At 63.0% G+C, this 225,796-nt stretch carries 208 protein-coding genes, 1 tRNA gene, 1 other RNA gene and 1 pseudogene (1 of these 211 cut by a window edge); 123 read left to right on the top strand and 88 right to left on the bottom strand.

Features of this window, described 5'->3' with window-relative positions:
- The 4 genes from NKJ23_RS13065 to NKJ23_RS13050 form a co-directional block, all read right to left on the bottom strand.
- Positions 1-310: the start of a peptide chain release factor 3 gene (locus tag NKJ23_RS13065; RefSeq protein WP_502902531.1), read on the bottom strand. The gene continues 1,289 nt to the left of window position 1, outside the view; only the first 310 of its 1,599 coding nucleotides appear in the window; the start codon lies at positions 308-310; its stop codon lies beyond the left edge, outside the window.
- A gap of 83 nt (positions 311-393) precedes the next feature.
- On the bottom strand, positions 394-756 hold the full coding sequence (locus NKJ23_RS13060; RefSeq protein ID WP_352458662.1) for a hypothetical protein: 363 nt from the start codon (positions 754-756) through the stop codon (positions 394-396).
- Between the two features lie 266 nt (positions 757-1,022).
- The gene (locus tag NKJ23_RS13055) at positions 1,023-1,940 is read right to left on the bottom strand and encodes a haloalkane dehalogenase (RefSeq protein ID WP_352680569.1); all 918 of its coding nucleotides are present in this window, start codon (positions 1,938-1,940) and stop codon (positions 1,023-1,025) included.
- Between the two features lie 4 nt (positions 1,941-1,944).
- The gene (locus NKJ23_RS13050) at positions 1,945-2,535 is read right to left on the bottom strand and encodes a TetR family transcriptional regulator C-terminal domain-containing protein (RefSeq protein ID WP_352680568.1); all 591 of its coding nucleotides are present in this window, start codon (positions 2,533-2,535) and stop codon (positions 1,945-1,947) included.
- Positions 2,536-2,652: 117 nt separating this feature from the next.
- On the opposite strand from NKJ23_RS13050, the gene NKJ23_RS13045 reads away from it, so the two are divergent.
- Complete coding sequence (locus NKJ23_RS13045) at positions 2,653-3,729, top strand: NAD(P)/FAD-dependent oxidoreductase (RefSeq protein ID WP_352680567.1); 1,077 nt, start codon at positions 2,653-2,655, stop codon at positions 3,727-3,729.
- Here NKJ23_RS13045 and NKJ23_RS13040 read toward each other — a convergent pair.
- Both NKJ23_RS13040 and NKJ23_RS13035 read right to left on the bottom strand, forming a co-directional pair.
- Positions 3,723-5,096 carry an amidase gene (locus NKJ23_RS13040; protein ID WP_352680566.1) on the bottom strand — a complete coding sequence of 458 codons (1,374 nt, stop codon included), beginning with the start codon at positions 5,094-5,096 and terminating at the stop codon, positions 3,723-3,725. The two genes, NKJ23_RS13045 and NKJ23_RS13040, sit on opposite strands and share 7 nt — an antisense overlap.
- A 172-nt stretch (positions 5,097-5,268) precedes the next feature.
- Entirely contained in the window at positions 5,269-5,484 is a 216-nt protein-coding gene (locus NKJ23_RS13035; RefSeq protein WP_023676367.1) for a DUF6356 family protein, read from the bottom strand.
- A 115-nt stretch (positions 5,485-5,599) separates the two neighbouring features.
- Between NKJ23_RS13035 and NKJ23_RS13030 the strand changes: the two genes are divergently transcribed.
- The 3 genes from NKJ23_RS13030 (at position 5,600) to NKJ23_RS13020 (ending at position 7,296) form a co-directional block, all read left to right on the top strand.
- On the top strand, positions 5,600-6,070 hold the full coding sequence (locus tag NKJ23_RS13030) for an Lrp/AsnC family transcriptional regulator (RefSeq protein ID WP_023676368.1): 471 nt from the start codon (positions 5,600-5,602) through the stop codon (positions 6,068-6,070).
- An 84-nt stretch (positions 6,071-6,154) separates the two neighbouring features.
- A complete protein-coding gene (dut, locus tag NKJ23_RS13025; protein ID WP_023676369.1) occupies positions 6,155-6,640 on the top strand; it encodes a dUTP diphosphatase in 486 nt (161 codons plus the stop codon).
- Entirely contained in the window at positions 6,640-7,296 is a 657-nt protein-coding gene (locus NKJ23_RS13020) for an HAD family hydrolase (protein WP_023676370.1), read from the top strand. The genes dut and NKJ23_RS13020 overlap by 1 nt, the downstream gene beginning before the upstream one ends.
- Before the next feature lie 33 nt (positions 7,297-7,329).
- Here NKJ23_RS13020 and NKJ23_RS13015 read toward each other — a convergent pair whose 3' ends face one another.
- A complete protein-coding gene (locus NKJ23_RS13015; RefSeq protein ID WP_352680565.1) occupies positions 7,330-7,914 on the bottom strand; it encodes a TetR/AcrR family transcriptional regulator in 585 nt (194 codons plus the stop codon).
- Positions 7,915-7,996: 82 nt separating this feature from the next.
- Between NKJ23_RS13015 and NKJ23_RS13010 the strand changes: the two genes are divergently transcribed.
- The 4 genes from NKJ23_RS13010 (at position 7,997) to NKJ23_RS12995 (ending at position 11,234) form a co-directional block, all read left to right on the top strand.
- Complete coding sequence (locus NKJ23_RS13010) at positions 7,997-8,407, top strand: SRPBCC family protein (protein ID WP_352680564.1); 411 nt, start codon at positions 7,997-7,999, stop codon at positions 8,405-8,407.
- A gap of 75 nt (positions 8,408-8,482) precedes the next feature.
- Positions 8,483-9,340 (top strand): hypothetical protein, encoded by an 858-nt coding sequence (locus tag NKJ23_RS13005; protein ID WP_352680563.1) that lies wholly within the window; start codon positions 8,483-8,485, stop codon positions 9,338-9,340.
- A gap of 77 nt (positions 9,341-9,417) precedes the next feature.
- A complete protein-coding gene (locus NKJ23_RS13000; RefSeq protein ID WP_023676373.1) occupies positions 9,418-10,221 on the top strand; it encodes an isocitrate lyase/PEP mutase family protein in 804 nt (267 codons plus the stop codon).
- A 14-nt stretch (positions 10,222-10,235) separates the two neighbouring features.
- The gene (locus NKJ23_RS12995) at positions 10,236-11,234 is read left to right on the top strand and encodes a proline racemase family protein (RefSeq protein ID WP_023676374.1); all 999 of its coding nucleotides are present in this window, start codon (positions 10,236-10,238) and stop codon (positions 11,232-11,234) included.
- Here the strand turns inward: NKJ23_RS12995 and NKJ23_RS12990 are convergent.
- Positions 11,231-11,926 (bottom strand): sulfate transporter family protein, encoded by a 696-nt coding sequence (locus tag NKJ23_RS12990; protein WP_352680562.1) that lies wholly within the window; start codon positions 11,924-11,926, stop codon positions 11,231-11,233. The two genes, NKJ23_RS12995 and NKJ23_RS12990, sit on opposite strands and share 4 nt — an antisense overlap.
- Before the next feature lie 214 nt (positions 11,927-12,140).
- Between NKJ23_RS12990 and NKJ23_RS12985 the strand changes: the two genes are divergently transcribed.
- Positions 12,141-13,133, top strand: coding sequence for an adenosine kinase (locus tag NKJ23_RS12985; RefSeq protein WP_352680561.1), 993 nt, complete (start codon positions 12,141-12,143; stop codon positions 13,131-13,133).
- 184 nt (positions 13,134-13,317) lie between these two features.
- On the opposite strand, the gene NKJ23_RS12980 is transcribed toward NKJ23_RS12985, so the two are convergent.
- Positions 13,318-15,597 carry an NADP-dependent malic enzyme gene (locus NKJ23_RS12980; protein WP_352680560.1) on the bottom strand — a complete coding sequence of 760 codons (2,280 nt, stop codon included), beginning with the start codon at positions 15,595-15,597 and terminating at the stop codon, positions 13,318-13,320.
- Positions 15,598-15,800: 203 nt separating this feature from the next.
- Between NKJ23_RS12980 and mutS the strand changes: the two genes are divergently transcribed.
- Positions 15,801-18,491, top strand: coding sequence for a DNA mismatch repair protein MutS (gene mutS / locus NKJ23_RS12975; RefSeq protein WP_352680572.1), 2,691 nt, complete (start codon positions 15,801-15,803; stop codon positions 18,489-18,491).
- A gap of 109 nt (positions 18,492-18,600) precedes the next feature.
- On the opposite strand, the gene NKJ23_RS12970 is transcribed toward mutS, so the two are convergent.
- From NKJ23_RS12970 to NKJ23_RS12960, 3 genes are all read right to left on the bottom strand, one after another.
- A complete protein-coding gene (locus tag NKJ23_RS12970) occupies positions 18,601-19,446 on the bottom strand; it encodes an aldo/keto reductase (RefSeq protein WP_352680559.1) in 846 nt (281 codons plus the stop codon).
- A gap of 110 nt (positions 19,447-19,556) precedes the next feature.
- Entirely contained in the window at positions 19,557-19,943 is a 387-nt protein-coding gene (copM, locus tag NKJ23_RS12965) for a CopM family metallochaperone (protein ID WP_352680558.1), read from the bottom strand.
- Positions 19,944-19,986: 43 nt separating this feature from the next.
- Positions 19,987-22,491, bottom strand: coding sequence for a heavy metal translocating P-type ATPase (locus NKJ23_RS12960; RefSeq protein ID WP_352680557.1), 2,505 nt, complete (start codon positions 22,489-22,491; stop codon positions 19,987-19,989).
- Positions 22,492-22,718: 227 nt separating this feature from the next.
- Here NKJ23_RS12960 and NKJ23_RS12955 point away from each other — a divergent pair, with 227 nt between their 5' ends.
- The gene (locus tag NKJ23_RS12955; protein WP_352680556.1) at positions 22,719-25,517 is read left to right on the top strand and encodes a [protein-PII] uridylyltransferase; all 2,799 of its coding nucleotides are present in this window, start codon (positions 22,719-22,721) and stop codon (positions 25,515-25,517) included.
- A 46-nt stretch (positions 25,518-25,563) separates the two neighbouring features.
- Positions 25,564-27,162 (top strand): murein biosynthesis integral membrane protein MurJ, encoded by a 1,599-nt coding sequence (gene murJ, locus NKJ23_RS12950; RefSeq protein WP_352680555.1) that lies wholly within the window; start codon positions 25,564-25,566, stop codon positions 27,160-27,162.
- Here the strand turns inward: murJ and NKJ23_RS12945 are convergent.
- Together NKJ23_RS12945 and NKJ23_RS12940 are read right to left on the bottom strand one after the other, a co-directional pair.
- Positions 27,137-27,541: a type II toxin-antitoxin system VapC family toxin gene (locus tag NKJ23_RS12945; RefSeq protein ID WP_352455043.1), complete on the bottom strand. Its 405-nt coding sequence runs from the start codon at positions 27,539-27,541 to the stop codon at positions 27,137-27,139. The two genes, murJ and NKJ23_RS12945, sit on opposite strands and share 26 nt — an antisense overlap.
- Entirely contained in the window at positions 27,541-27,786 is a 246-nt protein-coding gene (locus NKJ23_RS12940; protein WP_023676383.1) for a type II toxin-antitoxin system VapB family antitoxin, read from the bottom strand. Before NKJ23_RS12940 ends, NKJ23_RS12945 begins: the two co-directional genes overlap by 1 nt.
- 366 nt (positions 27,787-28,152) lie before the next feature.
- On the opposite strand from NKJ23_RS12940, the gene trpS reads away from it, so the two are divergent.
- From trpS to NKJ23_RS12925, 3 genes are all read left to right on the top strand, one after another.
- Complete coding sequence (gene trpS / locus NKJ23_RS12935; protein ID WP_023676384.1) at positions 28,153-29,235, top strand: tryptophan--tRNA ligase; 1,083 nt, start codon at positions 28,153-28,155, stop codon at positions 29,233-29,235.
- A 185-nt stretch (positions 29,236-29,420) separates the two neighbouring features.
- Positions 29,421-29,912, top strand: coding sequence for a universal stress protein (locus NKJ23_RS12930; RefSeq protein ID WP_023676385.1), 492 nt, complete (start codon positions 29,421-29,423; stop codon positions 29,910-29,912).
- A 137-nt stretch (positions 29,913-30,049) separates the two neighbouring features.
- On the top strand, positions 30,050-30,619 hold the full coding sequence (locus NKJ23_RS12925; protein WP_023676386.1) for a NifU family protein: 570 nt from the start codon (positions 30,050-30,052) through the stop codon (positions 30,617-30,619).
- A gap of 110 nt (positions 30,620-30,729) precedes the next feature.
- Here NKJ23_RS12925 and NKJ23_RS12920 read toward each other — a convergent pair whose 3' ends face one another.
- The 4 genes from NKJ23_RS12920 to NKJ23_RS12905 form a co-directional block, all read right to left on the bottom strand.
- Complete coding sequence (locus tag NKJ23_RS12920; protein ID WP_023676387.1) at positions 30,730-31,347, bottom strand: L,D-transpeptidase; 618 nt, start codon at positions 31,345-31,347, stop codon at positions 30,730-30,732.
- Positions 31,348-31,685: 338 nt separating this feature from the next.
- The gene (locus tag NKJ23_RS12915) at positions 31,686-31,811 is read right to left on the bottom strand and encodes a hypothetical protein (RefSeq protein ID WP_023676388.1); all 126 of its coding nucleotides are present in this window, start codon (positions 31,809-31,811) and stop codon (positions 31,686-31,688) included.
- Entirely contained in the window at positions 31,812-31,940 is a 129-nt protein-coding gene (locus NKJ23_RS12910) for a hypothetical protein (protein WP_023676389.1), read from the bottom strand.
- Positions 31,941-32,099: 159 nt separating this feature from the next.
- Positions 32,100-32,426: a GYD domain-containing protein gene (locus tag NKJ23_RS12905; RefSeq protein ID WP_023676390.1), complete on the bottom strand. Its 327-nt coding sequence runs from the start codon at positions 32,424-32,426 to the stop codon at positions 32,100-32,102.
- A gap of 150 nt (positions 32,427-32,576) precedes the next feature.
- Between NKJ23_RS12905 and NKJ23_RS12900 the strand changes: the two genes are divergently transcribed.
- Both NKJ23_RS12900 and NKJ23_RS12895 read left to right on the top strand, forming a co-directional pair.
- Positions 32,577-32,876 (top strand): DUF1330 domain-containing protein, encoded by a 300-nt coding sequence (locus NKJ23_RS12900; RefSeq protein WP_023676391.1) that lies wholly within the window; start codon positions 32,577-32,579, stop codon positions 32,874-32,876.
- Between the two features lie 738 nt (positions 32,877-33,614).
- Positions 33,615-34,115, top strand: coding sequence for an MmcB family DNA repair protein (locus NKJ23_RS12895; protein WP_352680554.1), 501 nt, complete (start codon positions 33,615-33,617; stop codon positions 34,113-34,115).
- Positions 34,116-34,650: 535 nt separating this feature from the next.
- Here NKJ23_RS12895 and NKJ23_RS12890 read toward each other — a convergent pair.
- From NKJ23_RS12890 to NKJ23_RS12850, 9 genes are all read right to left on the bottom strand, one after another.
- Positions 34,651-35,013, bottom strand: coding sequence for a nuclear transport factor 2 family protein (locus tag NKJ23_RS12890; RefSeq protein ID WP_352680553.1), 363 nt, complete (start codon positions 35,011-35,013; stop codon positions 34,651-34,653).
- Positions 35,014-35,071: 58 nt separating this feature from the next.
- Positions 35,072-35,563: a carboxymuconolactone decarboxylase family protein gene (locus NKJ23_RS12885; protein WP_352680552.1), complete on the bottom strand. Its 492-nt coding sequence runs from the start codon at positions 35,561-35,563 to the stop codon at positions 35,072-35,074.
- 111 nt (positions 35,564-35,674) lie between these two features.
- Positions 35,675-37,228 (bottom strand): alpha/beta fold hydrolase, encoded by a 1,554-nt coding sequence (locus tag NKJ23_RS12880; protein ID WP_352680551.1) that lies wholly within the window; start codon positions 37,226-37,228, stop codon positions 35,675-35,677.
- Positions 37,229-37,334: 106 nt separating this feature from the next.
- Positions 37,335-37,640: a formate dehydrogenase subunit delta gene (locus tag NKJ23_RS12875; protein ID WP_352455048.1), complete on the bottom strand. Its 306-nt coding sequence runs from the start codon at positions 37,638-37,640 to the stop codon at positions 37,335-37,337.
- Positions 37,630-38,460 carry a formate dehydrogenase accessory sulfurtransferase FdhD gene (fdhD, locus tag NKJ23_RS12870; RefSeq protein ID WP_352455049.1) on the bottom strand — a complete coding sequence of 277 codons (831 nt, stop codon included), beginning with the start codon at positions 38,458-38,460 and terminating at the stop codon, positions 37,630-37,632. The genes NKJ23_RS12875 and fdhD overlap by 11 nt, the downstream gene beginning before the upstream one ends.
- 3 nt (positions 38,461-38,463) lie before the next feature.
- The gene (gene fdhF, locus NKJ23_RS12865; protein WP_352680550.1) at positions 38,464-41,376 is read right to left on the bottom strand and encodes a formate dehydrogenase subunit alpha; all 2,913 of its coding nucleotides are present in this window, start codon (positions 41,374-41,376) and stop codon (positions 38,464-38,466) included.
- A gap of 12 nt (positions 41,377-41,388) precedes the next feature.
- The gene (locus NKJ23_RS12860) at positions 41,389-42,945 is read right to left on the bottom strand and encodes a formate dehydrogenase beta subunit (RefSeq protein WP_352448522.1); all 1,557 of its coding nucleotides are present in this window, start codon (positions 42,943-42,945) and stop codon (positions 41,389-41,391) included.
- A complete protein-coding gene (locus NKJ23_RS12855; RefSeq protein WP_352448523.1) occupies positions 42,942-43,421 on the bottom strand; it encodes a formate dehydrogenase subunit gamma in 480 nt (159 codons plus the stop codon). The genes NKJ23_RS12860 and NKJ23_RS12855 overlap by 4 nt, the downstream gene beginning before the upstream one ends.
- Positions 43,422-43,554: 133 nt before the next feature.
- Positions 43,555-44,454, bottom strand: coding sequence for a LysR family transcriptional regulator (locus NKJ23_RS12850; protein WP_352448524.1), 900 nt, complete (start codon positions 44,452-44,454; stop codon positions 43,555-43,557).
- Positions 44,455-44,647: 193 nt separating this feature from the next.
- Between NKJ23_RS12850 and NKJ23_RS12845 the strand changes: the two genes are divergently transcribed.
- Both NKJ23_RS12845 and NKJ23_RS12840 read left to right on the top strand, forming a co-directional pair.
- Positions 44,648-45,289: a DUF47 domain-containing protein gene (locus tag NKJ23_RS12845; RefSeq protein ID WP_023676807.1), complete on the top strand. Its 642-nt coding sequence runs from the start codon at positions 44,648-44,650 to the stop codon at positions 45,287-45,289.
- Positions 45,289-46,293, top strand: a complete 1,005-nt coding sequence (locus NKJ23_RS12840; protein ID WP_352448525.1) for an inorganic phosphate transporter — start codon at positions 45,289-45,291, stop codon at positions 46,291-46,293. The genes NKJ23_RS12845 and NKJ23_RS12840 overlap by 1 nt, the downstream gene beginning before the upstream one ends.
- Before the next feature lie 38 nt (positions 46,294-46,331).
- On the opposite strand, the gene NKJ23_RS12835 is transcribed toward NKJ23_RS12840, so the two are convergent.
- Positions 46,332-46,709, bottom strand: coding sequence for a VOC family protein (locus NKJ23_RS12835; protein WP_352448526.1), 378 nt, complete (start codon positions 46,707-46,709; stop codon positions 46,332-46,334).
- A gap of 194 nt (positions 46,710-46,903) precedes the next feature.
- Between NKJ23_RS12835 and NKJ23_RS12830 the strand changes: the two genes are divergently transcribed.
- The 4 genes from NKJ23_RS12830 (at position 46,904) to chrA (ending at position 52,675) form a co-directional block, all read left to right on the top strand.
- A complete protein-coding gene (locus NKJ23_RS12830; RefSeq protein WP_352680549.1) occupies positions 46,904-48,088 on the top strand; it encodes an Mrp/NBP35 family ATP-binding protein in 1,185 nt (394 codons plus the stop codon).
- Between the two features lie 238 nt (positions 48,089-48,326).
- The gene (locus NKJ23_RS12825) at positions 48,327-50,132 is read left to right on the top strand and encodes an IlvD/Edd family dehydratase (protein WP_352614507.1); all 1,806 of its coding nucleotides are present in this window, start codon (positions 48,327-48,329) and stop codon (positions 50,130-50,132) included.
- 318 nt (positions 50,133-50,450) lie between these two features.
- Positions 50,451-51,290, top strand: coding sequence for a chromate resistance protein ChrB domain-containing protein (locus NKJ23_RS12820; RefSeq protein WP_352680548.1), 840 nt, complete (start codon positions 50,451-50,453; stop codon positions 51,288-51,290).
- Positions 51,287-52,675, top strand: coding sequence for a chromate efflux transporter (chrA, locus tag NKJ23_RS12815; RefSeq protein ID WP_352680547.1), 1,389 nt, complete (start codon positions 51,287-51,289; stop codon positions 52,673-52,675). Before NKJ23_RS12820 ends, chrA begins: the two co-directional genes overlap by 4 nt.
- A gap of 3 nt (positions 52,676-52,678) precedes the next feature.
- On the opposite strand, the gene NKJ23_RS12810 is transcribed toward chrA, so the two are convergent.
- Both NKJ23_RS12810 and pdxR read right to left on the bottom strand, forming a co-directional pair.
- Entirely contained in the window at positions 52,679-54,268 is a 1,590-nt protein-coding gene (locus NKJ23_RS12810) for a trimethylamine methyltransferase family protein (protein ID WP_352680546.1), read from the bottom strand.
- A gap of 194 nt (positions 54,269-54,462) precedes the next feature.
- Positions 54,463-55,956, bottom strand: a complete 1,494-nt coding sequence (gene pdxR / locus NKJ23_RS12805) for a MocR-like pyridoxine biosynthesis transcription factor PdxR (RefSeq protein WP_023676815.1) — start codon at positions 55,954-55,956, stop codon at positions 54,463-54,465.
- Positions 55,957-56,210: 254 nt separating this feature from the next.
- On the opposite strand from pdxR, the gene pgi reads away from it, so the two are divergent.
- Both pgi and NKJ23_RS12795 read left to right on the top strand, forming a co-directional pair.
- Positions 56,211-57,854 (top strand): glucose-6-phosphate isomerase, encoded by a 1,644-nt coding sequence (gene pgi / locus NKJ23_RS12800; RefSeq protein WP_352680545.1) that lies wholly within the window; start codon positions 56,211-56,213, stop codon positions 57,852-57,854.
- 5 nt (positions 57,855-57,859) lie between these two features.
- Positions 57,860-58,582 (top strand): HAD family hydrolase, encoded by a 723-nt coding sequence (locus tag NKJ23_RS12795; RefSeq protein ID WP_023676818.1) that lies wholly within the window; start codon positions 57,860-57,862, stop codon positions 58,580-58,582.
- On the opposite strand, the gene NKJ23_RS12790 is transcribed toward NKJ23_RS12795, so the two are convergent.
- Both NKJ23_RS12790 and NKJ23_RS12785 read right to left on the bottom strand, forming a co-directional pair.
- Positions 58,566-59,222: a class I SAM-dependent methyltransferase gene (locus tag NKJ23_RS12790; RefSeq protein WP_352680544.1), complete on the bottom strand. Its 657-nt coding sequence runs from the start codon at positions 59,220-59,222 to the stop codon at positions 58,566-58,568. The two genes, NKJ23_RS12795 and NKJ23_RS12790, sit on opposite strands and share 17 nt — an antisense overlap.
- Before the next feature lie 85 nt (positions 59,223-59,307).
- The gene (locus NKJ23_RS12785) at positions 59,308-61,053 is read right to left on the bottom strand and encodes a long-chain fatty acid--CoA ligase (protein WP_352680543.1); all 1,746 of its coding nucleotides are present in this window, start codon (positions 61,051-61,053) and stop codon (positions 59,308-59,310) included.
- 46 nt (positions 61,054-61,099) lie between these two features.
- Here NKJ23_RS12785 and NKJ23_RS12780 point away from each other — a divergent pair, with 46 nt between their 5' ends.
- The 6 genes from NKJ23_RS12780 to NKJ23_RS12755 all read left to right on the top strand — a co-directional run bounded on the left by NKJ23_RS12780 (position 61,100) and on the right by NKJ23_RS12755 (position 67,056).
- Positions 61,100-61,606 (top strand): hypothetical protein, encoded by a 507-nt coding sequence (locus tag NKJ23_RS12780; protein ID WP_352680542.1) that lies wholly within the window; start codon positions 61,100-61,102, stop codon positions 61,604-61,606.
- 165 nt (positions 61,607-61,771) lie between these two features.
- A complete protein-coding gene (locus NKJ23_RS12775; protein WP_023676821.1) occupies positions 61,772-63,364 on the top strand; it encodes an ABC transporter substrate-binding protein in 1,593 nt (530 codons plus the stop codon).
- 58 nt (positions 63,365-63,422) lie between these two features.
- On the top strand, positions 63,423-64,430 hold the full coding sequence (locus tag NKJ23_RS12770) for an ABC transporter permease subunit (protein ID WP_023676822.1): 1,008 nt from the start codon (positions 63,423-63,425) through the stop codon (positions 64,428-64,430).
- 1 nt (position 64,431) lies between these two features.
- A complete protein-coding gene (locus tag NKJ23_RS12765; protein ID WP_352680541.1) occupies positions 64,432-65,349 on the top strand; it encodes an ABC transporter permease subunit in 918 nt (305 codons plus the stop codon).
- Positions 65,350-65,353: 4 nt separating this feature from the next.
- A complete protein-coding gene (locus tag NKJ23_RS12760; RefSeq protein ID WP_352680540.1) occupies positions 65,354-66,229 on the top strand; it encodes an ABC transporter ATP-binding protein in 876 nt (291 codons plus the stop codon).
- The gene (locus NKJ23_RS12755) at positions 66,226-67,056 is read left to right on the top strand and encodes a dipeptide ABC transporter ATP-binding protein (protein ID WP_023676825.1); all 831 of its coding nucleotides are present in this window, start codon (positions 66,226-66,228) and stop codon (positions 67,054-67,056) included. Before NKJ23_RS12760 ends, NKJ23_RS12755 begins: the two co-directional genes overlap by 4 nt.
- A gap of 22 nt (positions 67,057-67,078) precedes the next feature.
- Here NKJ23_RS12755 and NKJ23_RS12750 read toward each other — a convergent pair whose 3' ends face one another.
- Positions 67,079-67,999, bottom strand: a complete 921-nt coding sequence (locus NKJ23_RS12750; protein ID WP_352680539.1) for a LysR family transcriptional regulator — start codon at positions 67,997-67,999, stop codon at positions 67,079-67,081.
- 92 nt (positions 68,000-68,091) lie between these two features.
- Here NKJ23_RS12750 and NKJ23_RS12745 point away from each other — a divergent pair, with 92 nt between their 5' ends.
- Positions 68,092-68,964 (top strand): NAD(P)H-dependent oxidoreductase, encoded by an 873-nt coding sequence (locus NKJ23_RS12745; RefSeq protein ID WP_352680538.1) that lies wholly within the window; start codon positions 68,092-68,094, stop codon positions 68,962-68,964.
- Here NKJ23_RS12745 and NKJ23_RS12740 read toward each other — a convergent pair.
- The 16 genes from NKJ23_RS12740 to NKJ23_RS12665 form a co-directional block, all read right to left on the bottom strand.
- A complete protein-coding gene (locus NKJ23_RS12740; protein WP_352680537.1) occupies positions 68,895-70,187 on the bottom strand; it encodes a cysteine desulfurase-like protein in 1,293 nt (430 codons plus the stop codon). The genes NKJ23_RS12745 and NKJ23_RS12740 overlap by 70 nt on opposite strands.
- Before the next feature lie 30 nt (positions 70,188-70,217).
- Positions 70,218-70,892, bottom strand: a complete 675-nt coding sequence (locus NKJ23_RS12735; RefSeq protein ID WP_292656040.1) for an amino acid ABC transporter permease — start codon at positions 70,890-70,892, stop codon at positions 70,218-70,220.
- A 109-nt stretch (positions 70,893-71,001) separates the two neighbouring features.
- On the bottom strand, positions 71,002-71,793 hold the full coding sequence (locus NKJ23_RS12730; RefSeq protein WP_352680536.1) for an ABC transporter substrate-binding protein: 792 nt from the start codon (positions 71,791-71,793) through the stop codon (positions 71,002-71,004).
- Positions 71,794-71,971: 178 nt separating this feature from the next.
- Entirely contained in the window at positions 71,972-72,367 is a 396-nt protein-coding gene (locus NKJ23_RS12725) for a RidA family protein (protein ID WP_352680535.1), read from the bottom strand.
- Positions 72,368-72,439: 72 nt separating this feature from the next.
- On the bottom strand, positions 72,440-73,588 hold the full coding sequence (locus NKJ23_RS12720) for an acyl-CoA dehydrogenase family protein (RefSeq protein WP_352680534.1): 1,149 nt from the start codon (positions 73,586-73,588) through the stop codon (positions 72,440-72,442).
- Positions 73,589-73,812: 224 nt separating this feature from the next.
- The gene (locus NKJ23_RS12715) at positions 73,813-74,625 is read right to left on the bottom strand and encodes an enoyl-CoA hydratase family protein (protein WP_352680533.1); all 813 of its coding nucleotides are present in this window, start codon (positions 74,623-74,625) and stop codon (positions 73,813-73,815) included.
- Complete coding sequence (locus NKJ23_RS12710; protein ID WP_023676834.1) at positions 74,622-75,092, bottom strand: MarR family winged helix-turn-helix transcriptional regulator; 471 nt, start codon at positions 75,090-75,092, stop codon at positions 74,622-74,624. The genes NKJ23_RS12715 and NKJ23_RS12710 overlap by 4 nt, the downstream gene beginning before the upstream one ends.
- Positions 75,086-75,859 carry an SDR family NAD(P)-dependent oxidoreductase gene (locus NKJ23_RS12705; RefSeq protein ID WP_352680532.1) on the bottom strand — a complete coding sequence of 258 codons (774 nt, stop codon included), beginning with the start codon at positions 75,857-75,859 and terminating at the stop codon, positions 75,086-75,088. Before NKJ23_RS12705 ends, NKJ23_RS12710 begins: the two co-directional genes overlap by 7 nt.
- Entirely contained in the window at positions 75,856-78,150 is a 2,295-nt protein-coding gene (locus NKJ23_RS12700; RefSeq protein ID WP_352680531.1) for a bifunctional salicylyl-CoA 5-hydroxylase/oxidoreductase, read from the bottom strand. Before NKJ23_RS12700 ends, NKJ23_RS12705 begins: the two co-directional genes overlap by 4 nt.
- Before the next feature lie 143 nt (positions 78,151-78,293).
- Positions 78,294-78,893: a VOC family protein gene (locus NKJ23_RS12695; protein ID WP_023676837.1), complete on the bottom strand. Its 600-nt coding sequence runs from the start codon at positions 78,891-78,893 to the stop codon at positions 78,294-78,296.
- Between the two features lie 80 nt (positions 78,894-78,973).
- A complete protein-coding gene (locus NKJ23_RS12690; RefSeq protein ID WP_352680530.1) occupies positions 78,974-79,804 on the bottom strand; it encodes an ATP-binding cassette domain-containing protein in 831 nt (276 codons plus the stop codon).
- On the bottom strand, positions 79,797-80,687 hold the full coding sequence (locus tag NKJ23_RS12685) for an ABC transporter ATP-binding protein (protein ID WP_352680529.1): 891 nt from the start codon (positions 80,685-80,687) through the stop codon (positions 79,797-79,799). Before NKJ23_RS12685 ends, NKJ23_RS12690 begins: the two co-directional genes overlap by 8 nt.
- Positions 80,684-81,532 carry an ABC transporter permease gene (locus tag NKJ23_RS12680; protein WP_352625462.1) on the bottom strand — a complete coding sequence of 283 codons (849 nt, stop codon included), beginning with the start codon at positions 81,530-81,532 and terminating at the stop codon, positions 80,684-80,686. The genes NKJ23_RS12685 and NKJ23_RS12680 overlap by 4 nt, the downstream gene beginning before the upstream one ends.
- The gene (locus NKJ23_RS12675; RefSeq protein WP_023676841.1) at positions 81,525-82,532 is read right to left on the bottom strand and encodes an ABC transporter permease; all 1,008 of its coding nucleotides are present in this window, start codon (positions 82,530-82,532) and stop codon (positions 81,525-81,527) included. Before NKJ23_RS12675 ends, NKJ23_RS12680 begins: the two co-directional genes overlap by 8 nt.
- Positions 82,533-82,596: 64 nt before the next feature.
- A complete protein-coding gene (locus NKJ23_RS12670) occupies positions 82,597-84,123 on the bottom strand; it encodes an ABC transporter substrate-binding protein (protein WP_352625464.1) in 1,527 nt (508 codons plus the stop codon).
- A 107-nt stretch (positions 84,124-84,230) separates the two neighbouring features.
- Positions 84,231-85,805, bottom strand: a complete 1,575-nt coding sequence (locus NKJ23_RS12665; RefSeq protein ID WP_352680528.1) for a phytoene desaturase family protein — start codon at positions 85,803-85,805, stop codon at positions 84,231-84,233.
- 117 nt (positions 85,806-85,922) lie between these two features.
- Here NKJ23_RS12665 and NKJ23_RS12660 point away from each other — a divergent pair, with 117 nt between their 5' ends.
- The 5 genes from NKJ23_RS12660 (at position 85,923) to NKJ23_RS12640 (ending at position 92,692) form a co-directional block, all read left to right on the top strand.
- A complete protein-coding gene (locus tag NKJ23_RS12660) occupies positions 85,923-86,714 on the top strand; it encodes a cyclase family protein (RefSeq protein ID WP_023676844.1) in 792 nt (263 codons plus the stop codon).
- Positions 86,715-86,863: 149 nt separating this feature from the next.
- Positions 86,864-88,435 (top strand): phytoene desaturase family protein, encoded by a 1,572-nt coding sequence (locus NKJ23_RS12655; protein WP_352680527.1) that lies wholly within the window; start codon positions 86,864-86,866, stop codon positions 88,433-88,435.
- Positions 88,435-88,914 (top strand): MarR family winged helix-turn-helix transcriptional regulator, encoded by a 480-nt coding sequence (locus NKJ23_RS12650; protein ID WP_352680526.1) that lies wholly within the window; start codon positions 88,435-88,437, stop codon positions 88,912-88,914. Before NKJ23_RS12655 ends, NKJ23_RS12650 begins: the two co-directional genes overlap by 1 nt.
- Positions 88,915-88,956: 42 nt before the next feature.
- Positions 88,957-91,110, top strand: coding sequence for a thiamine pyrophosphate-dependent enzyme (locus tag NKJ23_RS12645; RefSeq protein WP_352680525.1), 2,154 nt, complete (start codon positions 88,957-88,959; stop codon positions 91,108-91,110).
- On the top strand, positions 91,103-92,692 hold the full coding sequence (locus tag NKJ23_RS12640; protein ID WP_352680524.1) for an indolepyruvate oxidoreductase subunit beta family protein: 1,590 nt from the start codon (positions 91,103-91,105) through the stop codon (positions 92,690-92,692). Before NKJ23_RS12645 ends, NKJ23_RS12640 begins: the two co-directional genes overlap by 8 nt.
- Positions 92,693-92,718: 26 nt before the next feature.
- Here the strand turns inward: NKJ23_RS12640 and NKJ23_RS12635 are convergent, their stop codons facing one another.
- Together NKJ23_RS12635 and NKJ23_RS12630 are read right to left on the bottom strand one after the other, a co-directional pair.
- On the bottom strand, positions 92,719-92,889 hold the full coding sequence (locus tag NKJ23_RS12635; RefSeq protein WP_352680523.1) for a hypothetical protein: 171 nt from the start codon (positions 92,887-92,889) through the stop codon (positions 92,719-92,721).
- A 172-nt stretch (positions 92,890-93,061) separates the two neighbouring features.
- A tRNA-Thr gene (locus tag NKJ23_RS12630) sits at positions 93,062-93,137 on the bottom strand.
- A 354-nt stretch (positions 93,138-93,491) separates the two neighbouring features.
- Here NKJ23_RS12630 and NKJ23_RS12625 point away from each other — a divergent pair.
- Entirely contained in the window at positions 93,492-94,643 is a 1,152-nt protein-coding gene (locus tag NKJ23_RS12625; RefSeq protein ID WP_352680522.1) for a hypothetical protein, read from the top strand.
- Positions 94,644-94,745: 102 nt separating this feature from the next.
- Here the strand turns inward: NKJ23_RS12625 and NKJ23_RS12620 are convergent, their stop codons facing one another.
- Both NKJ23_RS12620 and NKJ23_RS12615 read right to left on the bottom strand, forming a co-directional pair.
- Positions 94,746-96,347, bottom strand: a complete 1,602-nt coding sequence (locus NKJ23_RS12620; RefSeq protein WP_352680521.1) for a cisplatin damage response ATP-dependent DNA ligase — start codon at positions 96,345-96,347, stop codon at positions 94,746-94,748.
- Between the two features lie 238 nt (positions 96,348-96,585).
- Positions 96,586-97,596, bottom strand: coding sequence for a ligase-associated DNA damage response exonuclease (locus NKJ23_RS12615; protein WP_352680520.1), 1,011 nt, complete (start codon positions 97,594-97,596; stop codon positions 96,586-96,588).
- Between the two features lie 107 nt (positions 97,597-97,703).
- Here NKJ23_RS12615 and NKJ23_RS12610 point away from each other — a divergent pair, with 107 nt between their 5' ends.
- Positions 97,704-98,648 carry a class I SAM-dependent methyltransferase gene (locus tag NKJ23_RS12610; RefSeq protein ID WP_352680519.1) on the top strand — a complete coding sequence of 315 codons (945 nt, stop codon included), beginning with the start codon at positions 97,704-97,706 and terminating at the stop codon, positions 98,646-98,648.
- A gap of 55 nt (positions 98,649-98,703) precedes the next feature.
- On the top strand, positions 98,704-99,060 hold the full coding sequence (locus tag NKJ23_RS12605; RefSeq protein ID WP_352680518.1) for a hypothetical protein: 357 nt from the start codon (positions 98,704-98,706) through the stop codon (positions 99,058-99,060).
- A gap of 7 nt (positions 99,061-99,067) precedes the next feature.
- On the opposite strand, the gene NKJ23_RS12600 is transcribed toward NKJ23_RS12605, so the two are convergent.
- Together NKJ23_RS12600 and NKJ23_RS12595 are read right to left on the bottom strand one after the other, a co-directional pair.
- Positions 99,068-99,931 carry a prephenate dehydratase gene (locus tag NKJ23_RS12600; RefSeq protein WP_352680517.1) on the bottom strand — a complete coding sequence of 288 codons (864 nt, stop codon included), beginning with the start codon at positions 99,929-99,931 and terminating at the stop codon, positions 99,068-99,070.
- Between the two features lie 31 nt (positions 99,932-99,962).
- Positions 99,963-100,691 carry a 3-deoxy-manno-octulosonate cytidylyltransferase gene (locus tag NKJ23_RS12595; protein WP_352680516.1) on the bottom strand — a complete coding sequence of 243 codons (729 nt, stop codon included), beginning with the start codon at positions 100,689-100,691 and terminating at the stop codon, positions 99,963-99,965.
- A gap of 191 nt (positions 100,692-100,882) precedes the next feature.
- Here NKJ23_RS12595 and NKJ23_RS12590 point away from each other — a divergent pair, with 191 nt between their 5' ends.
- The 9 genes from NKJ23_RS12590 (at position 100,883) to NKJ23_RS12550 (ending at position 111,168) form a co-directional block, all read left to right on the top strand.
- A complete protein-coding gene (locus NKJ23_RS12590) occupies positions 100,883-101,536 on the top strand; it encodes a c-type cytochrome (RefSeq protein ID WP_352680515.1) in 654 nt (217 codons plus the stop codon).
- A 173-nt stretch (positions 101,537-101,709) separates the two neighbouring features.
- Positions 101,710-103,593 (top strand): extracellular solute-binding protein, encoded by a 1,884-nt coding sequence (locus NKJ23_RS12585; RefSeq protein ID WP_352680514.1) that lies wholly within the window; start codon positions 101,710-101,712, stop codon positions 103,591-103,593.
- Positions 103,593-105,461 carry an extracellular solute-binding protein gene (locus NKJ23_RS12580; protein WP_352680513.1) on the top strand — a complete coding sequence of 623 codons (1,869 nt, stop codon included), beginning with the start codon at positions 103,593-103,595 and terminating at the stop codon, positions 105,459-105,461. The genes NKJ23_RS12585 and NKJ23_RS12580 overlap by 1 nt, the downstream gene beginning before the upstream one ends.
- Positions 105,462-105,491: 30 nt before the next feature.
- Entirely contained in the window at positions 105,492-106,586 is a 1,095-nt protein-coding gene (locus NKJ23_RS12575) for a microcin C ABC transporter permease YejB (RefSeq protein ID WP_352488119.1), read from the top strand.
- The gene (locus NKJ23_RS12570) at positions 106,586-107,725 is read left to right on the top strand and encodes an ABC transporter permease (RefSeq protein WP_352680512.1); all 1,140 of its coding nucleotides are present in this window, start codon (positions 106,586-106,588) and stop codon (positions 107,723-107,725) included. Before NKJ23_RS12575 ends, NKJ23_RS12570 begins: the two co-directional genes overlap by 1 nt.
- Positions 107,726-107,771: 46 nt before the next feature.
- Positions 107,772-108,005, top strand: a complete 234-nt coding sequence (locus NKJ23_RS12565; protein WP_031211801.1) for a hypothetical protein — start codon at positions 107,772-107,774, stop codon at positions 108,003-108,005.
- A complete protein-coding gene (locus NKJ23_RS12560) occupies positions 108,005-108,505 on the top strand; it encodes a type II toxin-antitoxin system VapC family toxin (protein WP_352680511.1) in 501 nt (166 codons plus the stop codon). Before NKJ23_RS12565 ends, NKJ23_RS12560 begins: the two co-directional genes overlap by 1 nt.
- Positions 108,502-110,130, top strand: coding sequence for an ABC transporter ATP-binding protein (locus NKJ23_RS12555; RefSeq protein ID WP_352680510.1), 1,629 nt, complete (start codon positions 108,502-108,504; stop codon positions 110,128-110,130). Before NKJ23_RS12560 ends, NKJ23_RS12555 begins: the two co-directional genes overlap by 4 nt.
- A gap of 96 nt (positions 110,131-110,226) precedes the next feature.
- Entirely contained in the window at positions 110,227-111,168 is a 942-nt protein-coding gene (locus tag NKJ23_RS12550) for a 2-hydroxyacid dehydrogenase (protein ID WP_352680509.1), read from the top strand.
- 25 nt (positions 111,169-111,193) lie between these two features.
- Here NKJ23_RS12550 and NKJ23_RS12545 read toward each other — a convergent pair whose 3' ends face one another.
- From NKJ23_RS12545 to NKJ23_RS12535, 3 genes are read right to left on the bottom strand one after another with little or no spacing between them, the layout of a single operon-like run.
- A complete protein-coding gene (locus tag NKJ23_RS12545; protein ID WP_023676866.1) occupies positions 111,194-111,496 on the bottom strand; it encodes a Dabb family protein in 303 nt (100 codons plus the stop codon).
- 25 nt (positions 111,497-111,521) lie between these two features.
- On the bottom strand, positions 111,522-112,463 hold the full coding sequence (gene nudC / locus NKJ23_RS12540; RefSeq protein ID WP_352680508.1) for an NAD(+) diphosphatase: 942 nt from the start codon (positions 112,461-112,463) through the stop codon (positions 111,522-111,524).
- Positions 112,464-112,501: 38 nt separating this feature from the next.
- Positions 112,502-112,921 carry an HIT family protein gene (locus NKJ23_RS12535; protein ID WP_023676868.1) on the bottom strand — a complete coding sequence of 140 codons (420 nt, stop codon included), beginning with the start codon at positions 112,919-112,921 and terminating at the stop codon, positions 112,502-112,504.
- A 360-nt stretch (positions 112,922-113,281) separates the two neighbouring features.
- On the opposite strand from NKJ23_RS12535, the gene ffs reads away from it, so the two are divergent.
- From ffs to NKJ23_RS12475, 12 genes are all read left to right on the top strand, one after another.
- Positions 113,282-113,378: signal recognition particle sRNA small type (gene ffs / locus NKJ23_RS12530), an RNA gene on the top strand.
- A 104-nt stretch (positions 113,379-113,482) separates the two neighbouring features.
- Positions 113,483-115,321, top strand: a complete 1,839-nt coding sequence (locus NKJ23_RS12525; RefSeq protein ID WP_352680507.1) for a DNA polymerase III subunit gamma/tau — start codon at positions 113,483-113,485, stop codon at positions 115,319-115,321.
- A 31-nt stretch (positions 115,322-115,352) separates the two neighbouring features.
- Positions 115,353-115,676, top strand: coding sequence for a YbaB/EbfC family nucleoid-associated protein (locus tag NKJ23_RS12520; protein WP_352680506.1), 324 nt, complete (start codon positions 115,353-115,355; stop codon positions 115,674-115,676).
- Between the two features lie 221 nt (positions 115,677-115,897).
- On the top strand, positions 115,898-116,836 hold the full coding sequence (locus tag NKJ23_RS12515; RefSeq protein ID WP_023676871.1) for a cell wall hydrolase: 939 nt from the start codon (positions 115,898-115,900) through the stop codon (positions 116,834-116,836).
- A 119-nt stretch (positions 116,837-116,955) separates the two neighbouring features.
- Positions 116,956-117,561 carry a recombination mediator RecR gene (recR, locus tag NKJ23_RS12510; protein ID WP_352680505.1) on the top strand — a complete coding sequence of 202 codons (606 nt, stop codon included), beginning with the start codon at positions 116,956-116,958 and terminating at the stop codon, positions 117,559-117,561.
- 178 nt (positions 117,562-117,739) lie between these two features.
- Positions 117,740-119,017, top strand: a complete 1,278-nt coding sequence (locus NKJ23_RS12505; protein ID WP_352680504.1) for a lytic murein transglycosylase — start codon at positions 117,740-117,742, stop codon at positions 119,015-119,017.
- 201 nt (positions 119,018-119,218) lie between these two features.
- Positions 119,219-120,862, top strand: coding sequence for an ABC transporter substrate-binding protein (locus NKJ23_RS12500; protein WP_352680503.1), 1,644 nt, complete (start codon positions 119,219-119,221; stop codon positions 120,860-120,862).
- 31 nt (positions 120,863-120,893) lie between these two features.
- Positions 120,894-121,961, top strand: coding sequence for an ABC transporter permease (locus tag NKJ23_RS12495; protein WP_023676874.1), 1,068 nt, complete (start codon positions 120,894-120,896; stop codon positions 121,959-121,961).
- Between the two features lie 13 nt (positions 121,962-121,974).
- A complete protein-coding gene (locus tag NKJ23_RS12490) occupies positions 121,975-122,895 on the top strand; it encodes an ABC transporter permease (RefSeq protein WP_023676875.1) in 921 nt (306 codons plus the stop codon).
- Positions 122,892-123,725, top strand: a complete 834-nt coding sequence (locus NKJ23_RS12485) for an ABC transporter ATP-binding protein (protein WP_023676876.1) — start codon at positions 122,892-122,894, stop codon at positions 123,723-123,725. The genes NKJ23_RS12490 and NKJ23_RS12485 overlap by 4 nt, the downstream gene beginning before the upstream one ends.
- Entirely contained in the window at positions 123,722-124,468 is a 747-nt protein-coding gene (locus NKJ23_RS12480; protein WP_023676877.1) for an ABC transporter ATP-binding protein, read from the top strand. Before NKJ23_RS12485 ends, NKJ23_RS12480 begins: the two co-directional genes overlap by 4 nt.
- 479 nt (positions 124,469-124,947) lie before the next feature.
- A complete protein-coding gene (locus tag NKJ23_RS12475; protein WP_352680502.1) occupies positions 124,948-126,225 on the top strand; it encodes a 4-aminobutyrate--2-oxoglutarate transaminase in 1,278 nt (425 codons plus the stop codon).
- A gap of 63 nt (positions 126,226-126,288) precedes the next feature.
- On the opposite strand, the gene NKJ23_RS12470 is transcribed toward NKJ23_RS12475, so the two are convergent.
- Both NKJ23_RS12470 and NKJ23_RS12465 read right to left on the bottom strand, forming a co-directional pair.
- The gene (locus NKJ23_RS12470) at positions 126,289-126,891 is read right to left on the bottom strand and encodes a sulfotransferase family protein (RefSeq protein ID WP_352680501.1); all 603 of its coding nucleotides are present in this window, start codon (positions 126,889-126,891) and stop codon (positions 126,289-126,291) included.
- A gap of 117 nt (positions 126,892-127,008) precedes the next feature.
- Positions 127,009-128,262: an NAD(P)/FAD-dependent oxidoreductase gene (locus NKJ23_RS12465; RefSeq protein ID WP_352680500.1), complete on the bottom strand. Its 1,254-nt coding sequence runs from the start codon at positions 128,260-128,262 to the stop codon at positions 127,009-127,011.
- A gap of 426 nt (positions 128,263-128,688) precedes the next feature.
- Between NKJ23_RS12465 and NKJ23_RS12460 the strand changes: the two genes are divergently transcribed.
- The 18 genes from NKJ23_RS12460 (at position 128,689) to trmB (ending at position 146,041) form a co-directional block, all read left to right on the top strand.
- Positions 128,689-129,978: an imelysin family protein gene (locus NKJ23_RS12460; protein WP_352680571.1), complete on the top strand. Its 1,290-nt coding sequence runs from the start codon at positions 128,689-128,691 to the stop codon at positions 129,976-129,978.
- Positions 129,979-130,034: 56 nt separating this feature from the next.
- A complete protein-coding gene (locus NKJ23_RS12455) occupies positions 130,035-130,346 on the top strand; it encodes a (2Fe-2S)-binding protein (RefSeq protein ID WP_023676882.1) in 312 nt (103 codons plus the stop codon).
- Positions 130,312-130,797, top strand: a complete 486-nt coding sequence (gene bfr, locus NKJ23_RS12450; RefSeq protein WP_023676883.1) for a bacterioferritin — start codon at positions 130,312-130,314, stop codon at positions 130,795-130,797. The genes NKJ23_RS12455 and bfr overlap by 35 nt, the downstream gene beginning before the upstream one ends.
- A gap of 12 nt (positions 130,798-130,809) precedes the next feature.
- Positions 130,810-132,408, top strand: coding sequence for a di-heme oxidoreductase family protein (locus NKJ23_RS12445; RefSeq protein ID WP_352680499.1), 1,599 nt, complete (start codon positions 130,810-130,812; stop codon positions 132,406-132,408).
- Positions 132,408-133,481, top strand: coding sequence for an imelysin family protein (locus NKJ23_RS12440; protein WP_352680498.1), 1,074 nt, complete (start codon positions 132,408-132,410; stop codon positions 133,479-133,481). The genes NKJ23_RS12445 and NKJ23_RS12440 overlap by 1 nt, the downstream gene beginning before the upstream one ends.
- A 2-nt stretch (positions 133,482-133,483) precedes the next feature.
- Complete coding sequence (locus tag NKJ23_RS12435; protein WP_352680497.1) at positions 133,484-134,590, top strand: DUF1513 domain-containing protein; 1,107 nt, start codon at positions 133,484-133,486, stop codon at positions 134,588-134,590.
- Positions 134,591-134,748: 158 nt separating this feature from the next.
- Complete coding sequence (tsaB, locus tag NKJ23_RS12430; protein WP_352680496.1) at positions 134,749-135,501, top strand: tRNA (adenosine(37)-N6)-threonylcarbamoyltransferase complex dimerization subunit type 1 TsaB; 753 nt, start codon at positions 134,749-134,751, stop codon at positions 135,499-135,501.
- Positions 135,501-135,995, top strand: a complete 495-nt coding sequence (gene rimI / locus NKJ23_RS12425; RefSeq protein ID WP_352680495.1) for a ribosomal protein S18-alanine N-acetyltransferase — start codon at positions 135,501-135,503, stop codon at positions 135,993-135,995. The genes tsaB and rimI overlap by 1 nt, the downstream gene beginning before the upstream one ends.
- A 21-nt stretch (positions 135,996-136,016) precedes the next feature.
- Positions 136,017-136,817, top strand: a complete 801-nt coding sequence (olsA, locus tag NKJ23_RS12420; RefSeq protein WP_352680494.1) for a lyso-ornithine lipid O-acyltransferase — start codon at positions 136,017-136,019, stop codon at positions 136,815-136,817.
- 63 nt (positions 136,818-136,880) lie between these two features.
- Positions 136,881-138,290: a tRNA (N6-isopentenyl adenosine(37)-C2)-methylthiotransferase MiaB gene (miaB, locus tag NKJ23_RS12415; protein WP_352680493.1), complete on the top strand. Its 1,410-nt coding sequence runs from the start codon at positions 136,881-136,883 to the stop codon at positions 138,288-138,290.
- A 26-nt stretch (positions 138,291-138,316) separates the two neighbouring features.
- Positions 138,317-139,366 (top strand): PhoH family protein, encoded by a 1,050-nt coding sequence (locus NKJ23_RS12410; RefSeq protein ID WP_352455111.1) that lies wholly within the window; start codon positions 138,317-138,319, stop codon positions 139,364-139,366.
- Positions 139,367-139,383: 17 nt separating this feature from the next.
- Positions 139,384-139,881 (top strand): rRNA maturation RNase YbeY, encoded by a 498-nt coding sequence (gene ybeY / locus NKJ23_RS12405; protein ID WP_352680492.1) that lies wholly within the window; start codon positions 139,384-139,386, stop codon positions 139,879-139,881.
- A 28-nt stretch (positions 139,882-139,909) separates the two neighbouring features.
- A complete protein-coding gene (locus NKJ23_RS12400; RefSeq protein ID WP_352448597.1) occupies positions 139,910-140,983 on the top strand; it encodes a hemolysin family protein in 1,074 nt (357 codons plus the stop codon).
- A 17-nt stretch (positions 140,984-141,000) separates the two neighbouring features.
- A complete protein-coding gene (locus NKJ23_RS12395) occupies positions 141,001-141,471 on the top strand; it encodes a VOC family protein (protein ID WP_352680491.1) in 471 nt (156 codons plus the stop codon).
- Positions 141,472-141,564: 93 nt separating this feature from the next.
- Entirely contained in the window at positions 141,565-143,151 is a 1,587-nt protein-coding gene (gene lnt / locus NKJ23_RS12390; protein WP_352680490.1) for an apolipoprotein N-acyltransferase, read from the top strand.
- A gap of 137 nt (positions 143,152-143,288) precedes the next feature.
- Positions 143,289-143,708 (top strand): helix-turn-helix domain-containing protein, encoded by a 420-nt coding sequence (locus NKJ23_RS12385; RefSeq protein WP_352680489.1) that lies wholly within the window; start codon positions 143,289-143,291, stop codon positions 143,706-143,708.
- Between the two features lie 330 nt (positions 143,709-144,038).
- Positions 144,039-145,328: a methionine adenosyltransferase gene (gene metK, locus NKJ23_RS12380; protein ID WP_023676896.1), complete on the top strand. Its 1,290-nt coding sequence runs from the start codon at positions 144,039-144,041 to the stop codon at positions 145,326-145,328.
- An 11-nt stretch (positions 145,329-145,339) separates the two neighbouring features.
- Positions 145,340-146,041, top strand: a complete 702-nt coding sequence (trmB, locus tag NKJ23_RS12375; RefSeq protein WP_352614602.1) for a tRNA (guanine(46)-N(7))-methyltransferase TrmB — start codon at positions 145,340-145,342, stop codon at positions 146,039-146,041.
- A 60-nt stretch (positions 146,042-146,101) separates the two neighbouring features.
- Here the strand turns inward: trmB and NKJ23_RS12370 are convergent, their stop codons facing one another.
- Entirely contained in the window at positions 146,102-146,266 is a 165-nt protein-coding gene (locus tag NKJ23_RS12370; protein ID WP_352448601.1) for a hypothetical protein, read from the bottom strand.
- Between the two features lie 281 nt (positions 146,267-146,547).
- Here NKJ23_RS12370 and rimP point away from each other — a divergent pair, with 281 nt between their 5' ends.
- The 11 genes from rimP to NKJ23_RS12315 all read left to right on the top strand — a co-directional run bounded on the left by rimP (position 146,548) and on the right by NKJ23_RS12315 (position 159,509).
- On the top strand, positions 146,548-147,180 hold the full coding sequence (rimP, locus tag NKJ23_RS12365; protein ID WP_352680488.1) for a ribosome maturation factor RimP: 633 nt from the start codon (positions 146,548-146,550) through the stop codon (positions 147,178-147,180).
- A gap of 47 nt (positions 147,181-147,227) precedes the next feature.
- A complete protein-coding gene (nusA, locus tag NKJ23_RS12360; RefSeq protein WP_352680487.1) occupies positions 147,228-148,823 on the top strand; it encodes a transcription termination factor NusA in 1,596 nt (531 codons plus the stop codon).
- Positions 148,824-148,861: 38 nt separating this feature from the next.
- Entirely contained in the window at positions 148,862-149,512 is a 651-nt protein-coding gene (locus NKJ23_RS12355; RefSeq protein WP_352680486.1) for an RNA-binding protein, read from the top strand.
- Positions 149,509-152,076 (top strand): translation initiation factor IF-2, encoded by a 2,568-nt coding sequence (gene infB / locus NKJ23_RS12350; RefSeq protein ID WP_352680485.1) that lies wholly within the window; start codon positions 149,509-149,511, stop codon positions 152,074-152,076. Before NKJ23_RS12355 ends, infB begins: the two co-directional genes overlap by 4 nt.
- A 16-nt stretch (positions 152,077-152,092) precedes the next feature.
- The gene (locus NKJ23_RS12345; protein ID WP_352680484.1) at positions 152,093-152,665 is read left to right on the top strand and encodes a hypothetical protein; all 573 of its coding nucleotides are present in this window, start codon (positions 152,093-152,095) and stop codon (positions 152,663-152,665) included.
- 104 nt (positions 152,666-152,769) lie between these two features.
- On the top strand, positions 152,770-153,195 hold the full coding sequence (gene rbfA / locus NKJ23_RS12340; RefSeq protein ID WP_352613883.1) for a 30S ribosome-binding factor RbfA: 426 nt from the start codon (positions 152,770-152,772) through the stop codon (positions 153,193-153,195).
- Positions 153,195-154,148, top strand: coding sequence for a tRNA pseudouridine(55) synthase TruB (gene truB / locus NKJ23_RS12335; protein ID WP_023676905.1), 954 nt, complete (start codon positions 153,195-153,197; stop codon positions 154,146-154,148). Before rbfA ends, truB begins: the two co-directional genes overlap by 1 nt.
- A gap of 145 nt (positions 154,149-154,293) precedes the next feature.
- Positions 154,294-155,388: a magnesium/cobalt transporter CorA gene (corA, locus tag NKJ23_RS12330; RefSeq protein ID WP_352680483.1), complete on the top strand. Its 1,095-nt coding sequence runs from the start codon at positions 154,294-154,296 to the stop codon at positions 155,386-155,388.
- Between the two features lie 140 nt (positions 155,389-155,528).
- A complete protein-coding gene (rpsO, locus tag NKJ23_RS12325; RefSeq protein ID WP_280940423.1) occupies positions 155,529-155,840 on the top strand; it encodes a 30S ribosomal protein S15 in 312 nt (103 codons plus the stop codon).
- Between the two features lie 418 nt (positions 155,841-156,258).
- A complete protein-coding gene (gene pnp / locus NKJ23_RS12320; RefSeq protein WP_292654001.1) occupies positions 156,259-158,406 on the top strand; it encodes a polyribonucleotide nucleotidyltransferase in 2,148 nt (715 codons plus the stop codon).
- Positions 158,407-158,495: 89 nt separating this feature from the next.
- Entirely contained in the window at positions 158,496-159,509 is a 1,014-nt protein-coding gene (locus NKJ23_RS12315) for a class I SAM-dependent methyltransferase (RefSeq protein ID WP_352680482.1), read from the top strand.
- Positions 159,510-159,545: 36 nt separating this feature from the next.
- Here NKJ23_RS12315 and fabI read toward each other — a convergent pair whose 3' ends face one another.
- The 3 genes from fabI to fabA form a co-directional block, all read right to left on the bottom strand.
- Complete coding sequence (fabI, locus tag NKJ23_RS12310) at positions 159,546-160,358, bottom strand: enoyl-ACP reductase FabI (RefSeq protein WP_023676910.1); 813 nt, start codon at positions 160,356-160,358, stop codon at positions 159,546-159,548.
- A 13-nt stretch (positions 160,359-160,371) separates the two neighbouring features.
- The gene (fabB, locus tag NKJ23_RS12305) at positions 160,372-161,592 is read right to left on the bottom strand and encodes a beta-ketoacyl-ACP synthase I (protein WP_352680481.1); all 1,221 of its coding nucleotides are present in this window, start codon (positions 161,590-161,592) and stop codon (positions 160,372-160,374) included.
- A 121-nt stretch (positions 161,593-161,713) separates the two neighbouring features.
- On the bottom strand, positions 161,714-162,232 hold the full coding sequence (gene fabA, locus NKJ23_RS12300) for a 3-hydroxyacyl-[acyl-carrier-protein] dehydratase FabA (RefSeq protein ID WP_023676912.1): 519 nt from the start codon (positions 162,230-162,232) through the stop codon (positions 161,714-161,716).
- A gap of 240 nt (positions 162,233-162,472) precedes the next feature.
- Between fabA and irrA the strand changes: the two genes are divergently transcribed.
- Together irrA and NKJ23_RS12290 are read left to right on the top strand one after the other, a co-directional pair.
- Positions 162,473-162,904, top strand: coding sequence for an iron response transcriptional regulator IrrA (gene irrA / locus NKJ23_RS12295; RefSeq protein ID WP_023676913.1), 432 nt, complete (start codon positions 162,473-162,475; stop codon positions 162,902-162,904).
- A 10-nt stretch (positions 162,905-162,914) separates the two neighbouring features.
- The gene (locus NKJ23_RS12290) at positions 162,915-163,274 is read left to right on the top strand and encodes a DUF4260 domain-containing protein (RefSeq protein ID WP_352680480.1); all 360 of its coding nucleotides are present in this window, start codon (positions 162,915-162,917) and stop codon (positions 163,272-163,274) included.
- Between the two features lie 81 nt (positions 163,275-163,355).
- On the opposite strand, the gene NKJ23_RS12285 is transcribed toward NKJ23_RS12290, so the two are convergent.
- The gene (locus NKJ23_RS12285) at positions 163,356-163,913 is read right to left on the bottom strand and encodes an SH3 domain-containing protein (RefSeq protein WP_023676915.1); all 558 of its coding nucleotides are present in this window, start codon (positions 163,911-163,913) and stop codon (positions 163,356-163,358) included.
- Positions 163,914-164,068: 155 nt separating this feature from the next.
- Here NKJ23_RS12285 and NKJ23_RS12280 point away from each other — a divergent pair, with 155 nt between their 5' ends.
- A complete protein-coding gene (locus NKJ23_RS12280) occupies positions 164,069-165,070 on the top strand; it encodes a 2-hydroxyacid dehydrogenase (protein WP_352680479.1) in 1,002 nt (333 codons plus the stop codon).
- Positions 165,071-165,134: 64 nt separating this feature from the next.
- Here the strand turns inward: NKJ23_RS12280 and NKJ23_RS12275 are convergent, their stop codons facing one another.
- The 9 genes from NKJ23_RS12275 to NKJ23_RS12235 form a co-directional block, all read right to left on the bottom strand.
- The gene (locus NKJ23_RS12275; RefSeq protein WP_352680478.1) at positions 165,135-165,623 is read right to left on the bottom strand and encodes a GNAT family N-acetyltransferase; all 489 of its coding nucleotides are present in this window, start codon (positions 165,621-165,623) and stop codon (positions 165,135-165,137) included.
- Positions 165,620-166,381, bottom strand: coding sequence for a molybdopterin-synthase adenylyltransferase MoeB (locus NKJ23_RS12270; RefSeq protein WP_352680477.1), 762 nt, complete (start codon positions 166,379-166,381; stop codon positions 165,620-165,622). Before NKJ23_RS12270 ends, NKJ23_RS12275 begins: the two co-directional genes overlap by 4 nt.
- A 76-nt stretch (positions 166,382-166,457) precedes the next feature.
- Positions 166,458-167,606, bottom strand: coding sequence for a DNA replication/repair protein RecF (recF, locus tag NKJ23_RS12265; RefSeq protein WP_352680476.1), 1,149 nt, complete (start codon positions 167,604-167,606; stop codon positions 166,458-166,460).
- A 26-nt stretch (positions 167,607-167,632) separates the two neighbouring features.
- On the bottom strand, positions 167,633-168,751 hold the full coding sequence (gene dnaN, locus NKJ23_RS12260) for a DNA polymerase III subunit beta (protein ID WP_023676920.1): 1,119 nt from the start codon (positions 168,749-168,751) through the stop codon (positions 167,633-167,635).
- Between the two features lie 199 nt (positions 168,752-168,950).
- Positions 168,951-170,423, bottom strand: coding sequence for a chromosomal replication initiator protein DnaA (gene dnaA, locus NKJ23_RS12255; RefSeq protein ID WP_023676921.1), 1,473 nt, complete (start codon positions 170,421-170,423; stop codon positions 168,951-168,953).
- 914 nt (positions 170,424-171,337) lie between these two features.
- Positions 171,338-171,604, bottom strand: coding sequence for a 30S ribosomal protein S20 (gene rpsT / locus NKJ23_RS12250; RefSeq protein ID WP_023676922.1), 267 nt, complete (start codon positions 171,602-171,604; stop codon positions 171,338-171,340).
- A 160-nt stretch (positions 171,605-171,764) separates the two neighbouring features.
- Positions 171,765-172,538, bottom strand: coding sequence for an enoyl-CoA hydratase (locus NKJ23_RS12245; protein ID WP_023676923.1), 774 nt, complete (start codon positions 172,536-172,538; stop codon positions 171,765-171,767).
- A 24-nt stretch (positions 172,539-172,562) separates the two neighbouring features.
- Positions 172,563-173,453 (bottom strand): bifunctional DNA-formamidopyrimidine glycosylase/DNA-(apurinic or apyrimidinic site) lyase, encoded by an 891-nt coding sequence (gene mutM, locus NKJ23_RS12240; protein ID WP_023676924.1) that lies wholly within the window; start codon positions 173,451-173,453, stop codon positions 172,563-172,565.
- Positions 173,446-174,684 carry a phosphopentomutase gene (locus NKJ23_RS12235; RefSeq protein WP_352680475.1) on the bottom strand — a complete coding sequence of 413 codons (1,239 nt, stop codon included), beginning with the start codon at positions 174,682-174,684 and terminating at the stop codon, positions 173,446-173,448. The genes mutM and NKJ23_RS12235 overlap by 8 nt, the downstream gene beginning before the upstream one ends.
- A 160-nt stretch (positions 174,685-174,844) precedes the next feature.
- On the opposite strand from NKJ23_RS12235, the pseudogene NKJ23_RS34660 reads away from it, so the two are divergent.
- Positions 174,845-174,973, top strand: a pseudogene (locus tag NKJ23_RS34660) (phosphate/phosphite/phosphonate ABC transporter substrate-binding protein); the annotation flags it as partial.
- Positions 174,974-175,075: 102 nt separating this feature from the next.
- On the opposite strand, the gene NKJ23_RS12230 reads toward NKJ23_RS34660, so the two are convergent.
- The 3 genes from NKJ23_RS12230 to NKJ23_RS12220 all read right to left on the bottom strand — a co-directional run bounded on the left by NKJ23_RS12230 (position 175,076) and on the right by NKJ23_RS12220 (position 176,861).
- Positions 175,076-175,696, bottom strand: a complete 621-nt coding sequence (locus NKJ23_RS12230; RefSeq protein ID WP_023676926.1) for a TadE/TadG family type IV pilus assembly protein — start codon at positions 175,694-175,696, stop codon at positions 175,076-175,078.
- Between the two features lie 30 nt (positions 175,697-175,726).
- Entirely contained in the window at positions 175,727-176,287 is a 561-nt protein-coding gene (locus tag NKJ23_RS12225) for a TadE/TadG family type IV pilus assembly protein (RefSeq protein ID WP_352680474.1), read from the bottom strand.
- Between the two features lie 151 nt (positions 176,288-176,438).
- Complete coding sequence (locus NKJ23_RS12220) at positions 176,439-176,861, bottom strand: pilus assembly protein N-terminal domain-containing protein (protein ID WP_352448617.1); 423 nt, start codon at positions 176,859-176,861, stop codon at positions 176,439-176,441.
- A gap of 330 nt (positions 176,862-177,191) precedes the next feature.
- On the opposite strand from NKJ23_RS12220, the gene NKJ23_RS12215 reads away from it, so the two are divergent.
- From NKJ23_RS12215 to NKJ23_RS12175, 9 genes are all read left to right on the top strand, one after another.
- Entirely contained in the window at positions 177,192-177,362 is a 171-nt protein-coding gene (locus NKJ23_RS12215) for a Flp family type IVb pilin (RefSeq protein ID WP_023676929.1), read from the top strand.
- 148 nt (positions 177,363-177,510) lie between these two features.
- Positions 177,511-178,029 (top strand): A24 family peptidase, encoded by a 519-nt coding sequence (locus NKJ23_RS12210; protein WP_352680473.1) that lies wholly within the window; start codon positions 177,511-177,513, stop codon positions 178,027-178,029.
- A 189-nt stretch (positions 178,030-178,218) separates the two neighbouring features.
- A complete protein-coding gene (gene cpaB, locus NKJ23_RS12205; RefSeq protein WP_023676931.1) occupies positions 178,219-179,034 on the top strand; it encodes a Flp pilus assembly protein CpaB in 816 nt (271 codons plus the stop codon).
- Positions 179,031-180,557, top strand: a complete 1,527-nt coding sequence (locus NKJ23_RS12200; RefSeq protein ID WP_352680472.1) for a type II and III secretion system protein family protein — start codon at positions 179,031-179,033, stop codon at positions 180,555-180,557. The genes cpaB and NKJ23_RS12200 overlap by 4 nt, the downstream gene beginning before the upstream one ends.
- A 14-nt stretch (positions 180,558-180,571) precedes the next feature.
- The gene (locus NKJ23_RS12195) at positions 180,572-181,306 is read left to right on the top strand and encodes a CpaD family pilus assembly protein (protein WP_352680471.1); all 735 of its coding nucleotides are present in this window, start codon (positions 180,572-180,574) and stop codon (positions 181,304-181,306) included.
- Between the two features lie 55 nt (positions 181,307-181,361).
- A complete protein-coding gene (locus NKJ23_RS12190; protein WP_352680470.1) occupies positions 181,362-182,645 on the top strand; it encodes a CpaE/TadZ family protein in 1,284 nt (427 codons plus the stop codon).
- A 29-nt stretch (positions 182,646-182,674) separates the two neighbouring features.
- Positions 182,675-184,183 (top strand): TadA family conjugal transfer-associated ATPase, encoded by a 1,509-nt coding sequence (locus tag NKJ23_RS12185; protein ID WP_352455132.1) that lies wholly within the window; start codon positions 182,675-182,677, stop codon positions 184,181-184,183.
- A gap of 29 nt (positions 184,184-184,212) precedes the next feature.
- On the top strand, positions 184,213-185,226 hold the full coding sequence (locus NKJ23_RS12180; RefSeq protein ID WP_352680469.1) for a type II secretion system F family protein: 1,014 nt from the start codon (positions 184,213-184,215) through the stop codon (positions 185,224-185,226).
- 9 nt (positions 185,227-185,235) lie between these two features.
- Positions 185,236-186,252, top strand: a complete 1,017-nt coding sequence (locus tag NKJ23_RS12175) for a type II secretion system F family protein (RefSeq protein ID WP_023676936.1) — start codon at positions 185,236-185,238, stop codon at positions 186,250-186,252.
- A gap of 116 nt (positions 186,253-186,368) precedes the next feature.
- On the opposite strand, the gene NKJ23_RS12170 is transcribed toward NKJ23_RS12175, so the two are convergent.
- Entirely contained in the window at positions 186,369-187,190 is an 822-nt protein-coding gene (locus NKJ23_RS12170; RefSeq protein ID WP_352448681.1) for a tetratricopeptide repeat protein, read from the bottom strand.
- Positions 187,191-187,312: 122 nt separating this feature from the next.
- Here NKJ23_RS12170 and NKJ23_RS12165 point away from each other — a divergent pair, with 122 nt between their 5' ends.
- The 5 genes from NKJ23_RS12165 to pdeM all read left to right on the top strand — a co-directional run bounded on the left by NKJ23_RS12165 (position 187,313) and on the right by pdeM (position 193,274).
- Positions 187,313-188,677 (top strand): leucyl aminopeptidase family protein, encoded by a 1,365-nt coding sequence (locus NKJ23_RS12165; protein WP_352680468.1) that lies wholly within the window; start codon positions 187,313-187,315, stop codon positions 188,675-188,677.
- 69 nt (positions 188,678-188,746) lie between these two features.
- Positions 188,747-189,097 (top strand): MarR family winged helix-turn-helix transcriptional regulator, encoded by a 351-nt coding sequence (locus NKJ23_RS12160; protein ID WP_023676939.1) that lies wholly within the window; start codon positions 188,747-188,749, stop codon positions 189,095-189,097.
- 13 nt (positions 189,098-189,110) lie between these two features.
- Positions 189,111-189,971 (top strand): C40 family peptidase, encoded by an 861-nt coding sequence (locus NKJ23_RS12155; RefSeq protein ID WP_352680467.1) that lies wholly within the window; start codon positions 189,111-189,113, stop codon positions 189,969-189,971.
- A gap of 67 nt (positions 189,972-190,038) precedes the next feature.
- On the top strand, positions 190,039-192,561 hold the full coding sequence (locus NKJ23_RS12150; protein ID WP_352680466.1) for a ligase-associated DNA damage response DEXH box helicase: 2,523 nt from the start codon (positions 190,039-190,041) through the stop codon (positions 192,559-192,561).
- Positions 192,558-193,274 carry a ligase-associated DNA damage response endonuclease PdeM gene (gene pdeM / locus NKJ23_RS12145; protein WP_352680465.1) on the top strand — a complete coding sequence of 239 codons (717 nt, stop codon included), beginning with the start codon at positions 192,558-192,560 and terminating at the stop codon, positions 193,272-193,274. The genes NKJ23_RS12150 and pdeM overlap by 4 nt, the downstream gene beginning before the upstream one ends.
- Positions 193,275-193,276: 2 nt before the next feature.
- Here the strand turns inward: pdeM and NKJ23_RS12140 are convergent, their stop codons facing one another.
- From NKJ23_RS12140 to NKJ23_RS12130, 3 genes are read right to left on the bottom strand one after another with little or no spacing between them, the layout of a single operon-like run.
- A complete protein-coding gene (locus NKJ23_RS12140; protein WP_352680464.1) occupies positions 193,277-194,212 on the bottom strand; it encodes a dimethyl sulfoxide reductase anchor subunit family protein in 936 nt (311 codons plus the stop codon).
- A gap of 11 nt (positions 194,213-194,223) precedes the next feature.
- The gene (locus NKJ23_RS12135; protein ID WP_352680463.1) at positions 194,224-194,958 is read right to left on the bottom strand and encodes a 4Fe-4S dicluster domain-containing protein; all 735 of its coding nucleotides are present in this window, start codon (positions 194,956-194,958) and stop codon (positions 194,224-194,226) included.
- Entirely contained in the window at positions 194,955-197,885 is a 2,931-nt protein-coding gene (locus tag NKJ23_RS12130) for a molybdopterin oxidoreductase family protein (RefSeq protein WP_352680462.1), read from the bottom strand. Before NKJ23_RS12130 ends, NKJ23_RS12135 begins: the two co-directional genes overlap by 4 nt.
- Before the next feature lie 280 nt (positions 197,886-198,165).
- Here NKJ23_RS12130 and NKJ23_RS12125 point away from each other — a divergent pair, with 280 nt between their 5' ends.
- A complete protein-coding gene (locus NKJ23_RS12125) occupies positions 198,166-199,068 on the top strand; it encodes a LysR substrate-binding domain-containing protein (RefSeq protein ID WP_352455139.1) in 903 nt (300 codons plus the stop codon).
- Between the two features lie 5 nt (positions 199,069-199,073).
- Here the strand turns inward: NKJ23_RS12125 and NKJ23_RS12120 are convergent, their stop codons facing one another.
- The 4 genes from NKJ23_RS12120 to NKJ23_RS12105 all read right to left on the bottom strand — a co-directional run bounded on the left by NKJ23_RS12120 (position 199,074) and on the right by NKJ23_RS12105 (position 206,205).
- A complete protein-coding gene (locus tag NKJ23_RS12120) occupies positions 199,074-200,330 on the bottom strand; it encodes an Hsp70 family protein (RefSeq protein WP_352680461.1) in 1,257 nt (418 codons plus the stop codon).
- Positions 200,331-200,438: 108 nt separating this feature from the next.
- The gene (locus tag NKJ23_RS12115; RefSeq protein WP_352448631.1) at positions 200,439-201,230 is read right to left on the bottom strand and encodes a TIGR02186 family protein; all 792 of its coding nucleotides are present in this window, start codon (positions 201,228-201,230) and stop codon (positions 200,439-200,441) included.
- Entirely contained in the window at positions 201,230-202,153 is a 924-nt protein-coding gene (locus NKJ23_RS12110) for a sulfite exporter TauE/SafE family protein (RefSeq protein ID WP_023676949.1), read from the bottom strand. The genes NKJ23_RS12115 and NKJ23_RS12110 overlap by 1 nt, the downstream gene beginning before the upstream one ends.
- 191 nt (positions 202,154-202,344) lie before the next feature.
- Entirely contained in the window at positions 202,345-206,205 is a 3,861-nt protein-coding gene (locus tag NKJ23_RS12105) for a peptidoglycan-binding protein (RefSeq protein ID WP_352680460.1), read from the bottom strand.
- Positions 206,206-206,758: 553 nt separating this feature from the next.
- Between NKJ23_RS12105 and NKJ23_RS12100 the strand changes: the two genes are divergently transcribed.
- The 7 genes from NKJ23_RS12100 (at position 206,759) to NKJ23_RS12070 (ending at position 215,712) form a co-directional block, all read left to right on the top strand.
- Positions 206,759-207,220, top strand: a complete 462-nt coding sequence (locus tag NKJ23_RS12100; RefSeq protein WP_023677331.1) for a MerR family transcriptional regulator — start codon at positions 206,759-206,761, stop codon at positions 207,218-207,220.
- A 237-nt stretch (positions 207,221-207,457) separates the two neighbouring features.
- A complete protein-coding gene (locus NKJ23_RS12095; RefSeq protein ID WP_352680459.1) occupies positions 207,458-209,254 on the top strand; it encodes an acyl-CoA dehydrogenase in 1,797 nt (598 codons plus the stop codon).
- Between the two features lie 238 nt (positions 209,255-209,492).
- Positions 209,493-210,662, top strand: coding sequence for an acyl-CoA dehydrogenase family protein (locus tag NKJ23_RS12090; protein WP_352680458.1), 1,170 nt, complete (start codon positions 209,493-209,495; stop codon positions 210,660-210,662).
- A 31-nt stretch (positions 210,663-210,693) separates the two neighbouring features.
- Positions 210,694-211,902, top strand: coding sequence for an acetyl-CoA C-acetyltransferase (locus NKJ23_RS12085; RefSeq protein WP_352570361.1), 1,209 nt, complete (start codon positions 210,694-210,696; stop codon positions 211,900-211,902).
- Positions 211,903-211,914: 12 nt separating this feature from the next.
- Entirely contained in the window at positions 211,915-214,134 is a 2,220-nt protein-coding gene (locus NKJ23_RS12080) for a 3-hydroxyacyl-CoA dehydrogenase NAD-binding domain-containing protein (RefSeq protein WP_352680457.1), read from the top strand.
- Positions 214,135-214,216: 82 nt separating this feature from the next.
- Positions 214,217-214,861 carry a S24 family peptidase gene (locus tag NKJ23_RS12075; protein ID WP_023677336.1) on the top strand — a complete coding sequence of 215 codons (645 nt, stop codon included), beginning with the start codon at positions 214,217-214,219 and terminating at the stop codon, positions 214,859-214,861.
- An 11-nt stretch (positions 214,862-214,872) separates the two neighbouring features.
- Positions 214,873-215,712, top strand: a complete 840-nt coding sequence (locus tag NKJ23_RS12070) for a thermonuclease family protein (protein ID WP_352680456.1) — start codon at positions 214,873-214,875, stop codon at positions 215,710-215,712.
- Here NKJ23_RS12070 and NKJ23_RS12065 read toward each other — a convergent pair.
- Complete coding sequence (locus NKJ23_RS12065) at positions 215,675-217,330, bottom strand: lysine--tRNA ligase (RefSeq protein ID WP_352680455.1); 1,656 nt, start codon at positions 217,328-217,330, stop codon at positions 215,675-215,677. The genes NKJ23_RS12070 and NKJ23_RS12065 overlap by 38 nt on opposite strands.
- Positions 217,331-217,576: 246 nt before the next feature.
- On the opposite strand from NKJ23_RS12065, the gene NKJ23_RS12060 reads away from it, so the two are divergent.
- Positions 217,577-217,987, top strand: coding sequence for a tellurite resistance TerB family protein (locus NKJ23_RS12060; protein ID WP_352448640.1), 411 nt, complete (start codon positions 217,577-217,579; stop codon positions 217,985-217,987).
- Positions 217,988-218,001: 14 nt separating this feature from the next.
- On the opposite strand, the gene NKJ23_RS12055 is transcribed toward NKJ23_RS12060, so the two are convergent.
- Positions 218,002-218,853 (bottom strand): ABC transporter substrate-binding protein, encoded by an 852-nt coding sequence (locus tag NKJ23_RS12055; protein ID WP_352448641.1) that lies wholly within the window; start codon positions 218,851-218,853, stop codon positions 218,002-218,004.
- 269 nt (positions 218,854-219,122) lie between these two features.
- Between NKJ23_RS12055 and NKJ23_RS12050 the strand changes: the two genes are divergently transcribed.
- From NKJ23_RS12050 to NKJ23_RS12040, 3 genes are all read left to right on the top strand, one after another.
- A complete protein-coding gene (locus NKJ23_RS12050) occupies positions 219,123-219,854 on the top strand; it encodes a helix-turn-helix transcriptional regulator (RefSeq protein ID WP_023677341.1) in 732 nt (243 codons plus the stop codon).
- Positions 219,855-219,951: 97 nt separating this feature from the next.
- Positions 219,952-220,590: an acyl-homoserine-lactone synthase gene (locus tag NKJ23_RS12045; RefSeq protein ID WP_023677342.1), complete on the top strand. Its 639-nt coding sequence runs from the start codon at positions 219,952-219,954 to the stop codon at positions 220,588-220,590.
- 15 nt (positions 220,591-220,605) lie between these two features.
- Positions 220,606-221,355, top strand: coding sequence for an enoyl-CoA hydratase-related protein (locus NKJ23_RS12040; RefSeq protein ID WP_023677343.1), 750 nt, complete (start codon positions 220,606-220,608; stop codon positions 221,353-221,355).
- Positions 221,356-221,379: 24 nt separating this feature from the next.
- On the opposite strand, the gene ppk2 is transcribed toward NKJ23_RS12040, so the two are convergent.
- Complete coding sequence (gene ppk2, locus NKJ23_RS12035; protein WP_352448642.1) at positions 221,380-222,282, bottom strand: polyphosphate kinase 2; 903 nt, start codon at positions 222,280-222,282, stop codon at positions 221,380-221,382.
- 197 nt (positions 222,283-222,479) lie between these two features.
- On the opposite strand from ppk2, the gene NKJ23_RS12030 reads away from it, so the two are divergent.
- The 3 genes from NKJ23_RS12030 to NKJ23_RS12020 all read left to right on the top strand — a co-directional run bounded on the left by NKJ23_RS12030 (position 222,480) and on the right by NKJ23_RS12020 (position 225,709).
- Entirely contained in the window at positions 222,480-223,742 is a 1,263-nt protein-coding gene (locus tag NKJ23_RS12030; RefSeq protein ID WP_352455149.1) for a sensor histidine kinase, read from the top strand.
- 117 nt (positions 223,743-223,859) lie between these two features.
- A complete protein-coding gene (gene phoU, locus NKJ23_RS12025) occupies positions 223,860-224,585 on the top strand; it encodes a phosphate signaling complex protein PhoU (protein WP_023677346.1) in 726 nt (241 codons plus the stop codon).
- 116 nt (positions 224,586-224,701) lie between these two features.
- Positions 224,702-225,709, top strand: coding sequence for a magnesium and cobalt transport protein CorA (locus tag NKJ23_RS12020; protein ID WP_352680454.1), 1,008 nt, complete (start codon positions 224,702-224,704; stop codon positions 225,707-225,709).
- The last annotated feature ends 87 nt before the right edge of the window (positions 225,710-225,796 follow it).

Genomic DNA, 225,796 nt, shown 5'->3' with positions numbered 1-225,796 from the left:
GCGTGCGATAGGTGTCGTCGGCGAAATCCTCGTGGCCGGGCGTGTCGAGCAGGTTGAAGACGGTGTCCTCGTATTCGAAGGTCATCACCGAGGTGACCACCGAAATGCCGCGCTCGCGTTCGATCTTCATCCAGTCCGAGCGGGTCTGGATGCGGTCCTTCTTGGCCTTGACCTCGCCGGCAAGCTGGATGGCGCCGCCGAACAAAAGCAGTTTTTCGGTGAGCGTCGTCTTGCCGGCGTCGGGGTGGGCAATGATCGCGAAAGTGCGGCGGCGCGATACCGCTTGTTCGATGTCTTCAGCCAATTTCATGGAATCCTGTCTGTGGCGCGGGCTTCTAGCAGCGCTTTTCCGGCCTGTCGAACGGAAACACCGCTGATACCCCGGCAGCAGGTTCAGTCTCTGACGATAGCCGCCTGCGTGACCGAGCCAGCGTCATCCAGGCGCATAACCAGCCATTCAGAGTCGATCGAAAAAAATCCTCTTTCCGAACCAAGAATATAAACCAGACTCCAGTCCTCGAAATAGTCCGTCTTCGGCGGCTCGCCGAGCATGGCAACAACTTCTGCCCGCGATTTCCCAACCAACGCCCCGGTCAGCACCAAACCGTCAGCAATGCGATGACGCTTATGCAAAGGATCCAGCCAGTTGTCGTCCTGCCACCAAGATCGAACGATCGGCAGCGGGCCGAAGAAGACGGCATAGACAATGGCGGCTCCGGCTGCAGCAAAAACCAGCCCTTTTATCCAGCGGCGCAAATGACCCTCATGTGATTGAGCTGAACGTTTCCAGTGAGGCGATCGTCATCGACCCGCTTCGAGAGCGGTCCCGGCAACGCTCTTGGCAAGTCTGTAGCATGGTGGCAATGAAGGCAAGAAGTCCTGGGCGTTTGAAGGTACACGGCCGCGAGCAAGAACGTCATCGTCATTGGATACGGCATCATTGGCGCCTCCATCGCTTGGCACCGGCAGAGCTAAGCTGTCGACCTCTCCGCCGGCCGCGGCCGCCGGGTCACGTCCCAACGTCAGGCCGCATGGCTCTCGAACGCTATCTCGGGAATCCACTCGGCAATGGCGGCGCCGATCCTGTCGGCATGATCCTCCTGCAGATAATGCGCGCCGGGTCCGAGATCGATCAGGCGGCAATTCTTCAGGCTCGCCGCGAATTCCCGTGCCGCCTGCGGCGAGACGAGGGCCCCCGGATCGCCTGAGAAAAGCAGCTTCGGGTAGGAGGAGAGCCGGAGCGCCCGATGGTCGTGCTCGCTGATGGCACCGACATCGGCGGGCTGGCCTTCAATCGGCAGGTCGCGCGGCAGCCGCAGGATCGGCTTGCGCGATTGCGGCGTCGGGAACGGTGCCCGGTAGGAGGCCATTTCCTCATCGCTCATCGTGCGCAGCACCGCAGCCGGCAGCACCTTTTCGACGAAGACGTTGTCTTCCAGGACAAGCTTCTCACCGACGCCAGGCGTGCGCATTGCCTTGAACAATTCGCGCGCCTGCGGACGCTGGTGAAAATCGTCCCAACTCTCGAAGGGGCGGATGAATTCCATGAAGGCGAGGCCGAGGATCCGCTGCGGCCGCCGGGCCGCGAGATGGAAGGCGAGCGCGGTGCCCCAGTCCTGCGCGACGACCACCACGTCGGTGATGCCAAGCGTCTCGATGAAGGCGTCGAGATAGCGGACGTGGTCGAAGAAGCGATAGTCGATGTCCGGCTTGCCGGATTGGCCATAGCCGATCAGGTCGGGCGCAATGCAGCGGCCGAACGGCGCCACATGCGGGATGATGTCGCGCCAGATGTAGGACGACGTCGGGTTGCCGTGCAGGAAGAGTACCGTCGGGCCAGCCGTGCCTGCCTCGACATAGGAGATGGTGGAATCGAGCACCGCGACTTGCGAGCGCGGCACCGTTGTGCGGGATTGCTGCTTTTCGAGTTTCGGGTTCATCGGATCAGCTCCTTTTTGCGAAGACTGTTTTGAAGACGATATTCTTGAAACGCTCGAGCGGTTCGGGACTGCGCTCCACCTTCATGCGCAGCATCGCGCCTTGCCAGGAACTCAACAGGAAATCGGCGAGGTCCTCGGCATCGAACGCGTCGGTGATGTCGCCAGCCGCCTGGCCCTCGGCGATGCATTCGGCAAAGGGCTTACGCCAGCGTTCGAAAATGGCGACGAGTTGCAGCCTCAGCGCCTCGCTGTGAGCCGCCGTCTCGAGGCTGAGATTGCCGATCATGCAGCCCCGTGCCCAATCATGCGCCTCCAGCTTCGACGTGATGATTTCGAGATAGCGGCGCAAGCGCCCGACCGGGGGCGTGCCGTCCCGAGCAAGGGCCTGCTCCGCCAAACCGCTCACATAGGCGAAATAGCGGTCCAGCACCTCGCCGGTGAACGCCTCCTTGGAGACAAAATGATTGGTGAAGGACCCCGGGCGGGCATCGGCCGCGGCGACGATGTCGCGTACGCCGGCGGACGAATAGCCGGAATTCCAGATGGTTTTGAAACCGGCGTCGAGAAGTTTTTCGCGAAGTGAATGTCTAGCCATGCCGGTATAATACGTACGTACGTATTAAAGTCAAGAAGCATATTTTATACCGCGCGCTCTTGGCAGAACCCACGGGCAATGGCATCGCAGTGGTGGCGTCGGAACGAGGAGTGGAGCATGACAGCGGCGAAAGAAGTGATTGTCATCGGCGCCGGCATCATCGGCGCCTCCATCGCCTGGCACCTGACCAGGGCCGGAGCAAAGGTGACGGTCATTGCCGGCTGCGGCGTCGGCGGCGTCGCGACACCGAATTCCTTTGCCTGGATCAATGCCAGCTGGGGTAATCCGCAGCCTTACTTCCGACTACGGACTCGATCGATGGCCGAATGGACGCGATTGGCGAACGAGGTGCCCGGCATCCCGTTGCAATGGTGCGGTGGCTTATGCTGGGACCTGCCACGTCCCGAACTTGAGGCCTATGCGGCCGAGCACTCCGCATGGGGCTACGGCATCGAGCGTGTCGACCGTGCCGGAGCGGCGCGCATCGAGCCAAATCTGACCGAGCTTCCCGATTTCGCCCTTTATGTCGCCGAGGAAGGCGTTGCCGAGCCGGTCGCCGCCACGCAAGCACTGCTGGCCGACGCCGAACGGCGCGGCGCGCGAATTGTAGCCGGGACGACCGTCACCGCTCTGGTGCAAGCCAACGGCAGGATTGCCGGCGTCGATACATCCGGCGGGCGGATTGCTGCCGACGAGGTGGTGATCGCGGCCGGAGCCGGCTCTCCGGCACTAGCGGCAACAGCCGGGATAGAACTGCCGATCGAGACGCCACCCGGCCTGATCGTGCATTCGCACCCCTACGAAAAGCTGCTCAACGGCCTGGTGATCGGCGACCGCCTGCATATGCGCCAGACGGCGGAAGGCCGCATCATCGCCGGCTCGGATTTCGGCGGCGCCGATCCCGGCATGGATGCTGCGGCCACCGCCGGCGACCTGTTTGCGGCGATGAAGGCGATGCTGCGCGGCGCGGATGAGCTGGAACTCGATTTCCACACCATTGGCTACCGGCCGACGCCGGTCGATGGCTTTCCGATCATTGGCCGCGCCGAAGGCACGAGCGGCGTCTACGTCGCGGTCATGCATTCCGGCATCACGCTGGCACCGGCCGTCAGCCTGTTCGCCGCCCGCGAAATCCTCGACGGCGAGCGCGATCCGCTGCTTGATCCCTACGGGCTGGCGCGGTTTACTCAATAACCGGGCGGGCGGCGAAAGCCGCCGGATAGCGGCTCGATTGCCCTGGCGATCCCGAGCAGGCGCGACTCCGACCAGCGTTTGCCAACAATCTGTAGTCCGATGGGCAGGCCGTCGCGATCCTGCCCGCAGGGCAGCGACAGGGCGGGATGGCCGCTGTAGTTGAACACCGCGCCATAGGCCGGCAGCACCCAGTAGCTTTGCTCGCTACCGTCGACCTCGATCGGCGTTCCCGGCTCGCAATGCGGAAAGGCCGTGGTCATGGCGACCGGGCACAGCAAGGCGTCGCAGCCGTCGAAGAACCGTTCCCATGCCAGGATGGAGCGGTCGCGGCGGGCGAGCACCTCGAACCAGCGCGAGACCGGCGTCGGCTTCTCCGGTGGTTCGGGCTGCGTCGCCTCCAGCATCATGCCGATCAGCGCACCGCCTTGTGCTAGGTCGTCGTGCAGGTCGAACTCCGGCAACTTAGCTTCCTCGACGATGGCGCCCGCGGCCTGAAGCTCTTTTGCCAGACTTTCGACCGCCGCGCTGATCTCGCCGGCCACCGGAAAGCCCGGAAAGGACGGCGCGACGGCAATCCGCAAATTTCTGAGATCCAGCTCCGGCATGGTTTCGACCGGTACCGGCGCAAGGTCGGTATCGCTTCCATCCGGCCCGGCAATGAGGCCGTAGATCAGTGCCAGGTCCTCGACGCTGCGCGCCATCGGTCCGAGGCAGGAGATCAGCCTCACGCTGCGCGGCGCCCCGCCTGGATCGGGGAAGGCGCCGGCGAGCGAGACGCGGTGCTCGGTCGGCTTGAGGCCGTAGACGCCGCAAAAGGCAGCCGGCAGCCGGATCGAATCCTGCATGTCGGTGCCGACCTCGAACGGCGTCATTCCGGTGCCGAGCGCCGCCGCCGCACCGCCACTGGAGCCGCCGGCGGTGCGCTGGAGATTCCAGGGATTGCCGGTGCGGCCAAACAGCGGATTGCTCGACTGCCAGTCACCGAGCATTGTCGCCACGTTCGTCTTGCCCACCAGTATGCCGCCTGCCGCCTTCAGCCGGGCAACGACCGGACTGTCTGCCCTCGGGGCATAGTCGGCGAAAGCCGGGAAGCCGACAGTGGTTCTCATGCCCGCTGTTTCGTGCGTGTCCTTCAGTGTGAACGGCACGCCGTGTAGCGGCCCAAGGGCCTCGCCGCGCGCCTGGGCTTCGTCGGCCTTGCCAGCGCGTTGCCGCGCACCGTCCCGATCGAGGGTTACGACTGCGTTGACCGCCTCATTGTGCCTGTCAATTTGCGTCAGATGCGCGTCCAGCGCTTCCACAGCGGAAATCTTGCGGTCGCGAATGGCGGCAGCCAGTTCTGTCGTCGGGGAAAAGACGATATCCATCGTGGATGCTCCGGGCTATCGCGCCGCGCTCCTCAAAATGGCGGATTGCGGCGCGGCTTCAAGCCTGGCTCGACATTTCGACGATGGCGGCGCTTGATCGGGATTGCGCTGCCGGGATCCGTTGAGCGTTGGCGCCGTCCAGCGGCCTCGCCGCGCTCGGTACCTCTACGGCCTACCGTCCTCTGTTATGCGTCCGCTCATAGAGCTCACGGATGATGCCGCTTGCCGTGGTCTCGAACAGAAACGGCAAGAAAGCATGAATGAGCGCGGCAAAGGCCGCCATGAACAATCTCGACGAGAACCATGCGGCGAAAGCCATATGGCCGAAATAGCTCTCGCCGACCGTGGCCGGATGAGAGGTGAAAAGTCTTGCGAGCCGTGCCGTCATGTCGATCCCTCCTGCCGGCATGAAGAGCCGGCGATGAGTATACTGGCATGGGTGTTCGGTTCATCGGTCTCAAATTGTCCTTGTGAAAGGCTGAATTTTGGGACAAACATCCCACATGGCGCCGGAAATCGACGAAATAGACCGGAGATTGCTGGCCGAGCTGCAACGCGACGGCACGCTGTCCGTCGACCAGCTCTCGGCAAGAATATCGCTGTCGCGCAATGCTTGCTGGCGCCGGGTCAAGCGGCTGGAGGAAGACGGCGTCATCACCGGCCGGGTGGCGCTGGTCGACGCCGACAAGCTTGGGCTCGGCCTTTCGGTGTTCATCCTGATCCGCACCTCCAACCACGATCCGGACTGGCTGCAAAGATTCCGAGCGGCGGTGACCGGCTTTGCCGAGATCACCGGCGCTTACCGCATGTCCGGCGATCTCGACTATGTCCTGCGCGCCCGCGTCGCCGATGTGAAGGCCTATGACCGGCTCTATCAACGGCTGATCGCCAAGGTGGCACTATCGGACGTTTCGGCCTCCTTCGTCATGGAGGAGATCAAGGAGACCACGGTCGTTCCGATGGAACTGCGCTGAAGCGGAACTGTGCTGAAAGAAAGCCGTTGATAGCATTGCCGCCGAGTTGACTGAACCGGCGTTCGCGACGATAGGATCAGCCTCATGCGCGCAGCACTTTATCCCACCTCCGTCATCGGTCCGGCTGTCGGCTTCGTCAGGCTGCCGCATGGCGAGGGATTGCCGCTTCCTGCCTATGAGAGCTCGGGCGCCGCCGGCATGGACCTGCGCGCCGCCGTCCCGGACGACAGGCCGCTCTTGATTCTGCCGGGAAAGCGCGCGCTGGTGCCGACCGGGCTGATCCTGGAAATTCCGGAGGGCGTCGAGGGCCAGGTCCGGCCGCGTTCCGGCCTCGCCTTCAAGCACGGGCTCACCTGCCTCAACACGCCGGGCACCATCGACAGCGACTATCGCGGCGAGGTCAAGGTGCTGCTGATCAATCTCGGCGACGAGGATTTCGCGGTGACGCGCGGCATGCGGATCGCCCAGATCGTCTTCGCCCCGGTGACGCAGGCGACCGTCGAGGAGCGCACATTGGCTGGCGGCACAACGCGCGGCTCGGGCGGCTTCGGATCGACCGGCACGGCCTGATGAAAATACCCAAGCTCGTCATCTTCGATTGCGACGGGGTTCTGGTCGACACCGAGAACTTGGCCAATCGGCGCCTCGCCGAGTGGCTGACCGCGGCCGGCTTTCCGGCCAGCTTCGAATATTGCCGCAAGAATTTCTCCGGCCGCAGCATGGTCTCGGTGCAGAAGGAAGTCGAGGCGACCGGCGTCAGCCTCGGCGCCGATTTCGTCGAGCGTTGGAACGCCGGCCTGCCGGACCTGTTCGCGCATGGCGTCGAGGCCATCCCCTACGTTCGCGAGTTCATCGAAACCGTGCACGCCGCCGGCATCGCCACCTGTGTCGCCTCGTCGGCACGGGTGTCCAAAATGCACATCACGCTCGGCCAGACCGGACTGCTGCCGCTGTTCGAGCATGCGCTGTTCAGCTCGACCATGGTCGCGCACGGCAAGCCGTTCCCCGACCTCTTCCTGCATGCGGCAGCGACGATGGGCTTCGCGCCCGCCGACTGCATCGTCATTGAGGACAGCGTCGCCGGCACGGCAGCCGGCATCGCCGCTGGCATGCGCGTCTATTCCTACCACGGCGACCCGCTTTCCGACCGCGACGGGCTGATCGAAGCCGGCGGCATCCTGTTCGACGACATGCGTAAACTGGCCGGGCTGGTGCCAATCCACTGATCGCCTTTGCGCAAGCTGCATGCGCGCCCGATCTCAGACCGGGCGCGGCGCCCCAAGTAGTCGGTCGACCGTGTCGCGTATGAGACTGCGCAGATTGGCCGGCCTGTCGAGATGACTGACGACAAGCAGGCCGTCGGCCGCCACTGTTAGCGCGTCTGCGGTGCGGTCCGGATCGGGATTTGCGTCAGCGATCAGCAGATCCCTGAGGATGCCCCACTTCCAGTGACGATGCTTATCGATTGCCTGGCGAACCGGGCTCCTCGCGTCGGGGTATTCGGCAGCGGCGTTCTGGAACGGGCAGCCGCGGTAGCCCGGCTGATCCGCCGCGTCGGCAATAAGATCGAATACCGCAAGGATCATCAGGCGAGGTGGCCGCCGGCCAAGGCTCGCGATTGCCGCCCGTCCTCCCTTGCTGAGCTCCTCGATATAGGCGCGGACGAGATCGTCCTTGGCCGCGAAGTGATGATAGAACGTCGCCTTCGCAACGCCGGCCTCGGCGATGATGCGGTCGATGCCGACGGCACGGACCCCCTCCAGAGAAAACAGCGCGGTCGCCGTATCGAGGATGCGGCGGCGCGCAAGACTTTCGGGACGATCGTTGATTCGGGCTGCGGACATGCCTTGACCGTATAGCAGACAGGTCTGTATACATCCATATGTAGACAGACAGGTCTACCTGTTAACGAAGGGAAGGCGAAACATGGCTTCGATAGTCAGGGAAATCATCGTAGACGCTTCACCGGAAAGCGTATGGGCGACGGTGGGCGACTTCGCCGGCGGCGCGCAGCGGATAGCCCCAGGCGTTTTCATCGACTGCTGGGTGGATGAGGACGACGTGCGGGCCCTTACTTTCGCCGACGGCAAGATCGTGCGAGAGCGGCTCATCGCCCGCGACGAGCAGAGCCGGCGGATCGTGTGGGGATGGCTCGGCGATGAGGTCACCCACGATAATACCTCCATGCAGGTCTTTGCCGAGGGCGAGGGCCGGAGCCGCCTGGTCTGGATCCACGACACTCTGCCCGACGAGCTCGGCGCGTGGCTCGCAGTCGCCATGGATCAGCTGGTGCCGGTTTTCCAGCAGACTCTGGCGAGCCAAGCCAAACCAACATAGTGACGCAACGCCAGGGGTTTCCTCTTGGCCGCAAAATGCTTTAGCTTGCGCGCGCCCGACATAACGAGCGCGCGCATGACCTTCTCCCTGCTTCGTTTCATCTTTGCCTGCCTGCTGCTGCCCTGTCTTTGGACGACGGCCGGCGCGGAGGCCGTCAGCTTCCCGGAGCTCGGCAGCGCCGTCCCCGGCCACGGCGATGTCACCTATCTCGATCTCGCCAGGATGGTCATTCCCGATCTGGCCGCGGACAAGGATGGCTTTTTCCGGGGTTCGATTCCGATCGAGATGCGCCACATCGCTGGACCGGACTACGACGGCTCGCCGCCGGCGACCTCGGGTCTTTCCAGCGGCGACGTGCTCGACATCAAGGCCGGCGGCAAGGACCGGCTGGCGATGCTGCTCGACCTCGGCGACTCGCCTGACAGCGCCGAGGGTTATGCCGTGCTGGCACTCTACGACATCACCGGCAAGCCGGCCTTGCTCGACGCGGTCAACGTTGCCGTCGACCGCAGCACCTACTTTCGCGATCCGGGCAAGCTGTCGATCGGGCCCGGCGATGACGTCATCATCACCACGAGCACGCATTTCAATTCGAGCCAGGGCTATGTGATCGCGCCGCTGGTCATGGTCCGCAACGACAGGTTCGAGCTGATCGACATGATCTGTGCGTTCGACGAAAACCTCTGCACCAACCGAAGGACGCAGAATGCGGCCTTCCAGGCGATTGCCGACGGCCAGCCCTATGCAGCCATCAAGGTTACGGTGACCGACGCGACAGTGCCGGGCGATGAAAGCTGCGACGGCCAGCCGCCGCCAGAGGCGTCTTCGCGCGACATTTCCGTCACCTATCATTGGGACAAAAACGCTTCGCGTTACGTCAAGGATTCCGATGCGCTGGACCGATTGGCAGGAGAGAACGCCAAACGCTTCTGAGCCAACCGCATTTGTTTGCCCGGCGCGTTCCGCCGGGCTAGAATTTCCTTCATAGTCCGCACCGGAGGGGAGCATCCATGGATAAGGGCAAGATTTTTCGCGACCTGCATACATCGATCTTCGTCATGGCCAATTCATGGGACGTCGGCACGACCAAGCTCTTGGCCTCATTCGGCTTCAAGGCGCTGGCCACGACCAGCGCCGGCTTTGCCTTTTCGCGCGGCCTGCCCGACGGCGCGGTGACGTTCGAGGCGATGATCCATCATTGCCGTGAAGTGTCAGCGGCGACCGGGCTGCCGGTTTCGGCCGATCTCGAAAAGGGCAAGGGCGACAGCGCGACAAGTGCCGGCGAGACCATCTTCGCCGCCGAGGCGGCTGGCCTCGCCGGCTGCTCGATCGAGGACCATACCGGCGAGCCCGCCAAGCCGATCTATGATTTTTCGCATGCCGTCGATCGCGTCGCGGCGGCGGCGGAAGCGGCACGGGCACTGAAACGCGATTTCGTCTTCACCGCGCGGGCCGAGAATTTCCTGTGGGGCAAGCCCGACCTCGACGACACGATCAAGCGGCTGCAGGCCTTCGAGAAAGCCGGTGCCGACGTGCTCTATGCACCGGGCCTGGGCGACATCGAGATGGTGCGAACCGTCTGCTCGGCGCTGACCAAGCCCGTGAACGTCATGGCCAGGCCCGGCTTCACCATCGCCGATCTTGCCATGGCGGGGGTGAAGCGCATCTCGCTCGGCCCATGGCTGACCAATTTCGCCTTCGGCATGCTGGAGACCGCGGCGCGCGAGATCCAGCAGGATGGCACCTTCGGCTTCACCCGCGCCGCCATGCCGTTCGGCAAGCTGCAGGCGCTGTTTGCCAAATCTTCCGCCTAGACGGGGCCCGGCGAATGACGCTCACCGTCGTCGACATGCACACCGGCGGCGAGCCGCTGCGGATCGTCACCGGCGGCTACCCCGACATTCCCAAGGGCACGATCCTCGAAAAGCGTGCCTATGTGCGCGACCATCTCGATCATCTCAGAAAGATCCTGATGTTCGAGCCGCGCGGACATTACGACATGTATGGCGCGCTGCTGGTGGAGCCCGACCTGCCGGGCGCCGACCTCGCGGTGCTGTTCATGCACAATGAGGGCTATTCGACGATGTGCGGCCACGCCATCGTCGCGCTCGGCCGCTACTCCGTCGACGAGCGGCTGGTGGCGCCACGCGAGCCGATGACGACCGTCAGTATCGAGGCGCCATGCGGGCTGATTTCGGCTGCGGTCGAGGTAAAGGATGGCAAGGCCGGCGCGGTGTCCTTCGAAAGCGTGCCGGCGTTTCTGTTCGCCGGCGACCAGCGGATCGAGCTGCCGGGCTATGGTCCGGTCGGCTTCGACATCGCCTATGGCGGGGCCTTCTATGCACTGGCCGACTGCCGCCAGTTCGGGCTGGAATTCGGCAGGAACCGCGTCCGCGATTTCGTCGATGCAGCGACCGCGCTGACTGATAAGCTGAAGGCCGAATTGCCGCTGTCGCATCCCGACCATGCCGATCTCGCCTTTCTCTACGGCACCATCCTGACCGACGGACAGGATGCGTTCTCCGATACGCCGACCAAAAACATCTGCGTTTTCGCCGAGGCCGAGGTCGACCGTTCGCCGACCGGCTCCGGCGTCACCGCGCGGCTGGCGGCCATGCACGCCAAGGGCCAGATCGAGATTGGCCGAACGCGGCTGTTCGAGAGCATCGCCGGCTCGCGCTTTTCCGGCGCCGTCGTACGCACGGCCACAGCCGGGCCGCATGACGCCATCATCGCCCGCGTCGGCGGCCGCGCCTATTACTCAGGGCGGGCCGAATTCATCGTCGAGGACGATGATGAACTGGGGCGCGGCTTTCTGCTGCGCTAGCTCCCTTCCCGTGCCGAGATCGCCTTGTGCAGATGCACCATCATGGCGGCGGCGAACAGCGGCGTCAGAAGGTTGAGCAGCGGCACGGCGAGGAAAGCGGCGACCACCAGCCCGGCCAGGAACACGGTGATGGAGTGCTTTCTGCGCAGCGCCTTGGCCTCGGCCTCCGGGCGAAAGCGCATGGCGGCGAACTCGAAGAACTCGCGCCCGAGCAGATAGCCGTTGACGACGAAGAAGGCGGCAATGTTGATGCCCGGCACCAAGAGCAGCAGCAGGGCGACGATGTTGCCGAGGATGACGACGCCGAAAAACCGGATCGCCAGCACCAGCGAGCGCAACGCCGGCACGGCGCGGCCGGGCGGGTCGTTTGGATAATCGGTGCGCTCGACCACTTCGGCGACGTCGTCGAGGAACAGGCCGGCGATGATCGCCGTCACCGGCGCGATGAGAAGCGCCAAGCCCAGCGCAAGGCCGACGCCGGCGACGACGGCGCCCAGCCACCCGGCCCAGGAGGGTAGGGCGGGCAGCCATGCATCGATCCACGGCCAGGCCAGCCATTCGAACAGGCTCTTGATCCCGAACCAAAGCGCCGCCAGCGCCAGCAAGGTCAGCCCCAGCGTCTTCAGGAACACGGAACGGAATTCGGGCGAGAACAGCCGGCTCAAGGCGGCACGGGCGGCGTCGAGGATCACGGCGTTTCCAATTCCATGTCAAACGAGGCCCATGGGCGATATTTCGGGATAGGCGGAGACAGGTCGCGAGACAAGCGCAAACCGCGCGATACGAAGCATGCGTTCTGCCCGGATTTATAACTCGCGGCCTAGGCAAAGCCGCATCAAACCGCTAGACCCGCCCGCGCCCGGCGTGGCAGAAAGCCGGTGGGTTTTTTGGCGGAGACATGAATTGATGCCGGACTATGACGTGCTTTGTATCGGAAATGCCATCGTCGACATCATCGCCCAGTGCGACGAGGCGTTCCTGGAGACCAACGGCATCATCAAGGGCGCGATGAATTTGATCGACACGAGGCGCGCCGAACTGCTCTACAGCCGCATGGGCCCGGCCATCGAAGCCTCGGGCGGCAGCGCCGGCAACACGGCGGCGGGCGTTGCCAGCTTCGGCGGCCGCGCCGCCTTCTTCGGCAAGGTCTCGAACGACGCGCTCGGCGAAATCTACGCGCACGACATCCATGCCCAGGGCGTCGCCTTCGACACCAGGCCGCTCAGCGGCGAGCCACCGACGGCGCGCTCGATGATCTTCGTCACGCCGGACGGCGAGCGCTCGATGAACACCTATCTCGGCGCCTGCGTCGAGCTCGGCCCGGAGGACGTCGAGGCCGACAAGGCGTCGGGCGCCGCCGTCACTTATTTCGAGGGCTATCTGTGGGACCCGCCGCGCGCCAAGGAAGCGATCCGGCAGACGGCGAAGCTCGCCCATGCCGCCGGGCGCGAAGTGTCGATGACATTGTCGGACTCGTTCTGCGTCGACCGCTACCGCGACGAGTTCCTCGATCTGATGCGCTCCGGCACCGTCGACATCGTCTTTGCCAACAGCCACGAGATCAAGTCGCTCTACCAGACCGCGTCATTCGACGAAGCGCTGGCCCAGATCCGCAAGGATTGCAAGATCGCCGCCGTCACCCGCTCGGAAAAGGGCTCGGTGATCGTGCGCGGCGACGAGACGGTCACCATCGAGGCCACCAGGATCCGCGAGCTGGTCGACACCACAGGCGCCGGCGACCTCTACGCCGCCGGCTTCCTCTACGGCTACACGCAAGGCCGCAGCCTGAAGCAGTGCGGCGATCTCGGCTCGCTGGCGGCCGGGCTGGTCATCCAGCAAATCGGCCCAAGGCCACGCCAGAATTTGCGCAGAGAGGCCGAGCAGGCGGGGCTGCTGTAGCGGCATCTCTTCCTTCTCCCCCTGTGGGAGAAGGTGGATCGGCGCGCAGCGCCGAGACGGTTGAGGGGTGCTGGACGGAGTGCTGCCGGTGCCAAGCTGGAACACCCCTCATCCGACCGAGCTTCGCTCGGCCACCTTCTCCCACAGGGGGAGAAGGGAGAGGCGCTGCTGCTGCCCCCGCTCGTCAAGCTCCCGCGCTATACGCCGCGATCGCCGCCATGTTGACGATGTCTGAATCCTTCGCATTCAGCGAGACGATCTGGACCGGCTTGTTCAGGCCGACCAGCAGCGGGCCGATGACGGTCGAGCCGCCGAGCTCCTGCAGCATCTTGGTCGAGATCGAGGCCGAGTGGAAGGCCGGCATGACCAGCACGTTGGCCGGGCCGGTCAGCCTGATGAACGGGTACTGCGCCATGGCACGGGCGTTGAGCGCCACGTCGGCGGCCATCTCGCCGTCATACTCGAAATCGACGCGGCGCTTGTCGAGGATGCGCACCGCTTCCTGGACGCGCTCGGAGCGCTCGCCCTGCGGATGGCCGAAGGTCGAATAGGCGAGCATGGCGAGCCTCGGCTCGTAGCCCATGCGGCGGGCGAAACCGGCGGCCTCCTCGGCGATGTCGGCGATCTCGACGGCATCCGGCATGTCGTGCACCGCGGTGTCGGCAACGAGGACGGTGCGACCGCGCGCGAGCACGATCGACACGCCGATGACGCAATGGCCGGGCCTTGCGTCGATGACGCGGCGGATGTCGTCGAGCGCCGTCGAATAGTTGCGGGTAACGCCGGTGACGATGCCGTCGGCATCGCCCAGCGCCACCATGCAGGCGGCGAAATGGTTGCGGTCGTTGTTGATCAGCCGCTGGCAATCGCGGAACAGAAAGCCTTTGCGCTGCATGCGCTCGTAGAGATAGTCGGTGTAGACCGAGTTGCGCCGCGACAGCCGCGCATTGATGATCTCGATGCCTTGCTTGCCGAGATCGATGCCGGCATTCCTGGCGTTTTCCTTGATGATGTCGTCGCGGCCGAGCAGGATGGCGGTGCCGAGCCGCTGGTTCACGTAGGAGACGGCGGCGCGCATCACCTGCTCCTCCTCGCCCTCGGCAAAGACGATGCGCTTGGGCTGGCGGCGGACGCGGTCGTAGATGCGCTGCAGCGTCGAGGCGATCGGGTCGCGGCGGGCGGAAAGCTCCTGCGCGTAGCGGTCGAGATCGAGGATCGGCTTGCGCGCGACGCCGGAGTCCATCGCCGCTTTGGCCACCGCAATCGGAATGGCCGAGATCAGGCGCGGGTCGAACGGCACCGGGATGATGTAGTTGGGGCCGAATTTCGGCCGCATGCCCTGATAGGCGGCGGCGACGTCGTCGGGCACGTCCTGGCGCGCCAGTTCGGCGAGCGCTTTGGCCGCGGCGATCTTCATGTCGTCGTTGATGGTGGTCGCCCGCACATCGAGCGCGCCGCGGAAGATGTAGGGGAAGCCAAGCACGTTGTTGACCTGGTTGGGATAGTCGGACCGTCCCGTCGCCATGATGGCGTCGGTGCGGATCTCGGCGACCTCTTCAGGCGTGATCTCGGGGTCGGGATTGGCCATGGCGAAGATGATCGGGTTCTTGGCCATGGACTGCACCATCCTGGTGGTCAGCGTGCCCTTGGCCGAGAGGCCGAGGAACACGTCGGCGCCGTCCAGCGCCTCGGCCAGCGAGCGCGCGCCGGTTTTCACGGCATGCGCCGATTTCCACTGGTTCATGCCTTCGGTGCGGCCCTGGAAGACGACGCCCTTGGTGTCGCACAGGATGATATTTTCTGGCGCAAAGCCCATCGCCTTCATCAATTCGATGCAGGCGATGCCGGCAGCACCGGCGCCGTTGCAGACCATTTTCGTGGTCTTCATGTCGCGGCCGGTGATTTCCAGCGCGTTGATCAGGCCGGCGGCCGAGATGATGGCGGTGCCGTGCTGGTCGTCATGGAAGACCGGGATGTCCATCAGCTCGCGCAGCCGCTGCTCGATGATGAAGCACTCCGGCGCCTTGATGTCCTCGAGGTTGATGCCGCCGAAGGAGGGGCCGAGAAAGCGCACACAGTTGATGAATTCGTCGGCATCCTCGGTATCGACCTCGAGGTCGATGGAATCGACATCGGCGAAGCGCTTGAACAGCACCGCCTTGCCTTCCATCACCGGCTTCGAGGCCAGCGCGCCGAGATTGCCGAGGCCGAGGATAGCGGTGCCGTTGGAGATGACGGCGACCATGTTGCCGCGAACCGTGTAGTCGAAGGCGCGGCTCGGGTCCTCGGCGATGGCCAGAACCGGAACCGCGACGCCCGGCGAATAGGCAAGGCTGAGATCGCGCTGCGTCGCCATCGGTTTTGTGGCGACGATCTCCAGCTTGCCCGGACGGCCCATGGCGTGGAATTCCAACGCCTCCTGGGGGCTGACGGAGGGCCCGTTGCTTTCGGTTTTCTTGGCCATAGTACTTTTGGTTTCCTCGCCCGTACGGCACCGCTTGAGATGGGTGCGCATGCTTTCTTTTGTGGAAGGTTCGGGATTAAGGCTACACTTCGCCGCTGTAAACCGCCAAGCATGGCTTGGAAAATTTTGGAAGCAGCTTCTTGAACGACGAGACGCCCATTCGAAGCGACAACGCCACGCCGGCCTTCGCGCCGGCGACGCCGATGATGGAGCAGTATATCGAGATCAAGGCGGCGAACCCGGATTCGCTGCTGTTCTACCGCATGGGCGATTTCTACGAGCTGTTCTTCGACGATGCCGAGAAGGCAAGCCGGGCGCTCGGCATCGTGCTGACCAAGCGCGGCAAGCATCAGGGGCTCGACATCCCGATGTGCGGCGGGCCGGGCCCCCCCCCCGACGATTATCTGCAGAAGCTGATCGGCCAGGGGTTCCGCGTCGCCGTCTGCGAGCAGATCGAGGATCCGGCCGAGGCGAAGAAGCGCGGCGGCAAATCGGTGGTGCGCCGCGACGTGGTGCGGCTGGTCACCCCAGGCACCATCACCGAGGACAAGTTGCTGGCGCCGTCGGAATCGAGTTTTCTGATGGCGCTGGGACGGGTCAAGGGCGGCAGCAGCGATACAAGAGGCGGGGAGCGCGGCAGCGCGACAGGGAACCAAGGAAGTTTCGCCCTAGCCTGGATCGAGATCTCGACCGGTGTCTTCCGCGTCGCCGAGACCACCACCGACCGGCTGCTCGCCGATGTCTTCCGCGTCGACCCGCGCGAGCTGATCGTCGCCGAGCCGGTGTTTTACGACCCGGAGCTGAAACCGGTGTTCGACGTGCTCGGCCGCGTCGCCAGCCCGCAGCCGCCGTCGCTGTTCGATTCGGCTTCGGCCGCCGGCCGCATCGCCCGCTTCTTCGAGGTGGCAACGCCGGATAGTTTCGGCACGTTTTCGCGCGCCGAGCTGTCGGCGATCTCAGGCGTCATCGCCTATGTCGAGAAGACGCAGAAAGCCGAGCGGCCGCCGCTGTCGCGGCCGCAGCGCGAGGAGCAGGGCTCGACGCTGTTCATCGACCCGGCGACGCGCGCCAATCTGGAGCTGCTGCGCACGCTGTCCGGCAGCCGCGAGGGGTCGCTGTTCAAGGCGATCGACCGCACGGTGACCGGCGGCGGTGCAAGGCTGCTCGCCGACCGGCTGATGGCGCCGCTGACCGATCCGGCGGCAATCGCTGCAAGGCTGGACTCGGTGTCGTTCTTCCGCTCCGAGACGCGTTTTTGCCAGGCGGTGCGGGCAAGCCTGAAGAGCGTCGCCGACATGCCGCGGGCGCTGTCCAGGCTGGCGCTCAACCGCGGCGGCCCGCGCGACCTCGGCGCGCTGCGCGCCGGTTTCGAAGCGGCCGGTGCCATCGCCGAACTGTTCGGCCAAACCGCATTGCCGGCCGAACTGACCGCGGCGTTGGGAGCTATCAAGGCACTGCCCAGTGATCTGGCGACGCATCTGGCACAGGCGCTCAGCGACGAGCTGCCGTTGCTCAGGCGCGACGGCGGCTTCGTCCGCGGCGGCTACCACGCCGAACTCGACGAGATGCGGGCACTGCGCGACGAGTCGCGAAAGGTGATCGCCGGGCTGGAGCGTTCGCTGATCGACGAGACCGGCATCCGCTCGCTGAAGATCAGGCACAACAATGTGCTGGGCTATTATATCGAAGTCACCGCCAACCACCATGCGCTGATGACCGGCAGCGACGGCGCCAAGGCGCGCTTCATCCATCGCCAGACCATGGCCAACGCCATGCGCTTCACCACCACGGAACTCGCCGAACTGGAAACCAAGATCGCCAACGCCGCCGACCGGGCGCTGGCGATCGAGCTTGCCGCTTTCGAGGCGCTGACGGCGGAAGTGGTCGGCCAGGCCGACACGATCCGTGCCGGCGCCGAAGCGCTCGCCGTGCTCGACGTTTCGGCCGCACTTGCCTTGCTTTCCGAGAGCGAGGCCTGGTGCCGGCCGCTGGTCGATGCGAGCCTTGCCTTCGAGATTTCGGGTGGACGTCATCCGGTGGTCGAACAGGCGCTGCGGCGTTCCGGCGAGGGCCCGTTCGTCGCCAATGATTGCGATCTGTCGCCGCAAGGCGATGCCAAGGCCGGCGCGATCTGGCTGCTGACCGGCCCCAATATGGGCGGCAAATCGACCTTCCTCAGGCAAAACGCGCTGATCGCCATCCTCGCCCAGACCGGCTCCTTCGTGCCGGCGGCATCAGCCCATATCGGCGTCGTCGACCGGCTGTTTTCGCGGGTCGGCGCCTCCGACGATCTGGCGCGCGGCCGCTCCACCTTCATGGTCGAGATGGTCGAGACGGCGGCGATCCTCAACCAGGCTGGCGAACGCGCACTGGTCATCCTCGACGAGATCGGCCGCGGCACCGCCACTTTCGACGGCCTGTCGATCGCATGGGCGGCGGTCGAATATCTGCACGAGAAAAACCGCTGCCGGGCGATCTTCGCCACGCATTTCCACGAGATGACGGCGCTGGCCGGAAAACTGCCGCGGCTCTCCAACGTCACCATGCGGGTCAAGGAATGGGAGAGCGACGTGGTCTTCCTGCACGAGGTCGGCAAGGGTGCCGCCGACCGTTCCTACGGCGTCCAGGTAGCGCGGCTGGCCGGCCTGCCGGAAGCGGTGGTCGGCCGGGCCAAGGAAGTGCTGCACCAACTCGAGGCCGGCGAGGTCTCGGGCAAGGCCAACCGTCTGGTCGACGACCTGCCGCTGTTTTCCGTGGCGGCGCAGCGGGAAGCGTCGAAGCCGGCGAAGAGTGATGGGCTGGGTTTGGCGCTAGCGGAGATCAATCCCGACGAGATGACGCCAAGGGAAGCGCTGGAGGCGCTGTACCGGCTGAAGGGGATGGCTGGGAAGTAGTGCTCGTCCGATAGCGCTCTACGGCACCCCCCTCTGTCCTGCCGGACTGTCCGGCAGGACAGAGGGGGTGTGACGGAACGCTGCTTTGGCTTGCCTTCCGCCCCACCCCTCAAATCATCGCCAGGCCCGACTTCCGCCTCGGCGGTGGGAAGGCGCGGTCAATTTCGGCGAAATCTTCGCTCGTGAGCTCGATCTCCAACGCCGCGACATTCTGCCGGATATGCTCCGGGTGGCTGGCCTTCGGAATGGCAATCACCCCGTCCTGCGCCATCACCCATGCAAGTGCGATCTGCGCCGGCGTCGCACCGTGGCGGGCGGCGATGGCATCTAACCTGGCGTTGCGCGCCAATACCCCCTGATCGACCGGCGAATAGGCCATCAGCGGCATGCCGCGTTGCCGGCTCCACGGGGCGAGGTCGAACTCGACGCCGCGCTGCGACAGATTGTAGAGCACCTGGTTGGTCTGGACGTTGCCGCCGGCCGGCAACCGAACCAGCTCTTCCATCTCATCGGTATCGAAATTGCTGACGCCCCAATGGCGGATCTTGCCGGCCGCCTTCAACGCTTCGAACGCCTCTACCGTTTCCATCAAAGGAACGCTGCCCGGCCAATGCAAGAGATAGAGATCGATGCGGTCGGTGGCGAGATGCCTCAGGCTGTTCTCGCATGCCCGTCTCACGCCGGCGCGCGAGGCATTGGACGGCAGCACCTTGGAGACCAGGAAAACCTCGTCGCGGCGCCCGGCGATGGCCTCCGCCACCACCTGCTCGGCACCGCCGCTGGCATACATTTCGGCGGTGTCGATCAGCGTCATGCCGAGATCCAGCCCGAGCTTCAGGGCATTGGCCTCGTCGCCACGGCGGCGGCCGTCTTCGCCCATCTTCCAGGTGCCCTGGCCGAGCACCGGCACGGCTTCGCCGCAGGGCAGGGTGGTCGTCCTTATCGTCGATGGCATGGCATGCTCCAGTCCGAGGTCCGGATAGCACCATAGCCGCCAAGGGAAATCCAGGTGAAGCAGAAATCCAGGTGAAGTCTCTCGCCTGGATTCCCCGACAGCGTGAACCGCTACTTCACCGGATGGGCGGCAAGCCAGTCCTGCATCTGCTTGATTTCGGCCTGCTGCGCGGCGATCACCGCTTCGGCCAGCTTGCGGATTTCCGGATCCTTGCCATTGGCGAGCTCGACCTTGGCCATATCGATCGCCGCCTGGTGATGCGGGATCATGCCGCGGGCGAAATCGACGTCGGCATTGCCGGAATATTCGATCGCCATCATGTCGGCGTGCATCTTGTCCATCGCCGCCTTGTAGCCTTCGGTCGAAGGGCCCTGCGCGCCCATCGCGCCCATGTCGTGTTTCATCTCCTCGGCTTGCGCCGGAACGCTTTCGAGGAAAACGGCAAGCAGCATTCCCGCCGCCATCATCAGCAGCACGATCTTCTTGGCCAAGGTCATTCATCGTCTCCTTTTTTGAACAGGGTCTATCTGGGCAGTCGACTCAGAGTTTCAACGTCCTGAGCCGCAACGCGTTGGAGATCACCGAAACCGACGATAGGCTCATCGCCGCCGCCGCAATCATCGGCGACAACAGCGTGCCGGTGAGCGGATAGAGCACGCCGGCAGCAACCGGCACGCCAAGCACATTGTAGAGGAAAGCGAAAAACAGGTTCTGGCGGATGTTGCGGATCGTGCCCTGGGCAAGCGTGCGGGCTCGGACGATGCCGTTGAGATCGCCCTTGACCAGCGTGATCCCTGCACTCTCGACCGCAACATCGGCGCCGGTGCCCATGGCGATGCCGACATCGGCAGCGGCGAGTGCGGGCGCATCGTTGACGCCGTCGCCGGCCATGGCGACGCCGGCGCCGTTTGCACGCAATTCCTCGACCAGCGCACCCTTCTGCTCGGGCAAAAGCCCGGCACGCACCTCGTCGATGCCGAGCTTGGCTGCGATGGCTTTCGCCGTGCGCTCGTTGTCGCCGGTCGCCATGACGATCTTCAGCCCGCTGTCATGCAGCGCCTTGATCGCCTCGGCGGTGGTCGCCTTGATCGGGTCGGCGACGGCGACGAGGCCGGCGAGCCGGGTGCCGACAGCAACGAACATCGCGGTCTTGCCGTCGGCCTGCAGCGCCTCGGCACTGGCCAGGACCGACGCCGTGTCGATGCCGAGATCGGCCATCATCGCGGCATTGCCGAGCGCCACCTTCTGCCCCGAAACCGTGCCGGAAACGCCCTTGCCGGTGACGGCCTCGAAACCGCCGGCGTCCGGGATATTCACCCCGCGTTCGCGGGCGCCGTCGACGATCGCCTCGGCCAGCGGATGCTCCGAGCCTTTTTCCAGCCCGGCGGCGAGCGCCAGCAGATCGTCTTGCGCCATCCCTTCGAAAGCGACGACGTCGGTCAGCCGCGGCCGGCCTTCGGTCAGCGTTCCCGTCTTGTCGACGATCAGCGTGTCGACCGAGGCAAAGCTTTCGAGCGCCGCAGCTTCCTTGATCAGCACGCCGGCATGCGCGCCGCGTCCGGTGGCGGTCATGATCGACATTGGCGTGGCAAGGCCGAGCGCACACGGACAGGCAATGATCAGCACCGAGACCGCCGAGACGATGGCAAACACCAGGCTGGGTTCCGGTCCGACGATCGCCCAGGCGACGAACGCAATGATCGCAACCAGAACGACGGCCGGGACGAAGTAGAACGAGACGCGGTCGGCCAACCCCTGGATCGGCGCGCGTGAACGCTGCGCCTTGGCGACCAGCTCGACGATGCGCGCCAGCGTCGTCTCGGCGCCGATCTTTTCGGCGCGCATGATCAGCGAACCGTTCTTGTTCAGCGTGCCGCCGGTGAGGTTGTCGCCTTCGGTCTTTTCGACCGGCAGCGGCTCGCCTGTGATCATCGATTCATCGATGGAAGAGCGTCCTTCGAGCACAATGCCGTCGACCGGCACGGCGTCACCGGGGCGGATGCGCAGACGGTCGCCGGCTTTGACAATATCGAGCGGCACGTCGTTTTCGGAACCGTCCGCGCCGATCAGCCGCGCCGTCTTCGGCGCCAGGTCGAGCAGCGCACGGATCGCCGAACCGGTTTTCTCGCGGGCACGCAATTCCAGCACCTGGCCGAGGAACACCAGCGCGACGATTACCGCCGCCGCCTCGAAATAGACCGGTACGGTGCCGTCATGGCCGCGGAACTGGTGCGGAAAGAGGCCTGGAAACAGCGTGGCGATGACGCTGTAGAGGTAGGCGGCACCGACGCCGAGCGAAATCAGCGTCCACATATTGGGGCTGCGGTTGAGGATCGAATCCCAGCCGCGGTGGAAGAACGGGAATGCCGCCCACAGCACCACCGGGCTGGCCAGCGCCAGCTCCAGCCAGACCTTCGCGCGGTCGTCGATGAAGGCCTGAAACGTCAGGCCGAGCATCGGCGCCATGGCGATGAGCAGCAACGGCACGGACAGCACCGCGCTCACCCAAAAGCGCCTGGTGAAGTCGACCAGTTCCGGGTTAGGTCCCTCGTCGCCGGTCGGCACGCCCATCGGTTCCAGCGCCATGCCGCAGATCGGGCAGGGGCCGGGCTTGTCGCGGATGATTTCGGGATGCATCGGGCAGGTGTATTGCGTGCCCTTGGGCATCGGCTGCGGCGCCGGCCTGTCGCCGAGATATTTTGCCGGCTCGGCTTCGAACTTCGCCTGGCAAGCGGCCGAGCAGAAATAGAAGCCCCGGCCCTCGTGCCGCAAAAAGTGCTTGGCCGTGGCACGGTCGACGCTCATGCCGCAGACGGGATCGGTTGCGGTCAGGTATTTTTCCGGTTCGGCGACGAATTTCGAACGGCAGCTTTCGCTGCAGAAATGATAGCGATGGCCGTCATGCTCGGCCGTCGGCTTGCCGGCAGCCGCATCGACGGTCATGCCGCAGACCGGATCGCGGACGACGGCGTCCGCGGCAGAGGAGGCGCCTTTTGGCGAGCAGCAGCTGCCATGGGCGTGATGATGGTGATCGGAATGCGTCATGCCGAAAGCCCCTGTATTTCGATGTTGCGGCGGAGGTAGTGCTTCCAGTAACTGGAAGGTCAAGGGCTGATTTCGATTTTTCGTGGCCAGGCCCAAACTGCACCGGCCGCGGGCATGAGACGATCGTCCCGTTCCACGGCTGCGGAGAACGCGTCCGTCCGCCCCATACCCAGCGCCGCGAAAACGCGCTATAGACGCCGCCGAAACGGCGAGGCCGAACGGCATTTATGGCAAGAATATCCCTGAAGCTCGAGGAACTGATCGACGGCGAAGCCTTGCGCCGCGAGATGACCGAACTGACCGAGGCGTCGGCAGGCGACGGCTCCGGCAAGGCCGCGCGCAGCGGCGTTCTCAAGCTTCTCAAAAGCCGGCTCGCTGACGGCCGCACGGTCGCCGAACGCATGCTGATGGACGATGGCAGCGGTACCGCCTGCGCCGCCCGGCTGTCGCATCTGATGGATGAGATCATCCGCGCGCTCTACGACTTCGCCGCCACCCATGTCTATCGCGTCAAAAACCCGTCATCGGCCGAGCGCATGGCGGTCGTGGCCGTCGGCGGCTATGGCCGTGGCACGCTGGCGCCCGGGTCCGACATCGACCTGCTGTTCCTCCTGCCCTACAAGCAGACGCCATGGGGCGAGCAGATCGTCGAATACATGCTCTACATGCTGTGGGATCTCGGGCTGAAGGTCGGCCACGCCACCCGCAACATCGACGAGTGCCTTAGGCTGTCGCGCACCGACATCACCATCCGCACCTCGATCCTGGAGGCGCGCTTCCTGTGGGGCGAGCAAAAGCTCTATGACGAGCTTTTGCAACGCTTCGACCACGAGGTGGTGCGCACCACCGGCCCCGAATATGTCCAGGCCAAGCTCGCCGAACGCGACGAGCGCCACGCCAAGGCCGGCGAGAGCCGTTACCTGGTCGAACCCAACGTCAAGGACGGCAAGGGCGGCCTGCGCGACCTGCAGACGCTGTTCTGGATCGCCAAATATTTCTACCGCGTGCGCACCGGCGAGGAACTGGTCGACAAGGGCGTCTTCACCGACGCCGAATACAGGGAATTCCAGAAGGCCGAGGATTTCCTATGGGCGGTGCGCTGCCACATGCATTTCCTCACCGGCAAGGCCGAGGAGCGGCTGCATTTCGACATCCAGCGCGACATTGCCGAGCGGCTGGGCTACACCACCCATCCCGGCCTGTCGGCGGTCGAGCGCTTCATGAAGCACTACTTCCTCGTCGCCAAGGATGTCGGCGACCTGACCCGCATTTTCTGCGCCGCGCTCGAGGAGGAGCAGGCCAAGCATGTGCCTGGCTTCAACCGCATTTTCCTCACCTTCTCGCGCCGCAAGCGCAAGCTCGCCGGCACGGCCGATTTCATCGTCGACAACCACCGCATCAACATTGCCGACGACGAGGTGTTCGAGCGCGATCCGGTCAATCTCCTCAGGCTGTTCTGGTTCGCCGACAAGCACGGCCTGGAATTTCACCCCGATGCGCTGAAGCTGTTGACCCGTTCGCTCGGCCTCGTCGGCAAGGCACTGCGGCGCGACGAGGAAGCCAACCGGCTGTTCCTCGACATCTTGACCTCGGACCGCAACGCCGAGCTCAATCTGCGGCGCATGAACGAGGCCGGACTGCTGGCAAAGCTGATCCCGGATTTCGGCAAGATCGTCGCCATGATGCAGTTCTCGATGTACCACCACTACACGGTGGACGAGCACCTCATCCGCTGCATCGGCGTGCTGGCCGAGATCGAGCGCGGCGACGGCGAAAAGATCCATCCACTCGCCCACTCGCTGATGCCGGGGCTGAAGAAGAGCCGCGAGGCGCTCTATGTCGCCGTGCTGCTGCACGACATCGCCAAGGGCAGGCCGGAGGACCATTCGCAAGCCGGCGCCAGGATCGCCCGGCGCATCTGCCCGCATATGGGGCTCTCGCCGGCCGACACCGAAACGGTCGCCTGGCTGGTCGAGAACCACCTCGTCATGTCGATGACGGCGCAGACCCGCGATCTCAACGACCGCAAGACGATCGAGGATTTTGCCGCCATCGTGCAGTCGGTCGAACGGCTGAAGATGCTGCTTGTGCTTACCGTCTGCGATATCCGCGGCGTCGGGCCTGGGGTCTGGAACGGCTGGAAGGGCCAGTTGCTGCGTACGCTCTATTACGAGACCGAGCTTTTGTTGACCGGCGGGTTTTCGGAGGTGTCGCGCGCCAAACGGACGGCGGCGGCGCGCGAACAACTGGCCGAGGCGCTTGCCGACTGGCCGGAAAAGGCCCGCAAGCGTTATGTCGGCCAGCACTACGAGAACTATCTGCTGGCGGTCGATCTTCCCGACCAGCTCCGCCATGCCGAATTCATCCGCGAGGCCGATCACGCCGGCAAGAAGCTCGCCACCATGGTCAAGACCCACCAGTTCGAGGCGGTGACCGAGATCACCGTGCTTGCGCAGGACCATCCGCGCCTGCTCTCGGTGATTGCTGGCGCCTGTGCCGCGGCCGGCGGCAACATCGTCGACGCGCAGATCTTCACCACCTCGGATGGTCGGGCGCTCGACACGATCCTGATCTCGAGGGAGTTCGACCTCGACGAGGACGAGCGCCGCCGTGCCGAGCGCGTCGGCCGGCTGATCGAGGACGTGCTATCGGGCAAGAGCTGGCTGCCCGAAATGATCGAGAAGCGGACCAAGCCGCGGCGCGGCGCCAAGGTTTTCCGTATTCCGCCACGCGCCGAGATCCGCAACACCCTGTCGAACCGTTTCTCGGTGATCGAGGTCGAGGGGCTGGACAGGCCGGGCCTTCTGTCGGAGATCACCGGCATGTTGTCGGACCTGTCGCTCGACATCGCCTCGGCCCACATCACCACCTTCGGCGAAAAGGTCATCGACACGTTCTACGTCACCGATCTCACCGGCCAGAAGATCGACAGCCCGTCGCGCACCGCGACTATCAGCAACAGGCTGATCGCGGTGCTCGAGGGCACGGCGTCCGAGCGCGGCAAGACCAAAACGGCCGCCGAGTGACGGTTACCTTCCATTTGCCCCAATCGCACAGGCAGTCTTCAAGCGCATGAACCTTGTCAAGAAATTCGCCACGGTCGCTTCCGGCACGCTGATGAGCCGCGCCCTCGGTTTCGGCCGCGAGATGCTGATGGCTGCCGCACTCGGCACCGGGCCGATCGCCGACGCCTTCAACGCCGCCTTCCAGTTTCCCAACACCTTTCGCCGGCTGTTCGCCGAAGGCGCCTTCAATGCCGCCTTCGTGCCGCTGTTCGCCAAGGAGATCGAGACACACGGCACCGACGGCGCCAAGCGCTTTTCCGAAGAGGTGTTCGGCGTCTTGTTCACGGCGCTTCTGGCGCTGACCATCGCCATGGAACTGGCGATGCCGCTGATCGTGCGCTACCTGGTGGCGCCGGGCTTTGCCGACACGCCGGGAAAATTCGAGACGACGGTGGCGCTGGCGACCGTCATGTTCCCCTACCTGATCTGCATGTCGCTCGGCGCCATGATGGCCGGCATGCTGAATTCGCTGCGCCGCTATTTCGCCGCTGCGGTGGCGCCGGTGTTCCTCAACGTCATCCTTATCGCCGTGCTCGCCTATGCCTGGTACAAGGGTTCGGACGCCCGCACCGTTGGTTTCGGCCTGGCCTGGGGCGTGCTGGCGGCCGGCCTGGTGCAACTGGCGATCGTCTGGGCGGCGGTGCGCCATGCCGGCATTTCGATCGGCTTCCGGCGGCCGAAGATGACGCCGAACGTCATGCGGCTGCTGATCCTGGCGCTGCCGGCGGCGATCACCGGCGGCATCACCCAGATCAACCAGCTGATCGGCACGGCGATCGCGTCGGCGCAGGACAGCGCGGTGTCGTCGCTGGCCTATGCCGACCGCGTCTACCAGCTGCCGCTGGGCGTCGTCGGCGTCGCCGTCGCCATCGTGCTTCTGCCGGAACTGTCGCGGGCGCTGAAATCAGGCAATCTGGTCGAGGCCGCCAATCTGCAGAACCGCTCGGTCGAGTTTACCCTTTTCATGACCTTGCCGGCGGCGGCCGCGCTGCTGGTCATGTCCGAGCCGATCGTGCGGCTGGTCTATGAGCGCGGCGCCTTTGCCGCCAACAATTCGACGCCGACGGTCGCGGCAATCCTAGCGATCTTCGGCCTCGGCCTGCCGGCCTTCGTGCTGATCAAGGCGTTCACCCCAGGCTATTTCGCCCGCGAGGACACGCGCACGCCAATGATTTTTGCCGCCATCTCGGTGGCGGTTAACATTACGACGGCACTGACGCTGTTTCCGACCATGGGCGCGCCCGGCATTGCGGTTGCCTCGGCCGTCGCCGGCTGGGTGAATGCGGCGATGCTGCTCGCCGTGCTGATCCGGCGCGGCCATTGGGGCCGCGACGTGCCGCTCATGAAACGCATCCCGCGGCTGGTGCTGTCGGCGGCGGTGATGGCCGCGGCGCTCTATTTTGCCGAGCATTGGTTCGCCGCAAGGCTCGCCTCCGGCTCGCCGCTGGTGATCAAGGCGGTAACGCTGCTAGCGCTCGTCGCCGGCGGGGCGCTGCTCTACTTCATCACCGCCTTCGCCATCGGCGGCGCCGATTTCGGCATGATCCGCCGCAATATCGGGCGCAAGGGCTCCCAACCAGTCAAGCAACAGTCTCCAGATCCGTGAAACGGAATTCGTCCGCCGTCGAAAGCATCGGAACGGCGTAGTAGCGCGCGCAGGCGTAGTGGAAACAGTCGGCCATGTTGAGGCGGCCAGCGTTGTTGCGAAACCGCGACGCAGCCTCGACTGACAGAGATGCTGCGTCAGAGGGAGGCGGAAGTTCCCGCAAGGTGATTCCACGCTCTTCGAGAAAACGGCTGACTATCTTGAAGCTTGTGGCGACCGGTACGGCCAGCTTTTCCGATCGCGAAAGCGCCATCGCTGCTTCCCAAACCGCGATCGCCGACGTGAACGGAGCCGACGCCTTCATGACCGCCTGCGCGCAGCGCGGGGCTTCGGTCTCGTTGCTCAGTATTGCAACGATAGCGGCTGCATCGATGAACATCAGTCTTCGCCGGACAATTCGTCGTAGACCGAGCGCGGCAGCGGCTTGCGCGCCTGCTCGCTCAGCTCAATCCCGAACTCGGCCCGGAGCCGTGCCGCCGTCTCCAGCGGCGTCTCGCGATTGCGTCGGCGCTCCAGAGCTTCGCGCATGGCGATCACGATTGCCTCGGTGATCCCGACACCTTCAAGCCTGGCAAAAGCCCGCGTCAGGCTGTCCGCTTCCTTGTTGTTGATGTTGATCGTCATTGTTTTGCTTCCGCTGTGTAGCAAATACTATGTAGCTATCTACATCAGTCCGTCAATGTGGCCCTAAGCCAAATCGAAGCGACTGCCGAGGCGAGCTATTTTGTTCTTGCTTTGTGCCGGCAGCTATGCTACTAATTTCTGTATGGTGCTCATTGGCGCCGAGGAACCCGCCGCAAGGCGGGTTTTTGTTTCTGGTCGGCGTCATCCCCTTCAATCAGCCTCCTGCGGCGTCTTGCTCGGCCGACGCCAAAGCCTGCGCGCCCAGTCAATACCCCTCTTGATCGCCTCCTCGCTCTCGTCCATAAGCGCGCCGTCGCAAGACTTTCGCCGCGCGCGAAACGGCCCTCCACAAGCCAGGGAAACACTATGACCGACCTCAACCAGCCCGCCTTCAAGCCGCTCGTCTTTTCCGGCGTCCAGCCAACCGGCAATCTGCATCTCGGCAATTATCTCGGCGCCATCAAGAAATTCGTCGCCCTGCAGGACACTTCCGACTGCATCTATTGCGTCGTCGACCTGCATTCGCTGACCGCGCAGCTCGTCTATGAGGACCTTCAGGACCAGACGCGTTCGATCACCGCGGCGTTTCTCGCCTCCGGCATCGACCCGACCAAGCACATCGTCTTCAACCAGTCGCGGGTGATGCAGCACGCCGAGCTTGCCTGGATCTTCAACTGCGTGGCGCGCATCGGCTGGATGAACCGCATGACGCAGTTCAAGGACAAGGCCGGCAAGGACCGCGAGAACGCCTCGCTCGGCCTGCTCGCCTATCCCTCCCTGATGGCCGCCGACATCCTCGTCTACCGCGCCACCCACGTGCCGGTCGGCGACGACCAGAAGCAGCATCTGGAGCTGACCCGCGACATCGCGCAGAAATTCAACAACGACTTTTCGGACCGCATCGCAGCGCTTGGCGTCGGCGTCGAGATGCAGGTCGGCGAAGAGACGGTGAACGGCTATTTCCCGCTGACCGAGCCGGTCATCGGCGGCCCGGCAGCGCGCATCATGTCGCTGCGCGACGGTTCGAAGAAGATGTCGAAATCCGATCCGTCGGACCTGTCGCGCATCAACCTGACCGACGATGCCGACGCCATCTCGAAGAAGATCCGCAAGGCCAAGACCGACCCGGAGGCTTTGCCCGGCGAACTGGACGGCCTTGCCGGCCGGCCGGAAGCGGAAAACCTCGTCGGCATCTATGCCGGCCTCGCCGAAATCTCGAAAGAGGCCGTGCTGAAAGAGTTCGGCGGCCAGCAGTTTTCGGTGTTCAAGCCGGCGCTGGCCGATCTTGCCGTGGAAAAGCTGGCGCCGATCGCCGGCGAGATGCGCCGCATCTCCGCTGACCGCGCCTATGTCGACGCGGTGCTGCGGGATGGCGGCGAGCGTGCCGGCACATTGGCCGAAGCGACCATGAAGACCGTGCGCGACATTATCGGCCTGCTGCAAGGCTAATGCATGTCGCGCAAAAGTGTGCAGCGGTTTTGCGATAACGACATGCATAAAACAAGAACCTGAAGCGCGTCGCTGGTCGAACGCGACGCGCTTTAAGCTGCACCAGCATTGCCACAGCCGCCGGTCGCTTGCGGGCGGGCTGTGGCGGTGGCAGATTGCGGCCGAAACCATCGAACAGGGTGAATATGGTCTCCAAACGCCTCAGCCGCGAAGTCGGTCATCGCCGCAAGTTCCTGGCGATCATCGACGACACGCCCGAATGCGAGCGCGCCGTCGCCTACGCCTCGAAGCGGGCGCAGAGCACGGGCGGCGTACTGGTGCTGCTCTATGTCATCGAGCCGGATGATTTCCAGCACTGGCTGGGCGTCGAGAAGATCATGCGCGAGGAGGCGACCGCCACGGCGCGTGCCGCACTCGACAGCTACGCCAACAAGGTGCGTCAGAAGCTCGGCATCGAGCCGGAACTGGTGGTGCGCGAGGGCAAGCCGACCGAAGAGATCCACAAGCTGATCGAGGAAGACCAGGACATCGCCATCCTGGTGCTGGCGGCAGGCGCCGGCAAGGAAGGGCCTGGGCCGCTGGTCGGCGCGGTCGCCGGCAAGGGCGCCGCCTTTCCGATTCCCGTCACGGTGGTGCCGCAGAACCTGTCGGACGAAGAGATCGACAGCCTCGCCTGAGCGCGCCTCGCTCAAGGCAGGGTAAAACATTCCGCCTGCCGCTACCGCCGACGATGCCTTTCGCTTGAATGTCGGGCGGATAAAGCCTAATTAGAATTATTCCAAACTAGCTGCCCGAAACGGGCACGGAGACGGCCATGTTCATCCAGACCGAGTCGACGCCAAACCCGGCGACGCTGAAATTCCTGCCCGGCAAGGAAGTGCTGCAAGAAGGCACCGCCGATTTCCGCGATGCCGACAGCGCCGCGACGGCTTCGCCGCTCGCCGGCCGGCTGTTCGAAATCCCCGGTGTCACCGGCGTCTTCTTCGGCTATGATTTCATCACCGTGACCAAGGACGGCCCCGACTGGCAGCATCTGAAGCCGGCTATCCTCGGCGCCATCATGGAGCATTTCATGTCCGGCGCCCCGGTGATGGCCAAGGCCGGCCCCGCCGCCGAGACCAGCCAGACCGGCGAATTCTACGACAAGGCCGACGAGGAGCTGGTCGTCACCATCAAGGAGCTGCTCGACACCCGGGTGCGCCCGGCGGTGGCCCAGGACGGCGGCGACATCACCTTCCGCGGCTTCGAGAACGGCACCGTGTTCCTGCACATGAAGGGCGCCTGCGCCGGCTGCCCGTCGTCGACGGCGACGCTGAAGCACGGCATCCAGAACCTGCTCCGGCACTTTGTGCCGGAAGTGCAGCATGTCGAACAGGTCTCCTGACGCGACGTTCCATCGTCAACATCGATAGACAACAAAAAACCGGGCCAAAGTGCCCGGTTTTCTGTTTGCGACGTCTGTGTTGTTGCCTAGACGGTCCGCGTATAAGGGTTTTATATCACAATGACCTTGGCGCCGACCGAGGTGCGGTCGTAGAGGTCGATAATGTCCTGGTTCATCAGCCGGATGCAGCCCGACGACATCGCCTTGCCGATCGAATTCCATTCCGGGCTGCCATGCAGGCGATAACCCATGTCGCCACCCTTGTTGAACAGGTACATAGCGCGCGCGCCGAGCGGGTTCTTCAACCCCGGCTCCATGCCACCGGCAAACTTGGCCAGCTCCGGCTGCCGCTTGATCATCTGCGAAGGCGGTGTCCAGGTCGGCCATTCGCGCTTCAGCGCGATATGGGCGGTGCCGTGCCATTCGAAACCCTCACGGCCGACGCCGATGCCGTAGCGCATCGCCTCGCCGTCGCCCATGACGAAGTAGAGGAACTTGTTCTGCGTATCGACGATAATGGTGCCCGGCTTTTCCTTGGTGTCGTAGTCGACGATCTGCCGGCGGTATTTGAACGGCACCTTTTCGATCGGAACGCGCGGCAGGTGATAGCCGGCGTCGGTCACCGCGCCGTAGTTGTTGGTGAAGATCTGCGACCCGATGGTGCTGCAACCAGCGACAGCCGTCGACAGCGCCAGGGCAGCGACGATTGCAAGTGACTTCATGCGCATGAAAAGGTCCGATGCCTGCCCAAACAACAGCGGCTCGAGTCGGCCGCTTTTTTCATCTTCATTCATGCTGGCATTTGCTTTGCTTGCCAAGCGGGCGATGCCTATATCCTTGGACTTGCGTGCTGGTAAACCTGCGACTATGGCATTTCGGCAACAGCCCCCGCAGGATTATGTTGCAAAATCAATGGGCCAAGAACAAGAACCAGGAGACGAAGAAATCACCCGTGAATGTCGGTTACGCTGCCCGGCGCTCTGGCCTGCGGCCAAGACCATCCGTTGCTGCGAGGAGATCGGACTGAGACGCGGCCGCTGCAGGAGAAAGTCCAGACGGGCCGGGTTTAATAAAGGACGCCGCGAAGCACGGTCCAAGCCAGAAGCCCGAACGTGCCGATCACCACCAATGCACCCAGGACCGTGCCGATCGTTTCAGGCAGTCCATCGGGGCGACCAGGACCGTCGGCCATTCAACTATCGATCATGACGTAGGCCGCACCAAACACGGCAACGATAATTGCCCCAAGCACCGCCCATCCTCTGATGGCCGGGCGGATTTCCTCCGGCGTCGCTGATTTCCGGTCGTCATCTTCCGTCATCTAATGCTCCTCGTAAAACACCGTAGCCGACATTGAAAGCGCAAGCTGCCGGCGCTGCCAAGAGCCGCAGTGGACTCTTTTGCGCCAAAGTTTAGGAACGTGCGCAGTTCGCGAGCAAGCGTTACCAGCCTTCGACACTCCGCAAAGCGCGGGCGGCGGTCACGATCCCGGTGGGCGATACCGGATCGACTTGGCTTTCCCAAGAGCGTCCATCGTCTCTTCGACACTTAACAGCACGGTGGTCTGGTACGAGCTGAGCGCGCCTCCCGCACCGATGGCGAGCATGACGGATGCCATCGACACGTTGTCCGGCGCCTCCCATAGGTTCCAGCCGTCGTACTCTCCGAAGGCATACCAGAACCCGTGCAGCTTTCCGCCGACCGACTCGATATAGGAACGGGCAGCCTCGCGTCTATCCTCGGGATTATCCATCAAGCGCGCCCAGGTTTCGGGCCTGTAGCTGAATCGCGTGAGATACATCGGCATGGTTCGTCTCCTCCCAGAGCTGCCCCCACCAAGACAGTTAAGCGCCCCAATCCGGGAGAACGCGAGTCGTTTCCGAGGCGTAGTACCGCTGGCTTAGTTGCGGGGCCGCTAATAGACCTGTTTCAATGTTTTTTTCAGGGAGTAAGGTCAATGGCCGCATATCTCATTGCTGATGTCGACATAACCGACGCCGCCGTTTTCGAGGAATACCGCCGGGACGTGCCGGCAACCGAAGCCCGCTATGGGGGGAGGTATATCGCTCGCGGCGGAGCCACCAAAGTTCTGGAGGGCGATTGGGAACCTCATCGCCTCGTCATTGTCGAATTCCCGGACATGGCGTCCCTCCTGGCATGGTACGACTCTCCAGAATACGGCCGCCTCAAAACCATCCGCGAACGCTGCGCAAAGACGAGAATTATTGCTCTGGAAGGGATGATGCCGGTTAGCTGAAGGTCGGGTCGATGACAATGGCAAGTCTGAGTTGCCATATCAGGTGCGGCCCGGCGACGGGACAGGAGCATTCTGATATGAATCAGCAAGCTTTAAACTTGCGGGCGGGAAACGGCCAATGATGGGAGGATGACGCCGGAAACACTCATTGAACGGGACCTACAAATCAATATGACCCAACACCAGATCGGCAGGCGGTGTTACAGCGTGACCTAGGGTTGTGTCATGGCGTTGAAAATGCCGGCGCCAACTATCGCACATAAGGCTGCGGCCCCAAGCCCTCCCACAATGATGCACCACCAGGCGCGGCCATTTCCCCGAAGCACGGGATTCATTTTTATCATCCGTCGCGCCAGAAGCCCCTGGTAGAGTGCATAAGAAGACCCGAAACCGGCGAGCCAAATGACGGAAAATACGACGCCCCGCGTGAGCATCCTATTGAGCCTAGTCTGCTCGACCGTCAAACTTGCATTCTCAGTAACCATGCTTCGCCACCTTTTTGATTATGCTGCGACCACTATCGGGCCTGCAGCGGTGAATATTAGATCAACCGCGACGCCTCGCGAAAACATAGCTCCCCTCACCAGTAGGAAACGCATTCATAACGCGAGCGGCCCGCCTTGTGGAAGGGCGGGCCTTGTAGCGCCCGCTCCACAGTATTTTGCAGATTAGGTTTGTCAGCCAGATAATCGCCGCGACCGGGTTCAAACCGTGAACAAAATCTGGCATGGTGCGGCCATGCCGATTATCTCACCTCTACCCCTCAATCGGCTCATCGATGGCCGACAGTCGGAACGCGCCATGCTGGTCAGGCGCGGCGTGCAGCGGCTGCTCAGGCAGATGGGCGCGCATGTCTTGCCCGAACTGTCGCTGGCCACCGGCCGCCGCGCCGATCTCGTGGCGCTGACCCGCCACGGCGACATCTGGATCATCGAGATCAAATCCTCGATCGAGGATTTCAGGGTCGACCGCAAATGGCCGGACTACCGGCTGCATTCCGACCGCTTCTTCTTCGCCACCCATCCCGGCGTACCCCAGGAGATCTTTCCGGAGGAGTGCGGCTTCATTCTCTCCGACGGCTACGGTGCCGAGATTTTGCGCGATGCGCCCGAGCACCGCATGGCAGCTGCGACGCGCAAGGCGCTGATGCTGCGGATCGCACGCGCCGGTGCGTCGCGGCTGCTCGCCGCCGAGCTTGCCGGCGTGTCGGTGCCGGCACTGGACGGCGAGAGCGAGTAGGGGTTTTGCTCTCCGTGATCATGGAGGCTGCGCTGTCCCGGCTGCGCGGCCACCTGCTCCCCGAGGGGAGAAGAGGCTGATCAACGCCGGCGATCTCCTCTCCCCTCGGGGAGAGGTCGGATTGCCCGAATTGCCTTTCGCAATTCGGTTGGCAATCCGGGTGAGGGGGCATCTTCCCAAACGCGATAGCCCTGCGGAAGCGAGGATGAGAACCGCTATTCCACGATGCGGTAGATGTTCCACAGGCTGGTGCCCGACACCACGTAGGGCTCCATCTCCTTGCCCCATTTGGCGTGCGCGTCGATCTTGCCGATCCTGGCGAAGAACGCCTCCAACTGGCGAGGCTTTCGACCTGGTGATGTGACCCGACCGTCGCTTCCCGCGCGTCGATCGATCCGGTCATGATCTGGAACTTGAGGTCGTCGAGACCGGCCTGCGAGCCGATCTCGCGTTCCCATTTCTTCAACAGAGCACGGTCTGCTTGTGGCCGAATTTTGCGTCGATCTGCCATCTGGCACTGAACATCGCCGCCTCCTTATTCGTCCCAGGCCTGCACGACCGTCTGCCGTGCGATCTGGCCGTTCTTCAGCTCCAGCATCGCCGCGCAGAATACCTTGGTCCCGTCCGGATAGGAGCAGGCCTGGGTGAAGGCGAGATTGTTGCCGTCGGCGATGGTGGTGTCGACCTTGTGGGTCATCGCCCGGCTGCAGATGTCGTCCCAGAACGTGGTGATCGCAGCGCGCCCGCGGATTTCGCGCGGCTTGCTCGGCGGGTTGTTGCGGTCGATCACCCGCACCAATGCGTCGTCGGCATAGAAGCTCGCCAGCAATTTTCCATCACGGCCCTCAATCGCCTTCTTGATCGCAGCGCCGTCTATCGTCTGTGTCTTGATCAGCATTTTTTCCTCCATAGGCCCGTCTTCACCGGGCGTTCAATTGATCAGAACCGCCCGGCGGTCATAGACGGGCAGGTGGTTCACTGGACTTCGCCTTGACGGCCGCGAACACCTCGTCGGACTGCTTCTTGAAAGTGGCGAGATCGACCTGGCTGCCGTTGAGCATCGTCGACCAGTGGCGCACGATCGCCGCCATCGCCACCGCCTCCTTGATCTCTTCGTCGCTGGCGCCATTGAGCTTGGCCGCCTGCGTGTGGAAATAGATGCAGTACTGGCAGGGGATCTGCGAGGCGACGGCGAGGCCCATCAATTCCTTGGTCTTGCCGTCGAGCGCGGTGTTCGGGTTGAGCTGCACGCCCTTGATCTCGGCCCAGGCGCCGGCAACGGCGACGTCCGGCAGCGTCTTGAACATGTCCGGTACCGTGCCGAGCGTTGCCTGGATGTCCTTGTAGGCAGCCGTCGCCGAGGCGTCTTCGGCCTTGACAGGAACTATCGCCAACAGCGCGCCAACGCCTGCTGCCAGCACCAGCGAGTTGAGTGTCAACTTCAGCATTTTATTCCTCCCTTCGCAGCGCCTTTCCCGACGATATCCGCCTGGCCTGCATGGGATGAAGTGATAGCGCTTACGCGTCCCCGGCCGCTTCGCCCGAAAGCGCCATGGCTCCTATGGCCCGTGCGGGCCAGCGTGCCGGGCCGAGAATGCCGCCGCCGCCGCCCGCGACGGCAGGTCCAGCTTGAGCAGAATGTTGGCGACGTGACGCTTGACGGTGTGTTCGCTCAGCCCGAGTTCGGCGGCGATCGCGGCATTGCTCTTGCCGTCGGCGATGAGGTTCACCACCTCGCTTTCGCGCGCCGTCAGTGCGGCCGGCTCGGCAGCCTTGGCCTTCGGCCGGCAGGCCGGCTCCAGATGCTGTTCCGAGGTCGCCTGCACCAGCGTCAGCGGCTCATCCAGCTCGTCAAGCGCGATGCGCCCGGCGTCATTGAAATGAAGGCCTGAACCGGCGGCGAGGTCGGCGACCAGCCGCGAAGCGAGGATGTCGCCGCGCCCGGCATGCGCGGCAAGCTGCATCGTCACGCGCGCCGTCAATCCTGTTGGCGGCCCGCGCAACTCGACCTCGCCGACATGCACCCCCTGTGCGCTGGCCACTCCGATCTCCTGCGCCGCATCGCGCAGCGCCGCCGCGCAGCGTACGGCCCGCGCCGGGCCGTCGAAGCGCGCCATCATCAGCTCGCCATGCGTGCCGGCCGGGCGGCCGCCATGGCGCCCGACCAGCAGCCGCCATGTTTCCTGAAAACGCTGGCTGCGCTCGCTCCACATGCGGTCGCCAAGCCGCGCCGTGTCGTAGATCCGGGTGACCAGCAGTGCAGCCAGCACGCGCTCGGCCTCGGCAACGGCGCGCGCTCCGGTCAGGAATTCCTCGATCAGATCGGCCACCCGGTCGACATCGCCGGTCCAGATCGGGTGGTCGCGCCCGGCCACCTCGACCAGCCGCGAATTCGGGATATTCCTTGCCAGGAAGCGGCTGGCCTCCGGGTCGACGCGCGCATCGTTGCGGCGATGGATGAGCAGCGTCGGTGCGCTGATCGCCGCCAGCACGCCGCGCACGTCGATAGCTGCATTCATGCGGGCCAGGGCGATTGCCGCGGTCGGGCTCGCCGACAGCCGCTCGAAGCGCGCCCACCATGTGGCGAAACGCGGATCGTCGACGCGGCCGGGCGCGAAATGCGGCAGGGTGGCGCCGGTGCCCCATGCGGTCTCCGCCGTCGCGATGAACGCCTCAAGGCGTTCCGGCGGCATCACCCATTTGTGGAAATGCGCATAGCCGCCATAAAGCGCCAGCGCCCGCGTCCGCTCCGGGTAGGTGGCGGCGAACAGCATTGCCATCGGCGCGCCTTCCGAAGCCCCGAGCAAGGCGGCGCGGCCGCTGCCGGTCGCATCCATCACCGCGCGCACATCGTCCATGCGGGTTTCGAGGCTGGGCAGATGGTGGGCATCGACGCGATCGGACAGACCGGTGCCGCGCTTGTCGAACAGGATCAGCCGCGAGAACGCGGAAAGCCGCTTCAACAGCCGGGTGTAGCCCTCGTCTTCCCAGTGCAGGTCGAGATTGGAAATGAAACCCGGCACGAAGACGAGATCGAGCGATCCCTGGCCGACCACCTGATAGGCGATCCGCACGTCGCCACTGAGCGCGTATCGAGTTTCGATCGGCCTCACGAGGTTTGTCCGCCCGACCCGACGATTTCCTGTCGCCGATCATAGCAGAGGCGCGTAGCTTGCGGCAGATGAAACCTTAGAGCGAGTGAATATAGGCCGGCGGCGGCTACTTCTGTGACGCGGCGGTCTCGGTGTTCGCTCCGCCGACGCTAAAACCTGCGTCCTCCGGCGCGCCCGGCCGCTTGATGTGTGGCGCGGCCGCGACGACAAGCTCGTTGAACCCTTCGCCGCCGCTGTCAAGCATCTCGAACAATTGCCGGCGCATCCTCGGCTCCCAGAACTTGTTGATGTGCTCGGCGACGCCGGCAATGCCTTGCTCGCGCGGCTTGGAGTGGAAAAAGGCGGCGATCTGGTTGGCCATGCGAACCAGCTTTTCGCTGGTGCTCATGAGGTGGCCCTCGTCATGCGACATGCTTGGCAACTCCGGAAACCACTCGGTCAGGATGGGTGAAAATATCGAAATCGTCGCCGCGCACCAGCGCCACCAGCGTCATGCCGGAATCGTCCGCGGTGCGGATGGCAAGTGCGGTCGGCGCCGAGACGGCAATGATGACGGCCGAGCCGATCGCCGCGGTCTTCTGCACCATCTCGACCGAAACGCGCGACGTGACGACGACGGCCCCCGACCTGCCGTCGATACCGGCTTTGGCCAGCGCGCCAGCCAGCTTGTCCAGCGCGTTATGGCGGCCGACATCCTCGCGCGCCATGACGATGCCCTTGCCGGGAAGGTAAAAACCGGCGGCGTGGACGGCACCGGTCTCGGCGTGCAGCGGCTGCAGCTTCGACAAAAGCTTGACCGAGCGGACGATGTCATCGGCCTGAAGTGTAAGTTGCGACGCACCGACCGGGTTTACCGAGCGCATTGCCTCCTCGATGGATTCGATGCCGCACAGCCCGCAGCCGACCGGGCCGGCCAGCCGTCTGCGACGCGCTTCGAAGCGGGTGTTGGCGCTGTCCTTCAGCCGGATCTGGATATCGATGCCGGCGCCGTGATCCTCGACCTCGATCGCTTCGATTTCGTCCGGCGAGGCAATGATGCCTTCGGTCAGCGAGAAGCCGAGCGCGAAATCCTCGAAATCAGCCGGGCTTGCCATCATCACCGCATGCGTGGTGCCGGCAAAGGAGAACGCCACCGGCGTCTCTTCCGGCACCATGCGGTTGGCGGCCGCAGTGCCGCCGGCGCGGCGCGCGAGGCGCGAGATCTGCGCAATGGCTTTGCGGCGCGCGGTCAAGGACTACTCCGCCGCTTCCAACTTCGCGATGCGGCGGCTTTGCTTTGCCTGCTCGTCATAGTCGCGCTGCCATTCCGACGGGCCGTTGGATGCACCCACCTGCACCGCGGTCACCTTGTATTCCGGGCAGTTGGTCGCCCAGTCGGAGAAGTCGGTGGTGATGACGTTGGCCTGGGTGTCGGGATGGTGGAAGGTCGTATAGACGACGCCCGGCGACACCCGCTCGGTGATCAGCGCGCGCAGCGTCGTCTCGCCGGAGCGGCTGGTCAGCCGCACCCAGTCGCCGTCGCGCAGGCCGCGATTTTCGGCATCGTGCGGATGGATCTCCAGCCGGTCCTCGCTATGCCAGACCACATTGTCGGTGCGCCGGGTCTGCGCGCCGACATTGTATTGCGACAGGATGCGGCCGGTGGTCAGCAGCAGCGGGAAGCGCGGTCCGGTCCTTTCGTCGGTCGCGACGTATTCGGTGCGGATGAACTTGCCCTTGCCGCGCACGAAGCCGCCGATATGCATGATCGGCGTGCCTTCCGGCGACTTCTCGTTGCAGGGCCACTGCACCGAGCCCACCCGGTCGAGAAGGTCGAAGGAAACGCCGGCGAAACTTGGTGTTGTCTTGGCGATCTCGTCCATGATCTGGGACGGATGCGTGTAGTTCCAGCCGAGGCCGAGCGCCTTGGCGAGCTCCTGCGTCGCTTCCCAGTCGGCATAGCCGCATTTCGGCTCCATTACCTTGCGCACCATGTTGATGCGGCGCTCGGCATTGGTGAAGGTGCCGTCCTTCTCGAGGAACGTCGAGCCGGGCAGGAACACATGCGCGTAGTTGGCCGTCTCGTTGAGAAAGAGGTCGTGCACGACGACGCATTCCATCGCGGCGAGACCGGCGGCGACATGCTTGGTGTCGGGGTCCGACTGCAGGATGTCCTCGCCCTGCACATAGAGCCCCTTGAACGAGCCGTCGACGGCCGCATCCAGCATATTGGGGATGCGCAGGCCGGGCTCGTCGTCGAGCTTGACGCCCCACAGGCTCTCATAGATGGCGCGCACCGCGTCGCCTGAAATGTGGCGATAGCCGGGAAGCTCGTGCGGGAACGAGCCCATGTCGCAGGAGCCCTGCACATTGTTCTGGCCGCGCAGCGGGTTCACGCCGACGCCCGGCCGGCCGATATTGCCGGTCGCCATGGCGAGGTTGGCAATGGCGATGACGGTGGTCGAGCCCTGGCTGTGCTCGGTCACGCCGAGGCCGTAATAGATCGCGCCGTTACCGCCGCGGGCGTAGAGCCGCGCCGCGCCGCGTATGTCGTCGGGATCGACATTTGCAAGCTGGCCGACCACTTCCGGGCTGTTTTCCGGCAGCGCCACGAACGATGCCCAGTCCTGGAACTCGTCCCAGTCGCAGCGCTCGCGGATGAAGGCCTCGTCGAACAGGCCCTCGGTGACGATGACATGGGCAAGTGCGGTCAGCATGGCGACGTTGGTGCCCGGCTTCAGCGGCAGATGGAACTGCGCCTCGACGTGGGCCGAGCGCACGATGTCGGTGCGGCGCGGATCGAGCACGATCAGCTTGGCGCCCTCGCGCATGCGCTTCTTCATGCGCGAGGCGAACACCGGATGCGCATCGGTCGGATTGGCGCCGATCAGCAGGATCACGTCCGTCTGCTCGATCGAATCGAAGTCCTGCGTGCCGGCGGAGGTTCCGAAGGTCTGGCCGAGACCATAGCCGGTCGGCGAATGGCAGACGCGGGCGCAGGTATCGACATTGTTGTTGCGGAAGCCCTGCCGGACAAGCTTCTGGACGAGGTAGGTCTCCTCGTTGGTGCAGCGCGAGGAGGTGATGCCGCCGATCGAGGTGCGGCCGTACTGGTACTGGATGCGGCGGAATTCATTCGCCGTGTGGGTGAGCGCCTCTTCCCACGACACTTCGCGCCACGGATCACTGACCCGCTCGCGGATCATCGGCTTCAGGATCCGGTCCTTGTGCGTCGCATAGCCATAGGCGAAGCGGCCCTTGACGCAGGAGTGGCCGTGGTTGGCCTTGCCTGCCTTGTAGGGCATCATGCGGATGACCTCGTCGCCCTTGACCTCAGCCTTGAACGAACAGCCGACGCCGCAATAGGCGCAGGTGGTGACGGTCGAGCGCTCGGGCAGGCCTTTCGCCAGCACGGTCTTTTCTCTCAGCGCATCGGTCGGGCAGGCCTGCACGCAGGCCCCGCAAGAGACGCATTCGGAATCGACGAACGCTTCGTGCATGCCGGCCGAGACCCTGGATTCGAAGCCGCGGCCCTCGATGGTCAGCGCGAACGTGCCCTGCACCTCCTCACAGGCGCGCACGCAGCGCGAGCAGACGATGCACTGCGCCGGATCGTAGGTGAAATAGGGGTTCGATTCATCGCGGGCGATGTAATCGATGGTCAGCGAGCCATGGCCGGGCGCCACGCCGTTTTCCTGCTTGACGTGGTTGCGGCCGTCCACGCCATAGCGGTTCTCGGTCAGGCCGACCGTCCTGACGACCTTGTCGAACTCGCTGGCGCCGGTGCCGGCCTTCTCTCCCCACGCCGCAGGATGGTCGGAGACGTAGAGTTCCATCACGCCGCGGCGAATGGCGTCTAGCCGGTCGCTCTGCGTATGCACGACCATGCCTTCGCCGACCGGCGTCGTACACGAGGCCGGCGTGCCGCCGCGCCCGTCGATCTCGACGAGGCAGACCCGGCAGGAGCCGAACGAGTCCAGCATGTCGGTGGCGCAGAGTTTCGGGATTTCGACGCCCGCTTCCATCGAAGCGCGCATGATCGAGGTACCGGCCGGCACCGTTATCGACTTGCCGTCGACGGTCAGCGTCACTTGCTGCTCGGCTTCAGAGGCGGGTGTGCCGTAGTCGATTTCCTGGACCAGCGATTTGATGTCGAATGCCGCGTTCATACCTGTCCGCTCCTATTCCGCTGCTTCGGCGACCGGCGTCGGCCGAAAGTCGTCCGGGAAATGGTTGAGTGCACTCATCACTGGATATGGGGTGAAGCCGCCGAGAGCGCAAAGCGAGCCGAACTTCATCGTGTTGCAAAGGTCGGTGACCAGCGCGATCTGCTTTTCCGGTTCGACGTTCTGGGCGAGCCGGTCCAGCACCTCGACACCGCGCGTCGAGCCGATGCGGCACGGCGTGCACTTGCCGCAGCTCTCGATGGCGCAGAATTCCATGGCAAAGCGTGCCTGCTTCAGCATGTCGGCGCTGTCGTCGAAAACGACGATACCGGCATGGCCGATCAGCCCGTCCTTGGCGGCAAACGCTTCGTAGTCGAACGGCGTGTCGAACAGCGCGCGCGGGAAATAGGCGCCGAGCGGGCCACCCACCTGCACCGCTTTGACCGGGCGTCCCGTCGCCGTGCCGCCGCCGATATCGTCGACGATCTCGCCCAGCGTCATGCCGAACGCCGCCTCGTAGAGACCGGGATACTTGACGTTGCCGGCAATCTGGATCGGGATGGTGCCGCGTGAACGGCCCATGCCGAAATCCTTGTAGAAGGCGGCGCCCTTGTCCATGATCACCGGCACCGAGGCCAGCGAGATGACGTTGTTGATCACTGTCGGCTTGCCGAACAGGCCCTTGTGCGCCGGCAGCGGCGGCTTGGCCCGCACCTGTCCGCGCTTGCCTTCGAGGCTGTCGAGCAGGGCGGTTTCCTCGCCGCAAACATAGGCGCCGGCGCCGACGCGCACTTCCATGTCGAATGAATTGGCCGAGCCGAGCACATTGACGCCGAGCACGCCGGCCTTGCGGGCGATCTCGACGGCCTTCTGCATCACCGCCACCGCGTGCGGGTATTCGGAGCGGATATAGATAAAGCCCTTGGTCGCGCCGGTGGCGATGCCGGCGATCGCCATGCCTTCGATCAGCACGAAGGGGTCGCCTTCCATGATCATGCGGTCGGCGAACGTGCCGGAATCGCCTTCATCGGCATTGCAGACGATGTATTTGCGGTCGGCCGACGTATCGAGCACAGTTTTCCATTTGATGCCAGTCGGGAAGCCGGCGCCGCCACGACCGCGCAGCCCGGACTCGGTCACCTGCTTGACGACCTCGGCCGGCGTCATCGCCACTGCATTCTGCAGGCCCTTCAGCCCGCCATGCGCCTTGTAGTGATCGAGCGACAGCGGATCGGTGACGCCGCAGCGCGCAAAGGTCAGCCGCGTCTGCCTGGCAAGGAACGGGATCTTGTCCGGTGCGCCCAGCCAGCGCTTGTGGTGGCCGCCGGTGAGAAAGCCGCAGTCGAACAGGCTTTTGACGTCGGAGGGCTTCACCGGCCCATAGGCGACGCGGCCACTAGCTGTTGCCACTTCGACCATCGGCTCGAGGAAATAGGCGCCGCGCGAGCCGTTGCGCACGATCTTGGCCTCGATGCCGCGCTCGGCCAGTTCCGCCCGAATCGCCTTGGCGACCTTTTCCGCGCCGAGCGCCAGCGCGCCGGAATCGCCGGGAATATAGATACGCGGGATCATGAGCGCACCTCGGCAACGATCTCGTTGAGCTTTTCGTCGTCGAGCCGACCGATCACCTCCCCGTCCAGCATCGCCGACGGTGAGCAGGCGCAAAGGCCGAGGCAATAGACCGGCTCCAGCGTCACCGAACCGTCACGGGTTGTCTCGTGGAAGCCGATGCCCAGCAATGATTTGAGCTTGGCGGCGATCGCATCCGAACCCATCGACTGGCAGGCTTCCGCCTGGCAGAGCTTCAGCACATGGCGGCCAGCCGGCTGGCTGCGATAATCGTGATAGAAGGTCACGACGCCGTGCACCTCGGCCCTGGAGATGTTCAGCGCCTCGGCGATGACCGGAAGCGCGTCCTGCGGCACATAACCGAACTCTTCCTGGATGCCGTGCAGGATCGGCAGCAGCGGGCCTTCGAGGCCTTTCAGCTCGTGGATGATCGCCGCGGTGCGCGATGCGATCTCGGTACTTGCAGGCTGCATCGTCATGCAGCGCCCTCCCTGGTCGTGGCGGTCTTCCGCTAAGTGCTTAGGAAATCAGAGGAAACCCGCTAAATCAATAAAGCCGATCCGTTGCTCGATAGAAATTTTCTATCGTTCGCAGTCACCAGCATTGTCTAGCCTAGCGGCGGCCGCGGAAATCGTCCGCCAGCGCCATTGCCTCGTCCAACAGCGCCGAGACGAGCGGCGTGTGCGGTTCGCGCCGCGCCGCCACCAGCCCGACCGTGTGGCTTGCGTCGGGCTCGACGATCGGGATCGCCCGGATCGGCTCGGAAAAACCGAAGGTTTCCGAGAGGTTAAGCGGCATGATCGACGACCATTTGCCGGTGCGGATATGCGAAAACAGCACGATCATCGAGTTGGATTCCAATGTCGGCCGCACCTGCACGCCGGCTTCGGCCAGATGCTGGTCGATGATGCGGCGGTTCTGCATGTCCGGCGTCAGCAGGCAGAGCGGCAGCTGGCTGAGTTCCGCCCATGTCACTTTGTCGCGGTCGGAATAGGGGTTCCCGACGGCGGTGATCAGCTGGTAGCGCTCGTCGTAGAGCGGCACGCTGGTGACGCGTCCGAGCGGCTCGTTGTCGAGATAGGTGACGCCGGCGTCGATGTCGAAATTGCCGAGCAGCGACAGCACCTCGATCGAGGTCCGCGACAGCACCGAGAAGGTGACGCCGGGGTGCTTTGCCCGAAACGGCGTCGTCAGTCGCGCCACCATGGCCAGCGCCGTCGGGATCGCGGCGATGCGGATGCGCCCTGACAGGCCGTGGCGTGCCGCCCGCATCTCCTCGCGCATGGTCCTGCTGTCGCCGACGATGCGGCGCGCCCACACCAACACCTGCTTGCCTTCCGGCGTTAATCCCTGGAAGCGCGAGCCGCGCAGCACCAGCATCACGCCGAGCTGGCCTTCCAGCTGCTTGATGCCGGCCGAAAGCGTCGGTTGGGTGACGCCGCACACCTCCGCCGCCCGGCCGAAATGTTCTTCCCTGGCAAGTGCTATGAAGAATTCCAGCTTATCGATCATGCCGTCGGGAGCCTGTCACGGACGCTGTGTCCGATTGTAGCGCGCAACGTCGTGGAAATCGCCTTCGGCCGCAAGCCGCCTGTCTAAATCGTCCGCATCCACATCTTTCAGCCGGCTTACTGTTTCCCGCGATGGAATGCGGCGCTATGTGAATGAGACGGGGTCGTGGACTGGACACGACGGGAGACCGAACATGCTGGGCTGGTTCCGCAAGCTTTTGCCGCGCGAAGATCGCTTCTTCGACCTGTTCGAGCGGCATTCCCGCACCGTGGTCGGTGGCGCCGAGGCACTGCAGCAGCTTTTGCAGGGCAACGACATCGACCGCTGGTGTCAGACGATCATCGATCTCGAGGACGAAGCCGATCAGATCACCGCGGAAGTGCTGCTGGCCGTGCGCCGCTCCTTCATCACGCCCTTCGACCGCGGCGACATCAAGGACCTGATCCAGTCGATGGATGATGCCATCGACATGATGCACAAGACCGTCAAGACGGTAAAGCTGTTCGAAAAGAAGGAATTCGACCCGCTGATGCAGGAAATGGGGGGCGTCATCGTCGAGGCCGCCAAGTTGGTGGCCGAGGCGATCCCGCTTCTCGGCAAGGTCGGGGCGCATACGGTGCGCCTCAACGCCATCGCCGAGGAAGTCATGCGCGCCGAAGGCCGGGCCGACGACCTGCACGAACAGGGCCTGAAGGACCTGTTCAAGCGGCACGGCCGCAGCGATCCTATGGCCTATCTGATCGGCAGCGAGATCTACGGCCAGCTGGAAAAGGTGGTCGACCGCTTCGAGGACGTCGCCAACGAAATCAGCGGCATCGTCATCGAGAACGTATAGTGGAAGCCGCGATAGCCTTTCCGGTGCTGGTCGGCCTTGTCGTCGTCGCGCTGTTCTTCGATTTCCTCAACGGCCTGCACGATGCCGCCAACTCTATCGCCACCATCGTCTCCACCCGGGTGCTGCGGCCGCATTATGCGGTGTTCTGGGCGGCCTTCTTCAATTTCATCGCCTTCATGTTCTTCGGTCTCCACGTAGCGGAGACGCTCGGAACCGGCATCATCGACGCCAGCATCGTCACGCCGGCAGTGGTCTTCGCAGCACTTGTCGGCGCCATCGTCTGGAATATCGTCACCTGGCTCGTCGGAATTCCGTCCAGCAGCTCGCACGCTCTGATCGGCGGTTTGGTCGGCGCCGGCGTTGCCAAGGCAGGCACCGGTGCCATCGTCTGGACCGGGTTGGGCAAAACGACGGCGGCCATCGTGCTATCGCCGGCGGCAGGTTTTCTGCTGGCGCTCGTCCTGATCCTCGCGGTCTCCTGGCTGTTCGTGCGGCGGACGCCGTTCGCCGTCGACAGCACCTTCCGCGTCATGCAGTTCTTTTCCGCCTCGCTCTATTCGCTCGGCCATGGCGGCAACGACGCGCAGAAGACTATGGGCATCATCGCCGTGCTGCTCTATTCGCAAGGCATGCTCGGCGCGAATTTTTACGTGCCGCTGTGGGTCGTCATCACCTGTCAGTCGGCGCTGGCGCTGGGCACGTTGCTCGGCGGCTGGCGCATCGTCCACACCATGGGCTCGAAGATCACCCGGCTGAACCCGATGCAGGGTTTCTGCGCCGAGACCGGCGGAGCGATCACCCTGTTCGCCGCCACCTGGCTCGGTATTCCTGTATCGACCACGCACACGATCACCGGCGCCATCATCGGCGTCGGCGCCGCCCGCCGCGTCTCCGCCGTTCGCTGGGGCATTGCCGGTAACATCGTGGTGGCATGGATCGTCACCCTGCCGGCAACCGCGGCGATCGCGGCTCTCACCTACCTCGCGGTCGGCCTGGCATGGTGACAGCACCGTAGCACTGCGCGGCAGGCGATGCGCCGTATCTACCTATCCACAAGGTTCAGGATGTTGCCGTCCGGATCCTTGAACCATGCGACCTTCATGCCCTGACCGACATGAACATCGCCCTCCAGCGTCAGGCCTGGCATGTCGTAATGCTCGAAGGTCACGCCCTTCGATTTCAATGCCTCAACGATCTTGCCGAGTTCGTCGCCGACCGTCCATGTCACAGCCGTCGCCTTGTTGGTCCCAGCGAAGTTCGAACGGTAGACGTTGATGCTGGTGTCGCCGCTTTTATAGACGATCAGTTCGCCACCTTCATTGTGCACCTCTTTCAGGCCAAGGACCCCTTCGTAGAATGCCCTGGCCTTGGCCAGGTCCTTCACGGCGAGATTGGCCGTCGCGTTGCTGTTTGCGAGCATGATTCGTCTCCTTCCCTGGCTGTCATTCCATGCTCATGAAATAGGCTGCGTTGCCGATTTGGCGACGGCTGCTCCCACTGGAAATGCCGTCATATGCTCGCTGCCTCCCCGATACGCCGCTGCAATTGGTGGTCCATCGCTTGGTTCTGTTCCGGAACTGCATTATCTGGAGCGGAAAAGTAGAGGAAAAACTCATGCCCGCCGCCAATGAAAACGTGACCAAGGAAATCGTTATCGAGCGCCTGAAGACGGTCAATGGGCCGGATTTCACCGGCAATATCGTCGACCTCGGCCTGGTTTCCGAGATTTTCATTGCCGATGCCAAGGTGTTCTTTTCGATCACCGTTCCCGCTGCCCGTGCCCAGGAGATGGAACCGCTGCGTGCGGCGGCCGAACGTGTCGTCAAGGCGATCCCCGGTGTTGCCGGCGCCGTGGTCGCGTTGACGGCGGAAAAGAAGGGCGGCGGCATGGAGGCGCCGGTTCCGCAAAGACCGGCTCAGAGGCCCGCTCCGCCGGCCGCACCTGCGCGTCCTGCGCCGCAGGCGCCCGCCTCGCACAGCCATGGCAAGCGCGGCGTACCCGGCATCGAAGCGATCATCGCCGTCGCTTCCGGCAAGGGCGGCGTCGGCAAGTCGACCACCGCCGTCAATATCGCCCTTGGGCTTGCCGCCAACGGGCTGCGGGTCGGGGTGCTCGATGCCGACATTTATGGCCCTTCCATGCCGCGTCTGCTCAACATTCGTGGCAGGCCGCAGACCGTCGACGGCAAGATCCTGAAGCCGATGCAGAATTATGGCCTCAAGGTCATGTCGATGGGCTTCCTCGTCGATGAGGAGACGCCGATGATCTGGCGCGGGCCGATGGTGATGTCGGCATTGACGCAGATGCTGCGCGAGGTCGAATGGGGACCGCTTGATGTGCTCGTCGTCGACATGCCGCCCGGCACCGGCGACGCCCAGCTGACCATGGCCCAACAGGTGCCGCTGGCCGGCGCCGTCATCGTCTCGACGCCACAGGACTTGGCCCTGATCGATGCGCGCAAAGGCCTCAACATGTTCAGAAAGGTCGACGTGCCGCTATTGGGTATCGTCGAAAACATGAGCTATTTTCTCGCCCCCGATACGGGAAAACGCTACGACATCTTCGGCCATGGCGGCGCGCGCCGCGAGGCCGAGCGTCTCGGCGTCACCTTCCTTGGCGAAGTGCCGCTCGAGATGGGCATCCGCGAAAGCTCCGATGCCGGCACGCCGGTGGTGGTCTCCAAGCCGGATGGCGCTGAGGCGAAAATCTATCGCGACATCGCCGCCAGGGTCTGGGACCGCGTCAATGAAGAGCGCGGCGCGGCCGAGGCTGCAGTGCCGAGCATCGTGTTCGAGTGATGCGGATGTCCCTCCCCCAAGTGGGCCCCTTGAGGGGGAGGGTGGCCGGAAGGGTCAGGTAGGGTCCGCGGCGACGCGCTCCAACTCTCCGGGATAGCGGGCTGACAAACCACGATCCCGTCTAGCGCGGAGGCAGATGTATGTCTTTCGTACCAAAGAGCGGATTCGGATGGCGCGTGCCCCTTGCCTGCTCCCGCGCGTTGTCATATCGATTTGTCATACAAATACGGAGACCACGATGGCAGGCGCCCCCACCCACAAGAAAAAATTTCGCTCGCAGGAGTGGTTCGACAATCCCGACAATCCGGGCATGACGGCACTCTATCTGGAGCGCTACCTGAATTACGGGCTGACGCGGGCCGAACTGATGTCCGGCAAGCCGCTGATCGGCATCGCCCAGACCGGCTCGGACCTGTCGCCCTGCAACCGCCATCACATCGAACTGGCCAAGCGCGTGCGCGAAGGCATCGTCTCGATGGGCGGCATCCCTTTCGAGTTCCCTTGCCACCCGATCCAGGAGACCGGCAAGCGGCCGACTGCTGCGCTTGACCGCAACCTTGCCTATCTCAGCCTGGTAGAGGTGCTCTACGGCTATCCGCTCGACGGCGTGGTGCTCACCATCGGCTGCGACAAGACGACGCCGGCCATGCTGATGGCCGCGGCCACCGTCAACATTCCGGCTATCGCGCTTTCGGTCGGCCCGATGCTCAACGGCTGGCACAAGGGCAAGCGCACCGGCTCCGGCACTATCGTCTGGGAATCGCGCCAGCGCCTGTCGGCCGGCGAGATTGGCTATGACGAGTTCATGGATATCGTTGCCTCCTCGGCGCCGTCGACCGGCTATTGCAACACGATGGGTACCGCCACCACGATGAATTCGCTGGCCGAGGCGCTCGGCATGCAATTGCCGGGCTCGGCCGCTATCCCCGCCCCCTATCGCGAGCGCGGCCAGATCGCCTACGAGACCGGAAAGCGCATCGTCGACATGGTGCATGAGGATCTGAAGCCCTCCGACATCATGACCCGTAAGGCCTTCGAGAACGCCATCGTCGTCAACTCGGCGATCGGCGGCTCGACCAATGCGCCGATCCACCTCAACGCCATCGCCCGCCATCTCGGCGTTTCGCTCGACAATGACGATTGGCAGAAGGTCGGCCTCAACATACCGCTCATCGTCAATCTGCAGCCGACGGGCGAATATCTCGGCGAGGACTATCACCATGCCGGCGGCGTGCCGGCCGTGGTCGCCGAACTGATGAAGGGCGGCCTGCTGCCCTATCCGGAAGCCATGACAGCTAACGGCAAGACCATCGGCGACAATTGCAGCGGCGCCGTCAACGAGAACCTCGACGTCATCCGCACGGTTGCCGAGCCGCTGAAAGCCAATGCCGGCTTCATCAATCTCAAGGGCAATCTGTTCGATTCGGCGATCATGAAGACCAGCGGCATCTCGCCCGAATTCCGCGAGCGCTATCTGTCGAACCCGAAGGACCCCGAAGCCTTCGAGGGCAACGCCATGGTGTTCGACGGGCCCGAGGACTACCACGCCCGCATCGACGATCCGGCACAGGGCATCGACGAGCACACCATCCTGTTCATGCGCGGCGCCGGCCCGATCGGCTATCCCGGCGGCGCCGAAGTCGTCAACATGCAGCCGCCGGCCTATCTGATCAAAAAGGGCATCCACGCGCTGGCCTGTATCGGCGACGGTCGCCAGTCGGGCACGTCGGGCTCGCCGTCGATCCTCAACGCCTCACCGGAAGCCGCCATCGGCGGCGGCCTGGCGCTGCTGAAGACCGGCGACCGCGTCCGCATCGACCTGCGCAAGGGCACCGCCGACATCCTCGTCAGCGACGACGAGATCACGCGCCGCCGCGCCGAGCTGCAAAACAATGGCGGCTATCAGTATCCGAAGCACCAGACGCCCTGGCAGGAAATCCAGCGCGGCATGGTCGACCAGTTTTCCGAAGGCATGGTGCTGAAGCCGGCGGTGAAATACCAGGATGTGGCTCATACAAGCGGCGTGCCGAGGGACAATCACTGACCAGGGTCCGTCGCACGAGCCAGCCGCCGGTGCAGGCAATTTGCCGAGGTCAGCGCCAGGAGGGTTAGGGGTGGGGGTACATCGTAGAGCGAAAGCCTCGGCTTTCCACCTGCGATAGCCTGCCGTTAATGGGCAGAAATGCCCGGCACAGGGTTGGACGCGGTCATTTGTCAACAGCGATTGCTCCCGCGAGAACGGCAATGCTTGACAAGCGGGCGCGACAAATCCACGATCATCGCAAGGGGTTAATCGCGACGACCCCGTGAGGCGTCAGCCCAACGTTCGCGTCCAAGCTTCTCTTTCAAGGAGGTGGACGCCATGCCGTCGACAACAACCATCACCGTACCGCAACTATCCCGTCTGATTGGTCTGCCGGGTGCACCCGCGATCATCGATGTCCGCATCGACGATGACTACAATTCCGATCCGCGCCTGCTGCCAGGTTCAATCCGGCGTGACTTCAAGACCATCTCCACCTGGGCTGCCGATTTCACCGGCAGGCAAGTGGCGGTCGTCTGCCAACAGGGAAAAAAGCTTTCGCAAGGGGTGGCCGCATGGCTGCGCCACGAGGGCATTGCCGCCGAATCGCTCGATGGCGGGTTTGAAGCGTGGCGCGATGCCAAGGGCCTTCTCGTTCACGCCGACAAGATACCGCCCGCCGATGCCAAGGGCCGCACCGTTTGGGTGACGCGTACGCGCCCGAAGGTCGACCGCATCGCCTGCCCCTGGCTGATCCGGCGCTTCATCGATCCTCACGCGGTCTTTCTCTTCGTCGAGCCGGCCGAAGTGGCGGCCGTCGCCGATCGCTTTCAGGCCATCCCTTTCGACATCGAGAACGTGTTCTGGAGCCACCGCGGCGAACGCTGCACCTTCGACACCATGATCGAGGAGTTCGGGCTCAAATCCGAAGCGCTCGATCGCCTGGCCACGATCATACGCGCTGCCGATACTGCGAGCCTCGATCTTGTTCCACAGGCGGCCGGGTTCCTGGCCGCCTCGCTTGGCCTGTCACGGATGTTTCGCGACGATCTGGAGCAGCTCGAGGCCGGGATGCTGCTCTACGATGCGTTCTTCCGCTGGTGCCGCGATGCCACCGAGGAGACGCATAACTGGCCGGCGGCCGGCGCAGTCAGTCTCGGCGCGGGCAAACCATCGTGAGCGCCGTCCTTTCGAAAAAGCCGGCGGGGATCCGAGAGCCGGTTGTGCCGAGCTTCCGGCAGGCCGTGAAGGTCTGGGCGAAAATCGGCGTGCTCAGCTTTGGCGGCCCGGCCGGGCAGATCGCGCTCATGCACAAGGAACTGGTCGAGGAACGGCGCTGGATCGGCGAACAGCGCTTTCTGCATGCGTTGAACTACTGCATGTTGCTGCCTGGCCCCGAGGCCCAGCAGCTCGCCATCTATATCGGCTGGTTGCTGCACAAAACGGCCGGCGGCCTTGTTGCCGGCATTCTCTTCGTCGTGCCGGGCGCGCTTGTCATGCTCGTCCTGAGCAGCCTCTATGCGCTCTATGGCGATGTACCACTCGTCGCGGCGCTGTTTTTCGGGGTCAAGGCGACCGTGCTCGCCATTGTCATCGAGGCGGTGATCCGGATCGGCAGACGCGCGCTGAAAAACCCGGTCATGGTGTCGATCGCACTCGCCGCCTTCATCGCCATCTACGCGTTGAACGTGCCGTTTCCGCTGATCGTGCTGCTTGCCGGGCTGGCAGGCTGGATCGGCAACCGTAGTGCGCCGGCAGTTTTTTCCGGCGCCTCGCATGGCAAGGGCGATGTTCCCGACATAAAGGGCGTGGTCGATCTGATGTTCGAGCGCGGTGAACTGACCCACGTCAGGCCGACACGATGGCACGCGCCGCGCACTTTGGCGATCTGGCTGCCGATCTGGCTGGGGCCTGTTCTGCTGGTCTGGGCTTTCACCGGCCCTGCCAGCGTTTGGACTCAAATCGGTGGCTTCTTCAGTGTCATGGCGGTCGTCACCTTCGGCGGCGCCTACGCAGCCCTTGCCTATGTCGCGCAGGCAGCGGTCGAGTACTTCGGCTGGCTGGCACCCGGTGAAATGGTCGACGGCCTCGGACTTGCCGAAACCACGCCGGGTCCGCTCATCCTGGTCTTGCAGTTCGTCGGCTTCGTTGCCGCGTTCCGCCAGCCGGGCTTGCTGGCGCCGCTGCTTGCCGGACTGTTTGGCGGGCTGTTCACGCTGTGGGCGACGTTTACCCCATGTTTCCTATGGATATTCCTTGGGGCGCCTTACATCGAAGCGCTGCGCGGCAACAAGGCGCTGTCGGCGGCGCTCGGTGCGATCACCGCCGCCGTCGTCGGCGTCATCATGAATCTCGCTCTATGGTTCGGCTTGCACGTCATCTTCGGCGAAGTGCGCAATGTCGGGCTTGGAATGGACGTGCCGGTGCTTTCATCGATAGACTGGCGCGCGGCGCTGCTTTCCTGTGCCTCGATGATCGCCATTCTGAAGCTGAAGATCGGTATGCTGCCGACGCTTGCCGGATCGGCGCTGGCCGGTGTCTTGTTGCTGGCGGCGAGCGGGTAACGCTCAGCCGCCCATTCTGCCGCGCGGCAGCTTGATCATATCGCCGAAGCGGGCGCGCAATTTGTCGTCGACCGGCTTTGGCACATGGCGCGGGAAGCGTTCGGCAAGCACGCGTTTCTTCTCGATGATCGCCCGCTGCAGGATATCGGGCCTGCCTTTCTCATTCCATTCCTTCGGCGAAAAGCGGTCGCCGACGGCCGGATAGAAATATTCGGTCTGCATCAGCCGCAGCGTCTGCTCGTTGCCGAGATAATGGCCCGGGCCCTTCAGGCAGACATCGGCAATCGTGTCGATCGACAGCGACTCGTCCGTCACTTCGATGCCGCGCACGCAGCGCAGGCAGTGGCCGAGCATGTCGTTGTCGATGATCAGGCTCTCAAGGCAAAAGCCGAGCAGCGAGGCGTGCATGCCGGCCGATTCGTAAACCAGGTTGAGGCCGGCAAGACCGGCCATCACGTCGGTTATGCCCTTTTCGTAGCCGGACTGAATATCAGGCAGTTTCGAATCCGTCATGCCGGCGGCCGAACCGCCTGGCAGGTCGTAAAATTGCGCCATCTGCGCGCAGGCCGCGGTCAGCACCGCCTGCTCGGCCGAACCGCCCGACATGGCGCCGGTCCGGAGATCCGAGACAAACGGCCAGGTACCGAAAATCGCCGGATGGCCTGGCTTGATGGCGTTGACGTAGATGAGGCCGACGAGCACTTCGGCGACCGCCTGCACCACGGCGCCGGCAATCGCCGCCGGTGCCGTCGCACCCGCCTGTCCTGCCGACAGCAGCAGGATCGGAATGCCGCCCTCGACGCAGGCTTCGAGAACGCCACAGGCGTCCTCGGCAAACTTCATCGGCGGCACGACGAAGCAGTTCGAATTGGAGACGAAAGGCCGCGCGCGAAAATTCTCTTCGCCGCCCGCGATCGCATAGAGCATGTCGAGCGCCGGCTTGACGTTCTCACGCACGGTAAACGAGGTGCCGACATGCTTCGACGTGCCCATGACGCAGGCGTAGAGCGTGTTGAAATCCATATCGAGCGGGTCGGGAATGTCGCGCGGCACCATCGGCCGCTGGAAGAAATGGATGTTGTCGAGCCCTTCGACCAGGCGCGCGGCATCGTAAATGTCCTGCAGCAGCGACTCGCGATACTCACGCTTTTCGACATCGACAAGATGCACCGCAGCACCGGCCGTGCCGTAGTGCACACGCTTGCCCTGGATCACCATGTCGTGCTTCGGATCCTGGCCGTGGAGGGTGAAATGCCGCGCCGCGTTCTTGATGGTGTCGAGCACAAGGCCGCGAGGAAAGCGCAGGCGGCCGTCCTCACTGAAGGTCGTGCCGGCTTTGGTTAGCGCCTCGATGCAGGAGGGGATGGCGTTGGCGAAGCCGACCGTCTCCAGAAGGGTAAGCACGGCCTCGTGGATACGTTCGCAATCGCTGCCGCTGAGCGGGCTGTAGCTTCCGCCTTCGAGGCCGGCACGCACCGGCTTGACGTCGTCGGCAAGGGGTGCCGCCCGCATGGCGCGGCGCGCCTCGCGCCCGCCGGACCGCCGCGAACGCTGGTCTGCGGACACGTCCTGCTTCTCATGGGCCATTGGCATGAAGGCACTCCAACTTTAGCTGCGGAGCGGGCGCGGCGGTTGGTCCACCATCGGCCTGCTTCGTCCCCTCTATACAGCGAGTATGCCGCCGGCATTGGCACAGCCTATGTGCCAGCCGGTCCCGTCGCATATGCCAAGGAGCTAAAGAACCGGAGCCGCACTACATGCGCCAGGCTCCGGTCGGGGAAGGGAGATCAGGCCGCTGCCGGCCTGCGTCCAGCTGCCGTCGCCAGTTCGCGGATGCCGGGTTCGATGTGCTGCAACGCGATCGAGGAAATGCCCAAGCGCATGAAACGCGATGGCTTTTCGGTGCGGTCGAAGAAGCGGTCGCCAGGCTCGATGATGACGCTGCGCGAGGCCGCGGCCTCCGCCAGCCCGCGCGAATCGGTGCCGCGCGGCCCCTCGAGCCAGAGCGACGTGCCGCCGGCCGAATCGGTCGAGCGCCACTCCGGCAGGAAGGCGGAAATCGCATGGACCAGACGCTTGCGTCTCTCATCGAAGGCGCTCGACAGCCGCCGCACCAGCGCCTCGTGATGGCCGAGCGACAGGAACAATGCGACGGCGCGCTGGTTGTTCGCCGGCGGATGGCGCAGCATGAAGCGGCGTAGCGCCCGAAGCTCGGAGATCAGCCCGGCCGAGGCGACGATGTAGCCGAGCCTGAGGCCGGGAGCCAGCGTCTTCGACATCGAGCCGACATAGACGACGCGGCCGGAGCGATCGAGGCTCTTCAGCGCCTGCTGCGGCGCCTCGTCCAGGAGCTGGCTGTCATATCCGTCCTCGATGATGATCTGGTTGTGCCGGTTGGCGCGCGCCAAAAGCTCCTGCCGCCGCTCTGCCGACAGCGGCACCATGGTCGGGCAATGGTGGCTGGGCGTGACGAAGACGAAGCCGGAATCATTGGGAATGGCCGAGGTTACGATGCCGGAGTGGTCGACCGGAACCGGCTGGATCTCGGCGCCGGCCAGCCGGAAGATCGAACGTGCATCGGGATAGCCCGGGTCCTCCATCGCCACCTTGGAGCCCTTGGTCATCAACAGCGTCGCCAGCATGTAAAGCGCGTTCTGCGCGCCCAACGTCACGATGATCTCGTCCGGATTGGCGAAGATGCCGCGTCGCGGCAGCAGCCGTGCCTGGATCTGCTCGATCAGGAGCGGATCGTCGCGGTCGACCATGTCGGATGCCCAGTTGCGGATTTCGAGCACCGCCAACGCCATGCGGTTGCACTCGCGCCATTCGGCGGTCGGGAACAGCGCCGGGTCGAATTGGCCATAGACGAAGGGGTATGACGACTTGATCCAGTTGTCGTGCTTGGCCGGCGGCGGCATGTCGCTCGCCGCGATCTGCCGACGCGCCTTCCAGTCGATCTCGTTGGCCTGGTCGGGCGCCTTCTGATGCGGCTTGGCCGGCGTCGCCAGCACTTCGGGATTGACGAAATGGCCGCGGCGCTCGCGCGCCACCAGGAAGCCCTGGTCGACCAGCTGCTGGAAGGCCAGCACCACGGTGCCGCGCGCCACGCCGAGTTTTTCGGCAAGAATCCGGCAGGACGGAAGCGGCATGGAAGCCGCGATCTGCCGGTCGAGGATGGCGGCGACGATCGCCTGGCGGATCTGCGCCTGCAGGGTCTGACCGGATTCCGCCGAAATCCGGAACAGGCCGGACCATATGGCCGTGTCGTTTCGCTGTGGCATGGGAGATGTTCCTCGATGGCCAGCTTTTCTCACTTGGCTGGACCAGTCGAATGTACCGGTGGCACAAGGTGTTGCGCCAATCAATTTTTCTGATCGCTGGGATTTATGCCAGTGATCCTTTGAGCCGGCCCACGCTGCGCTGCGGCATCGCTGCGCATTGAAACAGATGGAATTCGACCCGATAGTTTGCCGCGACGACACGCGCCGGAAACATCCGGCCTGATAAGATGCACCTCAAGAACTGGAGCGAAGCAGTGGATCAATCGTCCTTTCAAAAGCAGCTCGACGCGTTGCGCGATCACCGTGCGGCCAAATCGGGCTCGATGCGCGAGGCTTTCGCTGCCGATCCGCAGCGCTTCGAGAAATTCTCCGCCAGTGACGGCGACCTGCTGCTCGACTGGTCGAAATGCGCGGTTGATGCGCGGACGATGGAGTTGCTGGAGAAGCTGGCTGAGGCCGCCGACCTCGAAGGCCGGCGCGACGCGATGTTTGCCGGCAAGAAGATCAACGTCACTGAAGGCCGTGCCGTGCTGCACACGGCGCTGCGCAACCTGACCGGCAAGGGCATCGTGCTCGACGGCCAGGACGTGAAGGCGGAAGTCCTTGCCGTACTCGACGCGATGGGTGCCTTCGCCGACGCGGTGCGTTCCGGCAAGGCGGCCGGCGCGACCGGCAAGAAAATCACCGACATCGTCAACATCGGCATCGGCGGCTCCGATCTCGGCCCGGCCATGGCGACGCTGGCGCTGGCGCCCTATCATGATGGGCCGCGCGCGCATTACGTATCCAATATCGACGGTGCCCATATCCACGACACGCTGAAGGGTCTTTCCGCCGAAACCACCCTGTTCATCATCGCCTCCAAGACCTTCACCACGGTCGAGACGATGACCAATGCCGAAACCGCGCGCAGATGGGTCGAGAAGGCGCTCGGCAAGGAAGCGGTCGGCAAGCATTTCGCCGCCGTCTCGACGGCACTCGACCTGGTCGCCAAATTCGGCATCGCGCCCGATCGCGTCTTCGGCTTCTGGGACTGGGTCGGCGGCCGCTATTCCGTCTGGGGTGCGATCGGTCTGCCGGTGATGATCGCCGTCGGCCCGAAGGATTTTCGCGCCTTTCTCGACGGCGCCCATGAGATGGACGAGCATTTCCGCACCGCGCCGCTGGCGAAGAACCTGCCGGCGCTGATGGGGCTGATTGGCTGGTGGCACCGCGTGATCTGCAAATACCCCGCTCGCGCCGTCATCCCCTACGATCAGCGTCTGTCCAGGCTGCCGGCCTATCTGCAGCAGCTCGACATGGAATCGAACGGCAAGAGCGTCACCCTGGACGGCGGCGCTGTAACGACGCCGACCGGCCCGCTGGTCTGGGGCGAGCCCGGCACCAATGGCCAGCATGCCTTCTTCCAACTTCTGCATCAGGGTACCGATTTCATTCCGGTCGAATTCCTTGCCGCTGCCGTCGGCCACGAGCCGGAACTGAAGCATCACCACGACCTTCTGCTTGCCAATTGCCTGGCGCAGTCGGAAGCCTTCATGAAGGGCCGCACGCTTGAAGAAGCCCGCGCGCAGATGCTGGCGAAAGGCATGGCGCCCGCCGACGTCGACAGGATTGCCCCGCACCGCGTCTTCTCCGGCGACCGCCCCTCGGTGACGATCCTCTACAGGAAGCTCGACCCCCACACATTCGGACGGCTGATTGCGCTTTACGAACACCGCGTTTTCGTCGAAGGCACGCTGTTCAACATCAACTCCTTCGACCAATGGGGCGTCGAACTAGGCAAGGAACTGGCGACCGGGCTGCTGCCCGTCGTTGAAGGCAAGGAGAACGCCGCAAATCGGGATGCCTCGACTGCCGGACTGGTGGAATACATTCACCGCTTGCGCGGCCTGGAGTGAAAAGCTTGGCGGACATCAAGGGAATATTGTTCGACAAGGACGGCACGCTCGTAGATTTCAACGCGACATGGCTGGGCATCGCCGACTTCATGGCGATGGATGCGGCCGAAGGCGATCGCTGGAGGGCAGACAGGCTGCTTGCGGCGGCGGGCTTCGACTTCGCCAACAAGCGCTTCAAGCCGGATTCAATTTTTGCCTCCGGCACCAACATGGACGTCGTCGAGCTGTGGTTTCCGCGGCTGTCCGACGAGGACCAGATGCTTGCCGTCGCCCGTTTCAACGCCATCACTTCGGCGCAAGGATCGGCGATGGCCGTGGCGCTGCCGGGTGTGGTCGAGACGCTTGGCCTGCTTCACAGAAAATCCTACCGGCTTGGCGTCGCCACCAACGACTCGACCAGCGGCGCGGAAAAGACCTTGGTCACGCTGGGCGTCGCGCAGCTTTTCGAAGCCGCCTATGGTTACGACGCGGTCGCCAATCCAAAACCGGCGCCGGATACGATCCTTGCCTTCTCGGACCTGACAGGGCTCAGGCCGGCGGCGATCGCAATGGTCGGCGACAATCGCCACGATCTGGAAATGGCGCGCGCCGGCGGCTGTGGCCTGGCGATTGGCGTGCTGTCCGGCACCGGCACACGTGAATCGCTGTCGCAGATCGCCGACGTCATCCTCGATTCAGTTGCCGATCTGCCCGATTTTCTAGCGGCGCGGGTCAGCGAGACAGTCTAGACTCGCAGCTAGCTGGTCCGAACGAGAACACGCCGCTCGGTTTCATCGCCGCATTCCTGCCTTCGCCGACATCCGGCACCTCGTATTCGGCCAGCAGGCGAAGCCGCGAGCGGGGCAGATAGGCGCGGCCCGGATCGCCGATCAGCACGGCGATGCCGGCTGCAAGGCAGCGGTCGAGGAAAGAAAGGGCCCGGCCGGCAAGATCATGGGTGTAAAACAGGTCGCCGACCACCACGACATCCACCGGTGGCGGCGGACCGCTGGTGATGTCTTCGCCAATGATCATGATAGCGACGCCGTTCGCAGTCGCGTTGAGGCCGAGCGCAACCACACCATTGTGATCGATCTCGGCCGCGACGACCTCGCTGGCTCCGGCTTTTGCCGCCGCGATACCGACGAGACCCGAACCGGCGCCGAGGTCGAGCACGCGACGCCCGGCCACGGTCTCCGGCCGGTCGATTATGTAGCGGGCAAGCACCGCGCCGCCGGCCCAGACATAGGCCCAGTACGGTGGCTCCGGTTCAGGTCCGTCTTCTTCGGTCGCATGTTGGTTCCATTCGAGAAGCCGCCTGAGCCCGCTTCCCGGATGGGCGGTGTAAAGCCGGATTTCGGGAAGCGCGGGCACGGGGGCGATCCGCATGTTCGCCCGGATGAACTCTGCCGGGTCCGGGCGCGAACCTATACTCACGGCGTTGGCGCCGGCGATGCAATCGCTCAAGCTGCGCTTAGCCCCGCAACGCCCGTCGCAGGATCTTGCCGACCGGTGTCTTCGGCAGCTCGGTGCGGAACTCAATATACCTGGGACGCTTGTAGCCGGTCAGGTTCTCGCGGCAATAAGCCGTCAGCATGTCGGCGGTCAGTGCCGGGTCCTTCTTGACGACGAACAGCTTCGGCACTTCACCCGAATGCTCGTCCGGCACGCCGATCGCCGCCACTTCGAGTACGCCTGGATGCTGCGCCACCACTTCCTCGAGTTCGTTCGGATAGACGTTGAAGCCGGAAACCAGGATCATGTCCTTCTTGCGGTCGACGATCTTGGTGTAGCCAAGCTCGTCCATGAAGCCCATGTCGCCCGATTTGAAGAAGCCGTCCTCGGTCATCACCTTGGCGGTCTCGTCCGGCCGGTTCCAGTAGCCGGCCATCACCTGCGGTCCGCGGATGCAGATTTCGCCGACTTCGCCGAGCGGCAAATTGTTGCCGTCGTCGTCGCGGATGGCGATCTCGGTCGAGGGCAGCGGCAGGCCGATCGTGCCGGTGTAAACGCCGTCGCTGAATTTGTTGATGGTTGTCCCCGGCGAGGTCTCGGTGAGCCCGTAGGCCTCGCTGATCGGGCAGCCGGTCAGCGCCTTCCAGCGTTCGGCGATGGCCCTCTGCACCGGCATGCCGCCACCCAGCGTCAGGATCAGCGGCTTGAAATCGAGCTTGCGAAAATCCCCATTATTGAGCAGCGCATTGAACAGCGTGTTGAGGCCCGGAAAGATGTGGATCGGGTATTTCTGCAGCTCCTTGACGAAGCCGGGAATGTCGCGCGGATTGGGGATGAGGACATTCTGCGCGCCTTGCTGCATGCCTACCAGCACGTTCGCCGTCAGCGCAAAAATGTGATAGAGCGGCAGCGCGCAGAGGAAGTTCAGATGCGCCGGCTTCGGCTTGACGGTAAAAGCGTCTTCGGCCCACAGCGCGTTCTGCGCGACGTTCGCCAAAATGTTGCTGTGCAAAAGCATCGCGCCCTTGGAGATGCCGGTCGTGCCGCCCGTGTATTGCAGGAAGGCGATGTCGTCGGCCGCGACCTTTGCGGGCCTGAAGGCCATGCCGGTGCCGGCCTTCAGCGCGGCGTTGAACTTGACATGGCCGGGCAGCGACCATGCCGGCACCATCTTCTTGACGCGGCGTACAACGAAGTTGACGATCATTCCCTTGAGCCCGCCGAGCATGTCGCCCATCGAGGCGACCACGACATGCTTGACTGCGGTCCTGGCGATCACCGCCTGCAGGGTGCAGGCAAAATTTTCGAGGATGACAATGGCTTGAGCGCCGGAATCCTTGAGCTGGTGCTCCAGCTCGCGCGGCGTGTAGAGCGGATTGATGTTGACCACGACATAGCCGGCGCGAAGCACTGCCATAATCGCCACCGGATATTGCAGCACATTCGGCATCATCAGGGCGACGCGCGCGCCCTTCTGCAGCCCCGTTGATTGCAGATAGGCGCCGAAGGCGGCCGACTGTCGCTCGAGGTCGGCATAGGTGATCGATTTGCCCATGCAGACGAAGGCCGGCCGATTCGCAAACTGCTTGCACACGGCGACGAGAAAGTCGCCGATCGAACTGGAGGGCAGGTCGCCAATCTCGGCCGGCACGATCTTTGGGTAACTCTGGAGCCACGGTTTTTCAGGCAGGCCAGCGGCCAGTGCGGTGATCGCCCTCGGTAATCTCTTGGCCGGACCTGCCGGCGGTCGTGGCGCTGTCGGCACTGCCTTCGCCGCCGGCTTGGCGGCAGATTTTGCAGCAGGCGCAGTCTTGCCGGTTGCCGGTTTAGCAGCCGTTCCAGCCGTGGTCTTCGCCGCCGGCTTCGCACTTGCCTTCGCCGCCGGCTTCGCACTTGCCTTCGCGGTAGCCGTCGGCTTGGCGGCGGCCGCTTTTGGCTTGACCGCTTTCGATGTTGCCTCGGCCTTTGCTTTCGCCGCGTTGGTTGTCTTTGCCGGTTTTGCCACCTGTCGCTCCCTCAATCGTTCTTATTGTTTCGGCATGCTTGCGCGCCACCACCGCCCTGATCAACAAAGATATCCCACCGCTTGCCGCGATATCCGGAACTTGGGAAAATCCGGCACGCTGCCCATCTATCTATGTATTGCCACAAGCGGCGGCCGTGCAAGCCTCGCCACCTGGAGTGCGGCAAGACTTGCCGTCAAACCTCTTGGCCGCGACCGGTTTTCGGACGCGCATCTCTTGAACCGAACGGCTCGATTCCCCCAATCGGCGGCATTACCGATCAACAAAAAATTGAAGTCGCTAATAATGTCGTGATCTGCGGATTCGGCTCGTTTTTTCCACAATTTGCCGCGTGCCGGAATTTTTTTCTGCTTCCCGTGGGTTAGGCAAACAAGCAGTTCCAAAGCTAGAAAAACGGTGCTTATATGCGGCCTTCGCGAGCCTGACAGAGGGGCTTGGAAGAACATCAGGGAGTGCTCAATGAAAAAGAAACTGACTTTTGCAGCCGCGTTGCTGGCTGCAAGCGTCCTCGGCGGCGTGGCCAATGCAAAACAACTGGTCTATTGCTCGGAGGCATCGCCGGCCGGCTTCGACCCGTCGCCATGGAGCGGCGGCAACGACTTCGACGCTTCGTCGCGCACCATCTATTCGCGCCTGGTCGAGTTCGAGCATGGCAAGACCACCATCTCGCCCGGCCTGGCCGAGAGCTGGACGGTTTCCGACGACGGTCTCGAATACACCTTCAAGCTTCGCCCGGGTGTGAAATTCCAGACGACTGATTATTTCACGCCGACGCGCGACCTCAACGCCGACGACGTGATCTTTTCCTTCGAACGCCAGTGGAAGAAAGAAAGCCCGTGGTACAGCTATCTGGAAGGCACCGGCTGGGAATATTTCACCGGCATGGGCTTCCCCGATCTCCTGAAGGAAATCGTCAAGGTCGACGACCTGACGGTGAAATTCGTGCTGAACAAGCCTGAAGTCGCGTTCCTGCCGGACCTCGGCATGGATTTCGCCTCGATCGTTTCCAAGGAATATGCCGACCAGCTCGACAAGGCCGGCACCAGGCAGCAGTTCACCCAGAAGCCGGTCGGCACTGGTCCGTTCCAGTTCGTCGACTATCAGGTCGATGCGGTCGTGCGCTATGCAGCATGGGACGGCTACTATGGCGGCCGCCAGAAGATCGATGATCTGATCTTCGCCATCACGCCCGACCCCGCCGTGCGCGCGCAGAAGCTGAAGGCGGGCGAATGCGATATCATGTCATACCCGGCGCCGGCCGACATTGCCGGACTGCAGGCCGACGCGAACCTCAAGGTCGACGAGCAGGAAGGCCTGAACATCGGCTACATGGCTTACAACACGACGCAGCCGCCCTTCGACAAGGTCGAGGTCCGCAAGGCCCTCAACATGGCGGTAAACAAGAAGGCGATCATCGACGCGGTCTATCAGGGCGCCGGTGCGCCGGCCATCAACCCGATCCCGCCGACCATGTGGTCCTATAACAAGGACATCAAGGACGATCCCTATGATCCGGAGGCGGCCAAGAAGATGTTGGCCGATGCAGGCGTCAAGGATCTGTCGATGAAGATCTGGGCTATGCCGGTCAGCCGCCCCTACAACCCGAACGCCCAGCGCGTCGCCGAGTTGATCCAGGCCGACTATGCCGCCGTCGGGGTCAAGGCGGAGATCGTCAGTTACGAATGGACCGAGTATCGCCAGCGCGGCAAGGCTAAGGATCGCGATGGCGCCTTCCAACTGGGCTGGACCGGTGACAATGGCGATCCGGACAACTTCTTTTTCCTGCTCGGTTGCGATGCCATCGGCCAGTCCAATTATGCGATCTGGTGCAACCAGGAATTCGAAGCCCTGCTGAAAAAAGGCAAGGCGACGACGGACGTCGCCGAGCGCACCAAGATCTACGAGGAAGCTCAGGTGGTGTTCAAGCGTGAGGCTCCGTGGCTGACCATCGCCCACTCCAAGGTCTTCATGCCGATGAACAAGAAGGTGTCGGGCTTCGTTATGGACCCGCTCGGCATTCATCGGTTTGACGGCGTCGACGTCACCGAATAAGTCCTGAGAAATTGAACGGCGGCGCTGGACTTCCCGCGCCGCCGTTCTATGAAGCAAGATGCTCCGTTATCTCCTCCACAAGCTCGCTTTGATCATCCCGACCGTGTTCGGCATATCGCTGGCGGCGTTTGCTTTCGTCCGGCTTCTGCCCGGCGATCCTATCCTGGCCCTGGCGGGCGAGCGCGGCGTCAGCCCCGAGCGCTACGCCCAGCTCATCGAGCAGTTTGGCTACAACCGGCCCTATGTCATCCAATACCTGGAATATATCGGCAGGGTCCTGACCGGCGATTTCGGCATATCTATTGCCACCAAGCGGCCAGTGCTCGGCGAATTCCAGGCGCTGTTTCCAGCCACGCTGGAACTGGCGACAGTGGCGTTGATCATCGCCGTCCTGCTCGGCATTCCTGCCGGTATCTTCGCCGCGGTCAAGCGCGGCTCGTGGTTCGACCAGGCGACGATGGGTGTCGCGCTGACCGGCTATTCGATGCCGATCTTCTGGTGGGGGTTGCTGCTCATTATCTTCTTCTCCGGCTATCTCGGCTGGACGCCGGTTTCCGGCCGCATCGGCCTGCAGTATTTCTTCAGGCCGACGACCGGGTTCATGCTCATCGACAGTCTGATCTCCGGCAGGAGCGGCGCTTTCAAATCTGCCGTCAGCCATTTGATCCTGCCGTCGATCGTGCTGGCGACGATCCCGCTTGCCGTCATAGCGCGCCAGACGCGCTCGGCGATGCTCGAGGTGCTGGGCGAGGACTATGTCCGCACCGCGCGCGCCAAGGGCCTGGCGCCGCGCCGCGTCATCGGTCTGCACGCTTTTCGCAACGCGCTGATCCCGGTGGTCACCACCATTGGACTGCAGGTCGGCACCTTGATGGCGGGCGCCATTCTGACCGAGACCATTTTTTCCTGGCCGGGCATCGGCAAATGGATGATCGATGCCATCGGCAAGCGCGACTATGTCGTCGTCCAGAGCGGATTGCTGATCATCGCGCTGATCGTCATGGCGGTGAACCTGATCGTCGACGTGCTCTACGCCGTCATCAATCCGCGCATCCGGGTGCAGTGAGATGACCGACGAATCCGCCGCCGAAGCTACCGCCGCCTCCATCCCGACAGGCGGCAGGCAACGGGCTTTCGCCGAGTTCTGGCACTACTTCTCGATGAACACCGGCGCGGTCATCGGCCTTGTCGTGTTTTCGGCGCTGGTGCTGGTGGCGATCATTGCGCCGTTCGTCGCCCCACATTCGCCCGACGAGCAGTTTCGCGATGCGCTGCTGGCACCCCCTGCCTGGCAGGAAGGCGGCAAATCGATGTTCCTGCTCGGCACCGACGCGGTCGGCCGCGACATGCTTTCACGGTTGATCTTCGGGGCGCGTTTCTCGCTGTTCATCGGCCTGGTGGTCGTTGTCTTCTCGCTCACCAGCGGCATCGTGCTTGGCGTGCTCGCCGGCTATTTCCGCGGCTGGGTCGACACGCTGATCATGCGCATCATGGATATCATCCTGGCCTTCCCGTCGCTGCTTCTGGCGCTGGTGCTGGTGGCGATCCTTGGCCCCGGCCTTTTCAATGCCATGCTGGCGATCGCGCTGGTGCTGCAGCCGCATTTTGCGCGCCTCACCCGCGCCGCCGTGATGGCCGAAAAGAACCGCGAATATGTCATCTCCGCCAAGGTGGCTGGTGCCGGTCATCTTCGCTTGATGGTGAGGACGATCCTGCCGAACTGCCTGGCACCGCTGATCGTGCAGGCGACGTTGTCCTTCTCCAACGCTATTCTCGAGGCTGCGGCGCTCGGCTTCCTCGGTGTCGGTGCGCAGCCGCCGACGCCGGAATGGGGCACGATGCTCGCCTCGGCGCGCGAGTTCATCCTGCGCGCGCCTTGGGTGGTGACCTTCCCCGGCCTTGCTATTCTGATCACTGTGCTTGCCATCAATCTGATCGGCGATGGCTTGCGCGATGCTTTCGATCCCAAGCTGAAGAGGTCATAATCCAATGCCTCTTCTCGAGATCAAGAACCTGACCGTTTCCTTCGACACCGCCGCTGGACCATTCATGGCGGTACAAGGCATCGACCTGTTGGTCGAACCGCGCGAGGTGCTGGCGATCGTCGGCGAATCCGGTTCGGGCAAGTCGGTGGCGATGCTGGCGGTGATGGGGCTTTTGCCCAACACCGCGACGGTGAGGGCCGACCGCATGGCCTTCGACGGCATCGACCTGCTCAAGCTCGGCCCATCCGAGCGGCGCAAGATCGTCGGCAAGGACATTTCGATGATCTTCCAGGAGCCGGTCGCCAGCCTCAACCCGTGCTTCACCGTCGGCTTCCAGATCGAGGAGGTGCTGCGCTTCCATATGGGCATGGACCGCGCCCAGCGCCGGGCGCGTGCCATCGAATTGATGAAGTTGGTCGGCATCGCCGACCCCGAGGAACGGCTGGGCTCCTTCCCGCACCAAATGTCGGGTGGTCAGTGTCAGCGCGTCATGATCGCCATCGCCATCGCCTGCAATCCCAAGCTTTTGATCGCCGACGAGCCAACCACGGCGCTCGACGTCACCATCCAGAAGCAGATCCTCGATCTGCTGGTCGGCCTGCAGGCCAAATATGGCATGGGCCTGATCATGATCACCCACAATATGGGAGTGGTTGCCGAGACCGCCGACCGTGTCATCGTCCAGTACAAGGGCCGCAAGATGGAAGAGGCCGACGTGCTGTCGCTGTTCGAGTCCCCCAAGAGCAACTACACGCGCGCGCTCCTGTCGGCGCTGCCGGAAAATGCCGTCGGCGACCGGTTGCCTACTGTTTCCGACATGCTGTTCGAGCCGGCCCCATCTGTAGTCGCAGCCCGGTCCGCAGGAGGAACCGCCTCATGAGCGTGACGGTAGTCGAAGGCAAGAACATCGTGCGCGACTATCATGTCGGTGGCGGGCTTTTCCGCCCCTCCCGTACGGTTCATGCGGTCAAGGGTGTTTCGTTCAGCGTCGACAAGGGCAAGACGCTGGCCATCGTCGGCGAGAGCGGCTGCGGCAAGTCAACACTCGCCCGCATCATCACCCTGATCGACCCGGCGACCTCCGGCGAGCTTTTCATCGACGGCAAGAAGGTAGACATCGGCAGGAACGGCCTGTCGAAGGAAATGCGCCGCAAGGTCCAGATCGTCTTCCAGAACCCTTATGGTTCGCTCAATCCACGCCAGAAGATCGGCGACGTGCTTGGCGAGCCGCTGCTCATCAACACCGACAGCACGGCCGACGAGCGGCGCGATCTTGCCATGAAGATGCTAAAGAAGGTCGGTCTCGGCCCCGAGCACTTTAATCGCTACCCGCATATGTTTTCGGGCGGCCAGCGCCAGCGGATCGCCATCGCCCGCGCGCTGATGCTCAACCCCAGCCTTCTGGTGCTGGACGAGCCGGTCTCGGCACTTGATCTTTCGGTGCAGGCGCAGGTGCTGAACCTGCTCGCCGACCTGCAGGACGAGTTTCAGCTAACCTATGTTTTCATCAGCCACGACCTGTCGGTGGTGCGCTACATCGCCGACGACGTGATGGTGATGTACTTCGGCGAAGCGGTCGAATACGGCTCGCGCGACGAGGTCTTCGCCGACCCCAAGCACAGCTACACCAGGACGCTGTTCGCGGCGACGCCGCGTGCCGACGTTGCCAGCATCAAGGCACGGTTGGCGAAGAAGAAGGCCGCCTGATCCGGCGAGGTTTGCCGGCCGGCTACCGCTTCTCGATCCCCGGAATGCCGGAGATCTGCCCGGCGAGAAAGTCGACCAGCAGCCGCACCCGGGCAATGCCCGCACGCTCCGGAACGATCAGCATGCTCAGCGGGACGGGAGGCGGAAAATAGCCCGGCAGGACCACTTCCAGCCGGTCGGCCGCCAGAAGATCGTCGACAAGCCAGTGGTGGGCGGGTGCGATGCCGCGTCCGGCGACAAGGGCTTCGCGCGCAGCAAGCCCATGGTCGACCAGAAATCTGCCGCCAAAGGGCACCGCAAAGGTCTCGCCGCCCGGCCCCTGCAAGGTGAGCGTGTCGCTTCCCGCGATGTTCGACATCCGGATGCCTTCATGGCCAGGCAGATCCTGCGGGACAGCCGGTCTGCCCCGCGCCGCCAGATAGGCCGGCGCCGCCACCAGCAGACGCCGGGATTGCCCGAGCGCCCGCAGTTTCATTGAGCTGTCGGTGAGCGGGCCGAGGCGAAGCGCGATGTCGACGCCCTCCCGCACAAGGTTGATGCGCTCGTCGGTAAGGCTGAGATCGATGCCGATATCGGGATAGCGGTCCTGGAAGGCGAAGATCAGGCGACTGACGTGCAAGACCCCGAGCGCCGCCGTGCAGGATATCCGGATCGTGCCGGCCGACGCGCCGCGCGTGCCCCGCGCTTCATCGCCAGCCTGCTCAACGAGGCGCAGGATCTGGATGCTGTCGGCATAGTAACGGCTGCCTTCATCGGTCATCGTGACACGGCGGGTGGTCCTGCTGAGCAAAGGCACGCCGACGGCGTCCTCGAGCTCGCGCAGATGCCGTGTGACCGTCGACTGCCCAATTCCGAGCTCGCGCGCCACCGCCGAGAGGCTGCCGCGCTCGGCGACGCGAACGAAGGTGCGCATGCGCTCGAGTGTGATATCAGATCTATCCATTATCCGGCACAATCTTATGCATTGCCTGGATATAGCGGATCACCCGGGGGCTGACTACCTTCAGCGTTCATTGTCCTTCTCGGAGTTGATCCATGAAAGTCCTGCTTGTTTTTGCTCATCCTGAACCGCGTTCGCTCAACGGCGCACTGCGTGACGTCGCCATCAGGGAACTCGAGGCCCAGGGCCACGAGGTGCTGATATCGGACCTCTATGCCGATGGCTGGAAATCCGAGGTGGACCGTGCCGACTTTCCGTCGTTGCCGCCCGACGCACGCTTCCTGCCGGCTGGGGCATCCAAAAAAGCTTTCGCGACCAACACTCTGACCGATGACGTTAAGGCGGAGATCGACAAGTTGCTGTGGGCCGACGCGCTGATCCTCCAGTTCCCGCTGTGGTGGTACGCCATGCCGGCGATCCTCAAGGGCTGGGTCGACCGGGTGTACGCCTACGGCTTCGCCTATGGCGTCGGCGAGCATAGCGACAAGCGGTGGGGTGACCGCTTTGGCGAGGGAACGCTCGCCGGCAAGCGCGCGATGCTGATCGTGACCGCCGGCGGCTGGGAGGAGCATTATTCCGCCCGCGGCGTCAACGGCCCGATCGACGACCTGCTGTTCCCGATCAATCACGGGATTCTATACTATCCGGGCTACGACGTGCTTCCGCCGTTCGTGGTTTACAGGGTGGACCGTTTCGGGGAGGCGGATTTCGAGCCTGTCGCGGAGCGACTGCGCGAAAGGATGCGAACGCTCGAGACAATGCGGCCCATTCGTTATCGGCAGCAGAATGGCGGGGATTACTTGATCCCAAGCATGCAATTGCGCCCCGGCTTGGAGAACCCGGGTGCGATCGCCTTTGCGCTTCACGAGGATCGCGCCGGCGCCGCCGCCCAGTCCGATCAGGACAGCCGGGCGATGATGGTGCGCAGCGCCTCGCCGAAGCGCCGGACTTCCTCGATCGTATTGTAATGCACCAGCGAGGCGCGCACGGCGCCGCTGTCCATGCTGAGGTTGAGCCGCTTCATCAGACGCGGCGCATACATGTGGCCGTCGCGAATGCCGATCTGCATCTCGGCCATTTCCTCGACGATCCTCTGCGGCGACAGCGTGCCGACATTGAAGCAGAAGGTCGGCACGCGCTCGCTGAGGCGTGCCTCTTCGGCCACGCCGTAGATCGTCGCGCCGCAATCTTTGAGCACCGCCAGCATTTCGCGCGCCAGCACCTGTTCGTAGTCGCGGATGGCATTCATGCCGGCGACGATGTTGTCGCGGCGCGACCGGTTATTCTCTGACAACAAATTGCGGCCGATCGATTCGAGGTAGCGCACCGCGGCATCCATGCCGGAGACGTTCTCGTAAATGAAGGTACCGGCCTCGATCTTGTAGGGCGGCTCGTCGGGGATGAAATCTTCCCGGAAGGTCGGCAGGCGCTTCAGAGTTTCGAAGCGGCCCCACAGGAAGCCCATATGCGGCGAGAAATTCTTGTAGCCGGAGCAGACCAGATAGTCGCAATCCCAGGCCTGCACATCGATCAGCCCGTGCGGCCCGTAATGCACGCAGTCGAGGAACACTTCGGCGCCTGCCGCATGCGCAATCCCAGCCACGGAGGCAACGTCGACAATCGAGCCGATCGAATGCGCCGTTACCGTGCAGGCGACGAGCCGGGTGCGCTCTGAGACCAGCGGGCGCAAATCGTCGACATGCAGATTGCCGTCCTCGCGCATCCGCCACCATTTGAACTTGGCGCCGGCGGGCGCCAGCGCCAGCCACGTCGCGATATTGGCGTCGTGGTCCATGTCGGTGATGACGATCTCGTCACGCTCCCCGTTTGGGCGCTCGGAAAGCATCTGGCCGATGCCGAGGCTGACCAGGCGGATGAACGAAGTGGCGTTCATGCCGAAACAGATCTCCGCCGGGTTGGTGGCGTTGATCAGCAAGGCCACGCTTTCGCGAGCGCCGGCGACGGCTTGGTCGACGGTGACGCTGCGGCCATAGCGGCCGCCGCGCTGCACATTATGCGCGACCAAATGGTTGGTGACTGCATCGAGCACGCTTTGCGGGATCTGCGCGCCGGCGGCATTGTCCATGAAGACGAAGTCCCCGGCTTGCTGCAAGGCGGGAAACATGGCGCGGATCGTTTCGACCGGGAAAGCTGCGGCATCGCCGGTTTTCGAAATCTGATGCTGGTTCAAGGTCGTCTCCTGCGAAGTGCGCTGACAGATTCAGCGGGTCTTTTCGGTTTGAAAGCGGCGTTCAAGGAGGCTGACGAGACGGACCATCGGCCAGAGAAAGATGAGATAGACCAGCGCCGCGCCGATCAGCGGTGAAGGATTGGCATAGAGCGATTGCGCGTTGGTCGCTTCCTTCAGCAGTTCGGGCAGCGCCACGGTGGAAGCGAGCGAAGTATCCTTGAACATCGAAACGCAATTGCTGGTCATTGGCGGAATGACGACGCGGATCGCCTGCGGCAGCACTACCTTGCGCAAGGTCAGCAAGAACGGCAGGCCGAGCGCCTGCGCCGCCTCGAACTGGCCGCGCGGAATGCTCTCTATACCGGAGCGGAACACCTCGGCCGAATAGGCCGCCATGATGATGGCGAAGGCCATCACCGCGGACGTCCACGATGACAGGCGAATGCCGAGGAACGGCAGCGCATAGTAGATCAGGATCAGCACGACCAGCACCGGCATCGCCCGGAAAATGTCAATGTAGCCGACAGCCAGCAGCCGAAGCGGCTTTGGCGCATAGAGCCGCACCAGGCTGATCGCGAGGCCGACGGGAATACCGATGCCGATGCTCATGATTCCGAGCAGCAGGGTGTTCAGGAAACCGCGCAGCAGCGCCGGCAGGCTGGAGACCATGACGTCGGCGTTGAAGAAGGTGTCCAGCAGCGACATCGCAGCATTTCCGAAACGTTTGGCGTCCCGCGACGCTCGAGCCCGAGCCCGAAATCCGAAATCGTGCCGGCATCGAAAGCCGGCACGACATTTAAGCGCGAACTGCCGCTCAGGCCTTCGGCATAGGCATTTCCTTGACGGTCGAGGAATCGGCAGGTGCGTCGCTGCCGAACCACTTCTTGTGGATCGCGGCCAGCGTGCCGTCCTTCTTCATCGCGGTCAGCGCGTCGTTCAGCTTGCCGAGCAGCGGGTGGTCCTTGGTCATCATCAGACCGTACTGCTCGCCGGTCTTGATGCGCTCTTTTACGGCGAGATCCTTCATCCTGGTGAAAGAATATTCCAGGCCCGGAATATCGCTGACCGCCGCATCGACGCGGCCGGAGCTGAGATCGAGCAGCAAATTCTGCTGCGTGTCGTAGCCCTTGACGTCACTGAACCCGTCCGCTTCCTGGTGGGCCTTGACCCAGGCTTCGCCGGTCGAGCCGGACAGCACGCCGACGATCTTGCCCTTGAGGTCGGCCTCGGCCTTGATCGGGCTGTCGGCCTTCGCGGCGATGCCCATGTCGGAATCATAGTAGGGCTGCGTGAACGACTGAGACTTCAGCCGCTCCGGCGTGATGGTGATCGACGAGATGGCGACGTCGATGCGCTTCGAGGTGGTGGCGGCGAACAGCGCCTGGAAACCGAGATCGGCGATATCAGTGGTCATGCCGATACGCTTTGCCGCCTCATTGATGATGTCGACTTCGAAACCCTCGAACGTGCCGCTCTCGTTCTTGTATTCAAAAGGCGGATTGGTCGGATAGGCGCCGACATTCAGCGCGCCTTCGGCGTAGGCCGGGCCGCCGGCGATGCCGATGGCAGCAGCAAGAAGCAGCAGGTTGCGACGGGTGAAGTTCATTTTCGTTCCCTCTGGTTGTGATCGGACGGGTTTGGCCCCGCACGGTTTTGATGCGCCAAGTGACGGGACTGCCGGAAAGCCCTCCCGGCACGGCAGTCGCAAGACATTGGATGCTATCTAAAGTACCGCGCTTTTCAAGGCGAAAGTTTTAAGCTTAAAAAATTGCCACGTGTTGCCGTCACTCCGGAATAACCGCCGTGGCCTGGATCTCAACCTTGGCGCGATCCTCGACCAGCGCCATCACCTGCATGGCGGCCATCGCCGGAAAATGCCGGCCGATCACCTCGCGATAGGCCTCTCCGATCCCCTTGAGATTGGCCAAATATTCCGCCTTGTCGGTAAAGTACCAGGTCATCGAGGTGATATGTTCCGGCTTGGCGTCGGCCTCGGCGAGCACAGCAACAATATTGGCCAGCGTCTGCCGCACCTGGCCGACAAGATCATCGGTCTCGAAGCGGCCCTGTCCGTTCCAGCCGACCTGCCCGCCGACGAAGACAAGCTGCCCACGCGCGGCGACGCCATTGGCATAGCCGACGGGTTTCGCCCAGCCTTCCGGCTGCAGGATGGTGTGCATGTCAAAACCTCCCAATGCTCAAATCCGGTCGCTCAAAACTCGAAGACAATAATTTTCACGCAAACTCCTGTCTCAGGCCGCTCCCATCACTTGCCGTGCAATCACCACCTTCTGCACGTCGGACGCTCCCTCGTAGATGCGCAGCGCCCGGATCTCGCGATACAGGCTTTCGACGATATGGCCCTTGCGGACGCCGTCGCCGCCATGCAGCTGCACAGCCTTGTCGATCACCTCCTGCGCTTTGTCGGTAGCGAACAGCTTGGCCATGGCGGCTTCGCGGGTAACCCGAGCCGCGCCCATGTCCTTGGTCCAGGCGGCACGATAGACCAGCAACGCGGCGGCATCGACATCCAGCGCCATGTCGGCGATGTGGCCCTGCACCATCTGCAGCTCGGCCATCGGCGCACCGAACAGCCTGCGCTCGGCCACTCTTGTGATGCTTTCGTCCAGCGCGCGCCGGGCAAAGCCGAGCGCCGCTGCGCCGACGGTCGAACGGAACACGTCGAGCACGGACATGGCGATGCGAAAACCGTCACCGGGTTTGCCGATCAGCGCCGAGGCTGGAATGCGTGCATTGTCGAAGGACAGCCGGGCGAGCGGGTGCGGCGCGATCACCTCCAGCCGCTCGGCAACGATCAGCCCCTCGGTTTCGGAAGGCACGACAAAGGCGGAAAGCCCCTTGGCGCCCGGCGCTTCGCCGGTGCGGGCAAAGACAGCATAAAAGTCAGCGATACCGCCGTTGGAGATCCAGGTCTTTTCGCCGGACAAGAGATAGCTGTCACCGTCACGTGTAGCCGTCATTTCCATATTGGCAACGTCCGAGCCCGAGCGCGGCTCCGACAGTGCGAAAGCCGAAATCGCCTTGCCGGCCCGTGTCTTCGCTAGCCAGCGTTGCTGATCTGGCGTGCCGAACAGGCTGAGTGCGCCGGTGCCGAGCCCTTGCATCGCGAAGGCGAAATCGGCCAGCCCGTCATGCCGGGCCAGCGTTTCGCGCGTGAGGCAGAGCGTGCGCACGTCGAGCGGTCCCGGATTGTCCACATCGAGCGCCGTCGGCTTCAGCCAGCCGTCCTGGCCGAGCTTGGCCACCAGCTCGCGGCAGGCCGCGTCGACATCGTCATGCGCGACCGGCAGGTTCTTGGCGCACCATGCCTCCAGCCGCTCCGCCAGATCGCGGTGGCGATCCTCGAAGAACGGCCAGGAGAGGAAGGAACGGTCAGGCATTGCTGCCTCCACAATTCTCCGGCCCTGGCGCTCCACGGCGCCCCCCTCTGTCCTGCTGGACATCTCCCCCTCTAGGGGGGAGATTGGCGGCTTCGCTGCCACGGCTCTCCCTGCGATGTTGGAGATTGGCGAAAGCGGGCCTGATATCCAATCTCCCCCCTTGAGGGGGAGATGGCCGGCAGGCCAGAGGGGGGTGCTGTCCCGCCAGCGTGGAAGCGATCATCTCAATTTCCCTCGAACACCGGCTTCTCCTTAGCCACGAAAGCCGTGTACGCCCGCTCGAAATCGCGGGTCTGCATGCAGATCGCCTGCGCCTGCGCTTCCGCTTCGATCGCCTGGTCGAGACCCATCGACCATTCCTGGTTCAGCTGCGTCTTGGTCATGCCATGGGCGAAGGTCGGGCCGGAAACGATGCGCGCGGCCATGTCGAGCGCGTCGGCCTCAAGCGTTGCGGTATCGACCAGCCGGTTGTAGAAGCCCCAGCGCTCGCCTTCCTCGGCACTCATCATGCGGCCGGTATAGAGCAGCTCGGCGGCGCGGCCCTGGCCAATGATGCGCGGCAGGATCGCGCAGGCCCCCATGTCGCAGCCGGCAAGGCCGACGCGGGTGAACAGGAATGCTGTCTTGGCCTGGGGCGTGGCGATGCGGATATCGGAGGCCATGGCGATAATCGCGCCGGCGCCGACCGCCACGCCATCGACCGCCGCAATAATCGGCTTGCCGCAATTCAGCATCGCCTTGACGAAATCGCCCGTCATGCGGGTGAAGGCGAGCAGCGCCTTCATGTCCATCTTGACCAGTGGGCCGATGATTTCGTGGACATCGCCGCCCGAGCAGAAATTGCCGCCATTGGGCAGGACCACCACAGCATCGACATCATCGGCGTAGACAAGGTCGCGAAATATGTCGCGCAATTCGGCATAGCTGTCGAAGGTCAGCGGGTTCTTGCGCTCTGGTCGATCGAGCCGGATCTTTGCGATCTTGCCTTCGACCTGCCAGAGGAAATGCTTCGGCTTGCGGCCGGCCAGCTTCGTCATTCCCGTCCCTCCCAATTGCTGCGGAAGGAGGTCAGCATGCCGGTCAGCCGGCGCGCCTCATCCTCGCTCACATTGCCCAGCAACTCGCCGACCCATTTCTCATGCGCGGCGGCGATCACGGCGAAAATCTTCGATCCCTCTTCTGTCAGCCGCACCATCGAGGTGCGGCGGTCGCCATTGCGTCGGGCCCGCATCACCAACCCTTCCGAGACCAGCCGGTCGATGATGCCGGTGACATTGCCGTTGGACACCAGCAAGAAGCGCGAAAGATCGCTCATCAGCATGCCCTCCGGCGCGCGGTAGAGCGCGGCCATCACGTCGAAGCGTGGCAGCGTTGTGTTGAACTCTTGCCGCAGTCGTTCGCGCAGCTCGGCCTCGATGGTGCGCGAGGCGCGCAGCAGGCGTATCCACAGCCGCAGGCGGTCCTTGCCGGGTCCGGACGGGGCGGGCAGGGGACCGGCTACCATGTCTCACCTCCGGAGATCGAAATCGTCTGCCCGGTAATCGACCGGGCGGCGTCGCCACACAGATAAAGTACCGCGGCCGCAATTTCTTCCGGCTGGATGAAGCGGCCTTGCGGGTTGGTCGCGGCTAGGCTTGTCCGTGCCTGCTCGGACGAGCGGCCGGTCGTTTGGACGATGCGCTGGACGGTGCTCTCCAGCATCTCGGTTTCGACAAACCCTGGGCACACGGCATTCACTGTTATGCCGGACTTGGCGGTCTCGACGGCGAGTGCCCGCATCAGGCCGACGACGCCATGCTTGGCGGCAACGTAAGCTGCGACATAGGGATAGCCTTTCAGTCCGGCGGTGGAAGCGACGAAGATGATACGGCCAGTCTTGCGCACCGCCATGCCGGCCAACACCGGCTTCACCGTCAGGAACGCACCGGTCAAGTTGACGTCGAGCGTGCGCTGCCAGTCTGCCAGCGAGGTCCGCTGCGCCGGGGCACTGCCGGACATGCCGGCATTGGCAACGACGATGTCGAACGCTCCGCGTGCCGCTTCCGCGGTCTCGTAGAGCGACGTCATCGACGTCTCGTCGGTGACGTCGGCGGCAATGGCGAAGATGGACTTGTTCTCCGCGGCGACCTCGGCAAGCGGCTCCACGCGCCGGCCGCAGATGGTCACGTCAACGCCCGCGCCGGCCAGCGCCAGCGCGATCGCGCGGCCGACGCCGGAGCCGCCGCCGGTGACCAGCGCATGACGCCCCGAAATCGTCGCCGCGGCACTCATACTTTCAACCCCGCTGCCGCTTCGCGTTCGGCCAGCCGGTAGAGCTGGTCGCGGCCGGGCAGATAGGGATCCGGCCATTTGACGCCGCGATCGCCAAGCGTGACGGCCGCGTGCAGCGTCCAATACGGATCGGCAAGATGCGGCCTAGCCAGTGCGACGAGATCGGCGCGGCCCGCCATCAGGATCGAGTTGACGTGGTCCGGCTCATAGATATTGCCGACCGCCATCGTCGCCATGCCGACCTCGTTGCGGATGCGATCGGAAAACGGCGTCTGGAACATGCGGCCATAGACCGGTCTTGCCACGGCCGAAGTCTGGCCGGCCGATACGTCGCAGATGTCTACGCCGGCCTCATGCAGCAGCCGCGCGATCTCTACGGCATCGGCCGGCGTCACGCCTTCGATGCCCAGCCAGTCATTGGCGGAGATGCGCATCGAGATCGGCTTCTCGGCCGGCCACGCGGCGCGCACCGCATGAAAGATTTCCAAGGGGTAGCGCATGCGGTTTTCCAGCGAGCCGCCATAGGAGTCGGTGCGCCGGTTGGTCAAGGGCGTGATGAAGGAGGACAGGAGATAGCCGTGCGCGGCGTGGATTTCGAGCATGTCGAAGCCGCAGCGCGCCGCCATCTCGGCCGAAGCGACAAACTGGTCGCGCACCATATCCATGTCGGCGCGGTCCATCGCCTTCGGCACCTGGTTTTCCCGCGACCACGGCACGGAAGACGCTGCCATGACGGGCCAATTGCCTGAGGGCAGCGGCACGTCGGTTCCCTGCCAGCCGAGCCTGGTCGACCCCTTGGCACCGGAATGGCCGATCTGGGCGCAGATCTTGGCCTCGGTTTCGGCATGGACGAACTCGACCAGCCGCTTCCAGGCGACCTCATGCTCGGGCGCATAGAAACCGGGGCAGCCAGGCGTGATGCGGCCCTCCGCGCTGACGCACGTCATCTCGATGTAGAGGAGACCGGCGCCGCCCTTGGCCCGTTCGGCGTAATGGGCGAAATGCCAATCGGTCGGACAGCCGTCGACCGCTTTGTACTGCGCCATCGGCGAGACGACGACGCGGTTCTGCAGCGCCATGCCGCGCAGCCGGAACGGCGCGAACATCGGCGCGCGACGCAGATTGTTGCCCCCGGCGCCGGCCTGGCGCTGGAACCACTCCTCGGCGCCGGCCAGCCATTCGGCATCGCGCAGCCGCAAATTCTCGTGACTGATGCGTTGCGAACGCGTCAGCAGCGAATAGTTGAACTGCACCGGATCGAGGCCGAGATAGCGCTCGACCTCCTCGAACCATTCGAGCGAATTGCGCGCCGCCGACTGCAGCTTCAGCACTTCGGTGCGGCGGGCGTCCTCATATTTGCTAAAGGCGGCCTCGAGGTCTGGCTCGGACTCGAGATAGTCGGCCAGCGCCACCGCGCTTTCCAGCGCCAGCTTGGTGCCGGAACCGATCGAGAAATGCGCGCTCGCCGCCGCGTCGCCCATCAGCGCCAGGTTCTTGTAGGACCAGCGTTCGCACAAGACGCGCGGGAAATTGATCCACGCCGAGCCGCGGATATGATTGGCGTTGGTCATCAGCGCGTGGCCGCCGAGATGGCGGGCAAAGATACGCTCGCAGACGGCAATCGATTCCTGCTGCGACATCGCGCCGAAGCCGAAGCGCTGCCAGGTCTGCTCGCTGCATTCGACGATGAAGGTCGCGGTATCGCTGTCGAACTGGTAGGCATGCGCCCACACCCAACCATGCTCGGTCTTTTCGAAGATGAAGGTGAAGGCGTCGTCGAATTTCTGGTGGGTGCCGAGCCAGACGAACTTGCATCTACGAATGTCGATATCGGGCTTGAACACGTCGACGAAGGCGCTCCGCGCTTTCGAGTTCAACCCGTCGGCTGCGACAACCAGGTCGTGCGTCTCCATATATGGCTTGGGATCGGCGATGTCGGTTTCGAAGACCAGCTTGACGCCGAGTTCGCGCGCCCGCCGCTGCAGCAACGTGAGCAGCCGCTTGCGGCCAATGCCGCAAAAGCCGTGACCGGTCGAGACCGTGCGCACGCCGTCATGGATGACGGCGATATCGTCCCAATAGGCGAAATGCTTGCGGATCCAGACGGCGCTGACCGGGTCGTTCTTGGTCAGGTTCTCCAGCGTTTCGGCCGACAGCACGACGCCCCAGCCAAACGTATCATCGGCACGGTTGCGCTCGAACACCGTGACCTCATGCGCGGCATCCCTGAGCTTCAGCGAGATTGCAAAGTAGAGCCCGGCTGGTCCGCCGCCGAGAACCGCAACTTTCATCGTGCGATCTCCTCTTCGCTTCTGTTTGTCGAGTTTACGCCTGAGACGGATTAATTCAAGCTTGAAGTTTCAGGATTGAAACAATCCGCCCCAGAAACCCAGCTTGCCGGCAGTCGGCTTGCGCAGGCCAGGGACGCCCCGGGCTATTTTTCCGGGTTCTTCGGGCTCCACAGCACCGTCTCCGCATCTTTTTCATAGGCCATGCCATTGGGATAGCTGATCGCTTCCAACTGCAAGCCCCAGGGCGCCTGGAAGTAGAGGATGGTCTGGCCGGCGGCCGGGCCTTCGGTAACGGGCAGCGGTCCCATCCGCGTCTTGACGCCCTTGCCGTCAAGATAGGCTTTTGCGGCGGCGATGTCGTCGACATAGAAGGCGATATGGAAGCCGCCTATGTCGCTGTTGCGAGGCGTCAGGTCCTTCTGGTCCGGCGCAGTGTATTTGAACAGCTCGATGTTCGACCCGTGTCCGCAGCGGACCAGGGTGATCTCCTCAATCACCGCCTTGGGATCGACGCCCAGCAGATCCTGCATGAATGTGCCCTTGTCGTCGGCGAACGGGCCGAACGACATCGCCTTCTTGCAGCCAACCACCTCGGTGAAGAAATCGACCGCCTGCTCCATGTCGGGGACGGTGACGCCGGTGTGGTCGTGGCCACGCATGCCGGGAATGGAACTGGCGTAAGCCGTGCCGATGCCTCCCAGCACGGTGGCGGTGAGCACTGCGTAGCGGATTGCATTCTTCATGTCAGTCATCCTCCGTCGCGGGACATTTTGCCGGGTGCACGCCTGAGGCCCGCTTTTTAGCGTGCGAATAGGATTGTGTTTCATGCCGGCGCCTTTGCGGCGGGAAGTAGCCAGGCATCATCGATCTCGGGCAGCGGAATGGCGGCGAGCAGATCGCGCGTGTAGCCCTGCTGCGGCTGCTCGAACAAAGCGTCGGTCGCGCTGGCTTCGACGATCGCGCCTTCGCGCATGACGATCACTTGCCGGCAGAGCCGCCGGATCACCGACAGGTCATGGCTGATGAAGGCAACGGTCAGGCCCATTTCGGCGGCGAGTTTTTCCAGCAGCGTCAGGATCTGTGCCTGCGTCGACACGTCGAGGCCTGAGACGATTTCGTCGGCCAGCACGAATTTCGGCGACAGCGCCAGCGCGCGGGCAAGGCCGACGCGCTGGCGCTGGCCGCCCGACAATTCATGACGATAGCGGCTGGCGAAGCCTTGCGGCAGGCCGACGCGCTGCAACGCCTCCGCGACACGATCCCTGAGGTTGTCGCCAAGCCCGTTCTGCTTGAGCGGTGCTGCGATGATGCTGAAGATGGTGCGGCGCGGGTTGAGCGACGACATCGGATCCTGGAAGATCATCTGCAGATTGCGGCGCAGCGGCCGGAGCTCGGCCTCAGGCAGATGTGTGATGTCGCGGCCGTCGAAAATGACATTGCCGGCGCTCGGCTCCAGAAGCCGCACTAAGGCGCGGCCAAGCGTCGATTTGCCGGAGCCGGATTCGCCGACGATGCCGGTCACCGATCCCTTTGGCAGGTCGAAATCCAGCCCTTTCAGGATCTCGGCCAAGGGCGCGCGGCCGATCAGCGGCTTGCGCGTCATGTCGGGCAGCGCGACCTTCAGCCCACGCACGGAAAACAGCGGCTCAGCCATGCTGGCGCCTCCAGGCCTGATCGGCGGCGGCGATCTCCGAAGCAAGCCCGGCCAGCACCGCCTCGTCCACCGGCTTCAGCGAGGCGAAGGGGTCGGTGTAGCGTGGCGTCGCGGCCATCAGAGCTCGCGTGTAGGGGTGCTGCGGAGCGGCGAAGAGAGCGGCCGTTTCGGCCTCCTCGACCACCTTGCCAGCATAGAGCACCGAGACCTTCTGGCTGATCTTGGCGACGACGCCGAGATCATGGGTAACGAACAGGATCGCCGTGCCGTGCTCGCGCTGCAGTTGCGCGATCAGCCGCAGGATCTGCTTCTGCACAGTCACGTCGAGCGCCGTGGTCGGCTCGTCGGCGACGATCAGCCTTGGTTCGGCAGCAAACGCCGCGGCGATCAGCACGCGCTGGCGCATGCCGCCGGACAGCTCGTGCGGATAGCATTTGAGGACACGCTCGGGGTCGCGGATTTGCACCTCGTCCAGCAATTGGCGGATGCGTGCATCGGCCTTCTCGCCGCACCAGCCGAGGATGCGCACCAGCCGGTCGGTCATCTGCGGGCCGATGCGGCGTGACGGGTTGAGTGCGGTCAGCGGATCCTGCGGGATCAGCGCCGTGCGCGCGCCGATCAGGGTGCGCCGTGCCTTGGCCTGCAGTTTGCCGAGGTCCTCGCCCTCAAGCAGCATGTCGCCTTCGACGATGCGCACGCTCGAAGGCAGCACGCCAAGCACCGCCTTGCCGATCATCGTCTTGCCGGCGCCGCTCTCGCCGACCAGCGCGCGCACCTCGCCGGGCTCGACGGCGAGCGACACCGAGCGCAGCACGCGCAAGCCATTAGGCAGCACCGCGCTAAGGCTGCGTATGTCGAGGCAGGGTTTCGCCAGCGCGTTCATCGCAGCACCGGATCGAAACGTGCCCTGAGGCCCTCGCCAAACTGGCTGAACGACAGCACCGTCAGGATCAGCGTGACCAGCGGGAACACCAGCACCCACCAGGCCTGATGGATCGACAGGCGGCCCTCGGCGATGATGCCGCCCCAGGTCGGGTCATCGGTCGAGATCGACAGATTGACGAAGGACAGGATCGCCTCGACGATGACGGCAATGCCCATCTCCAGCGACAGCAGCGCGACGACCGACGGCACCACATTGGGCAGCACCTCGCGCAGCATGATGCCGATGCGGCCGTAGCCGGCGATGCGGGCGTTCTCGACATAATCCATGCGCGACTGGCCCATCGTCTCGGCGCGGATCACCCGGCAGAAGCGCGTCCAGTCGATGACGGCAATGGCGATGATGACCGAGCTCAAGCCGGTGCCGAGCACGGCGACCAAAAGGATGGCAAACAGCACCGGCGGAAACGCCATCCAGACGTCGACGATGCGTGAGATGATGCGGTCGGCCCAGCCGCCGAAATAACCAGCGATCAGGCCGAGCGTCGAGCCGACCAGGCAGGCGGCAAGGGCTGCCGCGAAGGCGACGATGAAGGCGATGCGGGCACCGAAGATCAGCCGTGACAGAAGATCGCGGCCGAGGCTGTCGGTGCCGAGCCAGTAGCCGGGCTCAGCACCGCTCAGCCAGAACGGCGGCAGCCGCTCCAGCATCAAATCCTGCGCCAGTGGGTCCTGCGGCGCGACCAGCGGCGCAAAAATTGCGGCCAGCAGCGCAATCAGCAGCCATCCCCCGGCCAGCCATAGCCGGGCGCGCGAGCCATGTCTCGAAATGCGGGCCTCATCCATGGCGCAGCCTCGGATTAAGCAGGGCGTACATCATGTCGACGGCAAGGTTGATCAGCACAAACAGCAGCGCGAAGACCAGCACGATGCCCTGGATCAGCGGCAGGTCGCGGTTGATGACGGCATCGATCGCCATGTTGCCGAGACCTTCATAGGAAAACAGTCGTTCGACGATGACCGTGCCGCCGATCAGGAAGGTGAACTGCACGCCGACCAGCGTCAGCGTCGGCAGAGCCGCGTTCTTCAGCGCCTCGCGCAGGATGACCTGCGTTTCCGAAAAGCCCTTTACCCGCGCCAGCACGACGTAGTCGAGGTCGAGCACTTCCTTCAGCGACTGTTTCAGCAGCTGCGAGATGATCGCGGCCAGTGGCAGCGCCAGCGCAATCGCCGGCATCAGCATGTGTGCCAGCAGGTCCCTGGTCAGGTCGAAGCGCAGCCGTACGATGCTTTCGAACAGATAGAATTGCGTGGCGAAGGGCAGGTCGAGCTGCGGCGACACCCGGCCAGAAATGTCGAAGATAGGCACCAGCACGCCGAACAGAAGGATCAGCACCAGGCCCCACAGGAAATCGGGAATCGAGAGCGCCGCACCGCTGGCAATGTCGATGCCGGCTTCGACCGCGGTGCCGCGTTCGCGCGCGCCGAGGATCGCCGTCGTGCCGCCGATCGCCAGCGCCATCACAAGCGCGACGATGGCGAGTTCCAGCGTCGCCGGGAGGCGATTGAAGACCAGCCCAAGCACGTCCTGCCGCAGTGAGATCGACGTGCCGAAATCGCCCCTGACGACACCGGCCAGCCAGATGAAGAATTGCTGAACAATGGTCTTGTCCAGCCCGTAAAGCGCGCGCAGCCGCGCGATGTCGGCATCGGTCGCGCCGGGCGGCAGCATCATCGCGATCGGGTCGCCCGGGGCGACACGGATGACGATAAAGACGACGACGGCCACACCGAACAGCGTGATCGCCATCGTCAGAAGACGGATCAGGAATCTTTGCAGCAGCATGGTCGCCCGTGGCGGAAAATGCGCGCCGTCATTCCGGACGGCGCGCGACAAGCCGAAGACTGTCTCAGGCCGGGCTCATCAGCGCCGGCAGAAGTGCGCCCGACACATGCTGCACGACATTGACGCCCTTGGCATGCACGATCGGCTGCGCATACTGGATCAGCGGCAGCACATAGGCCTGTTCGGCGATGTATTTGTCGACGGCCTTCCAGCCGGCAATGCGCTTGGCCTCGTCCTTCTCGCCCCATAGTGGATTGATCATGTCGATCAGGTCCTGGCTGTCCCATACCGAATGCGGGCTTGGGCCATACATGGCAAAGCCGGTCGACGTGGTGGGGTCGCCGATGGCATTGCCCCAATTGTAGAAGGCCGCCGGCGCCAGCTTGTCGGCGGCGCGCAGCTCGTAGTGCTTGGCGATCTCGTAGACCTCGATCGTTGCCTCGATGCCGACCTTGCGCCACATGCCGACGATCGCCTGGATCATCTCGTAGTCCTTGGGCTTGAAGCCCTTGGTCGTCTGTATCGTGAACTTGACCGGCTTTTCCGGCGAATAGCCGGAGGCGGCCAGCAGTTCCTTGGCCTTGTCCGGATTGTGCTCCACCTTGATCGACGCATCGTAGGCCTCGTATTCCGGCGTCTCCAGCGTATCGATGGGCTGGCCGTAACCGCGCAGCAGCCGGTCGACCAAAAGCTTTTTGTCGACCGCCATCACCGCCGCCTGGCGCACGTTCTTGTCCAGCATCACGTCGATGTCGTTGAAGAAGATCATGCCGATGTCGGAGACGTTCTTGCATGAGCCGGCAAGTCCATCCTTGGCGATCAGGCGGTCATATTCCTCATAGGGGATTTCCAGCGTCACCTGCGAGGAACCGGACTCGATCTCGGCGACGCGGCTCGCCGCATCGGTGACGAACTTGATGGTTACGTTTTCGAAGGCCGGCTTGCCGCCCCAGTAGTTCGGGTTGGCCTTGAGCCGCAGGAAGGCGTTGCGCTCGAATTTGTCGACCATATAGGGCCCGGTGCCGATCGGGGCTTTCTCAAAACCCTCGGCGCCGACCTTTTCGTAATAGGCCTTCGGCATGATGTAGCCGGTCAGGAACGACATCCACTTGAAATACACCGGGTCGAATTGCACGACGTCGCCGGTGATCTTGTTGCCGTCGATCTTGAAGTTGTTGACGTTCTTCCAGACGAACTGGATCGGGTTGCCGGTCTTTTCATCGCCCGCCCGCTGCAGCGACCAGACCACGTCTTCGGCCGTGAATGGCGAGCCGTCATGCCAGGTGACGCCCTCGCGCACCGTCATCATGATCTTGCTGCGACCCTCGTTCCAGCCCCATTCGGTGAGCAGGCCGGGCGCGAAAGAAAGATCCGGCTTCTGCGGGATGAACTGGTCGAACACCGACTGGTAGAGACCCTGGATGGTCGGGTTGACCGCCGAAGGCCCGGTGGTCGGGTCCCAGGACGGCAAATTGACATTGTAGGCGATGGTCAGTTCGCCGGCAGCCTTGGCGATTTGCGGCAGGCCGAGCGCCGTGGCGCCAAGTGCGGCCGCGCCATATCCGAGCAATTCTCGTCTGTTGATTGTCATGGTCGTTCCCCTGTTGCTTTTATGCGCGGTGTCGTTGTCAATCGGTGGGTTCAGGCTCCTTGGGCAACCGCGCCTTGTCCTCCTTCACCCTAGATGAAAAATGGAGCCTACCTCCCGCCAAGTTGTTGCGCGAGCATGAAGCCCGACGCCGCCCCGGTGCCGGCGCCGGGCCATGTTGCCGCCCCGGTCAGGTGCAGATTGCCGACCGGCGTGTTCCAGCCAGCGTAACCGCGCGCCGGCCGGAACAGGAAATTCTGCGCCAGATGATGGCTGCCGCAGATCTGGTCGCCGCCGACAAGGTTCGGGTTCTCGCGTTCGAGGTCGATGGGCGAGAACACGGCGCGGCCGAGGATCTTCCGGCGAAGGCCGGGCGCATAGCGCTCGATAATGTCGAGGACGCGCTCGGCGTAGTGCTCCCTAGCCTCGTCCCAGTGAGCCGCCGCGATCGTGCCCGCCGCATCGCCTGCAATCTCGGCTGGCAGCATGCGCACCTGCACCCAAAGTACGTGCTTGCCGTCCGGCGCGCGCGAGGGATCGACGGCCGTCGGCTGGCCGACGACCAGCACTGGTTCGTCCGGCAGCATGCCTGACATCGCCTGCTGATAGGTCCGTGACATGGCATCGAGCGACGGCGAAAGATGCACATAGGCGAACTGCCGAAGCTCGGCGCCGGCGCGCCAGTCCGGCAGGTCGTCCAGCGCCAGATGGATCATCAACGTCCCCGGCGCGTGGCGGAATTTTTTCACGGCCGTGTCGAAGCCGGTGTCGCCCGATCCGTTAGGCAACAGTTTCCCGGTCAGCGCCTTGGGCGCGACACTGGCGATGACGGCCCTGGTGGCGGTGTGGGTCTCGCCGGAAGCGAGCCGCACGCCGGTCGCCTTGCCGGCCGAAACCGTGATCTCGGCGACATCAGCCCCGGTGACGATCTTGCCGCCGGCAGCCGTAAGCATGCCCGACAGGGCCCGGATAATCGTGTCGGCGCCGCCTCTGCCGAGCACCATGCCGAAGCGCTGGTTGGCCATGGATTCGAGGTAAGGGAACACCGCGCCGCCGGCGATATCCGGGGCGAAGTCGAGATGCATGCCCCAGGTGGCGAGCGTCGCCCTGACATGCGGTGACTGGAAAGTCTCCTCGAGCCAGGCGCGGGGTGACGAAAGCAGCAACCGACCAGTATCGAGCGTGCCGGCAAAACCCTTCTTGCGCCAGAGGTTCCAGGCGGTGCCGGCGAGCGCACGGCTGCTCATCGGCGAGCCCAGCAGCCGGAACAGATGCTCGGCCTCCGCCGGGAATGCCGCAACCAGACGGCGCCATGTCTGTGCGTCGGCGTCGGAAAAAGCGGCCATGCGCGAGGCGGTCTTTTCCAGGTCGCTGCTGACGCCGAACCAGCTTCCGTCCGGGAAGGCGCTGGCAAAGCAATCGGCCACCGGCGCGAATTCCAGCCCGTGGGTTTTCAATTCATTTGCATATTTCTTGTGAAAGGCCGAGCCGGCGAACAGGCTGAGATTCATCGCGCCGAAATCGTGCCGGAAGCCCGGAAGCGTCAATTCGCGCGTCTGGACGGCGCCGCCGATCGTTGCATTACGCTCGAAAACTGCCGTTTTCCAGCCTTTGAGCGCCAGATGCGCGGCGCATGCCAGACTGTTGTGGCCTGCCCCGACAAATATGGCGTCGAACTCGCTCACGCCCCGTCCCATTTCCTTTATGCTTAAAGATAATTGCAGATGCATATGTTTTCGTCTAGTAGGATATTAAGGGTCGCGAGAGCCTTCAGCACCATCGAGAAAGAGGGAACAGAGACCATGGACACACAACAACTTCTAGGCGAAGTCGCCGGCCAGCTGCTTTCAGGCGCCATCCAGGTGGTCGACCTGACGGCGCCGCTCGGGCCCAACACGCCACTGATCAAGCTGCCGCCGGAACTGGCGGTCGACACGCCGAAGATCGAGATCCACGCCATCTCCGCCTATGACAAGAATGGCCCGTGGTGGGCGTGGAACTGGCTCAAGCTCGGCGAGCATTCGGGCACCCATTTCGACGCACCCAACCACTGGATCACCGGCAAGGATTATCCGGACGGCGCCACCGACACCATTCCGGCGCAGAACTTCGTCGGCCCGGTCAACGTCATCGACTGTTCGAAGCAAGCGGCAGCTGATCACGATTTCCTGCTCACCGTCGATCACATCAAGGCATGGGAAGCCGAACATGGCGCTATCAACCCCGGCGAGTGGGTGGTGATGCGCACCGACTGGTATAAGCGCAACGGCTCGGAAGCCGAGTTCCTCAACGCCAATGAGACCGGACCGCACACGCCCGGCCCGACCGCCGAAGCCATCCAGTATCTGATTAGCAAGGACATCAAGGGCTGGGGCAGCGAGACGATCGGCACGGATGCTGGAAAAGCAGGGGGAATGGAGCCGCCGTTCCCGGCGCATAGCCTGATGCACAAGGCTAACCGCTACGGCCTCGCCAGCCTTTGCAACCTCGACCGGCTGCCGCCGAAAGGCGCGATCCTGATCGCGGCGCCGCTCAAGATCGAGCACGGCACCGGCAGCCCGATCCGCGCGTTGGCGTTGGTGCCAAGGCAATAGGGTAGCTGCGGTCTTCGGGAGAAGATCATGTGCGGAAGTGGCACTGTGGTGACGGAGTGGGAGCGGCAGCCTTGCAAAGCTGCGGCTCTACGGCGCCGTAGAGCGCCAATCTCTGCAATTGAACTCCTGCCGGCTAGGAGCACGCATCGATGAGCGCTCCCGATCACATCGTCGTCGGCAGCGGCATCAACGCGCTGGTCTGCTCGGCGATGCTTGGCGGCAAGGGGGCGAAGGTGCTGGTGCTCGAGCGCAACGACCGCATCGGCGGCTGCATGCGCACCGAAGAAATCACCGCGCCCGGCTTCATCCACGACGTGATGGCGACGACCTTTGTCCTGTTTATCACCTCGCCGGCCTATGCGGCGCTGGGCAAGGATCTGGCGCGGCACGGCCTGGAGTTTTGCAACACCTCCACGCCGACCGGTGTGCTGCGCCCGGACGGCAGCCATGCCGTCCTGCGCACCGATCGTATCGCCAATGTAGCGGCGATCAATGCGCTTGCCGCGGGCGACGGCGACCGGCACGCAAACGATGTCGGCGAGATCGAGCGCAACGCCGGTCTGCTGTTCAGACTGCTCGGTGGCAGCCTGTGGTCCTACCCGACGGCCAGGCTGCTGGCGGGTGAAGCCTGGCGGCGCGGCCCGCGTGGCCTTGCCGCCTTTCTCGGCAGCGCGCTGGTGCCGGCGCGCGGTTGGCTGGAAAGCACCTACCAGTCGGAAACCATGCGCGCGCTGTGGGCGCCCTGGGTGCTGCATGCCGGCCTCGGGCCTGAGGACGCGTTCTCCGGCCAGATCGCCAAGGTCATCGCCTTCGCGCTTGAGGCGGCCGGCGCGCCGATCGTCAAGGGCGGTGCCAGGAATCTGCTGGCCGCCTTCGAAGCCCTGATCAGGGAACGTGGCGGCGAAATCCGCACCGGCGCCGACGTCGCGGCTATTGTCCAAAGCGGAGGCCGCGCCGCCGGCGTGCGGCTGGCTTCGGGCGAAACGATCAACGTGAACAAGAGCGTCATCTGCTCGGTCACGCCAACCCAGCTCTACGAGCGGCTCCTCGGCGACGTGGCGCCGAAAGCCGACGTCGAGGCAGCGCAAAAATACCGCTACGGCAAGGGCAATTTCCAGATCCACTATGCCTTGGACAAGCCGCCAGCATGGCGCGGCGAGGGCCTGGACAAGGTCGCGCTGCTGCATCTGACGCCGGGGCTCGACGGCGTTTCGAAGGCCTGCAACGAAGCCGTGCGCGGCATGCTGCCGGAGGTGCCGACCATGTGCGTCGGCCAGCCGCACGCGCTCGACCCATCGCGCTGCCCGGACGGCAAGGCGGTCCTGTGGCTGCAACTGCCCGAGGCGCCACGGCATATCAAGGGCGATGCCGCCGGCAAACTGCAAACACCGGCAGACGGTCGCTGGACCGAGGCGCTGCGCGAAGCCTATGCCGACCGTGCCGAAGCGATCCTCGCCAGCCATATCGATGGGTTCAAGGACAGCGTCATCGCACGCCGCGCCTGTTCGCCGGCCGACCTGGAAGCGATGAACATCAATCTGGTCGGCGGCGACCCCTATGGCGGTTCCTCGACCATCGACCAGTCGTTCCTGTGGCGGCCGTTCAAGACGAGCCGCAATCACGCCACCGGGGTCAGGGGTCTCTACCACATCGGTGCCTCGACCCATCCGGGTGCTGGCTTGGGCGGCGGCTCCGGCTTTCTCCTGGCGGGGAGGCTGTGATGGAACAGAAGGTTGAAAAGCGCCAGCGCATCTCGACTTTGGGCCAGATCGGCCTGCAGCAATTCGCGCCCTATCTGATGAACCGCATCATGGGCCGCTACAACGCCACCTTGCGTGACAATTTCCGCAAGCAGGGCCTGACCATTCCGCAGGTGCGCACGCTGGCCGTGCTGTCGGTCACCGATGGCGTCACCGTCAACGATCTCTCGGTCTATACCGTCATCGAGCAGTCGACCTTGAGCCGGACGCTCGACACGCTGGAGGGGCAAGGGTTTGTGCGGCGCGAGCAGGGGGTCACCGACAGCCGTATCCGCCATGTATTCCTGACCGACGATGGCCGCGCCGAGTTCGCGCGCGCCTGGCCGGCCATGCACGACGCTTTCGAGGCAATGTTCGACGATGTCGACGATGTCGAATACGCGGCGCTGATCGCGACATTGCAGAAGATGCTGAAGAACATTCGCAAGCACGACATCTGATCTTACGCGCCGCCATCGGGGCGGTAACGGAAGGAGCCCAAAATGGCCGAACGGTCTTTTGCCAAGGAAGTCGAAAAGCTCAGGCTCGGCGCCGGCGAGGAGTTTTCCGGCGAAGGCATTCTCGCCATCACCAAGGCGCTGCTGCAATGCGGCGTCGGCTATGTCGGCGGCTATCAGGGCGCGCCGATCAGCCATTTGATGGACGTGCTGGCCGACGCGCAGGATATCCTGGGCGAGCTCGGCGTGCATTTCGAGGCGAGCGCCTCGGAAGCGACCGCCACCGCCATGCTGGCGGCATCGGTGCACTATCCGATCCGTGGCGCGGCCACCTTCAAGTCTACGGTCGGCACCAATGTCGCCTCCGACGCGCTCGCCAATCTCGCTTCCGGCGGCGTCACCGGCGGGGCATTGATCATCGTCGGCGAGGACTACGGCGAAGGCTCCTCGATCATGCAGGAGCGCAGCCACGCGTTTGCCATGAAGAGCCAGGTCTGGCTGCTCGACCCGCGACCGAACCTGCCGTCGATCGTCAAGGCGGTGGAGGACGGCTTCGAGCTGTCCGAGGTTTCCAACACGCCGGTCATGCTGCAGGTCCGTATTCGCTGCTGCCATGTCCACGGCCATTTCATCGCCAAGGACAACAAGCGCCCGGCAATGACTGTGGCCGATGCGCTCGAGGCGCCGCGCCGCGACACCGGCCGCATCGTGCTGCCGCCCGCGTCCTTCCTGCACGAGAAGGAAAAGGTGCAGAAACGCTGGCCGGCGGCGGTCGATTTCATCCGCGCAAACAAGATCAACGAGTTTTTCGGCTCGGAGCACGGCGCGGTCGGCATCGTCATGCAGGGCGGCATGTACAATTCGGTCATCCGGGCGCTGCAGCGGCTCGGCCTCGCCGACACTTATGGCGACACCGACGTGCCGCTCTATGTGCTCAACGCCGTCTATCCCTTAGTCGACGACGAGTTCCTGTCTTTCTGCGAAGGCAAGGACGCCGTCCTCGTCGTCGAGGAAGGCCAGCCCAACTACATCGAACAGGCCTTTGCCGCGATGCTGCACAAGGCCGGCCGCGGCACCAAGCTCGTCGGCAAGGAACATCTGCCGATGGCCGGCGAATACACCGGCCAGGTGATGCTCGACGGCATCGGATCGTTCCTGCGTGCCACCATCCCGCATCTGCTGCCAAGCGAGGTCCGCGCGCCGAACAAGATCGGCGACGGGCTCGACACCGCCGACCTGATCAACGTCGTCCCAGGCCGTCCGCCCGGCTTCTGCGTCGGCTGCCCGGAACGGCCGATCTTCGCCGCCACCAAGCTGGTCGAACAGGAGTTGGGCAAGCACCACATCGCCTCCGACATCGGCTGTCATTTGTTCTCGATCATGCCGCCTTTCGAGCTCGGCGCCACCACCATGGGCTACGGGCTGGGACCGGCCTCGGCCTCGGCGTTCAACTCGCCCGATGCCAAGCGCCGCTCGATCTCCTTCGTCGGCGACGGCGGCTTCTGGCACAACGGCCTGACCTCCTCGATCGGCAATGCCGTGTTCAACAAGAACGACGGCGTCATCGTCATCGTCGACAATTTCTATTCGGCCGCGACCGGAGGGCAGGACATCCTGTCGTCCCGCGCCGGCAACAAGACCAAGTCGACCAAGCACCCGATCACCGAGGCGGTGAAGGGCATGGGCGTCAAATGGCTGCGCCACATCGACCGCACCTACGACGTAACCAAGATGCAAGACACGCTGCGCGAGGCGCTGACGACGGACGAGAAGGGCCCGAAAGTCATTGTCGCCTCGTCCGAATGCATGCTCAACCGGCAGCGCCGCGAAAAGCCGCTGGTCGACAAGGCGATCAAGGGTGGGACGCGCATAGTCAAGCCGAAATTCGGTGTCGACGAGGATATCTGCACCGGCGACCATGCCTGCATGCGGCTGTCCGGCTGTCCGTCGCTGTCGGTGAAGTCGCTCGACGATCCGTTGCGCGACGATCCGGTGGCGCATATCGACCAAAGCTGCGTCGGTTGCGGCAATTGCGGCGAGGTCGCCGATGCGGCGGTGCTCTGCCCGTCCTTCTACCGCGCCGATGTCGTGCACAATCCGAGCCGCTGGGACCGTTTCCTTGAAGCCGCGCGTCGCGCCACGATCAGTCTCTTGCAGCGGCGCCGTGAAAGCCGGCGCCTGATATTCGCCGATGCTTGACGCCGTTCCATCAACCCGTTCAAAGGCCGGCGCGCCGGACGACGAGCGCGTCATCAAGCTTGCCGTGCTGGCGGTCGGCGGCCAGGGCGGTGGCGTGCTGGCCGACTGGATCACCGACGTCGCCGAGCGCAACGGCTACGTCGCGCAATCGACCTCGGTCGCCGGCGTCGCCCAGCGCACCGGCGCCACCATCTATTATGTCGAAATGTGCCGCGACACCGGCCGCCTGCCGGTCTTCGCGCTGTCGCCGTCGCAGGGCGACGTCGACATCCTGATTGCCGCCGAACTGATGGAGGCCGGCCGCGCCATCATCCGCGGCTTCGTCACGCCCGAGCGCACGACGCTGATCGCCTCGTCGCACCGCATCGCCGCGGTCTCGGAGAAGGTCGAGCCCGGCGATGGCCGCGCCTCGTCCTCGAAGGTGCATGCCACGGCGGAAGCCGCGGCCAAGCGCTTCATCGCCTTCGATATGGAGAAGATCGCCGCCGACAATGGCTCGATGATCTCGGCCAGCCTGCTCGGCGCGCTGGCCGGCTCCGACGCCTTGCCGTTCAGTCGCGAAAGCTATGAGCAGGCGGTCAGTGCCGGCGGCCGTGGTGTCAAGGCCAGCCTCGCCGCCTTCGGCGCCGCCTACGATCGGGCGCGCGGCATCGCGAGTGCGCCTTCGGGCGACAAGACTGCAGGGCCGGCGGCCGCTGAAACCGGCTCGGGCGCCGCGACAGAAGTCAGCGGCCCGGAAAGCCTGTTGAAGGGCTGGCAACAATTGGCGGCGCGCGTCGCCACGCTGCCTGTACCCGTGCGCGACATGGCGCTTCGCGGCCTGAAAAAAGTGGTCGACTATCAGGACGTTGCCTATGGCGGCGAGTATCTCGATAGGCTGGACCGGGCGGTCGTCCTGGACAGTGCTGCCCATGACTACGCGCTGTCGATCGCCGCCGCCAAGCATCTGGCCAACGCGATGTGCTACGACGACATGATCCGCGTCGCCGACCTGAAGACGCGCTCTAGCCGCGACCGACGCGTACGCCGTGAGGTTGGCGTCAAGGACGGCTCGGTCCTGCAGGTGACCGAATATTTCCATCCGCGCATCGAGGAATTCTGCGGCACGCTGCCGGCCGGGCTCGGCAGCTACATCGAGGCGCGGCCGAAGCTCGCCGCCTTCCTCGACCGCCGCATCAACCGCGGCCGCCATATCCGCACCGACAGTTTTGCCGGCTTTGCCGCATTGTGGTTCATCGGCGGCCTGCGCCGCTGGCGCCGCCGGCTGCTGCGCCACAAGGTCGAGACCGCGCATCTCGAGCGCTGGTATGCGCTGGCGCTCGGCCATGTCGGCGAGGACTACGCGCTTGGCACGGAGATCCTCAACTGCCGCCGGCTGATCAAGGGCTACAGCGACACCCACGCCCGCGCGCAGTCGAAATTCGACCGCGTGCTGTCGGCGCTCGACCTGGTCAAGGGCCGCCCGGACGCCGCAGACTGGATCCGGCGCCTGCGCGAAGCCGCGCTGAAGGACGAAAAGGGCGACATGCTCGACGGCGCGCTGAAGACCGTGGCGTCGCTGGGTGACAATCGGGTGAGCTGAGGCGCTCGTTCAACCCCGGCTGCAACTCAGTCTGTCGCCCATGTCGCCTTCGGCGCGGCAGTCTGCAGGGCAATTCTGAGGCCGATGATCTCGGCGATCGCAGCCTCCAGCACCAGGACGATCGTTTCCTTCGCCACATCATCGAAATTTTTGGCGACATAGCTCAGGTCGCTTAGGACATCGTCTTCCTTTTCCATTTTTCTCCCCTGTTGAACGTCAGGCCGGAACCGCCGACGATGAGATGTTCGCCGTGAGTCAAGATCGCAGCGCGGAAAGCGGGCGTATTTCCTTATTTATTTAGCATTCAAGCCCAAATAAGTTTCTGCGGGGCGGGCCCTACGCAAGCGATTCTAAATGCTGGGAAATTGTTGGTGCCGCTTAGGTGACTCGAACACCTGACCCCATCATTACGAATGATGTGCTCTACCAACTGAGCTAAAGCGGCCCGGGAAGCCGAGCTTCCAGGATGGGCTGCGTGATAGACGCAACCGGCCGCGAATTCAAGATGGCAGTCGCGATTTCAGGACGAGGCAATTCGTGCCGCCTCCGGCCGGGCGCAAGGGCAGCCGCCGCGCGGATCTACCATTGGCCGCGTGATGCCGCATCGGCACGCCGCGCGACCGCCACGTTGGCCGTGACCGGGAAAATCAGCGAAAAATGTTGATTCCTTTACCGAAAACCGCCGAAATGAGCTTTGTGCCCCTCGGCAAGGCAGAATGCGGCCGCTCGCTTGTTGATTGATTGGTCGCCTGCGGCTAACGATCATGGCAATGTGAGTGAAATTGCAGAGGGAATTCGCTTGGACGCGATCGAAAAAGCGATCCGCAACGCCTTCGAGAAAGGCAATGCCGACGACCGGGCGTTTCGCGAGCGGGTCTATCGATCGGCTTTCGCGGCACTCGACCGTGCCCTGCAGGCCAATCCAAACGTCACCGTGGAAGTCGCCATCAAGCGCCGCAAGGCGGTCCAGGCGAAGATCACCGAAATCGAATCGGAATTCCTGCCGGCGGTTGCCGACGTCGCCGCGCCGACCGACAGTTTGGAGGCAGCACCGGCGGTGGAGTCTCCGGCTGAAACTGAAACCGAAGCCGAAGCCGAGCCCACGCCCGATGTCGTCGTTGAGGGTCCGGCGGAGCCGCCCGAAGCCGATGCGCCGCGGTCGCGCGTCCTGCCTGTCGTCCCCGACATCATGCCCGATGCGCCTGTTGCCGAGGCGCCGGTGATCGACATGGGGGCTTCGGCTCCGACCGAAACCGACGATGCGGAAGTGACGCCCGACCGCGACGACCGGCGGGCGAGGCGGCGCCGCCTGCCCTTGACCGCGATCTTCTTCGGTGTGACGCTGCTCGCAGCCGCCGGCATCGGCCTTTATTTCGCCAACCAGACCGGCGTCTTCAAATCGGCGACCGAGCTCGACACAGCGCCACCGGAAGCGCCGCCAACGGTCGATGGCGAAGATTTCACGCCGGACGACACCGCTTCGCCGCCGAAGCAGGGCGAGCAGGACGAGGCGCGCGACTGGATCAACGTCTTTTCGCCGGGTGACCCGACGCAGGTCAATGCACCGTCGGACGCTAAGGCCGACGTTATCCAGGACGAAAGCGGTTCCTTCCTGCGCATCCGCTCGGGTGCATCCGGTTCGGCCATCAGCTTCGACGTCGGGCAAGGCGTGCTGGAAAAACTCGCCGGCAAGCATGCCACATTCGACATCATCGCGCGCTCCGAGGAGGGCCAGGAGACGCAGATTTCCGTCGATTGCAATTTCGGCGAACTCGGCGACTGCGGCCGCAAGCGCTATGCGGTCGGTCGCGAGCGCAATGAATATCTGTTCGACGTGCGCTTTCCCGACAAGCGTCCGGGTGCTGCCGGCACCATCGCCATCAATTCCGACTTCGACAAGCAGGGCAAGTCGGTCGACATCTACGAGATCCGCGTTTCAGTCGTTCCCTAAAGCACGTCGCGTTCGGACCGGCCTCATGCGACGCACTTTAGGTTCTTATTTTGATGCATGTCGTTACCGCAAAACCGCTGCACACTTTTTGCGCGACATGCATTAACTATCGAGCAGCGCCTGCAGCGTCTCGATGCGGTCGGCTTCCGCCGCCGGCTTGTCCCAGCGCAGCCGCGAAATGCGCGGAAAGCGCATGGCGACGCCGGATTTGTGCCGCGTCGAACGGTTGAGCCCTTCGAAGGCTACCTCAAGCACCAGCCCGTTCCTGCGGTCGGCACGCACCGAGCGGACCGGGCCAAAGCGCTCGATCGTATTGTCGCGGACATATTTGTCGATCTGCCTCAGTTCTTCGTCGGTGAAGCCGAAATAGGCCTTTCCCACCGGCACCAGCTCTTCCGATCCTTCCGGCCCGGACCAGACGCCGAATGTGTAGTCGGAATAGAAGCTCGAGCGCTTGCCATGGCCACGCTGGGCATACATCAGCACGGCGTCGACCGTGTGCGGATCGCGCTTCCATTTGAACCACGGGCCCTTCGGCCGCCCGGCCACATAGGGCGAATCCCAGCGCTTCAGCATGACGCCTTCGATGACCGGATGCAGCGGCTTGCGGCGCAATTCCTCGAGTGCCTGCCAGTTGGTGAATTCGACCAGCGGCGACAGATCGAAGCGGCTCGGATCGAGTGTCCTGACGAAGGCCTCGAGCCGGCCGCGCCGTTCGCGGAAGGGAAGTCCGCGCACATCCTCGTCACCAATCTGCAGCGCATCGTAGCAGCGCATGAAGGCGGGGTATTGCTGCTGGATCTTGGGTGACACGCTCTTGCGGTTCAGCCGCTGCTGCAGGTCCGAGAACGTGCCCGTCGCCTGCCTGGGGTCACCGACCAGAAGCTCGCCGTCGAGGGCGCCTGAAAAATCCATCGCCTCCGCAAGATCCGGAAAGGCGCCGGAGACATCGTCACCGGTGCGCGAATAGAGCCGGCGAATGCCGCCTTCGCAAACCGCCTGGACGCGGATACCGTCCCATTTCCATTCGGCCGCGTAGTCGGCCGGGTCGAGCTTTTCGAGGTCGCCGTCGCCGACGGCGTTCGACAGCATCACCGGCCTGAACAGCGCCAGCGCCGTCTTCCTGGGTTTTTCGGCCTTGCCTTCCAGCCAGGCGAACAGCCCGGTATAAGGCGGCGTCAGCCCGTGCCAGAGTTCCTCGATCTCGGCGATTTCGACCTTGCCGAAATCGGCCAGCGCCTGCTTGGCAAGCCGCGCCGAGACGCCGATGCGCAGGCCGCCGGTGACCAGCTTTATGATGGCAAAGCGCGCCGAAGTGCTGGCGCTGTCGAGCAGCCGGGCCAGCACCTGCGGCCCGTCGGAACGGCTCGCCGCCTGCAGCTTCGCCACCACCTCGGCCAGCGTCGGCGCGTGGCTCGCAATGTCGACCGGCGCTCGCGGCCAGACCAGCGACACGGTCTCGGCCAGGTCGCCGACATAGTCGTAGGAATAGCCGAACAGCACCGGATCCATGCGCTCGACGACCAGCGTCCGCAGCATCGCCGGCTTGATCGCGGCGATGGACAGATCGCCGGTGATGGCAGCCAGCGCCAGCCCGCGGTCCGGATCCTCGACGCTGCGGAAATAATCGGTCAAAAGCGTCAGCTTGCCGTTGCGCGACGGCGTCAGCACCAGCCGGTCGAGAAGCTCGGCGAAGCGGTTCATGAGCGGCGCGCCAATGGGAAAGGCTTGCGTTCTGTCGCGCCCCCCTCTGTCCTGCCGGACATCTCCCCCTCAAGGGGGGAGATTTGCTGTCGCGACTGCTTTCGCCAATTTCCAACGTTGCAGGATGAGCGGCAAAACCAAAGCTGCCGATCTCCCCCGTTGAGGGGGAGATGGCCGGCAGGCCAGAGGGGGGCGCCGTAGAGCGCCGTACCGGCGATTGCTGGATCCAAAAACACCATCAATCGCCCTCGTCCTCATAGCCGACGAGATGCAGCGGCCGGGCGGCAATGCCTTCGAGCTCGCACCAGCGCACCAGCGCCTCCTCGCGGCCATGCGTTACCCAGATTTCTTCGGCGCCGGTCTCCTTGATCGTTGCCGTCAACTCGTCCCAGTCGGAGTGATCGGAAATGATCAGCGGCAGTTCGACGCCGCCCTGCTTGGCGCGCTGGCGGATGCGCATCCAGCCTGAGGCGAAGCACGACATCGGATCGGGAAAACGCCGCGCCCAGCGATCGGCGAAGGCGGATGGCGGGCCGACGACGATGGCGCCGGCAAAGTCGCTTTTTTGGCCGGTCTCGACGGTCGCCGGTTCCAATGTGCCGAGATCGATATTCTGGCTCTGGTAATACTCGCTGAGCTTGGCCAGCGCGCCGTGGATGTAGATCGGCTTTTCGTAGCCGGCATCGCGCAGCAGCCGCATGACGCGCTGCGCCTTGCCCAGCGCATAGGCGCCGACCAGATGCGTGCGCTCGGGAAACTGCTCGGTCGATTTCAGCAGCCGGGCGATCTCCTCGGTATCGGGCGGATGCCGAAACACCGGCAGACCGAACGTCGCCTCGGTGATGAAGACGTCGCATTTGAGCGGCTCGAACGGCTCGCAGGTCGCGTCCTTCTGGCGTTTATAGTCGCCGGACGCGACGATGCATGTGCCCTGATGCGCGACCTTGATCTGCGCCGAGCCCAGCACATGGCCGGCCGGGTGAAAGCTGACGGCCACACCGCCAAGCGCAATCGTCTCGCCGAGCACGGCGGCTTGCGTCGTTCCGGCAAAACCTTCGCCGTAACGCAGCCCCATAATATCGAGCGTCTGCTGCGTCGCCATTACCGAGCGGTGGCCGGAGCGGGCATGGTCGGAATGGCCATGCGTGATCAGCGCCCGGTTGACCGGCCGCACCGGGTCGATGAAGAAATCGCCGGGCGGGCAATACAGCCCTTCCGGCCGGGGATGAAGCAGGTCGCTGGCGCGCATGGCCCCAAGATAGGCGCTAATTCCGGCGCGGGAAGCCTGTTGTAAGTCACTGCTGACTCCAGCATAGAGCGCAAGCCGGCTGCAAACACCCGGCGGAACCCGATCGCATGAAACCGCTCCAGACCTCGTCCGGCGATTTGACCGCCGACCGCCGCGCCGCCTATGCCGAAATGCTCCATGCATCCGGCGATCATGCGGCAGCGGCGGAATTGCTGCGCGGCGCGCTCGAACTGACACCGCACTGGGCGGCCGGATGGTTCCGTCTCGGCGAGATGCAGGAGGCGGCAGGCGCGCGCGATCTCGCCGCGCAGGCCTGGACGACGGCGCTGCGGCTGGACCCGGCGGACAGGCTCGGCGCGGTGCTCAAGCTGCAATTGATCGGCAGGGCAGCGGCGGCCCCGGCGCCGCCCAGCGCCTTTGTCGAGACGCTTTACGACCACTATGCCGGGAGCTTCGAGGGTGAGCTGGTCGACAGGCTCGGCTACCGTCTGCCCGAATGCCTCGACCGCGCCATCCGGGCAGCACGGCCGGGCCGGTTTTCGCTGGCGCTCGATCTCGGCTGCGGCACCGGCCTCATGGGCCAGAGGCTGCGGCCGATCGCCGATCGGCTGGAGGGCTACGACATCTCGGCCGGCATGCTGAGGCAGGCGCGCGCCAAAGGCGTCTACGATCTGCTCGTCAAGACGGACCTGCAGGATTTTTGCTATTCTGGCCCGAAAGCCGATCTGGTGACGGCGGCCGATGTGTTCATCTATGTCGGCGCACTCGACACGGTGGTGAACAAGATTGCCGGAATGCTTGCCAGCGGCGGTCTGTTTGCGTTCTCCGTCGAGACGCTCCTTGGCGGCCACTCGTCTGGCAGCGGTGATTTCGCCTTGCTGCCGTCCCGCCGCTACGCGCATTCCCAGAGCTATGTAGAGCGGGTTCTGGACGCCAACGGCTTTTCGGTCCTGTCGCTGCAGGCAACAATCATCCGGCAGGATCGCCGCCAACCGGTCGAAGGGCTGGCCGTAGTGGCAAGCTTGCTTTCCGGCCGCGTAAAATCTGGCTAAGACTTCTGCCGCTGCGCATGAGAAGCCGCAGCTGCGAAAGACAAGGAGCACGTTCATGCGCTGGAACATGACGGTCTTGGCATCTTGCCTGGCGATGGCCGGCTGCGTCGGCAATTCGATGTCCGAACGGCAGGACGAAAACGTCCAGTCCTCGCTGCAGTATGACAAGGTGCCTTGCGATCAATTGCTGGCGGAACGAAACGGCCTGGCGCAGCAATATCATCTGCCGGTGGACGCCAAGCCGTCCTTCTCCAACCCGGCGACGGGCTTTGGCCCGTTCACGCCGGATATGCGCTCGAAAGCCAAACGCGACGCCGACCAGGCAAGCGGCAAGATCGACGCCATGAACCGGTCGATCAGCCGGCGCGAATGCGGCAAGCCGGCCAAGCAGAACAAGCTCGGCCTGACCTGACCGGATCCTAATCCGCTACCTTCCATTGCTCGCGCGAGGCGCTGGCGGGATAGACGCCGAGAATGCGCATTTCGCGCGAGAAAAAGCGCAACTCGTCGAGTGCCAGCTTCACCAGCGGATCGTCGGGATGGCCCTCTATGTCGGCGTAGAACAGCGTCGCCGTAAACGCGCCGAGCTGGTAGCTTTCCAGCTTGGTCATGTTGATGCCGTTGGTGGCGAAGCCGCCCATCGCCTTGTAGAGCGCCGCCGGCACATTGCGCACGCGGAAGATGAAGGTCGTCATCATCCTGGCGTCGGCCGAGGGGCGCTCGGCCCATTGCTTGTTCTTGGTCAGCACGACGAAGCGGGTGACGTTGCTGTCGGTGTCCTCGACATTCTCCTCGATGATGTCGAGTCCGTAGAGGGTCGAGGCCAGCGCCGGCGCCAGCGCGGCCATGGTGCGGTCCTTCATCGCGGCGATCATCTTGGCGGCGCCCGCGGTGTCGCCGGCAACCGTCGCCTTCCAGCCGTTCTTGCGGATGTATTTGCGGCATTGGCCGAGCGCGTGGATGTGGCTGTGCACGGTCCGGATCTCGTCGCGCCTGACGCCGGGCAGCACCATCAGCTGGAAGTGGATCGGCAGAAAGTATTCGCCGATGATGTGCAGCTTCGATTCCGGCAAGAGGTGATGGATGTCGGCGACGCGGCCGGCAATGGTGTTCTCGATCGGGATCATCGCCAGATCGGCCTTGCCGGTCTCGACGGCGTTGAAGGCGTCCTCGAAGGTCGGGCACGGCAACGGCTCCATTGACGGGAACATGTTGCGGCAGGCGGTGTCGGAATTGGCGCCCGGCTCGCCCTGGAAGGATATTTTGTTGGTCTTTTCAGGCATGCGCAGAGTCTCGGGAATTGGGAAGAAATTGTTAGTTGGAAAGGAGCGCCCTGGCGCGTTCGAGATCGCCCGGCGTATCGACGCCAAGCGGCACCGACTGCACGATCTCCGCATCGATGCGCATGCCAGCCTCAAGCGCCCGCAATTGCTCCAGCCGCTCGCGGCGCTCCAGCGGCGACGGCCTTAGCGCAACGAAGCGTTCGAGTGCGGCGCGGCGATAGGCATAGAGGCCGATGTGATGGTAGAGCGGGCCTTCGCCCCAAGGGGCGGTGGCGCGGGTGAAATAGAGCGCCCTGAGCCGCGTCGTCGAGAGTGGCGAGCCGACCAGCTTGACGACGTTCGGATTGGTCTTTTCCTCGTCGCGTACGATCTCGACGCAGAGCGTGGCGATGTCGACCGCTGCGTTCTCGAAAGGCTTCAGCGCGGCGCCGATAACAAGGGGGTCGATGGTCGGCAGATCGCCCTGCACATTGACGATGGTCTCGACGCTGTTGCCAGGGTCGAGAATGGTCAGCGCTTCGAATATGCGGTCGGAACCGGTTTCGTGGTCCGCCCGCGTCATCACCGCCTCGAAACCATGCGCGCGCACCGCCTCCGCAACGCCTTGCGTATCGGTGGCGACGACGATCCGGCCGAGCCCGGCCTCGGCAGCACGGCGAGCGACGTGGACGATCATCGGAGTGCCGGCAATGTCGGCCAGCGGCTTGCCCGGCAGGCGGGTCGAGGCCATGCGGGCCGGGATCAGGATGAGCGTGGACATGAGGCGGGCAGGGGCTCGAAAAAGAGGAGGACAAAGTGGCAAAAGGTCTCACTGGCAGCGCCCTTATAGGTGTTGCAACGCCGGAGCAAAAGACCTAGTTTCCGCGCGATTTGGCCGGTTCCACCGGGTGGATCACGATACCGACGGACGGAGTGGACGGATCGGTCCGCCGGAAAGGGAGCCTGGGGCGTATGGATTCCAACGAAGTCAACAAGCTGCTCGCCGGTCTCCTCGGAACCGTGTTCATCGTCTTTTCAGTTGGCATCGTGTCCGACGCGCTGTTTGCCTCGCCGGCGCCGGAAAAGCCCGGCTTCGCCATCGAGGCGACCGAGCCCGCCGAAGGCGGCCCGGCCGCTCCCGCCGCGGCCGTGAAGCCGATTGCCGAGCTGCTGACCACTGCCAACGCCGAAGCGGGCGCCGCCATCTTCAAGAAATGCCAGGCTTGCCACTCCGGCGAAAAGGGTGGCCCCAACAAGGTCGGCCCCGATCTCTGGGACATCATCGACCGTCCGGTCGCCGAGCATGAGGGCTTTGCCTATTCTGCCGGCATGAAGGAGTTCTCCAAGGGCGGCAGCGAGAAGTGGACCTATGACAATCTCAACCACTTCATCACCTCGCCGAAGAAGTTCGTGAAGGGCACCGCGATGGGCTTCGCCGGCCTGCCGAAGGATGAGGACCGCGCCAACGTCATCGCCTATCTGCGCACGCTGTCGGACAATCCGAAGCCCCTGCCGGCGCCCGGCGCCTCGGCCGAAAATGAGCCCGCCAAGCCGGCCGAAGGTGCGGCCCCTGCCAAGCCGGCAGAAGGCGCGGCGCCAGCCGCTCCGGCCGCACCCGCAAAATAACAAAACCGTAATGACATAATCCTTGAAAAAGCCGGGTTCAGCCCGGCTTTTTCGTTAGGAAAAATGCATAAGCGACGACAAAGCCGCTCGGTTGCGGTTTTCAGCGCCGCCAAATGATCTAGATTGGGCCCAGACGCTATGGTGACGGCGCTATATCGCGAAGAGGAGAACGCATGACGGTTGGCCGAGCGCGGACGCTTCTGAAATCGGTGCTGATGCTGGCTGCTTTTGCCGGCGGCCTGCAGGCGGCCTTCGCGGACGAATGGCGCACGACCTCGTCGCTGATCGGCGAATCCAAATACGGCGATAATTTCCAGCACTACGATTACGTCAATCCGGATGCACCGAAGGTCGGCACAGTGAACTCAGTGGTGCTCGGCACGTTCGACAGCTTCAATCCTTACATCGTGCAGGGTTCGCCGGCCGCCGGCTTCGCGCAGTTCGGCGGCGGCCTGCTCTACGACACGCTGATGGAGCAGGCGACGGACGAGGGCAGCACCAGCCATACGCTGATCGCCGACGGCTACAAATATCCGGCCGACTATTCCTCGGCGACCTACCGGCTCGATCCACGGGCCAAATGGCATGACGGGCAGCCGATCACCACCGAGGACGTGATCTGGTCGTTCCAGGTGCTGAAGGCCAACAGCCCGATGTACAGCCGCTATTTCGAAAACGTCACCGACGCCGTCGCGGTGTCCGACCGCGAGGTCGAATTCCACTTCAGCCAGAAGGGCAACCGGGAGCTACCGAAGATCATCGGCGATCTCGTTGTGCTGCCCAAGCACTGGTGGGAAGGCACCGACGCCAACGGCAAGAAGCGCGACGTCACAAAGCCGACGCAGGAGCCGCCGCTCGGCTCCGCCGCCTACAAGATCGCCAGCTTCAAGCCTGGCTCCGAAATCATCTGGCAGCGCGTGCCCGATTACTGGGCGGCCAAGCTGCCCGTAAAAATCGGCCGCGAGAATTTCGACAGGCAGCGTTTCACCTATTTTCTCGACGACAATGCCGCCTGGCAGGCCTTCACCAAGGGCGGGCTGGACGACATCAAGCCGGAGAACAGTTCGAGGCGCTGGAACACGGCCTATAATTTCCCGGCAGTTCAGGCCGGCGACGTCATCAAGAAGGAATTCAAGACCGCGTCGCCCGAACCGATGCAGGCCTTCATGCTCAACACCAGGCGCCCGCTGTTCCAGGATCGCCTAGTGCGCGCCGCGTTGATGTATCCGTTCGATTTCGAGACGATGAACCGGACCCTGTTCTTCGGTTCCAACACCCGCACCAGCAGCTATTTCCAGGGCACCGAACTGGCCTCGAGCGGCCTGCCGCAAGGCAAGGAACTCGAAATCCTCGAGCAGTACCGCGACAAGCTGCCGCCTGAAGTCTTTACCCAGGAATTCAAGCTGCCGGTCTACGACAACCCGCAGGCTGAGCGCAAATACCTGAAGACCGCGGTCGATCTGTTCGCCAAGGCAGGCTGGATCATCAAGGGCGGCAAGATGGTCAACGCCAAGACCGGCGAACCGTTCAAATTCGAGATCCTCGGTTGGAACGACACCGACCAGATCATCGCCAGCCCGTATATCGCCAATCTGCGCAAAATCGGCGTCGACGCAACGCTGCGCCTGATCGACCAAACCCAGTATATCAACCGAGTCACCCACTTCGACTTTGACGTGGTCACTTCGATACTCGGGCAGTCGGACTCTCCCGGCAATGAACAGCGCGATTTCTGGAGTTCCAAGGCCGCCGATTCGCCGGGATCGCGCAATTACGCCGGCATCAAGAATCCGGTCGTCGATGCGCTGGTCGACCGCATCATCTTTGCCACCGACCGCGACGATCTGGTTGCCGCCACCCATGCGCTCGACCGGGTGCTCCTGTGGAACTACTATGTCGTGCCGCAATATTACCGCGCCGTGGTTTGGCTGGCCTACTGGAACAAGTTCGGTATGCCGGAGAAACAGCCCGCCTATAGCGGCGTCGACCAGAATTCCTGGTGGATCGATCCGGTCAAGGAAAAGGCGCTGGCGGCCAAATACAAGAGTGGCAATTGATGGCGTCGCTGCCCCGTCGCGATTTCCTGGCCCTTGGCGGTGCGGCCGCCGCTGCGGCGCTGCTGCCCGGCCGCGCTTTCGCCGGCATCCCGACCGGCGTGAAACTGCACGGCCTGTCGGCCTTCGGCGATCTTAAATATCCTCCGGATTTCACGCATTTCGACTATGTCAATCCAGACGCTCCCAAGGGCGGCCGGATGAATTTCGGCCCACCGAACTCCACCCTCAATCAGAGCTTTCTGACTTTCAACACGTTGAACTCGCTGGTGTTGAAGGGGGATTCGCCGCCGCGCACCGAGCTCTGCTTCGATTCCCTGATGGCAAGGGCAGTCGATGAGCCGGATGCGGTCTACGGCCTGCTTGCCGAATCCGTAACTTTGTCGCAGGACCGCAACGGCTTCCGCTTCAGCCTGCGGCCACAAGCGCGTTTCCATGACGGCTCGCCGGTGACGGCCGAGGACGTTGCCTTCGCATTGAACCTCTACAAAGACCGGGGACATCCGAACCTTTCCCAAGCGCTGCGGCATATGACGGATGCGGTCGCAATCGATCCGCTTACTGTCAGCCTTACCTTCAACGGCAAACAGTCGGCGCAGAATATCCTCGCGATCGCCATAATGCCGATCGTGTCCAAAGCCTTCTATACGGCCAATGATTTCGACGCCTCGACGATGACCCCGCCGCTCAGCTCCGGGCCGTACAAGATGGGACGGGTCGTGGCCGGGCAGACTATCGAATATGAACGTGTCGCCGATTATTGGGGGCGCGATCTCGCCGTGAACCGCGGGCTTAATAATTTCGACCGTATCCGTATCGATTTCTATCTTGATCGCCAGGCAGCGTTTGAAGCGTTCAAGAAAGGCGATACGCATTTTCGCGAGGAATTCACCGCGCGGGTATGGGCGACCGGTTACGACTTTCCGGCCCTGAAGGACGGCAGGGTCGTCAAACGGGAATTTCCCGGCGAGAAATCGCCCGACATGCAGGCTGTCGCGCTGAACCAGCGCCGGCCGCAATTCCGCGATGTGCGCGTGAGACAGGCGATCGCCTATTGCTTCGATTTCGAATGGACCAAGCGGGTGCTGTTTTTCGGCTCCTACGAGCGCTCGCAATCGAACTTCGAACGATCGGACTACAAGGCCGAGGGCCTGCCCTCGCCCCAGGAATTGAAACTGCTGGAGCCGTTTCGAGCCGAGTTGCCGCCGGAAACCTTCGGCGAACCGGTGGTGCAACCCGTCTCGGACGGTTCCGGTCACGACCGTAAGGTGCTGCGCGAAGCTTCGAGACTGCTTGCCGAAGGCGGCTGGAAGCGAGCGGGCAATTTCGTCGTCAATGAGAAGGGCGAGCGACTGCGGGTGGAAATGCTGGCCGAGGACGAGGGTCTCGTTCGCATTTTCGCGCCGTGGTCCGAGAATATGAAGGCGATTGGCATCGACGCTTCGATCCGGCAGGTCGATTCGACGCAATTTGAAGCGCGGCAAAGCAACTACGATTTCGATTTCAACATGCTACATTGGTTGATCGGGGCGACGCCTACTGCCGACGGCCTGGAAATCCTCTACAATTCCCGGATGGCGAAAACGCCGGGGATGCGCAACTATCCGGGTACGGAAAGCAAAGCCATCGACGCGCTGATCGAGGCAGCCGGCAAGGCGCAGAGCCGGATCGAACTCGTCACCGCGCTCAACGCGCTCGATCGGGTCTTGCGCGCGCGGCTAGACTGGATTCCAACATATCATCTGGCGAATCACCGGGCAGCCTTCTGGGACATGTTCGGCTTTCCCGCTCAAAAGCCGGATTACGACTTTCCGGTCGAGACGCTGTGGTGGTTCGATAAAGACAAGGCGGCAAAGATTGGCAAAGCCTGAGATTTTTGCACAAGCGAGGCAGGGAACCTGATGGGCGCCTATATACTGCGCCGCATCCTTTTGATGATCCCGACCCTGTTCGGCATCATGGCGGTGTCATTTGCCGTCATCCAGTTTGCTCCAGGCGGGCCGGTCGAGCAGGTCATCGCCAGGCTGACCAACCAGGGCGGCAGCGATCGCCTCGGCGGCGGCGGGGGTGATGCCGGCGGCGCCAATTTCGATGTCGCCGGTGACGTCGGGTCGAAATACCGCGGCGCGCAAGGGCTCGACCCGGAATTCATCAAGAAGCTGGAGAAGCAGTTCGGCTTCGACAAGCCGCCGCTCGAGCGCTTCGGCATGATGCTGTGGAACTATCTCCGCTTCGATTTCGGCGACAGCTATTTCCGCGACATCTCGGTGCTCGACCTGATCCTGGAAAAGATGCCGGTGTCGATCTCGATCGGGCTGTGGATCACGCTTTTGTCCTATCTGATCTCGATCCCGCTCGGCATCCGCAAGGCGGTCAAGGACGGCTCTACCTTCGACGTCTGGACCAGCGGCGTCGTCATCGTCGGCTACGCCATTCCCGGGTTCCTGTTCGGCATATTGCTGATGGTGCTGTTTGCCGGCGGCTCGTTCTGGGACTGGTTTCCGCTGCGCGGCATCACCTCCGACAATTGGGACCAGCTGTCGTGGCCGGCGCGGATCGTCGACTATTTCTGGCATATGACCTTGCCGCTGACCGCGCTGGTGCTGTCGGCCTTCGCCACGACGACGCTGCTCACCAAGAATTCCTTCCTCGAGGAAATCCGCAAGCAATATGTCGTCACCGCCCGCGCCAAGGGCCTGTCGGAGCGGCAGGTGCTCTATGGCCACGTCTTCCGCAACGCCATGCTGATCGTCATCGCCGGTTTTCCCGGTGCTTTCATCTCGGCCTTCTTCACCGGCTCGCTGCTGATCGAGAACATATTTTCGCTCGACGGCCTCGGCCTGCTCGGCTTCAACTCGGTGGTGCAGCGCGACTATCCGGTGGTGTTCGCCAATCTCTACATCTTCTCGCTGCTTGGCCTGTTCGTCGGGCTGCTGTCCGACCTGATCTACACCTGGGTCGATCCGCGCATCGATTTCGAGCGGAGAGACGTCTGATGGCGCGGACCATGGCCGAAACGGCGCCGGCTCGGATCGCGCGGCCCTTTCTGTCGCCGCTCAACCAGCGGCGCCTGCAGAACTTCAAGTCCAACCGGCGCGGCTACTGGTCGTTGTGGATATTCCTGTTCCTGTTCGTGCTGTCGCTGGTTTCGGAATTGGTCGCCAACGACAGGCCGATCATCGCCTCCTACAAGGGCGAGATCCTGTTTCCGGTCCTGGTCGCTTATCCCGAGGAGAAGTTCGGCGGCTTCTATGCCGTCACCGACTACCGCGACCCGGTGATCCAGGACGAGATCAACGCCAATGGCTGGATGGTCTGGCCGCCGGTGCGCTACTCCTACCAGACCGTCAACAACGCTATTCCCGAAGCAGCACCGACCAAGCCGTCCTGGCTCTACGACAAGAAGACGCGCTGCAACCAGTATCCGAAAGGCGAGGCAGACCCCAATTGCAACGTCGGCAACTGGAACTGGCTGGGCACCGACGACCAGGCCCGCGACGTGCTGGCGCGCGTCATCTACGGCTTCAGGATATCGGTGCTGTTCGGCCTGATCCTGACCGCCGGCTCGGCGCTGATCGGCGTGGCGGCCGGCGCTCTGCAGGGCTATTTCGGCGGCTGGACCGACCTCCTGTTCCAGCGTTTCATCGAGATCTGGTCGGCGATCCCGGTGCTGTACCTGCTCTTGATCGTCGCCGCCATCCTGCCGCCTGGCTTCTTCATCCTGCTCGGATTGATGCTGCTGTTCTCCTGGGTGGCACTGGTTGGCGTGGTGCGGGCCGAGTTCCTGCGCGCCCGTAACTTCGAATATGTCAATGCGGCGCGCGCGCTCGGCGTGTCCAACGTCACCATCATGTTCCGGCATCTGCTGCCCAACGCCATGGTGGCGACGCTGACCTTCCTGCCCTTCCTGCTCAGCGGCTCGATCTCGACGCTGACCTCGCTCGACTATCTCGGCTTCGGCCTGCCGCCCGGCGCCGCCTCGCTGGGTGAGCTGTTGAAGCAGGCGCAGCGCAACCTCAACGCGCCCTGGCTCGGCATTTCCGGCTTCGTCGTCATCTCGCTGATGCTGTCGCTGCTTGTCTTCGTCGGCGAGGCCACCCGCGACGCCTTCGATCCGCGCAAGACGTTCAGATGAGGGCGATGCAGGCTGGCATTCGGCATGTTATATTCCGGAAATGGCAATGAATAGGATCATCCTTGAACACTACCCGGCATCGAAGCTTCCGGATGAACTGCGAAAAGGCATAGCTCCGAGCGCCTCGGTCAAAGTGACGGTGGAGGAGGAGGCCAACAGGCCCCTTGGCCGCGAACAATTGCTTGAACTCATGCGGGATGCTCAGGCCAACGCGCCGGGAACAAGCCTCGACGAGGCTGTCGCGCGTGTTCGTGCCCTCCGCGATGAGTGGGAGGATTGATGGCTGCAGTCCGGCTTTATGTCGACACCAACATTTTCATCTATGCCTTTGAAAACAATGATGCGCTTGCAAAAAAAAAGCTTCAGCTCATTTCACTGAACGAGGGCAGAAAGCAGCCTTTCCTGGCGACGAGTGAGATCGTGCTCGCGGAGTTGATGGTCGATTCCTTGAGAAAGAACAATGAGCGACTGATCGAGCTCTACGACAATATTTCAATCGGCAATGCCTTCATCTCAATTGGGACGATAACTCGCGACGTTCTCTGGCACGCAGCACAGTTACGTTCGGAATTCCTTTCCTTGAGATTACCAGACGCGATCCATCTTTCCACAGCGATGCACTTCGGCTGCACACAATTTCTGACCGCGGATACCAGATTGAAAGAAACCTATTCTATCGTACCAAATCGTCTCGTCCCACCTCAAATGGCAGCCAAAATTTCGATCATACGACCGGAAATTTCCGCCTTGGACAGGGTTGTCGCGGAAGTTGAGCTATGACCGCCCCTCTCCTTTCGATCCAGGATCTCAGCGTCGCTTTCACGCAAGGCGGCAACCAGTCGATCGCCGTCGACCATATCTCCTTCGACCTCGCCAAGGGCGAGACGGTGGCGCTCGTCGGCGAATCCGGCTCCGGCAAGTCGGTCACCGCGCTATCGGTGCTGAAGCTGCTGCCCTATCCGACCGCCAGTCACCCGTCGGGAAAGATCCTGTTCCTCGGCGCCGACCTGCTTGCCACGGACGAGAGAGACTTGCGCCGCGTGCGCGGCAACAAGATTACCATGATCTTCCAGGAGCCGATGACCTCGCTCAACCCGCTGCATACGATAGAGCAGCAGATCGTCGAGGTATTGAAGCTGCACCAGGGCCTGGGGGATCGCAAAGCCAAGGCGCGCACGCTGGAACTTCTGCACGAGGTCGGCATCCGCGAGCCGGAGAAGCGGCTCGACGCCTATCCGCACCAGCTTTCCGGCGGCCAGCGCCAGCGCGTCATGATCGCCATGTCGCTGGCCAACGAGCCTGAACTTTTGATCGCCGACGAGCCGACGACGGCGCTCGACGTCACCGTCCAGGCGCAGATCCTCGAATTGCTGGCCGGCCTGAAAAGCCGCAAGAACATGTCGATGCTGTTCATCACCCACGATCTCGGCATCGTCAGGAAGATCGCCGACCGGGTCTGCGTGATGACCAAGGGCAAGATCGTCGAGACCGGCCCGACCAAGGAGATATTCGCCAATCCGCAGCACGCCTACACGCGGCATCTGCTTGCCGCCGAGCCGAAAGGCAAGCCGCCGGCGGCCAACCAGGCCGCCAAGCCGGTGATGGTCGGCAAGGACGTCAAGGTCTGGTTTCCGATCAAGAAGGGCTTCTTCCGGCGCACCGTCGACAATGTGAAGGCGGTCGACGGCATCGACGTCACCGTGCGGGCCGGTCAGACGCTTGGCGTCGTCGGCGAATCCGGCTCAGGCAAGACGACGCTCGGCCTGGCGCTGGCCAGGATGATCTCGTCGACCGGGAACATCCAGTTCAACGGACGCGGCATCGATCAGTTGTCCTTCAACGAAATGCGGCCGCTGCGGCGCGAGTTGCAGATCGTCTTCCAGGATCCGTTCGGTTCGCTGAGTCCGCGCATGTCGGTCGCCGAGATCATCGAGGAAGGGTTGAAGATCCATGAGCCGAAGCTGTCTCCTGATGCGCGCGACAGCAGAGTCGTCGACGTGCTCGGGGAAGTCGGCCTCGATCCGGCGACGCGAAACCGCTATCCGCACGAATTCTCCGGCGGCCAGCGCCAGCGCGTCGCCATCGCGCGCGCCATGGTGCTCAACCCGCGTTTCGTCATGCTGGACGAGCCGACCTCGGCGCTCGACATGAGCGTGCAGGCGCAGGTCGTCGACCTCTTACGCAGCCTGCAGGCCAAGCACGACCTCGCCTACCTCTTCATCAGCCACGATCTGAGGGTCATCCGCGCGCTCGCCAATGAAGTCATCGTCATGCGCAATGGCAGGATCGTCGAGGCCGGCCCTTCCGAACAGATTTTTGGCCACCCGCGGACCGACTATACAAAGGCGTTGATCTCGGCCGCTTTCAAGATCGAAACTGCGCCGGTCGGCATCGTCAGCGAGTAGATTTTCGCCAGAGATCATGCACAAAATCAAAACGCTGCCGCGCCCTTGCACATCGGGACGCGAACGCTGTTGGTAAAAAGGGAAAAACAATCCGCAATGGAAAAAGGCCGCATCCTGCTTGCCCTCACCGGTATTCATCCGCTGCGCTGGCGCGAACTGCTGTCGGCGGAGCGCGAGGTGGTGCTCGAGCCGAATGGCGCCGGCGATCCCTCGATTACCTATGCTGTGGTGTGGAAACAGCGGCCGAACCTGTTGTCGTCGCTGCCCAATCTGCGCGCCATCTTCTCGATCGGCGCCGGCGTCGACCACATCTTCGCCGATCCCACCTTGCCCGACGTACCGGTCGTCAAGGTGGTGGCCGACAACCTGACCCAGTACATGACCGAATACGTCGTCTGGCGGGTGCTCGACCACCATCGCCAAGGCATGCTCTACCGCGCCCAGCAGCAGAAGAAGATCTGGCATGAGCCGCAGCAGCGGCCGGCCAGCGACATCTCGGTCGGCATTATGGGGCTCGGCACGCTTGGCCGCGCGGCGGCATCGGTGCTGTTGTCGCTCGGCTTTCCCGTCACTGGCTGGTCGCGCAGCGATCGGCCGATGCAAGGTGTCTCGACTTACGCGGGCGAGGCCGGCCTGATCCCGTTCCTAAACGCCACCGACATCCTGGTGGTGCTGCTGCCGCTGACACCACAGACGCACGGTATCATCAACCACGGCGTGCTGAAGGAGTTGCGGAAGCGCAACGGCCTCGGCGGCTCAGTGCTGATCAATGCCGGGCGCGGCAGGCTGCAGAAGGACGCCGACATTTTGCGCGCGCTGGACGACGGCACGCTGAAGGAAGCCAGCCTCGACGTTTTCGAGGTCGAGCCGTTGCCGAAGACCAGCCCGCTATGGAGCCATCCGAAAGTGTTCGTGACGCCGCATGCGGCGGCAACCTCCGATCCGGTCCACCTGGCGCCGATCATGCTGCGTCAGATGGATGCTTTCGAGCGCGGCGAAGCGCTGGAAAATGTGGTGGATCGCGACGCCGGGTATTAATTTTTTAGAGCGCCGCTTTCCAGTCTCAGCCCCAGCCGAGCGGCACGTAGTCGATCTCCATAAACGCCTCGACTTCCGGGATCCAGCGGTCGCGGACGAAGGCGACGTGGTCGGGATGGTCGTTGTAGCCGGAATAGGCCCGCTGATCGGCGAACTCCATCGAGAAGCCGAAGCGGTAGTCGTTCTTGGGACTGACCTGCCGCAACTGCTCGAAATGCGTGACGCCCTTTATCGCCGTGAGAATCCTCTTGGCGTCGGCGAGGAACCGTTTTTCCTCGAGCGAATGCGGCGGGTGTTTCAGCGTGAACACGACGGTGTGACGGATCATTGTTTGCTCCTGCGATGTCTTCGTGTCACGCGCTGTCGGCCCAGGCGCGGATGAGGTTATAGGCGATCGCGCCTTTCGGCGGCGTCACCAGGCCGCCCGGATGTTCCCTGGCCAGCATCGACAGCACCTCGTCGCGAAAGAACCAGCGGCAATCTTCCAGCTCGTTGAGGTCGGGCTGGATATCGTCGTTGAGCGGTTCGCCGAAGCAGCCGATCATCAGCGAGTAGGGGAACGGCCAGGGCTGGCTGGCGTGGTAGACGACGCGGCCGAGCCTGATGCCGGCTTCCTCCAGCGTTTCGCGCCGCACCGCCGCCTCGATCGTCTCGCCCGGCTCGATGAAACCGGCGAGCGCCGAATACATGCCGGGCCCGAAATGCCGGCCGCGGCCGAGCAGGCATTTTTCGCGTGTTGCCGTCAGCATGATCGCCACCGGGTCGGTGCGCGGAAAGTGCTCCGTACCGCAGGCCGGGCAATGCCGCTTGTAACCGCCCGCCCGCATCTCGGCTTCGGTGCCGCATTTGCTGCAGAAGCGATGGCTGGCATGCCAGGCGAGCAGCGCCGCCCCTTGCGCCAGCGCGCCGGCCGCCGCTTCGTCGATCAGCCCCTGCATATAGACCGAGCGATAGTCGATCGCCTTGATCGTCTCGGGAAGCTGCTCGGGCTCGACCCCGGCCGGCACCGCCAGCACCGGGCCGCTTTCGGAAAAACCGAGCAGGACGCCGTTTTCGAGCGATGCCTCGAGCGGCCGGCATTCGGCCACGCCGAACCAGGGGTCGAATGCGCCTTGCGCAAGCTTCAGATAGAGCCGGCCGCCACGCATCAGCAAAAGCCGCGCCGAGGGATCGGCGAGTGCCTTTTCGACGGAATCGTCGGCGCGGCTTTCGGACTGCCGGTCGATAATGTTGCCGGCGAAGCCGACGAACTGGCTCGGCTCGCGCAAGGGCGCGTCAAACAGGCGAAAGCTCATGCAGACTCGGGAAGGTTCAAGGTGCACACGGGAGAGGCTTATAGCGCTGCCTTGATCTTTTCCGCAAACTTGCGAAGGTCGGAGCGCTGATAGGGCTCGCGCAGGCCGTGCCCCCACACCGGGCCGGGCCAGCCGGGATCGCCTTCCGAGCGCGCAATGACGTGTACATGCAATTGGCGCACGATGTTGCCGAGTGCGCCGGTGTTGATCTTGGTGCAGCCGGTCACCCGCTTCAGCGCCAGCGCCACCATGTTGGTCTCGAAGGTCAGCATCGCCTGGTCCAGCGGCGTCATGTCGTGGATTTCCTCGATGCCCGGCCGCTGCGGCACCAGCAGCAGCCATGGCCACCGGCGGTCGTTCATGACGCGCAATTCGCACAGGCCGAGCCACATCAGCTGTTCGCTGTCGGCTTCCAGCTGGGCGTCAAGCGTGAATCCGGCCTTGAGGCCCGGCAGCATCGGCGTTTCCCTCACTTTTTGACGTTTTTTGACCTCCATCGACGCTAGAGCGGCTTCCGAAGGGCCGCAAGGGGCAGCAACCAACATTGGCCGTCGCGGCGCTGATTGTGCGCGAAGAAGTGAGGGCCCGGGCAAATTGCATCAGGTTGGCGCTGCCCCGCCGAGGTCGACGATTTTTGATCGCGGCCACATTTTGTTCTTGCTTTGTGCCGGCAGCTATGCTACTAATCTCGCTATGGTGATTATTCGCACCAGCGACCCGCCCGCCGAGGCGGGTTTTTGGTTTCAGCTTTCGCCGTCGCTCAAGGCCCCTATCATCCGCACTTGCATTTCATCGCCGGATTGCCGATATGGAGGCTGGGAGGTTGGTGGTGGACGGTCCACTCGCCAACCGGGTCAGGTCCGGAAGGAAGCAGCCCTAACGAGCCCGGAACGGGTCATTGTTCCAGCCTCCCGCCTCTTCGCCTTTTGCCCCGACATTGACGGCGCCAAGCCGTGCGGGCGAAACTATGCGCAGGAATCGGCCGCCTCCAGTGGCAGCCCTTGGAGCTTAACGGGCGAATGAGCGAAGCCGGAAACGAGGCCGGGAAATTGGACAAGCCTGCCGCCTACCGCGTGCTGGCGCGCAAATACCGACCGTCGAATTTCTCCGAACTGATCGGCCAGGAGCCGATGGTCCGCACGTTGACCAATGCCTTTGCCACCGGCCGCATCGCCCAGGCCTGGATGCTGACCGGCGTGCGTGGCGTCGGCAAGACGACGACCGCGCGCATACTCGCGCGGGCCCTGAACTACAAAACATCGACCGTCGACCAGCCGTCCGTCGACCTTGCCGTGCTCGGCGAGCATTGCCAGGCGATCATGGAAGGCCGGCATGTCGACGTCATCGAGATGGACGCCGCCTCGCATACCGGCATCGACGACATCAGGGACATCATCGAGCGTGTGCGCTACGCCCCGGTGTCGGCGCGCTACAAGGTCTACATCATCGACGAAGTGCACATGCTTTCCAACCAGGCCTTCAACGGCCTGCTGAAGACGCTGGAAGAGCCGCCGCCGCACGTCAAGTTCATCTTCGCCACCACCGAAATCCGCAAGGTGCCGATCACCGTCCTGTCGCGCTGCCAGCGTTTCGACCTCAGGCGCATCGATGCGGCAATGATCAAGGCCGACCTTGCCAGGATAGCCCGTCTGGAGGGCATCGAAGTCGAAGACGATGCGCTGGCGATGATCGCGCGCGCGGCCGAAGGCTCGATGCGCGATGCGCAGTCCATCCTCGACCAGGCGATCGCCCATGGCGGCGGCGCGGTCAGCGCCGAAGCGGTGCGTGCTATGCTCGGCCTTGCCGACCGTGCCCGCATCGTCGACCTGTTCGAACATGTCATGAAGGGCGACGTCGCCGCCGCACTTGCCGAATTCCGTGCCCAGTACGATACCGGCGCCGATCCTGCCGCGGTGCTGACCGACCTTGCCGAGTTCAATCATCTGGTCACCCGTCTGCGTTTCGTGCCGGCTGCCATCGACGACGCCTCGCTGTCCGAGGACGAGCGCCGGCGCGGCGCCGATTTCGCCAGCATGCTGTCGGTCAAGGTGCTGTCGCGGACGTGGCAGATGCTCTTGAAAGGTATTCCCGAGGTGCAGACCTCCAACCGCCCGGTCAGCGCCGCCGAGATGGTGCTGATCCGGCTGGCCCATGCCGCCGACCTGCCGACGCTGGACGAGGCGCTGAAATCGCTGGAGAACGGCGTTTCGCTGCCAGGCGCCGCGCCGCGCGTGAATGGCGCGCCGGCAAGCCCCGGCCCCGCAAACCATGCGCCTGCAAGCGGTGGTGCCGGTGCCGTGGCGCAGGCGCGAATGCCGACGGCCAATGGCGGCGCCCAGACAATGCGCCTGGTCGAGACGATGCGCCTGGTCGAGGCCGAGCCCGTGCCGACCAACTTCGTTGCTCCGCCGGAGCCGGCGGTCGAGGCGCCGCCGGTGCCGGTGAAATCGCTGGCCGACATTGTCGCCCTTGCCGACGCCCAGCGCGACATGGCCTTCAAGGTGCTGGTGAAGCGTTGCGTGCGCCTGGTGCGCATCGAGCCCGGTCGTATCGACGTCAGCCTGACCGACGATGCGCCGAAGATGTTGCTCAATGATTTGACCGCCAGGCTGCGCGCCTGGACGGGCCGCAACTGGCTGGTGTCGCTGTCGAAGGACGAGGGCGGCCAGACCTTGGCCGAGATGGAATCGACAAAACGCGAAAACGCCTTCCTCGATGCCAAGAGCGACCCGACGGTCGCCGCCATCCTGGCGCGCTTTCCCGGTGCCAAGATCATCGACGTGCGCATTCCCGACTCGCCGGAAGCCGACGAGGCCGAAGTGCCGGTCGAGCCGCCGGCCGACGATGACGAAACCTGAACAACCAGCACCAGCTGCAAAGGACAGTGCGATGAAAGACCTTCTCGGCATGATGGGCAAGGCAAAGGAAATGCAGGCCAAGTTCCAGGCCATGCAGGATGAGATCGCCACGCTGGAAGCCACCGGGCAGGCGGGCGGCGGCCTGGTCAGCGTCACGCTGACCGGCAAATTCGAGATGAAGTCGCTGAAGATCGACCCGGCGCTGTTCAAGGAGGACGAGGTCGAGATTCTCGAGGACCTGCTCCTCGCTGCCCACAACGACGCCAGGACCAAGGTCGAGCAGACCATGCAGGAAAAGACCAGAGCGCTGACCGCGGGACTGCCGATCCCGCCGGGAATGAAGCTGCCGTTCTAAGGTGTGTTGATATCCAGGTGATGCCGGCCTGCAAACGGCGGCTTCCTGCGCTTCCGGTGCTCACGAAACGTACGCTCCGCTCCGGTTCTCGGAAGCCCGCCAACTGTGTCTATTGGGCAACTCACCACACTTAATAACGCTTTAGCCATCTTTTTGCCTGAAAGTGTCTCATTCTTGCCGCAACCAGGGGCGGGCTGGCAGCAGAATTGAGGGGACACCTGTTGATCTCTACCCGATGGAAGACGCCGTTGCGGCTCGGCGTCGTTATCTCGCCGCTGTTTTTGGCCGCTTGCAGTCAGACCGCCTCGCACGGCATGTCCAGCCTGACCGATGCCATTACGCCGAGTTTCCTGAGCTCGCGCTCCTACAATTCCACGCCGAAGGAGAAGGAATGCCTGGAGCGGGCAATGTTCTTCGAGTCCAACCGCTCGAGCCGTGACGGCATGATTGCGGTCGGCACCGTGGTGATGAACCGGCTGCGGTCCGGCAAGCACGGCAGCACCATCTGCGAAGTGGTTGGCGAGCGCGGCCAGTTCGCGCCGGGCGTCATGACACGGCCGATGAATTCGAAGGCGATGCCCGACGTCGAGGAGGCCGCCGAGGCGGTGCTCAAGGGCGAGCGCAAAGCCAAGCTGAAGAACACCATGTATTTCCACACCGCCGGCCTGCGCTTCCCCTACACGAACATGCACTACACCATGGTCGCCGGCGGCAATGCCTTTTATGAAAAGCGCGGCCGCAACTGGCAGCCGCTGCCGGACGAACCGGTGGTCGCCATGGCCCAGGCCAAGCCGCAAGCGCCTGCCGCTCAGGCCATACTTGTCGCCTCAGCGGAGCCGGCTCGCGAGGTCAAGCCGACATTCGCCAAGGCAACCTATGCGACCGCCGCTGCATCGCTGCCGGCAAAGCAGACAAGGGTGACCGCCGGAATGGCGACCCCGGAGAAGGCGACGGCGGAGAAGCCGATGCTTGTGGCGCTGCAGGAACCAATGCAGGAGCCGGATGCGGCCCGTTTTGGCGGAACCGTGAGCGAGCGGCCTGTCACCTCCTTCCAGGCTGCGCCGGCAGAGCCGACAATGTCGTTCGAGGCGACGCCCGAGAACACTGACGCCATCGGCGCGATGATCGCCGGCCAGACCCGGCCACTGGAAGAAAACTGAGGACGGCAGCACTGGCCGCGACGTCGGCCTTCCCTTCTCCCACAAGGGGAGAAGGGAAGAGCGGAGCCCCTGGCCGCTCAACTGTTCCAAAGCGTGCGGAAAAATCCTAAACCGGTGCGATGTCGAAGCGAATCGCCGGTCCCGAGATCGAACGCCTGATCCAGCTGCTGGCCAAGGTGCCGGGGCTCGGTCCGCGTTCGGCACGCCGCGCCGCGCTCCACCTCATCAAGAAGAAGGAACAGCTGCTGGCGCCGCTCGCCGCCGCCATGAGCGAGGCGGTCGACAAGGTGCGCATCTGCTCGACCTGCGGCAATGTCGATACCTCAGATCCATGCATGATCTGCACCGACCCCCGCCGCGACCCCACTACGCTCATCGTCGTCGAGGACGTGGCCGACCTTTGGGCGCTGGAGCGGGCGACAGCCATGAACGTGCGCTACCATGTGCTCGGCGGTACGCTGTCGCCGCTCGACGGCATTGGTCCTGATGAGCTAAACATCCGTTCGCTGGTCGATCGCGTCGCCGGCGGCGAAGTCAAGGAAGTGATCCTCGCCGTCAACGCCACGGTCGAGGGCCAGACCACCGCGCACTACCTCACCGACCAGCTTTCCGGCTTCGACATCAAGGTGACGCGCCTGGCGCACGGTGTTCCGGTCGGCGGCGAACTCGATTATCTCGACGAAGGCACGCTGGCCGCCGCACTGAAGTCGCGGACAGTGTTTTGAGGCGAGTTGCGGGGAGAGTGCTTCCGAGATGATTGCGTTCCGTCGCGCCCCCCTCTGTCCTGCCGGACATCTCCCCCTCCAGGGGGGAGATCGGCAGCCTCGACATGCCCGCCAAACTTGCGACGTTGAAGATTGGCGAACACAGACGCGACAGCCAATCTCCCCCCTGGAGGGGGAGATGTCCGGCAGGACAGAGGGGGGCGCGACAGGACGCCGAGCTCGCACACTAGCCTGCCTCTCGTTTCTAGCAGCCCTACTTGGGTTGATCCTCGCCACCCCGGTCTCCGCGGCAAAGATCGACGACCAGTTCCGCGCCTGGCTTGGCAACGACCTCTGGCCCGAAGCCAATGCCAAAGGCATCTCCAGGAAAACCTTCGATGCCGCCTTCGAAGGCGTCAAGCCGAACCTGAAGCTGCCCGACCTGGTGAAGCCGGGCGAGAAGGCGACGACGCCGCAGAAGCAGCATCAGGCCGAGTTCGGTTCGCCGGGCGCCTATTTCGCTGAAAAGATAGTCCGAGCGGTGACCGCCGGCGGCGGCACCCGCGAGGCGACCAATGCTAGGACTCTTGCCGCGATCGAGAAACGCTACGGCGTGCCTGGCGAAGTGCTGCTGGCGATCTGGGGCCGCGAGAGCGGCTTCGGCGCGGCGAAGATGCCTTATGACGCCTTCGAGGTGCTGGGCACCAAGGCGTTCATGTCGACCAAGAAGGAATTCTTCCGCACCGAGCTCTTGGCTGCGCTCGAGATCGTCGAGCGCGGGCTTGCCCCGGTCGGCGCGATGAAATCGTCTTCGGCAGGCGCGCTTGGCCAGCCGCAGTTCATGCCGACATCGTTCCTCAAGCATGCCGTCGATTTCGACGGCGACGGCCGCACCGACATCTGGAATTCGACGCCCGATATACTGGCATCGATCGCCAATTATCTCGTCCATTATGGCTGGGTCAGGGGCCGCGGCTGGGGCTTCGAGGTGACTGTGCCGGACAGCGTCTCGTGCTCGCTCGAAGGTCCGGACCAGGGCAAGAAGATTTCCCAATGGGCTGATATGGGCATCAGGCGTGTGTCGGGTAAACCGTTCCCGGCGAGCGAACTGAAAGCCGAGGGCTTTCTTTTGATGCCGGCCGGGCGTAGCGGCCCGGCCTTCATCGTCACCCCCAATTTCTATGTGCTGAAGCAGTATAACACCAGCGATCTCTATGCCCTGTTCATCGGCCATGGCGCCGATCGCATCGCCCATGGCGACAGCAATTTCTCGGGCAATTGGGGCGCGGTCGGCGGGCTCTACCGCTCCGACATCGCCGCCCTGCAGCGGGCGCTGGAAGCTAAGGGCTACGATGTCGGCAGCGCCGACGGCCTGCCTGGCTTCAAGACGCGCCGCTCGATCGGCAAATGGCAGGCCAGCAACGGCCGTTCCGCTACCTGCTTTCCCGACGCCGACCTGGTTACCGCGCTGAAATAGCCGGATTTTCGCACCGCCGGTCTGGCCCAATCGACCGTTCTGCAAATGCTCGTTGCCGCGCTCGAAACCGCCGGATATGGTGAACCGGAACCGCACAAAAAATTGCCAAGACAACGGTCCGGGGATCACCGTTCGACGCGGCAAGAAATGCCACAACCCTGAGCCGGGAACTCAGGTCAACAAAAACAGGGAACAGTTAAAATGATGATGGAAAAGTTTGCTCTACGCTCCCGCTTCTTGCTCGCGGGCGCGGCCATGTCCGCGCTGCTTCTGGCCGGTGCGCCTGCCTTCGCGGTCACGCCCGCCGACACGCTGGTCGAGGGTTTCGCCATCGACGACATCATCACCATGGATCCGGGCGAAGCATTCGAATTGTCGACCGCAGAGGTCACCGGCAACACCTATGATCTTCTGGTACGCCTCGACCTCAGCGACACATCCAAGGTCAAAGGCGATCTCGCCGAAAGCTGGAGCGTCTCCGACGACGGCCTGACCTACACGTTCAAGCTCAAGCCCGGCCTCAAATTCGCCTCCGGCAATCCGATCACAGCGGCGGACGTCGCCTATTCGTTCGAGCGCGCCATCAAGCTCGACAAGAGCCCGGCCTTTATTATCGGCCAGTTCGGTATCGATGGCGGCAACGTCACCGAGAAGGCCAAGGCCGTTGATGACACGACGTTCCAGTTCACCGTCGACAAGGCCTATGCGCCGAGCTTCGTGCTGAACTGCCTGTCGGCGACGGTCGCCTCGGTCGTCGACGCCAAGCTGGTCAAGGAGCATGTCGCCGCGGTCACGCCGAGCGCTGACTACAAATGGGACAATGATTTCGGCAATGCCTGGCTGAAGACCGGCTATGCCGGCTCCGGTGCCTTCAAGCTGCGCGAATGGCGCGCCAACGAGGCCGTCGTGCTGGAGCGCAACGACAATTACTACGGCGACAAGGCCAAGCTTGCCCGCGTCATCTATCGCAACATGAAGGAAAGTTCGGGCCAGCGCCTGGCACTGGAGGCCGGCGACATCGACGTCGCCCGCAATCTCGAGCCGAACGACCTTGATGCCATTGCCAAGAATGCCGACCTCACCACCACCAGCGCGCCGAAGGGCACGGTCTATTACATCAGCCTCAACCAGAAGAACCCGAACCTCGCCAAGCCCGAGGTTCGCCAGGCTTTCAAATATCTGGTCGACTACGACGCCTTGAGCTCGACCATCCTCAAGGGCATCGGCGAGATCCATCAGACCTTCCTGCCGAAAGGCGTGCTTGGCGAGCTGGACGAGAATCCGTTCAAGCTCGACGTCGCAAAGGCCAAGGAGCTGCTCGCCAAGGCCGGCCTCGCCGACGGCTTCAGCGTCACCATGGACGTGCGCACCGGCCAGCCGACGACGGGCATGGCGGAATCGATCCAGCAGACGCTGGGACAGGCCGGCATCAAGCTGGAGATCATCCCCGGCGACGGCAAGCAGACGCTGACCAAATACCGCGCCCGCAACCACGACATCTATATCGGCCAGTGGGGCCAGGATTATTTCGATCCGAACTCCAACGCCCAGACCTTCGCCAGCAACCCCGACAATTCGGATGAAGGCAAGACCAAGACGCTGGCCTGGCGCAACGCCTGGGACATCCCGGACTTGACCAAGCAGACCGAAGCCGCCCTGCTCGAGAAGGACGCGGCCAAGCGCGCCGCAATGTACCAGGATCTCGAGAAGAAGATCCTCGATACCAGCCCCTTCGTCATCATCCACCAGCAGCTGGAAGTGGCCGGCCTGCGCAAGAACCTCAAGGGTTTTGCGCTCGGCCCGAGCTTCGACACCAACTTCGTCGGCCCCGTCTCGAAAGAGTGATGCCGGGGAGTGACGCCGGCGGACGCGCCGTATGAGTGTGGCTGAAAGCGAGGTGACGGCAGGGCGCGGCGGCGCCCGCGCCGTTGCCGTGGCCTCATCTATCGCCCGGTTCCTGGTCATCGCGATAACGACCTATCTCGGTCTGCTCGCGGTGACCTTCTTCATCGGCCGCGTGATCCCGATCGACCCGGTGCTGGCGGTGCTCGGCGACCGGGCGCCGGCCAACGTCGTCGAACGAACGCGCCGCGAGATGGGCCTCGACCTGCCGCTGGTCGAGCAGTTCTACATCTATGTCAAACATGCCCTGAACGGTGATTTCGGCACCTCGGTGCTGACCACCAATCCGGTGATGACCGATATCCGCCGCGCCTTTCCGGCGACGCTCGAACTGGCGACGTTGGGAACATTGATCGGTTCGGTGATCGGCGTGCCGCTTGGCGTGCTGGCCGCCGTGCGGCGCGGCAGCGTCATCGACCAGATCGTGCGCATCATCGGCCTTGTCGGCTATTCCGTGCCGATCTTCTGGCTGGGGCTGCTGGCGCTGGTGCTGTTCTACGCCAAGCTGCAATGGGTCGCCTTTCCCGGCCGGCTCGACGTCGTCTACGAATACACCTTCACGCCGATTACCGGCTTTTACCTGCTGGATGCGCTTTGGCAGCGGCAGTGGGACGTATTTGCCGATGCCTTCCGCCACATCATCCTGCCGGCCTCGCTACTCGGCTATTTCTCGCTCGCCTACATCAGCCGCATGACGCGCTCGTTCATGCTGAACGAACTCACCCAGGAATACATCGTCGCAGCGCGCGCCAAGGGCCTGTCGGAAACGCGCATCATCTGGGGTCACGCGCTGCGCAACGCCGCGGTGCCGATGGTCACGGTGATCGCTCTGTCCTATGCCGGGCTGCTCGAAGGCTCGGTGCTGACCGAGACAGTGTTTTCGTGGCCGGGCATCGGCCTCTACATCACCAACTCGCTGCAGAACGCCGACATGAATGCCGTGCTTGGCGGCACGATCATCATCGGCTCGGTCTTCATCGCCATCAATCTATTCTCCGACCTGCTCTACCGGCTGCTCGATCCAAGGACCAAGGCAGGATGAGGACCAAGGCAGGATGAGCACGGAAGCGATTCAAACCCGCCGCGACTGGCTGCTCAGCGAGCGGCCGGCGTCGCGCGTGCAGGCGAGGCTCGGCCGCGCCTATGTGGCGTGGCGGCGCTTTTCCGCCAACCGGCTGGCGTTTGCCGGCCTGCTCATCATCGTCGCCCTGCTGGTGGTCGCGGCATTCGCCGATGTGCTGGCGCCCTATTCGCCGACATTCGGCGACCTCAAGGGCTCGCGGCTCCTGGCGCCGAGTGCGGCGCACTGGTTCGGCACCGACGATCTCGGCCGCGATATCTATTCGCGCATCATCTTCGGCTCGCGCTGGACACTCTACGTCGTCATTCTGGTTGCCATTATCGCCGCGCCCATCGGCTTGCTGGTCGGCACCGTCGCCGGCTATGCCGGCGACTGGACCGATGCGATCCTGATGCGCATCACCGACATCTTTCTCGCCTTTCCGAAGCTGATCCTGGCGCTGGCCTTTGTCGCGGCGCTCGGCCCCGGCATCGAAAATGCCGTGCTTGCCATCGCCATCACCTCGTGGCCGCCCTATGCCCGCATTGCCCGCGCCGAAACGCTGACGGTGCGCAATTCCGATTATATCAAGGCGGTGCAATTGATGGGCGCCTCGCCGTTTCGCATCGTGCTTCGCCACATCATGCCGCTGTGCATCTCCTCGCTGATCATCAGGGTGACGCTCGACATGGCCGGCATCATCCTGACCGCGGCCGGCCTCGGCTTCCTCGGCCTCGGCGCGCAGCCGCCGCTGCCGGAATGGGGCGCGATGATCGCGTCGGGCCGCCGCTTCGTGCTCGACCAGTGGTGGGTTGCGGGCGCGCCGGGCTTTGCCATCCTCATCGTCAGCCTCGGCTTCAACCTGCTCGGCGACGGCCTGCGCGACGCGCTCGATCCCCGAAGCGGTGACCAATGAGCACGCTTCTCGAAGTCAACGACCTGCGCGTTACCTTCCCGACGCGCACCGGCCTGATCGAGGCAGTGCGCGGTGTTTCCTTCTCGCTCGGCCGCGAGCGGCTCGGCATCGTCGGCGAGAGCGGTTCGGGCAAGTCGCAGACCGGCCGCGCCATCATGGGCGTCACCCCGCCGCAGGCCGAGGTGACCGCGAAGACGCTCGCTTTTGACGGCATCGACCTGCTGGCCGCCTCGCCGCGCGAGCGCCGCGCGCTGCGCGGCAAGCGTATCGCCATGATCCTGCAGGATCCGAAATATTCGCTCGACCCGGTGATGAGCATCGGCCGCCAGATCGTCGAGACGCTGCGCACGCATGAGAAGGTCTCCAAGGCCGAAGCCCGCGACCGTGCGCTGGCCATGCTGGAGGCTGTGCAGATCCGCGATCCGGCCCGTGTCTTCGACCTGCATCCGCACGAGGTTTCCGGCGGCATGGGCCAGCGCGCCATGATCGCCATGATGCTGATCGCCGGGCCGGAAATGATGATCGCCGACGAGCCGACCTCGGCACTCGACGTCACTGTCCAGCTCGACGTGCTCGGCATCCTCGACCGGCTGGTCAGCGAGCGCGGCATGGGGCTGATCTTCATCTCGCACGATCTGCGCCTGGTCTCGTCCTTCTGTGATCGTGTCATCGTCATGTATGCCGGCAAGGTGGTCGAACAGCTCAAAGCCTCGGAGCTCGGCCGCGCCCAGCATCCCTATACGCGCGGCCTGCTCAACTGCATGCCCAAGATCGGCGCCGACCGTCACCCGCTGCCGGTGCTCGACCGCAAGCCGGAGTGGGCGGCATGACGGCAGCCCTTTCCGTCGACAGGCTGGAGGTGGTCTTCGACCGCTTCCGCGCGTTGAAAGGCGTCAGCCTCGAGGTCGAATCCGGTGAATCCTTCGGCCTGGTCGGCGAGTCCGGCTCCGGCAAGTCGACGTTGCTCAGGGCAATCGCCGGCCTGGCGCCGGCCGCATCTGGCACCATCGCCGTCAACGGCAAAACGCTCGGCGTGCGTCGCGACAAGGCGTTTTACCGCGAGGTGCAGATGGTCTTCCAGGACCCGTACGGTTCGCTGCACCCGCGCCAGACCGTCGACCGCCTGCTGCAGGAGCCGCTCGCCATTCACGGCTTCGCCGACGGCGAAAAGCGCATCCAGCGGGCACTCGACGAGGTCGGCCTCGGCACCGGGTTCCGTTTTCGCTATTCGCATCAATTGTCCGGCGGTCAGCGCCAGCGCGTGGCGATCGCCCGCGCCCTGATTCTGGAACCGTCGATCCTGCTGCTCGACGAGCCGACCTCGGCGCTCGACGCTTCGGTGCAGGCGGAGGTGCTGAACCTGCTGGAAGAGATCAGGCGCCGCCGCAAGCTGACCTTCCTGATGGTCAGCCACGACCTAGCCATCATCACCCACATGTGCGAACGGCTGATGGTGATGCAGAACGGCGAGGCGATGGAGAATCTGACCGCGGACGATCTTGTCGAACGCCGTGTCACCAAGGATTATACGCGCAATTTGCTGAGGGCCAGCGAGGGGTTCGTGAGGACGTAGTTTAACATTCCAGGTCGCGCTCTGTCGCGCCCCCCTCTGTCCTGCCGGACATCTCCCCCTCAAGGGGGGAGATCATTCGCTCTACCGCTTTCGCCAATGACAAACGCCGGAAGGCTGGCGAGGCAACTGAAACTGCCAATCTCCCCCCTTGAGGGGGAGATGTCCGGCAGGACAGAGGGGGGCGCGAAGGAACTCAACTTCCGCCTTAGGCCCCGCTACCCTCCACAATGGCACTGCTATCTCCCGCCTCGCCCTCCGCCTCTTTCGGCTCCTTGACCTGAACCACGCCGAATAGCACGCCGGCAGGAACAGCAGCATGATCGCTGCGCCGGCGATAGTGCCGGCCATCATCGCGTAGCTGCCGGACCGCAGGCCCAATCACCCGCCGCCAGTGCCAACTTGAGGAAAACCTGAAATAAGCCCAGAAGAGTCTCAACAGCCATCAAACGAGAGCGGGCGCCGGCCCGGTGAGGGATACGATGACAAATTCAGCCATTTCCGAACGCAAGAGCCAGTCGATTTCGCGCGGCGTCGGCATGACCACTCAGATCTATGCCGATCGCGCCGAAAACTCGGAGATCTGGGATGTGGAAGGCCGCCGCTACATCGATTTCTCGTCCGGCATCGCCGTCGTCAACACCGGGCACCGTCACCCCAGGGTGATCGAAGCGGTCAAGGCGCAGCTCGACCGCTTCACCCACACCTGCTATCAGGTCGTGCCCTATGAGAGCTATATCAGGCTGGCCGAACGGCTGAATGGCATGCTGCCCGGCAAGTTCGACAAAAAGACGATTTTTGTCACCACCGGCGCCGAGGCGGTCGAGAACGCGATCAAGATTGCGCGCAACGCCACCGGCCGGCCGGCGGTCATCGCTTTTTCCGGCGGCTTTCACGGCCGCACCTTCATGGGCATGGCACTCACCGGCAAGGTCGTGCCCTACAAGGTCGGCTTCGGCGCCATGCCGGCGGATGTCTTCCATGCGCCGTTCCCGGTTGGACTGCACGGCGTGTCGGTCGCCGATTCGCTGGCTGCGCTCGACCGGCTGTTCAAGGCCGACGTCGATCCGGCCCGCGTCGCCGCGATCATCGTCGAGCCGGTGCAGGGCGAGGGCGGCTTCTACGAGGCGCCGCGCGATTTCATGACCGCATTGCGCAAGATCTGCGATCAGCACGGCATGCTGCTGATCGCCGACGAGGTGCAGACCGGCTTTGCCCGCACCGGCAAGATGTTCGCCATGGACCACCACGAAGTGGCGGCCGACATCACCACCATGGCCAAGAGCCTGGCCGGCGGCTTCCCGTTGGCGGCGGTCACCGGGCGTGCCGAGATCATGGATGCGCCGAACCCCGGCGGACTCGGCGGCACCTATGGCGGCAGCCCGATCGGCGTCGCCGCGGCGCATGCCGTGCTCGACGTCATCGACGAGGAGAAGCTCTGCGACCGCGCCAACACGCTGGGCAACCGGCTGAAGCAGCGCCTGCAAGCGATCCGCGACGAAGTCCCGGAAATCGTCGATATCAGAGGCCCCGGCTTCATGAACGCGGTCGAGTTCAACGATGTGACGAAGGGGCTGCCGTCGCCGGAACTCGCCAATGCGGTCCGGCTGAAGGCGCTCGACAAGGGCCTGATCCTGCTGACCTGCGGCGTCTACGGCAACGTCATCCGCTTCCTCGCGCCGATCACCATCCAGGACGGAGTCATGAACGAGGCGCTCGACATCCTGGAAAGTTCGATCCGCGAGGCCCGCGCCGCCTGAGCGGCGAGGATATCGCCTAGGATTCAACTGCGGCGAAGGCCGAGATAGGTGGCAAGCCGCCGTTCAACGCCCTATGCGAGCACGAAATTCGGCAGTCGAATTGGTGCGTGGAAACGGTTCGGAAGGCAACTGTACACCGAGAAAGGCACAAAGCGGCTCCCACCCTTCGGAGGCCTGATAAGGAAGAAGGCGTTCAGGTGGCAGCGTTGATTTCACGGAAGCGTTATGTGCTTCATAGACAGCGATTGCGTGATCACGGTTATCAAATCGACCGCCAAAGACAGTGTTTCCAACCACCGCCACACCAAAGGACTGTGGATCATTGGTAGCAGCATCCATCGTGAGCCCTATTGTTTGCGCCATGCTGTCATACCAGGCTTCCGGGTCACGAACTGTCAGGATAACCTTTGCATGAGGGTAGTGGTCACTCACTTCGCGCCAAAAATGCGCCGTTGGCCAATCGACCGCGGAAAGATAGCCGGCATATGCCGCATCCCAGGTCGGGAGTTGTCCCTGTCCGGCGGCGCGCCACAGCGCCTTCTGCTCGGGATTGGCGTGGACATCTGCCATGTGATGACACGGCCCGAACCCAAGATGCTCCAACGCGAGCTTCAGCGAATATGTGCCAGTGCGACCCATGCCTGCGCCAATGACATATAGAGCCATGAGCACCCCCCGACGAATTTCAATTGGTCAAAATACCGCTGTTTCCTTTACTTCGCTATATGTTTTGCAGGTCAGCTCCCGGTCGAACTCGGTCATTCAGGGTGATTGGGTTTGATCTTATCCCGCAGCGCGGACAGGCTCTCCTTCCTGGAAGGCGGCGAGCGCCGCCTTCAGTCCATCCGGCCCGGTCGCGACAATCTGCGGCGACGGCGAAAAGCCGGCGCCGAGCATCTTGCGGCCAAGCATGTGGTCGCCGGGCCGGTTGACCGATTCGATGCCGAGCAGCCGGCTTCCGGCATAGTGGTAGATGGAGAATTTGTTCTCGGCCACGTCGCCCAGCACGACATGGCCGTCGCCACCCGCAATCAGGCCGACCATCTGCAGCTTCATGTCGCCGATATCGGACCAGAACCACGGCACCGCCGAGTAATTGTCGGTGTGGCCGACGGTGGTGCGCGCGGCGAGCCGCGCCTGGTCAGTGGCGTTCTGTACCGATTCCAGCCGCACATCGCCGCCGGTGAACCAGTGCCGGTAAGACGCCGCGTCGCCGATGGCGAGGATTTCCGGCACCGACGTGCGCATCTGCTGGTCGACGCGGATGCCGTTGGCGATGGCAATGCCGGCGGCTTCGGCCAATTCGACATTCGGCACGACGCCGATACCGATGACGACCATCTGCGCCGGCAATCTTTGGCCGGATGAGGTGATTGCAGCCGAAACACGGCCGTTCTCGTCCTCCAGCCGTTCGATGGTGGTGCCGGTAAGGATGCGCACACCGGTGGCCTCCAGCCGCTGCCGCACATGGCCGGCGATGGCCGGTGCCACGGCGCGGCCGAGCAGCCGGTCGACCGCCTCGACCACCGTAACCTTGCGGCCTGCCGCGGTGAGCGTCGCGGCAATCTCCAGGCCGATGAAGCCGCCGCCGAGGATGACGACCTCCTCGCTTTGCGCGCTCAATTCGCGGATCAGGCGGGCATCGCCGAGCGAGCGCAGCGACACAACGCCGGAAAGCTCCGAACCCGGCAGCGGCAGCAGGCGCGGCCGCGCGCCGGTGGCGAGGATCAGCCGGTCAAACGGCAACACACCGCCGCCCGATATCTCCAGCCTGCGGCCGCCTACGTCAATCCGCTCGACCCGGATGCCTGGCCGGAAGTCGATGGCGCTGCCGGTATAAAAAGCCTCGCCGCGCAACGGCTGCGGCTTTGCTTGCTGATCCTTGATGAAGGTCTTCGACAGCGGCGGCTTGTGGTAGGGCAATTCGTTTTCGTCGCCGACCAGGATCACCGGGCCGTCATAGCCTTCTTCCCGCAGGCTGGCGGCCGCTTGCACGCCCGCATGACCCGCACCGACAATGACGACCCCGTTCTTCATAACAGCCCGATTCCTCATCCAAATCTAGGACGTCTCGCCAGGTGGCGATTGTCCGGCGCCGCCGCAAGAGCGCCGATCCGGGTCGCACCCGGAACGGCCGCCTGTCAACTGCGTCATGCGCCGGCATTCCACATACGTCGGTGTTAAAGTTGACAGTTCTAGTTTAGAATAATTCTAAACTGTTGTTTCAATTGAATTTTTTCTATGCCACCAGTTGACATCCGGCGTCTTCGCCGTTTTATGGAAGCTCGCGCGTCAGCGCATCCCTTTGATGTCTGGGCCTTGAACCCTTTCGATTGGAGGCATTTCGGTGTCTTTCTTCCGCGAACCGCGCGATGGCGCGACCCTTCTTTGCCCGTTGGCAACTGCCCGCCGCGGCGCCGGCATTTCATTGATTTCCGAGGAGAGACAATCATGAGAACCATGATGACCGCGCGGTATGGCGGCAGGCTTGCGGCGATCGGCGCCACCGCGATGCTGACGGCGGCCGTGTTCGTGCTGCCGGCCAAGGCGCAAACCGATGCCAAGGCGGTCATCAAGACCTATTCCGACATTGCGCTCGCCAAATACGAGGATTCGCTGATCACGGCCGAGGCGCTCGACAAGGCTGTCGATGCGCTGCTCGCCAAGCCATCTGCCGAAACGCTGAACGCCGCCCGCGAGGCCTGGAAGGCATCGCGCGTTCCCTATCAGCAGACCGAGGTCTATCGCTTCGGTAATGCCATCGTCGACGACTGGGAAGGCAAGGTGAACTCCTGGCCGCTCGACGAAGGCTTGATCGACTATGTCGCCAAGAGCTACGGCACCGAGTCGGACGCCAACGCGCTCTACACCGCCAATGTGATCGCCAACAAGTCGATCGAGATCAACGGCAAGAAGATCGACGCCACCGACCTGACGCCGGAGTTCCTCTCCGGCACCCTGCAGGAGGCCGGCGGTATCGAGGCCAATGTGGCGACCGGCTATCACGCCATCGAATTCCTGCTTTGGGGCCAGGACCTGCACGGCACCGGTCCGGGCGCCGGCGAACGGCCCTACACCGACTACGACCTCGCCAATTGCACCGGCGGCAATTGCGACCGTCGCGGACAGTATCTGAAATCGGCGAGCGACCTTCTGGTTTCCGATCTAAAGGATATGGTCGACGACTGGAAGGAAGGCGGCGCCGCCCGCAAGAACCTTGTCGATGGCGAGCTGAACGCCGCCATTTCGACCATCTTCACCGGCATGGGCTCGCTGTCCTATGGCGAGCTCGCCGGAGAGCGGATGAAGCTCGGCCTCTTGTTGCACGACCCGGAAGAGGAGCACGATTGCTTCTCCGACAATACCTACAACTCCCATCTTTACGATGCGATCGGCATCCGTGCCGCCTATCACGGCAGCTACAAGCGGCTCGACGGCACTGTCGTCGAGGGGCCGTCGGTGGCCGACATGGTCAAGGCGGCCGACCCGGCGGTTGACAAGGAATTGTCGGACAAACTGGACGTCACCGTCGCCAAGATGGAGGCCATCAAGGCGCGGGCGCTTGCCGGCGAGGCCTATGACCAGCAGATCGGAGAAGGCAACACGGAAGGCAATGCCACTGTGCAGGCGGCGATCGACGCGCTGGTCGATCAGACCAAGTCGATCGAACGCGCCGTCGGTACCCTGAAGCTCAATGCGATAGCCTTCGAGGGCTCGGACAGCCTCGATTCACCGGACAAGGTGTTCCAATAGACTATCGAAACCACCAGCCACGCGACGCAACGAAGCGCCGTTAGCCAGAGCGACAAATGCTGATCTGCCATTGCAACATCATCACCGAAAAGGAGATAGAGCAGACGATCGTCGGACTGCTGGATGAGGACCCCTGGCAGCTGATCGTGCCGGCGAAGGTCTATCACGCCATGCACAAGCGCGGTCGCTGTTGCGGCTGCTTCCCAAATGTGGTCGAAACGATCATTCGGGTCACCGAAAATTACCATGCCCGCTCGGCGGCGAGTGGCGTGGACATCGTTTCACACCTGGATCGCGTCAGAGGCCTACGCGTCCAATACGGGAGCAGAACCCATGAAAGGCGAACAGCAGATCATAGAGCGGCTTAACGAGGCTCTGTTTCTGGAACTTGGGGCGGTCAATCAATACTGGGTGCATTTCCGGCTGCTGGAAGACTGGGGATACGCCAAGCTAGCGAAGAAGGAACGCGCTGAATCGATCGAGGAAATGCACCATGCCGACCGGCTCGTGGCGCGCATCATCTTCCTCGAGGGCCATCCGAACCTGCAGTCCGTGGCGCCGCTGCGCATCGGGCAGAATGTCAAGGAAGTGCTCGAATCCGATCTTGCCGGCGAATATGACGCGCGCACCGCCTACAAGCGTTCGCGCGAGGTTTGTAACGAAGCAGGCGACTACGTGACGATGAAGCTGTTCGAGGAATTGCTGGCTGACGAGGAAGGTCACATCGACTTCCTCGAGACGCAACTCGACCTGCTCGCCTCGATCGGCGAAGAAAAGTACGGCCAACTCAACGCAGCGTCGGCCGACGAGGCGGAATAAGGACATGCCGGAATGCGGCGCCCCCTAGATTTCATGCGCCGCTTGCGGCCGGCCGAGCATTGTGGCCTGCCGCCTCCGCGATACGGTATCCTTCGCGGCGCCTTTCTTGCCGTGGTGGCGACGCTCACAGCCTCGGCGCTGGCCGGGGCGCCGCAACCGGCGGGGCTTGCCACCAGCCGCACGGATCTGACGCCGAAGGATCTGGCGCGCGTCATCGCCATCACCAGGCCGACCAGCGATTTCTCCAAGCCCGAGCAATTCGAGCTGATGCAGGGCGGCGCCGGCACCTCGAAGAAGGACGTCAACAAGGACGCCTTCTCGCAATCCTCTGCCAACATCAGCTTCGAGGAAGAGGGTACCTTCAAGCTCGGCAACGCCATTTTCCGCAAGAACTGGGTGTCCTCGCCATCCTCGACACAAGCCTCGGATGGGCTCGGTCCGTTGTTCAACGAGCGCGCCTGCCAGAACTGTCATCTGAAGGACGGCCGCGGGCATCCGCCCGAAGGCGACAGCGGCACCACCTCGATGTTCCTGCGCCTGGCAAGGGAAGCCAGTACCGAGGAGGAGAAAGCCGCGCTCGCCGATCACAAGGTGCTCAACTTTCCCGACCCGGTCTATGGCACGCAGCTGCAGGAATTGGCCGTTCCCGGTCTGCAGGGCGAAGGCAGGATGCATGTCGACTACCAGGACGAGAAGGTGAAATTGGCGGACGGCAGCACGGTGTCGCTGCGCAAGCCGAGCTATTCGGTCGACGGTCTCGCCTACGGGGCGCTCGATCCACACACCACGCTGTCGCCGCGCATGACGCCGCCGATGATCGGCCTTGGCCTGGTCGAGCAGATCGCTCCTGCCGACATCCTTACGCGTGCCGATGCGGCCGACCGCGATGGTGACGGGATTTCCGGCAGGCCAAACATAATACGCGACGCCAGCAGCGGTGAACTGACGCTCGGCCGTTTCGGCTGGAAGGCGCAGGCGGCATCGATCCGCCAGCAATCGGCGGACGCTTTTGCCGGCGATATCGGCATTTCGACACCTGAGGTGCCGAAGCACTGGGGCGATTGCAGCGCCGCGGAAAAGACCTGCCTTGCCCTACCTAACGGTGTACAGGAGCGCCTCGGTCCGGTCGAAGCGCCGCCGCCGGTCATGGACCTCGTGACCTTCTATTCGCAAAACCTTGCCGTGCCGGCCCGGCGCGATCTCGACAGACCGGACGTGCTCGCCGGCAAAAAACTGTTCTACGATATGGGCTGCGTCTCCTGCCATACGCCGAAATTCGTCACCCGTCGCGGCACCCCGAACAAGGCGCAGGCCTTCCAGCTGATCTGGCCTTATTCCGATTTCCTGCTGCATGACATGGGACCCAGCCTTGCCGACGGACAGTCGGTGGGCGAGGCCACGGGAAGCGAATGGCGCACGCCGCCACTGTGGGGCATCGGGCTCACCCAGACCGTCAGCGGCAACACCTTCTTCCTGCATGACGGGCGCGCACGAAGCCTGGCCGAGGCGATTCTGTGGCATGGCGGCGAGGGCCAGAAGGCGCGTGACCGCTTTGCCGCTGCCGATGCGGCCGACCGCGCCGCGCTGATCAAGTTTCTGGAGTCGCTCTGATGCGGAAGCGTCTTGCATTCGCTCTGATGCTGGTCCTCGCCGGTGCGCTGCCGGCATCCGCGGCGGTGAAGGCTTCGGATGTGATCCAGCGGGCGATCGACGGCTTCGTCCGCCCGGCCTATGCCAGACTGCATGACCATGCGGACAGCTTGGCCAAGACCATGCACGCGCTTTGCCAAGCGCCCTCGCGAGACAATCTCGATGCGGCACGCGCCGAATTCTCGGGTGTCGTGGATGCCTGGTCGGTGGTGGAAATCATCCGTTTCGGGCCGATCGCGGAAAACAACCGGCTTGAGCGCATGCTGTTTTGGCCGGACCGCAAGAGCATCGGCCTGAAGCAGGTGCAGGCAGCACTTGCCGGCAAGGATCCGACAGCCGCCGATCCGGCCCATCTGGCTACAAAGAGCGTCGCCATGCAAGGGCTCGGCGCACTGGAATTCGTCCTCTACGGCGACGGAGCCGGTCAATTGGTCGGCAGGGACGACGCCTATCGCTGCGCCTACGGTGCGGCCATTGCCGGCAATGTCGAGACGATTGCCGGCGAAGTTGGCGATGCCTGGAACGAGCCCAACGGCTTTGCCGCGCTCTGGGCCAATCCGGGTCCACAGAACGCGCTCTACCACGACGGAACAGAAGCGGTGACCGAACTGGTCGGCGTCTTCATCAACGAACTGGAAATGGTCCGCGACGTACGCCTGAAAGGCTTCCTGGGCGCCAAGCCGGAGGCCGACAAACCGAAACAGGCGATCTATTGGCGCTCGCAAAACACCGCCCGCTCGCTGACCGGGAATCTGGCGGGCATGGACACGCTGTTCCAGGCCTCGCAGCTTGGCGACGCGCTGCCGCCCGATGCGCGCTGGATGGCAGAATCGGTCCACATCCAGCTCACCAACGGGATTGAGGCGGCCAAGGCGATCAGGGGTCCGATCGACAAGGCACTTGCGGATCCGGCGCAGCGCCGCAAGCTCGACTATTTCTCGCTGGTGACATCCAGCCTGACGACCCTGATCGGCACCAGGCTGACCGCCGAATTCGGCCTGACCGCCGGATTCTCGTCATTGGACGGCGACTGATCATGAGGACGCCGCTGATCGATCGGCGCGATTTCCTGACGGCCGCAGGCGCTGGTTTTGTAGCGGCGATGGCGCCGTCGGCCTGGGCAAAGACGCTCGACGCCGACGCGGTCTTCGCCACCGCTTTCGTCAAGCGCGACGGCAGCTATGGTGCCGCCATCCTGTCCGAGGCCGGCAAGTTGTTGCACACGATCGATCTGCCCGATCGGGGCCACGACGTTACCTTCGACCCGGTGTCGAAGCGTTCGGTGGTGTTTGCCAGGCAGCCGGGCACTTTTGCTGTCGTCTTCGACCACATCGGCCGCGATGAACCGCAGACCGTTGCCAGCGTTGCCGGCCGGCATTTCTTCGGCCACGGCGTGTTCTCGGCCGACGGTACGCTGCTCTACGCCACCGAGAACGATTTCGACAATGCCGCCGGCGTCGTCGGCGTCTATGACGCGCATGCGAAATTCAAGCGCATCGGCGAGTTTCCGACCTACGGCACAGGCCCGCACGAGCTTTTGCTGCTTTCCGACGGCAGGACGATCGCTGTGGCTAATGGCGGCATCGAGACGCATCCGGATTATGGCCGCGCCGAGATCAACATCGCAACGATGAAGCCTTCCTATGTTCTGGTCGACCGCCTTACCGGCGATCTCACCGAAAAGCACGAATTGCCGCCGGCGCTGCACCAGTTGTCGATCCGCCATATGGATGCCGACCGGTCCGGCACCGTCTGGTTCGGCTGTCAATACAGGGGGCCGGGTACCGATCGTCCCCCGCTGGTTGGCCGCGCGCCGCGCGGCAAGGACTTGCAATTGCTCGATATGTCGCAGGATGTGCTCTCCGGCTTCAGGAACTATATCGGCTCGGTCGCCGCCAATCCTGCCGCCGGCACCATCGCCGTGTCTTCGCCTGAGGGGAATTCGCTTGCCGTGATCGATACGGCCAGCAGCCGCGTCGTCGCTACCAAGGCTCTGGTCGAGGTCTGTGGCGTGGCGCCCGATGGGAAAGGCTTCATGGCGACGACCGGTGCCGGCGAAATCATCGAAGCCGGTGGCGCGACCCGTTCCGAGCCGGACTATGTCTGGGATAATCACGTGCTGCGTATCGAGCAGGTCGGCTAGTCCCGATACCTATTGTGGCGATTGCGTGCGTTGGAACTTACATTCTTGGACCCGCCCGAAGCCAAGTCGCCTGACGATTTATCCATTATGCCCTTGCGGGGATCAGCCCTGGCGGGCAGAGGGAAGCTGTTTTCGAAACTGTCTCAACCGGCCGCTTCATGAAATTGCTTGCCATCGACTGTGCCGCCAATCTCTGCGCCGCCTGCGTCTACGACGCGGCGGCCGGGAAAGAACTCGGCCGTTCGGTGCTCGATCTTGGCAAGGGTCATGCCGAGCATCTGATGGGTGTCATCGAAAAGGCGTTGGGGACCAGCAGAACCGACTATTCCGGCCTCGGCGCCATTGCCGTTTCGACGGGTCCGGGCTCCTTCACCGGTCTGCGCGTCGGCGTCTCGGCGGCGCGCGGCCTTGCGCTGGCGCTGAAAATCCCGGCGATCGGCGTGACGACTCTGGAGGCCCTGGCGGCGCAAGCGAGAGCGGCATTTCCCGGTCGCGCCGCGCTCGCCGCGCTCGATGCAGGTCGCGAGGAGATCCATGCGGCACTTTACGATGAGAGGTCGGTGCTGATCTATGGTCCGGCTGTGACCACACTCTCGCAAGCCGCAGCCAAGGCGGTCGACAGATCTGCGGTTCTCGCCGGCACGGCGGCAACCCAAATTGCCGCGGCGGCCGGGCGCAGCTTCGATCTCGGCGGGACGGCGGCCACCGCCGACATCGCCGTCTATGCCCGGCTGGCCGCGGCCCAAGGTGCCGGTAAACACGGCGAGAGCGAAAAACCGAAACCGCTCTATCTGCGCGGCGCCGACGCAAAGCCTCAGGGAGGCTTTATTCTATCGAGGCAAGACCATGATCCCAAAAAGTGGAAACCGGTTTTGGGAAAAGATCATGGTCCAAACGGAAACAAGTCCTGATGCGCATTCCCTTCCTCCGGCCGCGCCGCAGGGACTATGCGCTCGAGCCGTTGGCGGTTGCCGACAGCGCGGCCATGTCGGTGCTGCATCGCGAGGATTTCGCGCGGCCGTGGACCGACGACGAATTCGCCGCACTGCTCGAGCAGGACACGGTGTTCGGCTATGCCGCGCGCGAGACCGGACAGGGTGCCAAGCCGCCGGTCGGGTTCGTGCTGGCGCGGCTGGCGGCCGGCGAGGGGGAGATCCTGACGGTCGCGGTGGCACGCTCGCATCGGCGCCGGGGGCTCGGCTGGCAATTGATGGATGCGGTGCTGCGTGAACTGCACGCACAGCGCGCCGAGGCGCTTTTCCTCGAGGTCGACGAGACCAATGTCGCCGCGATCGCGCTCTACCGGCGGTTCGGCTTCCGCGAGGTCGGCAAGCGCGCCAACTATTACAAGTCGCCGGAGCACGGCCCGACCGGCGCGCTTGTCATGCGCCGCGATCTTCGCTAGCCAAACGCCGGGGTGGTGCGGATGATCGGAAAAATCAGGATTTTCCTGGCGCTGGGGCTGGTTGTCGTCGGCTCGCTGGTGCTTGTGCCGCTGCAGATATTGTCGATGCGGACCGGGCTCTGGCGCGAGACCTTCATCCTGAAAATCTGGCACAGGATGATTGTCAGGACGCTGGGGCTGCGCATCCATGTCAAGGGAGCGCTGTCCGGCCAGCGCCCATTGCTGATTGCTGCCAACCACATCTCCTGGACCGACATCATGGTGCTGGGGTCGATGGTCGACGTGACGTTCATCGCCAGGGCCGATATGGCCGGCTGGCCGTTGATCGGCATGCTGTCGAAGCTGCAGCGCACGGTATTCATCGAACGTGAGCGTAAGCGTTCGTCGGGCGACCAGGCGAGCGAGATCGCCGGCCGCATGGCCAAGGGCGACGCCATGGTGCTGTTTGCCGAAGGCTCGACCGGCGACGGCAACATGATCCTGCCGTTCAAGAGCACGCTGTTCGGCGCCGCTACAATGGCGATTGCGGAAGGGGCGGCCGAACAGGTCTTCGTCCAGCCGGTGGCGATCGTCTATACGCGCCTGCATGGCGTGCCGCTCGGCCGCCGGCATCGGCCGGTTGCCGCCTGGATCGGCGACGAGGAGCTGATGCCGCACCTCAAGGTGCTGATGGCCGAGGGCGCCCTCGACGTCGAGGTGCATTTTGGCGAGGCGATTGTTTTCTCCAAGGGCTCCAGCCGCAAGGAGACAGCAAAGCAGATGGAACGCCAGGTGCGCGAGATGGTGCAGGCGGCGCTCGCCGAACCGCGTCCGAGCCGGTAGGCTGCGCAGGTCCCGGCCAGATTCGTCTGTTTTTTGTCGGGGAAAGGCGCTAGAAGCCGCGAAATGGAATTGAACACGATAGAACGCGACGACATCGGCGCTGCCGCCGAAAACCTGGTCGTTCCGCCTGCCGCGACCAGAAAGGTCTTCGTCAAGACCTATGGCTGCCAGATGAACGTTTACGATTCGCAGCGCATGACCGATGCGCTGGCGGCCGACGGCTATGCCGCGACAGACGCTATCGGCGAGGCCGATCTGGTGCTGCTCAACACCTGCCACATCCGCGAGAAAGCGGCGGAAAAAGTCTATTCCGAACTTGGGCGCATCCGTGAGTTGAAGGCCGAGCGTGCAAAGGCCGGGCGCGAAATGCTGGTCGGCGTCGCCGGCTGCGTGGCGCAGGCCGAGGGTGCCGAGATCATCCGCCGCTCGCCGGCCGTCGACCTGGTCATCGGCCCGCAGACCTACCACCGGCTGCCCGGTGTGCTGGCGAGGGCGCGTGGCGGCGAAAAGATCGTCGAGACCGACTATGCCGTCGAGGACAAGTTCGAGTATCTGCCGCAGCCGAAGCGCGCCGAACTGATCAGGCGCGGCGTGACGGCGTTCTTGACCGTTCAGGAAGGCTGCGACAAGTTCTGCACCTTCTGTGTCGTGCCCTATACGCGCGGCTCGGAAGTCTCGCGGCCGGTGGCACAGATCGTCGCCGAGGCCGAGCGCCTGGCGGATGCCGGCGTGCGCGAGGTGACGCTGCTCGGCCAGAACGTCAATGCCTGGCATGGAAGAGGCGAAAACGGCGAGGAATGGGGCCTTGGCCGGCTGCTGTTCAGGCTGGCCGAGATTCCAGGCCTAGCGCGGCTGCGCTACACAACCAGTCATCCGCGCGACATGGACGATGAATTGATCGCCGCCCATCGTGATTTGCCGACGCTGATGCCCTATCTACATCTACCGGTGCAGTCCGGCTCCGACCGCATACTCAAGGCGATGAACCGCAGGCATATGGCCAAGGACTATCTGACGTTGATCGACCGCATCCGTGCCGCACGGAACGACATCGCACTGTCCGGCGATTTTATTGTCGGCTTTCCCGGTGAGACGGAAGCGGATTTCGAGGCGACGATGCAGTTGGTCGAAGACGTCAACTATGCCTCGGCCTTTTCGTTCAAATATTCGCCGCGCCCCGGCACGCCGGGCGCCGAGATGAGCGATCACGTGCCGGAGGCCGTCAAGGACGAGCGCCTGCAGCGGCTGCAGGCGCTGCTGCTGAAACAGCAGCAGGATTTCGGCACCAGCCTGATCGGCAGGACCATCGACACGCTGATCGAAAAGCCGGGCCGCCAGGCCGGCCAGAAGGTTGGCCGCTCGCCTTGGCTGCAGCCGGTTATTGTTGATGAAAAGGCCGGCGAAATCGGTGACATTATCCAGGTACGAATCACGAAGACGGGCTACAACAGCCTGTTCGCCGAATTGGCCTGAAGGTCTCGGCAGATGAGGAGAGACGGTTGAGCGCTGCTGAAGTGAAGAACCTGCCCCAGAACCTACCCTCGGGGGCCTCGGATATCGCGCACATCGTACTGACTTTCGACAACAACAAGCTTGCCAGCGCCCTTTACGGCCAGTTCGACGAGAATCTGGCCCGACTCGAGCAGAAGCTCGGCGTCGATATCCGCTCGCGCGGCAATCAATTGACCATCAAGGGCTCTTCCTCGGCCGCCGAGCAGGCACGCCGCGCCTTGGACAATCTTTACGGCATTCTGCAGAAAGGCACCGACATCGGCCAGTCCGATGTCGACGGCGCCGTGCGCATGGCGATCGCCAGCGACGACCAGCTGACGCTCCCGACGCTGGAGCGCAAGGGCAAGATGTCCGCCGCCCAGATATCGACGCGCAAGAAGACGATCTATGCCCGCTCGCTGAACCAAGACGCCTACATGCGCGCGCTGGAGCGGTCGGAACTCGTCTTCGGCATCGGCCCGGCCGGCACCGGAAAGACCTATCTGGCGGTGGCGCATGCGGCAATGCTGCTCGAACGCGGCATGGTCGAACGCATCGTGCTGTCGCGCCCCGCGGTCGAGGCCGGCGAACGGCTTGGCTTTCTGCCGGGCGATATGAAGGAGAAGGTCGATCCGTATCTGCGGCCGCTCTATGACGCGCTCTACGACATGATGCCGGCCGACAAGGTCGAGCGGGCGATTGCCGCCGAGGTCATCGAGATCGCGCCGCTGGCGTTCATGCGCGGCCGTACGCTGGCGCACGCTGCCGTCATACTCGACGAGGCGCAGAACACTACGCCGATGCAGATGAAGATGTTCCTGACCCGCCTCGGCGAGAACTCGCGCATGATCGTCACCGGTGATCCGACCCAGATCGATCTGCCGCCAAACACCAAGTCCGGCCTGGTCGAGGCGCTGAGAATCCTCGACGGCGTCACCGGCATGGTGACGGTCCGCTTCAACGAAGGCGACGTCGTCAGGCATCCGCTGGTCGCCGAGATCGTCAAGGCCTATGACCGCGACGGCAAGCTGGCCAGGGGCCTGGGTGTCGAAAGCTGATATGATTATGCGGCCGCATGGCTGAGGAGCAAAAGGCGGGGGGACCGCTTCCCGTCGAAATCGATATCGCGATCGAGGCGGGCGACTGGCCCGACGAGGCAGCGCTGATGCGGCTTGTCGACGGTGCCGTCTCGGCCGCCTTTGCCGAAACCGGTGCGGACGGCCGTTCCGAGCTCAGCATAGTCTTTTCCGACGATGCCCATATCCGTACGCTCAATGCCGGCTGGCGCGGCAAGGACAAGCCGACCAACGTCCTGTCTTTTCCGGCTTTTCCGTTTGCCAGGGGCCGGCCTCTGCCGCCGATGCTCGGCGACATCGTGCTGGCCGCCGAGACTGTCGCGCGCGAGGCGGCACTGGAAGACAAGCCCATCGAGGACCATATCTCCCATCTCGTCATCCATGGCCTGCTGCATTTGCTGGGCTATGATCACGAAACGGATGCCGAAGCGGAACTGATGGAAGCGACAGAGCGCGCAGCACTTGCGAGGCTTGCCATTCCCGATCCCTACACGTAATTACAAAAGACCAATTGACCGGACGATGATGAACGACAAACCAGAGACTGCCGCCCGCTCCGACGCCGGCAGTGTGATCAAGCCCTCCGAAACGACGGAAGAGGGCTCGAGTCCGAGTACCACGACCGGCAGCTTCGCCAGCGAGGCATCGCCTGCCGGTCCTTCCCTGTTCGATCGCGTGCTCGGGCTTTTCAGGCACCGCAACGGCACCAGCCTGCGCGAGGAGATTGCCGGTGCGCTTGCCGAAACGGCGAGCGATGCAGAATCCTTCTCGCCCGGCGAACGCGCCATGCTCAACAACATCCTGCGCCTGCGCGAAGTGCGGGTCGAGGACGTCATGGTGCCGCGCGCCGACATCGAGGCGGTCGAGATCACCACCAAGCTGGGTGATCTTCTGGGGCTGTTCGAGCAGTCCGGCCATTCCCGCATGCCGGTCTATTCGGAGACGCTCGACGATCCGCGCGGCATGGTTCATATCCGCGACGTGCTGGCGCACATCACCAAGGTCGCCCGCGTCAGAAAGGGCAGGACGACCAGGAAAACTCCGGTCGCGACGGTTCTCGATCTCGCCCAGGTCGATCTGGCGCGCACCATCGGCGATCTCAACCTGATCCGACCGGTGCTGTTCGTGCCGCCGTCGATGCTCGCCTCCGACCTGATGGGGCGAATGCAGACGACGCGCACCCAGATGGCGCTGGTCATCGACGAATATGGCGGCACTGACGGTCTCGTCTCGCTCGAGGATATCGTCGAGATGGTGGTCGGCGACATCGAGGACGAGCACGACGAAGACGAGCCGATGATCACCCAGGCCGGTGAAGGCGTCTTCATCGTCGACGGCAAGGCCGAGATCGACGATGTCGCCAAGATGATCGGCGAGGATTTCGCCGCCGGCGAGCACGGTGAATATGTCGACACGATCGGCGGCATGATCTTCAACACGCTTGGCCGGGTGCCGGCGCGCGGCGAAGTGGTGCAGGCCATACCCGGCTTCGAGTTCCATGTGCTCGACGCCGATCCGCGCCGCGTCAAGCGCGTGCGCATCGTCGAGACCTTGAAGGGCGAGCGCCGCCGCCGCGCCGTCCGCACCGAGCAGGCTTGAAGGACGCGGCTTGCCCGATGCCGGTTGAGGACCCGTTCAAGCACTCAACCTTGGGCTCGGGTGTCTTCTACCAGAATCCGCGGGCCGCATTGACATGGCTTGAAAAGGCTTTCGGCTTCGAGCCGAGCATGGTGGTCAGCGATGCTAATGGCAGGCTCGTCCATTCCGAGATGCGGTTCGGCGACGGCTATATCATCGTCGATTCCGAATGGGCCGACCATATAGCCAGCCCGGCTTCAGTTGCAGGCAAGAACACGCAGTCGGTCTATGTACGCCTGAAGGACGGGATAGATGCCCACTGCGATCGTGCAAGGGCGGCGGGAGCCGAGATCGTCGAGGAGCCTGCCGACCAGCTCTACGGTGAACGGCAGTACAGGGCGCGCGATCCTGAAGGCCATGTCTGGACCTTTTCCCAGACTGTCCGCTCCGTCCCACGCGAAGAGGCTGAGCGGCTGGGCGGACTGAAGATCGAAGGCTGGCATCGATAGCTATGAGCGGACTTGTTCGCTCTTATCCGGTTTGGAGCCAAGCCCGCGGCCTGATAAATCTTGCTTCCTGATTCGCACGACTCGGAAGCATAGATGGAGCGCCAGGCCGGCCGGATAATTCTGCTTTGGGGCTGGCGGCGCGCGCTGGTTGCGTTTCTTGCCGGGGCGCTGGCGGTTCTTGCCCAGGCGCCGTACGATTTCTTCGCCGTCTGTTTCGTTTCGTTTCCCCTGCTGGTGTGGCTACTCGACGGCGCGACCGGCGAAGCCTCGGACGGTTTTCTGCGGCGCTTGCTGCCGGCTTTCGCCATCGGCTGGTGGTTCGGTTTCGGCTACTTTCTTGCCGGTCTCTGGTGGGTCGGCTCGGCGCTTCTGGTCGAGGCCGACAGCTTCGCCTGGGCCTTGCCGTTCGCGGTGGTCGGCATCCCCCTCGCGCTCGCCTTCTTCTATGGCTTCGCCGCCGTGGTCGCCCGGCTGTTGTGGAGCAATGACATCGGCCGCATCGCGGCACTTGCCTTCGGCTTTGCCTTGGCGGAATGGCTGCGCGGCTTCCTGTTCACCGGCTTTCCCTGGAATGCCGTCGGCTATGCGGCGATGCCGGTGCCTTTGCTGATGCAGAGCGTATCGGTGACCGGCATGGTCGGCATGGACGCGCTTGCGGTCTTCGTCTTTGCGCTGCCGGCGCTGCTTGCGGCGCGCCGGCATCTCCGCCTCGGCGCGGCATTGCTTGTCGTTCTCGTCGCCGCCCATGCCGGCTTCGGCTATATCCGGCTCGCCGCCCCCGAAAAGCCGGCCGCCCGCAGTCTTGACGTCCGTATCGTGCAGCCTGCCGTCGACCTTACGGAAAAATGGGATACCTCGGTGCGTGACCGTATCTTCGCCACCATGATGGGGCTTTCGGCCAAGGCGCCGGAACCCGGCCATGACAGGCCGCAATTGATCCTGTGGCCGGAGACGTCCGTGCCGTTTCTGTTCACCGAACGTCCGGATGCCCTGCCTGCGATCGGAGAGATGCTTGGCGATGGCCAGATGCTGGTCGCCGGCGTCGTTCGCGAGGAAGGCGGCTCGGTGGCCGGCAGCCGTTACTACAACTCTGTGGTGGCGATCGACGAAAGAGGCGAAATCATCGATGCCGTCGACAAGGTCCACCTGGTACCCTTCGGCGAATACCTGCCTTTCGCCGATCTGCTCGGCCGCTTCGGGCTTGAGCAGCTTGTTGCCGGTCCAATGACCTTCGCGGCGGGCAATGAGCGGCATCCGATCGCGCTGCCCGGCGGTATCCGGGCGCTGCCGTTTATTTGCTATGAGGTCATCTTTCCCGATCTGGTCGCAGTTGACGCAACGTCAGCCGAGCTTATTGTGAACGTCACCAATGACGCCTGGTTCGGCGACACGCCGGGGCCGTACCAGCACTTCAGGCAGGCGCAGATCCGGGCGGTGGAGAATGGGGTGCCCCTGTTGCGCGCGGCTAATAACGGCATTTCGGCCGTTGTCGACCCGCGCGGTCGCATCGTCGACGCGCTGGCAATCGATGCACGCGGCGCGATCGATGTGCGTGTGCCGATCTCCGACCAAGCCATCGTTTCCTCCGGCCAACGACGCATTAACGGAATGCTGATCATGTTTTTGCTTGCCGTTGCGGCATGCATTTTGAACGTAAGGCAAAGGCTACGGGCGAATTGACAGCCGACACATTAGAAACTCATACTGTAAGCGCCTGAAAATTTTCGAAGTCGATAAGGTCGTTCTGTTGGGGCACGGGCCGCGGCGTCGTTTGGGCAGCAAAATAGAAAAAGCCGGAAAAATTCGGCGAGGAAAAAATGACAGAAGAAAACAAGAAAAAGCCGAATCCGATCGACATCCACGTCGGAAGCCGCATCCGGCTTCGCCGCAATATGCTGGGAATGAGCCAGGAAAAACTGGGTGAAAACCTGGGCATAACGTTCCAGCAGATCCAAAAGTACGAAAAGGGCACCAATCGCGTCGGCGCCAGCCGTTTGCAGGCAATCGCCTCCATACTCGGCGTCCCCGTCGCCTTCTTTTTCGAGGATGCGCCCGGTCAGGAGCACGTGGGCAACCGTGGATTTGCCGAGGATGCTTCGATGACCTCCGCCGTCGAATTCTGCGGCAGCCCGGAAGGCCTCCAGCTGAATCGCGCCTTCGTCAAGATCGCCGACGTGAAAGTGCGCCGCAAGATCATCGAGCTGGTGAAGTCGCTTTCCACCGACGAAGTCGATTGAACTGGCCCGTGAAGAGTTCAACAAGGAAGGGGTCGTCGTAGCTGGGCATGCAATTTCTCGCGGCTGCGCCATTGAGGGATTTTCATTCCGCAGATGCGCTGAAGCGCAGATCGATTTCGCTCGACACGCTTCCTCGAAGCCGTTTTCCTCAGTCTGTTGGTGCAAGGGCTGATCGCAGTGCGCCCTGCCGCCATCTCGGGATGCAAAGATAATAACGTCAAAATTCATGCCAGAACGGCTGCATGGCTTGACGAGCGACGCCCGGCACCGTTAACAACTGGCGCGCCAAAATCGGCGGCCTGCCGATATTTTTTTCAAGAGGGGACACCCGTGACGCGGCACAATTACTTCTTCACCTCGGAATCCGTTGCCGAGGGCCATCCCGACAAGGTCTGCGACCGCATCTCCGACGAGATTGTCGATCTCGTCTATCGCGAAGCCAGAAAGACCGGCATGGACCCGTGGAAGGTCCGCGTTGCCTGCGAGACGCTTGCGACGACCAATCGCGTTGTCATCGCCGGCGAGGTGCGCGTCCCCGAGACGCTGCTCAAGAAGGATAAGGAGGGCAACGTCCTGAAAGATGCGGCCGGCCATCCGATTGTCAACCCGGCCAAGTTCAAGTCGGTCGCTCGCAAGGCGATCCGCGAAATCGGCTACGAGCAGGCCGGCTTCCACTGGAAGACAGCCAAGATCGAGGTCCTGCTGCACGGCCAGTCGCCGGATATCGGCCAAGGCGTCGACAACGCCTCCGACCGGCAAGGCGAGGAGGGAGCCGGCGACCAGGGCATCATGTTTGGCTATGCCTGCCGCGAAACCCCGGACCTGATGCCGGCGCCGATCTATTACAGCCACAAGATCCTCGAATTGCTGGCGGCTGCGCGCCATGAAGGCAGCGGTGATGCCGGCAGGCTCGGGCCGGATGCCAAGAGCCAGGTCACCGTCCGCTATGTCGACGGCAAAGCGGCGGAAGTGACGCAGATCGTGCTGTCGACCCAGCATCTCGATGAGACGTGGGATTCGAAGAAGGTGCGCAACGTCGTCGAGCCCTATATTCGCGAAGCACTGGGCGACCTGAAGATTGCCGACAATTGCAACTGGTACATCAATCCGACCGGCAAGTTCGTCATCGGCGGGCCTGATGGCGACGCCGGCCTGACCGGCCGCAAGATCATCGTCGACACTTATGGTGGGGCTGCGCCTCATGGCGGCGGCGCTTTTTCTGGCAAGGACACCACCAAGGTCGACCGCTCGGCGGCCTATGCGGCGCGTTATCTCGCCAAGAACGTGGTTGCCGCAAAGCTCGCCGATCGCTGCACCATCCAGCTTTCCTATGCGATCGGTGTCGCCCAGCCGCTGTCGATCTACGTCGACCTGCACGGCACCGGCAAGGTCGACGAGGCAAAACTCGAGCGTGCACTGCGCGCCGTGATGGACCTGTCGCCTTCCGGCATCCGCCGCCACCTCGATCTCAACAAGCCGATCTATGCCAAGACGTCGTCCTACGGCCATTTTGGCCGCAAGGCCGGCCGCGACGGATCCTTCTCCTGGGAGAAGACCGATCTCGCCAAGGCGCTCAAGGACGCTCTCGCCGAACCGGTCGCCGAAGCAGTCGCCGCCTAACCGCGGCGCCTATGGATCCGAAGGACCGGCCAAGCCGTGCGACCGAGGCCTTTTTCGGTCGCCGGCGCGGCAAGACCATTCGACCACAACAGGCAGCGGCGCTGGAGAGCGGCTTCGCCGCCTACAGGCTCGATCTGACGGTTGAACCGCCGGCCGACTTGCGCAGCCTTTTCGAAGCCGAAGTTTCGGCTGTCCAGCTCGAAATCGGTTTTGGCGGCGGCGAACATCTTCTGCACCGTGCTACGGCCAGCCAGGCGACCGGCTTTATCGGCGTCGAGCCTTTCGTCAACGGCATGGCCAAGATGATGATGGCGGTCCGGGAGCGGCCGCTTGCCAATCTGCGCGTCTATGACGACGACGCCACACGTCTGCTGGACTGGCTGCCGCAGGCTTCGCTTGACGGCATTGATCTTCTCTATCCGGATCCGTGGCCGAAGAAGAAGCACTGGAAGCGGCGCTTCGTCAGCCCGGTCAATCTCGACCGCTTCGCGCGCGTCCTGAAGCACGGCGGAAAGTTCCACTTTGCGTCCGATATCGATAGCTATGTGAACTGGACGCTCCTGCATTGCCGGGCGCACGACGCCTTCACGTGGCAGGCAAGCGAAGCAGCCGACTGGCACCGGCCCTATGATGGCTGGCCGGGGACGCGCTATGAGGCCAAGGCCATTCGCGAAGGCCGACGGCCCGCCTATCTCACCTTCGTGCGGAAATAAGCGGGAAATTAGAGCTGAGCACAAGGCGAGCGGGCCGAAGGCTCTCGGCGCTCACTTGGCTCAGAAGCGACGGATCTTGTCGAAGGCTGCCGGCTCCATGCCGAGATTGCGCAGATCATGCGCACGCGGCTTGCGACCGCTTTCCACAGCCCGCGACGCGGCTACGGCGCTGCCGAACACGCTAAAGACATCGCCTATGGCTGAAAAAAATCCACGATTGTTCATGATGGTACCCTTTTGAGCGCAGTGAGCGCTCCAATTGTGCAATGCAACATAGATAGTCGTGCGTGGCCGGTGCTCAAAGGGGGATCACTGCATGGGCGCCATGCATTTGGCGCAGCGCTGCGGACTCGGAGCCTTGCCGTCATGCAGGACGGGCTTGAAACGAGGACCACGATCGTCTATATCAGCTTCAAATTCTTGGTCGCTATGACGAAGAGTGGGTCCACCCGGTCCCGCTCTTTTTTATTACCTGCCGACCAACAGAAATCGAGTGACAGGACCGAATGACAGTGACGGCAAGCGAAGGCGACGACCGCATCATCCGCGAAAGCGGCATCGATGCGCGCATCGCGCTGATCGTTCAGCCGGTACTGCGCGCCGTTGGCTTCCGCTTGGTACGTGTGCACCTGTCGGGCCAGAACGGGCTGACGCTGCAGATCATGGCCGAGCGCGAGGACGGCACGATGACGGTCGAGGATTGTGAAGAGGTCAGCCGGGCGGTGTCGCCGGCGCTCGATGTCGATGATCCGATCGAGAAGGCTTATCATCTCGAAGTGTCGTCGCCGGGCATCGACCGGCCGCTGGTCCGCAAATCGGACTTTGCAGCCTGGACCGGCCATCTGGTGAAGATGGAAACGTCGGTTCTCGTCGCCGACCGTAAGCGCTTCAAGGGCAAGATCGCCGAAAGCGACGCGGACGGTGTGCTGATCGAGCGTGACAAGGCCGCTTACGGCGAGGAGCCGACGGTACGTGTTCCCTACGATGCGATTGCCGAAGCGCGGCTGATTCTGACCGACGACCTTATCCGCGATGCGCTGTCGAAGGACAATCGGGCGCGCAAGGAAGCCAGGAAACGCCGCGGCGAACCCGAAGACGCACCAGAGGGTGCGGAAGACGAAACCGAACAGGAAATGTGATTGGGCTGCCGGCCGTAAAGGTCGGCAACAAGCTCGGGAGAAAGAAGATGGTTGTAAGCGCCAACAGGCTTGAACTGCTGCAGATCGCCGATGCGGTCGCGCGTGAAAAGTCGATCGACAAGTCGATCGTCATCGCCGCCATGGCCGATGCGATCCAGAAGGCCGCGCGCTCGCGCTACGGCCAGGAAACCAATATCCGCGCCGACATCAATGCCAACACCGGCGAGATGAAGCTGCAGCGGCTGATGGAAGTGGTCGAGAAGGTCGATGACTACGCGACGCAGATTGCCATTTCCTCGGCGCGCGAGCGCAATCCGGACGCCCAGCTCGGCGATTTCATTGCCGAACAGCTACCGCCGATGGATTTTGGCCGCATCGCCGCCCAGTCCGCCAAGCAGGTCATCGTGCAGAAGGTGCGCGAGGCCGAGCGCGACCGGCAATATGACGAATACAAGGACCGTATCGGCGAGATCGTCAACGGTACCGTCAAGCGCGTCGAATACGGCAACGTCATCGTCGATCTCGGCCGCGGCGAAGCGATCATCCGCCGCGACGAGCTGATTCCGCGCGAAAACTACAAGTATGGCGATCGCGTCCGTGCCTATGTCTATGACGTGCGCCGCGAACAGCGCGGCCCGCAGATCTTCCTGTCGCGCACCCATCCGCAGTTCATGGCGAAGCTGTTCACCATGGAAGTGCCGGAAATCTACGACGGCATCATCGAGATCAAGTCGGTCGCCCGCGATCCGGGTTCGCGCGCCAAGATCGCTGTCATCTCGCGCGACAGCTCCATCGATCCGGTCGGTGCCTGCGTCGGTATGCGCGGCAGCCGCGTCCAGGCGGTCGTCGGTGAATTGCAGGGCGAGAAGATCGACATCATTCCGTGGTCGCCTTCGGCGGCGTCCTTCATTGTCAATGCATTGCAGCCGGCGGAAGTCGCCAAGGTCGTGCTCGACGAGGATGCCGAGCGCATCGAGGTCGTCGTTCCCGACGATCAGCTGTCGCTGGCCATCGGCCGCCGCGGCCAGAACGTCCGTCTTGCCTCGCAGCTCACCGGCTGGGATATCGACATCCTGACCGAGCAGGAAGAGAGCGAACGCCGCCAGAAGGAATTCGTCGAACGGTCGTCGCTGTTCATGGAAGCCCTCGACGTCGACGAGATGGTCGGCCAGGTGCTCGCTTCCGAAGGCTTCACCAGCGTCGAGGAGGTCGCGTATGTCGATTCCGGCGAAATCGCGTCGATCGACGGCTTCGACGAGGACACGGCTTCGGAAATCCAGACCCGCGCCCGCGAATATCTGGAGAAGATCGAAGCCGAGCATGACGAGAAGCGCAAGGCGCTCGGCGTCAACGACGAGCTGCGCGAGATTCCCGGCATCACCACCGCCATGATGGTGACGCTCGGCGAGGACGGCGTGAAGACGATCGAGGATTTCGCCGGCTACGCCGCCGACGACCTGACCGGTTGGAAGGAACGCAAGGACGGCGAGACGAAGGTATTCCCGGGTGTGCTCGCCAACCACGGCGTATCACGCGCCGATGCCGAGCAGATGGTCCTGGCCGCTCGCCTGAAGGCTGGCTGGATCACCGAAGACGAGCTTGCCGCCGAGGGCGTGCCGGCTGACGAAACCGTCGGTGCGTGAGGTGAAACCGCATCGCACCGAACCCGCCCTTGGACGAGATGAACGATCGCACCTGCATCGTCACCCGCAGGCAAGCCGAACCGGATGAACTGATCCGTTTCGTCGTCGGCCCGGATTCGGCCGTCGTTCCGGACATCAAGAGAAACCTGCCCGGCCGCGGTTGCTGGGTTACGGCCGACCGCCTACATATAGAAAAGGCAGCGGCCAAAAACCTGTTTGCCCGTGCTTTTAAGGCGCAGGTGAGCGTGTCGGCCGATCTTGGCGGCATGGTCGACGCGCTGCTTTCCAGGTCCGCTCTGGGCATGCTTGGCCTGGCCCGCAAGGCGGGCGCCATAGCACTCGGAGCGACCAAGGTCGAGAGCGCCGTGCGCGGCGGACTTGCACTTTTCGTGCTCCACGCGACCGAGGCTTCCGACGATGGCGTCCGCAAGATAAGCCAGGCGCGACGGGCAACCGTCCACCTCGGCGGGCCTGCGATCCGCGCTTACAAACTTTTCTCCGAGGCCGAGTTGAGCTTGGCATTGGGGGGTACAAATGTGATACATGCTGCCGTTCTCGCGGGAGACGCGGGCAGGGCGGTCCAGAAGCGCATGGTTGCGCTCGACCGATATCGGGGCGGTTCCCCGGACGATCTGGCAATGCTTGCGGCCGTTGCTGACGAAGATGATGCCGCAGAGGATATGGAATGAGCGATACGAAATCGGGCGACGACAAGACGCTGAGTGTTACGCCGAAGAAGACCTTGACGCTGAAGCGCCCCGGTATGGAACAGGGCACGGTGCGCCAGAACTTCTCACACGGCCGCACCAAGTCGGTGGTCGTCGAGACCAAGAAGCGCAAGTTCTCGCTGCCCGGCGACAAGCCGGAGCCGGCGGCAGCGCCTGTGTCCGTCTTCACGCCGAAGCCGGTCGCGGCAGCGCCCGCCGTGCAGGAAGCTCCCAAGGCGCCTCCCCCTCCGCCGCCGGTCGAACGCGGCGGCATGGTGCTGAACGAGTTGTCGCGCCAGGAAATGGAAGCACGCCGCCGGGCTCTCGAGGGCTCGAAGGTCCGTGATGTCGAGGATCGCCAGCGCGCCATCGAGGAAGCCAAGCGCCGCAGCGAGGACGAAGAGCGCCGCCGCCGCGAGCGCGAGGAATCGGCTCGCCGTCAGGCCGAGGAAGAGGCACGGCTGCAAGCCGAGGCCGAATCCCGCCGCCGTGCCGAGGAAGAGGCGCGCCGCCGTGCGCCGCTCGCCGCCGAACTGGCAACAGTCGATGACGAGGAAGAGGTCAAACCGAAGCGGGCCGGTGCCGGCGCACCAGTGCGCCGTCTGGTCACGCCGGAAGTGGCGCGTCCGGCCAAACCGACCAAGGGCGAGGAAGACCGCCGCCGCGGCAAGCTGACGCTGAATTCGGCGCTTTCCGACGAGGATGCGCGCGCCCGCTCGCTCTCGTCGATGCGCCGCCGTCAGGAGAAATTCAAGCGCGCGTTGCATAACGAGCCACGCGAGAAAGTCATGCGTGAAGTGATCCTGCCCGAAACCATCACCATCCAGGAGCTGGCGCAGCGCATGTCCGAGCGCGCTGTCGACGTGGTCAAGTTCTTCATGAAGCAGGGCCAGATCCTGAAGCCTGGTGACGTCATCGACGCCGACACGGCCGAACTCGTCGCCACCGAATTTGGCCACACGGTCCGCCGCGTCGCCGAGTCCGACATCGAAGAGGGCTTGTTCAACATCGCCGATCGTCCCGAGGACCTGCAGCCGCGTCCGCCGGTGGTAACGATCATGGGTCATGTCGATCACGGCAAGACCTCGTTGCTCGATGCCATCCGCAATGCCAACGTCGTCTCCGGCGAGGCCGGCGGCATTACCCAGCATATCGGCGCCTATCAGGTCGAGAAGAACGGTCACAAGGTTACCTTCATCGACACGCCCGGCCACGCCGCCTTCACGGCGATGCGTGCCCGCGGTGCCCAGGCGACCGATATCGCCATCCTCGTGGTGGCAGCTGACGACAGCGTCATGCCTCAGACGATCGAATCGATCAATCACGCCAAGGCGGCCGGCGTTCCGATCATTGTGGCGATCAACAAGATCGACAAGCATGACGCCGACCCGCAGAAGGTGCGTTCGGAACTGCTGCGCCACGAGGTGTTCGTCGAATCCATGGGCGGTGAGGTGCTGGATGTCGAGGTGTCGGCGACCAAGGGCATCAATCTCGACAAGTTGCTCGAAGCGATCCTGCTGCAGGCCGAAATCCTCGACCTGAAGGCCAATCCGGACCGCACCGCCGAAGGCGTGGTCATCGAAGCCCAGCTCGACAAGGGCCGCGGCCCAGTCGCTACCGTGCTGGTGCAGACCGGCACGTTGATGCCGGGCGACATTCTCGTCGCCGGCAACGAATGGGGCCGGGTACGCGCGCTCGTCAATGATCGCGGCGAGCAGGTCAAGGAAGCGCCGCCGGCAATGCCGGTGGAAGTCCTCGGTCTGCAAGGCACGCCACTGGCCGGCGACCGCTTCGCCGTGGTCAACAACGAGGCCCGCGCCCGCGAGATCACCGAATACCGCCAGCGTCTGGCACGCGAGAAGGCGGTGGCCAGGCATGCCGGCCAGCGCGGTTCGCTGGAGCAGATGATGTCGCAGTTGCAGACCAGCGGACTGAAAGAATTCCCGCTGGTTATCAAGGGCGACGTGCAGGGTTCGATCGAGGCGATCAACGCCGCGCTGGACAATCTCGGCACCGACGAGGTGCGTGCCCGCATCGTCCATGCGGGAGCCGGCGGTATCACCGAAAGCGACGTGTCGCTGGCGGAGACCTCGGGGGCCGCGATCATCGGCTTCAACGTTCGCGCCAATGTGCAGGCGCGTGCGGCAGCGGCCGCGGCAGGCATCGAGATCCGCTACTACTCCATCATCTACAATCTCGTGGATGACGTGAAGGCGGCGCTCTCCGGCCTGCTCTCGCCGGAGCGTCGCGAGACCTTCATCGGCAATGCCGAGATCCTCGAGATCTTCGACATCACCAAGGTCGGCAAGATCGCCGGCTGCCGTGTCACCGAAGGCAAGGTCGAGCGTGGTGCGGGCGTGCGCCTGATCCGCGACAACGTCGTCATCCACGAAGGCACGCTGAAGACCCTGAAGCGCTTCAAGGACGAGGTTTCGGAAGTTCCGGGCGGCCAGGAATGCGGCATGGCCTTCCAGAACTACGAGGACATGCGCGTCGGTGACGTCATCGAGTGCTTCCGCGTCGAGATGGTGACCAGGACACTATAAAGCGCTTGGCACCGATATGGGCCAGGACGTTCCAAATTTGGAAGGTATGTTCCCTCTATGGGAGTATACCTTCCAGACAAATGATACGCAGCTTAAACGTGCTGCGCGTTCGTTTTCCGATCTGAGGTATGGTCGATCCAGGCGTTGGATTCTTACAGGGCTTGCTTGGCTGATTTTGATAGCCGCAATTCTTTTGATTATCTGGACATCTGCGTTGGCCGTCGCTCTGCTGGAGTACCTTGCAAAGGGCGTGGTTTCCAGTGAGACAATTTACGTTCTGGCCCCAATTGCTATGGGGACAATATATATAATAATAGCTCGTAGTTTTTTGGTTCCTTTAAAAAGGAAGGCACATAATAAGAAGCTTGGCAATATCGCTGAATCGGTTAAGATTTTCGACGGGTATATTATCCAGTTTTTGGACGAGAGCTCGATAAAGAATCGAAAGATAGAACGGATGCATCTCAGCAACGATTATTTATTCTTCGTTATTGACGACGGCACCCGTTTCGTTTTTGTCCCGAGAGATGTCGTTACCGCCGATGCGCTTGCGAAAATAAAAATCTGGGTAGCTGACGCTCGGTCATAGAATGAGGACCAATTAACGCAGGTTCCCAAGGGTAGCCAAGCCAGTTCAACAGCGCTAAGTGGGCGGCTTGAGGCGGTTCGAACCCGCGCGAAGGAAGAATTTTCATGCCTAGACCATCAACGGCTGGCCCATCCCAGCGCATGCTGCGCGTCGGCGAGCAGGTGCGCCATGCTCTGTCGGAAACCTTGCAGCGCGGCGAGATCCTCGATCCGCTGATCGAGAACACGGTGGTTTCGGTCTCGGAAGTGCGCATGTCGCCCGATCTCAAGATCGCCACCGCCTTCGTTTCGCCGCTCGGCGCCAAGGATGCCGGGGCGGTGATCGAGGCGCTCAACAAGCATGCGAAGTTCGTGCGCGGCCGAGTCTCCGGCGCGCTGCGCCAGATGAAGTACATGCCGGAATTCCGCTTCCGGCTCGACACCAGCTACGACAATTTCCAGAAGATAAACGAGTTGCTGCACTCGCCCGAAGTGGCGCGCGATCTCAGCGCCGACGACAAAGACAAAGACGACCGGAAGGACAGCGAATAGTGGCGCGTCGCGGCAAGAAGAAGGGCCGGCCGATCTCGGGCTGGCTGGTACTGGACAAGCCGGTCGGCATGGGCTCGACTGAAGCCGTCTCCAAGATCAAATGGCTGTTCCAGGCGGAAAAGGCCGGCCATGCCGGCACGCTCGACCCGCTGGCGTCCGGCATGCTGCCGATCGCGCTCGGCGAAGCGACCAAGACCGTGCCATACGTCCAGGACGGCGCCAAGGTCTACCGCTTCACGGTTGCCTGGGGCGAGGAGCGTTCGACCGACGACCTCGAAGGCCCGGCGACCAAAAGCTCGGACCGCCGTCCGGCGGAAGCCGACGTACGGGCGCTGCTTTCGAAATATACCGGCGTCATCATGCAGACGCCGCCGCAATTTTCGGCGATCAAGATCGCCGGCGAGCGCGCCTACGACCTTGCCCGCGATGGCGAGACGATCGACATTCCGGCACGCGAGGTCGAGATCGGCCGGCTCGATCTGGTCGAGCACATGGCCGATCGCACCATCTTCGAGGTCGAATGCGGCAAGGGCACCTACGTCCGCTCGCTGGCGCGCGACATGGGCCGCGACCTTGGCTGCTTTGGTCACATCGCCGAGCTGCGGCGGGTCGAGGTCGAGCCGTTCACGCAGGAAGATTTCGTTACCCTGGCCGAGCTGGAAGCCGCCCGCTTCGGCGAGCAGGGCGAGCCGCAAGCAGCAGACGCCCCGATCGACTTCGGTGCCATCGATGCACTTCTGGTCGACACCGCCGCCGCGCTCGAATGCCTGCCGCAGGTCGCGATCAGCGATGATGCGGCAACCAAAATCCGCCTCGGCAATCCGGTCATCATTCGCGGCCGTGACGCGCCGGTAGAAGCGGAGGAGGCCTGCGCCACCGCGCGCGGCAAGCTGGTCGCCATCGGCGCCATCGAGCAAGGCATGTTCAAGCCAAAGCGGGTCTTTATCGGGTAACAGCTGTCTCTCGGCGCATGATCTCCAACCGGATTCTATTTTGGGAAAGGATCATGCGCTAAATCAACAGGCCTACGGCGTCGTTTGCCGTCCGAAAGGATGCGCTGCGCTGTAGTGCCGTTCGACGCTGCACTCGAGGGGGCACATGGCAAAGGCTGACACGGTCAACAAACGAGCGGCGCTCAAAACACGGCGGCCGCCGGTCGGGGCCTCGCCCGGCACGCTGATCGCCGACCCGGCGGCACGCCGTTCCGAGCTCAGGCTGACATTGATCTCGCCCGAAAAGTTCAAGACCATCGACAATGCCAGCATCGACGACGTCAACACCCATTGCCACAATTGGCCGGTTATCTGGCTCGATTGCACAGGCCTCGCCAACATCCAGCTGATCGAGGAGATCGGCCGGATCTTCAACCTGCATCCGTTGGCGCTGGAAGATGTCGTCAACACCGGCCAGCGGCCGAAGGTGGATTTCTTCGAGGACCATGCCTTTGTCGTCGTCAGGATGATCGACGATGTCACCGCGCATCGCTACGAACAGATCGCCGTCTTCTTCGGCAGGAACTTCGTCGTCACCTTCCAGGAACGCGAAGGCGACCCGTTCGATCCCGTGCGCAAGCGGATCGCAAGCTCGGTGCCCAACCGCTTGCGCTCGCGCGGCGCCGACTATCTCGCCTATGCTTTGATCGACGCCATCGTCGACAGCTATTTCCCGCCAATCGAGGCTGCCGGCGAATTGGTCGACAGCATTGAGGACCAGATGCTGAACCAGGCGCACAAGCATCAGATGCGGCAGCTTCACGAATTGCGGCGCGATGCCAATGTGCTGAAGGGCGTGCTTTGGCCGATGCGCGACGCGCTGGCGACCATGATCCGCAATGACGTCTCTTATGTGAAGGCCGAAACCAAGATATTTCTGAACGACACGCTCGATCATTCGCTGCGATTGATCGAACTGGTCGAAACCCAGCGCGACATGCTGACCGGCCTGATCGAGATGCACTTGTCGCTCAGCCAGGCGCGCACCAACGACGTCATCAGCTATCTGACGATCGTCTCGGTGATCTTCATGCCGCTTACCTTTCTCGTCGGCGTATGGGGCATGAATTTCGACCCCGACACCTCGCCCTGGAACATGCCGGAGCTGAAGGCCTATTACGGCTATCCCCTGTCGCTCGTCTTCATGGCGCTTGTTGCGGTCGGGCTCTTTGCGTACTTCAAATGGAAGAAATGGCTCTGACTAGGCGGAAGTGCCCGTTTATGCAGCAAAAAGCCGGCTTGTGAATTAGGCTGGCCTTTTTGTCGGAATTGCACTATATGCGCCGCAGCCTCGCGCTTTGACGCGTTGCTTGCACCGGCCCCTGCTGGACGACATCCCGGCTGAGGGCGTCCCGTTTCCTCAAACAGACAAGGAAAAACACGATGTCGATTACTGCCGAACGCAAGAAGGAATTGATGGGCGAATTCGCTACCGCCAAAGGCGATACCGGGTCTCCGGAAGTCCAGGTGGCCATCCTTTCGGAGCGCATCAAGAACCTGACCGACCATTTCAAGGACCACAAGAAGGATAACCATTCCCGCCGTGGTCTGCTCGCTCTCGTTTCCCAGCGCCGCAGCCTGCTTGATTATCTCAAGCGCAAGGACGACGCGCGCTATCAGACGCTGATCGAGAAGCTCGGTCTGCGCCGTTGACGAATTGACCGGCGGGTTCTTTCGAGAGCCCGCCGGTCGCGCATTGGAGCATCGGGTCATCCAAGGCTCCATGAAGGAAGTAGGAAGGAACTAGAGCGCCGCGCATCGGTTTGGGTGCGCAAAGGACGCTCTGAAGTTTAGATTTGCGCAGGATATTTTCCGAAAACCTGGTTTTCGGGTTCACGCGCAAGGCCACTCGGATCGATTGGCCAACCCGGTTTCGAAACAGCAGAGGGCCGCTCGAAACCGCCCATGGACGGTCATGGGGCAGGATTGCAGGACGCTCGTGCGGCACCGCGCCGAATAAACCGAGCCTCCCGTTGTCTTGCCCGTGGCTGCCCGAGAAAGGAAGCCAAGGGAAAGGGGCATCCGCGCACGCTGAAACGGCGCGGCCCTTTCCGCATATGAAGGACAAGACATGTTCAATTACCACAAAGTGGAAATCGAATGGGGCGGCCGTCCGCTCATTCTCGAAACCGGCAAGATCGCACGTCAGGCTGACGGCGCGGTGCTGGCCACCTATGGCGAAACCAAGGTTCTCGCCACCGTCGTCTCGATGAAAGAGCCGAAGCCCGGCCTCGACTTCTTTCCGCTGACGGTCAACTACCAGGAAAAGACTTACGCCGCCGGCAAGATCCCGGGTGGCTATTTCAAGCGGGAAGGCCGTCCGAGCGAGAAGGAAACGCTGGTTTCCCGCCTGATCGACCGCCCGATCCGCCCGCTCTTCGCCGAAGGCTACAAGAACGACACCCAGATCGTCGTCACCGTCGTCCAGCACGATCTCGAAAATGACCCGGACATCCTGTCGATCGTCGCCACCTCCGCCGCCCTGACCTTGTCCGGCGTGCCGTTCATGGGCCCGGTTGGCGGCGCCCGCGTCGGCTACATCAACGGCGAATATGTGCTCAACCCGCATGTCGACGAGATGCAGGAATCGAAGCTCGACCTGGTCGTCGCCGGCACCGCCGACGCCGTGCTGATGGTCGAGTCCGAAGCCAAGGAACTCGGCGAGGACCTTATGCTTGGCGCCGTCATGTTCGGCCACAGGGGCTTCCAGCCGGTGATCGACGCGATCATCAAGCTGGCTGAAGTCGCGGCCAAGGACCCGCGCGACTTCACCGCGCCGGACTATTCCGCACTTGAAGCCGAGATGCTCAAGATCGTCGAAGGCGAGCTTCGCGACGCCTACAAGATCACCGACAAGCAGAAGCGCTATGCCGCCGTCGACGCCGTCAAGGCGAAGGTCAAGGCCGCGTTCGCGCCGGCAGAAGGCGAAGAGGCCAAATACACGTCCGAACAGATCGGCACCGTGTTCAAGGAGCTCCAGGCCAAGGTCGTGCGCTGGAACATCCTCGACACCGGTTCGCGCATCGACGGCCGCGACCTGAAGACGGTCCGCAAGATCGTCTCGGAAGTCGGCGTCCTGCCGCGCACGCACGGCTCGGCGCTGTTCACTCGCGGCGAGACCCAGGCACTGGTTGTCGCCACGCTCGGCACCGGCGAGGACGAGCAGTATGTCGATTCGTTGACCGGCATGTACAAGGAGAAGTTCCTCCTGCACTACAACTTCCCTCCCTATTCGGTCGGTGAAACCGGCCGCATGGGTTCGCCGGGCCGCCGCGAAATCGGCCATGGCAAGCTCGCCTGGCGCGCCATCCGGCCGATGCTTCCGACCGCCGACCAGTTCCCCTATACGTTGCGCGTCGTTTCGGAGATCACCGAGTCCAACGGCTCGTCGTCAATGGCTACCGTCTGCGGCACCTCGCTGGCTCTGATGGATGCCGGCGTGCCGCTTGCCAAGCCGGTCGCCGGCATTGCGATGGGCCTGATCAAGGAAGGCGAGCGCTTCGCCGTGCTCTCCGACATCCTTGGCGACGAGGACCACCTCGGCGACATGGACTTCAAGGTTGCCGGCACCGCCTACGGCATCACCTCGCTGCAGATGGACATCAAGATCGAGGGCATCACCGAGGAGATCATGAAGATCGCCCTCGACCAGGCCAAGGATGGCCGTCAGCACATTCTCGGCGAAATGGCCCACGCGCTGTCCGGCGCACGTGCAGAGCTCGGCGAGTTCGCGCCGCGCATCGAGGTCATGCACATCCCGACCGACAAGATCCGCGACGTGATCGGCTCGGGCGGCAAGGTCATCCGCGAGATCGTCGAAAAGACCGGCGCCAAGATCAACATCGAGGACGACGGCACCGTCAAGATCGCCTCGGCCAATGCCAAGGAGATCGAGGCGGCGAAGAAGTGGATACACACCATCGTCGCCGAGCCGGAAGTCGGTGAAATCTACGAAGGCACGGTCGTCAAGACCGCCGACTTCGGCGCTTTCGTCAATTTCTTCGGTCCGCGTGACGGCCTCGTCCACATATCGCAACTCGCCAATGACCGCGTCGCCAAGACCTCCGATGTGGTCAAGGAAGGCGACAAGGTCTGGGTCAAGCTGATGGGCTTCGACGAGCGCGGCAAGGTCCGCCTGTCGATGAAGGTCGTCGACCAGGCCACCGGCAAGGAAATCGTGCGCGACAAGAAGAGCGAAGGCGAAGAAAACGCCGCCTAAGCTGATCTAACTATGCAATCGAAGCGGGCGCGCCGGAAGGTCGCGCCCGTTTGCGTTTCAACAACAGCCTTGCAGTTCAAGAGTGGTGAATGTCCGCCGAGCCGCTGAAAACGCTTTTCCATCCGTTCGAGGCCGGTGCTGTTTCCCTGCCACGAAAGGATGAACGCATACTCTTTCTCGGTGCCGAGCCCGGCTTTCGCTTGCCGGAAGGGTTTGATGCCAAGCTTCATCTTGTCCAAGGCTTCAGGCCGCACTTTCGCGCCTTGCAGGCGTCCGGCTTCGCGGTCACGCCGCAGGTCGAAGGCGAGGCTTTCGACGCGGCATTTGTGCTCGCTGGCCGCCATCGCGGCCAAAACGAGGTGCGCGTTGCCGAAGCGGTCGAACGCGCAGCACCAGGCGGGTTGATCGTTGCCGCCGGCAGCAAGGACGATGGAATCGCCAGCCTGCGCAAGCATGTCGGCGCCCTTGTGCCGCTCGAAGGCCACCTGCCGAAGCATCACGGCATTGCCTTTTGGTTTCGCCGGCCGGCCGATACCGTTGCCGCGGCAACGCTTCGCGCCGCCAATCCGGACTTGGTGGTCGAGGACCGCTTCCGCACGGCCCCAGGCATGTTTTCCTTCGACAAGATCGATGCCGGATCGAAGCTGCTGGTCGAAAATCTGCCCAACGATCTGCGTGGCAGCGTTGCGGATTTCTGTGCCGGTTGGGGCTATGTCGCCGCCGAAGTCGCCGCCCGCTCACCCGGCATATCGGCGCTTGACCTTTACGAAGCGGATTTCGAGGCGCTGGAGGCGGCCAAGGCCAATGTCGGCAACACAGGCGTGGGGCCACGTTTCTTCTGGATAGATCTTTTGAGCGAACCGGTCGAGCGCCGCTACGACGTGGTCGTCATGAACCCGCCCTTTCACCGCAGCCGGGCGACTGAGCCGGAAATCGGTGCCGGCATGATCCGCGCGGCAGGCAAGGCGCTGAAGCCCGGCGGCCGGCTGTTCATGGTGGCAAACCGTCAGCTTCCCTACGAACCGGTGCTGGCGGCCGCCTTCTCCAGCCATGCGGAGCTCGCCCGCGACGGCATGTTCAAGGTCTTATCGGCGCGACGCTGAAATCCTGCGGGGCAAGCCGGCGATACGTCGCTCGCGCTATTCCCGCCCGCCGTCGGTCTGCTTCAATTCGTCAAGCGTCGGCATGGAAACGATGTGATAGCCGGAATCGACATAGTGGATTTCGCCGGTGACGCCGGATGACAGGTCGGACAGCAAATAGAGCGCGGAGCCGCCGACTTCGTCGATCGTCACTGTACGGCGTAGCGGCGAGTTGCGCTGCTGGTAGGAGAACATGTGGCGTGCGTCGGAAATCCCGGCGCCCGCAAGCGTCCGTACCGGTCCCGCCGATATGCCGTTCACCCTGATGCCGCGCGGGCCGTAGTCGTTGGCGAGATAGCGGACGCTGGCCTCCAGCCCCGCCTTGGCGACACCCATAACGTTGTAGTTCGGCATGACACGGACCGAGCCGGCATAGGTCAGCGTGATCATCGAACCGCTATCCTTCATCAATGTGGCGGCGTGACGGGCGATCTCGGTGAAGGAGTAGCAGGAGATCACCATGGTGCGGATGAAGTTGTCGCGGCTCGTATCGGCGTAGAGGCCTTTCAGCTCGTTCTTGTCGGAAAAGCCGATGGCATGGACGACGAAATCCAGCCCGCCCCACGCCTTCCCCAAAGTCTCGAAAGTCGCGGCGACCGACACGCTGTCCTCGACGTCGCAAGGCACCACCAGGGATGCGCCCAATTTCTCGGCGAGCGGCTTGACCCGGCGCCCGAAGGCCTCGCCCTGATAGGTGAAGGCGAGGTCCGCGCCATGTTCGGACAGTTTGCGGGCGATACCCCAGGCGATCGAATGATCGTTGGCAACACCCATGACAAGCCCGCGCTTGCCCTTCATCAATCCGTCCATGGTCGGCAAATCCTTATGCGGAATAGCGCTGGAAAATCAGCGTTGCGTTGGTGCCACCGAAACCGAACGAATTGGACAAAACGGTGTCGATCCTTGCATCGTCGATGCGCTTGCGCACGATCGGCATGTCCTCGAATTCCGGATCGAGGTTCTCAATGTGGGCGCTCTCGCCGATGAAGCCGCCTTGCATCATCAGGATCGAGTAGATCGATTCCTGCACGCCGGCGGCGCCCAGAGAATGGCCGGTTAGCGATTTGGTCGACGTGATGAAAGGCATCTTCTCGCCGAACACCTCGCGGATGGCGTCCATTTCCTTGGAGTCGCCGACCGGCGTCGAGGTGCCGTGCGTATTGATGTAGTCGACCGGCGAGGACACCGTTGCGAGCGCCTGCTTCATGCAGCGCGCCGCGCCTTCGCCCGACGGTGCCACCATGTCGTAGCCGTCCGATGTCGCGCCATAGCCGACGATCTCGGCATAGATCTTGGCGCCGCGTGCCTTGGCATGCTCGAGCTCTTCAAGAATCAGCACGCCGGCGCCGCCGGCAATGACGAAACCGTCGCGATCGACGTCGTAGGCGCGTGAGGCGACCGATGCCCTGTCGTTGAACTTGGACGACATGGCGCCCATGGCATCGAAGAGATCCGACATCGTCCAGTCGAGATCCTCATGGCCGCCGGCGAAGACGATGTCCTGCTTGCCCCACTGGATCAGCTCGTAGCCATTGCCGATGCAATGCGCAGACGTCGAGCAGGCCGATGAGATCGAATAGTTGACGCCGTGGATCTTGAACCAGGTGGCAAGCGTCGCCGACGCGGTCGACGACATCGCTTTTGGCACCGCGAACGGCCCGATCCGCTTGGGGCTGCCGTTTTTGATCGTGGTCTCGGCCGCCTCGACGATAGCACGGGTCGACGGTCCGCCGGAGCCCATCACGATACCGGTGCGCTCGTTGGTGATGTCGGCCTCGTCGAGGCCGGCGTCTGCGATCGCCTGGTCCATTGCGACATGGTTCCAGGCAGCACCCTGCGACAGGAAGCGCATGGCGCGACGGTCGATCATGCCCGATGGGTCCAGCGTCGGCGCACCCCACACCCGGCAACGGAAGCCATGCTCGGCGAAAGAGTCGGAGAAGCTGATGCCGGATCTGGCATCGTGCAGCGAGGTCTGCACCTCGTTGGCATTGTTGCCTATCGACGACACGATGCCGAGACCTGTGACTACGACCCGTCTCATTCGCAACTCCTTCCAGCGCGGACCCCGAACCTGAAATCAATTTCCGGAATGGAACCATGCGCAAATTAAAGTGCTACAGCGTTCATCAGACGTCCAAGACGTCGTACTGTAGGGTCTTCGTTCAGACGGCGGCCGATTGCTTGGACAGACCGACCTTCAGATCCGTTGCCGCGTATATGGGCTCGCCATCTGCCTTCAGCCAGCCATCGGCGATGCCAAGCACAAGCCGACCGCGCATCACTCGCTTGAAGTCGACGCCATACTCCACCTTCTTGACCGAAGGCGTGACCATGCCTTTGAACCTCACCTCACCGGTCGACAGCGCCATCCCCTTGCCGGGTTCACCGAGCCATCCGAGATAGAACCCCGTCAACTGCCACATGGCGTCCAGGCCTAGGCATCCTGGCATGATCGGATTACCGATGAAATGGCAGGCGAAAAACCACAAATCCGGCTTGATATCGAATTCCGCGCGGATGAAACCCTTGTCGAACGCACCGCCGGTCTCGCTGATCTCGGTGATGCGGTCGAACATCAGCATCGGCGGATAGGGCAGCTGCGCATTTCCCGGTCCGAACAGCTCGCCGCGGGCGCAGGCAAGCAATTCCTCGTAACCGTAGCTGGATTTCGAACCCGCCATCAATCTCGTCCCCGTGATCGTCCCGGGCGATAGGCGCCCTTGTCGGTGGTTTCCTAACACAATCTGTTTCAGGCCGGAAACCGGCGCTTGCGCTTAACCTGCCCGTCTGCCCGGGTCAATGCGCGCTATTGATCGCATTCGGTCGACAGAATATATGTCAGCACACGTCCAGTTTCGGCAGATGCTCAATTTCTGCCATTTTGGACCTGTCTGAGGCGGAACTGTGAGCGCGACGGATAGATGGATCTGGGTTGCCGGAAGGATAATGTCGCTGTGGACAAGCGGGTTCGCGAGGCCGGTCTGAGGCCGACACGCCAGCGCATCGCGCTGGCCGATCTGCTTTTCGCCAAGGGCGACCGCCATCTTTCGGCCGAGGAACTGCACGAGGAGGCGCTTGCCGCCGGCGTGCCGGTGTCTCTGGCCACCGTCTACAATGCTCTGCACCAGTTTACCCAGGCCGGTCTTCTCCGCATCCTTGCCGTCGAGGGATCGAAGACTTATTTCGACACCAACACTTCCGATCACCATCATTTCTATATCGAGGGCGAAAACAGGATCTTCGACATCGACAGCGGCCCGGTGACGGTTTCCAACCTGCCGGAACCGCCGGAGGGCATGGAGATCGCCAATGTCGATATCGTGGTGAGACTGCGTCCGAAACGCTGCGACTGACCGGCGCCTTATGAAATTCCTGGATTTGACGCTCCGGCTCGAATGGGTCGCCGTCGCGGTGGCGGCTCTTGTCTTCTATGCGATCGCCGGTGTTTCCTGGTGGCTGTTTGCCGTGCTCATTCTGGCGCCCGACCTGTCGATGCTGGGTTACATGGCCGGGCCGCGCGTCGGGGCGGTCGCCTACAACGCCTTGCACATACTGATCTTGCCCGTTCTGCTGGCGCTTGTCGGCAGCGTCTTTGACAATGCAATGGCGGTAGCTGTCGCGCTGATCTGGATCGCCCACATCGCCATCGACCGCGCTCTGGGCTATGGTTTGAAGCTGTCAAGCAGTTTCCAGGATACCCATCTCGGCCGCATCGGCCGCTAAACCATCCCCGAACCGAAGATCAGCGGAACAAATGCCGGATCCGGTGCTTACAGCGCTGGCCCGACCTGTGGTTCGGAAAAGTCAGTTCTTGACCTTTTCGCCGGGATAGGCACCCCAGACCAGCGACTGCGCGAGCCAGCCGGTATGGCCGTCGAAGGTCATTTCGCACCACTGGCCATCGCAGGACTTGATCGTGCCCATCACCCCCGGTTCGAGGATCGCGATGACGCCTGCATCTTTTGCCGGGTCGTCAAGGAGGTTGACGCGAGCGTCCTTGCCGCGCTGCCAGGGGGCGACGATCGCCGTGCGACGGCCCGAAAGCAGCGACTGATTGATCCAGCCTTCCGAGCCGTCGGCATCACGCACACGGCGCCACGTATCGAACTCCTGGATGATCTCCATCGGCAGGCCTGGCTTCATATACATCCAGTCGACGGAATAATTGACGCCCGGCCCAACGCGCGAGTTGACGCGGCCGGATTTCAGGCTGACGAAGCGCGGCAGCGGCAAGCCGCTTGGTCCGAGCGTGACGCTCTGGGCGGGTGCGGCGGCACTTTGCGCCATCACCAGTGGGCTATGGATGAGAGCGCCGAGGAATGCTGCACTGAGGGTCAGGCGGAGCGACGCGAAACCAGACACTTTCGTTCCTTTCGGCGCCGGCCCATCGGCCTTCGCCCCTTTTTCTTTGTCTTCGGCGGAACCGCTTGTTACATGAGTGAGCGGTACCGCGATCGGCTCTCAGTTTCGCCGTTCTTGGTTAAAGAGGTCTCAACGAGATCGGGTTCGAGGAAACAATGGCAGGCAAAAAGAAGCCCCTCGTCGTCATCACGCGCAAGTTGCCCGACCTAGTCGAGACCCGCATGCGCGAGTTGTTCGACGCCCGCTTGAATGTGGAGGACAGGCCGATGACGCAGCCGGAACTGGTGGCGGCGGTCAAGGAGGCCGACGTGCTGGTGCCGACTGTGACCGACAATATCGACGCGGCGCTGATTGCCCAGGCCGGCGACAACCTCAAGCTGATCGCCAACTTCGGCAATGGCGTCGACAAGATCGACGTTGCGGCAGCGGCCAAGAAAGGCATCACCGTCACCAACACGCCGAACGTGTTGACCGAAGATACGGCCGACATGACCATGGCGCTGATGCTGGCCGTACCGCGGCGGCTGGCTGAAGGCGCCAACGTGCTGACCGGCGATAAGAAATGGGCGGGCTGGTCGCCGACCTGGATGCTCGGCCGGCGCATTTGGGGCAAACGGCTCGGCATTGTCGGCATGGGTCGCATCGGCACCGCTGTCGCCAGGCGCGCCAAGGCGTTTGGCCTCTCGATCCACTACCACAACCGCCACCGCGTACTGCCGGCAATCGAGGACGAGTTGGAAGCGACGTATTGGGAAAGCCTTGACCAGATGCTCGCCCGCATGGACATTATCTCGGTCAATTGTCCATCGACACCGGCAACCTTCCACCTGCTTTCTGCACGGCGGCTGGCGCTTCTGCAACCGTCAGCTTACATAGTCAACACCGCGCGCGGCGATATCATCGATGAGGAATCGCTGGTCAAGCTCATCCATGACGGCAAGATCGCTGGCGCAGGCCTCGACGTCTACGAGCACGAGCCGGCGCTGAACAGCAAGCTGCTGAAGCTTGCCCACAAAGGCAAGGTCGTGCTGTTGCCGCATATGGGTTCGGCGACGCTCGAAGGCCGTATCGACATGGGCGAGAAGGTGATCATCAATATCCGCGCCTTCTTCGATGGTCATCGCCCGCCCGACCGCGTGCTGCCGTTGAGGGCGTGACCTGCCGTCACGCCGGCACGGTCTTGCCGCGGCAACCGCGCGTTCGTCGTTGGATAGCTTTGGCTTACGAAAACGCCTTGCGCATGGTGATTGAGGTCGGCCGGTCGTAGCCCTTGTGCGCTGTCCGTTCGGTTTCACGAAAACCGAGGCGGGCAAAGGCTGCGTGATTGCCGGTCAGCTCGATCCGGGTCTGGAGCTCGATGGCGGTCCTGTTGTGGCTGCGGGCAAGATCTTCGACGGCCTGCATCAGCTGTTTTCCAATGCCTTGTCCCTGAAGAACCGGCTCGACCGCGAGCTTTCCAACATAGAGCTCGTCTGCGCGCTTCAGGATGAAGACGCAACCGACGATCTCGTTTTCCTTCAGCGCCAGGAATGCTGTCTCCTCCAGCGCTCTAGCCCTGAGATTTTCAATGGTGAGCCGATGCGCCGAGGACGGCGGGTCAATAACCCCGTCCATAAAGGCGAAGGCGCGCATGACCAGCGCCAGCACCTCGTCCCAACGGTCGAAATCGGCCGCAAGCTGCACGATGGAAACGTCGGCAGGCAGGCTCACGGGCTGGTTCGCTTGTAGCGGATCGTGTCGAAGCGTGCCGCCAGCGCATCGTAGAGCAGCAGTCGTCCGACCAGCGGCTCGCCAATCCCGGTGATCAGCTTGATCGCTTCCATGGCTTGCAGCGTGCCGATGACCCCGGTCAGCGCGCCGACAATGCCGGCCACCGCGCAGGATGGCACCAGTCCCGGCGGCGGCGCCTCGGGAAAGAGATCGCGGTAGCTTGGGTTCAACTTGCCGTCCGGGCCGGTTTCGAATGGCTTCAGTACGGTGACCGAGCCGTCAAAGCGGCCAACGGCGGCATGCACGAGCGGCCGGCTTTCCGCGGCGCAGGCGTCGGCCACCGCGTAGCGTGTCTCGAAATTGTCGGAGCCGTCAACGACGATGTCATAACGGGCAATGAGGGTAGGGGCGTTGTCCACGGTCAGCCTGAAATTGTGCTCTTCCACGACGACGTTTGGATTGATGCGGATGATCGCCGCTCTGGCGCTGTCGGTTTTCGCCATCCCGACATCGCCCGTGGCGTGGATCACTTGTCGTTGCAGGTTGGAAAGCGAAACGATGTCGTCGTCGACGATACCGAGAGTGCCAATCCCTGCGGCGGCGAGATATTCGAGCACCGGCGCTCCCAATCCGCCGGCGCCAATGACGAGCACCCGCGCCCGCTTCAGCCGCTGCTGGCCGGCGCCGCCGATCTCGGGCAGCACGATGTGGCGGGCGTAGCGTTCGAGCTCTTCATCGGTGAGGGCGGCTGTGATCATCGCCGGACCATATAGCGGAGGAAAAAGCTTGTCAGGTATCAATGCATGCCGCTCAGAAGTGCGCCATGAACCAAGTTCAAATGGTCGGCCTGACCGTGCCGTGATCGACGGTCAGGAATTGCGCGCGTCCCTTGAGGCTGTCAAACAACGCGGCATCGGTCCCGGTCATGAAGGCCTGGCAGTTTAGTTCCTCCAGGATCGAGAACAAGGCCGCCCGTCGACCGCCGTCGAGATGGGCGGCGATCTCGTCGAGCAGCAGGATCGGTGTCATGCCCGACATCTCGCCGGTTAGCCGCGCATGCGACAAGACAATGCCGACCAGCAGCGCCTTCTGCTCGCCGGTCGAACAGAGCTCGGCCGGCATCGCCTTGGGCCGGTGGCGCACCACGAGGTCGGAACGGTGCGGGCCGTCGAGCGTGCGTCCGGCGTTGCGGTCGCGGTCGCGCCCCTGGGCAAGCGCACGACGGAACCGTTCCTCTACGTCGACGGCCGGCAAGATACCGAGTTCGCCTTCCAGTTCGCCAGAGATGCCGATGTCGGCTTGCGGAAACGGTCCGTCGCCGGGCAGCCGGTCGATCATGGCGGCGAGCAGGCGCACCAGTTCGGCACGCGCCGCGGCAATCGCCACGCCGGTCTCGGCCATTTGCATCTCGATCGCATCGAACCAGGCACCGTCGCGTGAACCGTCGGCGAGCAGTCTGTTGCGGCCGCGCATTGCCTTTTCGTAGTCAAGCGCGCGCTGGCCGTGGCCAGGATCGATCGCCAGCACCAGCCGGTCTAGGAAGCGCCGGCGGTCGGCGGCCGGCCCGGGGAACAGGCCGTCCATGGCCGGTGTCAGCCAGACCACGCGCAGCCATTCCAGCATGTCTTCGGCTGAGCGTGCCGTCGCGCCGTTGATCCGCACCCGCCGGCCGGCTTCGCCGTCGCTGCCCGATATTCCGGTACCGATCTCGACCTGCCCTTCCGGCCCGTCAAGCCGGGCATGCAGCGCAAAGCCACCGTCGCCGCCTTCGCGCGCCACCTCGGAATAGGGTGCGCGGCGCAGGCCGCGGCCCGGCGTGAGCAGCGAGATCGCTTCAAGCAGATTGGTCTTGCCGGCGCCATTGTCGCCGGAGAAAACCACAGCGCCGGGATCAAGGTCGATTGCCAACGCCGCATAGTTGCGGAAATTCGTAAGTGTGAGCTTACTTATGTACGTCTGCTGCGGTTTTGCAGATCTGGTCACGACAGCAAGATGGCCCCGTTCGGGCCCTACACCCGCATCGGCATCAGCACGTAGAGCGCGGTCTCGTCGGCCATGTCGTGGATCAGCGTCGGGGAACCGGCATCCGCCAGCATGAACTTCGCCTCCGTGCCGGTCAGTTGCGCGGCAACGTCGAGCAGGTATTTGGCGTTGAAGCCGATTTCGATCGGATCGGACGAATAGTCGGCCGCCAGTTCCTCGGTGGCACTGCCCGAATCCGGGTTGTTGACCGCAAGCGTGACCTGCCCTTCGGCGATCGAAAGCTTCACCGCCCGGCCGCGTTCGGACGAAATGGTCGAAACGCGATCGACGGCAGCGGCGAAACTCTGGCGATCGATAATCAGCTTCTTGTCGTTGCCGGTCGGAATGACGCGCTGGTAGTCCGGGAAAGTGCCGTCGATCAGCTTGGAGGTCAAGATAACGCTGCCGATGGTGAAACGGATCTTGGTGTCGGACAACTCGGTGGTGACTGCAACATCGGGATCGTCGACCAGCTTTTGCAGCTCGCTGACCGTCTTTCGCGGGATTATGACGCCAGGCATGCCCTCAGAGCCTGCCGGCGCATCGATCTCGGCGCGCGCCAGCCGGTGGCCGTCGGTCGCGACAGAGCGCAGCTTCAGCTTGCCGCCGGCCTCGTGCGTGTGCAGATAAATGCCGTTCAGATAATAGCGCGTCTCCTCGGTCGAGATGGCGAACTGGGTCTTTTCGATGAGGCCCTTTAGTCCGACGGAATCGAGCCGGAAAATATGCGAGAACGACCCGGCTGAAAGCTCGGGAAAGTCGGACTGCGGCAGGCATTGCAGGCGGAAGCTCGAGCGCCCCGACGTCACCGTCATGGCGTTGCCGTCTTCGTCGGTCTTCAGCGCCACCTCCGCGCCGTCGGCAAGCTTGCGCACGATGTCGTAGAGCAGATGTGCCGGGACCGTCGTCGCCCCGCCACGTTCGACCTTTGCCGGCGTTGCTTCGGTCACCTCCAGGTCGAGGTCGGTCGCCTTCATTTCAAGGCTGGCCCCCTCGGCGCTGAGCAGCACGTTCGACAGGATCGGAATGGTATTGCGCCGCTCGACCACGCGGTGAACATGGTTGAGCGACTTCAGGAGATTTGACCGTTCCAGGATAACACGCATGACGAAACAGGCTCGCTTGAATGAATGAACGGGTCTCCGGCAAGCGGCGCCCCGCGAAAGGTCTGAACAGGCTCAGAATCTGAGTAAACTGACAGGAAAAACCCGGCAAACGCAAGCCCGCGCCACCGGTTCGGACCGGCTGCACGGGCTTTCTGGGGATAAAAAGGCCGGAGTCCGCGAGCAGGCGTTTTTCGGGCCGTCAGGCCTGGTCGTTGATCAGCCTTCTCAGCAATTCGAGTTCCTGCGCCAGTGTGTTGTCGGCACCGGAAAGATCCTCGATCTTGCGCACCGCATGCAGCACGGTCGTATGGTCACGACCGCCGAACCGCCGCCCGATCTCCGGCAGCGAGCGCGGCGTCATCACCTTCGACAGATACATGGCGACCTGCCGTGGCTTGACGATGGTGCGTGTGCGCCGGTTGGACAGAAGTTCGGTCTTCGACACGTTGTAGTGGCGCGCGACGATGCGCTGGATGTCCTCGATACGCACCCGCTTGGGTTCGCCCGAACGATAGATGTGGCCAAGGATCTCGTCGATGCGGTCGATGGTGATCTGCGGTTCGAAGGATTGGCGAAACAAAAGCTGGTTGAAGGCACCTTCGAGCTCGCGTCCGCTGCCGGTCACCGTGCGGGCGACGTGGTTGAGGATCTCTTCGGAAATATCGAGCGACGCATCGTCGAGCTTGGCGGTGGCAAGCCTGAGCTTGAGCATACCGATACGCATGGCGAAATCCGGGGCTGACATTTCCAGCGCGACGCCGCCGTTGAGGCGCGAGCGGACGCGTGGCTCCAGCGACTCCAATTCCGACGGCGGCCGGTCGGCTGCGACCACCACTTGCTTGGCGCTGTCGAGCAGCATGTTGATCAAATGGCAGAATTCGTGCTGGATCGACTTGCCCTGCAGGAACTGCATGTCGTCGATGATGAGGAGGTCGATGTCGCGCAGCTGTTCTTTCAGCGTCAGTGCGTTGTTGTCGCGGATCGCGGTGGCGAACCGCCACATGAAATACTCAGCCGTCAGATAGACGACCCGCGATTTCGGATTCTGCTTCAGCGATTCTGCGGCGATCGCCTGCAACAGGTGCGTCTTGCCCAGCCCGACCGTCGCGTGAAGAAAGAGCGGATTGAAACGCACCGCGCTCGACTGCGATTCCGCGACCGCCTTGGCGGCGGCAAAAGCCACTCGGTTCGATGGTCCTTCGATGAAGGAGGTGAAAGTATAGCGTGGATCGAGTGGCGAACCGAGAACATTGTGCCGGAACTCGGTTTCTGCCGGCATCCCCGGGCGGGGTACCGGGACCCGTTCGACCCTGCTGGGGCTCGCCGTGCCCGCAGAGAGCGCGGTTTGCGTCTGCCTGGTCATCTTGCGCGCCGGGGCCACTTCTGGCTCGACGCTGTTGCGGCCCTGCCGTGTGGCGGTGCGAACCACGATCTCGATCTTGAGGATCTCCGGATCCTCGTGCTTCCACAACTCGGTGATGAGATCGAGATAGTGGCCGTTGATCCATGAACGCAGGAATGCGGTTGGCACTGAGATGCGGACAATGCCCTTAGAGGATTCAGCGACCTTCATGCGCCCGAACCAGCTCGAATAGACCTCGGTTCCCAGACGCGCCTTCAACTGGGCCTTGACCCGATCGAACTTCTGTTCAGCTTCATTGGAAGCCGCCATGTCGTTCCTTCCGATTAACGTTCCAGGAAATGGGAGGTCGCCTGTAAGCTCCCTTTCGATGCCGCCGCTCTGCATGATCGAGTTCCTTGTCTCTTGTACCTGTTTTCCGCCGGGGATGCGCCTCCTGCATCCATGTTTCCGGCGACCGTGTCTTCGCTGCGACACCATCGCCGCCGCCGGCTGATGAATCGCCTCGTTGTCGGTCCGGCGCCGAAGAGCCGATCCGCTTTGGTCATGTCAGGGCAACAAAATGCCGTCCGGCGAAAAACCGCCGGCGCACCGTGGACCTGCCATGTACAATTACGCCAGTCCCCTACCGTATCGAAAAGACAAACCAACCCCGTCCGCGGAGTTGAATCCGCGGTGTAAACTCTGCCAATTTGAGCTGGCCGGTTTCAGGCTGGTCAAGGGCCAAGGGCCCGTCCCTTCGATGGACAGACATTACCGAAATCGCTGTGGATAGGGCAAGGCCACCCCTAACGGATTTTTAAGGAATCTGACTAGCAAGGGACGTTTCGAACGCCATGCTGCAACAGTTGATTTTGACAAAGCCATTGTGATTCAAACCCTTTTCCGGCGAATATGAAAAAGGCCACACAACGCGAAATTTTCTGAAATAATTCACTTGACAGCCAATTGTCGCCTATCGGCCGCAGCTGATGTGAACAAGCTGTGGATCACCATCGGTAAGCTTCTGAAAAGAAACGATAATCTGTGACGCTCGGAAATTTTCGTATTGGCGGTTTCGGAGGCTCCGAATATGAGCGGGCATGTATATGCCGGCAAAGCATTTCGAACGTTGAAATGCTCGCGGAGCGCCATTTTGCGGGCTTTCTTTTAAGTACTTGCCGGCAAACGAAAAAACCCGGCGCGATTGGCCGGGTTTGAAGAAGCGCAGTTCAGGAATGGATATATCAGGCTGACAGCACCTTGACCCGTTGGGCCAACCGCGACACCTTGCGCGATGCCGTGTTCTTGTGCACCACGCCCTTGGTCGCGGCGCGCATCAATTCCGGCTCGGCCACCTTGAAGGCAGCCTGTGCGGCCGCCTTGTCGCCAGCCGCGAGCGCCTCTTCGACCTGGCGGATGTAGGTCCGGACGCGGGAGCGGCGGTTCTTGTTGATCGCTGCGCGACGGGCGATCTTGCGCGTTGCCTTTTTGGCCGAGGAGGTATTGGCCATGGTGCCTCTCTTCTGATCTGGTGGGCGCTTGCGGGATACCGCAGGGCGCAAAAAACAAACGGGCAGCCACAGGGCCGCCTCGATTGGTGCGGCTTATAGTTCAGCTTTTCCGGCGCGTCAACGCTGCAGCGCTTTCTTTTTGACCGGCGCCTTCGTCATCTCATCGGTTCGTGAAATTCGGCTTCCGCTTGCCGGTGAAGGCCGCCATGCCTTCCTTCTGGTCATCCAGCGCAAACAGCGAATGAAACAGCCGGCGCTCGAACCGCAGACCCTCGGTGAGCGTCGTCTCATAGGCGCGGTTGACGGCCTCCTTTGCCATCATCACCGACGGCAAGGAAAAACCAGCGATCTTGGACGCTGCCTTAAGCGCTTCCTCGATCAACTCGCCGGCTGGCACTACGCGCGAGACAAGGCCGGAACGCTCGGCCTCGGCTGCGTCCATCATTCGACCCGTCAGGCACATATCCATCGCCTTCGACTTGCCGACAAAGCGGGTCAGGCGCTGCGATCCGCCCATGCCGGGCATGACGCCCAGCGTGATCTCGGGTTGGCCAAACTTGGCGGTGTCGGCGGCGATGATGAAGTCGCACATCATCGCCAGTTCGCAGCCGCCCCCCAGCGCATAGCCCGCCACCGCCGCGATGATCGGCTTTCGTGCCCGCGTAAATTCTTCCCAGCCGACGAAGAAATCCTGCAGATAGGCATCCACATAGGAGATGGACTGCATTTCCTTGATATCGGCACCTGCCGCGAAAGCCTTTTCCGAACCAGTGATGACCATGGCGCCGATATCGGCATTGGCGCCCATGCTATTCACCGACGCGACCAGTTCCGCCAGCACTTGTGAATTCAGCGCGTTGAGCGCCTGCGGCCGGTTCAGCGTAATCAGCCCGACCTTGCCGCGGGTTTCGACGATGATGGTTTCATAGCCCATGCTTTGCTCCTCCTCGCTTCTGGTTCAAGCCTGACAGGCCCGGCAGTGGAAAGTCGAACGACCGCTTTGCACGATACGCTCGATGTGGCCGCCACAACCAGGCTTGGAGCAGGCTTCCCCCTCGCGATCGTAAACCGCGAAGGAATGCTGGAAGTAGCCCAGCGATCCATCGGTCTGCATATAATCGCGCAACGACGAGCCGCCGGCGGCGATCGCATCGGCGACGACCGAGCGGATTGCTTCGGCCAGGCGTTCGCTCTGCTCTTTGGCTTTCTTGCCGGCTCTCGCGAGGGTGCCCGCTTCGCGCAGCGGCGACAGGCCGGCCCGCCAAAGCGCTTCCGAGACGTAGATATTGCCTAGCCCGGCAATCAGCCTCTGGTCCAGAAGTGCCGCTTTCAGCGGTGACTTGCGACCTTTCAGCAACGAAGCGAGCAGCGCGCCGTCCAGTGCGTTGCCTGTAGGCTCGACGCCTAATCCCGCCAGCATCGGATGCATGTCGGGCTCGCCTTCCGAAAACAGCATGAACCCGAAGCGGCGCGGGTCGTTGAAGATCACGCGAGAGCGGACGCCGGCAGGGGATGCGATGTCGAAGACGACGTGATCGTGAGCATTGTTTTTCGAACGTTCGTGGTGGAACGCGCCGGGCGTTGCGCTCTCGTCGGCCGTTTCGATGCGAAACGAACCCGACATGCCGAGATGGCAGATCAGAACCGGGCCGTTGTCCATGTGCATTGTCAGATATTTGGCACGGCGGCCGAGCGCGGCAATCGTCTTGCCGGTCAGCCGCTCCGAAAATCTCTCGGGGAACGGAAACCGCAAATCCGGCCGGCGTGCCTCGACACCGACAATGCGGGCACCTTCAAGGGCCGGCTGCAGACCGCGCCTGACTGTCTCTACCTCCGGCAGCTCAGGCATGGCCACCTATCGTGGCATGGAAGGAGGTGCCGTGACGGCCGCGCGCCAGCCCGAGATGTTCGGCCACGGTTTCGCCGATGTCGGCAAATGTTGTCCTCAGTCCGATGTCTGCGCCTTTGAAACCCGGCCGTGTCCCGATAATCGGAATACGCTCGCGCGTGTGGTCGGTGCCGCGCCACGTCGGATCGTTGCCGTGATCGGCGGTCAAAATGAGCAGATCGCCTGGCCTCAGCCGTGCGAATGCCTCGGGCAGGCGCCGGTCGAAAGCTTCGAGTGCGGCGGCATACCCCGCAACGTCGCGCCGATGCCCGAACTCGGTGTCGAAGTCGACAAAGTTCGCGAAGACGAGGTCGCCGTCGCGGGCGTCTTCCATGGCACCAAGCGTTTTGTCGAACATCGCCATGTTGCCGGCAGCCTTGCGGACTTCCGAGATCCCCCGATGGGCGAAAATGTCGCCGATCTTGCCGATCGCGATAACCCGGCTGCCGCGCGCCGTCAGCCGGTCGAGCAGCGTCGGTTCCGGCGGCGGTACGGCATAGTCGCGACGATTATGCGTTCGCTCGAACGTGGCGGCGGTTTCACCGATAAACGGCCGCGCGATGACGCGGCCGATATTCAGCGGATCGACGAGCCTGCGCACCACTTTGCAGAACTCGTAAAGCCGTTCCAGGCCGAAATGAACCTCATGCGCGGCGATCTGCAGGACGGAGTCGATCGAGGTGTAGCAGATCGGCTTGCCGGTGCGGATATGGTCTTCGCCGAACCGTTCGATAATCTCGGTGCCCGGAGCATGGCAATTGCCGAGGATGCCAGGCACCTTCCCTTCACGCACCATTGCTTCGGTCAACTCGGCCGGAAAGGCGGGAATCTTGTCTGGGAAGTAACCCCAGTCGAAACGGACCGGCAGGCCGGCTATTTCCCAATGGCCCGATGGCGTGTCCTTGCCGCTCGAAACCTCTTGGGCCGCGCCGTGAAAGGCGGCGCTAAGCGGGGCACTGCCATTCTCAAACCTGAAACCCGTCGCCGTTGCCGCGGCCTGGCCGAGACCGAGCGCGAGCATGTTTGGTACAAGAAGGGGTCCGGCACGCAGGCCTTCGCGGTCGGCGCGGCCTTCTGCGCAGGCCCGCGCGATGTGTGCGAACGTATTGGAGCCGGTGTCGCCATAACGTTCGGCATCGGCCGCGCCGCCGATGCCGAAGGAGTCGAGGACAAAAAGGAAGGCGCGTGCCATCGAAAGGTTCATCATTGCCTGTGTGTTGGCTCAGACATAGGGTTCCGCGCCGCCATTGGCAATTCGGAAACCCAAACAGCACGGCTTGGCGTGCTGGTCCCGGAGAGACGAATCGCGGCATGGTCGATCTGCGGATGGAAATGCGCGGCGCGGAGCTCGCATGAGGCTTGCCCTGACAGCATTCGCCGCCGTACTGGCTTTGCTGCTGGATGCGTCTTGCACAAACCTGGCGCGAGCCGATTGGCGCGATGTTATCGGAACGTTCCGTATCGGTATCGTCGCCGAACCGTTGCCGGTCCGAGGGACTATGTGCTGGCTGCAGCCATCGTGCGTCTAGTCTCGGCCCGCGGTCGCAAGCAATAGCAACAGACCGGTTAGCGGGCTTCAGGCGTCAGCAATCGCTGCACGGAATGGTCGGGCTCCTGCGCGGCCGCAGATAATAAGTCTCCGCCATCGATATCGAATTGAAGACCGAGCTCAACCCGAACCGGCTTTGGCCGTCCGCCGACCAGGTGATGATTGGCTTGTAGGCGAGATCGCTTTCGACCCGAATGAGGAACGTGCCTTTGATCTTGAGCGCGCTCGGGACCGTTGTGGTGGAATCCTTGACCGCGTCGACGCTAGAGACGCCATCGACCAGTTTGCGCGACCACACGACCAGGACTTTCGGCGTCGTCTCGTTCGTCACCTGTATCGCCGTGATAATGATCTTCGGTTTCGAGCGGTTGTAGGGCTGGAGCGTGGAACTGCCGATCGCCATGATGGCATCGACATCGGCCGCCTTGACGGTCTGCTGCTGCGTGACGAGGTCCGCTACCATGCTGCCGATGCGGCTGACCTTCTTGCTGGTCTCGATGGCTTGCGAGGCCTCCATTGTCATAAAGTACATGATCAACAGAACAGGCACGATGAGGGCAAACTCGACAGCCGCAATACCGCGGCGGTCCGAGCAAAGCCGGACTGCTCTTGTACAAATCCCTGCGATGCCCAGCTGTGCCCCCGCACGAATCATGGCTTTGCCCTTTTCAAGCGACTACGTGGTTCAGTTGTCGAACGGCTCGTTCTGCCAAGTGATCGAAGCAAAATGCAGCGTTTTGCCGTCCTTCAGGTTGGCCATCGATTTGGCCATGAAGTCGGTCATCACCGGCCATTTGTAAAAAACACGCAGCATGTTTCTCGACTCCGCCAGGCCAGGTGCGACGGTGAAGGTCTGTGTGCTCAAGCCCTTGGTCAGCACGACGTCGCCATCCTGGATCTTGAAACCGGCCAGCGCCGCATCGGCGAAGGTCGGATATTCGCGCAAGTCCACCAGCAATCCGGGACAGGTCTTGGCGACCATGATCTCCAATTTGGTGCAGATCATATCCCGCAGCTTGGTGCCGGACACATCGGCCGGTCTTAGTTGGCCGGTACGCAGCTGGCGCGCGATGTCGTCGGTTGCGTTTGCCATCACTTCCTGTGCGGCAAAAGAAATGCAGCTCTCCAGGATGGCGAAGACAAGAAGCGCGAAAGGAATTGCAAGCATGGCGAATTCGATCGCCGTGCTTCCGCGGCGGTCGCCCAAAAACCGTCTTGGAGAACCTGCTCGTCCTGCCTTGCTCATGTCCTCTGCCCGCCGATGCCGCTTCTGTATCGGTCCCACCCTTAGTTGGAACCGATTGAAGTCCGGTTGGAATGACCGTTAAATTCAACGGGAAGGCCTTAACCCGGCGATAACCGAAGCACGTACTCGCCAAAGACGGAGACGTCGGCTACTAATGCGCGGCGCTCATTTCGGCTTCAGAGGCCTTCTCGGCATCGCTCTTATACGAGCTTTCGCAATATGGCGCGCAGGACATGGTCTGTACTTCGGAACGCCGATAGATGCGCACCGACGACGCTGCCTGGCGTACGACGGTTATTTGCTCATCGACGATCGGGTTGCCCTCCTGGTCGAGGACGACGAGATTGGTGACGCCAAATCCCTTGCCGGTCAGTACGATCGTCGATGCGTCCTGCACGGAGGCGTCGGCGATCGCCGGATTGCCGACGACAATCGTATCGGCGGCGCGCGACAATTTGATGATCTTTGCCTGGTTCATCGTCACCTCGATGCCAGCGCCGGCCTTGGCTGGAAAGGCGAAAGCCGCTGCGGCAAAAAGCACGGCAACTGGAAATGATGATCTCGGCCCGGCCATTGAGGCGCCCCCTGGCAAACTGTTCAACAGAACATGAACGAGATTGGTGAACCAACCGTTAAGCGGCTGGAGTTCAGGATCAAGCCGGAACCGGCATTGGGCCTAGCCGGCACGGCTGGAACGTCTTTGCCGAATTGCGCCTTTCAGCCGGTGGCCTGGCGGCGGGTATTTTAGTTCTGGGTTAACCACGCAATGTCGTCGAAGCGGGAAAGGAATCGGTAAGCCTGTTTATTAAGCCGATTGAAACAGCTTCTCCTTAGATTCGCAGTATCCGATCAGCCACCAAGAGAAGTTGACGGAAGTGCTGTAACAATTGGAGTAGGAGCTCGAATGTCTAACCTCATCGCACGTTTTGTGAAGGACGAATCCGGCGCGACCGCTATCGAATACGGTCTGATCGCCGCTCTTATCGCACTCGCCATCATGGTCGGCGCCGGCCAGCTCGGCAACTCGCTGAACGCCAAGTTCACCGCCATCTCCACCAAGGTGAACGGTAGCTGACCGTAACGGGTTCGGTTGTTCTGAAATAAGGGCCGCCGCACTGGCGGCCCTTATTTAGTCCTGGTATGATTTGAAACTTAGGCCTCATCAGTCGTTAATCGAATAGGATTAGGTTGGGGCCAGATGCAATTGGGTCATAGGCGCGCCGATGCTTGAAGCCGTGATCTTCGTCGTGTTTCCGTACTGCATGCTTTTTGCCGCGATCTCCGACATGCTTTCGATGACGATCGCCAATCGCGTGCCGGTGTTGCTTGTGGTTGTCTTCGCCTTGGTTGCGCCTTTGACCGGTATGGACTGGGCCACCTATGGCTGGCATTTCGCCGCCGCCGGCCTGGTTCTCGCGGTGACGTTCGGCCTGTTCGCGCTGGGCGGCATGGGCGGCGGCGACGCCAAGCTTCTGGCTGCCACTGCCATGTGGATGGGACTGAACATCCATCTCATCGAATACCTCGTCGCCTCGACATTCATCGGCGGCCTGCTGACGCTAGCCATCCTCGCCTATCGAAAATCGCCGCTTTCCGCCGTCACAAGCCACAATCCGTTCCTGCGCCATTTCGCCGATGAGGCGACCGGCGTTCCGTACGGCATCGCGCTTGGCATTGGCGGTCTGCTCACCTATTCCGACTCGCCATTGATGGCCTGGGCACTTACCAGGCTGGCGGGCTGAATTTCACTTTACGCGGTTGGCGCCGAGCAGGCGAGTTGGCCACGTTTTCCTTCGGGCCGGGCTTGTCGGTCCAATTTATATAAACGTTAAATTAATCACGATCGTAAGTATAACATTAACCTTGTTTTGACGATTGCCGCTGCAAAGTCCCGCTTGGCTACGTGGTTTGCCAAGGCGAGGTTCGGACAGATGCCAGCATCCCGATTGATTATTCTGAGCGTGGCGATAGCCGCGGCCGGTGGTGCAGGCTATGTCGCGAAGAACATGGTCGTGGCTCCGCCGCCTCCGGTTGTCGATTCCGGTCCTCAGGCGCCGGCGATCGCGCTGCAGGATGTGCTTGTCCTTTCCGGCGACGTTCCGATGGGCAGTCCGCTTGAAAACAACATTTCCTGGGAGTCATGGCCGTCCGCAGGCATCAACGCAAATTTCATCACCCGCGCCGCCGAGCCTGAAGCTCTGGACAAGCTGAAGGGCGCCGTCGCTCGCGTGGCGCTCTACGCCGGCGAGCCGCTGCGGCGCTCGAAGCTGATCGGTGAAGGGCAAAGCTTCATGTCGTCGATCCTGCCCTCCGGCATGCGGGCCGTTGCCACAAGCATCTCGGCCGACACCTCGGCCGGTGGCTTTATTCTTCCCAACGATTTCGTCGACGTCATCATGACCCGCAGAGCCGATCCCGCCAATGGCGGTGGTCCGGGCTTCACGACCGAAACTATCCTGAAGAACATTCGCGTCCTGGCGATCGACCAGACCATTCAGGAGGACGAGGAAGGTAAGAAGACCAGGGTTGGCCAGACCGCCACCCTGGAACTGACGCCGCAGCAGTCCGAGATCATCACCGTCGCACAGCAGATGGCGGATCGCCTGACATTGGCGCTGCGCTCGATCAAGGACAGTCAGGACAAGAATGTGGGCGAAGCCGATTACCTGGTTTCCGGCAATGGCCGGCGCGGAACCGTGCGGTTGATCAAATCGGGCGAAGTTTCCGAAGTGGGGGCGAGGAAATGAGGCTTAAAACCAAACTGCCGGTCACCCTGGCTGCGGCGATCGGCCTGTTCATCCTTGGAACGAATGCATACGGCATACTGGACGCCAGTGCGGCGAACAATGCCAGGGTCACAGCCTCGACCGCCACCCAGCGAGTGAAGCTCGGACTGAACAAATCGGTGGTCATCGACCTGCCGAGCGATGCCTACGACATTCTCGTCGCCAACCCCGCTGTAGCCGACGCGGTGACCCGCACCGCCAGGCGCATCTATCTGTTTGGAAAGGCGGTCGGCGAGACCAATATCTTCGTCTTTGGCCCGAATGGCGAGCAGATCGTCAGCCTTGACCTAGCGGTCGAACGTGACGTCGCCGGGCTGGAGGATTATATCAAGCGCTTCATCCCGTCATCGGAGGTCAAGGTCGAGTTGCTGAACGACAACGTCGTTCTGACCGGAACCGTGGACACTCCTCTGGACGCCAAGCGCGCGGCCGATCTGGCAACCATTTTCGTGTCCGGCGGCGAGGCAACCACGGGTCAATATTCGCAGACCGCTGCCGGCGGTTCGGCTGAAGCCGGCGTCGCCATCGATAACCCGGATGCCGAGCGCCGCGTCAGCAAGATCGTCAACCTGCTGCAGATCATCGGCGACGACCAGGTGACGCTGAAGGTGACGGTCGCGGAAGTCAGCCGCTCGGTGATGAAGCAGCTCGGCGTCAACATGGTCGGCAACGGCAGCAGCAACGGCATCAGCTGGGGCGCGGTAAGCGACAATTTCACTGGTTTGGGCAAGTCGCTGTCGAACTCGGGCCTCTCTATCGGGAGCTCGACGCTGCAGGCCTACATCAATGCCATGGAACAGTCCGGTGTCATGAAAACCCTCGCCGAACCAACATTGACGGCCGTATCCGGCGAGAAGGCGACCTTCAAGGTTGGCGGCGAATACAACATGGTGACCAGCGTTTCCCAAGCCGTATCAAACGATAACCAGACCGGTCTGAAGACGTATTCGGTCGAGAAGATCGAATACGGCATTGGCCTGGAATTCCAGCCGGTGGTGCTGTCTCCCGGCCGTATCAGCCTGAAAGTCAGAACCTCGGTTTCCGAGCCGACAACGGAGGGGTCTGTGTCTTTGTCCGAAGGCGTAACAAGCCCGGGCATGAATGCCCTGTCGCTCCGCAAGCGCTTGGCCGACACAACAGTGGAACTGCCTTCGGGCGGCTCGATGATGATTGCCGGCCTTGTCCGCGATGATCTCAGGCAAGCCGTCAACGGCTTGCCCGGTCTGACAAAGATTCCAGTGCTTGGCGCGCTGTTCCGCAGCAGGGATTTCGTTCGCAACGAGACCGAGCTCGTCATCATCATTACGCCCTATCTGGTGAAGCCGGTGGCGCGCAACGATCTTGCCAAGCCGGATGACAATTTCAACGCCGCCAGCGATGGCGCCGGCATTTTCCTTGGCCGCGTCAACCGTGTCTACGGCACCATGCAGACCGACAAGCCCAACGGCCGTTACCACGGCGTTGTCGGCTTTATCTACAAGTAAGCGGGGAAGCGGTCATGTCTAAGGCAACATCGAAGGCACCGGCGATCACCGCGACGCGGTCAGTCCATTCGCGAATCTGGCGGCCGGCCGTTCCCATTATGGCGATCGCGGCGGCGGCATTGCTGGCCGGCTGCGCCAATCGCGACAGCGTCACGGTGGGTGCCATACCGGACGATTATCGCACCACCCATCCGATCGTCATAGCCGAGAAGATACAGAAGATCGACCTTCCGGTCGGCGCCGGCGACCGTGGCATGACCAGATCCCAGCGTGACACGCTCCTGGGCTTCCTGGACGGATACGACAGGAGCGCGGCTCCGGTGCTGACGATCGAGATTCCGAGCGGCTCAGCCAACGAAATCGCAGCGGCCGTGGCCGGCCGCGATTTCGCCAGGCTGGCCATAGCCAGCGGCATCAGCCGGAAGCGGATCGCCATGCGGTCCTATCAGTCTGTTTCGGCCGAAGCGTCCGCACCGGTCCGTGTTGCCTACGTCTCGGTGAAGGCTCAGACGGATAAATGCGGGCGCTGGCCCGAAGACCTGCTGCAGACTTCGGAAAACAAGCACTATGCCGATTTCGGCTGTTCGTATCAGAACAACCTGGCTGCCCAGATGGCCAATCCGTCCGATCTGATCGGGCCACGCAAGCCGACCCCGATCGACGCGGAAAATCGCGGCGCGGTGATCGACGTCTATCGTGACAGAGGTATTTCGGACGAATTCCTCGGCAATTCGGAAGTCGAATATTAACGAGTGTTGAGGCTCAACAAACCCTAGGCCGCGCAAGTCACGGAAAGTGATGACAATGAGCAATCTTGCCTATGACACAGAGGTACCGGGCGGCGAAACCTCGGAGCAGGATATTGCCGCGATGCAGGCGTTGCGGCCGATCCCGCGCATTTCGATCCAGGCATTTTGCGAGACCGAAGGCGTAGCCAATCCGGTCGAGCGCGCCGGCGAGGATCGCCGCATGGCCAAGGCCCATCTGAAGGTGCATATGGGGGGCATCCCCACCGCTATCGAATTCTATCAGTCGGCGCCGACACCGAACCTGATCCTGCTTGAATCGCGCAGCGAGCCGAAGCTATTGCTGGAACAACTCGCCCAGCTCTCCGAGCATTGTGACCCGACCTCCAAGGTGGTGGTTGTCGGCCACTACAACGATGTCGGCCTGTACCGCGAACTCATCCGTTCGGGCATTTCCGAGTATGTCATCGCGCCCGTGTCGATGGCCGACATCGTCAGCGTGGTGTCTTCGATCTTCGTTGATCCGGAAGCTGAGCCGATCGGCCGCTCGATTGCCTTCATCGGCGCCAAAGGCGGCGTCGGCTCCTCGACCATAGCCCATAATGTGGCCTGGGCCATGTCGTCCCTTTTCAAATCCGAAGTGGTTGTCGCCGATCTCGATCTCGCCTTCGGAACGGCCAATATCAATTTCGACCAGGATCCGGCGCAAGGCATTGCCGAGGCAGTCTTCTCGCCGGAACGCGTCGACGAGGTCTATCTCGACCGGCTGCTCGCCCAATGCGCCGAGCACCTGTCGCTGCTTGCGGCCCCTTCGACCCTGGAGCGGGTCTACGATTTCGATCCCGACGCCTTCACCCAGCTTATCGACATAGCCCAGCGTAGCGCGCCGCTCCTCGTGCTCGATGTTCCCCACGTGTGGGCCGGCTGGACCAAGAACACGCTGGTCAAGTCCGACGAGATCGTCATCACGGCGACGCCCGAACTGGCCAATCTGCGCAACACGAAGAACCTGGTCGACATGCTGAAGCGGCTTCGTCCGAACGATCCCGCGCCAAAGCTTGTGATCAACCAGGCCGGTGTGCCGAAACGTCCTGAGATTACGCCGTCCGACTTCTCCGAATCGCTCGGCCTTTCGCCGATGTCGGTCATCCCGTTCGAGCCGCTTTTGTTCGGAAATGCTGCCAACAACGGACGTATGCTCGGTGAGATGGATGCCAAGAATCCGGTTGTCGCCACGATCAACGAGATCGCCCATGTGCTGACAGGGCGCAGCGAAATCAAGGTGAAGAAAAAGGCTGGCCTCGGCAATCTGATCGGCAAGCTTTCGCGCAACAAGAAGTGATGCCTCAGCGGTGGAATTGGTAAGCGATCATGTTTGGTAAAAGAGGCAGCGACGACGGCAACCGGACCATTCCGGAATTCCGTCAGCCAGCACCCGCACCTGCTGCGCCGGCGGCCGCGAACCCTGTGGAAGCGGCTGTAACTGCCAGGTCGGCGGCGCTGCCGCCATCCGGCGCGCCTGCCGCGCCGGCGGTTCGCCGTGCGGTCGAGCCGCCGCCATTGGCCCCGGAGCCGAAAAGTATCCAGCGCCAAAAGAGCGAAACCTACTACGACACCAAAAGCCAGGTCTTCGCCGCACTCATCGATACGATAGATCTGTCGCAGCTCGCCAAACTCGATCCCGAAAGCGCGCGCGAGGAAATCCGCGACATTGTCAACGACATCATCGCGATCAAGAATTTCGCGATGTCCATCGCCGAGCAGGAAGAGCTTCTCGAGGATATCTGCAACGACGTTTTGGGCTACGGGCCGCTGGAGCCACTGCTTGCCCGCGACGATATTGCCGACATCATGGTCAATGGCTCCAAGAACGTCTACATCGAAGTCAACGGCAAGGTCGAGCAGACCGGCATCCGTTTCCGCGACAACCAGCAGCTCCTCAACATCTGCCAGCGTATCGTCAGCCAGGTTGGCCGCCGCGTCGATGAATCAAGCCCGATCTGCGATGCGCGTCTTCCTGATGGCTCCCGTGTCAACGTCATCGCACCGCCCCTGGCTATCGACGGCACCGCACTTACCATCCGCAAGTTCAAGAAGGACAAGCTGACGCTCGACCAGCTGGTCAAGTTCGGCTCGATTTCTCCGCAAGGGGCCGAGATTCTCAAGATCATCGGGCGTGTCCGCTGCAACATTGTCATCTCGGGCGGTACCGGCTCAGGCAAGACGACGCTGCTCAATTGCCTGACCAACTATATCGACCGCGAAGAACGCGTCATCACCTGCGAGGACTCAGCTGAGCTGCAATTGCAGCAGCCGCATGTGGTGCGTCTCGAAACCCGTCCGCCCAACCTTGAAGGCGAGGGCGAAGTGACCATGCGCGACCTGGTCAAGAACTGTCTGCGCATGCGCCCCGAACGTATTATCGTCGGCGAAGTGCGCGGACCCGAAGTGTTCGACCTGCTGCAGGCGATGAACACCGGCCATGACGGCTCGATGGGAACGATCCACTCGAACAGCCCGCGCGAATGCCTCAACCGTATAGAGTCGATGATCGCCATGGGCGGCTACACGCTGCCGCAAAAAACCGTGCGCGAAATCGTCGTCGGCTCCGTCGACGTGATCATACAGGCTGCACGCCTGCGCGACGGATCGCGGCGTATCACCCACATCACCGAGGTGATCGGCATGGAAGGCGACGTCATCATCACCCAGGACATCGTTCTCTATAACATCAAGGGCGAGGACGCGAACGGCAGGCTGCTGGGCGAGCACGTGTCGACTGGCATCGGCCGTCCGCATTTCTGGGAGCGCGCCCGCTACTACGGTGAGGAGCAGCGCCTCGCGGTTGCGCTCGAGGCGATGGAGAAACGCGCTGATTGATCCGTCTGGAAGCGTGGGGGCCAGGGTCGATGTTCGGAATTGACGGCACCGTATTGGCATTCGTCGTGCTCGCCGGCTTCAGCGCCGGCGCTGTGGCCTATGCTTTCCTGTTCAACCGGATCAGCACCGAGAAGCAGGTCGGCAAGCGGCTTGAATCGATCAAGACCGCCGAGACGGATCGTTCCGTCGTCAAGGCGTCGCGCGATCGCGTGGCGGAAGCGGCCAAGCGTCGCAAGTCCGTCCAGGATTCGCTGAAGGATCTCGATCAAAAGCAAAAGTCCAATCAGAGCCTGGTCAAGAAACCACCGCTGAAGATCCAAATCCGTCAGGCCGGCATGAAGATCTCGCTTGAGCGCTTCTATGTCTACTCGGCGGTCTGCGGCGTCGTCTTGACGGCTCTTGTCTATTTCATCGGCGCACCGTTGCTGGTCTTGCCGGCTGCGCTGCTGGTCGGCGTCTTGGGTCTGCCCCGCTGGTTCGTCTCGTTTCGCCGCGCGCACCGCGTCAAGGCGTTCCTCAACGAATTTCCGAACGCGCTCGATATCATCGTGCGTGCGGTAAAATCCGGCCTGCCGCTGAACGACGCCGTGCGCCTGATCGCCAACGAATCCCCCGAGCCGGTCAAGACCGAGTTCCGCCGCATCGTCGATTCGCAGCAAATGGGTTTGTCGATCCCCGACGCGGCCATGCGCATGCCAGAAACGATGCCGTGCGCCGAGGCGAGCTTCTTCGGCATCGTCATCCAGATCCAGTCTCAGGCCGGCGGCAATCTTTCCGAAGCGCTGGGCAATCTTTCGCGCGTGCTTCGCGACCGCAAGAAAATGAAAGCCAAGGTCCAGGCATTGTCCATGGAAGCCAAGGCATCCGCCGTGATCATCGGCGCGTTGCCTTTCGTCGTCGCCTTTCTCGTCTATTTGACGAGCCCGAACTACATCATGCCCCTCTTCATCACCAGCACCGGCCATCTGATCCTCGGTTGTTCCGGCATCTGGATGTCGATGGGCGTCCTGGTAATGCGCAAGATGATGAATTTCGAAGTCTAGGACTCGCGTATGACCGATCACGTCATCAGAACTCTCACCGACCCGTCCCTGCTGATCGCACTGCTGGTCGGCATCGCGGTGTTTGCGACCGTCTTCACGCTGCTGCCCGCTTTTGGCGGGAACCAGCTCAAGGCGCGCATGAAATCCGTAGCGCTGGAGCGCGATGAGCTGCGCGCCAAGCAGCGCGCGCGGCTGGCAGTCGAAGCCGACCGCCGCCGCAAGGGCCTGCGCGAAGAACAGTCGGTCGGCATGCGCAATATTGTCGATCGCCTGGATCTCAGGCGTGCGCTGGCGGATGAAGGTACCTTGCAGAAATTGAAAGTGGCGGGTTTTCGCGGGCAAAATCCGCTGACGCGCTTCCTTTTCTTCCGTCTCGTCCTGCCCTTCATCGGCTTTGCATTGGCGGCGATGTATCTGTTCGTGCTCGGCGGATTGCCCGAGCAGCCGCTTTTCGTGAAGCTGTTCGTGTGCATCGTGGTAGCCTATGCGGGATTCTACGCGCCGGTGCTCTACGTCAACAACCGCGCTACCAAGCGCAAGCAATCGATTCAGATGGCGTGGCCGGACGCGCTCGACCTGTTGCTGATATGCGTCGAGTCCGGCATGTCGGTGGAAGCGGCGCTTCGCAAGGTCGCCGATGAGATCGGCGCGCAATCGGTGGCATTGGCGGAAGAATTCATCCTGACAAACGCCGAGCTTTCCTATCTGCAGGAGCGCAAGCAGGCCTACGAGAACCTTGCAAGCCGAACTGGCCTGGAATCCGTCAGGTCGGTGTCCCAGGCGTTGGTTCAGGCCGAGCGCTACGGCACGCCCGTGGCGCATGCGTTGCGGGTGCTTGCCAGTGAGAGCCGCGACATGCGCATGAATGCCGCCGAGAAGAAGGCGGCCGCGCTGCCGCCGAAGCTCACCGTGCCGATGATCCTGTTCTTCCTGCCGGTGCTGTTCGCCATCATTCTGGGTCCCGCCGGCATTCAGGTGAGCCAGCGCGGCATCTTTGGCGACCAGCCGAAATCCAGCAGCGAGTAGCGCCAGCGGCGTTGCCAGAAACGCTGATACGATTCAGAGCCACGCTGCCGGTGCAGCACGGCTCTTTGCGTTAGACATGTTGCGGAATTCGCGCGCCGGTTCGGCGCTCGAAGCGGTCAGTTGGTGGCGGGCTTTGCCTTGTCTTGGTCCTTGAGCTGGCTCCAGGCATTCTGCTGCGCCAGCATCTGGCGAAGGTAAGCGACGTTAGCCTGCGCCTGATCCGGCGACAGCTCTTGCGAGGCGATCTTCTCGGCCTCGTCGAAACGGCCTTGCAGACCGACGACCAGCGCAAGGTTCTGGCGGACGCGGCTATCTGCATTCGGCTGCTGGGCGGCTGAGCGCATATAGGTTTCGGCCGTGCGCAAATCACCTTCCAGCACGTACGACATGCCGAGATTGGAAAGGATCGACGGTTCGTTCGGCCTGAGATCCAACGCCTTGCGATAGCCTTGGCGCGCCTCGTCCTTTTGGCCGAGCTGGTCGAGAATGGCAGCTTCCGCCGACACCAGTTTCCAATCAGGATATTCAGGGGTCTGCGCGCGGCGCACGGCATCGAGAGCCGGTTCGAACTGTCCGTTGGCGGCAAGCGCCTTGCCATAGGCGGCGAGCACGTCGCGGTCCTTCGGCAGGGCGATCGCCAGCTTGCGCATCACCGCAAGCGATTGGTCTGCGTCGCCGTCCATCTGCAGCGCCGCGGCATAATTTGTCGCGATCCGCTTGTCGCTGGGGTTTTTCGAATAGGACTGGCCAAGCGCCATCGTAGCGTTGTGCAGTTCGCCCGCCGACATTGTTTCCAGCGGCTTGCCGCTTGGACGAGAAATCGAGCCAGTCGTCAATTTGCTGGTTCCGCAGCCGGCGACGCCTGCGGCAAGCGCCATCATCAACGCCGTGCTGATCAGCCTATTTGCGCTGGCGTTCATCCTGCGGTTGGTCGGCATCGGCACCAGGGCTCCGTTCATGCGCGTGACCATTTGCGAGGTCATCTTTCCTCCCGCAGAAATATTCTGTTAACCCTAACGGAGAGTTAAGAAACGCCGACTCGGAAGCCGGAGGCCAGCGAATGCCTGTCGAACTCGTCGAGAAAGAATTGAGCAATGCGCTGCCGGTCCATCTGGTGGCGAAGGATGCTCTGGCGGCGGCGGGCCTTGCGCCATCGTCGGTCGCCTGGGCCAAGGCCAACGGCTTTTCCGGCGAGGCCGGCAGGACGCTGATCGTGCCTGGCGACAACGGCGCGATTGCCGGAGCCCTGTTCGGCACCGGTGATGGCGAGGGCGCACTGGCCATCGGCGCACTAGCGAGAGCCTTGCCCGAAGGCGAGTGGCATTTTGCGTCCGCACCGGCCAAGCCGGAGCTTACGGCACTCGCCGTGGCGCTCGGCGGCTATGTCTTCACCCGCTACGGCAAGAAGCCAGGCAAGACGCTTCGCCTCGCGCTGCCGGCAGGCACCGACGCCGCCCGCATCCGCCGCCTCGCCGATGGCATTTTCCTGGCGCGCGATCTGGTTAACACGCCGACCAGCGATATGGGCCCCGATCAGCTGGAAAAAGCCGCCCGGACCTTGGCCGCGACGCACAAGGCCGAAATATCGGTGACCAAAGGCGACGATCTTCTTACCGCCAACTTTCCGATGATCCACGCCGTCGGTCGGGCTTCTGCCGACGCGCCACGCCTGATCGACATGATTTGGGGGCCGAACAATGCCCCCAAGATAACGCTGGTCGGCAAGGGCGTCTGCTTCGATACAGGCGGTCTCGACATCAAGCCGTCCTCGGGCATGCTTTTGATGAAGAAGGACATGGGTGGCGCTGCCAACGTGCTGGGTCTCGCTTCCATGATCATGGCCACCGGGTTGAAGGTTCGGCTGCGCGTGCTCATCCCCGCTGTCGAGAATTCGATAGCCGGCAACGCCTTCCGGCCAGGCGACGTGCTGGTGAGCCGCAAGGGCATCACCGTCGAAATCGGCAACACCGACGCCGAAGGACGGCTGGTGCTCGCCGATGCCCTGGCCTTGGCCGATGACGAAGAGCCGCAGATGCTGGTCGATATGGCAACGCTGACAGGCGCTGCCCGTGTTGCGCTCGGTCCCGACCTGCCGCCGTTCTATACCGGTGACGAGACGCTTGCATCCGAGCTGGCGGACGCCTCCGTTGCGGTCGAGGATCCGCTATGGCGGATGCCGTTGTGGAAGCCCTATGACGCCAAGCTGGCGTCGAAGGTGGCCAACATCAACAACGTCACGTCGGACGGTTTCGCCGGCTCGATCACCGCGGCGCTTTTCCTGAAGCGCTTCGTGGAAAAGACCGCCGGCTGGGCGCATGTCGACATCTTCGCCTGGAACCCGTCCGACCGTCCGCACGGCCTTGCCGGTGGCGAAGCGCAAGGCATCCGGGCGCTGGAGCAGGTCATTTCGAACCGCTACGGCTGATTCTAGGACATAGCCGACGAAGGTATTGACTGAAACGGAACCGAAACAATTTTCCGACATGCTGGACGGATGTCGATTATCATGCGTCCAAGCCAGGCCTTGCGACTATGGCAACAGGTGGTGTTATCCGAGGTGCGTGACGACGCGCCCGATCTCACTATGCGCCAGACGGCGATCCTGTTCACCATCTATCTCGATCCGCCGCCACACACGGTGCGGGGGTTAGCCGCCCGCCTCAACGTCACCAAGCCGGTGATCACCCGTGCGCTCGATACGATGGGGGCGCTGAAACTGGTGTCGCGCCACCGCGACGAGCTCGACAAGCGCAACGTGCTGGTCAGGCGTACAGTCGAAGGCGCGCTCTTTGTCGAGCGCTTTGGCGATGTTATCATTGCCAGAGCCCAAGAGTTGCCCATTTGAACGAGTTGCCGATTTGACCGCCAGGGATGCCCGCCTCCATGCCTTCCGCTCCGATCTCGCCGACGCCAGGCTGAAAGGCGAGGTTTCCGCCGACCGTTTCGTCGCCGGCCGGCCGGCTCGCATATCAGCCTCCGTGGCCGATGTCCGCAAGGCTCCGCGCCCGGATGCCGGCGTCGATACCCAGCTTCTGTTCGGCGAAGACGTCCTCGTCTTCGAGGACGTTGAGGGCTGGGCCTGGATACAGGCCGAGCGCGACGGCTATGTCGGCTATGTCGCCGACACTGTGCTGGGCGGTCGGGACCATGCACCCACGCATGTTGTCTCGGTGCCGCGTACTTTCCTCTATCCGGGACCGGATTTGCGGTTCCCGGTGGGCGGGGAGCTCTCGATGGGGTCATTGGTGGCGGTGACGGGCTCAGCGGAAACGCGGGGCACGCATTATGCTCTGCTGCCGTCCGGCCAGGCGGTCATCTCGGGTCATCTCAGGCCGGTCGCCGAGGTTCACCCCGACTACGTCGCGGTCGCCGAGGCGTTTCTCGGCACGCCCTATCTGTGGGGCGGCGTCTCCGGATTCGGCATCGATTGTTCCGGTCTCGTGCAACTTGCAATGCACATGGCTGGCAGGCAAGTGCTGCGCGACACCGACATGCAGGCGGCGACCGTCGGCGAGCCGCTCGAACCCGGGCCGGATTTTGCCGGTTTGCGGCGCGGCGACCTGGTCTTCTGGAAAGGCCACGTCGCGATCATGACGGACCCGGAGACCATGGTCCACGCCAACGGCCACACCATGCTGGTGTCGCGTGAAGGACTGAGGGAGGCGGTCGCCCGTATCGGCTATCTCTATGGCGGACCGACCGGGTTTCGCCGGCCGTAACGCGAATCGATCACCTTTTGTTCTGATTCTGCTTGGCGATTGCGCGCCGCCGCGCTACGTCTGGCGCGTGACAGAGCAGCCGCGCCTTGCCGAACAGAATGCCGCCGTCGTCCTGCCCGAGCCATTTGTCAAATGGTTTGCGGAAAAGGGCTGGTCGCCGCGCGCCCACCAGATCGATTTGCTGGCCAAAGCCCAGGGTGGGCGGTCGGTATTGCTGATCGCCCCGACCGGCGCCGGCAAGACGCTGGCCGGGTTCTTGCCATCGCTGACCGAACTGGCCGGCCGACCGAGGAGAAGGCCGGGGCAGGCGCATGGAGGCATCCACACACTCTACATCTCGCCGCTGAAGGCGCTGGCCGTCGACATCGAGCGCAATCTCGGCAAACCCGTCGCAGAAATCGGGCTGCCGGTCACCGTCGAGACGCGCACCGGCGACACGCCCGCACACAAGCGCCAGCGGCAGAAGCTGGCGCCGCCCGACATTCTCCTGACCACGCCCGAGCAATTGGCGCTGCTGATTGCCGCGCCCGATGCCAGGCGCTTCTTCGAGGACCTGCGCTATGTCGTGCTCGACGAATTGCATTCGCTGGTGACCTCGAAGCGCGGGCATCTCCTGTCGCTCGGGCTGGCCCGGCTGCGCTCGTTTATGCCCGCCCTGCAGACGATAGGCCTGTCGGCGACGGTCGCCGAGCCTGACGAATTGCGGCGCTGGCTGGTCAGCCAGAATCCACCGGGGCCGATGGCCGAACTGATCGTCGTCACTGGCGGCGCCAAGCCCGACATCTCCATTCTCGATTCGGAGGAGCGCGTGCCGTGGGCGGGACATTCGGCCCGCTACGCAACGCCGGAAATCTACAACGAGATCAAGCGCCACAAGACAACCCTGCTGTTCGTCAACACGCGCAGCCAGGCGGAGTTGCTGTTCCAGGAGTTGTGGCGGGTCAACGAGGAGACCTTGCCGATCGCGCTGCATCACGGCTCCCTCGACGTCGCGCAGCGCCGGCGTGTCGAAAAGGCAATGGGCGAGAACGCCCTGCGCGCCATCGTCGCCACGTCGACGCTCGACCTCGGCATCGACTGGGGCGATGTCGACCTGGTCGTCCATGTCGGCGCGCCGAAAGGTGCCAGCCGGCTGGCGCAGCGCATCGGCCGCGCCAACCACCGTATGGACGAGCCGTCCAAGGCGATCCTGATACCGGCCAACCGCTTCGAGGTGCTGGAATGCAGGGCGGCGCTCGACGCCAATTATCTCGGTGCCCAGGATACGCCGCCGCTGGTCGATGGCGGGCTCGACGTCCTGGCGCAGCACGTGCTGGGCTGTGCCTGCGGTGCGCCGTTCCATGCCGATGCGCTGTTTGAGGAAGTGCGGACGGCAGCACCCTATGCCGATCTCGATCGCCCGACATTCGATCGCGTCATCGATTTCGTCGCCACTGGCGGCTATGCGCTAAAGAACTACGAGCGCTATGCCCGCATCCGGTTGAACAAGGACGGACTGTGGCGGGTCTCAAATCCTCGCGTCGCCCAGCAATACCGGCTCAACGTCGGCACCATCATCGAAGTGCCGGCGCTCAACGTCCGCTACGTCCAGGCCGGCAGCAGAGGCGCGGCTTCGCGTGGCGGCCGGGTTCTGGGCAAGATCGAGGAGGCGTTCCTCGAAACGCTGACGCATGGCGACACCTTCATGTTCGCCGGCAAGGTGCTGCGCTTCGAAGGTATCCGCGAGAATGAGTGCTTTGTCTCGAATGCACCCGGCAGCGACGCCAAGGTGCCGTATTACGGTGGTGGCAAATTCCCGCTTTCGACGTACCTGGCCGAACAGGTCCGCGCCATGCTGGACGATCCGCAGCGCTGGAAGAAGCTGCCGGAGCAGGTCGCGGACTGGCTACGCTTCCAGGCCGACAAGTCGGTGCTGCCGAAACGCGACGATCTGCTGATCGAGACCTTTCCGCGCGGCAACCGCTACTATCTGGTGGCCTATCCGTTCGAGGGCAGGCTGGCGCACCAGACGCTCGGCATGCTGCTCACCCGCCGCCTCGACAGGGCGGGAGCCAAGCCGCTCGGCTTCGTCGCCACCGACTATGCGCTTGCCATATGGTCGCTGGCCGATATGGGCCATATGTTCAGGGCGAAGAAACCGTCGCTGGCTGCGCTATTCGATCAGGACATGCTGGGCGACGACCTCGAAGCCTGGCTCGCCGGCAGTTGGTTGTTGAAGCGCACCTTTCGCAATTGCGCGCTGATCTCGGGATTGATCGAGAAACGCCACCCGGGGCAGGAGAAGAGCGGCCGCCAGGTAACCGTGTCGACGGATCTCATCTACGACGTGCTGCGCAGCCACGAGCCCGACCATATCCTTTTGCAGGCGACGCGTGCCGATGCCGCGACCGGTCTCTTGGATGTCAGCAGACTTGCCGAGATGCTCTCGCGCGTCCAAGGTCGAATCATGCATAAGAACCTCGAGCAGATATCGCCGCTCGCCGTGCCGATCATGCTCGAGATCGGCAAAATGCCGGTGCACGGCGAGGCCGATGACACGCTGCTGATGGATGCAGCCACACTGGTCGAGGAGGCCATGGGGACGAAATGACTGTCGCGCTCGCCATGGCTGCGCCTCTGGCGGATGCGCGCGCTGTCCGTATCGCCGGCGAACGCGCGATCTGCGACCGTCGCGGCGTGCTCTATTTTCCCGAATTCCGGCTTCTGACCGTATCCGACCTGCATCTGGAAAAAGGCTCATCACTGGCCAGGCGCGGCACGCTGGTCCCACCTTACGACACCGGTGCGACGTTGCTCCGGCTGCAGGCGGTGATCGCCGATTATCAGCCTGCGATCGTTATCAGTCTGGGCGACAGTTTTCACGATGGCGGCGGCGCCGCACGTATGCACGCGAGCTTTCGCCAAAGGCTGGAAGGGCTGATGGTCGGGCGCGACTGGTTCTGGGTCGCCGGCAATCATGATCCTGAAGCGCCGGCCGACCTGCCAGGCGAGACCGTGCGCGAGCTGGCCATAGGCTCGCTACTCTTCCGGCACGAGCCTTCGGCGGTGAGAGTGGAAGGCGAGATATCAGGCCACCTGCATCCTTGCGCCCGCATCGTGCAGCAAGGCCGTTCGGTGCGGCGTCGTTGCTTTGCCGGCGATGGCGGCCGCATGATCATGCCGGCTTTCGGCGCCTATACCGGCTCGCTCAACGTGCTCGATCGCGCCTATGCCGGGCTGTTCCGCCGCGAAACGCTGATGGCCTATATGCTTGGCACAGAGCGCATTTTCGCGATTTCCCACGCGATGCTCAGGCCGGGCTGAACCTACCTGCCGTAGTACAAAGTGACCGTGTGCTTGGCCTCGGCGAAGAACAGCCAGCGCTCGACCAGCATTCCGGCGAGTTGGGCGATTGCGGCGAGTATCGACAGTGCTGCCGCATAGGGCCACGGCAAGGCGAACGCCGCGACCAGCAGCAACGCGGGCAAAGCAAAGGCCAGCACCTGCGTGATCTGGCGGAGTTTAGCGCTGTGCTTGCGCGCAATGCGAAAACCCATCTCCTTGAGCAGATAGTTTTCCTCGGTATGCGGCCATTCCAGCGACCGCACCGTGCCGCCGAAAAGCCCGGTTGCGGTGTTGGCATTGGTCGGGATCTCCAGCCTGTTATTGTATCGCCAGGTCGCCAGCTTCAAACCCCAGCCGAGCGCGGTCAGCAACAGGGCAGCCGCCAGAAACATATTCGAGCCTGCGGCAAATCCCTGCAGCAGGGCGTTGAGCAGTACGCTGCCGGTCATCGCCGAAAAGACCAGGTAGGCGGGCAGGGTGAAGCGGCTGTGCCACTGGGCAATCGGCTTCAACGACGCGTAGATCATGCCGGTGGTGCAGACGGTTGCGACCGCGCCGATGGCAGCGAGCAGCCCGGCGACAGCCGCCCAGCCGCTCGTACGGCCGAGGACCACCCAGCCAATACCGAACAGTCCCGCCGGCACGAAGGTGGCGACCGAGGCAACGCCTTCGCGCGACAGCCATGAGCTGCGCCATTGCGAAAAGGCGCGCCAGGCGCGTTCGGGCCGACCGAGATGGCCGGCCGACGACAGCAGGCCTGCCGAGATCAGGCCGAGCGACAGCCCCATGCCGGTGAGGCCAAGCCAGAAATCGGGCGGGATAAAGCCCTGTCCGGCGAGCACGCCAAGCAGCGCGAGCAGGCCGTAACCGGCGCCCGTGGCGGTGGTGAAAAAGACGACGGAGAAGGCTGGATGCATGAAGGCACGGGTCAGTTCGAAAGCATGCGGTCGACCCAGCCGAGGAAGCCGCCTTCGGCCCGCACCGCTTCAAGCGCTGGCGCCGGCACCGATGCGGCGCGGGTGGTGTGGGCACGTGGCGGCAGATATTTGTTGGTCGGCTTATAGCCCATTTCCGGCATCAGATCGACACCGCCGCGCTCGGCCACCAGTTGCGAGATAGCGGATGCCGGATCGCCCAGATCGCCAAAATGCCGCGCGCTGGTCGGGCAAGCAGCGACGCAGGCCGGCACGCGATCTTCTTCCGCCAGATTGTCGTTGTAGATGCGGTCGACGCACAACGTGCATTTCTTCATCACGCCGACATTGGTGTCGAATTCGCGCGCTCCGTAGGGACAGGCCCAGCTGCACAGTTTGCAGCCGATGCATTTGTCCTCGTCGACCAGCACGATGCCATCCGACGCCCGCTTGTAGGAGGCGCCGGTCGGGCAGACCGTGACGCAGGCCGGCGTCTCGCAGTGCAGGCAGGAGCGTGGGAAATTGACCGTGCGCCCACCCATCTCGGTCATGTGCTCATAACTGTGCACGTGGTTGAACCAGACGCCGTCGACATTGCCGCCATAGGGGTCGATGTCGGTTAGCGGCGCCATGTGGCCGCCGGTGTTCCATTCTTTGCAGGCGGTAACGCAGGCCTGGCAGCCGACGCAGGTGTCGAGATCGATGACAAGGCCGAGCTTCTTGTCGGTATGGGCGGGAAGGCAAGTCATTTGGCAGCTTCTCTTTCCCGACGGAATTCGGCGCCGAAACTAAGCTTATCGGGCGGGGGCTCAAAATGCGGTGGCTGTCGGAACCGCTCGAACTGCGGTTCGGTGAAGCCTGCTTCCTCGTCTGCGCATTTGACGATGCGCACGCGCAGGTCGAACCATGCCGCCTGGCCGGTGACAGGATCGGAATTCGAATAGTGTTTGCCATTCGCATCGGCAGAGGTCTGGTCGCCGATGATGTGGTTGAGCAGGAAGCCGCGATTGGATTCGGCCGCGTCATCCTTCAGCCCCCAGCTGCCGCGACGCTTGCCGATCGCATTCCAGGTCCACACCGTATTGGCGTTGACGCCGTCGACCAGCTTGATCTGTCCTTTGACCTTGCCGTTGATGCTCTCGATCCACACCCAGTCGTCATCGGCAAGCCCGAGGCTGGCGGCGGTCCGATTGTGCACGAACAGCCGGTTCTGGCTGGTGATCTGCCTTAGCCACGCATTCTGCCCGCCCCAGGAATGGTACATGTGCATCGGCCGCTGCGTCAGCGCGTGCAGCGGATAGGCTTGGCTGTCGACCGCAGCCTCTTCGAAGGGCGCGTACCAGAACGGCAGCGGATCCATATAGGTCTCGATACGGCTGCGCTCCGCCTCCGGCGGCAGCACCCCGCCATGGCCGCGCGCCGCAAGGCGAAAGCGCTGCATCGGCTCCGAATAGAGTTGGAAGACGATCGGCTCGGCCTTCGGCATGAAGCCCATGCTCTCAGCGAATTCGAGATACGAGCGGTTGGCCATCTTGTAGTAGCGCTGATCGGCGGCGAAGTCCTGGTGCCAGAAGCCGCCATTATCTATGTAGCGTTGCAACTGGTCGGGATTGACCTCGCCCTTGCCGACCGAGGCCCCGTCCTTGCCGCGCCAGCCGGCGAGCGGACCGACACCTGGCGTGCGCTCGTGATTGACGATGTAGTCGGCATAGTCGCGGTATTTGGCGGAGCCGTCGTCGTCAACGAAGCCGGGCAGGCTGAGCCGCGCGCCGAGTTCGATCAGCACCGTCTGGAACGGCCTGACGTCGCGGTCCGGCTCGACGACGGGATGGCGGATCGCGTCGCCCGGCCCGTCGGCATGGCTGATCGGCCGGTCGAGCAGACTGATACAGTCATGACGCTCGAGATAGGTCGTGTCCGGCAGCACCAGATCGGCAAAAGGTACGGTCTCGGAATAATAAGCGTCGGAATAGATGATGAACGGAATCTTGTACTCGCCCGACGCATCGATATCGGTCAGCATCGCCATCGTCTCGACCGTATTCATCGACGAGTTCCAGGCCATGTTGGACATGTACATGAACAGAGTGTCGATCTTGTAGGGATCGCCCGCCCAGGCGTTACGAATGACCGTGTGCATGAGCCCATGGGCGGCCAGCGGCGCGTCCCAGGAGTATGCCTTGTCGATACGAACAGGCTTGCCGCCTTCATCGATCAGCAGGTCCTCCGGTCCGCAGACGAAGCCGAGCGGCATGCCTTCGAGCGGTGTCATCGGCTTCACATTCTTGCCGGCGGGCTTTGGAGCCGGCGGCGCGGGCCGCGGATAAGGCGGTTTGAAGCGGAAGCCGCCCGGCGCGTCCACCGTGCCGAGAAGCACCTGAAGCAGATGAATGGTGCGGCAAGTGTGAAATCCGTTCGAATGGGCCGAGATGCCGCGCATCGCATGCATCGACACCGGCCGACCCTTGATGGTCTCGTGCCGGCGGCCGGCCCAGTCCGTCCAGGCCACCGGCAATTCGATTTGCTGTTCGAAGGCGACATGGGCGAGTTCTGCGGCAATGCGTCGGATGGTGTCGGCGGAGATGCCGCACCGGTCAGCGACGGCGTCCGGTGAATAGCTCTCGTCCAGATAACGGTCGGCGACGAGTTGGAAGACTGGCACGCAGCGGCGGCCGTCGACGAGAACGCTGCCGGTCAATGCGGGCTTCGCGTCGGCATCGCTGGCATTGACAGGCATCTTCGCCACCCTGTCCCAAGCCAGCGGATTGCCGTCGCCATTGCGCATGAACAGCCCGTCATCGACAGCTCCAGGCTCCTGAACGACCAGGATGTGGGCATTGGTGTAGCGCAAGAGGTACTCGAGATCGATGCGGCCAGCCTTCAGCAATTCGTGGATGAGGGCGAACACGAACAGGCCGTCGGTGCCGGGCCGGATGCCGATCCAGTCGTCGGCAATCGCGTTGTAGCCGGTGCGGCAGGGATTGATTGAAACCACCTTGGCGCCGCGCGCTTTGAGCTTGCCGAGGCCGATCTTGATCGGATTGGAATCATGGTCTTCGGCAACCCCGAACAGCATGAAATACTTGGTGTTGTCCCAGTCGGGCTCGCCGAACTCCCAGAACGAGCCGCCAATCGTGTAGAGGCCGCCGGCTGCCATGTTCACCGAGCAGAAACCGCCATGGGCCGCGAAGTTCGGCGTGCCGAACTGGCTCGCCCACCAACCGGTCAGCGATTGCGACTGGTCGCGGCCGGTGAAGAAGGCGAGTTTCTTCGGATCGGTCTGGCGGATGTTGGAAAGCCGTTCTGTCGCGATCGACAAAGCTTCCTCCCACTCGATCTCGCGGAACTCGCCCGAGCCGCGCAGTCCGGTGCGCAGCAATGGTTTCGTCAGCCGCGCCGGGCTGTAATGCTGCATGATGCCGGCGCTGCCTTTGCCGCACAGCACGCCGCGATTGACCGGATGATCCTTGTTGCCGTTGATATACCGAACCTTGCCGTCTTTGATATGGACGTCGATGCCGCAGCGGCAGGCGCACATATAGCAGGTGGTCTTGGCGATGCTGTCGGAGACATCAGGCGAAGTATCGACGCCGTCGCCTTCAGCGGGGGCGCGCGTATCGGCAAGCGGCCGTTGTGATGGTGCCGAATTGGCTCCGCGCAGCAGGTTGTTGGTCATGATCCGGTGATGCTCTTGCGCTCCGCGAACTTGGCTCTCGTCTTCGGGCCAGGGCCGCGCATGTAATGCTCTTCCGGCCGATAGCGTTCACCCAAGAGCCGCCGCCGCAGGCTGCGGGTCCAGTGCGCAAACACCGATTTGAACCGCCCCACCAATTCTACCCTCGACTGCTCTGGCGCGACTTTTTTCCAATTTCGGGCCAAAATTTAGAACAAAGCAACCGATCCGTCTAACAACTTGCTCTTGTAATTCTAATCGGAGTTGCTTCTTAATTGCTGGCATGACTCTGGACCAATTGCGGATCTTCGTCGCCGTCGCCGAACGGGCGCACATGACCAAAGCGGCCGAGTTGCTGGGCATCTCACAGTCGGCCGCATCCGCCGCGATCCGCTCGCTCGAACAGCAGCATGGCGTCCAGTTGTTCAACCGAGTGGGCCGCAATATCGAGCTCGCCGAGACCGGACGCCGATTCTTGCCCGAGGCCAAGGCGGTCCTCGAGCGGACTGCGGCCGCCCACAATGTGCTGGAGCATGTCTCGCAGACGATATCAGGCAGTCTCTCGATCGCTGCCAGCCAGACCATCGCCAGTTACTGGCTGCCGCGCCGGCTCGCCTCTTTCCACGAAGCCTATCCTGCCGTCAGGCTGAGCGTGAGCATTGGCAACACCAGGCAGGTAGAGACCAATGTACTTGATGGCGCAGCCGATTTTGGCCTGGTCGAGGGGCGCACCGAATCCGACATTTTGCGGCGTGCCAAGGTCGATATCGATCGCATGATGCTGGTCGTGGCGCGCTCGCACCCTGAGATCGCAGAAGTTTCGCCTGGACATCCCGACCTTGGCGGGCTTCGCTGGATCATTCGCGAAGGCGGGTCGGGCACGCGCGAGGCGCTGGAGGACCTTGCCCGACGCGACGGGATTTCGTTCGCGGACCTGCAGATATTCCTGGTATTGCCGAGCAATGAGGCTATTCGCCAGGCGGTCGAGGCCGGCGCCGGCGCCAGCATCATTTCGGAACTCGTCGTCGCGCGCGCGGTCGCCGAAGGCAGTCTGCGTTCCGTGCCGATCGATCTGCCGAAGCGCGAATTTGCCATGATCACGCATCGCGACCGGCAGCCAAGCCTGGCCCAGATGGCGCTCAAGGCGCATCTTGGCGGCAAAGCTGAGAGATCCGCGCCGCTTTAAGCCGATCAGCCGAACTTCCGCTGCGCGTCGAGCGCCAGCCCAAGCCCGACCGAGCCGAACACATCGCCTTCGATTACCGACGCCTGCGGCACCAGCGCCAGGATCTGCTGCCTGGCCAGCGGGATCGCGGTCGATCCGCCGGTCAAGAACACCGCGGTGATATCCGAGGCCTTCACCTGTGCGTCGCGGATGGTCTGCTCGACCGTAGCCGCAACACGCTCAATGTCCCTGGCTATGGTGGCTTCGAGACTCTTGCGCGTGATTTCTGCCGTGAACCTCACGTCCGGCAGCGCGACCTCGACATCGGCCGACGATCGGTCCGTCAGCTCAATCTTGGCCTTTTCGACCAGTGCCGCCAGCGCGTGGCCGTAACGATGCTCGACGATGTGGATGAACCGGTCGACCAGGTCCGCGCGCTCCGCCTCATAGCGGATCTGGCGCAGATGCGTCATCGCCCTCGCGGTATAGACCAGGTTGATGCGCTGCCACGTCGCCAGGTCGATGAAGTAGCTCGCCGGCAGATTACGTTTGCCATCCTTGGTCGGTGAGAGATGGCCGAGCTGCGGCATCACATGGGCGATGCTCAACAGCCGGTCGAAGTCGGTGCCGCCGATGTGGATGCCGCGGCTGGCCAGGATGTCGTCCTTGCGGTCAAGCGAGCGGGCGCGCTCGGGCGAGACCCGCACGATTGAGAAGTCGGACGTGCCGCCGCCCATGTCGACGATCAGCGCCAGTTCCTCGCGCGTCACCTTTTGTTCGTAGTCGAGTGCCGCGGCAATCGGTTCGAACTGGAAGGCGATGTGCTTGAAGCCGTGGGCACGAGCGGCATTTTCGAGTTCGTGCTCCGCCTTGGCGTCGGCCTCGGCATCGTCGTCGACGAACTGCACGGGCCGTCCCAGCACGACGCTGTCGACCGCGTCATGGGCTTCTTCTTCCAGCTTCTTTTTCAGATGGCCGACGAACAGGCCGACAATCTCCATGAAGCCGATCGAGCGCGCCTTGATGCGCGTCTTTTCGTGGGCGAGCGAGCTGCCGAGCACACTCTTCAACGAGCGCATCAGGCGGCCTTCGATACTGTCCGTATAGTTGGCAAGGGCGCGTCGCCCGAAATAGGTGCGGTTGTCCTCGAAATTGAAAAACACCGCACTGGGCAGCGTGACCTGGCCGTCTTCCAACGCCACCAGCCGCGGCTGCCCGTTCCTGACCACGCTCACGGTGGAATTCGAAGTGCCGAAGTCGATACCGGCAAATGCTGGTCGCATCGTGCGTTCCTGTAGTTCTGATTTGGGGAGCAGCAGCTCGTATCCGGTCGGGCCGGGGGTCGCGGTCTAGCCCATACCCTCGGAAAGGGAAACCACTTTTACGAGAGTTCAGTCTTTCCTGAACACCAGTCTTCCGAGCCAGCCGGTCAGCATGGCCAGCGATACGGCAAAGACACCGTATAGGAAGGAATAGTCGTGCGCGACGCGGAAGATCGACTGTTCGAAACCGGACTTGCGGATTTCGAGCTGGGCGGAGCTTTCCTTGATGAACAGGCCGCTCTTGAACAGGAACGCGCGGGCCTTATGGGTGCCGACCGGAACGTTTGGGGCGAGCCTGACGGTGGCGCGGAACAGGTTCTGCGACAGGAACTGCACACCGCCGACATTCTCGCTGTAGAGGCCGGTCGCCGCCTTGCGTTCGCGCAGCGCGGCGGTGAACTCCTCGATTGTCGCCGGGCTGTCCTCCGCGTCGGCCGGCTGCAAATAGAGGTTGGAGGCGCCAAGCGACAGCTGCTTGTAGCTGTTCGGATCGGTGACGTCCTGCAGCGGCCGCGTCGTCGCCACCGAATAGGAGACAGGTACGTTTTTGAAGGTCTCCGACTCCAGATTGACCCAGACGCCGAGCACCCGGTCCTTGCGGCGCACGACGACCGGCCGAGCCGGGCCTTCCAGCACGACGATCACGTCGTAGCGCCCTTGCCGCGCGACAAGCGGATCGGCATTTTCCAGTGAGCCGAAAATGGTCAGGTCGGCGCCGGAAAAGCCGGCGGTAATCGAGACATTGTCGGTGGAAAGGCCGATCTGGATGTTTTCGGTTAGTGGCGCCTGCGCCTTCGCCGGTGGCGCAGCAGCCAGCAGCGACAGCAAGACGGCGGCCGCGAGCGTCCTTAGGCCGGCCATCAGCTCAGGCCCACGCCGGACAGAGAATAGAGATTGGGCGGCGTGACGAAAAGATCGATGGCAAGCCGGATGGCTACCGCCAGCACGAGCAGCGCCAGCAGCGCCCTGAGTTGCTCGCCCCGCAGCCTCTGACCAGCCTTGGCGCCATATTGCGCGCCGGCAACGCCGCCTGCCATCAACAGGAAGGCGAGCATGACGTCGACCGTCTGGTTGGTGGTGGCGTGGACCAGCGTGGTGTAAGCCGAGGTGAAGATGATCTGGAACAGCGAGGTGCCGATGACGACGTTGGTCGGCACTTTCAAAAGGTAGATCAGGGCCGGCACCATGATGAAGCCGCCGCCGACGCCCATGATCGAGGACAGGAAGCCAATCGCCGCGCCCAGCCCAAGCACCGGAATGACGCTGACGAAGAGCTTCGAGGCCCTGAACCGCATCTTCAGCGGCAGGCGGTGGATCCAATTATGCTGGCCGGATTTCTTCAACACCGGTGCGGCGCCGCTGCGAGTGGCGCGCAGCGCATTGACGCTCTCGACCAGCATCAGTCCGCCGACGGTGCCGAGCAGCACGACGTAGAGCAGCGAGATGAACAGGTCGAGCTGGCCGAGCCGGCGCAGGAGCGCAAAGACATAGATGCCACCGGTCGAGCCGACGATGCCGCCGGCTAAAAGCACGCCGCCGAGCTTGAAGTCGAGCGTGCCGCGCTTCATGTGCGACAGGGCGCCGGAGAAGGAGGAAGCGATGACCTGGTTGGCGCCGGTGGCGACCGCAATTGCCGGCGGTATGTTGTAGAAGATCAGCAGCGGCGTAATGAGAAAGCCGCCGCCCACGCCGAACATGCCCGACAGGAAACCCACCGCCGCACCCATGGCCAGCAGCACGAAGATGTTGACGGAAATTTCCGCGATCGGGAGATAGATGCCCACCCGTCAGTCTCGATCAGTTTGCCTCCTGGCGAATGCAACCGTTGCGGGCATTTTGCGTCAGAAGGCTATCTCGTTCTTGCGCCGGCCGGGCCGTGAAGTCAAACTTCGCCGCACCGCCGAAACAAAAAACAACTCAATCAGTTAACAGGCAAATCTGTGGCAAGGACGTCGCGGAAACGACGCATCCGCCGTTATTTACGCGCAAGCAGCGCCTTGACCAGCTTTTCGTCGATCGCGCCGGTTACCTTGATATCGTTGTCGGCCTGGAAGGCCATGATCGCGTTCTTGGTTTTCTGGCCCATCATGCCGTCGGGATTGCCGGCCTCGTAGCCGTTCTTGTTGAGAATTCGCTGGATGTTCTGGACCGCTTTCTTCATGTCGATGCCGGCGGTCGTCTGCGGTGTGCCGTCCTGCCACGATTCAGGAACGTCGGCCGAATTGGCGGCTGGATCGAGCGGCTTGGCCTTCCACAGTTCAGCCGCGGCCCGCGCACGCTCCAGCTGCTCGGGCCTCAGCGCCTTGGCGATCTCGTCGCGCTTGGCCGCCGCATCCTTGTCGCCGGTCTTGGCGACGAGTGCGAACCATTTGTAGCTCTCCTCGAGGTTCTGCTTCATGCCGACGCCCTTCGCCGCGAGGATGCCGAGATTGAACTGGCTATCCTTGACACCGAGATCCGCCGCCGCCTGGAACCAGCGCGCTGCCGATTCATTGTCGGTCACGCCATCCGCCGCCATCGCAAACAGCACGGCAAGATTGTGCATCGCGCTGGCATTGCCCTGCGCTGCGGCAAGCTGGTACCAGGTTTTCGCTTTCTTGATGTCGCGTGCGACGCCGATGCCCTTCTCGTAGAAATTGCCGATGCGGTATTCTGCCGGTGCGAAACCGAGTTCGGCAGCTTTCTCATACCATTTGGCCGCCGCCGCCATGTCTTCTTTGACGCCGCGAGACTCGGCGTAGCGCGAGCCGATCTCGAACAGCGCCTTGGCGTCGCCGCCGGCCGCTGCATCGCGCAGGGCGGCCGGACCGGCATCGGCCGGAACGTCGATCTTGGCAACGCCTGCCGCGGCAGCATCCGCCGGCGGCACCGTGCCGGTCGTGTCCTGCGTCGCAGCGGTGGTTATAGCAGGCGCGGCAGCCATTGGCTCGGCGTCGCTGGCCGTCGCCGCTGCCGGCGCGGGCACTGCGGCCGCGGTGTCTTGCGCCGCCAGGTCAGCGGGCGCCGCGGAAGCCGAGGGCGCCGTCGATGTCTCGGCTGCCGGTGTAGCGGGGCCGGTTTGTGCCGCCGTGTCGTCCTTGGTCATCGATGCGGATGGCTCTGCCTGCCTGACGGTGGGCGACGGCGCGCTCTCCTGTGTTGTCGTCTGCGCGTCCGCCTTCGGCTCGCTGGCAACGCTGGCCAAAGCGGTTTCCACCGGCTGTACGGCCACGGCCGGCGCCGCCTCATTGTTGGTGACTTCGACCGGGTCGGAGAAGAAGGCTTTGCCCAGTTGCAGGCCGGCAAGCGCCAGCATGATCGCGATTGCCCCCATGAGGATCGGTTTGCGCCGCGCCTTGAGCAGGTCGCCGATCCTGAGCGCCTTGACCGGGCCTTTCATCGTCGACTGGCGCTTAAGGGCGTCCGCCTCGGCGGCCGCCGCTTGCGCGGCCCGTCTGGCTGCCGCGATGAAGTCCGATTTCGCCGCCTCAGCGCCGCCTTCCCGGGTCGGCTGCCCGCGCTCGTCGCGCACGCGCTTCATGATGGCGCTGAGATCGGGTGCGCCGGAGCCGGGTTCCAGTGGCCGGTTGGCGAGCTTGGGGTCGAGGGGCTCGTCGAGATCGACGCTCGGTATCTCGGCGCTCTGCGCCGAGCCTGCAAGCGGCGGCATCTCGGCGTCCTTCTTGCCCTTCAAGGCGCGCGCCAGCCCGCCTAACATCGATTTCCTGCCGCCGCCTTGCTCGGTTTTTTCACGCGTCGTGTCTGAACCGAGAGCCGCCAGGGCTGCTGCGGCGGCGGCCTCGGCTGGCGTACGCGGACCTGGCTCGTCGCGCACGAGCGCCGCGGCGCGGCCGTCGAGATCGGCCATGCTGCCCGTCAACGGCAGCGGCTGGTCGAGGTCCATCGACGGTGCGTCCTGCACCGAGATCTTGGATGGCCGGCCGAAACGCTTGCTCAACTCCGCGCTTGCCGGTTCGCCCGTCTCCAATGAACCAAGCCTGTCAACGATCTTGAGCAGCGTATCGTGGATAGCCTCGAACGTTCTCGAATTGCGCTCGTCCGAACGGCGGGTCAGTGCCTCGAGCGTCTTCAGGTCCTGGGCGAGGCCGGTAACGGCCGCCGTGTTGGCGCTTGATCCGGCCAGTGAGCGGACGGCGCTCTCAGCCGCCTCGCGCGCCGCGCCGAGGATGGAATCGCGGGTTCCGGCAAGCGACTTCTCGATTTCGTTGAGACGCGGGCTGATGTCGTCGAATTCCGGCAGCGGCGTGCCGGGCTTGGAAAGATGCGCCGTCAGGCCGGCGACCTGCGCTTCAAGGCTGCGGATCAACGCCGGGTCGATGCTGGCGACCTGTGCCGCGGACGAATCCAGCCGGCTTGAGATGTCTTCGAGCCGGTTCTCCAGGCCACGGATCGCCGCCTCGTTGGCGGGATCTGGAACGCGCGTCTCAATCCGCTTGGCCAGCGCGGTGAAGCGGGCGTCGATGGCATCCATAATGCCGGCGCTATCGACCTGCGGCATGCGCTGGTCCAGCCTGTCGGCGACCTCGTCCAACCGGCGCTCAAGGTCGCGAAACAGCATGTTGCCTTGTTCGATTGCGTCGCCCTGGCGACGTTCCATCATGCTGGACAGCACGTCGAAGCGCTGCTCGAGCCCCTGGAAGATGTAGTCGGCGTCGGGCATGGCAGGTGCGTGGTCGATCTTGTCGGCAATAAGCGCGACTTGCCTGGCAAGGCGCTCCATCGCCTGTTCCGGCAGATTGGCTCGGCCGGCCAGTTCATCCACGCGGCTCGACAATGTGTTGAGACGGTCAATGACCTCCCGACCCGGACGATCCTGCGACACTTCTTCGATTTGCTGGGCCAGTGAATCGATCCGCTTCTCGATGCGTTCGAAGGGCTCGGGGTCGAACGAATTGGCTTGCGCGGCAACCGTCGAGGCGACGATCGCGCGGGAAATCTCGTCGAGCCGCTCGTCGATCTGACTGAATGTGTCGCCGCCGCGATTGTCCTGCTGGCGGGCGAAATGGTCGACCGCTCCGGCAAGCGTGCGGACCTTTTCCTCGAGCGAGCGCAGCGACAGCGATTCCGGCAGATTGCTGACGGCATTGCTGATCTGTTCGAGCCGCTCCGTCAGCGCCGACAGGCCGGGTGCATCGGAACGCTTGCGCTGATCGGCCTCGACGCGATCCTCGAAAGCGTTCCAGCGGCGGTCGAAATCGTCCCAGCGGCGTCCGACCGCCTGCACGCTCTCCTCGCGCGCCAGCGTATCGAGCGCGGCTTTGACCTGCTCAAGCTCGAGCCGCAGCATATTGACGCTTCTGTCGTCGCTTTTTTCGGCCAGTGTCTGGATGGCGCCGGAAAGCCGCTCGAATTCGACGCTGAGTTCGGCGCTGCCTTTGCCGCCTCCATTTGACTGGAAGGCTCGCTCAATATTCTTGCGCAGTACCTCGAACTCGCGTTGCAGGCCGGAGGTCATCTGCTGGCGCAAGTCTTCGCGCAGGCCGCGCAATTCCCCGGCGATCTTGCCGGCTAGGGCGACGCTGTCCTCCTGACCGCGCACCCGGTCGATATCGCGGGCGATCGCCTGGTAATTCTGGTCGAAAGCCGCTGCTGGACCTTTCGGCCGCTGCGCGCGTGGATCCTCATACCGGCGCTGCTGGCCATAGGGTTGGGCGCTGGGATAGCGTGGTTCTGCCGCTGGTCGGCGCGGATCGGGGTGGCTTGCCGTCTCCTCGCGCGTCCGCTCCAGCCGCTGCTCCAGAGTTTCCAGGGAGCGGTTGAGCTCTTCAAGCGTCGTGTGCGGCCGGCGTTGCCTGCCGGCGTTGAGTGTATCGAGGTAGGACCGCTTGCTGTTCATCAATGCGCCCGTTTCAGAATTGCTGGCTTTCACCAGGTTCCCAAAGTCCTGCCGGGACGAAGGCGACTGCTTGGCTTGTTGCAGTGGAAGACGAGCTTCCCGGGTCTCATCCGCGCTCCGAAAAACCGTGAAAAATTCAGTACAGGATAGACACGGGTAACCGACATGCGCACATTTCGCCCCAACGTGGTAAACAACGCGTTAACCAAGCTTAAGAAGTTGCAACTTTGTCGGCTGGCCGCCGACGGCGCCGGGTGTCTTTTTTTGGACGCGCAAAAGACGTTGTAGAATTTTGATCAGCCGCATGATCGCTCCCGAAATCGACAACGACCTTTTAGGTTGTCCGCTGGTGCTGCGGCATAAAGTTGCAAGACCAGAACGCTCTTGCGTGGTGAGGCGGCTATCGATATAGAATTGACGTAAACGTAAATGAGCGGATTACGCCGTTTGCGATTTGTTTGTTGAAACCACGAGTGGAAGCACGCCCCCGCTTTCACTCAGGCGACGCAAGGTCTGCGACCGCGACGCCACCAGACGGGGAAAGCCAGTGACCATGAAACTTATTTCGCCCGGCCAAGCCGCGGCCAACACCAACGATATGTCGAGCGAAGCCGGTGAAGAGCTTGTCCGCATCGGCGAAATGGCCAAGAAATACGGAGTGACGCTGCGTACGCTGCGTTTCTATGAGGACAAGGGTCTGCTCAACCCGCAGCGCGACGGCTCGACCCGTCTCTATACACGCCGCGACAGGGCCCGGCTGAAGCTGATCCTGCTTGGCCGCAAGGTCGGGTTCTCGCTGCGCGACGTCAAGCAGATGATGGACCTCTATGATCCGAACGGCTCCAACACCAAGCAATTGCGGCTGGCGCTCGACAAGTCGGAGAAGCAGCTTGCCCGTCTGCAGAAGCAGCGGGCGCTGATCGACGACGCCATCAGCGAACTGAGTGCTTCGATGTCGACCGTCCGGCAAATGCTGATCGAGCGCTCGACGCCGCAGGCCAGCGTAGCGAGCTAAACTAAGCTTTCGATTTGTGACGAATAAGAGCCGCGTGGCTTTCGCTGCGCGATTCTTCGTCGTTTGCCGTGCTTTGTCGTTTGTCGTCCTGGCGCGCGGGAGAAAATTTGCCGCACCGCCGAATTGACGTTTACGCAAACGTCAATATTTGTTATCTCGACCACAACGTTGGTCCGTCTGCCATCCTCGTATGCTGGGGCTGATTTCGGGGCCAAGACCGCATGGTGGAGGAAACGCATGCCGATCTACAGAGCGCCGGTCCGGGACACGCTGTTCGTGCTGAACGAAGTGCTGGGATATCAGCGTTATTCCGATCTTCCCGGATTTTCCGACGCGACGCCGGATGTGCTCGAGGCCATCCTTGCCGAGGGCGCGAAGCTCGCCGAAAACGTGATGCAGCCGCTGAACCGCGTTGGCGACGTGGAAGGCTGCATGCGCCATGACGACGGTTCGGTAACGACGCCGAAAGGCTTCAAGGAAGCTTTCGACCAGTATCGCGAAGGCGGCTGGATGGGGCTCGCGGCACCTGTCGAGTTTGGCGGGCAAGGCTTGCCCTACACAGTGCACACTGCGGTTGCCGAATACATGGTGTCGGCCAATATGTCGCTGATGATGTATGCCGGCCTGACGCAAGGCGCGATCGCTGCGATCATCACCCATGGCACCAAAGAGCAGAAGGCAACATGGTTGCCGAAGCTAGTCGAGGGCGCCTGGACCGGCACCATGAACCTGACCGAGCCACACTGCGGAACCGATCTTGGCTTGCTGCGCACCAAGGCCGTCCCCAATGGCGACGGCACCTACAGGATCTCTGGTCAGAAGATCTTCATCTCGGCCGGCGAGCATGACATGTCGGACAATATCGTCCACCTGGTGCTGGCCCGTATCGAGGGCGCGCCGGATGGCGTGAAGGGCATCTCGCTGTTCATCGTGCCGAAGCTCAAGCTCGATGCCTCAGGCAATCCGGGCGAGAAGAACACCGTCTCCTGTGGCTCGATCGAGGAGAAGATGGGTATCCATGGCAACTCGACCTGCGTCATGAATTACGACGACGCTGAAGGCACGCTGCTCGGCGAGGCCAATGGCGGGCTGAAAGCAATGTTCACCATGATGAATGAGGCGCGGCTTGGCGTCGCCCTGCAGGGACTTTCGCTATCTGAGGTTGCCTACCAGAATGCGGTTTCCTACGCCAAGGATCGTCTGCAGGGCCGCTCGCTGTCAGGGCCGAAGGCGCCGGACAGGAAGGCCGATCCGATCATCGTCCATCCGGACATCCGCCGCAGCCTGATGACCATGAAGGCTTTCAACGAGGCCGGCCGCGCGCTGGCGCTGTGGACGGCGATCAAGTCCGACATCGCTCACCGCTCCGGTGACGACAAAGATCGCCAGGTCGCAGACGACTACACCGGCCTGATGACGCCGGTGGTCAAAGGCGTGCTCACCGACAAGGGGTTCGATCATGCGGTAATGGCGCAGCAGGTCTTCGGCGGCCACGGCTATATAGAAGAGCACGGCATGAGCCAGTTCGTCCGCGATGCGCGCATCGCCATGATCTATGAGGGTGCCAACGGCATCCAGGCGCTCGACCTCGTCGGCCGCAAGCTGGCCTTGAATGGCGGCCGCGCGGTCCAGGCTTTCTTTAAGGAAGTCGGAGAGTTCTGCGAGGAAAACCGCACCGACGAGACGATGGCGCCCTTCACCAAGGCGCTGAAGAAGGGCCTCAACGATCTGCAGACGGCGACGATGTGGCTGGTGCAGAACGGTATGGCCAAGCCCGATAACGCCGGTGCCGCCTCGACCGATTACATGCATCTCTTCGGCCTGGTGGCGCTGGGCTATATGTGGGCGCAGATGGCCAGGGTGGCCGCAGCGAGATTGGCGAATGGCGCCGACGGCGCTTCGTCTTTCTACGACAACAAGCTGGTGACGGCGCGCTTCTTCATGGAGCGGATCATGCCGGAGACGTCGGCGCATCTTGCCCGCATCTCCAGCGGTGCCGATACATTGATGGCACTGCCGGCCGAAGCATTCTAGCTTCGGCATTCCCCTCCCCCTCGAGGGGAGGGTGGCCCGAAGGGCCGGGAGGGGGCCTGCGTGCAGTGCGCCGACCTTCATTCTGATGCATGCCTTGGAGGAAAATGATCGCAATGCCGTGGCACATGGCGCAGGTTGTAAAAGATAAGGTCGAGCAAGTCATCGGCGACCCCACCCGGCCGCTTCGCGGCCACCCTCCCCTCGAGGGGGAGGGGAACGTCGGCGCGAGGGAGAAACCATGACCAACCCCGCCGAAATCCTCGGTCTCCCCAAACCCGCCTGGGCGGCGGACGACGTCGGCATGCTTTACGACATGGCGCACCGCTTCATGTCGGAAGAGATCGCGCCGCGTTACGACGAATTCGAGAAGAACGAAATGGTCGACCGCGAGAGCTGGCTGAAGGCCGGGGCTGCCGGCCTGCTCTGCGCCTCGATGCCGGAGGAATATGGCGGCTCGGGCGGCACTTTCGCGCATGAGAGCGCCATCATCGAGGCGATCGGCCATGTCGGCGTCGACGGGTTCGGCATTGGCCTGCACAATTCGATCGTTGCCCCCTATATCCTCCACTACGGCTCGGAGGAGCAGAAGAAGAAATGGCTGCCGAGGCTGGCGACCGGCGATCTGATCGGCGCCATCGCCATGACCGAGCCGGGTGCGGGCTCCGACCTTCAAGGCGTCAAGACGCGCGCCGAAAAGGACGGCAACCGGTACAAGCTCAACGGCTCGAAGACCTTTATCACCAACGGCCAGCTCGCCAATTTCATCATCGTCGTTGCCAAGACCGATCCTGAGAAGGGCGCCAAGGGCATCTCGCTGATCGTCGTCGAGACCGACGAGGTGGAGGGTTTCGAGCGCGGCCGCAACCTCGACAAGATCGGCCTCAAGGCCAACGACACGTCGGAACTGTTCTTCAACGACGTACGTTTGCCGACCTCGAACCTGCTCGGCAACGACGAAGGCCAGGGCTTCGTCCAGTTGATGCAACAATTGCCGCAGGAGCGGCTGCAGATCGGCACCACTGCTATCGCCATGGTCGAGCGGGCCCTGGCGCTTACCATCGACTACGTCAAGGAGCGCAAGGCCTTCGGCAAGCCCATCATCGAATTCCAGAACACCCAGTTCAAGCTTGCCGAATTGAAGACCGAGGCGACCATCGGCCGCGTCTTCTACAATGACTGCGTTGCCCGTCACATTAACGGCGGCCTCGACCCGGTGACCGCGTCTATGGCCAAATACTGGCTGTCGGACCTGCAAGGAAAAGTCGTCGACGAATGCCTTCAATTGCATGGCGGCTATGGCTACATGAATGAATATCCGATTGCGCGCATGTTCCGCGACGCCCGCGTCCAGCGCATCTACGGCGGCACCAACGAGATCATGAAATTGCTGATCGGGCGCTCGCTCTGAGCGAGTTTCAGCAAACACAAGGAGCAGGAAAATGGCCGAAGCTTATGTCTATGATGCCGTGCGCACGCCGCGCGGCAGGGGCAAGAAGGATGGCTCGCTGCACGAAGTGCCGGCGGTGCGGCTCGGCGCCAAGGTGCTCGAGGCCATCCGCGACCGCAACGGGCTGGACACCGGCACCGTCGACGACATCATCTTCGGTTGTGTCGATCCGGTTGGCGAGGCGGGTGCGGTCATTCCACGTGCCGCCGCTTTCGAGGCCGGCTACGACACCAAGGCGCCTGGCATGCAGATATCGCGCTTCTGCGCCTCGGGCCTCGACGCCATCAATTTCGGCGCCGCCAAGATCGCGCAGGGCGCCGACGAGATCGTCATTGCCGGTGGCGTCGAATCGATGTCGCGCGTCGGCATGGGCGCCTCCGGCGGCGCCTGGTTCATGGACCCATCGGTCGGCCTGCCCGGCTGGTTCGTGCCGCAAGGAATCTCGGCCGACCTGATCGCCACCAAATACGGCTTTTCGCGCGACGACGTCGATGCCTACGCAGTCGAAAGCCAGAAGCGTGCCGCCAAGGCGTGGGGCGAGGGCCGCTTCAAGAATTCGGTGATCTCGGTCAAGGACCAGAACGGCCTGACCATTCTCGACCATGACGAACATATGCGGCCCTCGACCGACATGCAGTCGCTGGCCGCGCTCAACCCGTCCTTCGTCATGCCCGGCGAAATGGGCGGCTTCGACGCCGTCGCCGTGCAGAAGCATCCCGAGGTGGAACAGGTCAACCACGTCCACCATGCCGGCAATTCCTCCGGCATCGTCGATGGCGCGGCGGCCGTGCTGCTCGGCTCGAAAAAGGCGGGAAAGACGCTCGGCCTCAAGCCGCGCGCACGCATCCGTGCGTTCGCCAACATCGGCTCCGAACCGGTGCTGATGCTGACCGGCCCCGTCGACGTCACCGAGAAGCTGTTGAAGCGGGCGAAGATGAGGCTGTCGGACATCGACCTGTTCGAGCTCAACGAGGCCTTCGCTTCGGTGGTGCTGCGCTACATGCAGGCTTTCGACATTCCGCATGACCGGATCAACGTCAATGGTGGGGCCATCGCCATGGGCCATCCGCTCGGCGCCACCGGTGCGATGATCTTCGGTACGGTGCTGGACGAATTGGAACGCCGCGACCTCAACACCGCGCTGGTGACGCTTTGCATCGGCGCCGGCATGGGCACTGCAACGATCATCGAACGCGTCTGACGGAGAGAGATGATGAGCTACACCAATTTCACCCTCGACATCGACGCCGACGGCATTGCGCTGGTCACCTGGGACATGCCGGACCGTTCGATGAACGTCTTCACCGAGGAGGTGATGCTCGAACTGAATACCATCGTCGACAAAGTGGCGAGCGATGCAGCGGTAAAGGGCGCGGTGATCACCTCCGGCAAGGATACGTTCTCGGGCGGCGCCGACATCACCATGCTGCAGAAGATGCTGGCGACCTTCGCCGCCGACAAGGCGAAGGACCCGGAGAAGGCGACCAAGGCGCTGTTCGACAATGCGGGCACCATGAACGGCCTGTTCCGTAAGCTGGAAACTTCGGGAAAGCCATGGGTTTCGGCGATCAACGGCACATGCATGGGTGGCGCGTTCGAATTGTCGCTCGCCTGCCATGGCCGTGTCGCGGCCGATTCAGACAAAGTGAGGATGGCGCTTCCCGAAGTGAAGATCGGCATTTTTCCGGGCGCCGGCGGCACCCAGCGCGTGCCACGGCTGACCGACCAGCAGCAGGCGCTGCAAATGCTGACGTCCGGCCAGACGCTGTCGCCTCAGAAGGCCAAGTCGATGGGCCTGATCCATGAGATTGCCGAGCCGGACAAGCTGGTCGAAACCGCCAAGGCGATGATCAGGAACGGCTTGAAACCGGTGGCGCCATGGGATGAAAAGGGCTTCAAGCTGCCCGGCGCCCCGATCTATTCGGTGGCCGGTGCCAATCTGTGGCCGCCGGCCATCGCCATTCTGCGCCGAGAGACCTATGGCAATTATCCCGCCGCTGCCGCCATCCTGAAATGCGTCTATGAGGGCCTGTTGGTGCCGTTCGACACCGCCTTGCGGATCGAGCAACGCTATTTCACCGAGATCATGCAGACCAGGGAAGCGGCAGCGATGATCCGTTCGCTGTTCGTGTCGCTGCAGGAACTGAACAAGGGCGCGCGCCGCCCGGCCGGTGTGCCGGAAACGAAGTTCAAGAAGATCGGCGTACTCGGCGCCGGCTTCATGGGTGCCGGTATAGCCTATGTGACGGGCAAGGCCGGCATTCCGGTGGTGCTGCTCGACCGCGACATGGAGTCCGCCGCCAAGGGCAAGGCGCATTCCGACAACCTGATCTCGGATCAGGTAAAGAAGGGCCGTGCCAAGCCGCAGGACAAGTATCAGTTGCTGTCGCTAATCACGCCGACGGCCGACTATGCGGATCTCGCCGGCTGCGATCTTGTGGTCGAGGCGGTATTCGAGGATTCGGCCGTAAAGAAGGGTGCCACCGAACAGGCCGAGGCTGTGCTCAAGCCGTCGGCGATCTTCGCCTCGAATACGTCGACCATACCGATTACATCGCTGGCCGGGAATTCGGCGCGGCCGAAGAATTTCATCGGCATCCACTTCTTCTCGCCGGTCGACAAGATGATGCTGATCGAGATCATCCTCGGCAAGAAGACCGGCGACAAGGCGTTGGCAACCGCGATCGACTTTGTCCGTGCCATCAAGAAAACGCCGATTGTCGTCAACGATACGCGCGGCTTCTATGTTAATCGCTGCGTGCTGCGCTACTTGTCGGAGGCCTACAAGATGCTGATCGAAGGTGTTCCGGCGCCAATGATCGAGAACGCGGCCAAGGCCGCCGGCATGCCGGTCGGTCCTTTGGCGTTGACCGACGAGACGGCGATCGACCTTGCCCAGAAGATCATGAAGCAGACCATGCGCGACCTCGGCGACAAGGCGGTCGATCCGAAGCAGATGGCGCTGATCAACACGATGGTCGACACGCATGGTCGCTTGGGCCGCAAGAACGGCAAGGGCTTCTATGACTATCCGGCAAAACCGGCCAAGAAGAAGCTGTGGCCAGGCCTCAGGGATCTCTACCCGCAGCTGGCGCCGGAGCAGGTCGATTATGAGGAACTGAAGCAGCGGCTGCTGGTCACCATCGCGCTTGAGGCGGTACGGGTGATGGAAGAGGGCATCGTTACCGACCCACGCGAGGCCGATGTCGGCTCGATCCTGGCCTTCGGCTTCGCGCCCTATACAGGCGGTGCACTGTCCTACATCGACGGCATCGGCGCGAAGAAATTCGTCAAACTCGCCAAGCGCCTGCAGAAGAAATACGGCACCGAGTTCAAGGCGCCGAAGCTGCTGCTTGATATGGCCGAGAAGGGCGAGACCTTCTACGAGCGCTTCGATCCCTATACCAGGGACGAGGCCAAGGAGGCAGCCTGACGTCGTCTTCGGCGGTGGACAAGATGGCGGCCAAGGGGTAGAACAGGAAAGGTATTTTTTCCTGTTTCGAAGGAAGAGCAAGGTGCTCTCGCACGACCGCGTTTGGGCCGCCATCGACGCTCTTGCCGAGCGTTATTCGCTTTCGGCCTCTGGACTGGCCAGGCGCGCTGGCCTCGACTCGACCGCCTTCAACAAATCGAAGCGGCTGTCCTCAGATGGACGGCCGCGCTGGCCGTCGACCGAATCGCTGGCCAAGATCATCGAGGCGACCGGCGCCTCGCTGGATGAATTTGCGGGGCTGGTCGAGGGTCGGGGTAATTCCGGCGCACTACCCGTGCAGAGATCGTCGGTGCCGCTGCTCGGCTTCGCCCAGGCGGGCGCCGGTGGCTTCTTCGACGACGCCGGGTTTCCAGCGGGGCAGGGATGGGACCTGATCGAGCTTCCGGCACGGGCAACCGAAACCTCCTATGCCTTGAAGGTCCAGGGCGATTCCATGCTGCCGCTCTATCGCAATGGCGATGTCCTGATCGTCGAGCCAGGGGCTACCATACGAAAGGGTGATCGCGTCGTCGTCAAGACCAATGCCGGCGAGGTGATGGCCAAGGTGCTCGACCGCCAGACACCGAGGTCGATCGCGCTGGTCTCCCTCAATCCCGATCACCCGGACCGCGACATCCCCATGCGCGATGTCGAATGGGTGGCGCGGATTGTCTGGGCAAGCCAGTAGGCGCGGGGCCGGTGCGTCTGCCTCACCTTGCCTTGGCTGTTCTGGCGATCCCGGCGATGGCCACGGCAATTGTCGCCGGCGGCCGCGCCGTCCAGAGCGAAAGCGGCGGCCCCTGGGAGCAAATCCAGGTCGGCGCTGAACCGCAGCCCGCCGCGCCGGCTACGTCGGCCATCCCGAAATCAGTGCCGGCCAAGCAGGCGGCGCATTCGAGGGCAATCGATCCAGAAATCGTGGTGCCGCCGCAGCTCGGTTCCAACGAGCTTGAACGGATAGAGCCGCGCGCCCCGTTGAGCGATCTGGCATTGGCCGGACCGCCCAAGCCGCCAAAAACGAAAATGCCCGACGACTGGAAAGGCACGAAACTATTCCAGCCCGTCGCGTCGGCCGCCGGGGTCATCGAAGCAAAGGGCTATTCGATTGCGGTTTCCGGTATCGACATCGTCAAGCAGGAGGAGACTTGCACCGACGGCGGCGAGTCCTGGAATTGCGGCATTCGGGCGCGAACGGCCTTCCGCGCCTTTCTCGGCAGTCGTGCGGTGGTCTGTGCCGTGCCGCCCGAAGGCGGTCGTGATCTGATCGCCGCCGAGTGCCGGATCGGCAATCAGGATATCGGCCAATGGCTGGTCGAAAATGGCTGGGCGCGCGCCGCCAAGGGCGGCCCTTACGTAGAAGCCGGCGAGAAGGCGCGTGCAGCAAAAAAAGGCGTCTTCGGGCCGGCGCCGAGCGTTTCAGGCCTGCCGCCGCTCCCGACTGCTGCGTCGCGATCCGCGCCTGTAGCGCCTAGCTCGATCCTGGAGGAGCAAGACGGCGTCCTCATGCCGCCAGCTGACCAGCCAGCGCCCGATGAATGAGCTCGCGCGTTTCGGCGATGCCGTAGAGCGCGGCGAAGGAGCCGAAGCGCGGCCCGCGTTCCTGACCTATCAGCACCTGATAGATCATCTGGAAGAAGGCGACGGAGACACCGGGTCCGCCCTCCGGGCTCTGCTTGGAATGATCCTGGTAGCGCTCGATCTTGCGCGCAACATTGAGGGCAGCGTTCTGGATTGCCTCGCTGTCGGCATCAGCCGGCAGCGCGGCGAGCGCTTCCGAAAGCTTGGTCAGCGCCTCGCGCTCGACCGCGTCGGCAGCACGGTACACTTTCGCCGGCTTCACGAAATCGTCGAAATAGCGGATGGCATATTCGGCCAGCCGGTCGAGCTCGGGATGGGTTGTCGGCGTCACACCCGGCGCGTGGCGCGAAATGAAACCCCACAGCACATCCCTGTTCTGCGCATTCGAGGCGCTGACCAGGTTGAGCAGCAGCGAGAACGGAACCGGCAGGTCGACTGCCGGGGGATTGCCGTCATGCATGTGCCAGACCGGATTGCCCAGCCGCTCCTTCCAGTCCTGCCTCTGATAGGCAGAGAGGAACGTGTAATATTCGTCTACCGCCTTCGGGATGACGTCGAAATAAAGCTTCTTCGCGGTTCGCGGGCGCTGGAACATATAAAGGCTAAGGCTCTCGGTCGGCGCGTAAGTCAGCCACTCGTCGATGGTCAGCCCATTGCCCTTCGACTTCGATATCTTCTGGCCGTTCTCATCGAGGAACAGCTCATAATTGAAGCCCTCCGGTGCCGGAGCATCGAGCGCGCGGCAAATCTGCCCGGCGAGCTTGACGGAATCGATCAGATCCTTGCCGGACATCTCGTAATCGACGCCGAGTGCTGCCCAGCGCATCGCCCAATCTGGCTTCCATTGCAGCTTGGCATGACCGCCGGTCACCCGCGTCTCGAAGCGCTCGCCGGTGTCCGGGTCGCGCCACACGATGGTGCCGGCGTCGAGCTTGCGCTCGTCGATCGCGACTTGCATGACGATGCCGGTCTTGGGATGGATCGGCAGGAAGGGCGAATAGCTCAGCGCCCGCTCCTCGCGCAGTGACGGCAGCATAATTGCCATCACCCTATCGAAGCGCTCGAGCATCTTGAGCAGCGTCGCGTCGAAGCGGCCGGAAGTATAATAGTCGGTCGAGGAAGCGAATTCGTAATCGAAGCCGAAACGGTCGAGGAAAGCGCGCAGCCGTGCGTTATTGGCGGCGCCGAAGGACGGATACTCATTGGAGAACGGGTCCGGTATCCTGGTCAGCGGCTTGCCGAGATAGGCGCGCAGCATGTCCTTGTTAGGCACATTGTCCGGCACCTTGCGCAATCCGTCCATGTCGTCGGAGAAGCACAGCAGCCGCGTCTTGACCTTGTCTTCAGTCAGCACGCGGAAGGCGTGGCGCACCATAGATGTGCGCGCCACCTCGCCGAACGTGCCGATGTGCGGCAGGCCGGACGGGCCGTAGCCAGTCTCGAACAGCACCGTTTCCGGGTAGCCGCTGCTCGCATAGCGGGCGACGATCTTTTTCGCTTCCTCGAATGGCCACGCCTTGCTTTCGGCGGCGGCGGCGAGGACTTCCGGGCTGAGATCGATCGGCTGTTGTTCGGCCATGATGCTATTCCTGCAACTTTGCCAGCATCCATGCCGGCAGCCGCATGCTCTAGACCATGATCCCGAAAAGTGGAACCCGGTTTTCGGGCAGGACCGTGATCAGGCAAGAAGATTAAGAGCCCCCGTCCCGATAGTCAGGATGGATCAAGTTCCAAGGCGTGATCGGAGCGCCAACGATCGCGGCTGTTTTTCCTTGCGGCGCCGGTCCCTCGTTCCTAACTTCGGGACCATCTCAAGGAGTTGTAAATGCCATTGTCGCCACACGAAGCCATGATCTACCTGATGGTCATCACCTCGGCGTCAGACCGCGACATGACCGACGTCGAACTGGCGCGGATCGGCGACGTCGTTCGATCCTGGCCGGTGTTTGAGGATTTCAACCAGGAGCGGCTGGTCGAGGTCGCCCAGGCCTGCCAGAAAATGCTGCATGAAAAGGATGGGCTGGAGGGCGTCCTGGCGCGCGTCGCCGAGGCGCTGCCCGAACGCCTGCGTGACACCGCCTATGCCGCCGCCTTCGAGGTCGCAGCTGTCGATCTCGAAATGCGCCTGGAGGAGGTGCGCGTCCTGCAGCTCGTCCGCCGGGAACTCGACCTCGATGCGCTGGCGGTCGCCGCCATTGCGCGAGCCGCCAAGGCCCGCCTTCGCACGCTGACCTGAGCCGGCGGCCAAGCTCAGAAAAAACTGACGGGAAAATAGCGCAGATAGAACTCGGCGAACGTGCCTTTCACCGAGATTTCCTGCAGCGCGTAGTCGAAAGCGGCGGCCAGTGCCGGATCGTCGGCCCTGGTGGCGATTGCCATGCCTGAGCCGAGATATTCGGGCGCCAGATAGGGGCCGCCGGCAAAGCGGCAGCAGCCCGCTGCATCCGAACCGCCGAGCCAGAAGGCGAAACGCATGCCGTCGCCGAAGGCGGCGTCGATCTTGCCGGCTTTCAGCTCGCCATAAAGCTCCTCCGGCTTTGCGAACGGGACGATTTGGACGTCGCCGAAATAATCGCGCAGCATCCGCTCGTGCGCGGAGCTGGCGATCACGCCGACACGCTTGCTGCGCAGCTTGTCGAACATTGGTTCGGTCAGCGCCTGTGTCTTCAGCATGATGAAGCGTGCCGGAAATTGCAGGTAGGAGCGTGAAAATGCGTATTTCGACCGCGACTCCGGCGTCGCGGCGATGCCGGCAATGATCGCTTCGCCCTCGCCTTTCTCGAGCGCACCTTCGAGCTCGGCCCAGGGCAGCGCCTGGATCTGGCATTTTTCGGCAATGCCGAGCTCGGCGCAGATGGCGCGCGCCAGGTCGACATGGAAGCCCGACAGCCGGCCTGCCCCATCGAGGAAATTGAACGGCGGGAAATCCGTGGTGGTCAGGAATCGCAGCCGCGGCAGCATCGAAAGGTCCGGCTTTGGCAGCCGCTCCTTGGCGTCCCAGAACACCGGCACCTGCGGCTCCGCGGCGAGCGCAGCAACCGCAAGCGATTGCGCTCCGATCAATATCGAGATCAATGAAATGGATATGCGCCGAAACGCCACGCGACGACTCCGTCCGGTCTTGCCCCGGCTTTCGTACGAAATAACAGGTTTTTGTACGAAAAAAACACAGGTACGACGGTTTTTGGTTTCATCATTGCAATTTAGGGATATTGTTTAGTGAGTTTGCAAGTGACTGCGTGATGCCGGCTGAAGAGGAGCAGTAGGACGCACAGGGGAGGCAGCTTTGCAGTCCGGGGTTGATGGCGTGGTGCGGGTTGATCACTGCCATTGGCGTCAAGAGCGGAAGGCAACATGGGGTAGATGTTGCGATGGGTCATTTCGATCGTACGCTGGAGTTGATAGATCAGTTGCAGCACGCCGGCACAGCCGCCGCCGTCTGCGAAAAGCTGCTGGGGGTAACAAGCGGGTTCGGGCTGACGGCGCTGATGGCCGGGACGGTTCCGCAACCTGGCACGCCGAGAAACCAGCAAAAGGACCATGTGCTGCTCTGCGACTGGCCGGCTGAATGGCTTGAGCGCTACGTCGCGCGCAACTACGTCGATCACGACCCCGTCGTCAGCCACATGAAGCAGCTTCAAGCGCCATTCCAGTGGCGGGAAGCATCTCAGGGCATCCGCATCGGCAAGAGCGGCGGCGAGGTGATGGGCGATGCCGGCGAATTCAAGCTGCGCGACGGGTTGGCCTTCCCGCTAATCACGCTCGATGGCCAGATCGTCATGGTGTCGCTAGGCGGCGAGGCTGTCGAATTGTCGAGTGCCGAGTTCGGGTTGGTGTCGCTGGTCTCGACTTATGCGATTGGCCGCGCAATGCAGCTCCACACCATGGCGGGCAAAACCATCGATCATGTCGAATTAACGCCGCGTGAGCGCGAATGCCTGCAATGGGCTGCTGTCGGCAAGTCCGAATGGGAGATTTCACAAATTCTCGGCATTTCGGAACACACGTCAGAGAAACACCTTCTTAACGCCAAAAGCAAACTCGGTGCCGTCAACCGGGTCCAGGCCGTCGCGGAAGCGATAAGGCGCGGCTATATTAACTAGGTCGGCCGCGCCGGCCTAGAAATTCTTGCTTGCGTGATCGCGTAATTTTTTTGGGAAAGCACGGCCGTATCTTCCTATTGAAACTAGGAGACGGCAAATGCTTTTTTCCCTCACGACCCAGGAATTGATGGAACGGCCCGACCTCTGGGAGGCAGTTCATCGTTTGCGTTACAGAGTTTTCGTCGAAGAGATGGGATGGACCGATCTGCAGCGCCCTGATGGCCTCGAGATCGATCAATTCGACCACGACGAGGCAGTGCACCAGATCGTCATCCGCAATGGCGAGCTCGCCGGTTATCAGCGGATGTTGCCGACGACCCGGGCACATCTTCTAACCGATGTGCTGGCGGACCTTTATGAGGGAACCCCACCGTCGGGCCCGAATGTCTATGAACTGACCCGCTATGCGGTTGCGCCGGGATTCCGCGACGGTCGGCGCGGCGTGTCGACGGTCGGCACCGAGCTGATCGCCGGCTTCGTCGAGTGGGGTCTGAAGCGCAACGTCAACCAGGTGATCATCGAATTCGAGCCGATGTGGGTGCTTCGCGCGCTGCAGCTGCATTTCCTGGCAACGCCGCTCGGTTACCAGCGTACCTATGGCAACCAGCAGGTGGTTGCCACACTGCTCACCTTCAACGAGCACACGCTCGACGTGGTGCGTTCGCGCCGCAACCACTTTGCGCCGGTGCTGGCCAGAGGGTACCCGGACATGCTCGGACAGAGACGCGCCTCGTGAGATTGGAGAGAGGCCATGAACGTTCACTCAAAAGCAGAATTCCGCAATCACACGCTGATCGTCACGGTATCGTCGGGTGACGGCCGCCCGGTGCTGGACAGGCGGGCCTATGAAAGCCTGGCCAGAACATTCCACGAAGCCGCTGTCGACGACGACGTCCGCGTCGTGGTCCTGCGCGGCTTGGCCGGGTGCTTCTGCCTCGGTGCCGATTTCTCCGAATTTCTCGACGCCACCAAACATCGGCGACTGATCGCCGCCGTCACCGATATGTTCCGCACGCTGGCGACGTTCCCGAAACCGGTCCTTGCCTGTGTCGACGGCGACGCCGTCGGCGTCGGTTGCACCATCCTGTTCCACTGCGACATGGTGATCGCCTCGAGCAAGAGCACGTTTCGGGTGCCGTTCGTCGATTTCGGCCTGGTGCCGGACGCGGCGACCAGCATTCTGGCGCCGCAGAAGCTCGGCTATGCCGGGGCGTTCCGCTTCTTCTGCCTGGGCGACACGCTCGCCGCCGAAGATGCCAGGGCACTGGGCCTTGTCGGCGAGATCGTGACGGACGGCAGCGTCGAGGAAGCCACGTTGGCAAGAGCCAGGCAACTCGCCAAGAAGCCTGTCGCGGCGCTGCTACAGACGCGCGACCTGCTTAGGGGCGACACCGGCGCGCTCTGCGACCGCATCGACCAGGAGATCTCGCTTTTCCAGCAGGCGCTGCAGGACGACACCACGCTGAAGCGACTGCAGCGGATTGCCCGGCTGGCGGCATGAGAGCCGCGTATCGATGAGGTGAGCTTATTTTTCGAGGAAAGTCGGCCCTTCGCCGATGATCTTCTTGTCCTCCTTGCCGATGACGTCGAGGTCGCGGCCGTCATAGGGAAGCGAAAGGAGAATGCGCTGCATGACGGCCAGCCGCGCGCGCCGTTTGTCGTTCGCCCGCACAATGATCCAGGGCGCGAACTCCTTGTGCGTGCGCTCGACCATCAGGTCGCGCGCTTTGGTGTATTCGTCCCATTTGGTGATGCCGGCGATGTCGATTGGCGAAAACTTCCAGCTCTTCAGCGGGCTCCAGCGGCGGTCGTGGAATCGTTCGAGCTGCGTTTCCCGGCCGATGTTCAGCCAGAATTTGAAGAAATGTATGCCCTCGTTGCGGATCATCCGCTCGAAATGCGGAACCTCGTCCAGAAATTGCTCGTGCTGCTCGGGCGTGCAGAATCCCATCACCGGTTCAACGCCGGCGCGGTTATACCAGGAGCGGTCGAAGGTGACGAATTCGCCCGACGTCGGGAAGTGGTCGACGTAGCGCTGGAAGTACCATTGTCCAAGCTCGGTGGGCGTTGGCTTGGTCAGCGCCACGTTGCGCGCCGTGCGAGGGTTCAGATACTGGCGCAAAACGAAGATCGTGCCGCCCTTGCCGGCAGCGTCGCGCCCCTCGAACAGAGACATTACCCGCTTGCCCGTCGACTGCAGCCACGCCTGCGCCTTGACCAGCTCGATCTGCAGCTTCTCTAGCCTCTCGTCATACTCCTCGCTCTTCATCTTCTTGTCGTAAGGGTAACCGCCGGCGGTGAGCTTGCGGTCCCCGACCCAGTCGGGAAGCGCGGGGGCCTCGATGTCGAACGCCCTCTCCTTGCCGTCGATCATGATCTTCAGCGGCCCCGATGAGGGTGCGGCGGGGCTTTCCTTAGCGTTTTTCATCGAGGCGAACCTTTCCAGCTTCCGGACTCGTGCTATTGGGAGCCTTACTGCATCGGCCCAAAAATCGGAATCGATTTTCGGAAAGAACGATGCAGCAGATAAAGTGGTAGAGCGTCCTTTGTGCGTCCAATTGGACGCACTGCGCTCTAGCGCCGGTCCAGCAAGAAGTTCTTGAAGTGGCCGCAGACGGAGCGCAAATGGCCGACATCGGCACAGAGCGGAGAGGCAGGGCGCAAGCCGTCGCCATGCGGCTGTGGAACAGCCGCTGGCTGCTGGCGGCCGGCCTCGTTGCGGTTCTGATGGTCTATGGTTTTGCCGGCATGTCTGGCTATGTGGTGCTGCTGGCTGGCGCCGTGCTGGTTGCCGCTGCGATGCTGCCGGCCGGCATCGCCCGCCAATCGACCGAAAATGCCGCGGCCATCGAGTCGAGCGTGCAACAACTTTCCGGCGAATATCTCGCGGCGGCGGTTGCCGATCCGCTGATCATTTTCGATCGCTCCGCCGCCATCGTCCACGCCAACGCTGCTGCCTTTGCCGCCTTCGGCGGGATTGCGCCCGGCATGTCGCTGTCGCTGAAATTCCGCGCGCCGGAAATGCAGGCCTTGCTGGATAGTATCTTGGCGGGCAACGTCGCTTCGGACAGCGTCGACTACATAGAAAAGCTGCCGGTCGAACGAGCCTATCGGGTGAGCGCGTCTTCAGTCGGCCATGCCACGGATCTCTACGTGCTGGTGTTCAAGGACCAGAGTGAGGCGCGCCGGATCGACAGAATGCGTGCCGACTTCATTGCCAATGCCAGCCACGAGCTGCGCACGCCTCTCGCCTCGATCGCCGGCTTCATCGAGACGCTGCGCGGGCCGGCCCGCAACGACCCCGCGGCGCGCGAGCAGTTCCTGCAGATCATGCAGAACCAGACCAGCCGCATGGCGCGCCTCATCGACGACCTTCTGTCGCTGTCGCGCCTGGAGATGAAGCCCTATCTCAAGCCGGGAACCGAGGTCGACCTGCGCCAGGCCATCGACAGCGTCATCGATTCGCTTGGGCCGCTCGCAAAGGAAAACGGCGTCGTCATCGAGCGTGATTTCGCGGAAGGGCCGCTCGACGTGCCCGGCGATCGGGACGAGCTTTTCCAGGTCTTCGAAAACCTGCTGGAAAACGCCTGCAAATATGGTCAGTCGGGCGGACGCGTCGTGGTGTCGATCATACGCAGCGACAGCGATCCCGAACCGGGCATCGACGTCACCATCAGGGATTTCGGCCCCGGCATCCCCGAAGAGCACATCCCGCGCATCACCGAGCGCTTCTACCGCGTCGACGTCGAGAACAGCCGAACCCAGAAGGGCACCGGCCTTGGCCTGTCCATCGTCAAGCATATCCTGACCCGCCACAACGCCAGGCTCTCCATCAGGTCGGAGGTCGGCAAGGGTGCGGCGTTCACGGTCCATTTGCCGGCTCGCTAACGTAGTACTATCTCTAGCACATAATGGGCCGTTTCTTTTTTCTGTCATCCGGCTAGCGTATCAGCGGGGATTCGAGGGAACGACTCAACCACGAGATCCCGGGAAGGCATTTCGTCCATGCAGTCCGTGCATATCGTCAGCGCCTATGACGAGGAGCTGAAATATCTGTCGAAGCGCATCGCGGCGATGGGCGGGCATGCCGAGCGCATGGTCGAGCAGGCGGTCGCGGCGCTGGTCAATGCGGATCCGGGGCTTGCCCAGAAAGTCATTCGGGACGACCTGGTTCTGGATGAGGGACAGCGCGAGATCGACGACAAGGCGATCATCATCATCGCCAAACGCCAGCCGATGGCGACGGATCTGCGCGAGATCGTCGGCGCGATCCGCATCTCGGCTGACCTCGAACGGGTAGGCGACCTCGGCAAGAACGTCGCCAAGCGGGTGGTTGCCGTCGCAGACGGGCGCCAGCCGAACAGCCTGTTCCGCGGCCTCGAGGCTTTGGCCAATCTGGCACTGACCCAGCTCAAGGAAGTACTCGACGTCTATGCGTCGCGGTCGGTGGAGAAAATCGGTTTCGTGCGCGACCGCGACGACCAGATCGACGCCATGTACACCTCTCTGTTTCGCGAATTGCTGACCTACATGATGGAAGACCCACGCAACATCACGCCCTGCACACATCTCCTGTTTTGCGCCAAGAACATCGAGCGCATCGGCGACCACGCTACCAACATCGCCGAGACGATCTACTATATCGTCACCGGCGATCAGATGCCGGCCGATCGTCCGAAGGGCGACAAGACGGACAAGATTATTCTTCCCGCAACCCAACCAGCGAAGTGAGTTCTCTCAGCACTGATGCGAATTTCGGATTCGCCACCTGACAGAAAATTGCGCTAAGCTTTCGACGCGCCGACTTCTCAGTTCCGCGATGAAGGCCCCGCCTTCAGGAGGCTGCGATGGAATACGTCCGCGAGTTTGCTCCTGCGCCGCCGATGTCGGGTATAATCGCTTGCGGCGTCTATACGGCTGGGCGGCGCATCGCCGACATTCCGATCGAGGAAGCCGGCGAATGGGCCGGGAAGCCGGGCCACGTGGTCTGGATCGGACTGCTGGAGCCCGACCGCAATTTGTTGCTGCGCGTCCAGGCGCAATTCCATCTGCATGAGCTGGCGATCGAGGACGCCGAGCATCCGCACCAGCGACCGAAGATCGAGCAATATGGTGATGCCCTGTTCATCGTTGCCCGCACGGCGCAGCTGATCGACAGCCGCGTCACCTTCGGCGAGACGCATCTGTTCGTCGGCGCGGGCTACATTGTCAGCGTCAGGCATGGCCCGTCGACCTCCTACGCCGCCGTTCGCCAGCATTGGGAAAGCTGCCCACATTCCCTTGCCAAGGGCGAGGATTTCGTCCTCTACGCCATTCTCGACTTCATCGTCGACAACTATATGCCGGTACTTGAGCAGATCGAAAACGAGGTCGAGGCGATCGAGGACAAGGTTCTGCTGAAACCGATGACCGGCTCCGATATCGAACGGCTTTATATGCTGCGCCGCGATCTCTTGCGCCTGCGTAATGCGGCCCTGCCGCTGGTGGAGGTCTGCCGGCGGCTCACCAGCGCCGATCTGCCGCAAATCCACACAGCCATGCACCCGCTGTTTCGCGACGTCACCGACCACATCCGCACTGTCCAGGAAAAGATCGACAGCCTGCGTGAGGTTCTCGCCTTCGCCTTCGAGGCGAGCCTTCTGGTCGGTCAAAGCCAGGAGACGGCGATCTCCAAGAAGCTTGCCTCATGGGCCGCAATCTTGGCCGTGCCGACGGCATTCGCCGGCATTTACGGCATGAATTTCAGCGACATGCCGGAACTGAGGATGGAATATGGCTACCCGGCCGTCCTGGCGACAATTGCCCTGATCTGCACGTTTCTTTACTGGCGGTTTCGCAAGAATGGGTGGCTTTGAAGCGAGGGCAGTAGGGCAGTAGCGCTGTAAGTCAGAACTCCACTAGGACTATCGCCCAGGCGTGCAGAATGGCAGGGTTGAGGTTTT

The organism is Mesorhizobium sp. M0184, from assembly GCF_040322215.1.
Lineage (GTDB): Bacteria > Pseudomonadota > Alphaproteobacteria > Rhizobiales > Rhizobiaceae > Mesorhizobium.
The sequence above is the reverse complement of the archived record's forward strand: the minus strand, read 5'-3'. Positions and strand labels throughout refer to the sequence as shown.

What these genes read in the sequence shown, in the direction of transcription:
- NKJ23_RS13055 (WP_352680569.1), bottom strand. Translation starts at nt 1,940, where the DNA reads ATGAACCCGAAACTCGAAAAGCAGCAATCCCGCACAACGGTGCCGCGC.
- NKJ23_RS13050 (WP_352680568.1), bottom strand. Translation starts at nt 2,535, where the DNA reads ATGGCTAGACATTCACTTCGCGAAAAACTTCTCGACGCCGGTTTCAAA.
- NKJ23_RS13045 (WP_352680567.1), top strand. Translation starts at nt 2,653, where the DNA reads ATGACAGCGGCGAAAGAAGTGATTGTCATCGGCGCCGGCATCATCGGC.
- NKJ23_RS13040 (WP_352680566.1), bottom strand. Translation starts at nt 5,096, where the DNA reads ATGGATATCGTCTTTTCCCCGACGACAGAACTGGCTGCCGCCATTCGC.
- NKJ23_RS13035 (WP_023676367.1), bottom strand. Translation starts at nt 5,484, where the DNA reads ATGACGGCACGGCTCGCAAGACTTTTCACCTCTCATCCGGCCACGGTC.
- NKJ23_RS13030 (WP_023676368.1), top strand. Translation starts at nt 5,600, where the DNA reads ATGGCGCCGGAAATCGACGAAATAGACCGGAGATTGCTGGCCGAGCTG.
- dut (WP_023676369.1), top strand. Translation starts at nt 6,155, where the DNA reads ATGCGCGCAGCACTTTATCCCACCTCCGTCATCGGTCCGGCTGTCGGC.
- NKJ23_RS13020 (WP_023676370.1), top strand. Translation starts at nt 6,640, where the DNA reads ATGAAAATACCCAAGCTCGTCATCTTCGATTGCGACGGGGTTCTGGTC.
- NKJ23_RS13015 (WP_352680565.1), bottom strand. Translation starts at nt 7,914, where the DNA reads ATGTCCGCAGCCCGAATCAACGATCGTCCCGAAAGTCTTGCGCGCCGC.
- NKJ23_RS13010 (WP_352680564.1), top strand. Translation starts at nt 7,997, where the DNA reads ATGGCTTCGATAGTCAGGGAAATCATCGTAGACGCTTCACCGGAAAGC.
- NKJ23_RS13005 (WP_352680563.1), top strand. Translation starts at nt 8,483, where the DNA reads ATGACCTTCTCCCTGCTTCGTTTCATCTTTGCCTGCCTGCTGCTGCCC.
- NKJ23_RS13000 (WP_023676373.1), top strand. Translation starts at nt 9,418, where the DNA reads ATGGATAAGGGCAAGATTTTTCGCGACCTGCATACATCGATCTTCGTC.
- NKJ23_RS12995 (WP_023676374.1), top strand. Translation starts at nt 10,236, where the DNA reads ATGACGCTCACCGTCGTCGACATGCACACCGGCGGCGAGCCGCTGCGG.
- NKJ23_RS12985 (WP_352680561.1), top strand. Translation starts at nt 12,141, where the DNA reads ATGCCGGACTATGACGTGCTTTGTATCGGAAATGCCATCGTCGACATC.
- NKJ23_RS12980 (WP_352680560.1), bottom strand. Translation starts at nt 15,597, where the DNA reads ATGGCCAAGAAAACCGAAAGCAACGGGCCCTCCGTCAGCCCCCAGGAG.
- mutS (WP_352680572.1), top strand. Translation starts at nt 15,801, where the DNA reads ATGATGGAGCAGTATATCGAGATCAAGGCGGCGAACCCGGATTCGCTG.
- NKJ23_RS12970 (WP_352680559.1), bottom strand. Translation starts at nt 19,446, where the DNA reads ATGCCATCGACGATAAGGACGACCACCCTGCCCTGCGGCGAAGCCGTG.
- copM (WP_352680558.1), bottom strand. Translation starts at nt 19,943, where the DNA reads ATGACCTTGGCCAAGAAGATCGTGCTGCTGATGATGGCGGCGGGAATG.
- NKJ23_RS12960 (WP_352680557.1), bottom strand. Translation starts at nt 22,491, where the DNA reads ATGACGCATTCCGATCACCATCATCACGCCCATGGCAGCTGCTGCTCG.
- NKJ23_RS12955 (WP_352680556.1), top strand. Translation starts at nt 22,719, where the DNA reads ATGGCAAGAATATCCCTGAAGCTCGAGGAACTGATCGACGGCGAAGCC.
- murJ (WP_352680555.1), top strand. Translation starts at nt 25,564, where the DNA reads ATGAACCTTGTCAAGAAATTCGCCACGGTCGCTTCCGGCACGCTGATG.
- NKJ23_RS12945 (WP_352455043.1), bottom strand. Translation starts at nt 27,541, where the DNA reads ATGTTCATCGATGCAGCCGCTATCGTTGCAATACTGAGCAACGAGACC.
- NKJ23_RS12940 (WP_023676383.1), bottom strand. Translation starts at nt 27,786, where the DNA reads ATGACGATCAACATCAACAACAAGGAAGCGGACAGCCTGACGCGGGCT.
- trpS (WP_023676384.1), top strand. Translation starts at nt 28,153, where the DNA reads ATGACCGACCTCAACCAGCCCGCCTTCAAGCCGCTCGTCTTTTCCGGC.
- NKJ23_RS12930 (WP_023676385.1), top strand. Translation starts at nt 29,421, where the DNA reads ATGGTCTCCAAACGCCTCAGCCGCGAAGTCGGTCATCGCCGCAAGTTC.
- NKJ23_RS12925 (WP_023676386.1), top strand. Translation starts at nt 30,050, where the DNA reads ATGTTCATCCAGACCGAGTCGACGCCAAACCCGGCGACGCTGAAATTC.
- NKJ23_RS12920 (WP_023676387.1), bottom strand. Translation starts at nt 31,347, where the DNA reads ATGCGCATGAAGTCACTTGCAATCGTCGCTGCCCTGGCGCTGTCGACG.
- NKJ23_RS12915 (WP_023676388.1), bottom strand. Translation starts at nt 31,811, where the DNA reads ATGGCCGACGGTCCTGGTCGCCCCGATGGACTGCCTGAAACGATCGGC.
- NKJ23_RS12910 (WP_023676389.1), bottom strand. Translation starts at nt 31,940, where the DNA reads ATGACGGAAGATGACGACCGGAAATCAGCGACGCCGGAGGAAATCCGC.
- NKJ23_RS12905 (WP_023676390.1), bottom strand. Translation starts at nt 32,426, where the DNA reads ATGCCGATGTATCTCACGCGATTCAGCTACAGGCCCGAAACCTGGGCG.
- NKJ23_RS12900 (WP_023676391.1), top strand. Translation starts at nt 32,577, where the DNA reads ATGGCCGCATATCTCATTGCTGATGTCGACATAACCGACGCCGCCGTT.
- NKJ23_RS12895 (WP_352680554.1), top strand. Translation starts at nt 33,615, where the DNA reads ATGCCGATTATCTCACCTCTACCCCTCAATCGGCTCATCGATGGCCGA.
- NKJ23_RS12890 (WP_352680553.1), bottom strand. Translation starts at nt 35,013, where the DNA reads ATGCTGATCAAGACACAGACGATAGACGGCGCTGCGATCAAGAAGGCG.
- NKJ23_RS12885 (WP_352680552.1), bottom strand. Translation starts at nt 35,563, where the DNA reads ATGCTGAAGTTGACACTCAACTCGCTGGTGCTGGCAGCAGGCGTTGGC.
- NKJ23_RS12875 (WP_352455048.1), bottom strand. Translation starts at nt 37,640, where the DNA reads ATGTCGCATGACGAGGGCCACCTCATGAGCACCAGCGAAAAGCTGGTT.
- fdhF (WP_352680550.1), bottom strand. Translation starts at nt 41,376, where the DNA reads ATGAACGCGGCATTCGACATCAAATCGCTGGTCCAGGAAATCGACTAC.
- NKJ23_RS12860 (WP_352448522.1), bottom strand. Translation starts at nt 42,945, where the DNA reads ATGATCCCGCGTATCTATATTCCCGGCGATTCCGGCGCGCTGGCGCTC.
- NKJ23_RS12855 (WP_352448523.1), bottom strand. Translation starts at nt 43,421, where the DNA reads ATGACGATGCAGCCTGCAAGTACCGAGATCGCATCGCGCACCGCGGCG.
- NKJ23_RS12850 (WP_352448524.1), bottom strand. Translation starts at nt 44,454, where the DNA reads ATGATCGATAAGCTGGAATTCTTCATAGCACTTGCCAGGGAAGAACAT.
- NKJ23_RS12845 (WP_023676807.1), top strand. Translation starts at nt 44,648, where the DNA reads ATGCTGGGCTGGTTCCGCAAGCTTTTGCCGCGCGAAGATCGCTTCTTC.
- NKJ23_RS12835 (WP_352448526.1), bottom strand. Translation starts at nt 46,709, where the DNA reads ATGCTCGCAAACAGCAACGCGACGGCCAATCTCGCCGTGAAGGACCTG.
- NKJ23_RS12830 (WP_352680549.1), top strand. Translation starts at nt 46,904, where the DNA reads ATGCCCGCCGCCAATGAAAACGTGACCAAGGAAATCGTTATCGAGCGC.
- NKJ23_RS12825 (WP_352614507.1), top strand. Translation starts at nt 48,327, where the DNA reads ATGGCAGGCGCCCCCACCCACAAGAAAAAATTTCGCTCGCAGGAGTGG.
- NKJ23_RS12820 (WP_352680548.1), top strand. Translation starts at nt 50,451, where the DNA reads ATGCCGTCGACAACAACCATCACCGTACCGCAACTATCCCGTCTGATT.
- NKJ23_RS12810 (WP_352680546.1), bottom strand. Translation starts at nt 54,268, where the DNA reads ATGCCAATGGCCCATGAGAAGCAGGACGTGTCCGCAGACCAGCGTTCG.
- pdxR (WP_023676815.1), bottom strand. Translation starts at nt 55,956, where the DNA reads ATGCCACAGCGAAACGACACGGCCATATGGTCCGGCCTGTTCCGGATT.
- NKJ23_RS12790 (WP_352680544.1), bottom strand. Translation starts at nt 59,222, where the DNA reads ATGCGGATCGCCCCCGTGCCCGCGCTTCCCGAAATCCGGCTTTACACC.
- NKJ23_RS12775 (WP_023676821.1), top strand. Translation starts at nt 61,772, where the DNA reads ATGAAAAAGAAACTGACTTTTGCAGCCGCGTTGCTGGCTGCAAGCGTC.
- NKJ23_RS12770 (WP_023676822.1), top strand. Translation starts at nt 63,423, where the DNA reads ATGCTCCGTTATCTCCTCCACAAGCTCGCTTTGATCATCCCGACCGTG.
- NKJ23_RS12765 (WP_352680541.1), top strand. Translation starts at nt 64,432, where the DNA reads ATGACCGACGAATCCGCCGCCGAAGCTACCGCCGCCTCCATCCCGACA.
- NKJ23_RS12760 (WP_352680540.1), top strand. Translation starts at nt 65,354, where the DNA reads ATGCCTCTTCTCGAGATCAAGAACCTGACCGTTTCCTTCGACACCGCC.
- NKJ23_RS12755 (WP_023676825.1), top strand. Translation starts at nt 66,226, where the DNA reads ATGAGCGTGACGGTAGTCGAAGGCAAGAACATCGTGCGCGACTATCAT.
- NKJ23_RS12750 (WP_352680539.1), bottom strand. Translation starts at nt 67,999, where the DNA reads ATGGATAGATCTGATATCACACTCGAGCGCATGCGCACCTTCGTTCGC.
- NKJ23_RS12745 (WP_352680538.1), top strand. Translation starts at nt 68,092, where the DNA reads ATGAAAGTCCTGCTTGTTTTTGCTCATCCTGAACCGCGTTCGCTCAAC.
- NKJ23_RS12735 (WP_292656040.1), bottom strand. Translation starts at nt 70,892, where the DNA reads ATGTCGCTGCTGGACACCTTCTTCAACGCCGACGTCATGGTCTCCAGC.
- NKJ23_RS12730 (WP_352680536.1), bottom strand. Translation starts at nt 71,793, where the DNA reads ATGAACTTCACCCGTCGCAACCTGCTGCTTCTTGCTGCTGCCATCGGC.
- NKJ23_RS12725 (WP_352680535.1), bottom strand. Translation starts at nt 72,367, where the DNA reads ATGCACACCATCCTGCAGCCGGAAGGCTGGGCGAAACCCGTCGGCTAT.
- NKJ23_RS12720 (WP_352680534.1), bottom strand. Translation starts at nt 73,588, where the DNA reads ATGCCTGACCGTTCCTTCCTCTCCTGGCCGTTCTTCGAGGATCGCCAC.
- NKJ23_RS12715 (WP_352680533.1), bottom strand. Translation starts at nt 74,625, where the DNA reads ATGACGAAGCTGGCCGGCCGCAAGCCGAAGCATTTCCTCTGGCAGGTC.
- NKJ23_RS12710 (WP_023676834.1), bottom strand. Translation starts at nt 75,092, where the DNA reads ATGGTAGCCGGTCCCCTGCCCGCCCCGTCCGGACCCGGCAAGGACCGC.
- NKJ23_RS12705 (WP_352680532.1), bottom strand. Translation starts at nt 75,859, where the DNA reads ATGAGTGCCGCGGCGACGATTTCGGGGCGTCATGCGCTGGTCACCGGC.
- NKJ23_RS12700 (WP_352680531.1), bottom strand. Translation starts at nt 78,150, where the DNA reads ATGAAAGTTGCGGTTCTCGGCGGCGGACCAGCCGGGCTCTACTTTGCA.
- NKJ23_RS12695 (WP_023676837.1), bottom strand. Translation starts at nt 78,893, where the DNA reads ATGAAGAATGCAATCCGCTACGCAGTGCTCACCGCCACCGTGCTGGGA.
- NKJ23_RS12690 (WP_352680530.1), bottom strand. Translation starts at nt 79,804, where the DNA reads ATGGCTGAGCCGCTGTTTTCCGTGCGTGGGCTGAAGGTCGCGCTGCCC.
- NKJ23_RS12685 (WP_352680529.1), bottom strand. Translation starts at nt 80,687, where the DNA reads ATGAACGCGCTGGCGAAACCCTGCCTCGACATACGCAGCCTTAGCGCG.
- NKJ23_RS12680 (WP_352625462.1), bottom strand. Translation starts at nt 81,532, where the DNA reads ATGGATGAGGCCCGCATTTCGAGACATGGCTCGCGCGCCCGGCTATGG.
- NKJ23_RS12675 (WP_023676841.1), bottom strand. Translation starts at nt 82,532, where the DNA reads ATGCTGCTGCAAAGATTCCTGATCCGTCTTCTGACGATGGCGATCACG.
- NKJ23_RS12670 (WP_352625464.1), bottom strand. Translation starts at nt 84,123, where the DNA reads ATGACAATCAACAGACGAGAATTGCTCGGATATGGCGCGGCCGCACTT.
- NKJ23_RS12660 (WP_023676844.1), top strand. Translation starts at nt 85,923, where the DNA reads ATGGACACACAACAACTTCTAGGCGAAGTCGCCGGCCAGCTGCTTTCA.
- NKJ23_RS12655 (WP_352680527.1), top strand. Translation starts at nt 86,864, where the DNA reads ATGAGCGCTCCCGATCACATCGTCGTCGGCAGCGGCATCAACGCGCTG.
- NKJ23_RS12650 (WP_352680526.1), top strand. Translation starts at nt 88,435, where the DNA reads ATGGAACAGAAGGTTGAAAAGCGCCAGCGCATCTCGACTTTGGGCCAG.
- NKJ23_RS12645 (WP_352680525.1), top strand. Translation starts at nt 88,957, where the DNA reads ATGGCCGAACGGTCTTTTGCCAAGGAAGTCGAAAAGCTCAGGCTCGGC.
- NKJ23_RS12640 (WP_352680524.1), top strand. Translation starts at nt 91,103, where the DNA reads ATGCTTGACGCCGTTCCATCAACCCGTTCAAAGGCCGGCGCGCCGGAC.
- NKJ23_RS12635 (WP_352680523.1), bottom strand. Translation starts at nt 92,889, where the DNA reads ATGGAAAAGGAAGACGATGTCCTAAGCGACCTGAGCTATGTCGCCAAA.
- NKJ23_RS12620 (WP_352680521.1), bottom strand. Translation starts at nt 96,347, where the DNA reads ATGAACCGCTTCGCCGAGCTTCTCGACCGGCTGGTGCTGACGCCGTCG.
- NKJ23_RS12615 (WP_352680520.1), bottom strand. Translation starts at nt 97,596, where the DNA reads ATGCGCGCCAGCGACCTGCTTCATCCCCGGCCGGAAGGGCTGTATTGC.
- NKJ23_RS12610 (WP_352680519.1), top strand. Translation starts at nt 97,704, where the DNA reads ATGAAACCGCTCCAGACCTCGTCCGGCGATTTGACCGCCGACCGCCGC.
- NKJ23_RS12605 (WP_352680518.1), top strand. Translation starts at nt 98,704, where the DNA reads ATGCGCTGGAACATGACGGTCTTGGCATCTTGCCTGGCGATGGCCGGC.
- NKJ23_RS12600 (WP_352680517.1), bottom strand. Translation starts at nt 99,931, where the DNA reads ATGCCTGAAAAGACCAACAAAATATCCTTCCAGGGCGAGCCGGGCGCC.
- NKJ23_RS12595 (WP_352680516.1), bottom strand. Translation starts at nt 100,691, where the DNA reads ATGTCCACGCTCATCCTGATCCCGGCCCGCATGGCCTCGACCCGCCTG.
- NKJ23_RS12590 (WP_352680515.1), top strand. Translation starts at nt 100,883, where the DNA reads ATGGATTCCAACGAAGTCAACAAGCTGCTCGCCGGTCTCCTCGGAACC.
- NKJ23_RS12585 (WP_352680514.1), top strand. Translation starts at nt 101,710, where the DNA reads ATGACGGTTGGCCGAGCGCGGACGCTTCTGAAATCGGTGCTGATGCTG.
- NKJ23_RS12580 (WP_352680513.1), top strand. Translation starts at nt 103,593, where the DNA reads ATGGCGTCGCTGCCCCGTCGCGATTTCCTGGCCCTTGGCGGTGCGGCC.
- NKJ23_RS12575 (WP_352488119.1), top strand. Translation starts at nt 105,492, where the DNA reads ATGGGCGCCTATATACTGCGCCGCATCCTTTTGATGATCCCGACCCTG.
- NKJ23_RS12570 (WP_352680512.1), top strand. Translation starts at nt 106,586, where the DNA reads ATGGCGCGGACCATGGCCGAAACGGCGCCGGCTCGGATCGCGCGGCCC.
- NKJ23_RS12565 (WP_031211801.1), top strand. Translation starts at nt 107,772, where the DNA reads ATGAATAGGATCATCCTTGAACACTACCCGGCATCGAAGCTTCCGGAT.
- NKJ23_RS12560 (WP_352680511.1), top strand. Translation starts at nt 108,005, where the DNA reads ATGGCTGCAGTCCGGCTTTATGTCGACACCAACATTTTCATCTATGCC.
- NKJ23_RS12555 (WP_352680510.1), top strand. Translation starts at nt 108,502, where the DNA reads ATGACCGCCCCTCTCCTTTCGATCCAGGATCTCAGCGTCGCTTTCACG.
- NKJ23_RS12550 (WP_352680509.1), top strand. Translation starts at nt 110,227, where the DNA reads ATGGAAAAAGGCCGCATCCTGCTTGCCCTCACCGGTATTCATCCGCTG.
- NKJ23_RS12545 (WP_023676866.1), bottom strand. Translation starts at nt 111,496, where the DNA reads ATGATCCGTCACACCGTCGTGTTCACGCTGAAACACCCGCCGCATTCG.
- nudC (WP_352680508.1), bottom strand. Translation starts at nt 112,463, where the DNA reads ATGAGCTTTCGCCTGTTTGACGCGCCCTTGCGCGAGCCGAGCCAGTTC.
- NKJ23_RS12535 (WP_023676868.1), bottom strand. Translation starts at nt 112,921, where the DNA reads ATGCTGCCGGGCCTCAAGGCCGGATTCACGCTTGACGCCCAGCTGGAA.
- NKJ23_RS12525 (WP_352680507.1), top strand. Translation starts at nt 113,483, where the DNA reads ATGAGCGAAGCCGGAAACGAGGCCGGGAAATTGGACAAGCCTGCCGCC.
- NKJ23_RS12520 (WP_352680506.1), top strand. Translation starts at nt 115,353, where the DNA reads ATGAAAGACCTTCTCGGCATGATGGGCAAGGCAAAGGAAATGCAGGCC.
- recR (WP_352680505.1), top strand. Translation starts at nt 116,956, where the DNA reads ATGTCGAAGCGAATCGCCGGTCCCGAGATCGAACGCCTGATCCAGCTG.
- NKJ23_RS12505 (WP_352680504.1), top strand. Translation starts at nt 117,740, where the DNA reads ATGTCCGGCAGGACAGAGGGGGGCGCGACAGGACGCCGAGCTCGCACA.
- NKJ23_RS12500 (WP_352680503.1), top strand. Translation starts at nt 119,219, where the DNA reads ATGATGATGGAAAAGTTTGCTCTACGCTCCCGCTTCTTGCTCGCGGGC.
- NKJ23_RS12495 (WP_023676874.1), top strand. Translation starts at nt 120,894, where the DNA reads ATGAGTGTGGCTGAAAGCGAGGTGACGGCAGGGCGCGGCGGCGCCCGC.
- NKJ23_RS12490 (WP_023676875.1), top strand. Translation starts at nt 121,975, where the DNA reads ATGAGCACGGAAGCGATTCAAACCCGCCGCGACTGGCTGCTCAGCGAG.
- NKJ23_RS12485 (WP_023676876.1), top strand. Translation starts at nt 122,892, where the DNA reads ATGAGCACGCTTCTCGAAGTCAACGACCTGCGCGTTACCTTCCCGACG.
- NKJ23_RS12480 (WP_023676877.1), top strand. Translation starts at nt 123,722, where the DNA reads ATGACGGCAGCCCTTTCCGTCGACAGGCTGGAGGTGGTCTTCGACCGC.
- NKJ23_RS12475 (WP_352680502.1), top strand. Translation starts at nt 124,948, where the DNA reads ATGACAAATTCAGCCATTTCCGAACGCAAGAGCCAGTCGATTTCGCGC.
- NKJ23_RS12470 (WP_352680501.1), bottom strand. Translation starts at nt 126,891, where the DNA reads ATGGCTCTATATGTCATTGGCGCAGGCATGGGTCGCACTGGCACATAT.
- NKJ23_RS12465 (WP_352680500.1), bottom strand. Translation starts at nt 128,262, where the DNA reads ATGAAGAACGGGGTCGTCATTGTCGGTGCGGGTCATGCGGGCGTGCAA.
- NKJ23_RS12460 (WP_352680571.1), top strand. Translation starts at nt 128,689, where the DNA reads ATGACCGCGCGGTATGGCGGCAGGCTTGCGGCGATCGGCGCCACCGCG.
- NKJ23_RS12455 (WP_023676882.1), top strand. Translation starts at nt 130,035, where the DNA reads ATGCTGATCTGCCATTGCAACATCATCACCGAAAAGGAGATAGAGCAG.
- bfr (WP_023676883.1), top strand. Translation starts at nt 130,312, where the DNA reads ATGAAAGGCGAACAGCAGATCATAGAGCGGCTTAACGAGGCTCTGTTT.
- NKJ23_RS12445 (WP_352680499.1), top strand. Translation starts at nt 130,810, where the DNA reads ATGCGGCGCCCCCTAGATTTCATGCGCCGCTTGCGGCCGGCCGAGCAT.
- NKJ23_RS12440 (WP_352680498.1), top strand. Translation starts at nt 132,408, where the DNA reads ATGCGGAAGCGTCTTGCATTCGCTCTGATGCTGGTCCTCGCCGGTGCG.
- NKJ23_RS12435 (WP_352680497.1), top strand. Translation starts at nt 133,484, where the DNA reads ATGAGGACGCCGCTGATCGATCGGCGCGATTTCCTGACGGCCGCAGGC.
- tsaB (WP_352680496.1), top strand. Translation starts at nt 134,749, where the DNA reads ATGAAATTGCTTGCCATCGACTGTGCCGCCAATCTCTGCGCCGCCTGC.
- rimI (WP_352680495.1), top strand. Translation starts at nt 135,501, where the DNA reads ATGCGCATTCCCTTCCTCCGGCCGCGCCGCAGGGACTATGCGCTCGAG.
- olsA (WP_352680494.1), top strand. Translation starts at nt 136,017, where the DNA reads ATGATCGGAAAAATCAGGATTTTCCTGGCGCTGGGGCTGGTTGTCGTC.
- miaB (WP_352680493.1), top strand. Translation starts at nt 136,881, where the DNA reads ATGGAATTGAACACGATAGAACGCGACGACATCGGCGCTGCCGCCGAA.
- ybeY (WP_352680492.1), top strand. Translation starts at nt 139,384, where the DNA reads ATGGCTGAGGAGCAAAAGGCGGGGGGACCGCTTCCCGTCGAAATCGAT.
- NKJ23_RS12400 (WP_352448597.1), top strand. Translation starts at nt 139,910, where the DNA reads ATGAACGACAAACCAGAGACTGCCGCCCGCTCCGACGCCGGCAGTGTG.
- NKJ23_RS12395 (WP_352680491.1), top strand. Translation starts at nt 141,001, where the DNA reads ATGCCGGTTGAGGACCCGTTCAAGCACTCAACCTTGGGCTCGGGTGTC.
- lnt (WP_352680490.1), top strand. Translation starts at nt 141,565, where the DNA reads ATGGAGCGCCAGGCCGGCCGGATAATTCTGCTTTGGGGCTGGCGGCGC.
- NKJ23_RS12385 (WP_352680489.1), top strand. Translation starts at nt 143,289, where the DNA reads ATGACAGAAGAAAACAAGAAAAAGCCGAATCCGATCGACATCCACGTC.
- trmB (WP_352614602.1), top strand. Translation starts at nt 145,340, where the DNA reads ATGGATCCGAAGGACCGGCCAAGCCGTGCGACCGAGGCCTTTTTCGGT.
- NKJ23_RS12370 (WP_352448601.1), bottom strand. Translation starts at nt 146,266, where the DNA reads ATGAACAATCGTGGATTTTTTTCAGCCATAGGCGATGTCTTTAGCGTG.
- rimP (WP_352680488.1), top strand. Translation starts at nt 146,548, where the DNA reads ATGACAGTGACGGCAAGCGAAGGCGACGACCGCATCATCCGCGAAAGC.
- nusA (WP_352680487.1), top strand. Translation starts at nt 147,228, where the DNA reads ATGGTTGTAAGCGCCAACAGGCTTGAACTGCTGCAGATCGCCGATGCG.
- NKJ23_RS12355 (WP_352680486.1), top strand. Translation starts at nt 148,862, where the DNA reads ATGAACGATCGCACCTGCATCGTCACCCGCAGGCAAGCCGAACCGGAT.
- infB (WP_352680485.1), top strand. Translation starts at nt 149,509, where the DNA reads ATGAGCGATACGAAATCGGGCGACGACAAGACGCTGAGTGTTACGCCG.
- NKJ23_RS12345 (WP_352680484.1), top strand. Translation starts at nt 152,093, where the DNA reads ATGGGCCAGGACGTTCCAAATTTGGAAGGTATGTTCCCTCTATGGGAG.
- rbfA (WP_352613883.1), top strand. Translation starts at nt 152,770, where the DNA reads ATGCCTAGACCATCAACGGCTGGCCCATCCCAGCGCATGCTGCGCGTC.
- corA (WP_352680483.1), top strand. Translation starts at nt 154,294, where the DNA reads ATGGCAAAGGCTGACACGGTCAACAAACGAGCGGCGCTCAAAACACGG.
- pnp (WP_292654001.1), top strand. Translation starts at nt 156,259, where the DNA reads ATGTTCAATTACCACAAAGTGGAAATCGAATGGGGCGGCCGTCCGCTC.
- NKJ23_RS12315 (WP_352680482.1), top strand. Translation starts at nt 158,496, where the DNA reads ATGTCCGCCGAGCCGCTGAAAACGCTTTTCCATCCGTTCGAGGCCGGT.
- fabI (WP_023676910.1), bottom strand. Translation starts at nt 160,358, where the DNA reads ATGGACGGATTGATGAAGGGCAAGCGCGGGCTTGTCATGGGTGTTGCC.
- fabB (WP_352680481.1), bottom strand. Translation starts at nt 161,592, where the DNA reads ATGAGACGGGTCGTAGTCACAGGTCTCGGCATCGTGTCGTCGATAGGC.
- fabA (WP_023676912.1), bottom strand. Translation starts at nt 162,232, where the DNA reads ATGGCGGGTTCGAAATCCAGCTACGGTTACGAGGAATTGCTTGCCTGC.
- irrA (WP_023676913.1), top strand. Translation starts at nt 162,473, where the DNA reads ATGGATCTGGGTTGCCGGAAGGATAATGTCGCTGTGGACAAGCGGGTT.
- NKJ23_RS12290 (WP_352680480.1), top strand. Translation starts at nt 162,915, where the DNA reads ATGAAATTCCTGGATTTGACGCTCCGGCTCGAATGGGTCGCCGTCGCG.
- NKJ23_RS12280 (WP_352680479.1), top strand. Translation starts at nt 164,069, where the DNA reads ATGGCAGGCAAAAAGAAGCCCCTCGTCGTCATCACGCGCAAGTTGCCC.
- NKJ23_RS12270 (WP_352680477.1), bottom strand. Translation starts at nt 166,381, where the DNA reads ATGATCACAGCCGCCCTCACCGATGAAGAGCTCGAACGCTACGCCCGC.
- dnaN (WP_023676920.1), bottom strand. Translation starts at nt 168,751, where the DNA reads ATGCGTGTTATCCTGGAACGGTCAAATCTCCTGAAGTCGCTCAACCAT.
- dnaA (WP_023676921.1), bottom strand. Translation starts at nt 170,423, where the DNA reads ATGGCGGCTTCCAATGAAGCTGAACAGAAGTTCGATCGGGTCAAGGCC.
- rpsT (WP_023676922.1), bottom strand. Translation starts at nt 171,604, where the DNA reads ATGGCCAATACCTCCTCGGCCAAAAAGGCAACGCGCAAGATCGCCCGT.
- NKJ23_RS12245 (WP_023676923.1), bottom strand. Translation starts at nt 172,538, where the DNA reads ATGGGCTATGAAACCATCATCGTCGAAACCCGCGGCAAGGTCGGGCTG.
- mutM (WP_023676924.1), bottom strand. Translation starts at nt 173,453, where the DNA reads ATGCCTGAGCTGCCGGAGGTAGAGACAGTCAGGCGCGGTCTGCAGCCG.
- NKJ23_RS12235 (WP_352680475.1), bottom strand. Translation starts at nt 174,684, where the DNA reads ATGGCACGCGCCTTCCTTTTTGTCCTCGACTCCTTCGGCATCGGCGGC.
- NKJ23_RS12230 (WP_023676926.1), bottom strand. Translation starts at nt 175,696, where the DNA reads ATGATTCGTGCGGGGGCACAGCTGGGCATCGCAGGGATTTGTACAAGA.
- NKJ23_RS12225 (WP_352680474.1), bottom strand. Translation starts at nt 176,287, where the DNA reads ATGAGCAAGGCAGGACGAGCAGGTTCTCCAAGACGGTTTTTGGGCGAC.
- NKJ23_RS12220 (WP_352448617.1), bottom strand. Translation starts at nt 176,861, where the DNA reads ATGGCCGGGCCGAGATCATCATTTCCAGTTGCCGTGCTTTTTGCCGCA.
- NKJ23_RS12215 (WP_023676929.1), top strand. Translation starts at nt 177,192, where the DNA reads ATGTCTAACCTCATCGCACGTTTTGTGAAGGACGAATCCGGCGCGACC.
- NKJ23_RS12210 (WP_352680473.1), top strand. Translation starts at nt 177,511, where the DNA reads ATGCTTGAAGCCGTGATCTTCGTCGTGTTTCCGTACTGCATGCTTTTT.
- cpaB (WP_023676931.1), top strand. Translation starts at nt 178,219, where the DNA reads ATGCCAGCATCCCGATTGATTATTCTGAGCGTGGCGATAGCCGCGGCC.
- NKJ23_RS12200 (WP_352680472.1), top strand. Translation starts at nt 179,031, where the DNA reads ATGAGGCTTAAAACCAAACTGCCGGTCACCCTGGCTGCGGCGATCGGC.
- NKJ23_RS12195 (WP_352680471.1), top strand. Translation starts at nt 180,572, where the DNA reads ATGTCTAAGGCAACATCGAAGGCACCGGCGATCACCGCGACGCGGTCA.
- NKJ23_RS12190 (WP_352680470.1), top strand. Translation starts at nt 181,362, where the DNA reads ATGAGCAATCTTGCCTATGACACAGAGGTACCGGGCGGCGAAACCTCG.
- NKJ23_RS12185 (WP_352455132.1), top strand. Translation starts at nt 182,675, where the DNA reads ATGTTTGGTAAAAGAGGCAGCGACGACGGCAACCGGACCATTCCGGAA.
- NKJ23_RS12180 (WP_352680469.1), top strand. Translation starts at nt 184,213, where the DNA reads ATGTTCGGAATTGACGGCACCGTATTGGCATTCGTCGTGCTCGCCGGC.
- NKJ23_RS12175 (WP_023676936.1), top strand. Translation starts at nt 185,236, where the DNA reads ATGACCGATCACGTCATCAGAACTCTCACCGACCCGTCCCTGCTGATC.
- NKJ23_RS12170 (WP_352448681.1), bottom strand. Translation starts at nt 187,190, where the DNA reads ATGCCGACCAACCGCAGGATGAACGCCAGCGCAAATAGGCTGATCAGC.
- NKJ23_RS12165 (WP_352680468.1), top strand. Translation starts at nt 187,313, where the DNA reads ATGCCTGTCGAACTCGTCGAGAAAGAATTGAGCAATGCGCTGCCGGTC.
- NKJ23_RS12160 (WP_023676939.1), top strand. Translation starts at nt 188,747, where the DNA reads ATGTCGATTATCATGCGTCCAAGCCAGGCCTTGCGACTATGGCAACAG.
- pdeM (WP_352680465.1), top strand. Translation starts at nt 192,558, where the DNA reads ATGACTGTCGCGCTCGCCATGGCTGCGCCTCTGGCGGATGCGCGCGCT.
- NKJ23_RS12140 (WP_352680464.1), bottom strand. Translation starts at nt 194,212, where the DNA reads ATGCATCCAGCCTTCTCCGTCGTCTTTTTCACCACCGCCACGGGCGCC.
- NKJ23_RS12135 (WP_352680463.1), bottom strand. Translation starts at nt 194,958, where the DNA reads ATGACTTGCCTTCCCGCCCATACCGACAAGAAGCTCGGCCTTGTCATC.
- NKJ23_RS12130 (WP_352680462.1), bottom strand. Translation starts at nt 197,885, where the DNA reads ATGACCAACAACCTGCTGCGCGGAGCCAATTCGGCACCATCACAACGG.
- NKJ23_RS12125 (WP_352455139.1), top strand. Translation starts at nt 198,166, where the DNA reads ATGACTCTGGACCAATTGCGGATCTTCGTCGCCGTCGCCGAACGGGCG.
- NKJ23_RS12120 (WP_352680461.1), bottom strand. Translation starts at nt 200,330, where the DNA reads ATGCGACCAGCATTTGCCGGTATCGACTTCGGCACTTCGAATTCCACC.
- NKJ23_RS12115 (WP_352448631.1), bottom strand. Translation starts at nt 201,230, where the DNA reads ATGGCCGGCCTAAGGACGCTCGCGGCCGCCGTCTTGCTGTCGCTGCTG.
- NKJ23_RS12105 (WP_352680460.1), bottom strand. Translation starts at nt 206,205, where the DNA reads ATGAACAGCAAGCGGTCCTACCTCGATACACTCAACGCCGGCAGGCAA.
- NKJ23_RS12100 (WP_023677331.1), top strand. Translation starts at nt 206,759, where the DNA reads ATGAAACTTATTTCGCCCGGCCAAGCCGCGGCCAACACCAACGATATG.
- NKJ23_RS12095 (WP_352680459.1), top strand. Translation starts at nt 207,458, where the DNA reads ATGCCGATCTACAGAGCGCCGGTCCGGGACACGCTGTTCGTGCTGAAC.
- NKJ23_RS12090 (WP_352680458.1), top strand. Translation starts at nt 209,493, where the DNA reads ATGACCAACCCCGCCGAAATCCTCGGTCTCCCCAAACCCGCCTGGGCG.
- NKJ23_RS12085 (WP_352570361.1), top strand. Translation starts at nt 210,694, where the DNA reads ATGGCCGAAGCTTATGTCTATGATGCCGTGCGCACGCCGCGCGGCAGG.
- NKJ23_RS12080 (WP_352680457.1), top strand. Translation starts at nt 211,915, where the DNA reads ATGAGCTACACCAATTTCACCCTCGACATCGACGCCGACGGCATTGCG.
- NKJ23_RS12065 (WP_352680455.1), bottom strand. Translation starts at nt 217,330, where the DNA reads ATGGCCGAACAACAGCCGATCGATCTCAGCCCGGAAGTCCTCGCCGCC.
- NKJ23_RS12060 (WP_352448640.1), top strand. Translation starts at nt 217,577, where the DNA reads ATGCCATTGTCGCCACACGAAGCCATGATCTACCTGATGGTCATCACC.
- NKJ23_RS12050 (WP_023677341.1), top strand. Translation starts at nt 219,123, where the DNA reads ATGGGTCATTTCGATCGTACGCTGGAGTTGATAGATCAGTTGCAGCAC.
- NKJ23_RS12045 (WP_023677342.1), top strand. Translation starts at nt 219,952, where the DNA reads ATGCTTTTTTCCCTCACGACCCAGGAATTGATGGAACGGCCCGACCTC.
- NKJ23_RS12040 (WP_023677343.1), top strand. Translation starts at nt 220,606, where the DNA reads ATGAACGTTCACTCAAAAGCAGAATTCCGCAATCACACGCTGATCGTC.
- ppk2 (WP_352448642.1), bottom strand. Translation starts at nt 222,282, where the DNA reads ATGAAAAACGCTAAGGAAAGCCCCGCCGCACCCTCATCGGGGCCGCTG.
- NKJ23_RS12030 (WP_352455149.1), top strand. Translation starts at nt 222,480, where the DNA reads ATGGCCGACATCGGCACAGAGCGGAGAGGCAGGGCGCAAGCCGTCGCC.
- phoU (WP_023677346.1), top strand. Translation starts at nt 223,860, where the DNA reads ATGCAGTCCGTGCATATCGTCAGCGCCTATGACGAGGAGCTGAAATAT.
- NKJ23_RS12020 (WP_352680454.1), top strand. Translation starts at nt 224,702, where the DNA reads ATGGAATACGTCCGCGAGTTTGCTCCTGCGCCGCCGATGTCGGGTATA.